This is a genomic window from Streptomyces decoyicus (genome assembly GCF_019880305.1).
In the GTDB taxonomy this organism is placed as follows: domain Bacteria; phylum Actinomycetota; class Actinomycetes; order Streptomycetales; family Streptomycetaceae; genus Streptomyces; species Streptomyces decoyicus.
In genome coordinates this window covers 8071230-8297052 of the sequence record NZ_CP082301.1, presented here as the reverse complement: position 1 = coordinate 8297052, position 225823 = coordinate 8071230, and the positions used below count along the sequence as shown (strand labels likewise).

Below are 225823 nucleotides of genomic sequence, written 5' to 3'. Positions count from 1 at the left end.
GGCCGGGCACGCGGCCGGTCACACTCAGCTTGGTCCCGGCCCGGCCCGGGATCAGTCGCCATCGCCGGAGTCGGCGTCTCAGCCGGCGTCGTACACAAGACTCTCGACCCCGCCGACAGCGAAGACGGCAACTATGCCTCCTGGGTCACGGATAGGAGTTCAGGACCGCATTGGTGCGCTTGCTGCAACGGGGACTTGCCTGGTCAACTAGGCGGATGATCAGGGGGGTGCTGTGGGAGCGAGATCTCCATCAAAGGGGTTCGGCTTCGTCGTTCCTTGTGACGGAAGACCGCGTCGTCGTGCACGAGCGTCACAGCCGCCTCGTCTGCTTGGACCGTGAAGGCGGCTCCGTACTCTGGGATGCCTCCATAGGCACATGGCCGCGCGACCTCGTGGTAGCCAACGGCCGTTGCCTGGTTCTGCCGCAGAGTCCCCACCAGCTGTCCTGCCTCGATCTCAGGACGGGGGCAGTGTTGTGGCACGTGGAGCTGCCTCGCCTCTCCGGGCATGTCGTCGTTTCCACAGACACTGTTCTCGTCGGTGGCTGGCGCGGCTACACCCCCCTGGCCGCGTTCGATCTCCGGGATGGCCGGCCTTTGTGGCGGACGCCGTTGCCGGTGCATACGGCACTTCCAGCGTCGTGGGGCGGCGGTGTGCTGATGGGCCATGGTTCGCAGGCGTGGCTGATCGACCCACGCGACGGCAGTGAGATGGCTCGCTGGCAATTGCCCGAGCCATTGGCTGACTGTGAGCTTCGCCCGGTGTTCACTGCGGCCGGCCCTGATCGCTGTCTCGCGCGCCTGGGCCCGCGGTCCTTGATACGCCTTCAGTCATCAGGCGCTTTCGATCAGCTCATCCGCCATGACGTTGACTTGGCTGCTGAGGATGCAAAGTTCGTCGGCGGCGTTGTGTGGTTGCGGGAGTCGCGCGCGGGCTACCTCGCCGCAGACCCCGACACCGGATCGACACTGTGGCGGGTGGATGTCGGACAGCCGCTGGTGAGCGGTGTGATGCGAGTAGATGACGGGTTCGTCGTAGCTGGTGAAGGCGCGCTCTTCCGCCTCCGGCCGGACGGACAGATCATGGAGAGATCACCCCATGCGCAGAGGATCAGTGCCCTCCGGGATCTTGGCGCTGGAGAGATGATCGTTACGACCAGAGGAACGCTGAAGGCGCTTGCCTTGGCGTCACGCAAGCCGTGATATTCGCTCACCCGTTCGGTTATTTGTGGCGCATCCTCTGCCGACGGTTCACTCAGGTGGTGCCCGCCATGCCACCGAACGGGATATTCGGAGCCAGGGGGAATCACTTGGTAGCGGACATGAACGTCGGCATCGCGGTCGCCGCTGTGGCGCGCAAGGCGAGACGCAGGCCAGGCGGTCATGTCACATCCTGCCGAGCTGTGCCGTCATAAGAGTGCAAGCATCGACAACGGCCAAGGAGATCACCATGAGTGCCCGTTTGGACGCCTTCAGCAGCCCGACCGTGGGCAAGGTCTTCAAGCACATCATCGCGGCAGGCAAGGTGCTCGAGGACTCGACGCTGCCGGCCGCGACACAGGAGCTGGTGAAGCTCCGCGCCAGCCAGATCAACGGGTGCGGCTTCTGCACCGACATGCACAGCAAGGACGCAGCCGCGGCCGGTGAGACCTCGGTACGTCTCAACCTGGTCGCCGCCTGGCGGGAGGCCACGGTGTTCACCGAGGCCGAACGGGCAGCGCTGGAGCTGGCGGAGCAGGGCACCCGCATCGCCGACGCGGCCGGAGGGGTCACCGACGAGGCCTGGGCGAATGCCGCCAAGCACTACGACGAGGAGCAGCTCGCCGCCCTGGTGTGCACCATCGCCCTCATCAACGCCTTCAACCGGGCGAACGTCATCATCCAGCAGCCGGCCGGCGACTACCAGCCCGGCCAGTTCGCATAACCCACCAGGCCGCCGGTCAGGAGCCGGCCGGCGGCCGTGGTGCGCCCGCAGGCCGCGCCCCGTCGGCGCAGTGCCGTGGGGTGAGTGCGCGCATGCCCGCCCCCAGGCGCCGCTCAAATCCCCACTGTGCCGCTACGGCACAGTCAAGCCGGGTCGGCTACCGCGTTCAGAGCGTGTACTCCGGGTGCCGTCATGTGCGGTCGCGGACGCAATCCCTCCGCTCTTCGCACAGCGGAGTTGTCCGGTGTCCGCGTATGACGCCGTGTTGCTGAACGTGGCGTGACCGGCCCTGCCTCGCAACCGCAAGCAGACTCCTTCCGTCTGGGTGTGAGACGAGGGGGCGAAATGTTTGCGTGGCTGCTTCTGTGGCTGGTGTTGGGCATCTGGTTGACCGTCGGGGCATTCGTGTACGCGGTCTGGAAGCGTCGGCGCCACCCCGCACGGCACCAGCGATGGTGGGTGTGGGGGATGAGTACGGGCATCGTCGGGTACGCCCACACACTCGCCTACGGTTTCGCACTGACGCGACCGACAGAGATATGCGGGCAGCGGACCCTCGACGATGACTATCCGCTGACCCACGTCCGCGTCGACGCGTTCCCCCCACGCCTGGAGTGCTACTGGACGGATTCGTCGACGTACGGCCCCAGCCACCCCACGGCGGCGGGCACATGGCTGCTGTGGTGCGGGGCAGCCCTCCTCGTGGCAGGCACCGTCACTTGGGCGATGGCTCTCAGCTCGCGTACGCCGCGCTGGGCCAGAGCGGGCACGGTCCTCGCGCCCGCGGCTGCCGCCACCATCTGGGCTACCGGAGTCGCCCCGCTCATGAGCCTGTCGACCGTCGATCTCAGGAATGAGTGCTTCCGCCGGCAGGTGGCTCATCTGCACTCCCCACCCTCCGGCGAGATCACGAAAACCGAGCGCAGTCTGCTGCCTCCGGCTGTCGACTGCATCTTCACCGATGGCACCACCAGTCTCATCCGCATCGAAGCGCTCGGACTGTCGTGCTGCCTCACCGCGTTCCTCATCTGCTGTGCCGCGCTCAGGCTGCTGAAAACCCCGACACCCCTGTGGCCACGAACCAGAGTGAGCACTCTGCATGCAGCTCTTGCAGACACGGCCAGCAAGCCGCCGTTGCTGTCGCAGGCAATGCCGGCCCGCCACCCGCGGCCGGCCCGTAGCAGCCCGTGGTATCAGCGGAGCAAGTAACTTCCAAACCTGGCCGGTGAGTTCATGGCCGCATATCGCCCCACCATGACCCACCGCCGATGATCTCTGAAGACGGATCCCGGCCGTTGTCAGGGACTCGACCGGATCGTGTAGATCGCGATGGTTGCACCGACGTCGGAGACTGCACGGTCACCTTTGCCGTGGGTTCACCCGGCAGTTGGTATGGAGGTACTGGGCAGCGCCGTTCGTGAAGTCGTAGATCGCGACCGTCTGAGTGTCTTCCAACGGATCCGCCGGGGGCATCAGGAATTGAGTCTCCTTCACGGGGAGCAGCTCATATTTGATGCGGTCCGGCTTTTGGAGGAACTCTGCCTGCATCGGGTCGAGGGCCAGGGTCAGGTACAGCTTTCCGGCTTCGGCTGACACCTCGTACCGTGCGCCGGGACGCCCGTATACGCCTTCATACCTGGACAGGGCGAGGTTCAATGTCGCGTCCGGTGAAGGCAGTTCCGGGACAGTAACCATGCCGAGGTCGGGCAGGGTCTCGTTGAACACCGTGTGAGAAAAGCTCTCCCGCGGTCCGCCGTTGGTCAGCATGGCAATGGCAGTCTTCGAGTCTGGCAGGAGCCGCAGCCGGGCGTTCTGGCCGATCGTACTGCCGTCGGTCGCGTAAACGGTTTCGCCGTGCCAGTCACATACGATGAGGCCGAGTGCCCATGCCGGCCCGAACATATGCGGATCCGGTACGGGCACCCGCGAACACAGCATCTCTCGAATGCTCTCGGCCGAGACGATTCGCTTTCCATCTGGCGCCGTGCCTTTGTTGAGGAGGATGTGCGCCATGGCGAGCACCTCCCGGGCGGTCGAGGTGATGTTCCCGCCGGGGCCGAATGCGCGTGGCAGGTAGCGCATCGGTGTGACGATGGGCCCCTCTTCCAGAGAACGGATCAGGTGCCCGGTGGCGGCCCGGGCTTCGTCCACCTGCGCGTGCCAGCTGTTCGTGCTGGTCAGGCCCATGGGTTCGAAGAGGCGGTGCCGCATGATGTCGTCCCAGTGTGCGCCGTCGTGCACCTCCAGGATCCGCGCGAGAACCGCGTAACCCAGCGCCGCGCTGTAGCCGTGGGTGTGGCCCAGCGGGAAGACCTGGGGTGCGTCGGCGATGTTCTCGACCATGCGCGCATAGACGTCCTCGTCTTCGCCCGGGTCGCCATAGGCTTCCTCGATACCGTTGGTGTGGTACAGCAAGTGACGAGGGGTGACCTTTGCGCTCGCCTCGGGGTCGGCCACCGCGAATCGGGGCAGATACGTCCGCACCGGCTCGTCGAGGTCGACTTTCCCTTCGTCGACGAGTTGCATGAAGGCCAGTGCGGTCCACGTCTTCGTCATGGAGCCACATTGGTAGACGGTGTCCGTCGTCGCGGGTTCCCGCGTTTCCACGTTCTTGACGCCGACCGCGAGTTCGGTGAGCTCTCCGTCATGGAGCACGCCGATCGCGGCGCTCGGGATGGCGTATTCCGCCAGGAGTTCGGCGACCCGGGTCTGGATCCGTGGTACGTCGAGCGTCATCGCGGGAGGCCGACCACGCGCAGCAGGTCTCCAGCCACCGTGCCCGCCGGCGCAAGCCGGCCCGGCCCGCCGAGCCGACGACAGACGAGCAGCCGACCGAGGTGGTGCGCGGCTTCGTGGACCAGTTCGCGACGCTCCTGGCCGCGACCGGCCTGCCTCGAATGACCTCCCGGGTGTTCGTGTGCCTGCTCACCGCTGACGCCGACGGCCTGACGGCAGCCGACCTGGTGCGCCGGCTACGCGTCAGTCCCGCGTCGGTGTCCAAGTCCATCGGCTACCTCGAGACGATGGAACTGGTGGTGCGCCAACCGGATTCCGGCGGGCGCCGGGAGCGGTACGTCATCGACGACGACGCCTGGCTCCGGGCGTGGCAAGCCGACACCGGCGCACACGCCGACATCGCGACTGCCGCGCAGCGGGGCATCGAGATCTTCGGCACCGAGACGACCGCCGGCGCCCGACTCGGCACGATGGGCCAGTTCTTCGCCCGACTCAGCGAGCAGATGAGCGGTAGCTCCCTCACCGAAACCGCCGTGTACGACGCGCTCACCGTGCTCGCCGCCCTCGTACACGCCGACCGACCCCTCACCCTGGGCATACTGGCCACCGCGCTCGACTGGCCCCGGGACCGTGCCACCGCCGCCCTGGACGCGATCCAACGGCAACCAGCCCTCGCCGATCCCCTCGCCCTGAGGACCGTCGGGCCCCAGACGTACACCCTCACCACGAGACCGGACCGCCTCAGCCCGGCGCAACGCGAAGCACTCGACCAGTAAGTCGCGCCAACGCCTCGATGCCGGTGAGCGGTAAAGCGGGGAGCCGGTGAAGTACTGGATCTCGAACCTTCCCGCCGACCTTCCTGCCGAAGACTTCGTCGGCCAGGCACAGTCCCGTTGGCGGATCGAGCATGACGACGACTAGCAGGAGATGGAGACCGCGCCGGGCCTGGGCCCTGGACTTCCTCCCTCACCTCCTGGCCACCACCTGGACAGGCACCTGCCCCCTGCCCTGCAACCAACCCGCCCTGGCATCCACTCGAACCGTTGAAGACGGACCCCCAGCGCTGTGACCCGGAAGGTTCGTCGGGTCGGTCAGGCCGGGACCGCTGCCTTGGCCGGGGATCACGTGTCGAGGTCGGCGAGGAAGCTTTCCAACCGCGCCGCAACCTCGGCGGGGGCCTCCAGCGGCAGCAGATGCCCACAGCCGGGCAGGACGTCCAGGATCGCGTGGGACAGGTGGGGCAACAGGTGGCCGCGCAGCACGTTGGCCGGCTCGACCTGATCGTGCTCACCGGCCAGCACCAGGACGGGAACCTCGACGCGCCATGCGGAGGCGGTGATGTCCGCGGCGATGCCGTGCAGCGGCCACTCCCGGCGGGCCGGATCGTCGGCAGCAAGGCTGTCGCGCACCGCCGCGGCCCGGGCGGAGCCGTCGAGGGGGACGGCCGTCAGCACCTGGTCGAGGGCCTGCTCGACGGCCTGCGGCGAGTCGTAGGCGTGTGACAGGAACTCCCGGTACTCGGCAGTGACGTGCGCCGGAGGCTGCGGCGGGGCCGGGGCCAGCAGGACCAGGGCCGCCAGCCCCTGCGGCCGCCGGCCAGCGGCGAGTTGGGCGACCTTGCCGCCCATGGAGTGGCCGACCAGGACGTAACGCTCCAGACCGGCGCCGCGCACCACGTCGAGGAGGTCGTCGGCGAGCCGGTCGAGGTGGTGCGGCCCGGACAGCGAGCGGGAGGCACCCCACCCGCGCTGGTCGAAGCGGACGGTCTCGCGGTCGGCCGGCAGCTGGTCCACGACCGCCTCCCAGGTTGCCGCCGATCCGCCCCAGTAGTGCACCAGGACAAGGGCCGGCCCCTGCTGCCCCCGTTGGTGCAGGCGGATCTGTCCTCCCGCGACGGGCACGGCGCCGGTGTAGATTGTGGTTTCGGTCATCTCGCTACTCTCCGTGGGTGGAACGGCGGACGTCGCCGCACGGCTTCATATGTGTCAGAAGCCGTGCTGGCAAAGGGTGTCTGCCGTCGACGCCAGGGGCGACGACCAGCCGGGGCACGGTGGAAAAGAGCGCGGTTGTTGTGGATAACGGTCAATTGCCCGCCGCGATACGCCAGCTGCGTTACGCCCCGGCTCCCGGCGCGGACCTCGGCGTGGAGGTGCTCAACTTCGAGCGGCTGCGGCGGATGGACCCCGAGCGCCGCCGGACCCGGCCGCAGCGCCCCGACTTCCACGTCCTCGCCCTGGTCCGGTCCGGGGAGGGCCGGCACGAGGCGGACTTCGCCGACCACCTCCTACGGCCGGGCAGCGTGGTGTGGGTCCGCCCCGGCACGGTGCACCGATGGACCGACATCGACCACGCCGACGGTCCGCTGATCCTGTTTGAACCGGGCTTCCTCCCCGCGCCGGGCCCCGCCGCCCACGCCGCGGCGGACTCGTTCGCGCCCAGCACGTGGCGACTGGAGGGCCGGGCCCGGGAGCTCGCCCACCTTGCCGCGGACCACCTCGCCGCCGAGTACGCTGCCGCCCTCCCCGAACCGGCCGCCTCGCCGCCGCTGCCGGCCCACCTGCTCGCGGCCCTGGTGCTGCGGACGCTTCCGGCCGAACCGGCCCCGGTGCCCGTCGGCCAGAGCCGCGACCACGGGGTCTTCCGCCGCTACCGCGCGGCGGTGGAACGGGACTTCGCCCGCCGCCATCATGTCGCCCACTACGCGCAGGCCCTCGGCTATGACCGGCGCACCCTCACCCGCGCCACCCGCGCCGCCACCGGCCTGGGCGCCAAACAGTTCCTCGACCGGCGCATCCTGCTGGAGGCCCAGCGGCTGCTCGCCCACACCGACCTGCCTGCTGCCCGCTGCGCCGAGCGTGTCGGCTTCACCGACGCCGCGAACTTCACTGCCTTCTTCCAACGTCAACCCGGCCTGCCGCCCAGCCGCTGGCGCAGCACCCACAGCGGCCGCTGATCCCGGCCAGGGCGTGGCCGTTGCGGACCCGAACCAGCGTCGACGTCGGCGGCACTACTGAGGCGACCCAGTCGGTTGGCCGACAACAGATCCTTGCTGACTGGTGCCCCGTCAAGAATTGCGGGGTCCTGGTGCAGGGCAGCCGTTGTCAACGTTCCACGGCGGGGAGCGGACACGACTCTGCTGCCAGGCGGCGTTGCCCACGCTGCCGAGCAGGGCAGCGGTGGTCAATAGTCTCTAACGTGACATCAGTACACGCCAGTTCACGCTGCATCCAAGGAAACGGGGACCCCATGCCTGCTTACGTCATCGTCAACGTCGATGTGCTCGACGAGGAGGCCGGCCTGGCCTACGCCCCCGTGGCCCAGCAATCCATCCTCAGCCACGGCGGCCGATACCTGGTCGCGGGCTCCACGCCCGAGCCCGTCGAAGGCGTCTGGGACTCCTCCCGGTTCATGGTCATCGAGTTTCCCGACATGGACCGGATCCGGGAGTGGTACGACTCCCCCGAGTACCGGCGGGCCCGGGAGATACGAGAAGGCAAGGTTCGGGTGGGGATGCTGTTCGTCGAGGGCGCACCGCCCGAGGGCTTCTCCCTCCCGGCCTAGGCGTGCTGTTCGTGCGGTAACCCAAGAGGGTTGCCGAGAAAGCTCACGGCGTCCGGCGAAGCACCGGGCTCGAGGGCTCGTTGGCCAAGTTCGACCGGGCAAGCACCCAAGTCTTCGACCACATCGACGAGATGCCGCAGTTCCCGGATGCTCCCGAAGGGGAAACGCAGGAGTCGTGGCTACGCAAGGAAGTCCTGACGGGTCTGGCGATGCGCATCAACCCGCCGCATGTGGACCTCGACTTCGACGGCCGTCAGCGCGACCGGATGGTCCGCTACGTCACCGAGAAGTACGGCGAGGAGCACACCGCCATGGTGAGCACGTTCGACAAGATCAAGGCCAAGAACAGATCAAGGACTCCTCACGCATCCTCACCGCGCGCAGCGTCACGACGGACCACCAGGCCCTGCCCCTGCCCTGCCCCTGCTCGTGCTGCTCGCTCACGTCTCCCCTTCGTGGGCCCGATTTGACGGGTCGTCATGTCCGGTTTGCCGTCGCGGGTATGGCAGCACGCGCCGCAACCCTTCGCGCCATTCATCCCCCGGCCTCGGAATCATTGGCAGGGCGGCGCGTCGGCACCGGGTCTCCGGCTCGGATCACTGGGTTGGGACCTTGTGGACGGTGGTGTCGTCGGGGTTCAGGCGTCGGCCGTCCGCAGACAGCACTTCGAGTGCGCGGAGGCGATGCCCCTGTCGGCGGTCGACCAACTGTGAGTGGGGCTCGCCGGGGGCGAAGAAGTTCTGTTCGCCCCACTGCCGCAGCGCCACGATGACGGGGAAGAGCGCCTCGCCCTTCGGAGTCAGTACGTACTCGCGGTAGGCGCTGCCGTCCGAGGCGGGGACGGATTCGAGAACACCGCCCGCGACCAGGGTGCGCAGACGCGCGGTGAGGATGTTCTTCGCCACCCCGAGGCTGCGCTGGAACTCCCCGAAGCGGCGGCTTCCGTCGAAGGCGTCCCGCACGATCAGCAGGGACCACCAGTCGCCGATCGCGTCCACCGACCGGGCGACGGGACATTCGCTGTCGTCGAAGCGTGTCCTGTTCACCATGGCGTCCCTCACTCTCACGATGGTTGCAACATGCTACCAAAAGTGGATACCGTCACCGCGCCATTGGTAGCAAGATGAAACCAGATATGCGGAGGAGTGCTGATGCCCGGTAACGGTGAGGCTGTGACAGGACGGACCGGGGCCCCAAGCGGGGAAGGTTCCGCGTTCGTCATGTCCCGTGGCGTCGTCATACTGTTCGCCGTCGCCTGCGGGGCGGCGGTGGCCAACGTCTACTTCTCCCAGCCGCTCCTGGTAACCATGGGCCACGATCTCGCCATGAGCCCGGCACTTGTCGGCAGCGTGGTCACCCTCACGCATGTCGGATACGGGCTGGGACTCTTCTTCCTCGTGCCGCTGGGCGACGTGGCCGACCGCAGACGGCTCATCGTGGCCCAGTTACTGCTGCTGGTGGTGGCGCTGGCCGTGGTAGCCGCCGCCCACACGGCGGCGACCCTGCTCGCGGGCATGGCCGCGACGGGGCTTCTCGCGGTCGTCACGCAGACGCTGGTGGCCTTCGCGGCATCACTGGCCCCTCCCGCCGGGCGCGGACGGGTCGTCGGTCTGGTCACCGGCGGCGTGGTCATCGGAATTCTGCTCGCCCGCACCGCATCCGGCCTCATGGCCGATCTCGCGGGCTGGCGCTCCGTCTACCTCGCCTCGGCGTCGCTCACCGCTCTGCTCGCCCTGGTCCTGTACCGAGTGCTGCCACGCCACAGTGATGCTCCGCCGACAACCTTGCGCTACGGACCGCTTCTGCGCTCCACGATCACCCTGTTCGCACGGGAACGACTGCTGCGGCTCCGGGCCGTGTTCGGTCTGCTGATCTTCGCCGCCTTCAGCACCCTGTGGAGCAGCGTCGCGCTGCCGCTCAGCGATGCCCCGTACTTTCTGTCCCACAGCGCAATCGGGGCGCTGGGTCTGATCGGTGTCGCCGGCGCCCTGGCCGCGACCATGGCGGGCCGCCTGAACGACCGCGGACTCTCCCAGCGGACCACCGGCATCGCCCTGGCACTGCTCGCCGCCTCGTGGTTGCCCTTGTCCTTCGCCCGCAGCTCGCTCTTGGCCCTGGTCGTCGGGGTGATCCTTCTCGACCTCGCCGTGCAGGCGGTCCATGTCACCAACCAGACCCTGATCTACGCACTGCACCCGGACGCGGGCAGCCGGCTGATCGGCGGATACATGGTCTTCTACTCGATCGGCAGCGCCGCCGGCGCCATCGCCGCGACCTCCCTCTACACGGTGGCCGGCTGGGGCGCCGTATGCACACTGGGTGCCGCGTTCAGCTGCCTCGGGCTCGTGCTGTGGGCGTTCACTCGACAGGGCAGCCCGGACCCCGCCTCCGAGGTGACCTCTCGCAGCGAAGTGTGAGCGTTCTCGCCGACATTGAGTGACGGGCGCGCCGCAGGTCAGAAGTGTGTGCGGCCCCTTTGGGGAGTGGCGATGCAGCCGGTGCATGTTGCTGGAGCCGTAGCGGCTGCCTAGTAGCCCTCGACGACCTCTGCGAGGGCGACCCCCTCGTCGTCCCGTCGCCGGACCGGCTCGGCCCCCGGACCGCCGGCACGCCGGCCTCGGCAGAGGAACAGGTACGTCACGCCCGGGATCTGCTCGCCCGTCCGGAGATCACCGCCACCTCGATCACCAAGCTGCGCGGCGTCTCCCGCAACACCATTTGCCACTACGCGCCCGAGCTGAAGGGCAGTCGACGGGGACGAGGCTTACACCGCCCAGGGAGCCGTGCGATCGAGGAATTCCCTTACCGTGGCGCCCAGTTCTGCCTCGTGCGTGATGTAGAAGTCGTGGTGCCCGTCGATCGTCACGACTTCCGTGCCAGGTCGGAGACGGACCATCTCCTCTGCGTGCCGGCGCGGGACGACGGTGCTGCGTCCGCCCCGCACTACCATCAGCGGCTGCTTGGCGGCGGTGAAGTCGTCCCACCAGTCGCCTCGGACGGCGACCTTGGCGGCGTGTATCTCCTCCGGCCGCCACAGGAACCGCCAGCCCTCCGGTTCCTCCACCGCGCTCTCGCTGAAGTGCCGGGGCTCGTCCATGAACGCGAGTGCGTCCAGCATCGCCCGCATGCTCGGGAAGTGCGTCGGCAGTGCGCGCAGCTGATCGTCGCCGATCGGTTCCCGGTACTCCGCCGGAAAGTCCAGCACGACCACGGCCGAGACCAGTTCCTGTCGTCTTGCGGCCAGTTGGTAGGCGGTGATGCCGCCGAGTGAGTGTCCGACGGTCGCGACGGGGCCGAGTCCGAGGTGTTCGACGAGCGCCGCCGCGTCGGCGATGTAGCCGTCTCGCCCGTAGTCGTCGGGGTGGTCGGAGAGGCCGTGGCCGCGCTGGTCGAGCGCGATGAGCCGGTACTCGGGTCCGAGGTGGTCGGCGAGCCCGAGCATGGAACGGCCGCGCCCGTAGGCGCCGTGCAGTGCGAGGACGGGGCGGCCGGTACCGCCCAGGTCGAGGTAGGCGAGCCGTATGCCGTCCGGGGTGCGGAAGTACTGCGTGGTTGCCATCATCATGACTTTGACTCTAACAGAGGCATCTCGGTTAGAGGTATAATTTTCAGCGCGGCTACTCTGGACAGCCACGACGACCGCGAAGTACGCACCTCGGAGGCCCGGTGCTCACCCTCTGCATCCTCGGATTTCTCCACGAGGAACCCCTGCACGCGTACGATCTGCGCGCCCGCATCTCCGGCCTCAGTGGCCATGTGCGCCCCGTGAGCGACGGCGCTCTCTACCCCGCCGTCAAGCGCCTGGAAGCCGCCGGGCACCTCACCCGCCACACCGAACCTGGCGAACGCGCCACACCCCGTCAAGTCCTCACCCTTACCGAATCCGGCCGCGCCGAACTCATGCGCCGCCTACGCGAGCCGGCCGACCTCGAGATCACCGACCGCAACTCCTTCTTCATCCTGCTCGCCTTCCTCGGCCGGCTGCCCAACCCCGCCGACCAGGCCCGCGTACTGCGCCGCCGCCTCGCCTTCATGGACGAGCCCGGCAGCTACTTCTACGAGGACGGCCGCCCGCTGCGCGTCCGCGACATGACCGACCGCTTCCGCCGCGGCATGCTCCAACTCGCCGACGCCACCAGCAAGGCCGATCGCGCCTGGCTGCAGCGCACCGTCGGAGAGCTGGAGAGTGACTCCTAAGTACTCCAGCGTTACTTCGCGATCCATCCCCAGGAGGGACGAGGAGGGGCGAGGAGCCGCCGCCGGTAGTGGCAGCCGCGGGCGATGGCCTGGTGGCGTCCGCGCCACTCTGACCAGTGCAGCAAGCCTCCTCGGGGATGCCTTCGGCGGGCTCATCTATGCCCCGCGTAGGTGGCGGATCTCCGGGACGGTCAGGTCTCTTGGTGAGGGTCTTCTCGAAGGCGCAGAAGAGGTAGTCATCCTTCGGGCAACGAGCGCAGATCAAGTGAGTACACGTACTCACTCCTTGCCGGGTAGCCGCGCCCATCCGCCGCGCTCCCCCGCTGACATACCGTCCCCGTATGCCCGAGGAGACCGCACCAACCAACACCCCCACCGTCCCGAACGAGTCCGGGTCCTCCTCATCCGTCCTCAAGACCCTGGGGTGCGGCTGCTCCACGCTCGTCGTACTCGTTGTGATCGTCCCGCTCGTATGGGCCTCATGGAGGTCGACGGACTTTCCCAGCGCCGCGCCCGAGGACATGGCCGGCCGCGCCTTCCAGCATTCGCAGGAGGCGTATGACCTCATGGGGTTCAAGCGCACCGTAAAGCCAGGTGTCAAGGACATCGGCGTCAGTACGGAGAACACGCTCGGCTCTTCCTCCTGCCACGACGGCGGCCTGACGGGGCTGGAGGACAAACCGTCGACGGTGCCTACCAGATGAGTCACCGCTGGGCGCTGGACCATGTCCCCGCGAGCCAGGCCGCATCCGGCCTCCGCCGACTCCACCAGCATCTGAAGGACGAAGGCTGGGAGATCACGTCCTACCGTGAGGGCGCGAAGGGCAAGGATCAGGACTGGGACCTGTTCGCCAAGCGGGACGAGGGAGAGGGGACTGAGCGAATGTCCTTCACCTGGTTCCCAGACCGGGAGTACTTCACCGGCGGTGCCACCGCGCCCTGCGCCTACGACCCCGCGTGGAAGAACGGCGACATCGGCCCGTCCGGGGATGACCAGACGCCACCGGCCCTCGGCCCGCACAACCGGACTTAAGAGCGATGCTCAGCCGGCTCGCCAATTCTGCGCAGCATCTCCTCGACCACAGTGCGCGTGCCGCTCGTAGGCGCGGCCGTGGACATGACTGACCTCTCCGTCCTGGTCCGCGTCCTCCGCCGCGGAGATATCACTGATCCTGCCGACGCAGGACGTCGGGACGAGCGCTTCCTCGATCGAGGTGACGCAGGGGCACCTCGATCGAGATGACGCAGGGGCCGGGGACTTGGTGAACTGGCGGCATGACGCCACTACCGCACCGAGTCCTTCGAGCGCTCGAAGAGTTCAATGCCGCCCACCCCTGGGACCACAACGCCCACTACCATCGGTGGATCATGCGCCGGCTCCCCCAACGCTTCGACACTGCCCTGGACATCGGATCCGGCAGCGGCGACCTGGCCCGGCTCTTAGCCACACGCGCCAACGAGGTCCGGGGGATCGACTCCGACCCGACGATCGTCTCCCGGGCGCAGAGGCTGACTCCCGCGGCAAGCCCAGTGACCTTCACGGTCGCAGACGCGCTGACCGGGATCCCTGCCGGTTCCTACGACGTCATCACCTGCGTCGCCGTCATCCACCATCTGCCCTTCACCGAAGCTCTCACCGTCTTCCGCCGGCATCTGGCCCCCGCCGGAACCCTGGTGGTCGTCGGCCTCTCCCGGGCGCAGACCGCCGGTGACCATCTGCTCGGCGCCGTCGCCAGCCCGCTCAATGCCGCCACGGGCTGGCTCAAGAACAAGGGCCGGAGGGCACCCCGGCCGGCCTCGATGACCGCACTGACCCGGCCGGCGGAGATGAGCTTTCCCGAGATCGTCAGTGAGGCCCAGGAGGCCCTGCCCGGCGCACGGCTGCGCCGTCGGCTGTTCTGGCGCTACACGCTTGTATGGCATCCCCATTGAGCGGGCCCCAGGCCGCCCTGCCCGCCGGACGAGTTCAATCAAGGCCGGGCCTCGCCACGCCTACGACAAGAAACTGCCGGGTGGACATCAGGCCTCAAGAATCGAGTACGGCTGCGACGGCCTCGATCTCGACGAGCTGATCCTCGTAGCCGAGGACGGTGACGCCCAGCAAAGTGCTGGGGACATCATGGTCAGCGAACGCGTCCCGGACCACCCGCCAGGCAGTCACCAGGTCCTCGCGCCGGGAGGATGCAACGAGCACCCTCGTACTGATGACGTCCTGGAGTGACGCACCGGAGGCAGCGAGAGCAACCTGCATGTTCTCGATGGCTTTCCTTGCCTGCCCCGCGTAGTCCCCGATCGCCGCCGTGGAGCCGTCATCGTTCAGCGGACACGCCCCGGCGAGGAATATCAGGCGTGAATCGGCGGGCGCAGTGGCCGCGTAGGCGTACTCGGCGACGTCGGACAGGGATGCGGAGCGGATCAAACTGATGGTACGAGCCATGGTGTCGTCGAGCCCTTTCGCGTCGGGTGCTGAACTCGGCCATCCTGCCAACGCCCGGCTGCTTCCCGCCCTCCCTTTTCCTCGCCGCCCCCGACGGCAGGCGGCTGGGCGTCGTGTTGACCGTCAGGGACGAGACCGGCAGCTCCCGGCAGTTCAGGCAGTCTGCGCCGTATCTCGTTCTCGTCGTTGACGAGCGTCCCCATCGAGCCGGTGAGCCGTCACATCCATCCTCGGGGTGCATAGTGGTAGATTCCTTACCGTAACGGACTGGCTAGGCTCCGCCGAGGAGTGCTGCTGTGGCATCTGTCGGAGCGTCTCCGCAACGCGGGTTCGGTTGGAACCGTGAGACAGCGACACTCGCGCTGCTGTCGTTCGCCATGTTGGTCGTCTCGCTCGACCAGTACATCGTCGTCGTGGCGCTGCCCGACATCGCACGCGACCTGGGCTATTCCGCGCAGACACTGCAATCAGTGATCAGCGCCTACGCAGTCGCCTCCGCCGGTTTCCTGCTGTTCGGCGGACGCGCCGCAGACCTCATCGGACGACGCCGGGTCCTGGCCACCGGCCTTGCCCTCTACGCCGGAGCAGCGTTTGCGGGTGGACTGGCGACCGGGCCGGGGATGCTTCTCGCCGCTCGCGCGGTTCAAGGCCTCGGTGGCGCGCTGGTCTTTCCCACCACGCTGGCGCTCATCAACGTCACGTTCGTCGAAGGCCGCGTTCGCAACCGTGCGCTGGGAGTCTGGGGCGGGGCCGGCGCTGCCGGGCTGGTGATCGGCGTCCTCCTCGGGGGACTGCTCACACGCGCCTTCGGCTGGGAAGCGGTGTTCCTGGTCAATGTCGCGTTGGCAGGTCCTGCCCTGCTCCTCGCGTTCGTGCTGATCCCCAAGGACCGGCAGCGCGACAGAGGGCGCAAGTTCGACCTGCCCGGTGCGCTCAGCGTCACCCTCGGGGTCACGCTGATCGTGGTCGCACTGGTTCAGGGGCCGGGACTGGGTTGGCTCTCGCCCGGCATCCTCTTCAGCGCGGCGGCGGGGCTCGCGCTGTTGGGAGTTTTCGTGCTCATCGAACGGAACAGCAGCGACCCGCTCGTACCGCCGCGACTGCTCGCCAACCGCAGCCTCATCACGAGCCTCGTCATCGCATTCATGTTCATGGCCACATTCGGCTCCGTGCTGTACTTCCTCTCCGTCTACTTCCAGGAGGTCCTCGGCTACAACGCCTTGGAAACCGGCGCGGGCTTCCTGATTCCGACAGCGATTGTCGTCGCAGGGTCGACAACAGCCGGCCAGATGGTGACGCGATTCGGCCTCAAGCGCACACTGCTCGGCGCTCTCGCCATCGGTGCGGTCGGCGCCGTCCTGCTCGGCTTGGCGATCTCCCCGGACGGTTCGTACACCTCGCTGATCCCGGGGCTCGTCGCACTCAGCATCGGTGACGGGATCGTGTTCACCAGCATGTTCATCGCCGCCGGAACTGGTGTGTCCGACCGTGAGCAGGGCATCGCGTCGGGGATCGCCTCCACCGGCGCGGGGATGGGTGCCGCTGTGGGCCTCGCCATCCTGGTGCTTGTGGCGACAGCCGGCCTTGGTGACCTGACCGGAGCGCAGTTGCGAGACGAGACGGCAGACGGGATCAGCTCCACACTGTTCGTGGTGGCAGCGGGGATCGCGCTGACGTTCCTCGTCGCCCTGTCCCGGCGTGAGACAAAAGCCGAAGCGGTGCCGGTACCGGTGCCGGTGCCGGTACCGGTGCCTTGCCAAGGCCGCCGCTGCTGACGGCGGTTCGCCCCCCACCACCACTCTCTCCGACCTGGACTCGTCACCGCAGCAACCCTGCGCATCAATCCGACTCCGCTCGTGACGGATCGAACGCACCCTGACTGGCCGCCGGAAGACCAGCGTCAGCGTCAGCGGTCAGGCGCGGGCGGCGGGCTCGTACGGGCTGTGCATGGTGAGGAAGGTGATGTCGAGGTCGGATGTCAGATAGTCCATGCGCTGTTCCCAGAAGGCCTGCATGTGCGGCAGAGCCAGGTGGGCGTCGAGATCGGCCTGCGAGCGCCATGCCTCGTAGAAGACGAAGACGCCGGGTTCATCGCGGTCCTCATGGAAGTGGTACTCCAGGCAACCGGGCTCCTGCCGGGTGGGCTCGACGAACGAGAGCAGAAGCTGTTTCAGCTCTGCGGCGCGTTCGGGCTTGGGGCGAGCGGTGCCGACGAGGGTGAACGGCTGAGTCATGGGAGTTCTCTCTTCCATAGGTACGATCAGTCTCGTACCTTCATGACGCTAGCGAGTCCTCAGGTACGATGCAAGCCATACCTAGGATGGGAGGTGCGCTGATGCCCGACGACGAAGGCCACCCGGCCGTCGAGGAGATCGAGCTCGGCTCGGTGCTCGCTGCGCTGGCGGATCCCCTGCGCCGCCGGGTGGTGCGCGTGCTGGCGGCCGAGCCCGACGGCACGGCGCGAACGTGCAGCTCCTTCGCGCTGCCGGTCTCCAAGGCGACCGTCACGCACCACTTCCGGACTCTGCGCGAAGCCGGGCTGGTCAGGCAGGTCTCCCGAGGTAACAGCCGGATGGCGAGCCTGCGCCGGGCCGACCTCGAGCGTCGGTTTCCTGGATTGCTGGCCATCGTGGCAGCCGAGCCGGAGGGATGACCCTGGGAGCGGGCCGGTTGCCGATTCGTGCCTGCACCCGTCATCACCGGCAGAAGCGCGGGTGTCGTTGGCCCTTCCGGCCCCGCCCGAGGCCGGGAATCCCCCAGCCGGCCCCTACTGGCTCTTCTCCGCGCTTACCATCACGTAGCCCATCTTGTCCCGGCACAGGGTGAGGATGCGTGGATAGATCACGTCGAGCTGGGCCATCGCTTCCCTTCCCACCAGCTCTGCGATCTGGTCGCGCCTGGCGGCGAACAGGCTCGGGATCAGGTCGTAGGTGGGTTTGAATTCGCTGGACATATCACGGGAGTTGCAGAGGGTGAAGCCGGCCTCCTTGAGCATGTCGGAGTAGTTCCCGGCCCCGGTCGGGAGCCGGGAGAGGGCGAACGCAGCCCGGAACAGGCCGAGCTCCTCCTGCGTGAAGGGCACCGCCTCGTAGCAGTCCGCCAGGACGAACCGACCTCCGGGCCGCAGCACGCGCCACACCTCACGGATCGCGGCGGGCCGGTCGGAGAAGTGGGCGAACGACTCGATCGCCCACGCCGCGTCGAACGATTCGGACGGCTGGGGCAGGTCCATGGCGTCCGCACGCGCGAAGGTGACGCGTTCGGACAGACCGGCCCGCGTCGCGCGGACGCGCCCCGCCTCTGTCTGCGCGCCGCTGACGGTGACGCCGAGCACGCTTCCGCCCGACCGTTCAGCGATCCGCACGGTGGGCCGGCCAGTGCCGCAGCCGACATCCAGCATCTGCTGTCCCGGCAGCAGTCCGACCTCCTCGATGAGGGTGTCGGTCCAGGCGTCCTGAGCCTGGGTCAGCTCCTTCCACATTGCGTCGGCCGTCAGCCCTCCGATGGCTTCACGCATGCCACCGGCCCACATCCCCAGGTGCATGCTGTCGCCCATGGTGAGTGCGTACAGGTCCCCGAAGCGGTCGTACCAATCGCCGACATCCTGTGCCGAGGGATCGCGTGTCGAGGGGTCGTGTGTCGAGGGGTCGGTCATCTCCAGCTCCTTGCTGTCGTTGGGGCTCTAGGACTGCGGTAGGGATCGCTCTCGGCGGACCAGCCAGACCGTCGTTCACCACGTCGCGCCCCCTTTGAACTGGGGCGAACCCAACGGCGCTCGCAGTCGGACAAGGCGCCGAGCGGACGCACCCTGACCGGTACTGCCCAGCCGGCAACCTCCATCACCTCCGCGGACAGCGCGCTTTGGCGCATTCACCTGTCCATTGAGTGCGCGGCGCACGCCCGCCACAGGTGACAGCCAGCCACCCCTTCCCGGCCCAGGGGCTCCCCCGCCCCTCCGGGGTCACCGATCGCCAGCAGCCCCCCGGAGCGCGTCCCCCCTCTTTGTCCTCGTCCAGATGCAGGCGTGATCGAGCCGCTGTGAGCGAGGCCGCGTGACCGTCCCAGAAGAAGAGCGGCGATGTGACCGTCCCGGAAGAAGACCTGCTCCCTCGCCTCCCACTTCGCTGAGCCGCTCGACGAGGTCATGGAGCAGGTACCCGTCAAACGCCTGCTCGCGCCGGGTGCCGCCCACGAAGCAGGTCCGGGGCCAGCCAGCCGGCGTCGAAACGAGCACAGCCGGCAGCCCGTGGGCAATCCGCCTGATACTCCAGTGCGGTTTCGTGATCTATCCGGTGGACTCCTCGGAGGACCGTCGTCTGTAGTGGCTGCGACGGGCTGTTGCCTGGTGGCGTCTGCGCCAGTTGGACCAGTGCAGCAGCCTGGTTACGGACACGGCCCGTGGCTTGAAGACGGCGACGAACAGGTGACGGATCGCAAGGACGGTGAGAGCAATCGGGTCACTGATGCGGGCGGGGCGGTGCGGATCGACGGGCTGGCTGGGGGCCGCGTCGGCTGCTATGGCTGCCAGGAAGGCCAGGACAAGCATGGCCAGCGTGACGTGCCGGTGCCATGAGGTCCAGTTCCTGACCTGGTAGTGGTCGAGTCCGACCTGGCCCTTGGCTGCCTGGAAGCATTCTTCGATGCTCCAGCGGACACGGGCGACGCGGACCAGCTCGGACAGGGGCACCTTGGTGGGTGACCAGCGCAGGTGAGAAGGCGAGTTCGCCAGTGGTGCGGTTGCGGCGGATGAGCAGGTGATGGTGGCTGGCGCTGCCGATATGAACCCAGGCCCGGTCGTAGTTGCGCGGGCCCTTTGCACCGCTGCCGGCGCTGTGCCGGCGCCAGGCCGCTTCGGGCAGGCGGTCTGCGAGGGTGTCCGCGCGGATGGAGGTGCGGCCTTGGTTGATGCGGACCCTGGTGGAGCAGGCCACGGCCAGGATGTAGCCGAGACCGGCCTCCTCCAGGTGAATGCGTAGGTGCGGGTCCTGGCCGTAGGCTTCTTCGCCGGTCACCCAGGAAGCGGCGATTCCGGTGTCCAGCGCGGCGGCGATCATCTCGCCGGCAAAGCGGGGCTTGGTCGCGAACTGAGCTCGGCGGCCACGGCCTGCGGGGTCGCGAGCGTGTACAGCTTCTCGGCGGAGACCAGCGTGCCCCGGCCACGCTCCTCGTGCTGCGCCTGCGCCTGGGTATGGGCGGCGGGCACAGTGGCGGCGGTGGCGGCGGTCGGCCCGCTCAGCATCAGGCCGCAGCAGACGGCTACCCCTACTGCTCGGAGGCCGCCGCGGTACCGCGGCGCGGTGTGCGAGGACGGTGAGGCGGAGATGATCATAAGTTCCTCCAAGCGTGACTCGTCTAACATCAGTTCAGCCTCACGCGTTCCGAACTACGACGCACTGGTGCAGGCCTCCGGGTCCTCCTGGCGCCAACCCCCGTTCCCGTTACCGCCTGAAGACGGCCAGCACCCTGCTCTGTTTCGAGAGGTGCAGGTGCAGCTGACCCCTCCAACCCCGCACAGGGTTTCTCCTTGATGCGCCTGCTGCGATCTTGGTGACAACAAGTCCGCCTGTGTGACGACCATCGTGCTTGTGGTTCAGTCCGCCGCGAGATCGCGAAGTCAGACTGGCGCACTAACCTCGGGCTTTCACGAGGCTAGTTGTTCGGGGGAAGGGCCGGAGAGGCGAGGCTGTCTCTGACCTGGGACGATGAACTTGTCTTGGGCCCTGGACGTGGGTTGGGGAGACGCACCCCTCAGGTGAGGAAGCGTATCGGGTTGCTCGCCGTTCAGGGCGACGGCTATGTCTGCTGCCCGGGCGGCGGCCCGGCGACCTCCGGGTCCAGATAGTCGGGACCGGGCAGACCTTTGCGGCGCATTGCGATCCCGGTCAGCGCCTCGAAGATGGCTCGGCGAGCGTTCATGGTGGTGGTGTTGCCGGGATCGAGGTGGGGTGCGACCTCGACGATGTCCATGCCCACAACGGGCGTCTCGTGACAGATTCGTCGGATGGCCGGCAGCAGTTCGCGGTTGGTCAGGCCGGGAGGCTCCGGGGTGCCGGTGCCGGGCGCGAAGGCCGGGTCCAGCACGTCGATGTCCAGCGACACGAACAGATGTTCCGGCCCGTCCAGCGCCTCGTCGATGGCCTGTTGGAGGACCACGTCGAATCCGCGACGGTCGATCTCGGCCATGAAGTGCGCGCGCAGCCCGTGCTCGCGCATCCAGTCGAACAGTTCGTCGTCAGGCGCGATCGCGCTGCGCAGGCCGATCTGGATGAAGTTGCGCCCGGGGACATGCTCGTCCTCGATCAGCCGGCGGATCGGTGTGGCGTGCGAGGTGAGATGGCCGAACAGGTCGTGGGAGCAGTCCGGATGGGCATCGAAGTGGATCACGCCGACCTTGCCCGCCCCGTACACGTCGGCCATAGCCGCGGCGTCCGGCCACAGGATCGAGTGGTCCCCGCCGAGCACGATCGGGATCGCGCCCGTTCCGGCGATCTCGCGGACCAGAGCACGGATCGGTTCCATGGAGTTGTCGATGCTGAACGGGTCCACGGCGGCATCGCCGTAGTCGACTACCGTCAACTCCTCGAACGGTTTGATGCGGGTGCTGGGATTGACCAGCATCTGCGGAGTGTTGGGCAGAATCCGCTCATCGGCCCTGATCGCACGTGGCCCGTAGGCCGCCCCCCGGTGCCCGGTGGACATGTCCACCGGCGCCCCGACGACTGCCACATCGACGTGGCCGGCACGCAGGTCGTCCGGATTGAGGCACAGCGGCAGCCCGAAGAACGTGGCGATCCCGGCGTAAGCCGGTACGAACGCATACCGCTGCAGGTTGATCGGCCCGGGATCGCGCCTCGGGTCGGACGTACGGTCGAGTTCCCACTTCCAGGCATCCGGCGGTACACCTTCCATGAGTGGCTCCTTTCGATCCCGTCCGGACAGCCGCCCGGTACGGATGGCGCCGGGCCGGCCACACAGCCGTCACTCAACCCGACCTGCGGTGATTCGCCGCGAACCTTGGCGAGACAGACCGCAACAGTCAGTCGTTCGGACTGGTGATGGGGGTGGCGCATGGGCTCCCGGCGGACACTCTCCACGCGTTCACCCCGTCGTGCGGGAATCAGGCGGACAGTGGCCGATGGCTGGCGACACGCGAGGAGGTGGGAAAGGGGTGTGCCGTGTGGGCTGGTTCTCCCTGCTCACCGCCCTACGCGCCCAGGAAAGCATCTGCCGTCGGACAGCTCCCGCGCGTTCACATGGCTGGGCGTCCGATGGGTGACCAGAAACGCGAAGAGCGCCCCTAACCTGCAACGGTGGTACTTGCCTTGGGTTCAGGTCGTCACATGGAAAGAAGCACTCCTCCGGTGAAGAAGCGTGTCGGGTACTACCCGTGTGTCCGTACCGAGGGTGGCGGTCGCGGTGTGGTCTCGCAGGCCGGCGGGGTGCTGCTGGTCGAGACGGTCCGCAAGACCGGCCTGGACGGAGCGATATCGGCGGCGCTCGCGCCGTGGCGGCGTCCTCGGGCGGTGCACGATCCGGGCAAGATCCTGCTGGATGTGGCACTCGCGGTCGCGCTGGGCGGAGATTGCCTGGCCGACGTCGGCATGCTGCGGGCCGAGCCGGCCGTGTTCGGGCCGGTGGCCTCCGACCCGACCGTCTCCCGGCTCGTCGATACTCTTGCCGCAGCTGGTCCGAGGGCTCTGACCGCGATCCGGTCGGTCCGGGCCGAAATCCGCGAGCGGGTTTGGAAGCTGGCCGGGACTTCCTCGCCGAACGCAGCAGGCCAGGTGATCGTGGATCTGGACGGGGTTCTGGTAGTCGCGCACTCCGACAAGCAGGACGCGGCGGCGACCTGGAAAAGAACGTACGGACATCATCCGCTGATGGGGTTCGTCGATCACGGCAGTGGTGGAACCGGGGAGCCAGTAGCCGCGCTGTTGCCGCCCGGGAACGCGGGCAGCAACACCGCCGCCGACCACATCACCGCCACCCAGCTCGCCCTGGCCCAGCTCCCCAAGAGGCGCCGGCGCGGGCGGAACACGCTGATCCGTACCGACTCCGGCGGAGGGACACACGAGTTCGTGGCCTGGCTCGCGAAGCGGGGCCGGTGGCTGTCGTACTCGGTGGGGATGACCATCACCGAGGAGCTTCACCAGGCTGTGCTGATGGTCCCACCCTCCGCATGGACGCCCGCTGTCGAACCAGGCGGCGAGGTCCGCGACGGCGCGTGGGTCGCCGAGCTCGATGGAGACTGCCTGACAGGTTGGCCGAAGGGGCTGCGGCTGATCGTCCGCAAGGAACGGCCGCACCCTGGCGCCCAGTTGCGGTTCACCGACGCCGACGGCCTGCGGCTCACCTGTTTCGCAACCAACACCACCAGCGTCCCGATCGCCGCACTCGAACTGCGGCACCGACAGCGGGCACGGGCCGAGGACCGCATCCGGGCCGCCCGCGCCACCGGCCTGCGCAACCTTCCCCTGCACGACACGGCCCAGAACCGGATCTGGCTGGAGATCGTACAGCTCGCACTCGACCTTCTGGCCTGGATGCCTCTGCTCGCCCTGACCGGAAAGCCCCGGCTCTGGGAACCCCGCCGCCTACGACTCCGCCTCTTCTCCGCCGCCGCCCAGCTGATCACCACCGCTCGCCGCCAGCACCTGCGATTCGCCCACCACTGGCCCTGGACCAGCGTCATCACCAGCGCGATGCAGAGACTCGTGGCTCTCCCGAACCCCGGCTGACCAACGGAAACGACCCGTCCCTACGGCCAGCAACACCAACCGGAGACGTGGAACCCGGCGCCCATCCGACGCGACAGCCGGGCCACCACCCTGCCCGCAATCCGCCCGACAAGCCGAAACGCCCACCGGAAGAACCGACGGACCGTCAGGAAATTTCGAGGCTAACAGCCATTCTTTTGGCCCCTGCCCGGCCACCAACAACGCCGCGGCTGGTCCGCCGACGCGCCGACGACAGCAGGGGGCCAGCGGCCGACGGAAACGCCTCGCGCTTGCGCGCAAATACCCCTGGGACCCGCGGCCTGTCCGGTGAATGGGTCCAGGTCGTGTGACCGACTCGGTGGCGCAAGTACATTCAGTAATCCATTGGCTACTCTGCGCACACAAGGCGTCGACGTGGCGCCCCGCTCGTCGCAAAGGAGAGAGCTGTGGAACGAGAAGCGCGACACGGAACGGTGACCAGGCCCAAGTCCAGGGCCCAACTTCACCTCGCGGACTGGCAGGCTGCCGGCCTGGAGGCCGGGAAGTTCTTCCCCGCAACGGAATCCGGCCTCACGGACCCGTACGCGCCGGACGACGTCGCCAACTTCGAGCCGCCCCAGGACGGCCGGATCGCCAGCGCCGGGAAGGACTTCGCCGCAAAGCTCGACGAGCCGGACTCGCAGCAGGACTGGCACAAGCACCCGGTGTCCGCCGGCAAGGCGCTGGACATCACCTGGAACTACCACGCGGAGCACAAGACACGGCGCTGGAACTACTTCCTCACCAAGAGCGGCTGGGACCCGGGAGCGCGCCTGACGCGGGCACAGTTCGACCTGGAGCCGATCGCCACGTACCAGAACAGCGGCCAGCCGTACTGGAGCTCGGAAGACCTCCTCCCGGAGAACCCGACCGTCCACAGCGTCACACTGCCCAGTGACCGCCACGGGTACCACGTGCTCTTGTCGGTGTGGGAAGTCGCCGACACCGGCAACGCCTTCTACCAGGTCATCGACCTCAACATCAGCTGACCCGACACGCAGCCCGAGGCTGGTACCGGCGCCCTGTCACCTTCACCAGTGACGGGGCGCCGTCATTGGCCGATGCGGCTGAGGCCAGGCCCTCGGACGGCTCAGGCCGCTGAACCACAAGGGGAGCCACCATCCCTCGACTCGACTTCGAGTCTCCCTCCTCAAGCATGGCTGAGGTCAGCCGGTAACCACCGGAATCAGCACCACCAGCGCAAGGGGACATCGAGCCGGTGCACATTGGCGTGTCACCCGCCGACCTGACACCGCCCTGCCCGTCATCTCCTCTGAGCCGTCATTTCCTCTGAGCAGCAGAAGCCGCCCTCTGGACGGGAGCGCGTGGGACTGCCAGGGTGAGAGCGTGTTCTTCCCCCGTGCCTAGGCCGACGACGACCGCGGAGCCCAATCGCCGCCGCGGTCGTAGGCATGCCTACTCACCAGAGCGCCCCGATGAAGCGCTCTCTCACGGGAAGAACCCTCGATGGCCTCGTCCTCGTCCCATGCCCCCAGCTATGCCGCCGTGCTGCGTGAACCGCACGTGCTGCGCACCTTCGCCCCGGCACTCGTCGCCCGCTTCTCCTACGGCATCGTCTTCGTCTCACTCGCCGTCGCCCTCACCCAGGCCACCGGGTCCTACGCATGGGCGGGCGGCGCCCTCGCCCTCTTCGGAGCGAGTACCGCCTTCCTGGCACCCCTCCGCGCCCGACTGATCGACCGCCGCGGACCGCGGCGAGTGCTCCCCACCATGGCCGCGGTGTACGCGCTTCTGCTGGCTGCCCTCACTGCCGCAACCTGGCAGGCCGGCGTCCCGAGGTGGCTGCTGATGCTCCTCACGGGTGCGGCGGGAGCCTGCGCGCCGCCGCTCGGGCCCGTCATGCGGGCGACGTGGAGCGCGCTCCTGCCGGACCCTGCGCTGCGTCGGCGGGCCTTCTCGCTGGACACGGTCGCTGAAGAACTCCTTTATGTGAGCGGCCCGTTGGCGGCGGGAGTGTTCATCGCCGTCGGCCACCCGGCGATGGGCGTGGGAGTCAGCGCCGGGCTGCTCTTGAGCGGGACGCTGGTCATGGTGGCATCGCCTGCCATGTGCGCCCCGGCCCCGGGTGTCGCCGCCGGGGCTCGGCATACGGGTGTGTCCCAGGGGTGGTGGAGGGGCTTGCGCGGCAACGCCCTGCTGGAGGCCGTCGTGGTGACGGCCGGCGTCGGCATGTGCCTGGGGGCTCTCAGCCTGTTGCTCGTCGCCTACTCCGAACGGCAGAAGGAGCTGTCCGCTGTCGCGTGGCTCGAGGCCGCACTGGCAGTCGGCAGCGCGGTCGGGGGGCTGGCATACGGGGCACGGGCGTGGCAGGTGCCGGGCCGTATCCGGCTGCCGCTCCTCGCACTGGCACTCGGGCTCGTCCTGTCCGTCGCCGGCATGTCGCCGAACCTGTGGGTGCTCGCGCTCGTGGTGTGCGCCGCCGGGGCGTGTGTGGCGCCCGCGCTGACCACCGCGTACCTCGTCGCTGACGAGTGCGCTGACAGCAGCAGCCGCACCCGCGCCGGTACGTGGGTGAACAGCGCCTTCAACGCCGGGGCGTCGGCAGGAACCGCCCTCACCGGGCTCACGGTGGATCTGCTGCCGCTCTGGTGCTGTTTCGTCGTCGCGACGCTGCCGGCTGTGCTGAGCGGGGTCGCGGTTCTGGCACGTATGCCCCTCCCCCGACCACAGCTGATGGGTCGACGGAAGCCGGATGTCTTGCGCGACGAAGCGGCAAGGGAGTCCCGGAGCGGCGTCGGCCGTACGGAACGCGAGGCCCGCGGAACGTCGGAAGGAGCCGGTTCTGTGTAGCCCTTGCGGACACCCAACCTGTTCCTTGCCGTCCCTCGCCATCATCCCGCCTACGGGGCTGCGGCCTGCTCACCGAGGCGATCGGGGTGCCCGCCGGCAGACCTCCTTCGTCACCGATACCGCGGTGCGGGCGGCGATGCGGACTTGGCGGGGTTGCCCGGGGTCTCCACCCTGCGCATGGATTCCGCGCAAGGCACAGTAGGCGAGGCACGGTAGCCGCGTCGGGCAGGGGTCGTCGGGCGTCGGGCGTCGGGCGACGGGCGACGGGCGACGGGCGACGGGCGACGGGCGACGGGCGACGGGCGACGGGCGAGCTCACTCTCCTCACCACGCCTAATCCAGGGAAGAGCACCACATGACACCACCCATTGACAGGACGACCCTGGAAGGCGAGTTCCGCTCCGACGAATTGCTCACGCTTCCGGAGGCGATGGTCGAAGGCATCGAGCACGCAGCAAGTGTGGACTTCCTCCGCAATGTGGGGCTCCCCGTCCGCGCCAACCCCTGGTTCGACCTGATCGACACATCCAGGCGGGACCTCCAGAAGGTGGGCACCTGCTATGAGTACTTCGCCCTCGACTACCTGGAGAGCCAAGTCCCCGGGGACGGCGGCCGTCCCGGGCCGCTGCCCGGATGAGCCATGCAAGGCATCGGTCCTTTTATGCGGTGGCTCGGGAGAAGGCCGGCGTGCGCGGCTGAGCCGTACCGCGTGGGTACCGGGTAGACACCGTCTCTGCTATTGAGCTGCAAAGGCCGTCGGATTCAGATCCAGTACGGCGCGGTGGGGACCGGGCCGGGCCGGGAAGTCGTAAGGGTGGCCCCGGTGGTGCGGCCGGTGAGCCAGCCGAGGAGGTCGGCCTGGGTGCCCCTGATGGCCGGCCCTCCAGTGCCCAGTTCATGGGTCAGGTCGGTGTCCGTCGCTTCGATGCGCAGAGGGGGGACGCCTTCGCGTCGGCGCTGTGCGTCGACGAGGTCGTTGATGATCAAGCGGGCGGTCGGCGGCGGCACATCGCCGAATTGGTAACCGGCCGACAAGTCGGCATGATGAACTTCGAGTTCGCGCAGGCGGGCAGAGGCCAGGGCCGCCGGCGTACGCAGTTCACCTGTGCGCATGCGGACTTCATAGCTCCACGCCGCGTCCGGCAGGGCGCGTACGGCGTCATCGAAGCGCTCGGCGCTCGCCACGACATCGGCCACCAACTCGCGGACCGGGCGCCGGGCGCCGGCCTCGATCTCCGCGGCCCGTGCGTCCATGCTGGCGTACTGCGGCGTCTCCACACCGGTACGGGCCCAGGTCAGCAGCCGACAGAGACTATCGGCGGCGCACGCCACGTGAGTGATCACATGGCCACGGGTCCACGGCGGCACCAGCGTCTTTCCGCCGACCTCCGTGTCGTTGAGCGCTTTGACGGTCTGCACCAATCGGTCCGTGGACGCGGCGATCGGGACCAGCATCTCGGTCACATGCCTCTCGGTCATACGCATCTCACCCCTCACCGACCTGTCTGATGCGGCGACTCTCACCCACCGAATCCGCAATACGGAAGTTAGAATCCGCATAGCGATAGTATCGTGGATGCTAGACCGCCCCCTCAAGGGCGTCAACCGACCCCTGAGGTGCGCACCGCATCCCTCAGCGCAGTCGGAAGAGGCGCCAGGGCCTGTCCGCCCTAAGGCAGTGGCGAGGAAGACACCATGTCACCAGTGCCACGGTCCATGCGGGGTAGAGGCAGAGCGGGTGGCGCACAAGAGGTATCCCTGCCGATTTCCGGCCCTACGGGGATCCGCTCCCAGTCGACTGCAGCAACCCCGGCACGAGGTGTTCGCATCGTCAGCCGGACGAGTCCCAGGTTCTGGGTGGATCGGGTGCCACAACCCACTGCACTTTGAGTGAAGCTTGCTCATGACGCGTCCTGGCCAGCGGGCCAGTGTGTCCGGAGTACATACCTGTCACCCCGAGGGGACTCGCATGAAACTCCGCGTCACCGCCCTGCTCGTGGTCTCGGCCGTCCTGGCCGGCGCCACATCGGTCCCGGCAAGTGCTGTAGCACCGGGAAGCGAAGCCACAGGGAGTGTTCCTCAACTCAAGGTGCTCACCACGAACACCATGTTGTTGCCTTCCTTCATCACTGATGGCTGGGCACAGGATGAGCGAGGTGCGCTCATCGGCTCGGCCCCGTATGTCGCCGGCAACGACGTTGTCGTATTCCAAGAGCTCTTCGACGACAGTGCCTCCGACATCCTGATGGCGCGCCTGAAGGGCTATCCCTACAGAACTCCTGTGGTGGGCCGGTCGGAGAATGGCTGGCATCAGACCCTCGGCGACTACTCGTCCCTGCCGTATGAGGACGGTGGCGTCGCCATCGCCAGCCGGTGGCCCATCACGCGCCAGATCCAGTACATATATGACGACGCCTGCGGCGCGGACTCTTTGTCCGAGAAGGGAGTCGCCTACGCCCGGCTCAAGGTGAACGGCGCGCCCGTGCATGTGCTCGGTACCCATCTACAGGCAGACGATGACGGGTGTGACGACGGTGAGGCAGCCCGGACACGCACATCCCAGCTCAAGGAGATGCGCCATTTCGTCGACGGCCTCAAGATTCCCGCGGGCGAGCCAGTCATCTTCGCCGGGGATATGAACATCGACCGCTACGGTCGTGAGTACGCAGGACTTCTGAGCAGCCTCGGTGCCGCGGCACCACGCTATGAGGGCCATCCGTACACGAGCGATCCCGCGACCAACGCCCTGACGAGGGAGCGGTACCCCGACTCTCCGCGGGAATGGCTCGACTATGTCCTGTACGACAACAGGCACGCGCGGCCGGCCGCCTGGCGCAACACGGGCCAGGCCGTCTCGTCGCCGCGCTGGGAACTCGACGGCACGACCTACACCCGCTATTCGGATCACTACCCGGTACTGGGCTCCTAGCCATAGCCTGCCCGCTAGAACACCTCGGGGGCGGGAGTCCCGAACAGAAACTCTCTTCAACTATCTTCACGCCCGATGCTCATCAACCACTCGAGGACGCACCGTCGCACCTCCCCCGTCGATCAGAACTGACAGGATTCATCCGCCGCACAACGGATACAAGCACGGATACGACGGTCCGGGGCCTGGTCAGCAGAGAAATCCTCCCGCCTGCTGCGCCCCGGGCCGCCCACCGAACTTCCTGTTGTTTCCCAGGATTTCACCGGGGCACGAGAGCGGTCAGACCACCTACGAAAGGACCTCACGATGAGTGCCGACGAAAAGGCCAAGGCCAAGACCGAGCAGATCGCCGGGAAGGCAGAGAAGGCTGCGGGCCGAGCCGTGGGGAATGAGCGTATGGAAGCCGAAGGATCGGCCAAAGAGTCCAAGGGCGATCTGCGGGGCGCCAAGGAGAAGGCCAAGGACGCCTTCAAGGACTGATACCTGTGACTCGCATCTGTGACCTCTGTGATTGATATCTGTCACGCATGATGTGCGCGGAGCCGCTATCCCCCGGTTGCGGTTCCGCGCACGTCATGTCTGCCGGAAGTCACCAGGGCTGGCAGCCTCGCGATCAACCTGTGCGAGCGGCGGGCCACACGAACATTGCGGCCGGCCTCCGGAGATGTCCTACGAGCCCTTCAGCCGGCCGCGGACCTCCTCGACCTCGCCTGGCCTGGCGCCTGCACAGTCCAAGGATTCACATGACTTTGCAAAAGCCCTGCCTCAGCAGGTCGGATGATGTGCGAGGTCAAACAACAAGCTCAGCAATTGACAGGGGCGTGAAGATATGCCCCGGAGATTCACTGAAGTCAGCAGTTGGTTCGCAGGAACTCGGAATTGACAGGGGTGTGCGGATATGCCCTCGGTGACTCGCCAAAACCAGCAGTCAGTTCACGGACACTCAGAATTGACAGGGGCGTGACGATTGCCTACGGTCCCGTCGCGTCAGGTTTTTACCGATCGCACCCGAGGGTATTCATGACCACGTCCCCAACGTTGCCGAAGTTCAGGCAGCAGTTAATCCTTGCCGTTCTCATGGTGTGCTCGCTGCTGATCTGGCTGGACAACACCGTCCTGAGTACCACCCTGGAGACCCTCGCAGACCCGGTCCGTGGACTGGATGCCGGCCCGGCCGAGCTTCAATGGGCCACCGGCTCGTACACTCTGGCCTTCGCCACCTTGATGTTCACCGCAGGCGCACTGGGCGATCGCTTCGGTCACCGCACTGTGCTCGCCATTGGATTGGTGGTCTTCGCCGGATCCTCGGTGTGGGCGGCGTACGCAAGCGACGCAGGCCAACTGATTGCCGCTCGAGCCGCGATGGGCGTAGGCAGCGCGCTGATCATGCCCGCCAACTTGGCCACCCTCATGTGGACCTTCACCGGCCCCGCACGGGCAACCGCGATCGCCATTTCCTCGACATCCGCCGGCGTCGGAATGGCTGTCGGCCCGGTGTTGGCAGGGTTGCTTCTCGACCATTTCTGGTGGGGCTCGGTCTTTCTGGTCAATGTCCCGGTCGTGGCGCTGGCGTTGGCCGGGATCGCGATGCTCGTCCGAATTTCCGTAGCCCCGTCCTGCGGCCGTTGGACCCGGCTGGGATGTTGCTGTCGATCAGCGGGCTCGCGGCGTTGGCCTACGGGCTGATCCGTGCGGGGCAGGTGGCCGCCTGGAGCCGTACGGATGTCTGGGCGCCGCTCGCGGTCGGACTGGTCCTGCTGGCCGCTTTCGTACTCGTCGAGCTGCGAATCAGGGTGCCCAGCTTCGATCCCCGACTGCTCGCGCAACGTACCTTCGGTGGCGGCAACGCAGCGCTCGGATTGCTCCTCTTCGCCGTGGCCGCCGTCACCTTCTACAACGCGTTCTACCTACAGGGCGCACGCGGCTTTTCGCCGATCGAGGCGGGCTTGGCCAGTCTCCCGACCGCGCTCGGTGCGATCCTGGGGGCGCCCCTTGGCGCGCGTCTCGTTCACCGCTGGTCGCTACGACCCGTCAGCGCACCAGCTCTCACCGTGGCGGCGCTGACCATGGGCGCGTACGGGCTCCTCGGGCTGCACACCCCGCTCATCTGGATCGAGCTCCTGTTGTGGGTTCAGGGCCTCTCCGTCGGCATGGTGCTCGGCCCAGTGACGGCGGCATTGATCAGCTCCCTGCCGCTGGAACGGGCCGGCGCCGGGTCGGCCGTCACCAACACCGTGCGACAGACCGGCAGCGTGATCGGGATCGCAGTTGGCGGCACGATCATGTCGATCGTGTATCGGCGCGCGATCGAACCCTCGCTGAGCGATGCACCCGGGCCGGTGCAGGACCGGGCGCGGGTTTCCGCCGAACAGGCCCGGCATGCCGCCACCGCGATCCACCGGCCCACGCTTGCGCACGCTGCCGATGATGCGTTTGTTCACGCTATGCACGTCGGCGCGGTCTGGATCATGCTCATCGCACTCTTCGGAGCAGCTGTGCTGGTGATTGCCTTGCGTCCTGTCGGAAAGCCCACAGGGCTGGTGCAGGAGCCGGACTACGATCGAGAAGGCAGCCGCTCCGTGGCTGGGGCGGCCCCCCATTCCGGGGCCGGTAACCAACCCGCTTATCAGGGCGATGACGTGGGCGGCCACTGACACCATGGGAATCGGGCAAAAACCTCCTGGTGTCCTGCTTGACAGTCAGGCCAGTCAGGCCACGTACCTACCCGACCGTCATATGTTTGCCTTGTGGTCCTGGTCCGGCCGCGCCGCGGGGGCTGCCCCGCCGGTCGGTGATGTCGAGACCGTTGCCTTGGTTGTCCCGACGTCAGAGCGTGGCGGGTTTGAGGTGTCGGACGTCGACTGCGCGCTGATCGAGCCGGACAGGCTCGCCGGCGTGCCCCTCGACTCACCCGGTCGGTCGGGGGATGTCTGGCGGGCGTGGATTGCGGGCGGCGGTTCGGCCCTGCCGATCGCAGCGCATGCCGTTCCCGATGCCACCGGTGTCGCCGTGACGTCGGCGGAGCATGCCGTGGCCGTCTTCCGTCACACCAATGCCGTTGCCACCGAAATGCGCACAGCGCTGACCGCCAAGCTGCGGCCCTATCAGGTTCGCGGTGTGAGTTGGCTGCGCGAGACCGTCGACGCACACGGCGGCGCGGTGCTTGCCGACGAAATGGGGCTCGGTAAGACGCTACAGGCCATCGGCTATATCGCCGGGCGCGCCGAGGAGGGGCCACAGCTGGTGGTGTGTCCCACGTCTCTGGTCGGTAACTGGGCACACGAAATCGCGCGGTTCGCACCTGACCTGCGGACGACAATCTGGCGTGGCGGGCCGCTGAAAGCGGTAGACAGCGGGACGGTGGTGCTCACCGGCTACCCGACGCTACGCATACACAGCCCTCTCTTGATGGAGCATCATTGGGTGACTGCGGTTTTCGATGAGGCGCAGGTGCTGAAGAACCCTCGCACGCAGGTCTCGAAGGCCGCGCGAACGATTGCGGCCGACGCTCGAATCGCCTTGACCGGCACGCCTGTCGAGAACCACCTCGAGGAGCTTTGGGCGCTGCTCAACCTGGTCGCACCGCAACTGTTCGGGCACAAGACGCAGTTCCGTCGTCGCTTTGTCCGGCCGATCGCGGACGGCTCCCTCGCCGCCGCTGCCCGACTGCGCGGGGCCATCGAGCCGATCGTGTTGATGCGGAAGAAGTCCCAGGTCGCAGGCTCGCTCCCACCCAAGATCCACGCCGACCTGATCTGCGACCTCACCGAGGAACAGCAGCAGTTGTACGACCAGCTGCTGGAGCAGGCGATCGACGACGGCTTCGGCAGCGGCGCACAGCGCCGTACCAAGGTGTTGGCGGCCCTCACCGCACTCAAACAGGTCTGCAACCACCCGGGCCTGATCACCGGGGACCTCGGTGAGCTGTCAGGGAGGTCGGGGAAGCTCGACCTCTGCACCGACATTGTGGCCAACAATCTCAAAATCGGCTCTCCAACCCTCATTTTCACCCAGTACCGGCAGACCGGTGAGCTGCTGGTGCGACACTGCGGCGAACAATTCGGTGAGTGTGTGCCGTTCTTCCATGGCGGCTTGAACCAGGAACAACGGGCCGACATCGTCAACCGGTTCCAGGCCGGCAACGGCCCGAAAGTGCTGGTGCTCAGCCTGAAAGCTGGGGGCACCGGGCTCACTCTCACCCGCGCAGCCGACGTCATTCACTTCGACCGATGGTGGAATCCGGCCGTGGAAGCACAGGCCTCCGATCGAGTCCATCGGATCGGTCAGACCCGCACCGTCACCGTCACCACTCTGACCACGGGAACCACCGTCGAGGAGCACATCGCGGCCATGCACTCGCGCAAATCCACGCTCTCCGATATCACCGATACGTCTGGTGTCGCCGAATTGGCCCGCTTGGATGACGACCGCCTCATTGCGATCCTGCGCCGGAAGCGAGACAGCTGACTTATGGCAGACAACGATTTCGGTTACACCGTGTGGGGGAAGGACTGGGTTCGGCTCGCCGAGTCGCTGCGTCAGACCCGCCCCGATCCACAGTTGCCGCGCGCCCGCAGAATCGCACGCGACGGGGGAGTGCAGGTCACGATCGACGGCCGGATCGTGCACGCCGTCATACACCGCGGTCGCCACGCTTCGGTGGCCAACATCGAGGTTGCACCCATGTCCCGGGAGGCGATAGTCGCGATCTCCCGCCAGCTATGCGGCGTTCGGCCTGCCCTCACCGACGAGCTGTATCGCGCGATTACCGAAGCGGGCCACCCGCCTGCACCGACACTCGTCGGGGTCGACTGCTCCTGCTCAGCTGACTCCCCGCGATGTATCCACGTGCTGGCCGTCTACTACGAAATGGCACGACGCGTCGATGACGATCCCCGCATTGCTCTCGATATCCAGGACTTCTTCCGCGCCTCATCGGACGGTAGTGAAGCATCCACCGCAGTCACACCCCAGCGGTGGGTCGCGCTCAATGCCCTGAATCCGGCCGACTACTTCATGGTGTCCACGTAGTCGGCCCATACGGCCCATGTCAACGACTGTTCCGCGGGCAACCATCGGCAGGGTTTCCCGCGTGCCATCGTGTGCCGCAGCGGACGGCCCCGTCTGCTTCGTCGACGAGAACTGTCGCCCCTCCTTGCCGTTGGCGTTTTGCTGGCTGTGAAGCACCGCAGCGGGAGCGAGGATCATGCCCTGCGCCCCGGACGACCACCAGTTCGGGCGCAACGGAGCCTGTACGGGTCCCAGCCCGGCTCCCGGCCCGTGTGCCCTTCCCGGGGGAGACGGTGCTCCGCCCGAAGGGGGAGACGGTGCTCAGACGGTTTCCGCTATCAGCGGCAGCCGGTGGCGCTGCGGTGCCGGGGGATCAGTGCGCTGACCGTCTTACCGCCGGCCTCGTCCGTGACGGCCACCGCATCGGCCAGCTGGCAGACCATCGACCAGCCGAACCCGCCTCCCTCACCGAGGACATCGGGAGTACGCGGTTGGGGCAGCAAGTGGCTGGCGTCGCTCACGGCGACAGCGATCGCCTCGGGGCAGGCCGACAGATGCAGGGAGCAGGATGGACCGCCGGCGTGACGCACCGCATTGGTGACGAGTTCCGAGACGACCAGGAGCACGGCATCGATGGCCTCTTGCTGCACGGCCGGCTCCAGTCCCCGCAGGAACTCGTCGGCAAGATGCCGCGCGCGCCCGGCAGTCTCGGGGCAGTTCCCCAGGTCGACGTGGAGCGCGGATGGCACGGTGAGTGTCCGCGCGGCCTCGATGGTGCTCATGAAGCTCACCTCGTCATGCCTCGTCGGTTGTGTACGTGGCCCAAGAGCGTGCCCCGAGAACCAGCCGTGAATCCCACGGTCTTCGCCCCGGCGGCCCCGCGCGCCCCTTGGGGTCAGGAAGCCGGCGGGCCGCCGTGGGAGGGGCTGCGTGGATGGTCCTCCGCCACCGGGGCCCCCGCCGCCGGGGCCCCGCCATCCACCTCCTGGAGTCCTATCGCGGCTGATTCCCCTGACGGACCGGTGGGCGGCGGCCCCCGGCGTCGGTGCGTGGCTCCCGGCATCCGACGCACCGGGCGCCGGGCGAGGCATGGTCGGCGGTAGCCGGGACAGACGCAGTGCAACGGCACCAGAGACTGCGGTGCGCGCCCGGAGCACCCATCCGGCGTCCACCGCTCCGCAGGAGGGAGCCCCCCCCCATGAAGGACAGTGCATCCCGTCAGGCTGATGACGGCGAGACTGGCCCTATGCCCTTCGTCGTCGACGCCGTGGACGAGAAGCTGGACGAAGGGGAGAAGGAGGGCATGGGGCTGCCTCACCCCGGATACACCTCACCGGACTTCAGCTCGCCCGGTTCCCTTCCCTCTCCCTCGTCCGCCGGGCAGGGAAGCGGACACGGCGCGGCCGACCCCGCGGGTGGCGCTGGCAATACGGGCGGTACAGCCGGTACGGGCGGTACAGATGGAGCGGGCAGTACGGACGGTGCGGGCAGTACGGGCGGAGCTGGCGGAGCAGGCGGGGAGACGGCGTCCGAGGCTCCGGATCAGCGGGTACCCGCCGGTGACGCTGCGGACGAGGATGCCGTCCCGGGTTTCTCCGCACCGGAGTTCACCAGTCCGGGCTTCGACAGCCCGGACATCCCCACGGGTCCGCAGCTCGGGGAGACGGAGACCGGGCGGAGGATGCGGGCGGAGCAGCAGGGCGAGGACGCCGTTACGCCCGTGCCGCTTCCGGAGGCACACCGTCCGCCGCAGCTGCCTCCGCGCCGGGGCTGAGCCGCGCACCGGCTCACGGCGCCGTCGGCCTGCTGCGTGGTCCGGAACCGGAAGACCATCGCATCGAGCGCCAGTAACCGGGGCAGCTCACAGCGGGACCGCCTCGTCGCGACTGTTCGGTTCGTCGCCTGTGGCTACGCCTCGCCCTCAGGGAACTACGGCTGTACAGCCGTCGAGTACCCCTGTCCTGTCCTGTCCTACCCTGTCCTGTCCTACCCTGTCCTGTCCTGGCCTGGCCTGGCCTGTCCTACCCTGTCCTGGCCTGGCCTGTCCTGTCCTGGCCTGGCCTGGCTTGTCCGCAACTGTTGGTCAAGCGTGGAGCACCAGGTCGTAGCCGGCCTTCAGGCAGCCACGCCGTTCAGGCGTCGAGGCCTCCGCGCTTGACGAGCTGCCTCGCGATGATGTTGCGCTGGATTTCGTTGGTCCCTTCGCCGACGATCATCAGGGGGGCGTCGCGGAAGTAGCGCTCGACGTCGAAGTCGGTGGAATAGCCGTAACCGCCGTGGATGCGCACGGCGTTGAGGGCGATGGTCATGGCGGTCTCGGAGGCGAAGAGCTTGGCCATGCCGGCCTCCATGTCCACACGACGCCCGGCTTCGGCCTCCCTGGCGGCGTGGAGGGTGAGCTGACGAGCGGCGGTCAGCGACGTGGCCATGTCGGCGAGGTAGTTGCCGATCGACTGGTGCTTCCAGATCGGCTCGCCGAAGGACTCGCGTTCCTGGGCGTAGGCGAGGGCGTCCTCGAACGCGGCCCGGCCGACGCCCAGTGCGCGGGCGGCGACTTGGAGCCGTCCGGTCTCCAGGCCCTTCATCATTTGTGCGAAGCCCTTTCCCTCGACCCCGCCGAGTACGGCGTCGGCCGGCGCCCGGTAGCCGTCGAACGACAACTCGCAGCTCTCCACGCCCTTGTAGCCGAGCTTGGGCAAGTCGCGGGAGACCGTCAAACCGGGTCCATGCTCAACGAGCAGGATCGAGATGCCCTTGTGGGCGGGCTCGGCCTCCGGGTCGGTCTTGCACAGCAGGGCGATCAGCCCGGACCGCCGGGAGTTGGTGATCCATGTCTTCGACCCGTTGACCACATATCCTCCTCCCCCACGCTCGGCTTCGCTCGCGCGGGAGGTGCCCCCGATGTCCCCGATGCCCCCAGTGCCCCCAGTGCCCTCAGTGCCCTCAGTGCCCCCACCGTCCTTACGGGCGACGGTGCGGATGGCCTGTAGGTCCGAGCCGCCGCCCGGTTCGGTCAGGGCCATGGTCGCCCGGGTCTCGCCAGTGGCCATCCGGGGCAGGTAGCGCCGTTTCTGGTCCTCGGTGCCGAAGTCCAGCAGCAGCTTGGCGACCACGGTGTGGCCGCCCATCGCGCCGGCCAGGCTCATCCAGCCGCGGGAGAGTTCCTCGGTGATCAGGACGTAACAGGGGGCGGAGACCGGAGTGCCGCCGTACTCCTCGGGGATGACGAGGCCGAAGATGCCGAGTTGTTTCATCTGCTCGATCAGGGCCTCGGGGTAGGTGTTGGCGTGCTCCAGCTCTCGGACGACGGGCTTCACCTCCTGATCGACGAAGTCGTGCACCGTCCTGACGACGAGCTGCTCGTCCTCGGACAGGATGTCGAGGGTGCTCATGGGGTAACGCTCCTTGGGGAAGGGGCGGAGACCTGGTTGGCGTTGCTACCGCTATGTCGCAGGGCGGGCGGGTCAGATGACGTGGTCGGTCCTCATGCGGTCGATGTCGACCGTGCTGTAGCCGAGCTCGGCCAGGATGTCCCCGGTGTGCTCCCCCGCTGCAGGGACGGCGTCCATGCGCGGGACCGTGCCGGCCAGGTCGGCCGGCGGCAGCAGGGCGGCCACGACCGCTCCCCCGGGAATCCGTACGTCGCGCCAGCGGTCCCGGGCGCTGAGCTGGGGATGGGCCAGGAATTCGTCGATGTCGTTGACCCCGGCATTGGCGATGCCTGCATCGTCCAGCAATTTCATTGCTTCGCCGCTGTCGCACTCGCCGAACCGCTCGGCCACGATCGCGTTGAGTTCCTCGCGGTGGGCCACACGGTCGGAGCCGGTGGCGAAGCGCGGGTCTTCGACGAGCCCGGGCAGGTCCAGGAACTGCTCGCACAGGGCTGTCCATTCGCGCTCGTTCTGGATGGAGAACAGCACGTCCTTGCCGTCGGCAGCGGTGTAGGCGCCATACGGCGCGATGGTCGCGTGCTGAGTGCCGATGCGCGGGGGCTGGGTGCCGCCGTAACGGGTGTAGTAGGCGGGCTGATTCATCCACTCGGCCAGCGCCTCGAACAGTGAGACCTCCACAGCACGGGCCACACCCGTGGTCGCCCGCGTGAACAGCGCGGTGAGGATGCCCGAGTAGGCGTACATGCCGGCCGCGATGTCGGCGACCGACACACCCGCCCGCGCCGAGCCGTGCTCGTTCCCCGTCAGCGAGACCAGCCCGGTCTGGCACTGCACCAGCAGGTCGTACGCCTTGCGGTCGGCCCACGGCCCGCTGGACCCATAACCCGAGATGGCGCACGGGATCAGCGACGGGAAGCGCTCGGCGAGCGCCTCGGCGCCCAGGCCCATCCTGGCAGCCGCGCCCGGGGCCAGGTTCTGTACGAATACGTCGGCCCCGCTCAGAAGCTCCTCCAGGACCCTCCGTCCGCGGTCCGACTTCAGGTCGAGCGTCACGGATTCCTTCGACCGGTTGAGCCACACGAAGTAGCTGGACTCGCCGTGCACCGTGGTGTCGTACCGGCGGGCGAAGTCGCCCCCGTCCGGACGTTCCACCTTGATGACACGCGCGCCGAGATCGGCGAGTTGGCGGGTGGCGAAGGGAGCCGCCACCGCCTGCTCGACGCTGACGACGGTGATGCCGGAAAGCGGCAGTTCTTCGGGGAGCTCGGTCATGGGGTGACCTCCAGGAGCGTGCGGGTCCCACAGCGGGTCTGCCATCATGAATGCTCATGACAGCGGTGACGACATAGCACTGTGCAATGTGCCCTGCGCGCGTCGGACGGCAGTGACAGGAAGGCCCAGCTCACCGCCCCCCGGCAGGCCACGACGACACGTACCGGGGACGCACGCGGAGCCTCGCCCTGCTTCAGTTGCCTGATCGCCACTGGTCCCGGAAGACCACGATCCGTCCCGCCCTCGTCACATATCGTGGCCCCGGGCGCCACGAGACGGCTCACCCAGGCTCATTGTCGGGAGCCCGAAAAAAATCCGTCGGTGATGTCGAGAACCCGCGTCTGGCTCCGTCCCCGTAGTGAACGCGACCACAATGGGTCGCACCAGTACCGAGGAGAACCACGATGGCCAAGTACTTGCTGCTCAAGCACTACCGCGGCGCCCCGGCTGCGGTCAACGACGTGCCCATGGACCAGTGGACGCCGGAGGAGATCTCGGCGCATGTGCAGTACATGCAGGACTTCGCGTCCCGGCTGGAGGGGACCGGCGAGTTCGTCGACGGTCAGGCGCTCGCTCCCGAGGGGAGGTGGGTCCGGTACGACGGCGAGGGTCGCCCGCCGGTCACCGACGGCCCGTTCGCCGAGACCAAGGACCTCATCGCCGGCTGGATGGTGATCGACGTCGACAGCTACGAGCGCGCCGTCGAGCTGGCCGGGGAGCTGTCGGCGGCCCCTGGGGCGGGCGGGAAGCCGATCCACGAGTGGCTCGAGGTGCGCCCGTTCCTGGGCATGCAGTGCACCGTCACAGAGTGAGCTCTCCGATGGACGAGGCCCTGCTCCGGAGCCTCACACCGAGCGTGCTCGCCCTCCTCGTCCGCCGCGGAGCCGACTTCGCGGCGGCCGAGGACGCCGTACAGGACGCACTGGTCGAGGCGGTCCGCGTCTGGCCGGCCGACCCTCCGCGGGACCCGAAGGGCTGGCTGGTCACCGTGGCCTGGCGCCGGTTCCTCGACGCGACCCGGGCGGACACCGCCCGCCGCCGGCGTGAGGCCCTCGTCGACGAGGAGCCGGCACCCGGACCCGTGGCCGCGGTGGACGACACGCTCCAGCTCTACTTCCTGTGCGCCCACCCGTCGCTGACGCCGTCGTCCGCGGTCGCGCTCACACTGCGCGCCGTCGGCGGCCTGACCACCCGTCAGATCGCCCAGGCCTACCTGGTGCCCGAGGCGACCATGGCGCAGCGCATCAGCCGGGCCAAGCGCACCGTCTCCGGCGTCGGGGTATCCCCTGCTCTGGGGGCACCTCCTGACCGAAGGCCGGGAGAGAAGCCCAGAGCTCGGGGAAGGTTCGACCAGCCCGGCGACGTCGCCACCGTGCTGCGCGTCCTCTACTTGGTCTTCAACGAGGGCTACTCCGGCGACATCGACCTCGCCGCCGAGGCCACCCGGCTCACCCGGCAGCTCGCGGCCGCGATCGACCACCCCGAAGTGGCGGGGCTGCTCGCCCTCATGCTGCTCCACCACGCCCGGCGCGCCGCCCGGACCGCGCCCGACGGCAGCCTGGTGCCGCTCGCCGAGCAGGACCGCGGCCGGTGGGACACGGAGTCGATCGCCGAGGGCATCGAGATCCTGCAGACGGCCCTCGCCCGCGACCGGCTGGGCGAGTTCCAGGCGCAGGCCGCCATCGCGGCACTCCACGCCGACGCACCCACCGCCGAGGAGACCGACTGGGTGCAGATCGTCGAGTGGTACGACGAGCTCGCGCGCCTGACCGACAGCCCGGTCGTCCGGCTCAACCGCGCGGTGGCCGTCGGCGAGGCCGACGGACCGCGCGCCGGCCTGGCGGCGCTCGCGGCACTGGACGACTCGCTGCCCCGCCACACCGCGGTGGCCGCGTACCTCCACGAGCGCGACGGCGACCTGGCGACGGCGGCACAGCTGTACGCCGAGGCGGCCCAAAAGGCACCCAACCTCGCCGAGCGCGACCACCTGACGCGCCAGGCCGCCCGGCTCAACGCCCGCCGGAGTCGCTGACGAGGCGCGCACCGAATTCTCCCGCGGCACTTGGTGCGGGGAATACAAAGCCCCGTTCGGATCCGCTCGAGCTGGAGCGAATAACCGCTCACCGTGCTGTCCGAGCGCTGGCCGAGCTGTGCGAGGGGCTCATCAGGCCCATGACGTTCGGCGTGACCAGAAACTGGGTGGACGAGTTCGGCTGGCCGGCGGCCGGCAATCCGCCGCGGTGGAACTGGTTTCTGAAGACGCCGCAGTCGCCTCCTGACGCCCGCTCACCTTACGTGGATCCGGAGGTCATGGAGACCGCAACGCTGGACGAGCGATCGATGCTCGCCGCTGTCGACCGCCTGCTCGACGACCCGTGTAAGGCACCCGAAGGCAGGGGGTTACCCCAGCGACTTGGCGGTTCCGGGCCGACGGCGGGGCGCGCGGGCGGGCCCTGTGGGCGCCCGCGCTCGGGCCGGAATCATTCGTCCCTGCGGCGGCAACGACTCCACGCCATCTACGACGCGCACAGATCGATGTCCGTCATCTGTCACATTCCTGCGTCGCGGCGCGTCAGGGCAGTGAGGAACTCACGAGACCCGGTCGGAGCAGGTCCGCCCCGGCGTCCGCCCGATGGGAGCATTTCTGATGTCCACCGCCTACGTCGTCGTCACCCTCCTGGCCGCTGTCATGGCGGGCTTCTCGGCCGCCTCCGTCTTCTTCCGCGCCAAGTGGGTCGTGCAGCCCATGGCCGACTACGGCATCCCCGGCTCCTGGTTGCCCTGGCTCGGTACGGCCAAGGCCGCGGGGGCTGCGGGCCTGCTGGCCGGTCTGTTCCTGCCGATGGTCGGTGTAGCGGCCGGGATCGGGCTGGTCCTGTATTTCGCCGGTGCGGTCGTCGCCGTCGTCCGGGCGCGCTGGTACGCACACATCCTGTTCCCGCTGTTGTACGCGGCGCCGGTGATCGGCGCCTTGGTGCTGGGATTCACCGCCTGAGTCCTACCGCCCGAGGACCGCTGGAGCTCGGTGTCAGTCGGCCGCTGCGGCCCCGATGGAGGGACCGCAGCGGCTGCTGCTTGGTGAGCAGACTGGATCAGAGCCGGTCGAGGATCTTGTTCAGCTTCCCGACTTCGGCGGACTGATTCGTGACGACATCGCCGGCGAGCTTCTTCGCCGTGGCGTTCTTGCCCTTCTTCTGCTCGTCGTTCGCCATCTCGATCGCGCCGTTGTGGTGGCCGATCATCAGCTGCGCGAACTTCCTGTCGAAGTCCCTGCCCTTGGCGGCCCTCAGGTTCTTCATGTCCTTGCCGGACATCATTCCGGACATGCCCGAGCCGTCCTTGGAGCCGGGTCCGTGATCCATGCCGGGCATGCTGTGGTCCATGCCGGGCGCAGAGCCGCCCGACACCGGCTTGCCCCAGCCCTTGAGCCAGGACGTCATCTTCTGGATCTCGGGGTCCTGGGCCTTCTCGATCGCCGCGGCGAGCGTCTTGATCTCCGCGTCCTCGGCCCGGCCGTCGGCGAGCTCGGACATCTCCACGGCCTGCTGATGGTGGGGGATCATCATCTGCGCGAACCTGACGTCCGCGTCGTTGAAGGCACCGGGAGCGGGGTTGGCGCCGGCGTCCTTGGTGGCCGTCGTCGACGGCTTGGTCCCGTGGTCCGTGCCGCTCACACGGTCATCGTTGCTGTTGCCGCAGGCGGCGAGCGTCAGACCGGCGGCGGCAGCGATGCCGGCAGCGGCGATGCGGCGAACCTGGGGGCGGCGCAGGCCATGCTTGATGGCTGTCATGTCAAAACCTCGTGCTGTCTGTTCTACGGAAAAGGTGGGCGAACGGGGTGGCGGGCAGCGCAATGCGCCCGCTGCGGCGTTCGGCCTAAATCCGCAGGACTGACAGTTGAGCGAGGTCCGGTGGTCTGCGCGGCGGGGGGTTGGGGCGCAGGGTGGCCACGACTCCGGCGCGAAGCCGCACCAGCCAGTCCGTCCTCCGGCTGAGCGCCGCCCGGAGGAGGCCGGCGAGGACCAGGGCGCCGAGCACGGCCACACACAGGGTGGTCATGTCCATTCCCGTGCCTGGGGTATGGGAGGACGGCTTGGCGTCGTCGGGTGAACCAGGTGAGGAGACCGAGGCGGCGGCTTGCTTCGAAGCGGTCATGCCGCAGTGCTCAAGAGCGCCGGCAGCGGGACCATGAACCGCGGGCCCCATGGTGGCGCCGGAGGAATCTTCGGGATGGCCCATCGAATGCATCACAAAGACACCCAGTGCGAGCACGACGATGAGCAGTAGGTGCCCCCAGGCGCCTGCCGCTCGGTTCGTCCGGCTCGTACTCACAGCGATCTCCCTCCGGCGTTGATCCTACCGAAGGGCTCTGACCACTGCGACGTCCAGACCCCTGTGATGAGACGTCCAGACCCCTGTGACGGCCGGGCACTTGTGGTGGCCAGGCACTGAGGCGCAGGCCGGCGCGACGTGCTGTTGAGCACGGCAGGGGCGGGCAACACGGGTCGTGGTCGCCGGAGACGAGCCTGGTCACGCCCGCAGCGGCAGCGGATGCCACCTGCACGGAGTCACGCAGGGCCGGTCGAAGCCCGCGACCTCCTCGAAGGGTCTGCCGTGGAACCGTGACCGCTGCCCGCTCAGCAGTCGGCACCTCCGAGAGCAAAAGGAATGGTGCGCAGCACGCATGGTGTGGAGCATGGACGCCATGAGCGATGAGATCCGGCGGCAGTTGGCAGAGGCCGCCAAGAAGCATCAGTTCACACGCATCGTGCGCACGCTTCCGGGCAGTGACGAGATCGAGGGGTTCGTGATCTCGGTGACGCCCTCATGGACGCTGGTCACGGAGTGCAACTCCCTTACGCTGAACGGCTTTGTGGCACTCAGAACCCGCGACATCGTCAAGGTCAGACGCCGGGGGACCGGCGATCTGATGGTGCGCTGGCTCCAGCGGCACGGCCCCTGGCCTCCCCCAGGGCCGTCCGGAGCGATCTCACAGGCGGACGTCCGGTCGCTGATGGAGTCGGCCGGCAGGCAGTACCAGCTGATATCCGTCCTCCAAGAGGATCTGGACCCCGACGTGGTGTACATCGGGGCGCCGGTGCGCTGGGGAAAGAACCGGCTCAGGCTCCTCGAGGTCAATCCGAGAGCCCGCTGGGCCAATGCCCCGTCGTCGTTCCGCTACGACGACATCACCCGAGTCGACTTCGGTGACCGGTACAGCACCATCCTGGGCTCACTGGCGGGTCCCCCGCCGCAGTGAGCCGTGCCGACATCCTCGTACAGGTGCCGGCCTTCCGGCGAACCGGCCATCCCCACACCAGCCCCAGGCCGCCCAGTGCCTGGGGCGTTAAATGGCGTCACAAAGCAGTTCCATTGGTGAAATTATTGTTTCTTCCGTGTTGAACATCTGTCAAAAGGCGTCAACTACTGGCACGCTCCCCCTCGATTCACTCCTAATGCTCCACCGGGCATCCCACCCCTCGGCTGCCCGGCCGCTTCTTGGGCCGCGACGCCGCGGCCCTCACAAGGGAGACCGAGTTGAGACGGATCTCGTCCACCCCCCGCAAGAACACCCTGCGCGCTGCCGCGCTGGTCGCCTCCGCCGCCATGGTCGCCGTCGGCGTCCAGGCCGGCTCGGCCAGCGCGCAGCCGGACCGCGCGACCGGCGCGTCGGCGGTCCAACTCTCCACCGCACAGCGGGCATCCGCGCTCAAGGATGCCCAGAGCAGCGCTTCCGCCACCGCCGCGAAGATCGGCCTCGGCGCGCAGGAGAAGCTCGTCGTCCGGGACGTCATCAGGGACGCGGACGGCACGGTGCACACCCGGTACGAGCGCACCTACGCCGGACTGCCCGTCCTCGGCGGCGACCTGGTCGTACACCAGGCCAAGAGCGGCAAGCACAGCGTCACCAAGGCGACCAACGCCGCGATATCCGTGGCCAGTACGTCCGCCGCCCTCTCCCCCTCCGCCGCGAAGAAGAGCGCACTCCGCGCTGCCGCCGCGGAGAAGGACACCAGCACCAGCGCCTCCGCCGCGCCGCGCAAGGTGGTCTGGGCCGCTGCGGGCAAGCCGGTTCTCGCGTACGAGACGGTCGTCACCGGCGTCCAGAAGGACGGCACGCCCAGCAAGCTGCACGTCATCACCGACGCCGCCACCGGCAAGAAGCTGTTCCAGAACGAGGCCGTCGAGACCGGCTCCGGCACCAGCACCTACAGCGGCAAGGTCGCACTCACCACCACCAAGAGCGGCTCGGCCTACCAGCTCAAGGACGGCGCCCGCGGCGGCCACAAGACGTACGACCTCAAGCAGGGGACGTCGGGCACCGGCACGCTCTTCACCGACGCGGACGACGTATGGGGCGGCGGTCGCCAGACCGCCGGCGTCGACGCGCACTACGGGGCAGCCGTCACCTGGGACTTCTACAAGAACACCCTCGGCCGCAACGGCATCCGCAACGACGGCAAGGGCGCCTACTCCCGCGTCCACTACGGCAACAGCTACGTCAACGCCTTCTGGGACGACAGCTGCTTCTGCATGACCTACGGCGACGGCGACGGCAACTCCCACCCGCTGACCTCCCTCGACGTGGCCGCCCACGAGATGAGCCACGGCGTCACCGCCGCCACCGCGGGACTCAACTACAGCGGCGAGTCCGGCGGCCTGAACGAGGCCACGTCCGACATCTTCGGCACGTCGGCCGAGTTCTACGCCAAGAACGCCTCGGACGTGGGCGACTACCTCATCGGCGAGAAGATCGACATCAACGGCGACGGCACTCCGCTGCGCTACATGGACAAGCCCAGCAAGGACGGAGCCTCGGCCGACTACTGGTCCAGTGGCGTCGGCAACAAGGACGTCCACTACTCCTCCGGTGTCGCCAACCACTTCTTCTACCTGCTGTCCGAGGGCAGCGGCGCCAAGGTCATCAACGGCGTCAGCTACAACAGCCCCACCTCTGACGGCTCCAAGGTCACCGGCATCGGCCGGGCCAAGGCCGAGAAGATCTGGTACAAGGCCCTCAGCACGTACATGACCTCCACCACCAACTACAAGGCCGCGCGCACCGCGACCCTGAAGGCGGCAGGTGCCCTGTACGGCACAACGAGCGCCGAGTACAAGGCGGTTGGCGCTGCGTGGACAGGCGTCAACGTGAAGTAGGCGCGTTTCGCCTAGTGCGTCCCGGCATCGGTGCTGGTGCCGGTGCCGGGACGTAGCGCCGTCCGCTCCAGCCGTCGCATGACGGCGGTCCGCTCCGGCGGCTGCCGGACCACTGCTCACGACCCTTTGCGCTGCCCGTGCCGCGCCCCCTCACCTGCGACAGTCTCCCCCTGACCGGCGGGCTCGCGCAGCGAGGTTCCCCCGCTGGAGAGGGCAGTCACCCCGTGTTAGCGTGAACATATCCGCACCAAACGGACGCTCGCCTGCTTTCCTCGACCCTCCAGAGGAGATGGTGACCATGGCGCGGGACTCTCTGTTCCACGCGCGCCGGGCCGGCGACCGGCCTCGGACAAGCGAGCAGACCTCCTCCCGTACCGCCGCGCGAGCCGCCGGCGTCAAGGCCAACGTGGACTGGGCCGGCCTCCGCCAGCGCATGCGCGGCGCGTTGCTGCGGCCGGGAGACCCCGGGTTCGAGGACGCCAGGAAGCTTTTCAACCCTCTCAATGACGACCATGTGCCCGCGGCGGTCGCACAGTGCGAGTCGGTGGCAGATGTCCGCGAGGGGGTGCTGGCGGCCGCGAACCGTGTTCCGCTGGCTGCCCGCAGTGGCGGCCATTCCTATGTCGGCTACTCGGCGCCGCACGGGGGCCTCACCCTTGACCTGCGACGTATGTCGGCCGTGGAGGTCCAGCCGGACGGCACCGCGGTCATCGGGGCCGGCGCGAACCTGCGGGATGTCTACAGCGGACTCGGCCGGGCGAACCGCTGTATGCCCGGCGGGTCCTGTTTCACCGTCGGCATCGCCGGCGTGGCCCTGGGCGGCGGGATCGGCGTACTGCAACGCAAGTTCGGGCTCACCTGCGACCACCTCCTGGCCGCTGAGGTCGTCACCGCTGACGGGAGAACGCTGACGGTCTCCGCCGCGCGTACCCCGGACCTGTTTTGGGCGCTGCGCGGTGGAGGTGGCGGCAACTTCGGGGTCGTCACACAGTTCACGTTCGCGACCGACCCGGCTCCGGCACTCACCGTGTTCCTGATCGTCTTCCCCGCGGGGAAGGTGACCGAGGTGCTGGGCGCGTGGCAACCGTGGATCGCCTCCGCACCCCGGGAGCTGTGGGCCAACCTCAACGTGTCGGGCGGGGAGGTGCCGGGCTGCCGGGTGGCCGGGTGCTTCGTCGGACCGAGCAGCGCCTGCACTCCCTTGCTGGATGATCTGGTCGCGCGCTCCGGTGTGCTGCCCAGCCGGCGAACGGTACAGGACCGGGACTACTTCAATGCCATGCGCTTCTTCTCCGGCAGACCCGACCGGGAGTCGTTCGTGGCATCGTCACGGGTCCTCACCTCCCCCGCTTCCGACCCGGCTGCCGTGAACACCCTGCTCACCGGCCGCGCAGGCATGGCTCTCATCCTTGACCCACTCGGTGGTGCGGTGGCCGACGTGGGCGCGCAGCAGACCGCCTTCCCGCACCGCAGTGCATTCGCCACGGCACAGATCTATGCGAGCGCCACGGCAGCATCCGAGGTCGAAGTGACGCGCAGCGTCGCGGAAGTCGTGGCGGGGCTCGCCCACCAGGGCATCGGGGGCGGTTACGTGAACTACATCGACCCTGACCTCCCCGACTGGCCGACGGCCTACTACGGCCCGAACCTGGAGCGCCTGCGCTCCATTGCGCACGACTACGACCCGGACAAGGTGTTCGGCTTCCCGCAAGCACTTACGCAGGCCTGAGCGCCGGTCGATCGCGGCCCGGTTGCCGCAACTTCCAGTCAACCGGGGCCAGTTGCTACGATCTCCAGATGCTCGTGAGCGCAAGGATGCCTGCTGATTCCACGGTCCACGACCTCTCCGTCGTCCACCACGCGGGGAGCACCCTGATCGTCTGCGTGGACGAGCGGGGCGGGGTGTGGACATGGTCCCTCTCGACCGGGGAATGGTTGGCTCGGCCTCTCCCCTACGCGCACGCCGGGGACCCGCTCGTGGCAGCGTTCCCCGATGCCGAGAACACCATCGACATGGTCGCCGCGCTTTCCGTGGACGGCAAGCTCCTTCTGGCAGCCGGCGGGGACGAACAGGAACCGGCGTTGTGGGACCTCGGCGCCGGTGAACTCCTGTGGCGGACACCGCTCAACGGCGCCTACCTCGCCGATGTGATCGCGCTCGACGGCGCGCTTGTCACCGCACAGCAGTACTCCGAGGAGGTGCGGCTCTGGTCGCCGGACGGCACCGACACGGTACTCGGCGAAGTGGGCGAGTTGTCCTGCCTCGGCGGGGCGCGGGTCGGGGACCGCCGCCTGATCCTGGCGGGCGGGTCGGGAGCCGAAGTGTGGGACGCCGCGACCCTCACCAACATCGCCGCCTTCGATCCGGACGAGGGCCGGGTGTGGGCCGTGACGGCCTGCGCGATCGCCGAGCGCACGGCGGTCGTCGCGGCCACCGAGAAGGGCGAGCTGTACGCCTGGGACCTTGGTGCCGGACCGGACGAGCTGCTGTACGAACCGGTTGCCGCCTCGCAGGGGCCCCTGGAGACGATGGCGGTCATGACGGCCGACGGGCGGCCTCGGGTGGTGACGGCGGGCCAGGACTCGCTGCGGCTGTGGGACGCTGCGGAGGGTTTCGAAGCCGGCCATGTCCTCACCCGCGGGTACGACGTCACGGCGATGGAGTCGGCGGTCGTGGACGGCCGTCGGGCACTCGTCACCTCCGGGCGCGACGGCGTACTGCGGATCTGGGACGAGTCCGACCTGACCGCCCGGTAGTCCGGTGACGACTCAGGTAGATCGTGATCTTCATGTCCGGGTAGCCGCTTGCCGCCGGTGAGGGCTGCCTTGTCCGTCCTCCCAGTTGCTGTCCGCTGGTTCCCAGACCGAGCAGTCGTGGGCGAACAGCACACGCCGTGGGTCGAACTCGGCGAGCCGCTCCAGCCAGGGCGGGTAGGCAGGAAGCGGTGGCTCCGCGCCTTGGAGTGCGGCCTGGCGGGCCAGATGGTCCGACGCGAACTGGGACGCGAAGTCGTGTGCCTGGCCGGCGAGGACCACGGTGCCGTCACCTCGCCGGAGAACCAGCGACTGATGTCCTTGGGTGTGCCCGGGCGTCGGAATGATCCAGACTCCCGGCCAGAGTTCGGTCTCACCGGTGAGTTCTTCGTAAACCGCTCCGGGGAAGTCGACGAGCTCATCGATGGTGTAGTCGCCCCGGCGGGCGGTGGCCAGCTCCACGTTCTGGACCAGGATGGGCCTGCCGGCCAGCAGAGGGTTTCCTCCGCAGTGGTCGAAGTGAAGGTGGCAGTTCACGACGACGGAGATGTCGGCGAGAGTGACTCCGGCTGCCGCCAACGCGCCTTGCAACGCGCGCCGTTGGGGGCGGTAGTGCGCTTCGGTCTCGGAGTCCGCGTTGCCGATACCGGTGTCGAAGAGAATCAGTCCCTGGTCGTGTCGCACCAGGTAGGCGAGGACGGGCTCGGCCCTCGGTTGCGGGCCGCCCGTCTCCGACGCCGGTCGGATGAAGTACCCCAGATCGAGCCGGCGCACCGTCACATTCATCCCCATACGACCATCCTCGCAGGCCGTGACGTGCCGTCCAGATGTTCTGCCGATACTCCGCCGAGAGCGGAATCGTCCTTGCAGTGACCATGAGTTGGGCGTCGCGCAGGTCGCTGCTGGGCGCCGGATGGCCGTGCGGATCTCAGCCGGTGACGTCCATGCGCTGCGGGCCGAGGGTCGGCAACAGCCGTAACGCCTCCTCGGACGGCGAGCCGGGGGCGGCGGTGGAGATGACGACCCGCTGGTCCCGGTCGGTGTCGGTGGTGTCGAGGACGTCGGGTGCGCTCCGCCCAGGCGGAGGTGAAGCGCGGGTAGGTAGAGTCCACCCCCGACATCAGTGATCATGCTCCACTACCAGGGGGAACGGATTGAGCACCACGGTATGGCTCCACCACCCGAGCCGGAAGGCCGCGGGCAAGGAAGCACCGGAGGACGGGCGTGTCCGGCGGGAGATACGCCTCACCTCCCCCGCGTCCCAGGAGGGCGGCCGCACAGACGGGCCGACCCGTGCCTACCTCGAACGTGACCTCCCGGCCGGCGGTCACGACGCCTACCGTGCCGCCCGTAAGGAAGGCGCCCGCGCCTTTCTGCTGTGGAGCGACGCATATCGTCGGCAGCTGCTGGCTCGTGTCGTGACCAAGTCCGCCGCGAAGGGCGAGGCACGCGTCTTCGAGGTGCTCGGCGCCACCGGTGAATCACTGGCACTCATCTCGCGCACCCCTGCGATGCACGGCGGTCGGGGCCGGTCACGCTGGACGGTCGAACAAGCCGGCCGACCGGCGGTGGTCGGTGTCAAAGGCCACCTCTTCTGGTGGTGGGTGTGGTGGCTGCTTCTCCCGCTGTGGCTGGCCATCGCGGTCGGCAGCATCGTGGGGGGCGGTGACATCGCTCGCATGCCCCGCACCATCCGCTGGAAGTCATCCGGAGAGGACGTTCTGGTCTGGGGCTCCGATGGCAACGACTTCGCCCTGACCGTCCTGGCCGACTGGTGGGACCCGCGCGTGACCGCCTCACTCGCAGCCTTGGTCAACAGCCACGACGGGTGGCTCGGCAAGCCCTGGGACGAGGGCAAGTAGCCGCGTTCGACGCCTCACCGGGGTTCGCCTCCCCATGCTTCGCTTCCGCGCCGGCAACCGCCCGGCCACACCCGATGTCCGCCGGGCTCACTGCTCCACGGCAGGAGCATCGGGCCTGGGCGGCGTCCTGGTCCGGTATGAGTGGCCGAGTTCCGGGCCGAGCCCGAAGTAGTGGCGGAAGTTGTAGACGAGCGGGCTCCAGGCGGCAGGATCGACGTGGTCGGTGCCGGGCACGACGATTCGAGGATCGGCGTGCACTTTCCTCACGACGGCCTCCACGATGACGAACCCTCCGGACACATCCGGCCGCACCTGCTCGGCGCGCGCCTCCAGCTGGAGGGGACATCCGACGACGCGAGGCGGACGGACCAGGTGGGATGTCTCGGCACACAGGCCGGCCGCGGCGAATTTGTCCGGCTCGAAGCGGCAGCCCTCTGCTTTGGTGGAGGGCACTGGATTCCGGCCGGTCAGCGGCGCCAGTCGCTCCACCGCCGGCCACTGGGCAGGTGAGGGAAGACTGATCACCAGCTCGGGACGCTTACCGAGATTGTGCGCAGTGTGTCCGTCCATGCCCAGGCCGAGCACGACCGTCTGCCCGAGGGCCCATGCGGAGGACATCGGGGCAAGGTTGAAGGAACCGTCCTGATTCTCTGTCGTGAGGAGCACCACCGGAGTCCCGAAGTACAGGACACTCGGCTCGATTGCCATGTGGGTGGCGACTGCCTCTGCCGGCGGAGCGCCGAGGGATGCGGTGTTCATGATGCGGAGCCTAAGAACCGGATGCTTCGGCAGGTGCCGAAGTGTCCGCGGCGATAATCGAGCACATGGAAACTCGGCGAGTACGCGAGACAGGCCCGGACCTCGCATTTGTGGCCAGACTCCTGGCCGATGGCACCCGGGCAGGCTTCTGTCTGGCCCTGCTCGACGGCCGGGCATGGACGGCGACCGAACTGGCGCGTCACATGGGCGTGGCGGCCTCGACCGCAACCGAGCACCTGAACGTGCTTGTGCGGGGAAACCTGCTGGTCGAGGAACGGCAGGGGCGCCATCGGTACGTACGCCTGGCCGATCCTCACGTCGCGGAGCTGATCGAGAACCTTGCCGCGATGGCCCCCCACCGCACCCCGCCGACCCGCTCACTCTCGGCAGCCGGCCGCCGACAAGCCCTCGCCCATGCCCGCACGTGCTACGACCACCTTGCCGGAACCGTCGGGGTCGCGATCACCGACGCGATGACCCAGCGAGGGCTCCTGGGCTGGGACCAGGGACTCAGGCTCACCGGCGACGGCGAGAACTGGCTCGGGGGACGCGGCATCACCGTTCCGGCAGGCACTCGCCGGCCGTCCGTACGGTCGTGCCTGGACTGGACCGAACGCCGCCCGCATCTCGCAGGCGCTGTCGGCGCCGCCCTGTGCCGCCACGCGTTCGACGCGGGCTGGATCACTCGCATCGGCACCACACGCGCCGTGGCGGTGACAGGTGTGGGACGACGCACGCTCCACGGCCTTCTCGGCTTGCCCGATGACTCCCTCTCGCAGAAGTGAGGAGATCAAGTCGTCCGCGGCGTCACCCCGCCATCCTGCGTGACGTGAGGCGAATGCTGCGCGGGCGGAACCGCTCCCGGGGCTACATCCCCTCTCGTATCAACTCCTCAACAGACCTCCCACGTCCAATAGTCGCTCTGACGTGCCGCCGGTCGCCGTCGGCAGGGCGGGAATCCGAGAGGGAGGAATGCGGGCTTTCGGTCGGGCCCGGTCGCGTCCGCACGGCGGGCTCCAGCGCCCCAGCAGACCGGCTGGACGACGGCGTCCGAGGCCCCACCGGTGGCCGGCGGATACCGGACATGCTCGCCCACACCTCCGGTAACCTGGCTTTTCCCCCGCAGGAGGAGTTGCATCAGTGGAGTTCCGGCTGCTCGGAGCGGTTTCCGTCGCCACCGAGGTCGGCGAACTCGCGCTCGGCCCCGCCAAGCGGTGCAGCCTGCTTGCTGCCCTTCTGCTCAGGCCCAATCACCCCGTGCCGGTGGACCACTTGACGGCCGCGCTGTGGGACCACGAACCGCCGCAGCGAGCTCGCAGTGTGATCCAGGGCCATGTGTCGCGTCTGAGAGCCCTGCTGGCCGGTGCGGACGCGGAGATGTTCGGTGTCGAACTGGTCACTCAGGGCACGGCGTACGTCCTGCGGATGCCGGAAACCCTGCTGGATGCCCACCGCTTCGAAGAACTGGTGACGCTTGCGCGCAGTCAGCGTGCGCCGGCCGACGCCGTGGCGATGTACCAGGAGGCGCTGTCGCTGTGGAAGGGGCCCGCGCTGACCGGTGCCTATCCGAGTCAGCCGCTTCAGGCCGCCGCGCACGCCCTGGAGGAACTCCGGCTGACCTCCGTCGAGCTGCTCGCCGCGGCCTACACGCGGATGGGTGAGCATGCCCGCGCCGCGGCCGTGCTGCGTGCGGAGGCGGGTACCCATCCGCTGCGCGAATCGCTGTCCGCCACGCTCATGAAGGCGCTTCAGCGTGCGGGCCGCCGCTCGGAGGCACTCGACTGGTTCCACCGCACCCGGCGGCTGCTCTCCGACGAGCTGGGAGTCGACCCGGGACGGGAGCTGACGGACGCCTACGCGGTGGTGCTGCGCGGAGAGGAGGACGATGCGGCCCAGACCCAGACCCAGGCCCAGACCCATGCTCAGGCCCAGCACCCGGCTGCGGTCCCGCCGCCCGTGCCCGCGCCCCTCCCCCCGCAGGGACCGTCAGCCGCCTTCCACCCGGGCCCGGTTGACCTCCTCCCGCGCATGCCGCGCGGCTTCCACGGCCGCTCGGGCGAACTCACCGCACTCTCCCGGGCCGCCGCGGGCGAAGCACCCGTCTGCCTGGTCACCGGGCCCGCTGGAGTGGGGAAGACCGCGCTCGTGGTCCACTGGGCCCACCGCAACCGCGACAGGTTTCCCGGCGGCCTGCTCTACGCCGACCTGCGCGGTTTCAGCGATACAGGAGAGCCGACCCTCCTAGAGGTGCTGCGCGAGTTCCTGCTGGCACTGGGAGTCGCGCCGCTCCGCATTCCGGAGTCGGCCGGCGCTGCGTCCGCGCTGTTCCGGTCTCTTGCCGCCGGCCGTCAGCTCCTCGTCGTACTCGACAATGTGCGCGGCTCCGGGCAGGTCAGAGAGCTGCTGCCGGGCGGCTCCCGCTGCGTCACCGTGGTCACCAGCCGGTACCGGCTGCGCGGCCTGATCGCCTCCGATGCGGCCCGCCCCGTTCCCGTGGACGTCCTCGAACCGGAGGACAGCACGGCCCTGCTTGCCGCGGTGATCGGCAAGGAACGGGTGCTCGCGGAGGCGGTGGCCGCTCGGCGGCTTGCCGAGTTGTGCGGAGGGCTTCCCCTCGCGCTACGGGTGACCGCCGCCCGGCTGGCAGATCAGCCCACCTGGTCCCTGAGCGCGATGAGCGCCGAACTGTCCGACGAGTCACGCCGTTTGAACCTGCTGGACGTGGAGGACACGGGCGTACGGGCAGCCCTGAGGCTCACCGTGCGCCGGCTGCCCGAAGACGCCGCGCACCACTTCGCGCATCTCGGCCGCCACCCCGGCACGCACTTCGACCGCTACACGGCGGCGGCCCTGGCGGGCACGGACCCGGTCACGGCCGAAGCCGCGCTGGAGAGGCTCACCGCGGCCCACCTCGTCATCCGGACCGCGCCGGACCGCTGGACGCTGCACGATCTCGTACGGCTGTACGCGCGCGGCCTGGACACGGCGCCCGGCACCCTGGTGCGGGTGCTCGACCACAGTGTGGCCACCGCGCTGGCCGCGGCCGACGCGGCCGAACCCGGCGACGAGTCGTGTTTCGCGCTGCCTGCGGACTTCCATCCGCCGTGCGCGGTAAGGGAGTTCGCGAGCCGCGACCAGGCCATGGCCTGGTACGCGTCCGAACGTGAGGACCTGACTCTGGCGGCGGCAGCCGCCCACGCCGCCGGGCTGCACAGCAGGACCTGGCGGCTCGTCCTGGCCATGTGGCCGCAGATGGTGTGGCGGGTCCTCGACGGCTGGACTCCGCTGCTCCAGACAGCACTTGAGGCGGCGCGGGCCGATGCCGACCCCCGCGCGCAGTCGCGGATCCTCGCCCTGCTCGGATGGGTGCTGACCGAAGAGGGCCGTATCCATGAGGCGCTGGTCCACCTCGATGCCGCCCCCGCGCTCGCCGCGCGGACCGGCGATACGCGCGGCGAGGCGACCGCCCTGGTCAATCTGTCGCTCGCCCGAGCAGCGCTCGGCAGCCCGGAGGAGGCGGCCGAGGGATGCGCACAGGCGGCACGGCTCGCCCGCGGCGCCGGCGACCGGCACACCGAGCGGCTGGCCCTCTACCACCTCGCCCGCCACCACCTGGACGCCGGGGAATGGCAGTCGGCCCTCGAAACGTCCATCGCCGCACATGCCCTCGACGACCCCGCGGACACGTCGACGGCGTCCCGGGTGCTGTTACTCACGGTGGCCGGGGAGGCATTGCTGGGGATGGGCGACGAGACCGAGGGTGTCCGGCGGCTCGAGGAAGCGGCACGCGAGGCGGAATCGTGCGGCTACGACGACGGTGCGGTCCGGGCGCTGGGCGCGCTGCTGCGGGTGTCGGCGGATGTGGCGCTACAGGCACGGTACGACACGGCGATGGTGCGGCTCATGTCCCGGACCTGAGCCGACGCCGCTGAGCGTGGCGTCAGCCCCTGACCGCCTGCGGGGGCGGGGCGGCCCGGCCGGCGAAGCTCCTCGCGAACGCCGGTGTCGCGGGTGGTCCCGAGGACCGGTCACGCGACCAGGCGCAGCCAGGCCGCCGCGAGTGCGGCGTGACCGGCCGGCGTCGGGTGTACGCCGTCCGCGGCCCAGTACTCCGGTCCGGTCGTCGCGGCGAGCTCGGCGAACATGCCGTCGGCGGCGAGCAGATGCGCGCCGTACTTGCGGGCGAGCTTGCGCACGGCCTGGATCTTCGGGTCCAGGTCGGTGCGCCATTCCTCTCGCTCTTTCTCTCCGATGAGCGCGACACCGGCACCGGCCTCGACGACGCCGTGGATCGGCAGGAGGAACGGCTCGATGAGGATCAGCTCCGTGCCGGCCTCGGCGAGGGGCGCGAGCAGTCGGTCGTAACCCGCCTCGAACTCCTCCACGGGGATCACGTACCCCTTCGGGTCCAGCGTGTGCCAGCCCATGTCGTTGACCCCGGCGAGGATCGACACCACGTCCGGGCGCGCGTCGAGTACGTCTGCCTGCCAGCGCGCTTCGAGGTCCCTCACCTTGTGGCCCGCGATCCCGGAGTTCAGCCAGGTCACGGGCCGGTCCGGGTGCCGGAGTCCCCACTCCCCCGCGACGCGCAGCGGGTAGCCGAACCCGAGGCCGTCTTCGTTCTCCAGCCGTTGGCAGTCGGTGATCGAATCGCCGGTGAACATCACGGTGCTTCCCGGTCGGACAGTGATCGTCATGTGCGCTCCTTGAACTCGGGTGAGGCGAGGAAAGTGGAGGAGAACGTTGATATTCCGGCGAATGATTTCGCATCGGAATGATTCCCTTCGCGCGCTTCAGCGCCCGCAGGAACGAAAAGGGAACGGGGGCAGCTGCTAAGGAGAACGGGGTGGCTGCCTCAGATTTCCGGACCACCGAACCAATGGCCGGCGGCCCGCTCGAACGCTTCACGATCAGGGTTGCGATCACCTGCCCAGGCGACCACGCCGTCGGGTCGGACCAGCACGGCACCCAGTCCGAGGTCGTTTCTCGCCGGACCGGCTGCATACTGCATCCGACTCTCCCAGCCCTCCGCTGAACCGCGCAGGCATCGGTCGGTACTGAAATCGAGCGCGACGCCCCGTCCGTCCCGCATCAGGTCGCCGAGGCGAGTGCCGTTTTCGAGGCGAAGGTCCGGGGCGTTGCGGCCGACCAGTGGATGCTCGCTGCCGAGGTCGTAACGGATCGACGAGCCCGACAGCCTCTCGAACACATAGGTCGTTCCGTCACGTGTCCCGATCAGGTCGCGCACCACTCCTTGGACGGCCTGGCCATGCGCGTCCGGCCGCATGGCCGCCACCTGGGCGCGCGACCAGTCGAGCACCGCTGCGCCGATCGGATGGCGCTCGCGGGTGTAGGTGTCGAGTAGCCCGTCCGGCGCGTACCCGTGCACGGTCGCCGCGAGCTTCCAACCCAGGTTCATGGCGTCGCCGATGCCGGTGTTGAGTCCCTGCCCGCCGAGGGGCGAGTGGATGTGAGCGGCGTCGCCCGCGAGCAGGACGCGTCCCCGCCGGTAGGTCGTCGTCTGCATCGCCCGATCGGTGAAGCTCGAGGCGAGATGCACTTCGCTCAGCGTCACATCGGTGCCGGATACACGGCGCAGAACCGCCTGGAGATGGTCGCGAGTCGGCTGCTGCGAGCGATCGTACGCGCCGCCGTCGAAGTCCATCATGCCCATGTGCCCTTCCACGAGCTGGAGGTACATGCCCGTCGGCGTCAGGTTGATCCCAGAGCGCAGCTTCTCGGGATCGGCGACGGTGGCATGCAGGGCGTAGCCGGTGAACTGCGGCTCGGTGCCGACGAATGCGAAGCCGGCGAGCCCACGCACCGTACTGCGTCCGCCATCGCAGCCGACGACCCAGCGCGCCGCGTACTCGTGCTCGCCTGCTTGCGCGACGGCGCTCTCCTCGTTCTGGTCGATGGCTGAGACCGTGACGCCGTGCCTGATTTCCACGCCGAGCCGGGACGCCTGCTCGGACAGCAGCGACTCGACCGCTTCGAGGTAGGTCAGCATGCCCTCCGTCGCCGGGCTGGGAAGCCGGTACGGCAGGGCGGCGACGTCGACCAGTGCCGGATCGAGCACCATGCCGGCGAAATGGCCCACGCCACGAAGGGGTGATGGCTCGTGGGCGTCGGGGCCCGCGCCGGGATCGTCGTGGATGCCCGATGCCGTCAGCAGCTGGTGCAGCATCCCGCGGCGGTAGAACGCCTCGACCGACGCGGCGGACAGGCCCCGCATCCCGAGCGGCTTCGCCTTGAACGGGGAGCGGGGCTCCGGCTCCCGCTCGAGCACCAGGACAGAGCAGCCCGCGAGGCCGAGCTCGCAGGCAAGGAACAGACCAACCGGGCCGGCGCCCACGATCACTACGTCATGCACGAGAGATCCCCTTCGCGAATCCACACCCACCGGATGGGCACCCGGCAGGACCTCTCGAACGGTGCCGGACCCCACCGACATCGGACCGACAGTCCCCGACATGCCGCCGACACCACTGCTACGCCGCCCGATCACCCCTGGTGAGCGCCGAACCGCAGCGACGGCCCTGACGCGGGGTGGTGCCGCCGCGCAGGCAGCAGACTGCCGGAGCCCTCCGGCATGCCGACGGGAACCGGCGCCGGCATGCTGCGGCCGCGGCAGGGCGCGAGCCGGGCAACGGGCCCGGTCAAGTGGTGAGTGTGGTTCCCCGGCCGCCGGAGTGCCTCGCCGACGCACACGCCGTGGCGTGCCGCCCGTGGGAAGATCCCTTCGCACCATGTGCACCGGTGCCGACCGTGGAAGGTGACGATGTACGCGATATCCCTGGGTGACGACGGCGCCGAGCTGCGCCCGCTCGAACCGTGGCAGGCCGAGGAGTTCCTGGCCCATGTGGACCGCGGACGGGAGTTCATCGGGCAGCACAACGCGCTGCCCGACGTCGTCACGGACCTGGCGTCGAGCCGTGCGTTCCTCCAGGCGTACGCGGAGAAGGCGGCAGCCGACGCCGGACGGCTCCACGGCATCTGGACGGACCGCAAGCTGGTCGGCGCGGTGCTCTTCCGTAGGATGGATGTCGAGCAGGGCATCGCCGAGGCGGGCTGCTGGCTGGAGCCGTCGGCGGTGGGCAAGGGGCTGGTGACCCGGGCGGTGCGCGTGATCATCGACTGGGCCGTCGAGGAGCGCGGCATCCACCGTGTGGAGTGGTGGGTCTCGGCAGCGAATGAACCCAGCATCGCCGTGGCCCGGCGGCTCGGGATGACGAAGGACGGCGTGCTGCGGGAGAGCTACCCGTACCGGGGGCAGCGGCACGACGAGGAGATCTGGTCGGTGCTCGCACCGGAGTGGCGGGCGGGCAAGCAGGCTTCCTGAGGGCCTAAGTGGTCCGGCCCCGCTCGGTTCGTCACGTGGCGGCCATCCGGCCGGCCGGTGCGGGGGGGCGTATCCCCAGGGGCTGTTGACCTCCGCCGGCCCTTCTCTGTCTCCGTTGTTCATGGCTCATGCCCACTTGCGGGCTGCCCCACGACGGCTCCCCGACGACCGCCGCAATACCCCGAAAGAGCGACCCGTGCTGTTCGAGCACCCGCGGATGCACGCAGACCAACTGCCCTGCGCGCTCTGCCAGTAGCGGGAACATGCGTTCACCATCTGCCCCCGAAGTACCCGTTACGGGGCGCGATCCGGGCCAGTTCTTAGAGCACCTGTACTCATCGCTCCTCCTGGAGGAAACGTGATTCCCTTAGGCGCTCCCGAGCATGACCCCGCCGCGTTCGAACATCACCCGGCCTCCCCCTGCCCGCTCCGGGGTTCCTCGGGGCATGTGGTTGACGCTTCCGTGCCGGGCACTCGCGGCTCCTCACGAACGGATACGGGGTGGTGGGCATGAGCAGGAAGTCCGCGTCGGCCGACACCCCCGATCCGCGAAAGAGGGTGCCCGCACCCCGCCGTGAAGCCCTGGCTCTGCCGCCGGCGGCTGTGCCCGCAGGCCCGGCGAGCGACGACATCACCGAGGAGCTCGAAGAGGCGTACTGGTCGATCTACGACGGCGCCGCGGCCAAGGCGACGGTCGGACAGCTCCTCGCCCGGCTCCCCCGCATCGTGCGCCAGATCGGCCAGTTGGCGTGGCAGGCCGACCGGCCGGCGACCGTGGCCGTCGTGGTGCTCCAGTTGGTGTCCGCGGCGATGTCCGCCTTCGGCCTGGCAGCGTCCGTGGCCATCCTCCACCAGCTGTTCGCCCAGGGCCCGACCCCGGACAAGGTCCGCTCCGCCGTCCCGCAGATCCTGCTCGTGGTGGCCTTCCTCTCCGCCCGGGCCCTGCTCGAAGCCGGGGTCGCCGTCGCGCAGGCCCGGGTGACTCCCAAGATCCGCACTGCGTTGGAGAGCGACTTCCTCCAACTGACCGCACACGTCCGCCTGGAGGTGGTCGACGACTCCGACTGGCACGACGACGCCTACCGGGCCAATGACCGCGGGCTGTTCTACGCGCGCCAGATCGTCGGCCAAGTCGTCGCCATGGCCTCCGCCTTCCTGGGGCTGATCGGCACGGCAGGCGTCCTGACCGTCCTGCACCCCCTGCTGCTCCCGCTGCTCCCGCTGTCCGTCCTGCCTGTGGGAGCCGCGGCCGTGCGCACCGCGCGGGCCCGTTTCCACAGCTTCAAGCGGTGGAATGCCCTGCAGCGCCGGGTGAGGGTCTTCTCCTGGCTCCTGCTGGACCGCGACTCGGCCGCCGAACTGCGCGCGGACACCGCTCAACGGGCCCTGCTCGACGAACATCATCGCCTCACGACGCGCATCGCGGAGGAGGACACCCGCCTGGGGGTGAGTGCCGCGCTGCTGACCCTGGCCGGGCGTGGCCTGGGAGGGGTCGGGGCCGGAATCACCTACACCGCTCTGGGTGCCATGATGATCGCCGGGTGGCTTCCGCTGGCGGCCGGCGCGGGCGCGGTGATCGCCATCCAGGTCAGCCAGACCTCCCTGACCCGGTTCGTCGATGTCGCCCACCTGGTCTACGAGCACGCGATGTGGGTGACCGACCTCCTGGACTTTCAGGAGCGATGCCGCAGCCTTCAGCCTCGTCGGCGCGAGCAAACGGCACCCGAATCCGTGAAAACGGTCAGCCTCCGGAACGTCAGCTACACCTACCCCGAAAAGGACACCCCGGCGCTCAAGGACATCTCCATGACCCTGCATGCCGGGGAGACCGTCGCCTTCGTCGGCCTCAACGGGTCCGGCAAGAGCACCTGTTCGCGACTGATCGCCGGCCTCTACGACCCGCAGGAGGGGGCCGTCCTCTGGGACGGGGTGGATGCCGCGGACCTGGATACTGAGTCCCTCCAGAGGCGGGTGGCCACCGTGCTTCAGGACCCGGTGCATTTCCCCTTCAGCGCACTGGCGAACCTCACGGTCTCCCGCGGCACGCTCACCGAGGCAGACCCCCAGCGGGCGCTGGACGCCGCGAGGGCGTCCGGCGCCGAAGAGGTCATCGCCGGGCTGCCCGGCACCTGGCAGGCGCTGCTGTCCAAGCGGTTCCGCGGCGGCCAGGAGCTGTCGGCCGGCCAGTGGGCGAAGGTCGCCGTGGCCCGAGGCCTGTACAAGAACGCCCCCGTGCTGCTGCTGGACGAACCGACCGCGAGCATGGACCCGCGCGCCGAACACGACGTCTACCGGGCGGTGCTGCGCGACAAGCTCCGCGACGACCAGATCACCGTGCTGATCTCCCACCGCCTGGCCAGCGTCGTCGAATGCGACCGCATCTACGTATTCGACGACGGGCACATCACCGAATCGGGCTCCCACCAGGAACTCATGGCTCTCGGGGGCGACTACGCCCAGATGTTCACCCTGCAGGCAGCCGGCTACCAAGCCACATCCGCGACGCCGGGATCCGGGACGATCAAGGTGCACGAGTGAACGAGGAGGCCGCTCCGCTCGACTCCGCCCCGCCGCAAGAACACCAGCAGGCGAACCCGGCGTAGCCCTTGTCGGCGATCAGCACGTCGGGCGTTGATCACGCCACCGACCACCACGAAGAGGACCCGGCGGCAGCAGAGGCGAAAGCGCCTCCCACGCAACACCGGGCCAACTCACCCCGACGCACCGCTCCACCACCATCAACCATCCTCAGACACCCACGGAGCACGCTCTGACACCGGCCAGATCTCCGGTATGGCCGGTGTCAGCGCCGTGTCAGGCGTATGTCAGGTCCGTCGGCGACGGTGGCCGCAACAACCGCCACGAAAGGCAGTCCGATGAGTCGAACGGTTCCCGTCCCGCAGGGTCTCCCGATGGAGCGCGATGCGGGCCCCTTCGCCCCGCCCCGTGACATCTCCCGGCTGCGCGAGGCTCGCCCGGTCAGTCCCATGGTCTTCCCCGACGGTCACGAGGGCTGGATCGTCACCGGCTACGACGCGGTCCGCCGGCTCATGGCCGACACCCGTTTCAGCTCCCGCCAGGACATCGGCGTTCTCCACGTGCCGTACGAGACCCCCGGTATACCCGCCCCCACCGAACCGTCCCCGCAGATTCCGGGCCTTTTCATCGCCATGGACCCGCCGGACCACACCCGGCTGCGGAGGAAGCTCACCGGCGCCTTCACCGTCAAACGGATGAAGCAGCTCGAAGAACACATCAGCGACATCGTCGAGCGGCAACTGGACGAACTGGCGCGCCTTGCCCCGCCGGTCGACCTGGTCAAGGAGTTCGCGCTGCCGGTGCCCTCGCTGGTGATCTGCGCACTGCTCGGTGTCCCCTACGCGGACCGGGAGACCTTCCAGGTCAACTCCGCCAAGTTCTTGGAAAAGGACGTGTCGCTCGACGAGAAGATGGCCGCGTACTCCGGCCTGACCACGTACCTTGCCGAACTGGTCACGCGTAAGCGCGCCGCCCCCGGCGAAGACATACTGTCCGACCTGGCCCGCCATGACGACCTCACCATCGAGGAACTGACCGGCATGGCCTTCCTGCTGCTGCTCGCGGGCCACGAGACCACCGCCAACATGCTGGCCCTGGGCACCTTCGCGCTCTTGGAGCACCCCGAGCAGCTGGCCGAACTGCGCGCCAACCCGGACCTGATGCCCGGCGCCGTCGAGGAGCTCCTGCGCTATCTGTCCATTGCCGACATCTTCTACCGCTACGCCACGGAGGACATCGAACTCGGCGGCGAAACAATCGGCAAGGGATCGACCGTCGTGGTCTCACTGCTGGCCGCCAACCACGACCCCCAGCGCTTCGACAACCCCGACACCCTGGACATCCACCGCACGGCCCGCGGTCACCTCTCCTTCGGCCACGGCATCCACCAATGCCTCGGACAGCAACTGGCCCGCATCGAGATGCGCGCCGGTTTCGAGGGACTGCTGCGTCGCTTCCCGACCCTTGAGCTCGCCGTCCCGGCCGGCGAGGTGAAACTCAAGACCGACATGAACATCTACGGCGTCCACGAACTGCCGGTCACCTGGACGGAAACCGCCCGGTGAATCCGTCGGCCGAGCGCGTCACCACGACAACTTCCCGCAACACGTCAACAATTGGGTGCCCGCCACACACCCATGGCAAAATCAGCGGGTGCAGATCGGGATGCTGGGTCCGTTCGAGGTGCGCACGGACGACGGCGGCTCGGCCGACGTGCCGGGCGCGCGGCTGCGCGGACTGCTGAGCGCCCTCGCGCTCAAGCCGGGTCATGTGGTCCCGAAGGCGTCGCTCGTCGACTGGGTCTGGGGAGAGCACCTGCCCGCCGATGCGACGAACGCCCTCCAGCGCTTGGTTTCCCGGCTGCGGAAGGCACTACCGGACGGGTCGGTCGAGAGCCGTACGGACGGCTACCGGTTGACGGTGGAGCCCGACACCGTCGACGCCGTGCGGTTCGAACGCCTCGTCACCGCGGGCCGGGCCTGCACCGAGGACGCCTCCCGGCGGGTGCGGCTGCTGCGCGAGGCCCTCGATCTGTGGCGCGGTGCGGCCATGCAGGACATCGGACTGGAGGACAGCGCCGCGTTCAATGCCGCGGTCGACCGGCTCGAAGGGTTGCGCCTGACCGCCACGGAGGAGCGGTTCGACGCGGAGGTCACGCTCGGACGCGGTGCGGAGATGGTCCCGGAACTGACCGGCCTGGTGGCCGCGCACCCGCTGCGGGAACGGCTCGTCGCCGCGCTGATGCGCTCCCTCGCCGCGGCCGGTCGCGACAGCGAGGCGCTGCTGGTGTACGAGCGCGCGAGGGAGGCCCTGGCCGATGCGCTGGGCGTCGACCCCTCGCCGGAGCTGGCCGCGTTGCACGTCGCGCTGCTGCGGGGTGAGTTGGGGCAGGGCATGCGGCAAAGGGAAGCGAGCGGCAAGACCAACCTGCGCGCCGAGCTGGCCACCTTCGTCGGCAGAGGCGCCGATGTCGCCGCGGTCCGCGAGCTCATCGCCGAGCACCGGCTCACCACCGTGATCGGGCCGGGCGGCGCGGGGAAGACCAGGCTGGCCACGGAGACCGCGCGCACGCTGCTCGGCGACCTGCCGGACGGGGCCTGGCTGGTGGAGCTCGCCGCCATCGGCGCGGACGGCGATGTGGCGCAGTCGGCGCTCACCGGGCTCGGCCTCCGGGACGCCCTGCTCGGCGGGGCCCCGAACGCGGAGCTGACGGACCGGCTCGTCGCCGCGATCCGCGAGCGGGAGGCGCTGCTGATCCTGGACAACTGCGAGCACGTGATCGAGTCCGCGGCGGCGTTCGCCCACCGGGTGCTCGGGGAGTGCCGGCGGCTGCGGATCCTGGCGACGAGCCGGGAACCGCTCGGCATCACGGGGGAGGCGCTGTGGCCGCTCGAGCCACTGGCCCTGCCGGACGGGGACGCGGGCCCGGGCGGGATGGAGTCCGCACCCGCCGTTCAGCTGCTGCGGGACCGGGCCGGGGCGGTGCGCCGGGATCTCGTGGCCGACGCCCCCACGCTGGCGACGATGGTGCGCGTCTGCCGGGCGCTGGACGGGATGCCGCTGGCGATCGAACTGGCCGCGGCCCGGTTGCGCACCATGTCCCTCGACCAGCTCGCAGGCCGGCTCGACGACCGGTTCCGCCTGCTGACCGGCGGCAGCCGGACCGCGCTGCCGCGGCACAAGACGCTGCGCGCGGCGGTCGACTGGAGCTGGGAGCTGCTCACCGACGCCGAGCGGAGGGTCCTGCGCAGGCTCTCGGTGTTCTCCGGCGGGGCGGGCCTGGAAGCGGCCGAACGGGTCTGCGCGGGCGACGCGGTCGAGCAGGAACAGGTGCTCGGGCTGCTCACCGCGCTGGCCGAGAAGTCGCTGCTGCGCGCCGAGGGCACCGGCGCCCCGCGCTACCGCATGATCGGCACGATCAAGGAGTACGCCGGCCACCGGCTCGCGGAGGCGGGGGAATCGGATCTTGCGCGCCACGCACACCTGGCCTACTTCACCGAGCTCACCGAGACCGCGGAGCCGCACCTGCGCCGGGCCGGGCAACTGGTCTGGCTGGCCGCGCTCGAGGCCGAGCACGACAACATCGGGGCGGCGATGCGCGGTGCGCTCGCGGCGGGCGAGGCGCAGGCGGCGATGCGGCTCGCGGCGGGCGCGGGCTGGTACTGGTGGCTGAGTGGGCACAAGACCGAGGGCATGGAGCTGATCACCGCGGCCACCAGGACGCCCGGCGAGGTGACCGACGAGGACCGGGCCACGGTGTACGCCCTGGGCTCGATGTTCGTGACCTCGGGGCCGGGCGACGAACACCTGGCCGCGGAGTGGATCCACCAGGCGTACCGGTTCGGCCGGCGCAGTCGGCACAGCCGGCGCCGCCACCCGGCGATGGGGCTCGTCGTCCCGCTGGAACGCATGCTTCAGGCACCCGGCGCGTTCCTGCCCGCGTGGGAACCGCTGCTCGACGACGAGGACCCCTGGGTGCGCGCGCTGGCCCGGCTGCACCTGGGCAAGATGCGGATCGTGCTCGGCCATGACGGGCGGGACGCGGACGACTGCCTGGAGGAGGCGCTCGCCGAATTCCGGGCACTCGGTGAACGGTTCGGGATCTCGTTCGCCCTGACCGAGCTGGCGGACCGGATCGCCGTGCGCGGGGATTTCGCCGGTGCGTGCGCGCACTACGAGGAGGCGATCGCGGTCGTCACCGAGGTCGGTGCCACCGAGGACGTCATGCGCATGCGGTCGCGACAGGCGCAGCTGTACTGGCTGCTGGGCGACAAGGACGCCGGTGCGACAGCCATCGCCGAGGCACAACGGTGCGCGGAGCGGGTCACCTGGCCGGGCGCGCTGGCCTTCCTGGCCCTCTCGAAGGCGGAACTCGCCCGGTGGGGCGGCAACGCCGGGGAGGCGCACAGGCAACTCGGCGTCATGACGGCCGTGCTGGGCGACGAGGCGGAGCAGGCGAGCCTCCGCGCGGTGACGCACGACCTGCTCGGCTACCTCGCCGACGACCCCGGCGAGGCGCGGGCGCACCGCGCGGCGGCCTGCGAGGCGGCGTCCGAGGCAGGACATGCGCCGCTGATCGCGCGGGTGCTCGTCGGGGTCGCGGACCTGGCACTGCGCCGCGACGAGCACGAGCAGGCCGCGCGGCTGCTCGCGGCGAGCGCGGGCGTGCGCGGGCTGCCGGACCGCTCCCACCCGGATGCGGCTCGGATCGAGCAGACCGCGCGGCGCCGCCTCGGCGATGCGCGGTTCGCCGAGGCAACTCGCGAGGGAGTGCGGGCCAGTTGGTCTCGGCTGGTCGAGGTCACGCTCGCTTCTTGAACGTGGAGACCGCCCACGCATCGCCAAGGACTTCAGGCGCATCTCCCCCGCCACTCCACCACAGCAAAAGCAACAGCAAAAGCAACAGCAACCGCCACAATCCGCTCATCGACAAGACCCCTTAGGGCGTCGGCGCGTCGAGCCGGGTGACGTCCACGGAATGTGCGCCGAGCTGTGGCCGCGGTATGAGTACCCACAGTGCGGTCGCGGCGAGCGTGATGGCGGTGAGGACGGCGAGGCCGGTCCGGCCAGAGTGCCGCTCTGCGCCTGGTTGAAGGTGAGCGCGGCGGTGATCAGGGCGCTGAGGGCGGAGACGAAGAGAAAGGCGACGACCAGACGGGCCCGCAGCCCCCGGGGGAGGCCCGGCCGGCGGCGCCCCGGTCCATGGTGAGAGCGCCGTGGGTCTCGTACTGCGCCGCGAGGCCCGTACCGTCTGCCGGAGCGTCCGCCTGCGCCTGCGGGGAGGGCGCCACGCGGCGCAGCACAGCCCGCATCCGGGCCTCCAGCACCTCGCCGCTGGCCGGTTTGACGACGTAGTCATCCGCTCCGGCCTCCAGGCCGACCACCATGTCGATGTCGTCACCGCGCGCGGAGAGGATGATGATCGGGATCTGCCGGGCCTCCCGGATGCGGCGGCACACTTCGAGACCGCTCATGCGCGGCAGCATCAGATCGAGCAGGACCAGGTCGGGCCGGTACCGTTCGAGTGCGAGAAGCCCGGTCTCCCCGCTCGCAGCGGCCTCGATGTCGTGGCCACGCCGACAAAGCGCGAGGGAGACCCCCTTCTGCACCGCGGGATCGTCCTCGATCAGCAGAACTCTTGTCATGGCGTGCTTGTCATCTCCGGCCGGCGACTGAGCGAGAGAATCTGGAATGAACCACCTCAAAAGGTATGTTCGAGTCGCTCATGGCCATATTGACCGGACCGTGTGACGTGAGATTCCCCGTTTCGTGACGATTCGATGACGTTGTGGATTGCCGGGCGCGGACGGGGACGGGCGGTGGACGGGTACGGCCGGCGGACGGGTACGGCCCGTGGAGCGTCGCACCGCCCCCGGCACACGTCGCCGAGCCTGCCGGGTGCGCGTCTCCGGTCATGCGCAGCTGATCACCAGCCAAGTGAATCTTGCCGCCCCACAGGCGGAAACAACGGCGCGCGCACCGCCGATGCAACATCAGAGGTTGCGGACTCCTCCCCCCTCACGACCGGAGCGACGATCCGGCGATCGGACGGCATTGCCCGGTGGCTACGCTGAGCTCATGCCGAACTTCGAGGTCGTGACAGCCGTGGCCGCACCCCCGGACCAGGTGTTCGCGGTGTGCCTGGATGTACAGGCACACACCCGCTCTATGGCCTCTTCCTCGGAGCGGGCAGTGGACGGCAGGACCCGGGGCGAGCTGGCGCTCGGTGACACCGTGACTTTCCGGGCTCGCCATTTCGGCCTCACCTGGCGGCTCAAGGCCCGCATCACCTCGTACGACCGTCCCCGCCGTTTCGTGGACGAGCAGGAGTCCGGGCCCTTCAAGCGATGGCATCACGCCCACCACTTCGAGCCGGACGGCGCCGGTGGCACCGTGATGAGAGACGTCATCGACTTCGCTTCACCGCTGGGGCCCGTCGGACGTGCCGTCGACAGAATCCTCCTGAGCCGGTACATGCCCCACCTCATCAGAATGCGCAACGCCTACCTGGCCGGCACCTTCGAAGGCCGCCGGGCGGAAGCGGTTGACGGTGAAGCTGCATCGTGAGCCGGGCCCGGCCCCTATAACCGACACCCCCGGCGCCCGCCGGCCCCCTTCGCTCACCGAACACATCTGAACCACTCGACCGCGTGCGAGCGGCGACCCGCTGTGTCAGTGCCGTGGGCTATAAGTGGTGACCATGACCCCAACGCCCCTGCACTGGAAGCTCGTCGTCGACGCCCACGATCCGCACGCCCAGGCCGACTTCTGGGCGGCCACACTCGGCTACGAGATCGAGGACCACAGCGCCCTCATCGGCAAGCTCCTCGACCTCGGCGCCATCCCGCCCGAGATCCTCATCGAGCACCACGACCGGCGCGCCTGGCGGGACGCGGCGGCGGTACGCCACCCCGACGACCCGTACGACGCGGAGAGCGGCACGGGGCTGGGACGTCGGCTGCTCTTCAATCGCATCCCGCCGACGGAGAAGAAGACGACCAAGAATCGCCTGCATATCGACCTGCACGGCCCCGCGGGCGGGCGGGACACAGAGGTTGAGCGCCTCCGCGCCCTCGGCGCCCGGGTCCAGAGCCACGTCAAGGAGCAAGGCGGCGAGTGGGTGGTGATGACGGACCCGGAGGGCAACGAGTTCTGCGTGCACTAGGTCCGTCTTCAAAGATCACCTGGGACTTGCCCGGCCGATCATGTTCGCAGCCAGATGACGAGGGCTGCGGCAGTGGCGGTGCCGAGGTGGACGGAGCCGCGTTTGTCGTAGCGCGTGGCCACGGCCCGGTGCTCGGCTGCCCAGAGCCGGTGCCGTTCGTAGGCCGTCTTCCACGGCCCGAACCGTTCCGGCAGGTCACGCCACTGCACCCCGGTCCGCACTCGGTGCAGAATCCCGTCGATCACCTGACGGTGATCCCGCCACCGGCCACCACGCCCGTTGCTTACCGGCAGGAACGACCGTAGCCGTTCCCACTCGGCATCACTCAGATCCCCCGCTCCGTGTCCACATCAACGACTCGGACACCGATCAGAATCGGACACCGATCAGTCCCATGCTCGACGGACAACTCCTAGGCGGCGACCTGCGCGTCCAGCGCGGCGCGGAGCCAGTCGTCCATGGCGCCGATGGTCGGTTGCCGGGAAGCGGAGGGGAGTTCGCCGGCGAGTTGCCAGTAGCGGTCTATGAGGGGATGCGCAAACTGGGCCAGCTGGGCGCTGAGTTGGCGGCGGAAGGCAGGGGTGTCCCGCGCGTTGCGCAAGCCGGCGTGGGCGGCGACGAAACAGTCGAGGGCTTCGCCCGCGTGCGGGGGGCGTTGGGCTCGTACGTCTGCCGCGGCGAGCGCGCACGCCTCGACAAGCCCTTCGTAGAGGACGGCCGGGCGGCAGGCTCCGTCGGGGGTTCGGGTTGCGAGACGGCGGATGTTGATGTCGAGGACGCGGGTGTCGGTGGCGACGGCGTGAAGTCGGGCGAATGCCAGCACCTGGGACGGGGTCGGGTCGGCGGGGGGCTGCGGCACCGCCGCTTCGAGCAGCGTGGAGAGCAGGCGGGCCGGGAGCCGCGCGGGGAGTACGTGACGCCAGAAGCGAGCCAGAGCGTCCGTGTTGGGCGGGATGTTCACGGCACCGATCAGGCGCAGGCGGTCGGCGCGTTCCTCGGGGGTGCAGTCGCGGAGAAGGTGAAGGGCGGCCTCCCGCCAGCGCAGGGAGGACAGTTGCGTGCCGAGTTCTCGGAGCTGCCCCGCGACGGCGCCCTCCAGGGCGTCCGTTGCGCCCGGCACGTCCTCCTGGGCGAGGATCCGGTCGACTTGCGGCAGTGGCAGGTCGAGGGTGCGTAGCGAACGGATCAGGCGGAGTCGGTCCAGGGCCTCGGGGCCGTACCGACGGTGGCCCCCGGCGCTGCGGGTGGCCTCGGGCAGCAGACCGCGGTCCGAGTAGAAGCGGACGGTCTTGACGGTGACGCCTGCCTGCTCGGCGAGTTCGCCGATGCTCCACATGCCGTCAGGGGACGCGGACACGGTCATGTCTTGAACCTCCCTCAGGGGGAGTTCCTACCGTATCGGCATGCGCGGCCGGTTCAACGGGGGGGCGGCCGCGCAGCCAAGCTATGCGAGGAGGCGTTGATGACGGCGTATGTGCTGGTGCCGGGCGGTCATATGGGCGGCTGGCTGTGGCGGGACGTAGTGGATCGGCTACGGGAGCGGGGAGCAGAGGCCTACGCGGCCACGCTCACGGGCATGGGCGACCGCCGCCATCTGGCGGGCCCGGAAACGAACTTGGAGACACATATCGAGGATCTGGTGCAGCTCATCGATCACTTGGATGCGCCGGAGGTGGTGCTCGTCGCCCACTGTCACGGCAGCTTTCCGGCGCTGGGCGCCGCCGACCGGCGCCCGGAACGGGTGTCCCGGATCGTGTACGTGTCGGCGCCCCTGCCGATGGACGGCTACTCGGTGCACGGCCTGGTACGCGAATTCGAGCCCGATCCGGCGGTCCGCGACGGGTGGCGGCAACGGGCCGAACAGGCCGAGGACGGCTGGCGGCTCCCTCCGCCGTCACTCGACGACGCGCAGGCCCGGAGCAGCGTCGCGGGCGTCCCCGCAGACACGCTGGCCCGGCTCGTCCGCCTGGCTGCGCCGCAGCCGCTGGGTACGCTCACCCAGCCGCTCCAGCTGTCGGGGGCCGCCGCCAAGCTGCCGATGAGCGGCGTCTTCTGTACCGGCACGGGGATGAGCATCGCCATGGTCGAGTCCCTGGTGCGGTCGGGGGATCCGCGCTTCCAAGTGCTCACCGAGCCTCACGTCGCCTTCTTCGAACTCGACACCGGGCACTGGCCGATGCTCTCCGTCCCGGACGGGCTCGCCGGGGTGCTGCTCCGGGCTGCCGCGGGTGAAGGGCAGCGGGTGACTGCGTAGTCCTGCTCAGCGAGGGCGGCGGGCCGCCCGCCCTCGCTCTTGCAGCTGTGGCGGTTGGCCCGCAGGACGCGCTTCGGCGGCGCGGGCTCCGTCTGCCTCGGCACCACCACTGCCGCAGCCCTCGTCATCTGGCCCATGCCGCTGCGGACGAGCTGCTGAACTGGCTCGGCTTCGCCAACATCCAGCGGAACCCGAACGAGACCGTCACCGCCACTCCCGACAGCGTGCCCGGCTTCATCCTCACTCGCGGCACCGACAGCTTCGGCCGCTGCGTGGCCCTGGTCGGCCGCGGAGCCCCGCCGGCGGCCGGCGGCTATGAGATCGACGTCAAGGTGAAGCTGCTGAAGAAGACCGCCAACCACCACCTGCTCGCGGAGGGCCTGGTCTATCCCGCCTACTACACGGGCCTGCCCTCTGACCTGCGCGTCGAGCTGACGTCCGCCGTCCACCAGGCACAGGCCGCGCCCGACAAGGGCCTGTGGCCGAGCGACGTGACCATGGCCGGGGCGAAGGTCACCGGAATGTCCTCGATCACCAAGGACGTGGTGATCTTCCCGAAGCTGTTCCGCCGGCTGAAGGAGTACCTGGCGCTCGGCAACCCGTCGCCGGCCGGCTTCCCCGCCTTCTTGGCCGGGGCCGCGGACAGGTTCCGCATCCTGTCGACCAACACCTTCGTCGTCGGCCTCCACCATGTCGTCGAGATCACCAACGGTCAGACCCTGCGGTTGATCCAACCGGTCGAAGACCTCCTCTTCGACGAGAAGTGAGCCGCAGCCGCCCGGCTCGGAGTGCGTTTGGGATCAACAACGGCGGTGCAACGGGTGAGCGGTTCACTGCCCGGAGGTCCTGCGTGACGACAGGCCGTCCTGGGAGGCCGCCGACCGGTCGAGCGTTCCGGCCGACAACGGATCTCGCCCGGGGCGCCCACCTGCTGGCCGAACCCGGCCCCTCCCCCGCTGCTCACCGGTGGTGTCACATCGCCATGCTCACCGGCTTCGTCGCCGGGCACGTCGGCTACGACACAGTCCGCGGCCGCGGACTCATCCGACCGAGCCGCCGGCGAAGCCCGCTACCTCGCCGCCGTCGCCGACGACGGCCACCACCCGGAGCTCGCCGAAGCCCTCGCCACGCCCGGGATCTACTCCCCCCCGGACGCCACGTTCACCCGATTCCTCCACCGCCTGGTCGACGGCCTGGACACCGACCGATTCGGCTCCCACCCCCGCCACGCACCACCTGGCACCTGGCACCTGGCACCGCACCTGAGATCACGGGGGCGCCGGCACGCACGTTCCGCTCCCCACGCCCTGTCAGGTATCCCGGCGGGTGTGCGGCGTGCCGGCCACCTGATCCGCGCGGCCACCGGCGCCGAGGAGGCCTGTCTGTTCGAAGCGGGCCTTTTCGGCCAGACGGGGCAACTCGCGCCGCGAGATCCAGTTGACCAGCGATGGCAGCGCGGGGCGGACCGGCTGTGCGAGGCGCAGCCATGAAGGCATGTAGACAGCGGAGGCGCGGCGTTCGATCGCTGTGACCATACGTGCGGCGACCGTCTCGACAGGATGGACACGTCTGGCCGGTGACGGCATGTGGGCGCGTAGCTCCCGGAGTACGCCGTACTGGTCCGCGTCGCGGATCATGTCGGTATCGGTCCAGTTCAGGTAGGCGATGCCGACCCCGAGCCCTTGGTGGGCGAGTTCGGCACGAAGGCACTGGGCGAAGGACTCCACGCCGGCTTTGGAGGCGCAGTACGCGCTCATCATGGGCGCCGGCCCGAACGCGGCCGTCGAGGCGATCTGAAGGAAGTATCCGCGCGTGGCCAGCAGACTGGGCAGGAAGGTCCGGGCGGTGATGGCGCTGCCGATGAGGTTCACCTCGATGACCCGCCGCCAGGTGGCCGGATCCGAGCTGCCGAAGGGGCCGCCCTCGGCCACCCCGGCGTTGGCGACGACCACCGACGGCCGGCCGATGCGTTCGTGGATCTGCGCGGACACACGGTCCATCGCCTCGTCATGGGTGACGTCGACCTCGAAACAGTGCGTTTCGCCGGGCAGCGAGTCCGCCACCCGCGCGAGCGTTTCCTCCTCCCGCCCCAGGAGAACGACCCGCGCACCGCGGCGCGCAAGTTCCCGCACCATGCCCGCACCGAGACCGCGCGCGGCGCCCGTCACGACCGCGAGCCGGCCCGTCAAAGGAGTCTTGTTCCGCACGTCATTCTCCGAGGCAGGAGGGATAGCGGGAAGGCTGGAGGTTGCCTGCCGTCGGCCCGCTCGGGAGCGGGGCAGACATGTGATCACCATAGGCACGGCCCGGCGCGGACGGGCGGCATCGCAGGCAGATGGCTGACCCCCTGCCTGCGGCATCCGGATGACGGGTCACTCGGCAGTCGGGAACCGGCACCGGCGTGCGCGGCGTGCGCCGGTGGGGTGGTGGGGTGGTGCAGGGGTTGTCGGCCCGCCAGTAGGGGGTCGCCAACCAGTACCGCTCCCCCACCGGGGGCGGGGCCGCCTGAGGCTGCTGGGGGACTTTCGCAGACAGCAGCTCACGCACCCCACACAGGTCACCGGGCCACACAGATCACACACAGGTCACGCAGCCTGGCCACGCTCTGCCCCTGCGGAAGGCCGTAGGCCAACCGGAAGGCCGGAGGCCGACCCGAAGGCCTCCCCCGTACCAAGAGGCATCCCGCAAACAGACGTGTCCCCTCCGGGTGATGCCCGGAGGGGACCGGCTTCAGCGGGATTCGTTGAGCACCATGGCCGAACCGCCGCCACGGCGCCTGGGTTCGGCAACCGCCGTGACCTTGCCGTGCGTCAGGAACTCCAGGGCGGCCACCGCCCCGATCTCCGGTGACGGAGTGAAGGCCTTCGGGGCCAGGACGAACCGGTGGCCCATGCCTTCCAGCGTCTTGCGTTCGGGAGAGCTGAGGAACGCCGGTTCGGCTTCGGTCGCCGTCTGGTTCCGCTGCGAGAGGCGCGGTGCGGCGACTGCCGTCGGCAGCGACATGCCGAGGTCCAGACGGTTGACCAGGGTCTGCAGCACCGTCGTGATGATCGTGGCACCGCCCGGCGAACCGACAGCGATCATCGGCTTGCCGTCCCGCAGGACGATCGTCGGCGACATGCTGCTGCGCGGACGCTTGCCGGGTCCCGGGAGGTTCGGGTCCGGCGTCCCCTTGGTGAGCGGAGCGAAGTCGAAGTCGGTCAGTTCGTTGTTGAGGAGGAATCCGCGTCCGGGGACGGTGATGGCCGAGCCACCGGTCTGCTCGATCGTCAGGGTGTAGGAGACGACGTTGCCCCAGCGGTCCGAGGCCACCAGATGTGTGGTCGAGGGCCCTTCGTGCGGTTGCTTGTTGCCGGTCTTCCGGTCACAGCCCGAGCCCGGGTGGCGCGGGTCGGCGGGGGCCAGCGGGCTGGTCAGCGCCTTGTCGGAACGGATCAGGCAGGCCCGGTCCTTGGCGAACTCCTTGGAGAGCAGCGGCTTGGTGGGCACATCCGAGAATGCCGGGTCGCCCACCCAGCGGTTGCGGTCGGCGAAGGAGATCCGGCTGGCCTCCAGGTAGTGGTGCAGGGCCTGGCTCTTGTCGGCCTTCGAGAGGCGGAAGTTGTCCAGGATGTTCAGCGCCTCGCCCACCGTGGTGCCGCCGGCCGAGGACGGACCCATGGAGTAGACGTCCAGTCCGTGGTACTTGGTACGGGTCGGTTCCCTGCGTTCGACCTGGTAGCCGGCGAGGTCGGCCGCCTTCATGAGACCGGGGCGGGCCTTGTGCCGGGAGTCGGTAGCCATCGGCGGCTTCTGGACGGTCCGCACCACATCGCGCCCGACGGCACCGCGGTAGAGGGCGTCGACGCCCTCACGGGCGAGCTGCCGGTAGGTCCGGGCGAGATCGGGATTACGGAAGCGCGAGCCGACCACCGGGAGCTTGCCCTGGGGCAGGAAGAGGTCGGTGGTGGACTTGAAGTCGCGGAAGCGCTTCTCGTTCATGGCCGTCTGGGCCCGGAACTCGTCGTTGACCACGAAGCCGTCGTCGGCTATCCGGGTGGCCGGGCGCAGGGCCTTCGCCAGGGAGATCGTGCCCCAGTCCTTGAGGGCCTTGTTCCACGTCGCCGGGGTGCCGGGCACACCGACCGACAGGCCCGAGTTGATCACGTCCTCGGTGGGGAGGGGCTTGCCGGTCGAACGGTCGAGGAAGGAGTCCGAGCGCATGGTGCGCGGGGCGGTCTCCCGGCCGTCGATGGTGCGCACCTTCTTGGCCTTGGCGTCGTAGAAGACCATGTAGCCGCCACCCCCCACGCCTGCGGAGTAGGGCTCGACCACGCCGAGCGCGGAGGCGGTTGCCACGGCCGCGTCCACCGCGTTGCCTCCCTTGCGCAGCACCTCGAGCCCCGCCCGGGAGGCGTACGGGTTGACGCTGGAGACCGCGCCGCCGCTGCCGGTGGCCACGGCCTTCTTGGCGGGCGGCCGCTCCTTGGCGTCGGTGGCCGACGCGGCGCCGTTGACCTGGCAGGAGGTGGTGAGCAGGGAAAGACTGAGCGCAGCCGCTGACACGGCGACGACAGCGGCACGACGGACAGCCATAGGGCCTCCACGATTTCACTGTGATGCTGGCGAGAGGAATTCCCGAAACCCTGGCATCGCTCGTACAGAGGATCAACGCTGAGCTGCAAGGTTTGCGCGAGATCTGAGGTTTCCCGTCAGTAACCCGTTCGGGTGCCGGAGGTACCGAGAGCGGTACTCGGGCACAGCGGTGGCCTTGCCCGCCAGGGCACCGCACGCGGCGAGCGGCCACGCTCTCGCGGGGCGGGAAGCCTCGGCTCCGGCGAGCGCCCCGCAGACAACAGTCCCCGGCTGGACGGGGGAGACCAGCCGGGGACTACAAGGCGTGTGCCCCGTGCACCTCAGCCAAAACACGGAAGTTCCGTCGAGGTTCGCACCCCGCCGGTCACCGGGTGCACGACGAGCCTGCACGCCACCAGGGCAGCAGTCTTCAGGTGGCGTGCCACCCCGACCACCGAGCCACCGCGATTTCCACCACGGGCCCTTCCGGTAGGCGGCCTGCGTACTGCTGCGGGTACTTCCGCCCCAGCAGGCCCGCATACCGCGCCGACACGGCCGACCCCTCAGCCGGCGGCAGCACGACGGCCGTGCCATCCGCCCGCGCCCACCACAAGCGGTCCCAGTCCTCGTCGTAGTCGTCCACGAGCAGGCAGACCTCAGGATGGACGCGGATGTTGGCCAGCCGTTTCAGATGGACCGAGCGCTTCGGCTTGTGGTCCACGGCGAAGACCACGGTGTCACCGGTGAGGGCGAAGACCGCGGGGACCAGGTGCGGGCGGCCGAAGGCGTCCACGGTCGCGAGCCGGGCGATCCGGGCCCGCGCGAAGTACTCCCGTGCCTGACCGCTCGTCATCCTCGGCACTGCGACACCCGACGGCTCACCGGAAGCGCCGCGCGACGTCGGCGAGCTCGTCCAGGTACGGCAGCGTCTCGGCCGCCGGCATCGTCGGCAGGTAGAACAGCAACCGTTCCACATCGAGCTGGGTGTACTGCTCGATGGTCCCGGGGTCCTTGTCCACCGCGTAGACCGTCACCGGCACGTCCCGGCCCGCGATGCTCCTCATCCGGTCGATCTTCGGCCCCAGTTCCCGGGGCGGCAGGCTATTGGCCAGCCAGGCGTCGCCGAAGGCCGCCACCCGCTCGAAGGCGGCCTCTCCGCCACCCACGTAGAGGGGAGGGTGCGGGCGCTGAACCGGCTTCGGCCAGGAGTAGACGGGGTCGAAGTCGACGAACTCCCCGTGGAATTCGGCCTTCTCCTTGGCCCACAGCTCGCGCATGGCCTGTAGCCGCTCGTCGACGAGACGGCCTCTGGTGCGCGGGTTGGTCCCGTGGTTCTCCATCTCCTCCCTGTTCCAGCCGACACCGATCCCGAACACGGCTCGGCCCGCGGAGACAAGGTCGAGGGAGGCCACCTCCTTGGCCGTGATGATCGGGTCCCGCTGGGCCACCAGTGCGATGCCGGTGCCCAGCAGGATCCGCTCGGTCACCGCGGCGGCCGCGCTGAGCGCGACGAACGGGTCGAGGGTGCGGTAGTAGATCTCCGGCAGCTCACCACCGGCCGGGTACGGCGAGCGGCGGTCCACCGGGATGTGGGTGTGCTCGGCGATGAGCAAGGAGTCGAGCGCTCGCTCCTCGACGGCGCGCCCGAGCGCGGCGGGCGCGATGCCCTGGTCGGTGATGAAGGTTGACACACCGAACTTCACAGCGGCTCCCTCGGATTCCAGATGCTCGGATATGCAGGGTTCACGAGTCCGCGAGCGCGTAAGCCCACGGCCCCTAGCAGGTACCCCGATCGCCTCCGGCACAACAAACCGTGCAGCCGACCGAGCGACCACCGGCCGACCGGTGAGCGTTCCGAGCGCCGTACGCAGCGGACGCCGGGCCGGGCGCGCGCCGGCCGACGCGCGCGAGCGATGCCAAGGGGCGGCACACGACCGGTTCCGCTCGGCTCGCCGATGTCGGTCGGCTCGCAGGTGTCGGTCCGCTCGCCGATGTCGGTCGGCTGTCGGTGGCGGGCATCGCTCTATCGGCAGGGTGTCGGTGGTTGCGAGGACCATGAGACCTGGACGGCATCGGTAAGGAAGGGGACCCCTGCCCGCCGCCGGATCCGTCCGACAGATCACTCCCACAGATCGCTCCCACAGATCACTCCGAGCGCAAGGAGCTGCTATGACCACCTCCGTACTCAAGACCCGGCCATGGGACGTGCACCGGCTGCCGCGTGCCGAAGGCAAGAGCTTCCTGGTCACCGGAGGCAATGCGGGTATGGGGTATTTCATCGCCGAGCAGCTCGCCGGCACCGGGGCCACGGTCGTTCTCGGCAGTCGCGACACGGCGAAGGCCGAAGCCGCGATCGCTTCGATCAGTGCCCGCGTCCCCGGTGCCGAGCTGCGGCATCTGCGTCTCGACCTGGCCGACCTCGCCTCGCTCAAGACGTCCGTCGACGCGCTGGAGCTGGACCGCCTCGACGCGGTCGTCCACAACGCCGGCGTGGCGCTCGACCATCCACCGCGCCGGGAGACCAAGGACGGCCACGAGCTGATGCTCGCCACCAACCACCTCGGTCACTTCGCACTGACCAGCTGGCTCGCCCCGCTGCTCATGGCCGCGCCGGGGAGCCGGATCATCACGACGGGCAGCTTCGCGGCCAAGTCCGAACGCATGGACCTCGACGACCTCCAGAGCACACGCGACTACCGGCCCAAGCGCACCTACGGGCGGTCGAAGCTGGCCCAGATGCTCTTCGGCTTCGAGCTCGACCGCCGTCTGCGCGCTGCGGGCAGTACCACGCTGAGCGTGGTCGTCCATCCCGGCGGCGCGCTCGACTCCCTCACCCCGTCGCGCCCGCCGGTGCATTCCCGGACCACCGGCGAGCGGCTGCGCGGCCTACCGCTGGGCGCTCTCGTCCAGGGCAAGGAAGCAGGCGCGTGGCCCGCCGTCCGGGCCGTGCTCGACCCGGACGTCCGCGGCGGCCAGATGTGGGGACCCCGGGTGTTCGGGCTACGCGGTAGGCCCAGGCTCGAACCCGTCTGGGACCACCTGACCGACACCACGACCGCGGCACGCCTATGGGCCGCCGGCTGCGACCTGACCGGTGTCGATCCCACTTTCGGTCCCACGTAACAGTGCTCGCCCGCGACCCGTCTCTGCGCGGCCATGTTTCCCGTCAGCCGACCGCCTTGAGCACCGCAGTTGACCGCATCGGCCAACAGGTGTGCCCACAAACAGGAACGGCGTCGAGTCGGCCATACCACTCTCCCGGAATTGGCCATGCAGTCGGAGCCGATCGCCGTTGCACACTCGCCGCCAGTGCCATGGAGGCACGAGCACACCGGAGGCGACTGGCATGGCGCAGGACATTGTGGATCGCTACGACCGCGCACATAAGCACCGTCACGAGGGGCGCACCGCAGTTGCTCCGGCACCGGTCCATGGTCGCCGGGTGAAGATCGCGCTCATGGACGCCGGAATCGGACTGCTCGCGGCGGCAGCCGCGGTACGCCGGCTGCGCCCCGACGCCGATCTCATCCTCTCCTCGGACCCCGACGGCATGCCTTGGGGACCGCGCACCCCGGACGACGTCACGGCGCATGCCCTCGCCACCGCCGAAGCAGCCGCCGCGCACCACCCGCACGCGCTGATCGTCGCCTGCAACACCGCCTCCGTGCACGCCCTGCCCGCCCTGCGCGCCCGGCTGGAGCCGGATCTGCCGGTCATCGGTACGGTCCCGGCGATCAAGCCGGCCGCTTCGGGCGGCGGGCCCCTCGCCATCTGGGCCACCCCCGCCACCACCGGCAGCCCCTACCAGCGCGGTCTCATCCAGGAGTTCGCCGACGGAGTGGCGGTCACCGAGGTGCCGTGCCCCGGGCTCTCCGACGCCGTCGAGAACGCGGACGAGGCCGCTGTTGCCCTCGCGGTCGCCGCCGCAGCGGAGCGCACCCCGGACGACGTGAGGGCCCTCGTCCTGGGCTGCACTCATTACGAACTCGTCGCCGAGCGCATCCGCACCGCCGTCCAACGGCCCCGCCTGCCGCCGCTCGTCCTGCACGGCTCGGCCGGTGCGGTCGTCGCCCAGGCACTGCGCAGGATCGGCGAGCCACCCGCACCCGGCGCACCCGCAGAGGGCTCTGTGACCGTGATCCTCAGCGGACGTGCGGCGCCGCTTCCCGCACCGGCCCTGACGTACGCCGAGGGCCGACTGCTACAAACCGTCAGCCCCGCACGGTGAGTTCGCTTCAGAGCCGTGCCCGGAATCAGCAGCGGAGACCGACGATGGCCCAGCCGCGGCGGTCGTCTTCCGCTACGGCCTCGCCCCTCCCCTTCTCCGGGGCGGCGAAGGCCCGGCGGCCGGGGCATCGCAGTGGGTGGGAAGATCAAGAACTGGCGGTGTCCCGCGGACTGGGCGCGATCGCATCGACGAACTCGACGTACCGCCTCCCCACCAGGCGTCCGGCGTCCGGCAGTTCACTGACGAAGGGAAGCATCATGCCCGTCGGCGACTTCGAGGAATGGCGCACCGAGCTGCTGGCGACGGGCCGGATCGTCCTGGCCGGCGAGGGCGGAGTCACGGAGGAGGAAGCCGTGCGCCGATTTGATCGCTATCTGGAACTCGCGGACATGGTCGACGGTTCGGAAGGACCGGCAGCCGTCCGGGCACTGATCGCCTCACTTCAGGCCGACCAGGACTACGGGGCCTACCAAGCCGGCTTCGGCGCGCTGGAGCGCTTCCCCTCGATGGACCTCGCGCGGGGCGTGGCCTTGGCAGCGCCGGAAGTCGTCGGCATCCCGTCGGGCAACAGCGGCGAGGTCCTGCTGCTGCTCGCCGACAGCGATGACGAGGCGGTGCACGAGTTCAACACGGCCTGCAGCGACATGGAACCGGCCGTCAAGGACCAGCTGTCGGCGCTCATCGCGGAGCACGAGCGGGACGAATGGCTTGACGGCGAGCCTCGCGGCCGACTGCGCGTCGGCTGAGCCCGCTGAGCCGCTCGCAGGGGGCGAATCAGCAAAGACCGACGAACGGGCCGCCGGACGGGAACATGGCAGTGCGCCGCAGGTGCAGGAACCTGCGGCGCACCGTGTGGCCGGTGAGGCCGGCCCTCAGATCTCCGTTCTCACCGGCCGGTTGTGGGTGTGATCAGCCTGGCCTCAGTGACCGTGGTGACCGTGGTGACCGTGGTGACCGTGGCGGCCCCAGCTTTCGGAGTCGACGATCCGGCGGTGGTCGTTCCGGAGGTCCGCGGTGCCCCTGTGGTTGTCCCAGACGTAGTCGCGGCGGTCCTGGAAGACATCCCAGCGGTTGTCACGACCGATGCCCGTGTGGACACGGACCTGGGAGTGGCCGCCAAGGCGGACATTGCCGAAACGGTAGGTGTGGCCGGCGCGGTCCGACAGGCTCCAGCCGCGCAGGTTGACCGGCATCCGGCCGATGTTCTTCACCGTCACATACTCGGCGTTCAGGCTCCGGTTGGAGCGGTCGTCCCGCCCGGGGCTGTCGTACTGGATCGCACCGAGTACCACAGCCGACCGGTGGTGCGGGGCCGGAGTACGGCCATGGCCGGCCGCGGCCGCCGGAAGGACAGCGGTGGCCGCCAGAGCCACCGAACCGAGGACGGCGGCAGCGATACGCGAAGTGTTTTGGAGCACGAAAACCCCCTGGATACGGCACCCACTACCAGGTGCCGGAAACCGGATACCCGGCCGGTTTGACCGGGCCCCCACACAGTGACGCCCGGTCACACCTTGGCGGAAGAAATCCGGTTTGGTGTTACAAAACACAGACATATGCACAACCACACCACGCCAGGCGCACACTCCCCCGCGCCCACCAGCACAAACGCAACACCCCCTACACGCACCCAGGCCCCCCAAGGGGTTACCGCCGGTGCACAGCGCGGGCCGCCGGGCACCGTCCCCGGCTCCAGGTGCCCGCGACGAGCTCGATGCGCCGACGGCATGGCCTGCGCCGACATCCCGGAAAGCCGGTGACATGGCGGACTCGCCCCTCGTACGGTGCCTGCCATGACCACCGGACCGGCCATCGGACTCGCCCGCCCCGTACGGGGAGTGAAGGTGCACTCCCGTCAGACGCTCGGCGCCTGCGCCCCGACGTACGGGAAGGTGGAGCTGGACTTCGAGCCGTTGCCCTCGGGAGTCGACTCGTCCATCGCGTTCGCCTGCACTGCCTCGCCCGAACGGGCGCCGGAGTACGAAGAGTCGCTCGCCGCTGGCGTGCTGCGGGAACTGGCTGCCACGGACGCCGAGAACCCCGAAGCCCGCCGAAGCGCCCCGGTGAAGGCGCGGGTCATCGTGCGCGCCATGTCCTGGCACTGGGTCGACACCTGCGAGACGGTCTTCGTCCGCCTGGGCGCCCTCGCCGTACGAGAGGCACTGTGCTGCGTGGCGGAGGACCGCGAACCGCAGCTCGTCGAAACCCGGGTCGGGCTGTCCTCCTGACCCCGCTCTCGGCCGCACCTGCGGGCTGCGCTTCCCCGCAGCCCCAGCGCAGAGCGGCCGGTCGTGCTACTCAGGCCGCGGGTCACCCTGATCTGAGTACGGCGGCGGATACCGGCTGCCGGCGCGTTGCATAGCCTCCGTCACATGGAGAACATCAGCACCACTTCCGATTTCGGCTCAGACGTCCCGGACGGCTCCGGCGACCGTCCTCGGCGCACCGCGGCCGACTGGGGCTGGCTGACCGTTCTCGCCCTGGGAGTGCTGGTGGTGGGCTTCTTCGTGGCGGGCCTGGGGCCACTGTTCGCCATCGCCTGCGATTCGTGCCAGGACGGCGTTCGCAGCCCGCACCATTTTGATCTCCTGATCGCCGTCGCGTGGTACGGGGTGCCCCTTACGGCCATCGGGACGGTGGTGGGCATCTACCTGCCCCGGGGCGGCGGCCGGGTGGGCGCCATCGGCCTGGGCGTCCTGGTGGCGCTGCTGTTCGTGATGGTGCTCATCGGCCGGCTGGCGTGATCTCTATGGTGAGGCTGCCTGCCGGGCAAGGCGCGCCCGGCAGGCCCGCCCACTCCCTCCCCGCTGAACCGGCCGACGCGTGGAGGCGAGGGGCGCCGAGTACGAAGTGATCGCCGGCCCGCCCATCGTCCGGCGCCCGGCGTCCGGCATCCGGCATCCGGCATCCGGCATCCGGCATCCGGCATCCGGCATCCCACGATCGCTTCATGGGACATGGCGTCCCAGCAGCTCAGGGCCTACAGCGTCCCGCGGGATCGTCACCTGGCCGGTGGCTGTGTTCCGTCGGCGGCCCGGACGACATGATCGGTGCGGCGAGGCGGGGGCACTGTGCCGTCCGTCCCGGCCGGCCGACCTGCCGACGGACCGCCCCACCCCCGGAGCCGATCGGCGCCTCGCCTCGTCTCGCCTCGTCGTCACGAAGGGAAACCGCCTATGTCCACCCACCTGTCCGCTCGCAGCGGCCTCGTCGCCATGCTGGCCGCGGTCGCCATCGCCGCACCTGTCGTCACCGCCGAAACCGCGGCCGCCAGTGGTTCGAAGCTGACGCATGCGCAAGCCGCGAGCAAGTTGCGGGCGGCCGGTATCGCCTGGACCTCCAGCGGTCACTGCTCGAACCGCAACAACCGGCGATGCACCTCCTTCACGCGCATCAACTCCGGCACCATCAAGGGGATCATCACCTTCAAGCGGACCAGCCGCTGTGCGGTGACCATCACCGGCGGCACCGAGACCGGCCATGCATCGGGCCGGTACAGCCACTGGAACGGCTACAAGGTCGACATCAGTCCGACCGGTTGCGTCACGCGCTACATCAAGCACACGTTCCGGTACGCCGGGAAGCGTGGGGACGGCGCGCCCATGTACAAGTCCTCGACGGGCAACATCTACGCCCGGGAAAGCAGCCACTGGGACATCACCTACAAGTGACCGAGAGGGACGAGACCACCATGCGCACCCTCGTACGTCTCACGGTCACCGCAGCTGCCTCCCTCCTGTTGACCGTGCCCGGAACCGTGCCCGGGATCGCTGCTCCCGCCGGGGTCACAGCGCACTGCACAGGCAGCGGTTGCGCCGGGAAAAACCCCGCGGCCACCGGCTGCGACCACCATGCGCGCACTGTCCGACGCAGCGCCGGGATCGGTCCCCTGGTGGAGCTGCGCTACAGCTCGGCCTGCCGGGCGGCGTGGGTCCGCGTCACCCACGCACGGGGCGGTGACCGCATCGAGGCGCGGAACAAGGGCGGCGCCTGTAGGCGCAAGTCCTGTTACTCGACGACGGTGACGTCCGGCCGGTCCTCCGCGTACACCGCGATGGTGAACGACAAGGGAGTCAAGGCCTGGGGCTGCCTGCACCGGCGCAACGGCAACGTCGTGTGCACGGAGGCGTACTGACAGGCGTCCGGGCGGGGGCGCGGCGCACTCCGCGCCCCCGCCCGCAGGGGAACGAAAGCCCGCTGATCACAGGGCACTTGGCCGATCGCGAGACTCGGTCACTGCCGGCGGGGCGGCCCCTCGGCCACGTCCTGGGCCCTCGCCACGCGAAGCACTTCTAGGCAATTCTGGGCACTTCTGGGCACTTCTGGGCAACCGTCCCCACGGCGTCGACGAGCGTACGCAACATAGACTCCCCCTGCCGGTTCGTCCGCCGACCCCACCCGCAGAAAGGTGCCGCCGTGCCCGAGCAGTCCATGACCGCCCCCGCCCACGGCAGCTCCCGCTCCGTCGCTCTCACCGCCGTCGTACGCGCCGCCGCGCCGGTCTGAAACCACGCCCGCCGGTCCACCGAACCACCCGCAAAAGGACAACTCCACCCGTGAAGAAGAGCGCGATAGCCGGCGGCTGCATCCTCGGCCTCCTCGTGATCGCCGGCGCCTACCAAGGCAGTACCGCCGCCGGCAACCCGCTGACTCTCGCCGAATACGAGAAGATACGTGCGGGCAGCAGCGAGAAAATTCTGTTCACCTTTGCCAGCACCTGCCAACAGGACAGCGAAAAGCTCGCCGAGAGCTATCCGATCACCTGGACGTGTTACGGCGCCGACGGAAGCAGCAGCGCGGTGTTCTTCTATTCCGAGGGTGTGCTGTTCAGCAAGGCACAGACCGGGCTCACGTAAGCCCCCGTGCGCAAGATGGTCCGCGCCCACGACCGTCAACCATGCGCGAACTCGCCCGCCGACGTCACGGCCGAGATGCCGGGCGAAGAACCGGACCGCGCTGTCGGCCTCGAACCTGGGAAGCTCCTTATGCCTGCCCGCGTTGGCGTGCAACGTCTTTTCCTTCGAGGCGAAGGCGTCGAACAACGCGAGACCGGATGGGCGCGGGTGTGCTCGTCGTCCCACTGGAGGACGAACTCGACCGGAACGGTGATCTGTTTCGCCCTCTCGGCCAGGGAATCGTGCCAGAAGATACCGAAGACCGCAGCGGCGATCCTGGGTTCGATCGCCGCCAGCGGCACGCTCCGCCAGGTGCGCGTGGTAACGGACGACGATCGGGCAGACCGGCGCGCCCGCCGTCATTGCCTGCCGTAGGGCGGCGATCTCCCGCTCGTCGACCGTCGTGCGCGGCCGGCCGCCGTGACCGGGCGCGTCGATGGTGGCGACATGGAATCCGCAGGTGGTCACGAGGCGGTGTGCCGGCCCACCATCCCCGGCGCCTTTTTGTGCGTGCCGCCACCGTGACGCCGCTACCAACCGACCGTCCCCCTCCCCACCCCTTTTCCTGCTGACCGACAGCTCAACGCTTCCCGTCGCGGTCCGCCCAGGGCAAGGCAGCAACTTCTGTGGCTCCAACGGACGTTGTGACGAGGGCGATGTCACGTTTTGCCGTGCCGACCGCACTACTCAGCACAAGGATGAACGCGACAGCGTCCGTCAGCAGACGTTCGATGAAGGACTTGTGCATGGAGACGACGAGGGTGGTGTCTGCGATCACCGGCCGGGCCGTGTGTGGCGGACGCCTGTTGAGCGGGCGGGTGAGTCGGCGCGCATCGCTGCGGCGGGCAAGTCGGTGCGTATCGCCGCGACGGACGCGTATCGGTGAGCAGGAGCCGCCGTACAGGTGGATGCGCCGGGTTCCTCCGACGATCCGGCTCTCGGAGTGCTGCCCCGGCCGCCGCGAGATCATCGTGGGGGACGGTGCTCGTGAGGGGGACTGCGGTGGATGCTGATGCTCCACACCAATCCGCCGTGTCCGTGTCGCTGGTCTCCCCCGCGCCTCGGTTCCCGCCCGCGCCCGGGGAGAGCGGAGCCCGCTCCGAGTTCGCGGCCTGCTACGAGCAGGAGATCGTCCGGCTGACGCGTTTTGTGATGCACCTGGGGGCGGCGCCGCACGAGGCCGCCGACATAGCCCAGTCCGCGTTCGCGGTGGCATTCGAGCAGTGGGAGTCGATCCAGCATCCGAGAGCATGGCTGCGCACCGTGGCGCAGCGGAAGATGCAGGCGATGCGGTTTCCCCGCGAAGAGCTGACCGATCAGCTCCCGGACCTGCCAGGCGGCCGGTGTCCGGTGGACGCGGTGGAACTGAGCGAGGAAGAGGCTCGCGTCTACGAGGCGCTGAGCTGGCTGCCGGACCGGCAGCGGGAGGTCATGGCGTGGACGCTGGACGGATACAAGCCGCAGGAGATCGCGCGGTTGATGAAGGCGACACCGGAGGCGGTGCGACAGAACCTGCACCGCGGCCGGACGCTGCTGAAGAGGGCGCTGCTGAGCCCGGCGAGTGGAGGTGCACGGTGAGCGACAGCCGGCCGATGCAGCCCGGTGACGACTCCGATGCCCAGCTCGATGCACTCTTGACTGCAGCCGGAGAAGGGGTGCGTGAGCGGTTGGCGGACGCCATAGATGTCGACGCGGGCCGGGCCGCCATCTTCAAGGCGTCGGTGGTGGTTGAGGAAGTGCCGGCATGCAGTGAGCAGGACACCTCGCACTTGGCGTGGCTGCTGCCGTCCACCGGTGACTCCCTCATGCAGTGGCTGGCGGTCTCCGCTCCTGGTTATCTTCCGCAGCAGTTGGACAAGGCCTTGTCGACCATCAGGACCATGACCGTGGTGGGCCGGGCTCTTTTGCCGGAGTCCCTGCGTCCGTGCTGGGGGCTGGCCACCGACTTCCTCACCGACTGCCGGGACAATCTGGTCAGGCTGAAGACCGGGCTCGCCCATCGCGAACTCACCCGGGAAGAGGCTCTCACCCTGCAATATCGGGTCCGGACCGGGATCGGACAGGTGAGAGGAACCCTGCGCCAGGCCAACGGATCCACGCAGGGTCCCGATTCCGCCTGCGTCATCGAGCGCCTGATCTCCACCAGCGAGATGGTCCTGACGCTTCTGGGCTGGACCCGTCAGGGCATCGAGCAGCTCTTCGCGGACACCGAGCAAACGCTGCAATGCCCCACTCGATGAGGACAAACGCCACGGCGTCGCAGGTCAGAAGCTGAGGTTCACCACGCGGGCCCGCTGCTCCTGCCTCCGGCGGGGCGGCGGCCCGCGTGACCCGCCGCACCCCAGAGTGCGATACGCATCCCTGCCCACCGCATGCGGAGCGCCACCCCGCCCCTACCCACCGCATGCGGAGCGCCACCCCACTACCGCACCGCACCCGCCTGCCTGCCTGCCCCGCAATCCAAGGCATACCGCAAACCAAGGCATACCGAGCGAAGGACGACACCGACATGACCACCCACCCGAACCGCCCGCATCAGGATGACTCACACCGCGGCATGCGAGTGCAGCTGCTGCTGCTCACTCTCGGGTTCATCTCGGCGGCCGTGCTGGGCGTGGTCTACCTCAGCTACCAGCACCCTCGTCTCGCCGTCCCCCTCGGCACCGGCGGTGCGGTGGCCGCCGTCCTCGTCCCCCAGGCGATTGCCGGCTACAAGGGGCGATGAGACCGACCATCCGATGGGGGCCACGGACACGTCAGCGGTCGTCCAACGGGACAGAGGGCACCGCCCCCTGGCATGCGTGCGGTGCTCCTCGCCCTTCGCGAGGAGCACCGCACGTGGGCGTACCCGAGACGGTCAGCGAGCGGCCGTCAGTTGCCCGACGTCTCCGCCAGCCGGAAGGGCCCCGCGGCGCCGGGGCCGAACATCACCGGCAAGTTGCGCCCCCGTGGCACCACGACGAGCGGCTCTTCGCGGTACTCCCTGAGAAAGTTCTCCAGGGGCTCCCAGATGAGGCTTCGGTATCCCGACTCGCTCCGTTGGGGTTCGAAGGAGAGGGTCAGCGCAGAATCCGTTACGGTGACGCTCACGGCGTCCACTTCCAGCCACTCTCCACCGATCCAGGCTTCGAGCCTCACGTTTGACATGACGCAAGGGTGCCTTGCCTCCCACGTCACCCGCAAACCGCCCCGGCGGGACGCGCCCACACGGCGACTCTCCGCGTGAGTGGCCGGCTCCCGCAATCACTCACTCCTATGCCGACTTTCCCTCGCTGAGCACCGCGCATATCCCCTGTGCACGACGGCAGCGGGAGAACGTCGATCGCCCATACCCCGCACGGAAGTTGGTCGAGCTTCCCACCCCTCCCCGTCGGGCACGGGATCAGCGGACCGGCGACGGGAATGCGGCTCCTGCGGGACGCCACGCAGGAACTCAGCCTGCCGAGGGCATCCTGGACCAACCGGGCCGAACTCGAATTCTTCTCCCGTTCGCGTCATCCCCCGGTCGCGTCGCCCCCCGTTCCCGCCCCCGGCCCTGTCCTGCCCGGCGAGACAGAGCGCTTCAGATCGCGCCCTTCGCCCTTCGCCCTTCGCCCTTCGCCAGTCGCCAGTCGCCAGTCGCCAGTCGAAGCGTTCAGTTGCCGGGAGGGGCCGCGTGCCAGTAGACAAGGTCACCACAAGCTCATGCTCTCCACCTGGGTGCCGCTCCGCTCGCACCACCGGGCAAGGGCCCCCTCGGCGCCGAGGTAGCCTCCGGTGGGGCCATCGGGATCGGGACCGACCCGGGCCATGCGGATGGGCTCGCTCTCATCTCGCCGCCACGAGCGAGCCCGTCCCCCATGCCTTAGATTCCCGGATCCACCAGGTCCGGTTCCCCCTCCACCACCATCTTCCGGTGCTCCCCCTCGCCGAACAGTTCACCGATCACCATTCCCGGGAATTCGATCGGCTCTGTGCGGCCCTCCAGTGTCACCCGAACCCGCCACTGCTGCCCCCGGTGCTCCACCAGTACATCTGCCCACTCCCGCGACGGCGCCTCCACCCCGCGGAGCTCCGGGCCTCCCTCCGGCCCGTACTCCCTGAACGTATGGAGGAGCGGCAGTTCCCGTACCAGCCAGGCCAGATGAGCCCAGGCCGGAGAGGGCGGCTCCGGCATCCAGCGCATCTCGCTGCGCTCCGTATCCTCCGTCGGCACCACACCGGCCGCGCTGACCGGGGTCCGGGAATCAGCCTCCCGCACCTCGCGGAAGGCGAACGTCCGGCCGGCAATGTCCACGCGCATCAGCTCGATCCCCAGCGGGCCTCCCTTGAATGCCAGATCCGAGACCTTCGCAAGGAACTCGGCCGCCGCCTGGTCCTCCGCGTCCCGCACCCCGGTATCGGCCTCCGGCTCTCCCAGTGGCTCGTACGAGAACACGTACCGGTCGCTCCCCTTGCCCATACGCACCTTTCCTTCCCTGGTCGCGCAACGCCGCTCCGGGCACAATGCCCGAAGCGGCGTCCACGCAGACACGCTCACGAGGCGAGAGCCAGACGGCCCTTCTTCTCCTTCAGCGGCTTGTACGTGAACATGTACCGCTCCCCGTCCTTCGCCGGCGTGTTGAGCCCGGCCGAGGCCTTCGGGCGGAACTTCGTGTTCACCCATGTAGGGCACTTCACCGTGCCCTTGCAGAACGCCGTGACCGCACCGAAGTACTTGAACACACCATGGTCGCCCGTGGCGGTCATCGTCTCGTCCGTGGCCAGCAGCATCTTGCGCCGGTCAACGATCTTGCAGTTGCCGCTCTGACACTTGACCCGGTGCGCCCATCCGGTCAGGTTGTACCGCGGCCCCTTGACGTGGTCGATGTTGGGCGACTTGGCCAGCCACCCGATGAGCCCGTACTTGGTGATGTTGTGCTTCTTCTTGATTTTGGTCCAGCCGAAGCCGACCATCTTGCCCTTCTTGCCCCGCTTGTACTCGCCCAGACGCAGTGGCAGCTGACGGTTCTTGCTCCGGGAATAGTCGAACTCCTTCAACACCTTCATCCCGCTCACCCCCGCAGCCCCAGCGTCCTGCCCCTGGGCGGCCTGCACCGAAGCCACCCGGGCAGGCGCGGCACTCTGGGCGGCCTGCGCCGGCGCGGCCCCCGCCAGCAGCGCCGCCGACACCACACCGGCTGCCGCCATACGTATGTTCCTCATAGCCCCTCACAGTGATCGTCCCCGCACTTCCCCCGATGGGGCGGGGCACGGCAATCAACCTACGAAGGCCCTGACGCAGCGTCTATTGACTGTTCGGGCACTGCCCGCAAGGGAGGCGCGCTGTCATCCTCGGGCCTGGCACCGTGGCCCTTCGCCAGATCCACGGGCGCAGCGCCGACTACCGTTTTTCGACGCTCCTCGGTACACCCTCTGATCCACCCTCTGATCCACCCCCTAATCCACCCCTACAACCACTACGTTCACCCGGTCCCGTCACCACGTACCGGCAAAAATCGTTCAGCGACGCCATGCGGATGCAATGCGGGCGAGGCCCAGGACTGTGGACTGTCCTGGGCCTCGCAGTCACCGGTTCCCACAGGTGGAACCGCGGCGGAGTCAGCGGTTTTCGAGGTTGGCCTTGTAAGAGCCCTGGGCCGAGGCCACGGACTGCGTCTTGGCGAGCTTCTTGCCGAAGACCTTCACCTGCGGGGTCGCGGCCCACGAGACCTTCGCGGCGTTGCCCTTGACCGCGACGCGGCCCGCCTTGATGTTGATAGCGGCGTTGACATTGGTGACCTTGGCCGCGCCAGTAGCCTTCTTGCCCGGCTTGCCGGTGCGCTGGAAAGTCAGGTTGATGCGCTCGCTGGTAACGGGGATCTTGAAGATCTGCTCGGTCATGGTGAAGGACACGGTGGTCGTGTGGTTCTTGTCCTTGCCCACCTTGGAGGTGACGTCGGTAATGAAGCGGACGTCCTTGTTGTAGGGGTCGACGACGTGCAGCGGGCGCCCGATGCTGCCCTTGACCTGGTCGGTCAGGGCCTCGTAGATGTGGCGGTTGTTCAGGTGCTTGACGAACCGGGCCTTCTGGGCCTTGGAGAGGGCGCTGAACTTCTTCAGCGTCTTCTTGGCCGCCGGGGTCTTCTGCGTCTGGAGGTACTTGGTGTAGCCGGCGACGGTGACCTTGGCCGGCTTCTTGGCGGCGGCGTCCGCGTCAGCGGCGTGGGCCATCGGGGACAGGACAGCGAGGCCGGCCACGGTGGCGAGGGCGGCGGTGGACAGACGACGCGCGGGTCGAGTGAGCACAAGTTCTCCTGTGACGGCTGGTTCGTTTGCTGATCGTCAACGACCTTACGGAGACGCAACCTTGGGCGAAATTGTCTCTTCAGGCAGCGCCCGTAGGGACACACCACACGAAGAGGCAACTCCCCTTCGGACACTGCCATTCAGAGCCCATGGGCGTGCCGAGCGGAGGCAGACCGAGAGGCAGCGTTCGCTCAGTACCTCCATTCGCCGCCGGCTCGGCACGGAGGACGAGGTCGGCCCAGAGCGTGTTGCCCTCTTCACCAACGGATTTACGACCCGGCGCGACCTTGTATCCGGGCGGTGGCCGCGCTGGCTGAGGGTTGTCCCGCAATTGCTGGTCACGGGTGGGATGACCTTGTGGTGGCTGGTGTGATCACAGCGTCGGAGCAGTCCTGGACAGCCCCGTTCACCGGGCTGAGCCCGCGGCAGTTCGGCAAGCTGGTCACGGCGATGCGGCGCGGCGCGAGGGTGCGGACCCGTACGCAAGGGTCGGCCATGAACCCTGATAAGGGCGAGGGTCTTCACACCGCGATGCTCGGTATCGCCGACTGCACAACCTCGCCCTCACAGGATGACTTCCGCCGCGCACGAGACCACGTTGAAGAGAGGCCCGAGAGAGACAGCCCCCCGATCTCGCCGTCGCGGCGGATGCTCAGTCGAGACAGAACTCGTTGCCCTCGACGTCCTGCATCACGATGCACGACTCGTTCTCGTCATCGGCAAGCAGCGTTCGCACGTGTACCGCATCGAGCGCGACCAGTCGTGCGCATTCGGCTTCCAGTGTGGCGAGGCGCTCTTCGCCCACGAGTCCGGTGCCGACCCGCACACAGAGATGCACCCGATTCTTGACGATCTTGCCTTCGGGCACACGCTGGAAGAGCAGGCGCGGGCCCACACCCGAGGGATCACTGCATGCGAAGTAGGTGACCTGCTCCTCAGGCGGCAGCGAGCGATGGTAGTCCTCCCAAGTGGCAAATCCCTTCGGAATCGGCGGGACGACGTACCCCAACACCTCGCACCAAAAACTGGCGAGGCGCGCAGGTTCTGCGCAGTCGAAGGTGACTTGGAACTGCTTGATCGATGACATCGGCGCATCATAGTGGGGCTCTGTTGCTCATCTCCCGGCGTGGATCCGCATGTTGTCGGGCGGACGGCGGCCCCTGCTGGCCGCTGCCGTGTCGTGCGGTCGCAGCGAGGAACCGATGTCGATGCCTCCAAGGGGTTGCCGCCGTTCCGGACCAAACCGCGGCCACGGCCCTCGCCGCGTTTCCTGACCGCAGCTTGCTCGCCCCGGGGCCACACCACGGAGACGACTCTTCCCGAGTGAGGACCGGAACCGCAACCACCCCGAGCCGTGCACGCCCGCAACCCCGCCAGGCCCTTCAGACGAAGGGGAACCCGATCCGCAGTACCGGAACGAGCCGCGGTGCGAGGGCCCCGTCTAGGCTTCGCTGCGCCCCTCCAAGCGGCTGCCACGCGGCAGGGTGACGGACATGATGTCGCCGGGCGCGTCCAGTTCCATGCGGTGCCATCGCCCGCGAGGCACGATGCCCGCGGTTCCCGCCACCAGCTTGATTTCCTCCTCCTCTTCTCCCGGCTGTTGGGGACGGAGGCAGAGGCGTATCCCGCCGGTGAGGCAGGCGACGAATTCATCCGCGTCGGGATGAACTTCCCATTGGTCGGCGTGGACGTCGGCGTCGGTCTCCACGTGGAAGGCCATCAACTGCCAGCCGTCCCGCTCGGGGTCGAACGCTGGCTGCTCGGCGCGCACCTGGCCGCCTTGTTGAAAGTGGATAAAGGAGGCGAAGCGATCGATCGGGGTGACAGTCATGCGGGAATGTCCTTCCTGCGGTGATCTTCATCCGGGTGGGTTGTGGCATGGGGGGCACCAGTCGGCTCGGCCGCCACCGCGGCCGCGCCTCACTCGGCCAGGGCACGGCGCAGGACTGCGGCGAGTTCGGCGATCTGTCGCTGGGATACCTCGGCGGACAGGATCGCCTGCGATCCGTGGAACGTGCCGGGCCACTGGTGCAGTTCGACAGAGACGCCGGCCTGCAGCAGGCGCAGCGCGTAGGTGATGTCTTCGTCGCGGTTCGGACAGAGCTCCGCGGTGGCGATGTAGGCGGGCGGCAGGCCGGACAGGTCCGTGGCCCTCGCCGGGGCGGCGTACGGCGTGGCGGGCGTGGAGCCCAGGTAGTGCGCCCACGAGGCGGTGACTTTGTCGCGATTCATCCAAGGCGTGTCGGTGAAGTGCCGCGCCGACCACGTCTCCTGCCGGTCGTCCAGCCCCGGCTGGTTGAGCAACTGGTAGCGGATCGACGGCCCCTGTTGGTCACGCGCCCGCAACGCCACCGCGGCCGCGAGCCCCCCGCCGGCACTGTGACCTCCGACCGCGATCCGCCCCGGGTCGATGCCGAGTTCGGCTGCGTGCTCGGCCGTCCAGGTCAGCACGGCGTAGGCGTCGTCGAGGGCGGCCGGGAACCGATGCTCGGGCGCCAGACGGTAGCCCACCGAGATCACCACCGCGCCTGAGCTTTCTGCGATCCGGGCGGCCCACGGGTGCTCGGTGTCCACGTCACCCATGACGAATCCGCCGCCGTGCAACCAGACGACGGCGCCCTGCGCCTGGTGCGGGCGGTAGATCCGCACCGGCACGTCGGCGTCGGCGGGCACCGCGCGGTCCTCGACCTCCAACCCTGCGGTGTCCGGTGCCGGGACCGCGGCGGCCAAGCCGGCGAAGTTCTTGCGTTCGGCGACCGGGTCGGTCAGATCGGCACGGGGGAACAAGGGGATGAATGCTTCCAGTTCAGGGTCCATGTCGGCCATCCTCACGGCCGGGCACCCCCGAGGGCATCCGCCAACTGTCGGGCATCCCACCCCCCTCATGCGCCGATCGGCGCCTATCCTCCTGCCATGGAGGCACTGGCCTTACGGCTGTCACAGCTCGATTCACAGGTCGAAGGCGCGATCCGCGTCATCATGTTCTACGACACGCTGATGCGCCGACGGGTGGATCTGCCGGCGCTCGCCCGGGGCTCGGCAGCTCTGGCCGAGTGCGTGGCCGGGGTCCGGCTCCACGGCACAGGGCGGGTGATCCGCATGTCACCCGACGGCAGGGAGGCGTCCGCCTCGCCGCCACCCGCGTCTTCCACGACGCCGATCACACTCGACGAGGAGGAGATCGGCACGGTGTGGCTGGAGCGCCCCGGCCCGCCCGGCTCGCTCGACCTCGACGAGCTGCTCCTTGACCGGCTCGCCATCGCCGCCGCGGCGGTCGTCGAGCGGTACGGCCCAGCCCGCACCACCATGGCCGACCCCGCCCTCGTCGAACTGGCGATCAGCGCCGACACCGACGAAGCGGCCCGAGCCCGGGCGCTACGACTCCTGGGTTTCGCCTCCGACCTGCCGCTCCACGTCGTCGCCGTACGGTCGCAGCTTCCGCTCGACCAGATCGGCGGCCTGATCTGCCCGGCCCGCCCGGTGAAGGCGGCTCCGCTCGCCGACGTGGGCGTCATCCTGGCCACCACCGTCGATCAGGCCCGCTTTCCGACAGGTGGAGTACGCGCGGGCATCGGCGCCGCCGAAAGCCCCGATCGGTCCTGGCGGAAAGCCCGTACCGCCCTCCGCTTCACCACCCCACGCCAGCCAGTCGTCCACCACGACAGCCTGGGGGCATTGGCGCTGCTCGCACAGGTACCCAACGACGCCGCGCGAGACAATGCCGACGTGGCCGCGATCGCCCGAATCGCCGACACCCCAGGAGAACTGGAAACTCTGGACACCTACTGCTCCACCGGCTCCCTACGCCGGGCCGCCGACCTTCTCCACCTGCACCACAGCAGCGTCGCCCGTCGACTCGAACAGACCGGAAAGACCCTGGGCATCGACCTCACCGAGCCCACCGGCCTGCTGCGGGCCAGGCTCGCCCTCACCGCATGGCGGCTTCTCGACGACTGAGGAACGGCGGTCGTCCTTATCGGCCTCGGCGTCTTCCGCCCGTGGCCGAGTGCCCACACGTGAAGAGGGTGCGCGGGCGAACCGGAGTCGCAACGAATCGACCTGGGCTCCGTCTCACTGGCTTTCCACCTTGCGTTCCCGGTTCGCGCGTCGGGGGCAGGGCCACAAGAGACAACAACTTGCTTGCCGGTCCCTGTGTTATCCAAGGGCAGTGACGACTTCCCAGACTTGCAAGCGACCCTTCGATGCGGTGTTGTGCGACCTCGACAACGTGATCCGTTTTCTACGACATGACGCAGCTGGCAACACGGGAGCATGTCGCCGGGCTGGCACCAGGCACGACCATGAAGGTGGCCTATGCGCCGGAGATTGATCTGCCGCTGCTTCTCGGCAAGATCACTCAGCGGCAGGGGGTGGAGTCCATTGCGCTCGGCCTTGCGGGGCAGGTTCCGGAGGCGCAGGCGCGTGAGCTCGGTATGGCACTTGCCTCGGCGCCGTTCTGGGCCGACGAGGTAGTGGTGTCCCTGCTTCGGCAGGTGCGGGCACACATGCCCGTGGTCCTGGTAACGAACGCAACTCTTGAGCTGGAGGACGACTTGGCATCGTTGGGGCCGGCGGATTTCGCCGGCCATGTCGTCAACAGCGCCCGGCTGGGGGTGGCCAAGCCGGGCCGGGAGATCTACGAAGTGGCCGCCGAACGGGCAGGTGTCGTCATTGATCGGTGCCTCTTCGTGGATGACCGGCTGGAGAACGTCGAAGCCGCCGTGGCGCTCGGGATGATCGGCGTGCACTACCGCGAGCCTGCGGACCTCCGCGAGTCGGTGAGCCTCCTGTTGGACAACCACACCCCCGGCTCACTCAGCGGCCGCGCTATCAAGTGAGACGACCCTGAGGATCGAAACCGGGAGACAACGTCACCGGAGGCACACCGACCCGAGTCCCTCTCCCTTGCCGTTGTGTCCGTCCAGGTCCCAGCGTCAACCACCGAGCGTCAACCACCGAGCACCAAGCACCGAGCACCGAGCACCGAGCAGGATCGAGTGAGACAGGACAGCGGGTGGCGTCCCACGGGTCGAGCCCGTGCCCGTCGCCGGTGTGGTGGTCAGCCGACCGGTACGACGTTGGTGGCGTCCACGGCGGGGCGCAAGGCCCTGGCCAGCTTGACGCCGTCACCAACAGCCCAGAAGTGGATGAAGAACAGACGGGGTTCGTCCGTCAAGCCGTGGTTGTGCAGCTCGACCAGCTCGGCCCCGGCACACCGCAGAGCCACCAGAACGTCTTGGACTTCCTTGGCAATCATGGCGCAGTCGCCACTGATTGCTGCCCGGCCGCCGCCCAGCGGCTGGAAGTTGAACGCGCTGGTCGAACCCAGGCCCGGGGGCAGTACCAGGTGACCGTCGGTGATGGTCTCGCGGCGGACGAAGATGCACTTGTAGATGCCCTCGTCGGTGGAGCCCTTGACGCCGAGCGCGGCATCGATGCCGGCAGTGTCCAGGTCGACGCGCCGTGCCCGGGCCGGCGGGCGCGGGGGCGGGGTACTGGTGCGGTCGAACGCGGCGCGCAGACCGCGGGCCACAGCCACCGGGTGGTGGCCGTGGGCGTGGATGTGGACCCACCAGATGTGAGGAGTCTGGGAAAGGAGGTGCTTATGGATCGCGGTCTGTGCGATCTCGTGCTCTTGCAGGGCATCGGTGAAGGGCTGGAGTTCGCGCTCGGTGACCACCACATCGCCCATCACCATCGTGCTCTTGTCGGCGTAGCGCACGAAAGACACGTGCGAACCGAGGGCGAGCGCCGGTTTGACGGTGACATGGCGCGAGCGCACGCGGAGGTCCCGACGTGGGAGGGCTGTGTGGTACATCATCTTTCGCTTCATGTCGCCTTTTCGGCCCAGCGCTTTGGCCACCTTCTCCCAGTCCGATAGGGCAGTGGGAACCGGCTCGACCAGCCTGCGGCTCTTTACCTCGCCCGTCCCGGTGGCGAGAGCGCGAGCGGGAGTCGGCGCGCCGGCCAGCAACGGAGTCAGGGCGGCCGCGGCCAGTACGCGCCGTCGCGGCGTTCCTACATGCGGGTAGCTGTCTTGCTGTCGATCTCCGGCCATCACGTCAGCACCTCCATGACGAGATGGAAGCACGGCGGGCTGCAGTCACTGTTGACCAGCGTCAACGCTGGGGCCAGGTGGGCTAAGCATTTAGTTCCTGGGCCATACCCCCGGCGCGAGGCAGCTCTCAATGTGACAACCGACGAGCCGACTCTCCGGGTCACGTTCCGCGAACTCAGCCTCGGAGACGTGCCGGTGATCAAGCGAACTGACACCTCCCGTCGCTCATAGCCGGCCTCTGTCCGTCTGTGGAGCAGGGCTGGGTGCCCCTACGGCAGATGCCTGCGCCCGGTGGGGCCGACCAGGGTCGGGACGGGAGCCGTCCGAACTCGACGGAGCCGGGGAGCAATTGGTGCAGCAGTCGGAATAGCAGGAATCACAAGTGCAATACCTGGGCCAGGGACCACCTCGACGCCCTTGGTCCCCATAGGGACAGCGGATGATGAACTTGCCGTCGGGGCTGTGGGGAGCCATGCAGGTGGTCAAGCGGATGGGGTCGGGCTGAGCCACGCAAGGGCTTTGCTCACGAACTCACAGGTCAGTGCGTGCGTGGTCCGTGCCGCTGATGCGGCGGTCGACTCGGTCCGGGTCGACGGTTGTGGTGTGGTCGTCGTGGCCTGGGCCGACCTTCACGCCGTCGGCGCCTGCGGCACCGTGGCTTCGTGGGAGAAGCACCGGGGGTCATGGCTCGATGAGAACTGCTCGACTCCGACCAACTGGGCCCCGCGCTCGGCGAGCCTTCAGGCCGTATGAGAGCCCCTCGCCCCCAAGCCGACCACCACCACGCCCGCATCCACGTCCACGTCCACGTCCGCGTTCACGTTCACGTTCACGTTCACATCGAATTCTGTCGCTGCCACCGCTACTGCCGTCTCAGTCGTCTGTCTGAGTTCGGTAGATGTTCGCCACTGATCTCGCTGCGCGCCGTCACCAAGCATCTTGTCTCCACCACTCCAGCCATCGCTCACGGCAGAGTGGGGGCCATGAATGCAGCTCGAGGCCGATGTCGCTGTTCGCTGTTCGATGTGCGCGAGCGCGGACAGCACCGGACGGCCGGGCCTGTCGTCAGGCAGCGGGGGGCCTGGCGACAGAACTGGCATAGCCGCCGGTCCGGAGGGGCCGCCACCGCGGGCTCGTTCCCCGGTTGCGGCCCGGTCCGGCTCAGCTCAGCCGGGTAGTGGCGTACGCCTCGATGGCATCCCTCTGATATTCGGCCAGGCCCGGCGCGATCGCTTCGTACACCGCGCGCCACTGCTCGTTTTCCACACAGCCACGCCCGATCGCGCGATACTCCTCGGCGGAGACCGCTCGGAGCTCGGCCAGCGCCCGGTACTGGGCATCGGACTCGGCCTGCACCGCTTCGGCATCGGCGGGCGTATCGGCGCCCAGCAGCTCGGCCAGCCGGATCATCTGTGCCGTACGCTCGCGGTGCCCGGCCTCGATCTCGGCCTCGCCCATTGTCGAGGTGCGCCGCTCGATGGCCTCGGCCAGCTCCGGGAAGTCACGCAGGCTCTCGCGGTACTGGGCGGGCCGGACGCCCTCGAACAGGTTTTCCGGCCGGTTGATGCTCGTCATGGGTCTGCCGTCCATCCTGGATCGCTCCAGTTCGGTGATCGTGCGGGAGACAGTGCCGGCCAGGACATCAAGCCGGTCCCGCTCCGCGAGCAGCCGCCGGTGGTGGCTGCGCAGGGCCTCCAGCTCATCGACCTGTGCGGCCAGGATCCGGCTGATCTCGGGCAGTCCCATGCCCAGCGCCCGCAGTACGAGGATCTGCTGGAGTTGCAGCAACTGGCTTTCCTCGTAGTAGCGGTGGCCATTGCTGCCGACCCGGGCCGGCGGCAGCAGGCCGATCTCGTCGTAGTGCCGCAGCGTACGGGCCGTCACGCCCGACATCCGGGCGACCTCCGCGGTCGGCCAGGCCATCGCTGCCTCCCTCACGAATGCTTCACCGGGCCGGTCTCTCCGGCCCTGGTCAGTACGGTAGGAGCTGCCGCTACGGCAGTTTCAAGCCCAGGACCGACCGTGTGGACCAGAACGACGTCCTGGTGTCAGGAACGGGAGGGGGACACGGAGCCCCTGGCCCTGCGCGGCCTGCGCCGCTGTCCTCCCTTCTCGATGGCGACACTGCGCAGAACACGCTGGTCGTAGTGCCTGTCCCGGTAGACAGGCACTACGACGGCACTCCATCCGGTCCTTCAGAACGACGCTCGTCAGCAGGTGCGGCCGGTGTAGTGGGCACCCTGAATCTTGTGGGCAGAGCCCAGCCAAGTCCTGCCCGGCCCGACGCACCACTCGTAGTCGGGCGCCCGCGCGACCTCGACTTTGATCACGACCTGCGAACGGTCCGCGGTGCAGTGGTTGTAGAAGGCGTCGGAGCCGGTCTTGTAAAAGCCACACGGGTCGGCAGCCGCGGGGCTCGCGGCAGCGGTCACCGCGCCCAGGGAGGTCAGGACGAGGGCAGCGGAACCGAGGGCGCTGGTCACCATACGACGAACACGCAAGGGAGAACTCCTTGGCCAAGGAAGGAAGCGCTCGTGAGAGCGCGTTCTTCCTGATGAGTTGGATACCCGCCCAAGGATGGCCATGCTGCCCCTCCCTGGTGGCCAAACGTCGCACCGTTCACCCGGCGAATCGTTTTATCTCCTGCCTTCGGGGTGGAAGCAGATTTGCAGATTTAGCGAGCGGTTGGTCCTGGTGGGGGTGTTTGGTAAGGCGGCAGTTCAGGCGGCGGTTCAGGCGGCTCACGTCACGGTCGCTCTCAAGGGTGGCCCGTGGGATTCAATGCGGGTTGCGGACGTCGCTCTTGCCCAGCTGGTCGGCGTCGCCTTGACAACGTAGACCTCCCAGGGCCCCTCGCCGGGGCCGTGGCCCCAGACCTTGTCCTGGAGGCATGGCGGCAGGAGGTGTTGCAGACGCCGAAGACATCGGCGTCCGACAAGTGAGTCAGGAAGGCCGATCGGCGCTCCGGCCCGTAGGCATGCTGGTCAGCGGCTCTTCGGTTTTTCGCGGCTGTTGCCACCGCGCTCCCCTTCGCGTGCGCGTGCCTGGGCTGCGCGGGGACGCATGATGAGTGCGGCAACGTAGTACGTGCACGGCTCGGAGCCCTCATTGGCGTAGGCGTGGGTGACGTCTGCGGCGAAGTAGGCCGAGTCACCCGCGTGCAGGCGGACGGACGTGTCGGCGATGGTCAGCCGCAGGGTGCCGGATCGGACGACGATGTACTCGTGGGACCCCGGGGCGTATGCGGGGAAGCTGCCGGCGTCGCAGTTCGGCGGCAGGGTCGTGTGGATCCACTCGAAGTGCACGCCCGGCACGACCGGTGTAAGGGCCGTCCGCCGCCATCCTCCGGGTTCGTCGACGCTCTCCTGGTCGGCGGCACGGCGCACGATGAGCTGACTGTCGTCGGGCTGGGTCACGAGTTCGGCGAGAGGCACGCCGAGGCCATCCGCAATGCGGGCCAGAACCACGATCGTGGGCGCCTTCTGCCCGCGCTCGACCGAGGACAGCATGCTCACGCTCACGTCTGCCGCTTCAGCCAGGTGCTGAAGGGTCAGCTTCCGATCGTGGCGCAACGCCTGGATGCGCATACCCAATACCGCAAGATCCAGCATTCCTCCATAGTGGACAAAGCTTCGCTATAGAGAAATGAGCCTGCCGTGACAGTTCCCGCGGCGATTGTTCGCCCCGCCGTCCCTGCAGATCTGAAGGCCGTGAGCGAAATCTTCACGCACTACGTCACCCACACCGTGATCACCTTCGAGGGGACCCCGCCGACCGCCACGGAATGGCGGCAGCGTTTCGACGATCTCACTGGCCGGGGCCTGCCCTTTCTGGTCGCCGAACTGAACGGCGAGGTGGCCGGGTACGCCTACGCCGGCCCCTGGCGCCCCAAGCCGGCCTACCGGTACACCGTGGAGGACTCGATCTATCTCGCCCCAGATCTGACGGGCCGAGGGGTGGGCAGCGCACTGCTCGGCGCCGTGTTGACCGGATGTGTCCAGGCGGGCATGCGCCAGATGATCGCTGTCATCGACACCGGAAGCGACGCCTCCACCGCGCTGCCACGAGCGCTTCGGCTTCACCCACGCCGGCCGGCTGACCGGCGTCGGACACAAACACGGCCGCTCAATCGACACGGTACTGATGCAGCGGGCGCTGACCGCAGACCAGAAGGAATGAACCCGAACGCACGAAGCGATCAGACGCCCGTGTCCGCATCCCCGGAGCGCTGTGGGCATCGCCTACGGCGCGCCCTTATCGCCCAGTCGCTACGGAGCACCAGCTAAGAACAGCCGAGGACAGGCAGTGTCACGGTCGCGCGGGCAGGCCACTTCGCTGCGGAGGAACGAGAGGCCGCCCCGAACTGGCCTGGGTCCGGTCCGACTTGGAAATCGACTACCCCCTCCCCCTCGCCATCCGCCATCCGCCATCCGCCATCCGCCATCATCGGCCAGCCAAACCCGCTGCCGCTTTGGGTGCTGCGGCTGGAATCACTGGCAGGTGCTGCAGAGCTCGGACATGACGGGTTATCGTTGTCGCATGCATCGTTCGTCGTATCTGAGCTGGTGGCGCTCCTCGTAGGAGCGGCCACCCTTCAGCCACGACCGGGCCGTTCGGATGGACGGCCCGTTTGCGTTCCCTGGACCGGGATGCGCCGTCCTGACGGCGGCACTCACCACCAGGAGAACTCGTGAACCGCATGCCGCACGCCACCGAAAGCACCCTCCCCTCCGGCGCAGCTCCGGCCGACGCGCTCGGGACATCCGCCGCGCGAGCCCGCAGCGAGGTGCTGGAGAAGCAGATCAGAAAAGAGCCGGGACGATTCCGTGTGCTGACCGGGGACCGTCCGACCGGTCAGCTTCACCTCGGCCATTATTTCGGAACGCTCCACAACCGCGTCCGCCTGCAGGATCTCGGGGTCGAGATGTTCGTACTCATCGCGGACTACCAGGTCCTGACCGACCGGGACGTGGCCGACAACCTCACCGGGCACGTCGAAGAACTGGTGCTGGACTACCTCGCCGTCGGCATCGACCCGGCCCGGGCCACTATCTTCACGCACAGCGCCATCCCCGCCCTCAACCAGCTCCTGCTGCCCTTCCTCAGCCTGGTCTCGGTCGCCGAGCTCCGCCGCAATCCCACCGTCAAGGACGAGATCACCCACTCACGGCAGTCCTCCGTCAGCGGCCTGATGTTCACCTATCCGGTCCATCAGGCAGCCGACATCCTCTTCTGCAAGGCAAATCTCGTTCCCGTCGGGCAGGACCAACTCCCCCACCTCGAACTCACCCGGACCGTCGCCCGCCGCTTCAACGACCGCTACGGCCAAGGGCACTCCGTGTTCCCCGAGCCGGAGGCTCTGCTCTCACGAGCCCCCCTCCTGCTCGGCACCGACGGCGGCAAGATGAGCAAGAGCCGCGGCAACGCCGTCACGCTGGCCGCCGACGCCGACGAGACCGCCCGACTGCTGCGGGGCGCCAAAACTGACTCCGAGCGACACATCACCTACGACCCGGCCAACCGCCCCGAGGTGTCATCCCTCGTGCTTCTGGCCGCCCTCTGCCAAGACCGCTCCCCGCACGAGGTCGCGGACGACATCGGCCCTGCAGGAGCCGGCGCTTTGAAGAAGTGCGTCACCGAGGCAGTCAACGAATACCTTGCGCCGATCCGAGCCCGCCGCGCTCAATACGCCCAGGACCGCGGCTACCTCCGCCAAGTACTGCGCCAGGGCAATGAACGCGCCAACACGATCGCCGAGGCCACCCGCAACGAAGTACGTCAGGCTATGAACAACCACTACTGACAGCGCATCGCCACACTGGCGGGGTTGCCGGCAGCCGGCTGCCTCATCTCACCGGGCCTGCTCAGGCCTGCTGGGCAGGCCCTGCCGACTGACGAACCATCTGGCTCGCGGCCCGCGGCCTGCTGCCTGCTGCCTGCTGCCTGCTGGGCGACACGCTGGCCCGCAGGTCCTGTATGATCATGACGTAACTCCGGCACACCGCACGGAGTCACGTCACGCGTCTGTGGTCCAAGGAAAGACGCCCGCCAGCCGGCGGGAAATGTAGGTGCAAGGCCTGCCGGGCGCTCCACACACAAGGGCCCCCGCCTCATGAAGGCGGGGGCCCTTGTGGCGTTCCGACCCGGGCACTCCTGCTCGGGCATGAGCGGCGGACGGGGGCTGCGGATGTGGAAGACGTCGCCGACATAACACTTCCCGCCGGCCACCGCCCGTCATCGGCAACTACAGCCGGACCGCACACGCGGAAGAGCGTGAAGGCATTGATCCAGACGAGCCGGCACCGGCCCATCGAGCGCATCCACGCCGATCGATCCCGGACAACTGCCGCCCGAGGCGACGTCCGTGATTCCGCCTCTCCCGCGGCCCTGGAAAATGAATTGCCACCGATAAAGCCGGGCGGTAGAACTACGGACCGATCCGACAGACCCGAAGGGAGGACGAGCAGATGACCCGCACCTTCGTCGTGCTCGGCCCCTCCTGGGACGCTCAGCAGCGCTGACCCCGGAGCGGCCGGACGCACCTCATTACGGAGCGTTCCATGAATGTAGTACCCGCACTACCGACCAAGCAGGTTTTCCGCCCCATCACCGGGTCGGACGAGGTCGAACTCTTCAACCAGATTCCGTACGTCTTCAACCACGAAGTGGCCGGGTATCTCGTTTCTGGGCGCCGCCGCCGGGATCGGACCTGGATCGCCCTCGATGACGAGGGGAAGTTGCTGGCCCGAGTCGCCTGGTGGTGTCGGCCCAGGGACACAAGTCCCTTTCTCCTCGACGTCTTCGACTACCTGCCGGGCACGAGTCGACCGGTGCCGCGCTGCTCCGGTCCGCCCTGGCCGCGGTCGTTCCCAAGGGCACCACGCCTCCCAAGTACACCCGGTTCCTGCCACCCGACTGGCGCGACGACCGGCGGTGCGCACCGCTGTCGACGGTCGACTGGCCGTCGTGGAGCAGCTCGGCGCCCGACTGTTGACGATGAGTTCGTCCACTACACCAGCCCACGCGACTGGTGGCGGGTCGCCACCATCCCTGACAGCGGCGAACCGGTGGGGCTGGTGATCGCTGCGCGGAACCAGTACCGCCCGATCATCGCGTACATCGGCGTCCTGGCTGAGCACCGCGGCCAGCGCTACATCGACGAGATCCTCGCCGAGGGCACGCGTGTTCTGGCCACCACGGAGCCGGAGCGCATCCGGGCGTCCACGGACGTGGGCAATACCCCCATGGCGGCTGCCTTCGCACGTGCCGGGTACACCGTGTTCGAGCGCGAGATCGTCATGACCTGGGGCTGACCGGTTCGGCCGGTGACGACGCGCACCGCTCCCGGCTGACGCGTTCCTCGAGGTGTCCGCATTGGCCTCGACGCGCCATGACGGTTTGGCGGAATGTGTGATCGTGACGTCCGGAATCCTGCTCCCGTGCAGGCACCCAGTCGTCGTAGCGTCATGCCTTCGTGAGGCTGCGCATCGTAGCCGTCCGTCTGGCGGGCGACTGGGGGCTGCATGGGGCAACGGCAAGGTATGCGGCGGACGGGCAGGCACGGTGAGGTGCCCGGCCGAGGGGCTGACGGTGCGTTGACGTCTTCGGCCCCCTATGAGCAGAGGGGCAGGGGGACAGTCGGGTGACGAGCAACGCGGGACTGCCGACCTCCCACCCCCCGCCTCGTGGCTTCCCGTTGACGTTGGGGGTCGAAGAGGAGTTCCAGCTCGTCCACGAGGACACCGGCCAGCCGGTCCCGTACGCCGACGCCGTTCTGGCCCACGCCGCGAAGCTGCCCTCCCCGGGCGACGGCAGCACCCTGCACGGCGAACTGCTCACGTCGATGGCCGAATCCGCCACCGGCATCTGCACCAGCCTCGCCCAGGTGCGCCGCCAGCTGACCGGCGCCCGTAACCGTCTCGCCCAAGCGGCCAGGGAGGAAGGCGTTCGCCTCCTGGCCCTGGGGGTTCGCCCCTCCCCCGCCGCACCGAGACACGTTTCGCCGACCGAGCACTACGAGAGCATGCAGCGGATGTACGGGCATCTGGTCGCCGAGACGGAGACCTGCGGCTGCCACGTCCATGTCGGCACGCTGGACAAGGGCCAAGCGGTCACAGCCAACAACCACCTGCGTCCTTGGCTGCCGACGTTGCTCGCGCTGTCGGCCAACTCCGCCTTCCACAACGGCATCGACACCGGCTACGCGAGTTGGCGCACCATCGCCCTCTCCCGTTGGCCGACCACACAGATGCCACCCCACTTCACCTCCGTCGACCATTACGAGGAGACGCTCGCCGCCCTCCACCGGAGTGGCGTGCTGCCTGCCGGGGCCAACGCCTACTGGCTGGCCCGGCCCTCCCGTCGCCTGCCCACCGTCGAAATCCGGGTCGCCGACGTCAGTCCCACCGTGGACGGAGCCGTACTCCAAGCCGGCTTGTCGCGGGCACTGGTCCACACCGCCCTGAACGGCCCCGCCACCCATCAACACCGCAGCCGCCACGACGACCAGTTGCTGGCAGCGGCCCTGTGGACCGCGGCCCGCCACGGCATCAGGGGCCCGGCCCTCCATCCCCACAGCGGCCACCAGACCCTCGCGGCCGATCTGGCCCAGGAGTTGCTGATCGCCCTCCACCCCGCTCTGCGCGAAACCGGCGACTGGGAGGAGGTCGAACACCTCCTGGCCGACGCCTTGCGTAACGGGCGACAAGCCGGAAGTGATACCGGCACAGTTCTCGCAGGAGAGCCAAAGAAAGGCCGCAAGTTGGCGCTGGAGCCGTGATGCGTTTTGCTCCCACTTGATGGACCAGGAGATCTGCGATGCGGGGCCCAGTTGGAGCAACTTGCTCCAACCCGGCCGGGGATCCTGTTTTCGGGGTGTCCCGGAGCGGTGCAGTTGGTGAGAGGACCGGCTGCCTGGGCGGGGCCGCAAAGCCGGTGCCCCGAAGCGTCATGGGCAGGGGCGGCGTCGTGGGTGGGGCGTGCCTACCCGTACGGGTAGGTGCTCGGAGCTCTTCCGCGCGCTGGTCCCGATCACCCGGGTCCGGACTTGCCGCGGCCGTTCATCGCAGCGGTTCTTGCACGACGCCGGCGATGACCGTGCTCACGACATTGCGGATGGCTCCAGCCTCCGGCGGGGTGCCTGTCCGGTCGGCGAACAGCAGGTGCCCGGCTCCGATCAGCGTGGGAGCGAGGGTGTCGACGTCGGCATCGGCCGCGACGCGGCCCAGCTCACGTTCGGTGGTGAGGTAGGAGGCGATCATGGCCGCAGCGTCCGTCAGGACCGGGATGCCGGTCGGCCTGGCCTGGCGCAGCCGGGCGCGCAGGCCATCACGGGAGGTGACGAGGCCGACGATCGCCACCGCGACCGACCCGAAGAGGTCCGTCAGCGCGCTGGCCAGGTTGCCGGTGACAGTGCCGGTCCCGGCGGATTTGCGCAAGGCCGCGCCCTGGTCGTCGAGTTGGGCGATGCGGTCGAGCACGAGCTCGGCGAGGAAGGCGTCGAAGTCGGCGAAGTGCCGGTGCAGGACTCCCTTGGCGCAGCCTGCCTCGGTGGTGACCGCCCGGCTGGTCAGCGCGCTCGGCCCGTCCCGGAGCAGGACGCGCTCCGCGGCGTCGAACAGCTGGTCGCGCGCATCGTGGATGGCCACACCCGTCGGCACTGTGCATTCCTCCATTCCTTGCTCGGCCCCACCCGGTTGACGAGTGGGCATGTGCCCACTAATAGTGGGCACATGCCCACCATACCTCCGGAGCGAGCACGCCTCTCCGAACTCGAACCCCATCAAGCCCGACAAATGGCGGAGTCGTTCGGCTCGGACCCCGAACGCTACGACCGGGCCAGGCCCCGCTACCCCGACGCAATGGTGGAGCGGATCGTGGCCGGAACCCCCGGGGCCGCCGACGTCCTGGATGTCGGCATCGGTACCGGCATAGCGGCCCGGCAGTTCCAGGCGGCCGGCTGCGGGGTGCTCGGAGTCGAGGTCGACGCGCGGATGGCCGAGTGGTCGAAGGAGCGCGGGCTCCAGGTCGAGGTGGCGGCGTTCGAGGCCTGGAACCCTGCCGACCGGCTATTCGATGCCGTCGTCTCCGGGCAGGCCTGGCACTGGGTGGACCCGGTCGCGGGCGCGGCAAAGGCGGCCGAGGCGCTGCGGCCCGGTGGCCGGCTTGCGGTGTTCTGGAACGCGGGCCAACCGCCGCCCGACGTGGCCGAAGCGTTCTCCGAGGTCTACCGCCGGGTGCTGCCCGACGCGCTTGCTTCCCGACAATCGACGACCGCTTCGGACGGGTACTCGGTGTTGTGCACCAGGGCAGCCGACGGCATCCGGGAGGTGGGCGCGTTCGGCGAGCCGGAGGAGTGGCGATTCGACTGGGAGCGGCCCTACACCCGGGACGAGTGGCTGGACCAGCTGCCCACTACCGGCCTCCGCGCCCAGGTCCCTCCGGCCGAGCTGGCGGAGGCGCTGGCGGGCATCGGCGCCGCCATCGACGCGTTCGGAGGCAGCTTCACCATGAGCTACACCACCCTCGTGGTCACCGCGACACGAACCCATGCCGCCTGACCTGTCATCGCGGTCTCTGCCTGCTGGGCTGACGCGGGCCTGCGCCGGTCATCACTCCTCCTCGTCCTCGTCGACTTCGGCGGCGCGCAGGGGCGGGAGGCCGTCCTCAGCCGGGCGGACCTTCGGCGCCACCCGGCAGCTCGGCCCCTCCCCAGCCACCCCGTCCGGCTGCGGCTGCGGTCACGTGAACACCTTGTCACAGCCTGGCAGTTGGGCCGACGGTCACAGACTCTCACCCCCGCCTGGTTGTTGCCGGCTGCCGGAGATCTGAGTGCCGGTCCCGGCGCGTCGAGGGTCGGTGTCACGGTCCGAACCGGCGGGCATCTCTCCGTCGTGGTCGGGACGACGTGGTTGCCCGGCCGGCGGGTCGTCTCGTCGCACCGGAGCCTGGGTCATGATCCTGCCGTCCGTGACCACGATGAGCAGTCCCAGGACGCTGACGATGACCATGATCAGGGCAATCACGTGCAGGCGATGATCGTTGACCTGAGTGTGGAACACGATGGAGATCAGCGCGGACGAAGCGATCGAGCCGAGGAAGCCGAAAGTCCGGAACAGCCCCGCAGCAGTACCGATCTGATCGGCTGCAACCTGGGTGTACAGGGCCGTCTGGTTGGCGCTGATGGTCGTGCCCAGGGTGATGCCGAAGACCAGGGTGATGACCACGATCCAGGCGATCGGGGTGCTCGTGGTGAGCGCCAGCACCCCGGCAGAAGCGGCCAGACAGGACACGGCCGCGACGACAAGCGGCATGCGGACGAGATTCCGTTGTGAGATCGGCCGGACGAGCAGGGCGGAGAGCGCGCTCATGGGCAGCAGGAGCAACCCGGCCTTCTCGGAGGACATGCCCCGACCGGCCTGGAGCCACTGGGTGAGGCCATAGAGGACGGTATAGACACACAGCCCCGCCAGGGCGAAGCGCAGATACGTGCGGGTGAGCGCCAGGTTCGTGCCCAGCAGGCGTACGTCGAAGAACGGGCGGCTCGCCCGCAGCTCCCACCACACGAGCCCCGTACCGGCCAGGACGGCCAGGCCGAGCGCGATCCAGTCGGGGTGCGGCAGTCCCATCAGGAACACCAACAGGGCTGCCATCGCCCCGCCGAAGCCGACGATGCCCGCCACGTCGAGGCGCGCCGCGACCTCCCGAAACGTTCGCGGCCCCTCGACCGGGAGGTCGGAAGGAATCCAGAAGAGGGCCATGGCCAGGGCCAGTAGCGCGAAGGGGAGGTTGATGAAGAACGTGGTCCGCCACCCCCAGGCGTCCACCAGCACGCCGCCGAGCGGAAGGCCGAGGGCGGACGTGGCCGCACCGGCGATCATCAAACTCCCGAGCACGCCCCCCGGCGGCGCGTCCAACCCGGCGGCCGCTGCCCGGCGGCGGATGAGCAGCATCGCCGAAGGGTAGACGGCGGAGCTGCCCACCCCGATCAGCACCCGGGCCACGACCAGGCCGGTCAGGTTCTGCCCCACCCCGCCCACGGTCCCGCCTGCCAGGACGATCAGGACGCCGACCAGGAACACCCGGCGCGGCCCGAACTCCTCCGCCAGCTTCCCGCCCATCGGCTGGGCAACCGCACTGGCCAGGTACAGCGCCGACACCAGCACCGCGGTCCGCCCCACCGAGACATGGACGGCAGCCGCGATCGGCACCAGCGCGGTCGCGATGAGCGAGCTGTTGATCGCGTTGATCGCCGAGCCGGTGAGCAGCGGCGTCACGAACCGCCAGGAGAACGCGTGCGTGGTGCGCGAAGTGCCGGGCGGCGTGGGCATCACAGGCTCTCGCCAAGCCGTTCGATCAGCGGCGCCGCCGCCATCAGGGTCTCCAGCTCGGCGCGGGTGAACCCGCCGGCAGCGAGGGCCTCCGCCAGCTGCTCGGCCCGGGCGCTGCGCCTGTCCCGCAGCGCCCGCTGCCCGTCCCTGGTCATCGACATGACCACCCGCCGACCGTCAGCGGGATCGGGTCGGCGTTCCACCAAGCCGCGCCCTTCGAGCCCGGCGAGCGTCATCCCCATTGCCTGCGGCGTGATCTGCTCGGCCCTGGCCAGATCGCTCGTCGTGGCCGACCCGGCCCGCTCCAGGCGCGAGAGGACCGACACCTCAGGAAGCGTGAGCTCGCCCTGGACCGGCTGGCGAAGCCGTCGTACGAACAGACCGAGACTCGCCTGAAGCGCCGAGCCAACCGCGTTCACGTTCAGTGCGTCCACCATGATGGGAAAGCTAGCTTTCACAGTTCAGATCTTCAACCCAGCTTTCATAAATTGCCTGGAAGCGTGTCAGGGTGCACTTGGGCGTGACCTGTCGAGGGCTGCCCTTCTTGCCGCCGGCACGCCGAGGTGACCGCCCCGGACGGCGGCCAGGGCACCCCCACGTCCGCGCTCCCCGCTCAACGGCCGGTGCAGCCAAAACCGAAAAACAGTGCGCTAGTGGAGGACCCACGGAGAGATCCGCCAACACTGCTCAGGCCACTGCGATACCTGCCGCGCCCGCGCCCGGCGACCTGCACAGGGCCACCGCCCGCTTTCGGCCGACGGTCTCGTCTCGGTCAGTGGTATGCGTGAACGACGGCGTGCCCCATGCCGCGGCCGATCATCCACTTGTTGACCGGGGTGGTGAGCAGAAAGGCGATGGCGAACCCGCCCAACAGCGACGTCCAGAACAGGGTGTCGGAAAGGTGCGCGTCCATGGCGCCGGGGACCAGGGCGATGATGCCGTTGTCGACGAGCTCCATCACCACGATGGAGACGGTGTCGGCTGCCAGCGCCACCTTGACGGCGGCCTTGAAGTCCAGGCCGGCCGTGCGCACCGCGAACAGGGTGAAGGAGTAGCCGAAGACGAAGGCCAGGGCGATCGCCAGGATCATGGTCGCCACGTTGCCCCACATCAGGGCGGTGCCGATGACCATGCCGAGGACCTCGCCGATGGCGCACCCGGTCAGGCAGTGCAGTGTCGCCTTCGCGGCGGCTCCCCAGGTCGCTCCGCCCGGCCGGCGCCCGCCCTGGTCGGCGGGTGTCTCGTGCGCGGCACGGTCGTGAGCGGTGCGCGTGTGATGTGCGGCGTGGTCCATGACCGTCATCCCCCTTCCCGTCCAGTGTGGTCCGTTCCTGCGACCCACGCCCAAAAACCTATACCCGCTGGGGGTACCTTTCGAGTTGAACGAGAGGGGTGGGGCGACAAGAGGGGTGGGAGGTGGCGATGGCATCGGCCGGGTTGATCAAGGCCCGGATGATGACGCTGCCCCAAGTGGAGCGCGGCTGACCGACTCACCCGGCGTGCTGGTGATCGGTGAGGACTTGGTCGATGACGTACCGCGCGATGCCCGCCATGACCGGGTTCGTATCCCGGTAGTACCAGAGTTCATCGAGCGCGATCGACAACGCCCAACCGCGCCCCCGTGCCCAGCTCGCGTCATCGGCCTTAGCGACCGCGCGGAGGATCCCGCGCGCGTCCGCCGGCAGCAGGTACCACGCCGCGATCAGGTCTACGGCGGGGTCCCCCAGGCCCAGGCAGCCGAAGTCGATGACGGCGCTGAGGCGTCCACGGACGGTCAGCAGATTGCCGGGTTGCAGATCCGCGTGGATCCAGACGGGCGGGCCGGGCCATGCCGGGGCCGTCAGGGCCGCCTCCCAGGCGGCGGTAGCGGCGTCGGCGTCGACGATGTCGCGCACTCTCCCGATCGCGGCGCGTGTCCCCGCGTCTCGTGCCGCCAACGCTTCGCTGCGATAGGACGGGGGCCCGTCCGTGGGGTCGACCCGGTGAAGTGCGGCGATGAACTCCGCCAGATCCCTGGCGAGCAGGCGGGGTTCGGCGGTGCGCCCGGCGGTCGGGGTCTCGCCGTGGATCCAGCGGTAGACGGACCAGGGCCAGGGATAGCTCTCCCCCGGCGCTCCCTTGCCGAGCGGTACGGGGATGGCGACCGGAAGGTGCGGGGCGAGCCGGGACAGCCACTGGTGCTCCTTCGCCACGTCGCCGACGGCTCCGGCGATGCGGGGGAAGCGCGCGACCAGATCCTCGCCGAGCCGGAACATGGCGTTGGAGGTGCCGGCGGACTCGACCCGGGCGAGGGGAAGTTCCGCCCAGTGCGGGAACTGCGCGCCGAGCAGCGCGCGCACCGACGACGTGTCGATATGCGCCTCGTCGGCATGCATCTTGCGAGTGCCCATGGGCACCTTCCTGACGGAGTGAACAACCGGCTTTGATGAAACGGTCCGGAGCCTCACCCGTCAACGCATATATCTGCCGTTGGCTGTGCTGTCCCGCGTCTCGGCCAGGGCGGAGCCCCCGCAGGCCCGGCACCGTTCGAGGGCCCCAGGTGACGTGCAAGTGCTGGGCGCAGAGCACCTGTTCAGTCGGTGATCCCAGGAACAGGGGCATCTTGCCGGGGGTCCAGTCGACGACGTGGACGGTAATTTTCGCCATGCCGTCGAAGCAGCCTCCGACTTCGGCCAGTGCGGTGCCGATGTTGAGGTAGCACTGCTCGACCTGAGCGGCGAGGTCACCTTCGCCGACGGCGGCCCCCTCGGCATCCCGGGCGACCTGCCTCGGCGATGAAGGCCAGCTTCGATCCGGTCACGATCGACACCTGGTGGTAGGCGTCGATTTCCGGCAATCCGCGGGGGGGTGCCGGCGCGGGACCGAGGCGCGAGCCTGAGGCGGCGGACGAACGGGCTGCCTGCCCAGAACTTGGCGCCGTGGGGTGCGCCGACCGAGCCGGGGGTGACCGTCGACCGCGAGTGGCACCTCCATTGTGTACGCGAACCATTACGCTCTGCGACATCGGGTGACGCCGGAAGGTTCAGCGGTGTCGCAAACGGCAGGAAGGGACGCAACGATGCACGCCTCCAAAGGGGACCGCCTCGTGATGCATGGTCGGGTCGTGGGCAAGCACGATCGAGTCGTTGAGATCGTCGAGGTGCTCGGCCCGAACGGGACGCCGCCCTTCCGGGTGAGGGCGGAAAATGGCCACGAGACCATCATGAGCCCGGGACCGGACTGCATGGTTGACCATCGCAGCGCATCCGGGCCTGCCTGACCACCAACGCCGCCGCCTCGCTGAGCGAGGGGTGGGGCGAGCGCCGTGGTGGGCGAAACCCGCCGACCACGGCGCTCGGTCACAGGTGACGATGGCCAGGAGGACCGTCACGCGCTGCGGTGTGTCATGTGCGGCCCGGGGCCAGTTCTCGCCCGTGTTGCGGCGCGTGGTCGCGTCGGGGAAGCAGGAGCGGGGTTGCCAGGAGGAGAAGACCGGCGATCGCGATCGCGGTGCGGGGGCCGGTGATGCCGGCCAGCAGGCCCCATAGTCCGGTCATGGCCGCGGTGATGGCTTTGCTGGTGACCGACCAGGCGGACAGAGTGCGGGTGACGCGGTCCGACTCTGTCAGGTCGAGTCGGTAGGTGCTGAACACCGGGTTGAACACGCCCATGCACGTGATCAGTCCAAGCTCGACGGTCATCACGAGCACGAGCCCGGCAGTGCCGGGGCGGATGAAGGCCAACCCGAGCAGCCAGCACGCGCGCAGCGCCCCGACGGTGAGCATGACCTGGTGCTGCCCGAAGCGCGCGACCAGTCGGCGGGCCAGCCGTGAGCCGAGCAAGCCACCGAGGCAGGGCACTGCGAAGACGAGGGCGTACTGCCAGGGGGCGAACCCGAGGTGCCCGACCATGAGGACGGCGAGCAGCGGCTGGGACGCCATGATCAGGCTGTTGACCAGGATCGTGTTGTAGAACAGCGGGCGCAGCGTCGGGTGGCTCAGGATGTACCGCCACCCGTCGAGGAGGTCGCCGGCCCGCGGGCGGGGCCGTGTGTCGGTGCGGGCAGAGCGCGGCTCCCTGCCGCCGATCGCCCGGATCCCCATTGCCGAGAGCAGGTAGCTGACCGCATCGGCCACCACGGTCACCACCGGACCGAACAGCCCGATCGCGGCCCCGCCGAGTGGCGGTCCGAGCACGGTGGCGGTCCAGTTCGTGGCCTCGAACCGCCCGTTCGCGACGAGCAGGTCCGGCGGCTTGACGAGTGCCTTCAGGCATGCGCCGCCGGCCGCGGTGAAGGTGATGTCCGCCGCGACGACGATGACCGAAACGGCCAGGAGCTGGACGAAGCTGAGCCCGCCGAGCGCGAACGCGGCCGGGACGCTCAACAGCGCCGCGCACCGGATCAGGTCCATCGCGACCATCACGGGTCGCTTGCGGCGGAACTCCACCCACGGGCCGAGCGGCACCGCCACTGCCGCCCCCACCGCCAGCCCCGCGGCCGCCAGCACCGACACCTCGGTCGGCCCGGCGTGCAGGACGAGGATCGCGATCAAGGGGAACGCGTCGAACGCGAGCCGCGTTCCGAACGTGCTGACCGTGTACGCCGCCCACAGCCACCCGAACTGCCGCCCCAGCGACCGTCTGGCCCCCATTCCCAGCACTCCCCCTCATCGTCTCGCCGTCGCCCTTCAACAACCCCGCGTTGACCGGGTACATCAAAGCCAGCGGCCGGTCAGCTGAGCAAACAACCGAAGCGTCTGGCACGCCACAACCATGGGTTGTGGACCTAGGATGGCCGGCGTGGATCTCGATGCCGTACGCACCGTCGTCGCCGTAGCGGACGGGGGGCGATTTCAGGAAGCCGCCGCCGACCTGTCGATCACCCAGCAGGCCGTCTCCAAGCGCATCGCCGCGCTGGAGAAGGACCTCGGTGTGCGGCTGTTCACCCGCGGCGCGCGCGGAGCCCGGCTCACCATCGACGGGCAGGCGTTCCTGCCGCACGCCCGCGATCTCCTCCAGGCCGAAGAGCGGGCGGCCGCTTCCGTGCGGCCCGGCAGCCGTGCGCTGCGCATCGACGTGATCGGCCGACGGCTCGCGCCGGCCGGTCTGCTGCGCGGCTTCCACCGCGCGCATCCCGAGACCGCACTCGACGTCGTGACGCTCTTCGACGCCGACGCCGCCATCGCCGCTGTCCGGTCGGGCACGATCGACGCGTCGTTCCGCGCTGTCACCCTGCCCGCGCGGCGGCTGCCCGACGGCATCGAGGCCGCCCGGGTCCACGACGAGCCCGTCCAGCTCCTCACCGGACCGGCCCACGAGTTCGCCGCCGCCCGGTCGGTCACGCCCGCCCAGCTCGCCGGGCGCAGGATCTGGATGCCCGGCATCGTCGCCGGTACGGAGTGGGCCGCCTACTACGACGACCTCGCCGCCGCGTTCGGGCTCACCATCGAGGTGACCGGCCCCGACTTCGGCACCGAGCCGCTTCTCGACACGATCGCCGACTCCTCGGTGCTGGCGACCTTCGTCGGCGATCAGACCCGCCTCGTCTGGCCCGCCGACCAGGACTTGCGGCGCATTGCCGTGCACGACCCGACACCGGTCTACCCGCACTCTCTGATCTGGCGCGGCGACAACCCGCACCCCGCGCTCGCCACGCTTCGCACCTACCTGGGCTCCCTGCGGTCCGGCCGGTGCGACGCCGAGACCTGGGTACCGAAGTGGGCGCAGTGAGCAATCCCGTCGCCCGGCCCAGCGGCACCACGTCATGGGCCGTAACGGCGAGGCAGTGGGGTGGGGTGGGGAGCGGTAAGCCGGGCCGGACGCTTCAGTCGGCTGTCATGGCGCGGTGGACGCTCTCGCGGAGCAGGGCTCGGCGCCGGTCGTGCAGTTCGTCGGGCTCCTCGGCAGTCGCGGCATAGACGTTGCTGACCGGTGACCAGGCCATGGACATGGCGATCACCATGGCCATCAGGTCGAACGGGTCCCCTTTGCGGACCAGCCCGGCGGCCTGCGCTTCGCTGATGGCGCGCAGTTTGCCGTCGTCGAGGCGGTCGGGGTCGTCGACCAGATGACCGGCCGGGCGGCGCTCCAGGCGCGCCCAGGTGGCCAGCCGGATCAGGTCGGGGCGGCGGAGGTACTCGTCGTAGAGGCGTACGGCCCAGTCCGCGAGGTCGGTGGCGTCGATCGGGGCGACGTTCACGATCCGCTCGAGGGAGCCGAAGAAGATGGCGTCGAAGAGCCCTTCCTTGCTGCCGAAGTAGGTGTAGAGCTGCGCCTTGTTGGAGCGGGCGGCGGCCACGATCCGTTCGATGCGGGCGCCGGCGATCCCATGCTCCGCGAACTCCTGGGTCGCCACCTCGATGATGCGCCGGTATGTGGCCGCTCCGCGCGAGGTCAGGGGCTGCTCGTTCATGCCCTCACGCTACCAAACAGAACAGTTGGTTTACCTGGGCCCCGATCGGCTTCTACGCTGAAATAGACCAACCAGTCTGTCTGTGAGGAGTCGGTATGAGGACCACCACGGGATGGCAGGCGGCAGGCCCCGCGCGGGCGCTGCGGCGGGCGCCGCTGGAACGGCGCGACCTGCGCCCCGACGACCTCGCGGTCCGCGTGGACTACTGCGGCGTCTGCCATACCGATCTGCACGCCGTCGACAGCCGGGACGGCGCGGCGGACGCCCCGCTGGTTCCGGGGCATGAGTTCACGGGCATGGTGACCGCGACCGGGGCCGAGGTCACCCGCTTCGCCGTCGGCGACCAGGTGGCGGTGGGCAACATCGTCGACTCGTGCGACGAGTGCGCCATGTGCCGGGCCGGCCAGGAGAACTTCTGCCGCGCCTTCCCGACCCTGACCTACGGCGGCACCGACCGGCACGACGGATCGACCACCTTGGGGGCCTTCTCCCGCGAGTACGTCGTACGCGACCGGTTCGCCTATCCGCTGCCGGCGGGCCTGGACCCGGCGGCCGCCGCCCCGCTGCTCTGCGCGGGGATCACCGTCTGGGAGCCGTTGCGGGCTCTCGGCGTGGGCCCGCGGACCCGTGTCGCCGTGGCAGGACTGGGCGGCCTGGGCCATCTCGCGGTCAAGCTCGCCGTGGCGCTCGGCGCCGAGACCACGGTGGTGAGCCGCTCTCCGGACAAGGCCGAGGACGCGCGCCGCCTCGGCGCCCACGGCTTCGTCGTGTCGTTCGACCCGGAACAGAGGGCTGCGGCCCGGGACCGGTTCGACGTCGTCATCGACACCATCTCCGCCCCGCACGACCTGGGCCCCTACCTCGGTCTGGTGGCCATGGACGGCACCCTCAGCCACCTCGGGCACCTGGGCCCCGTCACCGTGGAGACCACCGACCTGCTGGTGGGCCGCAAGAAACTCAGCTCCGCAGGCAGCGGCGGCAGGCCCGCGACCGCCGCCATGCTGGACTTCTGCGCCGAGCACGGCATCACCGCCGACATCGAGCTGCTCCCCTCGGCGCGGGTGAACGAGGCCCTCGACCGCCTACGGCGCAACGAGGTCCACTACCGCTTCGTACTCGACATGTCGGACCTGGACTGAACGGCGCGGGCACGGCGTCGTGGTTCAGTCCGCGCCACGACGCGACGCCGCCGTCTACTTGAGCGCCTGTCCCAGTGCGGGCACGTCGTCCATCAGATGCTCCTGGCCGGTGGCCGCAATCCGGTCGAGCACCTGCCGGCGCAGCGCGGCGGGCGGGGTGGCCGCTTCCGCTTCGGCCAGACACGCGACGGTGGCCTCCAGGGCGGCGACCTCCCCGGCGCAGCCGTCACAGTCGGCCAGGTGCTCTTCGAAGGCGGCCTCCTCCGCGGGCGGAAGGGCGTGCAGGACATAGGCGCCGACAGCCAGGCGCGGATCCTCGGCGGCAGCCATCAGCCGCTCCCCAGGCAGGCGCGCAGTTTCTGCAGTCCGGTGCGCATCCGCGTTTTCACCGTGCCCGGGGGTGTGGACAGGGCTTCGGCGACCTCCGCATAGGTCAGCCCCTGGTAGTAGGCCAGGACCAGCGGCAGCCGCTGCATGTTGCCGAGGCCGGCCAGGCAGCGGTACACCCGAGCCCGTTGCTCCCGCTCCTCGACGGCCTCCACCACTTCGTCGAACGGGGTCTGGTGGTACAGCTGCGCGGCCCTCCGTTCACGGTCCGTACTGGCCTGCACGGATCGCACCCGTTCCACCGCTCGCCGGTGGGCCAGCGTGAGGACCCATGACTTCGCGGCGCCGCGTTCCGGACGGAACCGGGCGGCTGTCCGCCACACTTCGATCATCACGTCCTGAGTCACCTCCTCCGCCTGCGCCTCGTCACGCAGGATCCGGCCGGCCATGCCCATCACGGGCACCACGAGTGCGTCGTACACGCCGGCGAACGACTTCTGGTCACCCTGGGCAACCCGCACGAGCAGACCGTCCACACGACGGTCGGCGGCAGACCGCTCCGGCGGCCGGTGCCCCTCGGTTGCAGTGTGCGACATTCGCCTCACAACGTGTCGAACCGTCCTATCCTGAATGTGGTGAAGACCGTGGCTCCGGGAAGGCGTGCGCCGGAATGCGTTGCCACGCGTCGGCCGCGCTCTCTCACACTGACGCCCCATCACGGAAAGCGCAGCCGGTCGGGGCCCGTACGGCTGAGCCGGCCCTCCTCCGGGGCACGGGAGCCTCGCCGGGCACTCTGAACGGCGGCACGATGAAGACGGCGCAGCCACGTGCGGGCCGGGATATCCGGTGACTCGCATCCAGCGGGCCGATCCCTGAGCGGTCGGCCGCGAGCCGGGGCTCTCCACCCGGCGTGCCAGGTTCATCGGCCCGTCCAGCCCTCGAACCACAATCCCGACATATGAGAAAAAGTCCCTCTTTACCAATCCATATACGCGCGAGCATCGAATACACGGTAGGACGCGCCCGTGCGGCGCGAATCGAGCAGCTAGGGGACAGGGGTGATTGCCGGAGCGGCATACGACGGTGGCCGGAACTTCTCCAGGGAGCTCGCATGATCGGAAAGCCGGTCAACGAATTGACCTCAGACCCAGCGGAGTCCTCAACCGATCGGGGCGTTGTCGATGCCCCGGGCACCGGTCTCGCGGAGGTCCTCGCCGCAACTCTGGCTGAGGTCCTGGGTGCGGGGCAGGTGTCGGCCGACCGTCACTTCTTCGACGACCTGGGCGCCGACTCGTTGGTGATGGCGCATTTCTGTGCGCGGGTCAGGAAGCGTGCCGACCTGCCGTCGGTCTCGATGAAGGACGTCTACCGGAATCCGACGATCAATGCCCTGGCGGCGGCCGTGGCGGCCCCTGCACCTTCTCCCCCGGTCGAGGCACCGGCCCCTCCCCCGGCTCCGGCTGCCGCTCCGGCTCCGGCTCCGGCCAGCACGCCCGAGTACGTCCTGTGCGGAGCGCTCCAGTTCCTGACGTTCCTCGGCTATGCGTATCTCATCGCGCTCGTCAGCACCTGGGGCTATACGTGGATCGCCGCCGGGTCGGGCACATTCCACGTGTATCTGCGGTCGGTCCTGTTCGGCGCTGTCGGACTCCTGGTGCTGTGTGCCGTGCCGATCCTGGTGAAGTGGGTCCTCATCGGCCGGTGGAAACCCCAGCAGATCCGCGTCTGGAGCCTCTCGTACGTCCGCTTCTGGGTCGTCAAGACGCTGATCCGTTCGGACCCGCTGGTCCTGTTCGTCGGGTCGCCGCTCTACACGCTCTACCTCAGGGCCCTGGGCGCGAAAATCGGGCGGGGCGTCGCGGTCTTCTCCCGCAACATGCCGGTGTGCACCGACCTGCTCACCGTCGGCGACGACACCGTCATCCGCAAGGACTCGTTCTTCAGCTGCTACCGGGCCCATGCCGGCCTGATTCAGACCGGCGCGGTGGTGCTCGGGAAGGACGTCGTCATCAGCGAGGCCACGGTGCTCGACATCGGGAGTGCGCTGGGCGACGGGGCTCAGCTCGGCCATGCCTCGTCCCTGCACAGCGGGCAGGTGGTGCCGGACGGCGAGCACTGGCACGGGTCACCGGCACAGCGGACCGACGTCGACTACCAGGCTGTGGGCCCGGCCGGTTGCGGCGCCTGGAGAAGGGCGGCCCACAGTGCCTTGCAGCTGCTGGCCGTGCTGCTCGTGTACGTGCCCTTGGCGGTCGGCGGGGTGGGCATTCTGCTGGCCGAGGCGCCGCAGCTCACCGCGGTCCTGGAACCGGGCCCCACGGCCCTCACGGACTGGCTGTTCTATGTGCACGCCGTGGCGGCGTCGTTGCTCTTCTTCGCTGCCGTGCCCTTCGGCCTCCTCTTCCAGGCCACCGTCCCCCGCCTGCTCAGCCGGACCATCACTCCGGGCAAGGTCTATCCGCTGTACGGCTTCCACTACGGGGTGCACCGGATCATCGCCCTCACGACCAACCGGAAGTTCCTGACGCGCCTGTTCGGCGACAGCTCCGGCATCGTGCACTACCTGCGGCGCTGCCTCGGGTACGACCTCTCGCGGGTCGAACAGACCGGGTCGAACTTCGGCACGGACCTCAAGCACGAGACGCCGTACCTGAGTTCCGTCGGGACCGGAACCATGGTCGCCGACGGTCTGTCGATCATGAACGCCGACTTCTCGAACACGTCCTTCCGGGTGTCCCGGGCATCGATCGGCCCCCGCAACTATCTCGGAAACAAGATCACCTATCCCTCACGGGGGAGGACGGGCGACAACTGCCTGCTCGCGACGAAGGTCATGGTCCCTGTCGACGGCAAGATCCGGGAGGGTGTCGGGCTCCTCGGCTCCCCCAGCTTCGAGATTCCGCGCTCGGTCCAGCGGGACAGCACGTTCGACGAGCTGAAGAGCGGCGAGCAGCTGGGCCGCCACCTCGCCGCCAAGAACAGGCACAACGCTGCCACCATGGCGCTCTATCTGCTGGTGCGGTGGCTCTATTTCCTGTGGGTCACCCTGCTCGTGGCGGTCGCCGCCGAGCTCTACGACCACATCGGCGCCTGGGCGATCGCGCTGGGCAATGTCCTGGTCGTCCTGTCCGCCGCCGGGTACTTCGTGCTGGTCGACCGGGCCGTGACGGCGCTCCACCCGCTGACCCCGCTGTTCTGCTCGATCTACGATCTGCGCTTCTGGCGGCGGGAGCGCTTCTGGAAGGTGCCCTCGGAGTCGTACCTGCTGATCTTCAACGGCACCCCGTTCAAGAACGTGATCTGGCGCCTGCTGGGGGTCCGGATCGGCAGAAAGGTCTTCGACGACGGCTGCTACCTGACCGAGCGGTCGCTGGTCACCATCGGCGACGGCTGCACTCTCAACATGGGAAGTGTCGTCCAGTGCCACTCACAGGAGGACGGCACCTTCAAGTCCGACCGCAGCACGATCGCCTCGGGCTGCACGCTCGGCGTCGGTGCCTTCGTCCATTACGGCGTGGCGATGGGTGACGGCGCGGTTCTCGCGCCCGACTCCTTCCTCATGAAGGGCGAGGTCGTCCCGCCACACGCGCAATGGGGCGGAAATCCGGCCCGGCAGACCGGTGGCCGGGACGCCGGCGAGGGCTGGAGGTAGGTGGCGATGAGAGCATCCACGGAAGCCAACGCCGACTACGAGCGCGGCGCAGTGGCCGACGGCACGTTCACCAAGATCCCCCGGTGGACCCACGCCCCGGTACCGGGCACCGCCGCGCACGAGACGGTCCTGCCGGCTCGCCTCCTGGCGACGCTGCGTCAGCTGGCGGACCGGCTGGAGGTGCCGCTGAGTTCGGTGCTGCTGGCCGCGCACGCCAAGGTGCTCGCCGCGCTGTCCGGCGACCACGAGGTCACGACCGGCTGCCTCGCCGCGCCGGGCGGCACGCCGCTGCCCTGCCGTCTGACGACCGCGTCCGCCTCATGGCGGGCCCTCGTGCTGGACGCCCACCGGGCAGCGGCAGAGCTGCCGGTGCGCCAGGAACCGGTCGGCGAGCCCGGTCCGGAGCCGGGTCGGGCCGAGGAGTCCCCCGAGACCGTGTGCGACCTCCTCGGTGAGGGCGGCGGGGTGGGCGACACCGTGCTGTGGGTGGCCGTCTGCCGCGACGGCGGTCAAGGTGTGCTGCGACTGCGGTACCGGACCGACGTACTCGACAAGGACTGTGCGGCCCGAGTCGGCGGCTACTACCTCACGGCGCTCAACCTGATCGCCGCCGATCCGGATGCCGAGCACCAGCGGCAGTCCCTGCTGTCCGCCGAGGAGCTCCGCCTCCAGCTCGAAGGGCTGGCCGGACCGAGCCGGGAACTGCCGGACCGCCGGTTCCACGAACTGTTCGAAGAGCGGGTACGGGCGCACCCGGATGCCGTTGCCGCCGTGCACGGGGGCCGGCAGTGGACCTACCGGGAACTCAACGGCCACGCCAACCGGTTGGCGCACGCTCTGCTGGCGGGCGGGTTGCGCCGCGAAGGCGTCGTCGCGGTGGTCACCGAGCGCAATCTGGGGTGGATGGCCGCGGTCATCGCGGTCTTCAAGGCCGGCGGTGTGTACCTGCCCATCGAGCCGCACTTTCCGCCCGACCGCATCGCCATCATGCTCTCGCGCGCCGGGTGCCGGCATGTGCTCACCGAACCCGGCAGCGCCGCCGGCCTCGACGAGGCCCTCGCATCGGTGCCGGGGGTCCGGACCCTCTTCATCGACGCCGTGCGGGATGCGGAGCACCCCGACAGCGATCCCGGAGTCCGCGTCGACCCGGGCCAGCTCGCCTATATCTACTTCACCTCCGGCTCCACCGGCGAGCCCAAGGGCGCGATGTGCGAGCACCTGGGCATGCTCAACCATCTCTACGCCAAGATCGACGACTTGCCGGTCGACGAGGGGCAGGCGGTCGCCCAGACCGCACCCCAGTGCTTCGACATCTCCTTGTGGCAGCTGCTCTCCGCGCTGCTGGTGGGCGGTCGGACCGTGCTGGTCGAGCAGGCGGCCGTGCTGGATGTCCGACGCTTCCTGGACACGGTGACCGACGGACGGGTCACGGTGCTCCAGGTGGTGCCGTCCTACCTCGATGTCGTGCTGTCCTACCTGGAGCACCGGCCGCGCGAACTGCCGGACCTGCGGTGCGTGTCGGTCACCGGCGAGGCGCTGAAGAAGGAGCTGGTCCACCGCTGGTTCACGGCGCAGCCCGGGATCAGGTTGGTCAACGCCTACGGTCTGACCGAGACCTCGGACGACACCAACCACGAGGTCATGGACGGGGTACCGGACACCGAGCGGGTCCCGGTCGGACGCCCCGTCAACAATGTGCACGTCTATGTCGTGGACGAACACCTGGCGCCGGTACCGCTCGGCGCCCCCGGGGCGATCGTCTTCTCCGGCGTCTGCGTCGGCCGCGGGTACATCAACGATCCCGAGCGCACCCGGACGGCCTTCATGCCGGATCCGCACCGTCCCGGGCAGCGGCTCTTCCGGGGAGGCGACCACGGACGCTGGCTTCCGGACGGAAAGCTGGAGTTCCTCGGCCGCAAGGACAGCCAGGTCAAGATCCGTGGCTTCCGCATCGAGATCGGCGAGATCGAGAACGCGCTGCTCCGCGTGCCGGGAGTCGGTGACGGGGCTGTGGTGGTCACCGGACGGGCGGGACACAGTAAACGGCTGGTGGCCTTCTACTCCGGCCGGCACGCGTGGGAGGCCGATGACCTGAGGAGCAGGCTGGGCGAGCTGCTGCCGGAGTACATGGTCCCCTCCGTCTTCCTCTGGCGGGAGAGTCTTCCGCTGACCGCCAACGGAAAGATCGACAAGAAGGCGCTGGAGGCGCTCGCCGGGGAACTCGACGCCCCAGAACCCGGCGCGGTCGGGGACGACGACCACGCACCGGGCACGCCGACGGAACGGCGGCTGGCCGCGGCATGGGCCACGGTGCTCGGCATCCCGCAGGAACGGATAGGCCGGCAGGACAACTTCTTCGACTGCGGCGGCACTTCGCTGTCTGCGGTGGAACTCGCGGTCACCCTGGGGCGGCTGGTTTCCGTCAAGGACGTCACCCGTCACCCGGTCCTCGCCGATCTCGCCGGGCAGGTCGACGATGGGTCCGAGCCGCGCCCCGGGATATTGCGCCCCCTGTCGGAAGCGGATGACGCCCAGGCAGGTTCCCTGGTGTGTTTCCCCTGCGTCAGCGGGAACACGGAGGAGTTCCAGCCGCTGGCCGAGGCCCTGCGAGGCACCGGACCTGCGCTCTACGCCGTCGCGCTGCCCGCCCCCGGCACGGTCGTGGCGGGTGAGCCCACCGCGCCGATGGCGCAGGTGGCCGAGCAGATCGCCGACGAGATCGTCAGCCTCCGTCCGACCGGGCTCCGGCTGTGGGGCCAGTCCTCGGGCACGGCGCTCGCCGTGGCGACGGCCAAGCGCCTGGAGGAACGCGGGGTGGAAGTCCGGCGGGTGTTCCTCGGCGCGCAGTTGCCCGGCGACACCGTGGACTCCCCGCCGGCGGTGAAGCTGTCCGCGCCGCTCACCGTGGTCGTCGCCGCCGACGACCCGCATACGGCGGGGTTCGTGCGGCGGTACCTCGACTGGCAGCGGCTGGCCGAGCGCGTTGACCTCCACGAGCTGCCGGACGGCGGCCACTTCTTCCTGCAAACCCGTGCGAAAGACGCTGCACAGGCGGTGCTGTGCGATCTCGAACGGCCTGCTTCTTCCCGGGCCGCGACTGAGAGGAGCACCACGATGCTGTCCTCACTCCCGATCTCCCTGCCAGAACTGGAACGGGAACCCGGCAAACCGCCGATGTTGCGGGTCGGGCCCACCGACGGTGCGGCGAACTGGGCAGCCGCGCGGCGGGACGCTCTGCGCGCCGTCGTGGCCGAGCACGGTTCGGTCGTGGTCAGGGGCCTGGGCATGCGCGAGCCGGCGGAGGTCGGCGCCGTTCTTCAGGGCCTGGGCGTCGCCCCGGTGACCGAGAGGGAGGCCTTCGCCCTCCGGCAGACCTACTCCGAAGGCGTGTACTCCTCGTCGAAGTGGCCGCCGACCCAGCCGATGTGCATGCACCACGAGCTGAGTTACACCCTGGAGTTCCCCGGCCTGATGCTGTTCGCGTGCCTGGGCGCCCCCACCGAGGGCGGAGCGACCGCAGTGGCCGACTCGACAGCCGTGCTCGACGCGTTGCCCGCCGCCCTCACGGAGCGGTTCGAGCGGGAGGGGTGGCTGCTGACCCGCAGCTACAACGAGGAGATCGGGGCGTCGTTGGAGCAGGCGTTCGGTACCGAGGACCGGGGTGCCATCGAGCAATACTGCCGCGCCCACGCAATCGAGTGCACCTGGCAGCCCGATGGCGCACTGCGCACCAGACAACGCCGCAGTGCCGTGGTGCGCCACCCCGTCAGCGGCCGGCGCTGCTGGTTCAACCAGATCGCGTTCCTCAACGAGTGGACGATGGCTCCCGAGGTACGGGAGTACCTGATCGACGAATACGGTCCCGACGGGCTGCCGTTCAACACCCGCTACGGAAACGGCGACCCCGTCACCGAGGACGTCGTGCACCTGCTCAACGAGGTGTACGAGGCCCACACCGCCCGTCGGCCGTGGGAGGCCGGTGACCTTCTGCTCATCGACAACGTCCGTACCGCGCACAGCAGGGAGCCTTTCGAAGGACCGAGGGACGTGGTCGTGGCGCTGGCCGATCCGGTGCGCCTGGCCGACTGCTCGCCGACTGTGGAGGTGACCCTCCCATGACCACCGTCCGCCCCACCCCCAGGCAGTCCGCGCCCCCCGGGCCGCTCCCCGTGCCGTCCTTCGCGGTGATCTCAGGAGCCCAGGTGCAACAGGCGCTGGAGGGACGCGAGAAGCAGATCGTGGAAGTGGTCGAGGACACCTACCGGCTGCACGGCGCAGGCGAGTCGGTGAACCCGCCCTCCTCGTTCCTGCGCTTCCCCGACCGCCCGTCCTCCCGGATCATCGCGCTGCCCGCCTCGATCGGCGGGGAGACACGGGTGGACGGCCTGAAGTGGATCTCCAGCTTCCCGTCGAACGTGGCAGCCGGAATCCCCAGGGCCTCGGCCGTGCTGATCCTCAACAACTATGAGACCGGCTACCCGTTCGCCTGCCTGGAGAGCTCGATCATCAGCGCCACCAGGACCGCCGCGTCAGCGGCGTCAGCAGCCGACTGGCTCAGCCGCGGGCGCCCCCGTCCGACCCGTGTCGGATTCTTCGGAGCGGGCCTGATCGCCCGCTACATCCACACCTTCCTGGAAGGGACGGGCTGGTCGTTCGAGGAGATCGGGGTGCACGACCTGTCCGCCGAGAGCGCGGCCGGCTACCGCCTCTACCTGGAGCAGTGCGGTACCGCCGGGCGGGTCACCGTGCACGACAGCGCCGAGGAGTTGATCCGCGCCAGCGACCTGGTGGTATTCGCCACCGTGGCGCCTCAGCCGCATGTCGACGAGGTCTCCTGGTTCGATCACCATCCGGTGGTGATGCATGTGTCGCTGCGCGACCTCGCCCCGCGGGTCCTGCTGGCGTCGACCAACATCGTCGACGACATCGAGCACTGTCTGAAAGCCTCCACCTCCCCGCATCTGACCGAGCAGCTCACCGGCAACCGGGACTTCCTGCACGGCACGCTGGACGACGTGATGGCCGGCCGTGTGACGGTGCCGGCGGACCGTCCCGCCGTCTTCTCGCCGTTCGGTCTCGGGGTGCTCGACCTCGCGGTCGGCAAGTACGTCTACGACGAGGTCGTCCGGTCCGGGGAACTCCAGATCGTCGACGACTTCTTCCACGAACTGCGCCGCTACGGATGAGCGGCCCGGGCCTCGGCCCGCCACGCAAGGAGGTTTATGCCGCACCCTCGCCCGGAACGATCAGCAACCACATCGCCGCAGATCAGCGCACCCAACCGCGGCCCTGTCACGGCGCCCCGTCCGGTTCGGCCGACCACCCGGTCCCGCCCGGAAGAGCGAAGCCCGCCGCCCTGGCGTACGGACTGTTGAAGGCGCTCTGCCGCAGATGAGGAGACCATCGTGCCAGTCATATCCGTGCCTTACGCGTTCAACGAGGAAGAGCTCTACGTCGACCTCCGGCCGATCTTCGGGCACTCGTTGTTCCTCAAGTGTGAGGGCTTCAACTTCGCCGGCTCGATCAAGCTGAAGGCCGCGACCGCGATGGTGGAGTCCGCCGAACGGGACGGAGACCTCAGGCCGGACTCGGTCCTGGTCGAGTCCTCGTCCGGAAACCTCGGCGTGGCGCTGAGCATGATCGCAGCGAGCAAGGGTTACCGGTTTCTGTGCGTGACGGACTCCCGCTGCAACCTGGCGACCAGGCTGATGATGGAGGCTCTGGGCAGCCAGGTGCATGTGGTCGCCGACGAGGAGTCCAACGGCGGATACCTCGGCGCACGGCTCGCGTACATCCGCAATCTGTGCGCCTCCGACGACCGGTGTGTATGGCTCAGCCAGTACACGAATCCGAGCAACTGGAAGGCGCACTACCGGACGACGGCACCGGCCATCGCCCGCTCCTTCCCGCAGCTGGACCTGCTGTTCGTCGGAGCCGGCACCGCCGGCACGCTGATGGGCTGTGCCCGCTACTTCCGGAACTGGCACCGGCCGGTGCAGATCATCGCCGTGGACAGTCTCGGGTCGGTGGCCTTCGGCGGTACTCCGGGGCGCAGGATGATCCCCGGCCTGGGCATGAGCGTCCGGCCGCCGCTGCTCGACGAGTCGTATGTGGACGAGGTCGTACGGGTGGCCGAGGCGGACACCATCCGCACCTGCCGTCGACTGGCCAGACGCGGTTTCGTGTTCGGCGGATCGACCGGCACCGTGGTCAGCGGGGCGACGGATTGGCTGGCCCGGCACGACACACGAGGTCTCACGGCGGTGGCCATCGCCCCGGACCTCGGCGAGCGCTACCTCGACACCGTCTACCAGGACAACTGGGTGCAGGACCTGTACGGCGAGGACGTGCTCCGTTCCGAGCTGCCGGGCGGCACGGACGTCGACGCGCTCGGCCTCATGCCACCGTTGCGGTCATCGGAGCCGCAGTCGCAGCCGCGCGAACGGCGCCGGCGCCACGACGCCTGAGGGGCCGGACGCGACGGGCCCGCCCTGCGGTGGAGCGCCAACCGTCGCATGGTGGAAAGAGTGCCGCCGAGGTTCAGCTCCACGCGGCCGGCGGACAGGAGACCTACTCACAAGGAGCGATGATGAGGGCCCTGACCTGGCATGGAAAGCGTGACGTCCGGGTGGACACCGTTCCCGACCCGAAGATCAAGGACCCGACGGACATCATTGTGCGGATCACCTCCACCGGGATCTGCGGCTCCGACCTGCACTTGTACGAGGTGCTGGGGCCGTACCTGGACGAGGGTGACATCCTCGGTCACGAGCCGATGGGGATCGTCGAGGAGGTCGGCCCCGAGGTCACCGAGGTATCGGTGGGCGACCGTGTCGTCGTGCCGTTCAATGTCTCCTGCGGCACCTGCTGGATGTGCGGGCAGGGGCTCCATTCGCAGTGCGAGACGACGCAGGTCAAGGACCGTGGGATGGGCGCCGCACTCTTCGGGTTCTCCAAGCTCTACGGCCAGGTCCCCGGCGGTCAGGCCGAGTTGCTGCGCGTCCCCTTCGGCAACACACTGCCCGTCAAGGTGCCGCACGGCCCGCCGGACCAGCGGTTCGTCTACCTCTCCGACGTCCTGCCCACCGCTTGGCAGTCCGTCGCCTATGCCGGCATCCCACCAGGCGGATCCGTCACCGTTCTGGGTCTCGGCCCCATCGGCGACATGGCGGCCCGTATCGCCCTCCACCAGGGCGCGAGCAAGGTCATCGGCGTCGACCTCGTACCCGAACGCCTCGCCCGGGCCCGCAGCCGGGGCGTGCACGCTCTCGACCTGAACGAGTACGACAACAACGTGGGCGAGGAGATCCGTCGTCTCACGGCGGGGCGTGGCACCGACGCCGTCATCGAAGCGGTCGGCATGGAAGCGCACGGCGCTCCGCTGGCGAGAACCGCCCAGCGGTTCGCCGGCCTGCTGCCCGACGCGATCGGGGAGAAGGTGCTGAGCCGGGCCGGTGTGGACAGCATGGCGGCCTTCAACACGGCCGTCGATGCGGTCCGACGGGGCGGCACGATCTCGCTCATCGGCGTCTACGGCGGCTCCGTCGACCCCGTGCCGATGCTCACCCTGTTCGACAAACAGGTCCAGCTGCGCATGGGCCAGGCCAACGTCAAGCACTGGGTGGACGACATCATGCCTCTGCTCAACGACGAGGACGTCCTCGGAGTGCAGGACTTCGCCACCCACACCCTTCCGCTCGAAGAGGGGCCCCAGGCCTACCAGACCTTCCAGGCCAAGGAAGACGGCATGATCAAAACTGTTCTGACGCCCTGAGCCGTTCGCCGGGCGTCAGGTCACTCGGCGACGGCCGGCTCCTGTGGCGCGACCTGGGTGTCGCGGACTCCGAGGCGCAGATGCTCGACGTGATAGAGGGCCTGGTCGAGGAGTTCGGCGACGTGGTTGTCGTACAGCGCGTAGACGATCGAGCGACCGTGCCGCTCGCCGGTGACCAGTCCGAGGTTGCGCAGCAGGCGCAACTGGTGGGAACAGGCGGAGGGTTCCATGCCGACGGCGGCCGCGAGGTCGCTGACGGAGCAGGGGCCTTCCTGTAGCCGGGCGAGGATGTGCAGCCGGGACGGAGTGGCGAGGGCCTGGAGGGTGGCGGCGACGTCGGCGGTGCCGACCGCGTCGAGGCGCTCGCGGGTGGTGGCGCTGCTGGCGATGTCGACTCCGTGGCCCATGCGGACATCATACCGATGACACATGAAGACCTATTCAGGTGTTCCTGTATGGTGGTGACGTCGCCCCAGTCCGCCCGTGAAGGGTTGCTTTGTCATGCCTTCTGTCCTGGATCAGCGGCCCGCGCCGCCCGCCGTCGCGTCACGCCCGGCGCCCTCGCGCCACCGCACGCGCGTCCTGGCATTGCCGGAAGCCCGGTGGGCGCTGGCCGCGTTGCTGCTGTTCCTGCTCGCCCTCCCGCTGGACCTGCTGGGCACCCCGTGGTGGCTGTGGGGCCCGCTGTACGCCGCCGTCTACCTCTCAGGCGGATGGGAGCCCGGGTGGGAGGGCCTGAAGGCCCTCAAGGACAAGACCTTGGACGTCGATCTGCTGATGGTCGTCGCCGCGCTCGGCGCCGCCGCCATCGGCCAGTTCCTCGACGGCGCCCTGCTGATCGTCATCTTCGCCACCTCCGGCGCCCTGGAGGCGGTCGCCACGGCTCGCACCGCGGATTCGGTCCGCGGCCTGCTCGACCTCGCTCCGACCACCGCGACCCGGCTGCTGCCCGGCGGCGCCGAGGAGAGCGTCCCGACGGACACCCTCGCGGTGGGCGACACGGTCCTCGTCCGGCCCGGCGAGCGCATCGGGGCCGACGGCCAGGTCCTGCGCGGAGCGAGCGAAGTGGACCAGGCCGGCATCAGCGGCGAGCCGCTGCCGGTGGCCAAGCGGCCCGGTGACGAGGTGTTCGCGGGCACCGTCAACGGCGCGGGCGCCCTGCACGTACGGGTGGAGCGCGACCCGTCGGACTCGGTGATCGCCCGGATCGTGACCATGGTCGAGGAAGCCTCCGAGACCAAGGCGCCCACACAGCTGTTCATCGAGAAGATCGAGCAGCGCTACTCGATCGGCATGGTGGCCGCGACCCTCGCCGTCTTCGCCGTCCCGCTCGCGTTCGGCTCCGCGTTGCAGCCCGCCCTGCTGCGCGCGATGACCTTCATGATCGTCGCTTCCCCCTGTGCCGTGGTGCTGTCCACGATGCCCCCGCTCCTCTCGGCCATGGCGAACGCCGGGCGTCACGGCGTCCTCGCCAAGTCCGCCGTCGTCATGGAACGTCTCGGCAGCATCGACGCCGTCGCGCTGGACAAGACGGGCACCCTCACCGAAGGCACCCCCCGGGTCACCGACATCCGCCCGCTCCCCGGTTCCGGCCTCGGCGAGGACGTCCTGCTGGCCCTCGCCGCGGCGGCCGAGCACCCCAGCGAGCACCCGCTCGCCCGCGCCGTCGTCGACGCCGCACGCGAACGCGGTCTGCCGCTCGCCGACGCTGCCGACTTCGGCTCCGCCCCCGGCGAGGGTGTCACCGCCACCATCGACGGACACACCGTCCAGGTGGGATCGCCGGCCCGGCTCCCGTTCGCCGGCACCGGCCCCGTCCGCACCGTGGTGCAGGCGCTGGAGGACGAGGGCCGTACCGCGGTTCTCGTCCTGCATGACGGCGCCCCCGCCGGGGTGTTGGGCATCGCCGACCGGCTGCGCCCGGACGCCGCAGCCACCGTGGCCGCGCTCAAGGAGCTCACCGGCCGTTCGCCGGTACTGCTGACCGGTGACAACGAGCGCGCCGCCGCGCAGCCGGCCGCCGAGGTCGGTATCACCGAGGTCTGCGCCGGGCTGCTCCCTCAGGACAAGGTGTCCGCGGTCAAGGGCTGGGCGGCGCAGGGCCGCAATGTGCTGGTCGTGGGCGACGGTGTCAACGACGCCCCGGCCCTGGCCGCGGCCCACACCGGCATCGCCATGGGCAGAGCCGGATCCGACCTTGCCCTGGAGACCGCCGACGCGGTGGTCGTCCGTGACGAACTCGCCGCCATCCCCACCGTGGTGGCCCTCTCGCGCAGGAGCCGTCGCCTGGTGGTGCAGAACCTCGTCATCGCCGGCATCTTCATCACGGGCCTGGTCGTCTGGGACCTTCTCGGCACTCTGCCGCTGCCGCTCGGCGTCGCCGGGCACGAGGGTTCCACCGTCATCGTCGGCCTCAACGGTCTGCGCCTGCTCCGCGAGGCCGCCTGGGTCAACTCCGCCGCCGAGGGCAGCGCCTGAGCAAGCACCGGAGCAAGTACCCAGAACTTGTTGAACTTTGAGCGATACCGTTGTGTCTTGATATGTCGCGACTGGGTAACGTCGATGCCCTTCCCGGTACTGGGTCCGTAATCTGAGCGCCTGCCGGGCCCGAAGTGGGGGGGTGCCCGGCCTGACACAGAAGGACTCACATGCTCCGTCTTCGTACCGTGGCCGCTGCTGCCATATCTGCGGCCTGTGCCGGCGCCGCCTTGCTGCCCGTGCCCGCACAGGCTGCCGGTTCCGTCCACCTCTACAAGATCTACTACGACAGCCCCGGCTCGGACACCCGCTCCACCACGAGCCTCAACGCCGAGTACGTACAGATCAAGAACTCCACCAGCCGGGCTGTCAGCCTCACAGGTTGGACACTGACGGACGCCTCCCGGCACACGTACACCTTCGGCTCCTACTCGCTCGGAGCCGGCAAGACAGTCACCGTCCACACCGGCAAGGGCACGAACACCGCAGCGCACCGTTACCAGGGCCGCGGCGCCTACGTGTGGAACAACGACCGGGACTCGGCCACGCTGAAGAAGTCGACCGGCGGCACGGTCGACACCTGCTCCTACCACTCCACGCGAGCCGACTACAAGATGTGCTGAACGTGCCGTACTCGGCGCCCCTGCCCACCGGCGGGGGCGCCTTCGCGTACCGGGCCCGCGGCGGACTCACGCGGACTCAGGTGGATGTCAGGTGGATGTCATGCCGGCGAGATGCCGCGTGAGGGTGTCGAGGGGTTGGAAGCCGGCACCGAGCAGCGCCACGTGTTTCCAGTGCAGTATTCCGTCGGGTCCGATGAGGAAGACCGCCCTGCGCAGTCCGATCCCGGGGGCGGCGATGCCGAAGGTGCGGGTGACGTGGCGATCGGTGTCGGCGAGCAGGGGCATCCGCAGGTCGTATTTGCGCGCGAACCGCTCGTGGCTGTCCACGTCTTGGGGGCTGATGCCCCAGACTTCCGCGTTCTGGTCCTGGAAGTGTTCGAGGCCACTGGAGTAGGAACACAGCTGTTTGGTGCACACGCTGGTGTCGTCGCCCGGATAGAACGCCAGCACCAGCGGGCGGCCGCGTTGCAGGGAGAGGGTGTAGTCACGGCGCTCGAAGCTGTCGCCGGTCAGGACACCACCGGGCAAGGTGAAGTCGGGGACGGGTGTACCGAGGTGCGGTGCTGAGGCCATCAGGCGGTCCGATCGATGGTGGAAGCGGCGGTGCGGCGACGGGAGGACCGGGGCCGTACGTCCGGCGGTCGGTCCATTTCCTCACAGGGAAACGTCGGGATGGAGACGCCCGACGGTCCAGACCCGTTGGCGTCTTACGGCGAGGGCGGTCACGGCGAGAAAGCCGGCGGTGAAGGCGAAGAGGACGACGAAGTCACGCAGGAGGTTCTCGGTGAGCCCGCCCGAGACGGTGACGCGCAATCCGTCGACCAGGTAGGTCATCGGGAGCAGTGGGTTCAGCACCTGGAAGAAGGCCGGCTCGGTGGGCAGTGGATAGAGCCCGCCGGAGGCGGTGAGCTGGAGGATGAGCAGGACCAGGGACAGGACGTCGCCCGGCACCCCGAAAAGGGTGCGCAGGCAGTGATCGACGGCGACGAAGGCCGCTGCCGCGGTGACCAGGAGCGCGAGCATCCAGAAGCGGTGGACGGGACTGAGCCCGAGGGCGAGGTCCACGACGCCGTAGAGCACCAGCGCCCCCACGGCCCCGAGCACCGCGGCCGGAAGCCATCCCGCGACGGCAGTGGTGAAGGCGCCGACCCGGCCGGCCAGGGCACGAGTGTTGAGCGGGCGCAGCAACAGGTAGGCGAAGAGGCCGAACACCCACAGGGCGATGCCGAAGAAGAACGGGGCCAGACCGCGTCCGTAGACACCGGCCGGGTGCAGGTTCCCCCGGTCGATGTGTACGGGCGTGCCCAGTACTTCGGCGGCATGGGCGACCTGGTCGGGGGTGGTGCGGGGAATCTTGTGCAGTCCGTCGTCCACGGTGCGGGAGACGTCCGAGGCACCGTCGTGCGCCTGGTCGGCGGCGGCACGCAGCGCGCCGGAGCCCTTTTCCAGGGTGCCGAGCCCTTCGACGAGGCCGTGCGCACCGTCGGCGGCGCTGTGCGCTCCGGTGTCGACGAGACGGAGGGGGGTGTGCAGAGCCAGCACATCGCGCCTGAGCGATCCGACATGGTCCTGGAGGCGTTCGGCGTCGCGGAGGGAGCGCCGGGCGTTGTTCTCGGCGGCAGCGGCCCGGCCGTCGAGGTCGGTGGCCGTGGTGTCCAGGTCGCGGGCGTGGCTCAGGGCCGTTCGGTAGACGGGGTCGCCGCGTAGCTCGGGGTGGGAGTCGGCGAGATCGGTGAGGTCCGCCACGGCGCGTGAAGTGCCCTTGCGGGTGGCGCTGGTGGCGGTGTGCACCGCGTCCAGGCCGTCGGTGGTCAGCCGGGCGGTGGTCACCAGGGTGGAGAGGGATCCGGGCAGACGGTCGGCGGCGGCCCGGTCGAGGCGGCCGGAGAGGTCGTCGATCTGCCCGGTGGCACGGGCGATCTGCCGCGCCCCGGCGGCGACGCCGTCGGCACCGTCGTGCAGGGTGGAGGTCGCCGACGCGACCGTGGAAGTGCCCTGCTGCGCCACGCGGGTGGCGCCCACCAGCCGGTGTGCGCCATCGGCCGCGGTGGACAGCTTGTCGCGCACGTCCGACAACTCGCCGTAGACGCTGCGCACATAGGCGGCATGCGTGGCGGAGTTGACCTGGTCCTGAAGCTTGTTCTGCACCACCTCGGTCATGATGCCGGCGACGTAGTTGTTGGCATCGTTGAGTTCGATCCGGATGCCCGCCTGTTGCGGTCGGGTGTCGGCACCCGTGGCGAGCTTGCGGCTGAAGTCGGGTGGGATGTCGATGGTGAAGAAGTAGCGGCCGTGCTCCAGCCCGTCCCGCGCCTCGTCCGGACCGACGAAGTGCCAGTCGAAGGTGCCGGACGCCTTGAGCTGCTGGACCAGCTGGTCGCCGGCGTTCACCCGGCTGCCCTGCCGCGCATGTGCCAGGTGGTCCTGGTTGACGACGGCGACCGGCATGCGGTCCGTCTTGCCGTACGGGTCCCAGTTCGCCCAGAGGTACATGGCGCCGTACAGCAACGGCACCAGGCAGAGCAGGGCGGGGACCAGTCGGCGCATCGGCCCCCGGAAGCGCCGGAGTTCGAGCAGCGCCAGCTTGACGGCTTTCATGTGTCGGCGTCCTTCCGGACAGTGGCCGTCTCGGCCGGGAGGCGGTCCTGGCTGCGTCGCGGCAATAACAGCGCGACCAGGCCGGCGGTGGGCGGGGGCGGATGCAGGCAGCCGGCCAGCACGGTGGGGCCGTGGTCCCTGACCCGTTGCAGGGCCTGCCACACGGGTTTCTGCGCGTCGGGTGGCAGCCCCTCGTCGACGTCGTCGACGACGAGGGCGCCCGGCCGTTCGGCGAGGGCCAGCGCGGTCGCCAGCAGCAGCCTGTCGGCCGGGCCGAGGTCCTCGACCAGGTCTGCCCCTCGTGGGGCGACGTCCAAGGTCGCGAAGGCCTCGCGGATGCCGCGCTCGGTCACGCCAGGGCTGGTCAGGCAGCGTTCGGCCATCACCTCGCGCACCCGCAGCCGTCCTTCGAGATCGACCGCGGGCGCGGCCCGGGCGATGGCGACCATCCTGCGTACCCGCCCACCCGCGGCGGGCAGGACGTGCCCGCCGACCCGGACGGCCCCGCCGGACAGCCGCATCCGCCCGGCGAGCGCCAGCAGAAGCGAAGTACGCCCGGAACCGGCCGGGCCGTGAGCGGCCAGCAGCCCGCCCGCCGGCACATCCACATCCACCCCTTCGAACACCGGACCTCTCCGACCGCGCACGCTCGCCCCGCGGGCCACCACGTCAACTCCTGCCGCTGTCATGCAGCAAGTCCTAGCCCGGACCGGTCAACCCACCCCTGCCGCACGCCAGTTGTGACGTGATTCACGTGGGTGGTGGCGTGCGAGCGCGGGCCGGATCCACGGCCCGTCACCGTTCAGGGGAGGGCCGGCGCCAGGCGTTTGACTTCGCGCAGGGTGGGGGCGGTCTCGATGCTCTGGATGCCCGGCAGCGGACCGATCTGCCGGTCGATGTAGTCGTACAGGTCGGCCGGGGTGCGGAAGACGCCGCTGGCGACGAGGTTGGACGTGCCGGTGATGGCGGCGGCGAAGGCGATGGCGGGGTGGGTGGCGAGGGTCTCTCCGACGGTGCGCAGATGGGCGGGGGCCACGTTGAGCCAGAGGCGGGTGCTCATGTGGTAGCCGAGGAGTTGGGGGTCGAAGTCGACGGAGAGGTGCAGGGCGCCTTCGGTGCGCAGGCGGTCGAGGTGGCGCTGGACGCTGGAGGGCGAGCGGCCGGTGGCCTTGCTCAGTTCGGGCAGGGTGGCGCGGCCGTGCCGGGCCAGTTTGGTGAACAGGGTGCGATCGGTGGCGTCCAGTGCCAGCGGGGTGAGGGGGGTGCCGGAATCCACCGCGAGGGCGGCGGGGGCGGCGGGGGTGGCGGGGGTGGCGGGGCGGAAGCGGGTGGCGTGCCAGGTGCTGGTGGCGCCGACGAAGATCCTCATCATGCAGTGGGCGCTGACGGAGAGCACGTGCGGGGTACGGGGGAGCTTGTGCAGCAGCAGGGCGTTGCGTTCGCCGGCCGTACGGGTGTTGACGGCGCAGTAGAGCTCGGTGCCGCCGGAGGCGAGGGTGACCCAGCTGGTGTCGGGGCGGCGCGCCAGGGCTTCGGCGATGGTGCCGGCGGCGTCGGGTGTGCAGTGCAGGCGCAGCAGCCAGCGGACCAACCCCAGGCGCGCGGGGTCGGGTTGGCCGACGATGCGCAGGCCCAGGCCGCGCAGGCGTTGGTAACGGCGCGCGACAGTGCGCTCGGAGAGGTCCAGCAGGCGGGCGAGGTGGCTGAAGGGGGCCCGGCCGTCGAGCTGGAGGGCCTCCAGCAGGCGATGGTCGAGGTCGTTCAGAGCGCCGGAATCCACCGCAATGCCTCGCTTCCTTGCCGGATCGTTCCGCGGTCCAGGGTATGGCTTGGGATGCGCATGGCGAGGCCCGGAAGGTGGGCGGGTCGTCCCATCGCCGTCTTTGTGGGGGTCTTGTCATGCGTATCTGGGGGCCGTTGGCCGCCCTCTGTCTGGGCACGTTCATGCTGCTCATCGACGTCACCATCGTGCTGGTCGCGCTGCCGTCCCTGTCCGGGTCCCTGGGTTGTGCGCTGTCCCAGCTTCAGTGGGTCGCCGACGGCTATGCGCTCGCCGTGGCCGCCGCCCTGTTGGGGGCCGGCATGCTGGCCGACCGGCACGGGCGGCGCCGGGTGTACGTCGTGGGACTGGTCGTCTTCGCCTCGGCCTCGGTGGCGTGCGCGCTGTCACCGGACATGGGGTGGCTGATCGCCGCCCGGCTCGTGCAGGGCGTGGGGGCGGCGGCGATGTTCACCACCACCCTGTCGCTGATCAGCACCCTGTACTCGGGGCGCCGCCTGGGAGTGGCCTACGGGGTGTGGGCGGCGGTGGCCTCCAGTGCCTCCGCGTTGGGCCCGGTCCTGGGCGGGCTGCTGACCCAGGCCCTCAACTGGCGCTGGATCTTCTACGTCAACGTCCCCGTCACCGCTCTCGCCCTGGTCATGACGTTCCGCTGCATCCCCCGCTCCACTCCGGACCGGGCCGCCACGCGGCGTCCGGATGTTCCCGGCGTGGTGCTGGGCGCCCTGAGTGCGGGCGGATGCGTCTACGCCCTGACCACATCGCACGCACACGGCTGGGCCTCGGCGGGGACGCTGGTCCCGCTGGCCGTGGCGCTGGTGACCTGCGCGGTCTTCGTGGCCGTCCAGCGGCGCAGCACCCATCCGCTGCTGGACCTGTCGCTGTTCCGCCGTCCGGAATTCACCGCCGCAATGCTCACGATCGCGGTCGGCGAAGGCGCGGTATACGGGGTTCTGCCCTACACCTCGCTATGGCTCCAGTCCGTCCAGCACCTCTCCCCCATCGGCGCCGGCCTGGTCGTGCTGCCGCACGCGGCGGCCGCGGGGCTGGTCGCGGTACTGAGCGGGCGGTGGATGCCCAGACCCTCCCCCCGCCTGGGCGCCACCCTCGGCCTGCTCCTGGCCGGCCTCGGCGTGGCGACAGAAGGCTTCCTCGGCCCCGGATCCGGCTGGCCCGCCCTGATCGGTGGCCTGGCCCTGAGCGGCATCGGCATGGGACTCGTCTTCCAGGTCGCCGCAGCCCTCGCCCTCGGCTCCGTGCCGCCCGAACGCGCCGGGATGGCCGGCGGCGCCTACAGCACCTTCGAACAACTCGGCTACGCCTTCGGTGTCGCAGCCTTCGGCACCCTGGCGGTATCCACCATGAACCGTTCGCTGAACGGCGTGGTCCCGGGCCCGGAGAGCGCCGCGCAGACCCTGGCCGGCGGCGGAGCCGACACCCTGCTCGCCGCCACCCCGGCCGGAGAGCGCACCGCCTTCGGTCACACCCTGCACTCCGTGTTCGCCACCGCCCACAACACCCTCGCCCTGACCGCGGGCACCCTGGCGATCACCGGCGCCGCCGTCGTGCTCTGGCTGACCCGCCACCGCCCACATCCTCCGCAGAGCGCGGTGGCCGACAGCCCCGCGAAACCGGCCACGGCGGTCCAAGTGGACGGCTAGACCGGTTCGGTCGGCCACCGGCCGACAGCCCCCGGCCGGGTCGTCTCCCGCCGGGGGCCGTCCGTCGTTGCGGCCATCGCGCCGCCGGGCCGGGTCAGCCGGGCGTGATGCGGCCGCGCCAGGCTCCGGATTCGGCGCCGCGGTGCTCGATATGGTCCTTGAAGCGCCGCATATCGCCCTTGATCCGCCGGGCGATGGTTCCCGACATGTCAGCGGCCTTCTCGGCCACGCCCGTGGGCTCGATGTCCATCACGAGCTCCACCCGCGTGTGGGTCTCGTCCAGACGCTGGAAACTCACCAGGCCCTTCTGGTGCGTGTCGCCGGTGGTGGTCCGCCAGGCGATCCGGTCATCCGGGAGCTGGTCGACGATCTCGGTGTCGAACTCCCGCCGCACGCCACCGACCTTGGTGGTCCAGCGGTTGTGCCGGTCGTCGAGCTGGGTGATCCTCTCGACGCCCTCCATGAACTTCGGGAACTCCTCGAACTGCGTCCACTGGTTGTAGGCGGTGTGGACCGGAACCTCGACGTCCACCGTCTCCTTCACCGTGCTCATTGCTACGCCTCCTCAGTGGTGGCTCAACGCGGGTACGCAACCCACGACGCGCATCTCGCGTGGTTCACCGGGTGCCCGGACACCGGCTTCCTAGACCACGTCCGGAGGTGTTTTTCGAGGTTTTTCGCGCTGCCCGTCCGCTGAGGACTGAGCCCAGTAGGCCTGAGTCACACCGCAGTTATCGGACTGGACGCCCTGAGCGGGGGGGCGCGGGGGCGGTTCGCGTGGGGCGGTGGGGGGCGGTTCGCGGTGGGCGGTGGGCGCTGCGCGATAACGGGGTCATCGGCAGGCGACCGTGGGCGGGTGATGACCGCCGGTCCTACTTCACGGCGTAGTCGGCGAGGGAGCCCGCCAGCAGATCGAAGCCGCGGTGGGCGGACACGGTCACCGTTTTGGCGATCCGCTCGTTGCTCCAGCCGTCGAGGGTCCGTTCCAGGATCTGCTGGAACAGGACTCGGTGGACGCCGCCCAGTTGGGCTGCCGCCGCCCGGGGAGTGATGTCGTCGGGAGCAGCTCCGGTCTCGGTGGCGAGGAGTTCGGCGAGCGCGGCCTCGCGCTGGTCATGCATATCGCGCAGACGGGCCAGCAATGTGGGGCTGTCCGCGATCATCCGGGCGAACACCTCGCCGGAGAACCCGATCACCGGATCGTGCCGCTCGACGCCGTCGAGGAACTCGCGGCGCAGTGCCATGAGCGCCGACTCCCCTTCGGCCCGGCCCGACACGGTACGGGCGAGGCCCTCGACGAACTCTTCGCGGTGGTCGAAGGCCAGGTCCTCCTTGCGGGCGAAGTAGTTGGTGACGGTCTTCTTGGCCACCCGGGCAGCCGCTGCGATCTCGGCGATCGTCGTCGCCTCGAAGCCGTTCTCGATGAACAGCCTGGTCGCCTGGTCGGAGATGAGCCGCCTGGTCTCTTGCTTCTTGGACTCGCGAAGCCCCATCGGTTCGATACCCATGGAGGAATCTTACACGCGACGTAAGTTTACGCTTGACGCACTAGCGACGTTCGGGCTAAGTTTACGTCCGTAGCAAGTTTCGCCTGAGGGTGACCGGCCGGAAAGGCAGCGATGCCCCCATCACGCAAGATCGACTTGGCCGCGGCCCCCGACCGCAAGAACGCCGCACCGAGCCGTCGGCCCAGCCGTCCGGAGCGCGGACTGCCGCCCACCGCCGGACACGGAGGCCAGTTCCGTCCGGCCAACGCCCCGCCGAGGTACGCCCGCTGACGTCCCGTCATTCTCCGTCCCGTCCCGCCGTTCCCAGGAAGGCCTCACATGACCGATTTCGATGCCGGCTCGGAGTTCGACCGCCAGGTCACGACACTTGTCGACAAGGGCTACCCCGCCCTCGCCGGGATGACGGAGACCGCGTTCCGCACTCTGGTCGAACCGCTGCGCGCGCCCGTTCTCACACGGGCGGCGACGCTGAAACCGCCGAGCGAGGGTCGGGTGCCGTTCCTCCTGGTGGTGACCAGGGCGCTCGTACCCCTTGAGGAGTCCGTGCCGCTGACCACCCTCGCGGGAAAGCAGAAGCCCGGAGTCATCGAGCGCTTCTACGCCCCGGGCGAGCTGGAAAGGTTCGTCTCGCTCGAGGAACTGGCGCTCCCCGAAGGCGAGGTGTACGCAGCATTCGACATGGACCGCGGCGAGGAATTCTGCAATGCCGCCCCCCAGGACGCCCTGGCAGCGATCGCGGAGCGCGGCCGTACCCCGCTCACCATGGAGGAGGGCATAGCATTCGTCACCCAATACCCCCAGGCACTGGCCAAGAACAAGTGCTTCTCGCTCGGTGGCACCCGCTTCGGGGACCGCAGGGTCCCGGCCCTGTGGATCAGCAAGGGTGCCCCGAAGCTCGGTTGGTGCTGGGAGGGCAACCCGCACACCTGGCTGGGCCTGGCCTCGGCCGGTGACCGAAGCCGCTGACCGAAGCCGCTGACGCCGGCGAGCGAGGACCGGCCCTTACGGACCGTGCAGCCGGCGACGTCGATGCGGACCGGGCGCGTGATGTGCGTGCCGGCTGCCCAAGTGCCGGGGGTTATCCCTACTTTGCATGGGCCCGCTGCCCGGATCGATGAGGGGGAGATCGAGCACGCAGGCTGAACGAGTCCGGATTTCCGTCATGCCTCGCAGGGCGTACCAGGAGGGTTTCCATGCCCGATCGTTCTCCTCAACTGCGGCGAGTTCGCACGTCGTCGCCCAGGCCACGGCGGTTGATCACGACGGCGGTCGTGACGGCTGCCGCGCTGGCCGTGGGCGCCACTCTGACGACGTCAGCGGCACAGGCACGCGACTCCGGTGACGTCGTGCAGCGCGGTCTGGACCGTCTGGTCCACAACGACAGGTACCCGGCTGCCCTGGCCGCCGCCGTCGACCGTCACGGGCGCACCCATCACTACACCGCCGGTGTCGCGGACTTGAGGACCGGGGCGAAGGTGCCGGCCGACGGGCAGGTACGGGCGGGGAGCAACACCAAGACCTTCACCGCCACGGTCGTCCTGCAACTGGTCGGCGAAGGCAAGGTCGCTCTCGACGCCCCCATCGAGGAGTACCTGCCGCACCTGGTGCGGGGCGAGGGCATCGACGGTCGTCGCATCACGGTACGTCAGCTGCTCCAGCACACCAGCGGACTGCCCAACTACACCGACTTCACCGGAGACCTCGTCGGCAAGGAGCGCCACACCTACGTCCAGCCCCGCGCCCTGCTCGACCTGGCGCTGGCACACAAGGCGAGGTTCGCTCCGGGGGCCGACTGGGAGTACAGCAACACCAACTACCTCCTGGCCGGTCTGCTCATCGAGAAGGTCACCGGCCGCCCGCTGGCCGAGCAGATCACCCACCGGGTCATCGACCGCATCGGGCTGCGCCACACCTACTTCCCCGGCGTGGGCGAGGAGGGCATCCGGGAAGCCCATCCAGAGGGCTACTACGCGACGAAGCCCGGAGCGCCGCTGAAGAACATCACGGAGATGGACCCCTCCTGGGCCTGGGCCGCCGGACAGGTGGTCTCCACCCCGGGCGACCTGAGCCGCTTCTTCTCCGCCCTCTCCGCCGGCAAGCTCCTCGAACCCGCGCAGCTCGCCCAGATGCGCACCACCGTCCCCGCCGGTCTGTGGCCCGGTGCCCGGTACGGGCTGGGCGTGGTCAGCACCCCGCTGAGCTGCGGCGGGCTGATGTGGGGCCATGGCGGTGACATCCCCGGCTACAACACGCGCACCGGTGTCACCGATGACGGCCGCGCCGTCACGATCGCCGCCACCGCCGACCAGGCGCCCGTCAAACAGGGCCCCGCCGATGTCCTGGCCGCCGTCGACGCCGCCTTGTGCGGGTGAGGGCCGGCCGCCGAGGCGACGGGGCGCAGGGATGTCGATCTCGCCCTTCAGGGGCGGGCCGGGGAACCCTGTTCGCGAGAACGGTTCGGCACACCCGTGGAGATCATGTCGCCCCGTTAAGATGCCATGTGAATGCGCACAGATACCCCCAAACGGGGCACTGTTGAGGGGGGCGGTCACGGTGCCCCGTGTCATCCGGTCGGTTGCCGGGACGCGCGCAGCCGTCCCGGCCGGGTGTTCCCGTGCCGAGGCGCGAACCGGGAGCCCAGAGGGAGAGGAGGCTGCATGAGCGTGCAACGGGTGGGCATCGTCGTCCACGGAGGGCGCCCTGACGCCGTGACGGCCGCCGACGTCGTCCGGCAGTGGTGCGTACGCGAGGGTGTCGGCTGCGTCGCCATCGACGTGTGGAGCCAGGACGAGCAACGGCGGGATGCACGGGAGGAGGTCGAGGCCGCCGGCAGCCCCGACCTGATCGTCACGCTCGGCGGGGACGGCACCTTCCTCCGCGGAGCCCGCCTGGCCGCGCAGAACGACGCGCTGGTCCTCGGTGTCGACCTGGGGACCCTCGGCTTCCTGACCGAAGTCCCGGCCGACGACGTGGAATGCGCGCTGGACTCCGTTCACCGCGGCGAGGTGGATATCGAGACCCGTCTGATGCTGACGATGCGGGCGTCCCGGCCGCTGGGGCTCCCTGTGGGGATGGAAGCCCTCCTGCGCTACGGCCGGGGTCCCGCGCTCCCGCCTCCCCTGGTACGTCCCGAGTGTGCCGTCGCCCTGGACTGGGGGGTGGCCCTGAACGTGACGGCACTCAACGACATCGTCCTGGAGAAACTGGCCCGCGACCGGCAGGTCTCCCTCGGCGTGTACCTCTCTGGCCGGCTCCTCGCCTCCTACTCCGCCGACGCCGTCCTGGTCGCCACCCCCACCGGATCCACCGCCTACAGCTTCGCCGCCGGCGGCCCTGTCATCTCCCCCGCGGCCGACGCCATCGTCTTCACCCCGGTCGCCCCGCACATGACCTTCAACCGCTCGGTGGTCGCCGCCCCCGACGAGGCCGTCGCCCTACGCGTCCTGGGGCACTCCGGCCGCGCGGCGGTGAGCGTCGACGGCCAGTTGCGCGGCGTCCTGGATCCCGGGGACTGGATCGGCATCTACGCGGCTCCGCAGCGCCTGCGCGTCGTGCGGCTCGGACCGACCGACTTCTACGGCAGGCTGCGTGAGCGCATGCGCCTGACCGATGCCCCCGCGGCGGCCGAGGCCGGCATCACCCCCTTGTGGCCCCACACCAGCCCGGCTCCCGCAGACCTTGCCCACCTCCGCCTGCCGCCCCTGCCCGCGGACATGGACGTGGACGTGGACTGATCTGCACCTCAACGCCCAAACCGGCTCGCGTCGGCCGCGCGCTATGGTTCGGTCGTTGCCGGCGCTGGGAGGAAGCGTGCAGGTGGGGCGACACAGGTGCACGGGTCGGGGGGCATCGTGAGCAGGCGGCGGTACGTGGCCAGAGGAGTGCCGGGTGGTTACCGAATCTGGGACAACCGAGGACGTCGGTGGTGGGGCGATCACTACGAACTCTGCCCGGACGATCTCCTCGGCGAACTGAACGGCAAGGGGGACCACGAGAAGATCACCGCCCTTCTCAAGCGGTACAGAGCTCAGAAGCGCTAGTGCCGCGTCAGGCCACGTTCGCCCTGTCGACGACGGTGCGTAGGCGCCGGTCGTCGGCGTGACGGTTTCGCCAGATGATGTAGCCGCGGATCATGTTGCCCTGCTTCGTGTGGTCGGCGTGGTCGGTGCCGTCGAGGGTGCAGTTAGCGCAGGCGGCGAACAGGTGCCGCACTCCGCCATGGCGGTGGTAGGTGGCCCGCCGCCTGCGGCGTGGCTCGCGGTCGGGGTCCTTGTGCTTGCCACCCCGCTCCGCCCACTGCTTTCCAGGGTGGGGCATCAGGTTGAGCGGCCCTAATGCGTCCCTGCAGACGATGACTTCGGGCTCGCCGCCCAGCAAGTCTTCCCGGCACGCGAGCGGGCCCCCGATCGATCTGGGGGCCCGCGTGGTCCCTACCTCTGCCTGCTGTTCACGCCCGGCGCAGTGCGGAGCGGCCCGCGAAGCGCGCCGAACCGCCCAACTCCTCTTCGATCCGGATCAGTTGGTTGTACTTCGCCGTGCGGTCGGAGCGGGAGAGCGAGCCGGTCTTGATCTGACCGCAGCCGGTCGCCACCGCCAGATCCGCGATGGTGGTGTCCTCCGTCTCGCCCGAGCGGTGCGACATGACAGCCGTCCAGCCCGCCTGGTGGGCCGTGGCCACCGCGGCCAGCGCCTCGGTCAGGGTCCCGATCTGATTGACCTTGACCAGGACCGAGTTGCCGACGCCGGTGCGGATGCCCTCGCGCAGCAGCGTCTCGTTGGTGCAGAACACGTCGTCGCCGGTGAGCTGACAGCGGTCGCCGACGCGGGAGGTCAGCTCGCGCCAGCCGTCCAGGTCGTTCTCCGCCATCGGGTCCTCGATGGAGACGACCGGGTAGGCGTCGATGAGCCCGGCCAGGTAGTCGGCGTTCTCGGAGGGGGTGCGGCGCACCCCCTCGCCCGCGTAGTCGTACACCCCGTCGCGGAAGAACTCCGACGACGCCGGGTCCATGACCAGGCCGATGTCCGTACCGGGTCGGTAGCCGGTGCGCTCGATGGCGGTCAGCACGAAGTCGAGAGCCTCCTCAGCGGTCCGTAGCGCGGGCGCGAAGCCCCCCTCGTCGCCGACGCCCGTGGAGTGCCCGGCGGCCAGCAGATCGCGACGCAGGGTGTGGAAGACCTCGCTGCCCATGCGGACGGCTTCGGCGAAGGTGGCCGCGCCCACGGGCGCGATCATGAACTCCTGGAAATCCAGCGGATTGTCGGCGTGGGCGCCGCCGTTGACGATGTTCATCATCGGCAGCGGCAGGAGATGGGCGTCGGCGCCGCCGAGGTAGCGGTAGAGGGGCTGGCGGTGGGCCGCCGCGGCGGCCTTGGCGGCGGCGAGGGAGACGCCGAGGATCGCGTTGGCGCCGAGCCGGGACTTCGTGGCGGTGCCGTCGAGGGCGACCAGCGCGGCGTCGAGACCCGCCTGGTCCGCCGCGTCCCGGCCGCGCACGGCCACCGCGATCTCCCCGTTGACGTGGGCCACCGCGCGGTCGACGCCCTTGCCGTGCCAGCGCGCGGAGTCCCCGTCGCGCAGTTCCACGGCCTCCCGGGCACCGGTGGAGGCACCGGAGGGGACAGCCGCGCGCCCCGGGGACCCGTCCGCCAGGACAACGTCGACCTCGACGGTGGGGTTGCCCCGGCTGTCGATGATCCGGCGGGCGGTGACGGTCTCGATGGCGGCGTCGACGGTTCCGACTGCCTGTGCGGACATGGGCGTTCCTTCCCGTTGTCGTGTGCCGTGGCCCGGCTGCGACAACGCTGGCGCTGAACCCGACAACGCCAAACCCTACAGCAATGCTGCTCAGTTTTGCTGTACAGCATTGCTGTGCAGGTCAGGGACACGGCTTTGCCGGCCATCGGGGTAAAGTGCCCTATGCCCACCTCGGAAGCCGCCGCCATCGCCGTCGAACTGCGCACCGCGATGGGCAAGCTCACCCGACGCGTCAAACACGAGGACCGCATCCCGCTGGGCCAGGCCGCCGTGCTCGGTGCACTCGACCGCAACGGCGCCATGACCACCAGCGACCTCGCCACCGATCAGCGCGTACGCCCCCAGTCGATGGCACGGGCGGTGGGGCTGCTCATGGAACAGAACCTGATCACGCGCCGGGCGCACCCCACGGACGGCCGCAAGTCGCTGGTCGAGCTGTCGGACGCGGGCCGGGCCGCGCTCGAAGCCGAGCGCGGCCGCAGGGCCGGTTGGCTCGCGCAGGCCATCGAGGCCGAACTCACGGATGAGGAGCGGGTGTTGCTGGCACGGAGCGCCGCCCTGCTGGAGCGGCTCGCCACACGCTAGTGCCCCGCCACGCAGCGTTCGCCGCTGCTGCGGAATCGAGCGGAATCGGAGGGGATCAGTTGTTGTCCCCCTCGCTGCGGAGGAACTCCTTGGCCTTCGCCATGGCGAAGCCCCAGCCCTGCTTCGCCGTTGGCTGGGGAGGCAGGGAGATCTCGTCCGGATTGGTGAGCACGTCCAGCAGCACGGGGCCCTCGGTGTCGAACGCCTCGCGTACGCCGTCGGTGAGGTCGACGGGGTCGGTGACGCGGATGCCCGTGATGCCGAGCGCCCTGGCCACCGCGGCGAAATCGGGGTTGTCCAGCTCGGTACCGAACTCCGGCAGGCCCGCCTGTTCCTGTTCCAGTTTCACCATGCCCAGCCGGCGGTTGTCGAAGACCACGAGCTTCACCGGCAGCCGGTAGGTGCGCAGGGTCATCAGATCGCCGAGCAGCATGCTCAGCCCACCGTCACCGCAGAACGCGACCACCTGCCGGTCCCGGTCGAGGAACTGTGCTCCCAGGGCCTGGGGCATCGCGTTGGCCATCGAGCCGAGGTTGTAGGAACCCAGCAGCCTGCGTTCCCCCCGCATCTGGATGAAGCGGGAGAGCCACACGGTGGCCATACCCGTGTCCGAGGTGAAGACGGCGTCGTCGGCCGCTGCCTCGTCGACTGCCCTGGCCAGCGCCTCGGGCCGGATCAGATGGTCACGGTTGTCCAGGGTGGAGCGCGCCTTGCCGATCAGTCCCTGGTCGTGATCGGGAACGGTGAGCTTGAGCTGAGAGCGGTACCACTTGTCGAACCGGTCCCTGGCCCGGTCGAGGTGGGATGTCCCCGGCTGCCCGGTCAGCCGGCCTAGCAGGCCACGCACGGTGGGGCCGACATCGCCCACCAGGGCGACGTCCACGGGGACCCGGCGGCCGATGTGCTCGGGCGCGAGGTCGACCTGGATGACCTTCTTGCCGGACGGATACCACTCCCGGTACGGGAAGTCCGTGCCGAGCAGCACCAGCACTTCGGCGTCGTCCAGGGCCTTGGCCGCCGCCGGGTTGCCGATCAGCCCGGTCTGGCCGACCTGGTACGGGTTGTCGCCCTCGAAGCCTTCCTTGGCCTTCAGGGTGAGCACCATCGGCGCGGCCAGCCGTTCGGCGAGCTCCAGCACGTCCGTGCGCGCGTGCCGGGCGCCGGCGCCCACCAGCAGCGTGACCCGCTCAGCCGCGTTCAGGACCCCGGCGGCCTCGTCGAGCACCGGATCGTCGGGCCGGCTGCTGGAGGGCGGCAGGGAGAACCGCGGCGCGCGGTCGTGCGGAACCTCCCGGTCGCCGAGGTCCGCGGGCACCGTCAGTACCGCCACGCCCTTGCGTGCCAGTGCCGCGCGCACCGCGTTCTCCAGCATCACGGGCAGCTGGTCGGGTGCGGTGATCGTCGCGCGGTAGACGGCGACATCGCGGAACAGCAGGTCGTTGTCCACCTCCTGGAAGGCATCGCTGCCCATCTCGGCCAGTGGTACCTGTCCGGCGATGGCCAGAACCGGGGTATGGCTCTTCGCCGCGTCGTAGAGGCCGTTGAGGAGATGCACCGAACCCGGTCCGACGGTCCCCATGCACACGCCCAGGGTGCCGGTCAGCTGGGACTGGGCTCCGGCCGCGAAGGCCGCGGCCTCCTCGTGGCGGCAACCGACCCATTCCAGGTCGTCGGATCGTGAGAGGGCGTCGGTCAGGGGGTTGAGGGCGTCCCCGACCACTCCGAAGACCTGCCGGACCTTGAGCTGGGCCAGCGAATCGACGAGGACGTGAGCGACGGTGCGCGCCATGGATAAGGGTCCTTTCTCAGACACTGAAATGGTCGGGGTCGGCCGCGGCCCAGTCCACGGCCCAGTCACGCGGCGGCTCGGCCAGCAGCTCTCCCGGGGCGGGCCAGTCGTACAGGTCCTCGTACGAGCGGACCGTGGCAGGGCCGATACGGCGGCGCAGCATGTGGGGGCGCAGCTCGCCCGGGTGCTGGACGCCCATGGCGGCCATCATCTGCAGGGCGCTCTCCAGCGTGGCCCGCTGGAACCTGTGGACGCGGGCGGACTTGTCGTCCACGTCGAGGGCGCGCGCACGGCGCGGGTCCTGGGTCGCCACTCCGACGGGACAGGTGTTGGTGTGGCAGCGTTGCGCCTGTATGCAGCCGACGGCCATCATCATGGCGCGGGCCGCGTTGGTGAAATCCGCGCCGTGCAGGAGGCGCTTGACGACATCGGCGCCGGTGGCCACCTTGCCACTCGCGCCGATCTTTATGCGGTCCCGCAGCCCGCAGCCGACCAGCGCGCTGTGCACGGTGATCAGCCCCTCGGTCAGCGGGGCGCCCAGGTGATCGGCGAACTCCAAAGGCGCGGCTCCTGTTCCGCCCTCCGCCCCGTCCACGATGATGAAGTCGGGTGTCACACCTTCTTGCAGCATGGCCTTGCAGACCGCGAGGAACTGCCGCCGGGAGCCGACACACAGCTTGAACCCCGTGGGCTTGCCACCCGCCAGCTCACGCATCTTCGCGAGGAAGGTGACGAGTTCACGTGGGGTGGAGAACACCTGGTGGTACGGCGGGGAGATCACCGTCCGGCCTTGCGGCACCCCGCGCACCCGCGCGATCTCGGCCGTGACCTTGTTTCCCGGCAGCACACCGCCGATGCCCGGCTTCGCGCCTTGGGAGAGCTTCAGCGACACGCACTTGATGTGCTCGTGAGCCGCTTTGCGGGCGAACTCCGACGCGTCGAAACCACCCTCGGCGGTCCGGCAGCCGAAGTAGCCGGTACCCAGCTCCCACACCAGGTCGCCACCGGGGCGCAGGTGGTACTCGGACAGTCCGCCCTCACCGGTGTCATGGGCGAATCCGCCCATGGCGGCTCCCCTGTTCAGGGCCAGGATCGCGTTGGCCGACAGGGACCCGAAACTCATCGCCGAGACGTTCAGCAGCGCCATGTCGTAGGGCTGGGTGCAGTCGGGACCGCCGACGCGGACCCGCGGCGGCTCCTTGGGAACCGGCCCGGGAGCCATGGACGGGACGAAGAATTCGTAGCCGTCCTCGTAGACATCGCGTTCGGTGCCGAACGGCTCTTCCGCCTCGGTGCCCTTGGACCGCTCGTAGACGAGGGTGCGCACATCACGGTCGAAGGGCCGCCCGTCGAAGTTGCGCTCGATGAAGTACTGCTGCAACTCCGGCCGCAGCGACTCCAGTACGAAACGCAGATGCCCGATGACCGGGTAGTTTCGCAGCACCGAGTGCCGACGCTGCGTCAGGTCCGCTACGCCCAGCACACCGAGCGCCATGAGGACCAGGGCCGGCAGCCACCACCAGGGCGACGTCAGCAGCGCCGGCACCACCAGGCAGGCGGCAAGGACAAGAAGCCCTCCCACCGCCATCTGACGGAAAGAGCGGAGCGGGGGGCCTGCCGCCGGGTGCTGCGACCGCGCGGCACGGTCCCTCCTCGCGTCTTCGGCACCACGGTTCGTGGTCACCATCACACTCCTGGGTCACTCAACTACCGCTACCGCCCATTGCGCCTGGGGCAGGCACGGACAGGCCGTGGGCAGATCTGGGCTCCAAATGCCATACGGCAGGCAAGGTCAGCGCTGCGCGGGGTGGAAGCCTTCCGCCGGCTCGGGCTCGGCCGCCTGCCGTGACGCGATCTCGGCGAGAGCGTCCTCGGGGCTCGCGTGGACCGGGGTGGTCACGCTGATCCCGGTCAGGTCGAGCAGCCGCAGCACGACATCGGACACCGCCGCGAGGTGCAGGCTCCCGTCGAGACGCTTGGTCTCGTTGGACGCGCGGATGATGATGTTCAGCCCCGAGGAGTCCATGAACGGCACGGCTCGCAGGTCCAGCACGAGATACCGCCTGCCGTGCACGATCTGGTTGGCCAGATGGTGGTGCAGGGAGGTCCCGGTCTCGCCGTCCAGATCCCCCGAGACGGTCACCACCGCCACCTCCGGCTCGGTGACGTTCACTTCGACGTTCAACTCGTTCGGCTCGGACACGACCTCCGCCTTTCTGTGGACCAGTGGAGCTCGCGTACCCCGTCGTCATGGGTTCAGACAGAGCCGGCCTGGGTGCCGGGTCCGGGTCCCACATCTGCCCACGAGGGCGGGCATGGCAGGGACAGTGGCAGTGGCAGTGGCAGTGGCAGTGGATCAGCATGACGGGCCGGTCCTGGCAGGGACCGGCCCGTCGCAGCCGCGCGTCGAAGCGGCGCGGCCGCCAGGTCTACGGATGCAGGACGACCTTCGTGTAGCCCTCGATGCGCTTGTCGAACTTGTCGTATGCCGCGGGGGCCTGGTCCAGCGGGAGTTCGTGCGAGACGACGAAGCTCGGCTTCGCCCGGCCCTCGATGATCATGTCGCGCAGGTGCCGGTTGTAGCGCTTCACGTTGCACTGCCCCGTCCCCATCCGCAGCCCCTTCTCGAAGAGCTTGCCGATCGATACGAGGAGCATGCCCCGCTTGGCCTGCTCGTCAGGGCCTCCCGGGTCGGCCGGAACGTACAGGCCCGGTATGCCGAGGGCACCGGTGGCCCGGACCGTGTCGACCAGCGAGTTCAGGACGGTCGCCGGTTCCTCGCGGGTTTCGCCGTGCGCCATCGCCTGATAGCCGACGGCGTCCACGCCCTTGTCCGTGCCGATGCCTTTCGTCTGGTCCTTGATCTGCTTCACCGGGTCGCCCTCGGAGAAGTTGACCGGAACCGCGCCGATCTCCCGGGCCTTCTCCAACCGCTCGGGAACCCGGTCCACGACGAAGACCTTGCACGCTCCGCGCAGGAGGGCCGAGTAGGCGGCCATGAGCCCGACCGGCCCGCCGCCGTACACCGCGACGCTCTCGCCCGGGCGTACCTGGGCGAGTTCACAGCCGTGGTAGCCGGTGGGGAAGATGTCGGCGAGCAGGATGAAGTCGGTCTCGTGCTCGTTTCCCGGCGGCAGCTTCAGGCAGTTGAAGTCGGCGTAGGGAACGCGAAGGTATTCCGCCTGGCCGCCCTCCCAGGGCCCCATGGCGACATAGCCGTAAGCGCCGCCCGCAAATCCCGGATTGACGGTCAGGCAGAATCCGGTGAATCCCTCGACGCAATTCATGCAGAACCCACAGGCGACATTGAAGGGCATGACCACACGGTCGCCCTCCTTGAGGGAGGTGACGCCCTGGCCGATTTGCTCGATGATTCCCATGTTCTCGTGACCGAACACGATGCCCGGCTCGGCCGCCGTACGCCCCTCGTACATATGCAGGTCCGAGCCACAGATCGCCGTGGAGGTGACTCTTACGATCACCTCGTTGGGGTGCTGGATGCTGGGCCTCTCGACATTCTCGACCGCCACGGTGAACGGCCCTTTGTAGACGACGCCTTTCATGTGCTGCCACCTCCCGCTCGGCGAAGAGCACGCGCATTTCTCCACTTTTAACGTGACCTATCACTCATGATTCTCCGGTCTACCGGGCGGGGCAAGCCGGTAATGTGAGAGCGCATATCCACTACGGGTATCGCAATGTCGCACCGAGAAACGAGAGGAAGGGCGACACATGGCAGCTCAGCGGCTCGGGACCTTGCTCGTCCCCGTGCTCGGCCTGTCCGGCACCTCGTACCCGCCCGGAACGACGGTTACCGTCCGCGGTCGCGGCGCCACTGTCGATGCATTTGTGCACGGGGACTGGCTCCCCCTGTCGTGGTGGGAGTTCTCCGACGGCCTCCGCGAGGACATCGCCGACCGCTGACCGGCGAGGCGACGGGTCGGAGCAACCAATTCGGTCGAAATCGGGCAAACTGTCGGTATGAGCGCTCAATATTCCGACCCGGACCCGCACCGCACCCCCGACGTGCCCCCGGGTGGCGTACCGCCCGAGGAAACGCCGCCCGGCGAGGGCAGCACGGGGGCGGAGACCGGCCCCCGCGACAAGCAGACACGGGGCTGGGCCACGGGCCCGGTCGTCATCCTCGGCATCGTCGTCGTGCTCTGCGCCGCGTTCTTCATCGCATACGCCGTGATCGTGGCGCTGTGACCGCCGGCGGCCCCGGGCGCCGACGGCCCGATAGGGCAGCAGCGGCCCGGTAAGCCCTCCGGCAGCCCGGCCGCACCTCCAGTGACCGAGCAGCCCTCCCCTGCGAGACGGAGCGGACACGTCGGCCACGGCGAACGCGGACCGAGCGCACCCGACGGGCAACCTCCGCATACAGCCGATCACGCCGAAGGCCGCGGGGACGACGACCGCGGCCGACCCGGCGGCGGGGAAGCCGACCCCAACACCCCCTCAAGTGGAGCGAGTTGGCTTTCCGCGCCGGTTCAGCCCAAAGCCTTGACGCGCCCATGGCGAGCGATTCACCCTGGCGGGCAATTGGTCTGAACCAAATACGCTTCGCGGGAGGGCATGTGCCGCCTCGTCACGTCAGAACTGTCGCCGCCGTCGTCTCAGCGGCCTGCCTCGCACTCTCGGCGGCCGGCGCGGCTATCGCCGCCGGCCACCGCCCCGATGCCACCGCGGCACCACACGCCGTGGGCAGCAACTGGTACGCCGCGGCGCCCTACCTCATGCCGCTCGACAACGACCCGCCGGATGCCGGAGCGGTGATGGACGCCACCGGCCTCAAGGCGTTCCAGCTCGCCTTCGTCCTGGCGCCGAACGGCGGTGGCTGTACGCCGACTTGGGGCGGGACCAGCCCGGTGGGTTCGGACACCGCGGTGGCCGGCGCGATATCCGCGATCCGCGCCAAGGGCGGAGACGTCTCGGCCTCCATCGGCGGATACGGCGGCACCAAGCTCGGCCAGAGTTGCGGCACCCCCGAGGCAACCGCTGCCGCATACCAGCAGGTCGTCGACAAGTACGGTCTCAAGGCGCTCGACTTCGACCTGGAGGAGCCGGAGTACGAGAACGCCGCCGCCATCCACAACGAAATCGGGGCCGCCAAGATCCTCCAGCAGAAGAACCCCGGCATCTACCTCTCCATCACCACGGCCGGAACCGCCGACGGCACCGGTTGGTTCGGCAAGCAGATGCTCAACGAGGCCAAGTCCCAGTCCTTCACCCCGGACAACTTCTCCATCATGCCGTTCGACGGTGGCTTCAACGGTGCTGCCGCACAGACGGCCGCCCTGACCAACTTCAACGCCGTCCTGCGCGCCACCTTCGGCTGGGACGAAGCCACCGCCTACGCCCACGAGGGCATCTCGCAGATGAACGGCCGCAGCGACACCGGCGAATACTTCACCCAGGCGGACTTCCAGACGGTGCTGGACTTCGCGACCGCCCACCACATGGCACGCTTCACGAACTGGTCCGTCAACCGGGACCGCCAGTGCTCCCCGCCGGACAACAACGGCAGGACCTCCGGAACCTGTAGCAGCGTGCCCCAGGGCGCGTACGACTTCACCAAGTACTCGGTGAAGTTCGCCGGGGCCACTCCGCCCACCACACCGCCACCCACCACCCCGCCCGGCAACGGCGGCTGCACCGCGGCCGCCTACGACACCGGCACCGTCTACGGGGGCGGCGACACGGTCTCGTACAACGGCCGCACCTGGAAGGCCAAGTGGTGGACGCAGGGCGAGACGCCCTCCACCGGCGGCTCGGGAGTCTGGCAGGACCTGGGCGCCTGCTGACCCCGGAGGGGAGGAGCGTCCCGCCCGGCCGCTCCTCCCCTCCTCCCTGGACGGTCGACGGACGAGAAGGTGGGGAATCGAGTTTCAGCTGATTCAATGGTCGCCGAGGTGAGAGACATGGTGTCGACCGACCGGCTGCTTGCGTTTGCGGCGATGTCGTTGCTGGTGATCGTGATTCCGGGGCCAAGTGTGCTGTTCGTGATCGGCCGGGCTCTGGCGCACGGCCGCCGCACAGCACTGGCGACGGTCCTGGGCAATGTGCTGGGCTCCTATCTGCTGGTGGCCGCCGTGGCGCTCGGTCTCGGGTCATTGGTCGAACAGTCCGTCGCGGTCTTTCTCGCCGTGAAACTGGCCGGCGCGGCCTACCTTGTCTTCCTCGGAGTCCAAGCGTTCCGGCACCGCAAGGACATGAAGATGGGCGCCGTGGACAAGTCCGGACAGCTTGCCCGCGGCGATCTGCGGACGATCGCCGACGGCATCCTGGTCGGCGTCACCAACCCCAAAGGCATCGTGTTCTTCGCCGCCGTACTTCCCCAGTTCGTGGATCATGCGGCAGGCGGGTTGCCCGCGCAGATGCTCACTCTGGGCCTGGTCCCGATCTGCATCGGCCTGATCACGGACACGGTATGGGGGCTGACGGCCTCGGCGGCCCGCCACTGGTTCGCGCGTTCCGAACGCCGTCTGTCGATGATCGGCGGTGCGGGTGGCTTCGCCATGATCGGTCTGGGCGTGACGGTGGCGGCCACCGGCCGCGCGGACTGACCCTCGACGCGGAGCGCGGGGCGGGCGGCAGTAGGCGCCGGGGCGGACAGCAGCCGGCGCCGGGGCCTGCCGCACGAGCACCGGCGAGGTCAGCGTGGGCTGTCAGGAGTCGCGTGGGTGGTCCGGGATCTGGCCGGTTCCGGCTTGCTGTCGCCGCGCGCCGTCACCGCTGCATACGGTGCACCCGGGCGAGCAGCAGGACCGTGTCGTCGCTCGGGGAGCGCGGTACGAGGCGCGCGAGGATGCCGTCTGCCATGGCCTCCAAGGAGTCCACCGGCCGGCCCAGTTCCGTACGGAGTGCGTTCAGCCCCTCGTCGATGTCGTGGCCCCGTGCCTCGATGAGACCGTCGGTATACAGGACGAGGGTGGCGGCGTCGGGCAGCTCGATCTCCGTCGTTCGGAAGGGACAGCCACCGACGCCGAGCGGGACCCCCAGCACTTCGTCGATGAGCTGGGTCCGGCCGTCCGGGCGGAGGACGAGGGGCGGAGGGTGGCCGGCGCTGGCGATCCGGGTGCGGCCGGTGGTGGGGTCGTAGCGGATGTAGAGGCAGGTGGCGAGTTCGATGCCGGCCTCGTCGGCGCACTGGTCGAGTTCGGTGAGCAGCTCGTCCGGTTCCTGGTCGTGCCGGGCCAGCGCCTTGGCAGCGATCCGCAGCCTGCCCATGGCCGCGGCGGCCGACACACCGTGCCCCATCACGTCACCGACGACCACGGCAACTCGGTGGCCGGGCAGCGGGATCACGTCGTACCAGTCGCCGCCGACCTCGGTGACGCGGCTGCCGGGGAGGTAGCGGTGCGCGATGTCCATGTACGGGCCGGTCACCAGAGAGCTGGGGAGCAGGGCCCGTTGGAGCGTGAGCGCGATGTTTCTCTCCCGGCTGTACAGCCGCGCGTTGTCCAGGCACAGCGCCGCCCGGGAAGCGAGCTCGCCGGCCAGGCTGAGGTCCTCCTCCGTGAAGGTCGGTCTGGCAGCGGAACGGCCGAATACGGCGATGCCCTGAACCGTGCCCCGGGCGATGAGCGGGGCGAGGAGGAGGCAGTCCAGGCCGCTGTCGGCCAGCAACCGGGCGCGCGCGTCGTTGAGCACGGTCCCGACCATGAACTCCTGGTTCACCGGTACGCAGATCGGGCGGCCGGTCCGCAGCATCCGGTGGATGGCGGAGCCCGGCGCGTAGTGCACGGTTTCCAGCCCGCTCACCACCTCCGTCGCGGGAGGGGGCAGGACGGTGCCGGAGGCGATTCGGCGGGTGTTCACCGGCAGGGCCGGGTCGAACGCCGTGCTCTCGTCCATCCACTCCACGAGTTCCACGACGGCTGCGTCGGCGAAGTCCGGAACCGCGGCTTCGACCAGCTCCTGGGCCGTGACCTTCACATCCAAGGTGGTGCCGATCCGGGCGGACGCCCGGTCCAGCAGCGCCAGCCGCTGACGGGTGGCGGTTGCCTCCACGATGGCCTGCTCCCGGTCGGTCACGTCCACCAGCAGACCGCCCACTCCCTGGCGCGTGCCCACGGCCTGGGTGAGCGGGAAGAAGCTCACCGACAAAACCCTGTCCCGGTCCGGGTGGCCCCGGGTGCGCATCCCCACCCGCACCCCCGCCACCGGCCTGCCCTCCGCGACGACTGCACGCAGCATGCGCTCGTACTCACCGCCGTCCGAGGTGATCATGATCTCGGCGAGGCGCCGCCCGAGGTGCTCCTCGATGGGGAGCCCGTTCATATCGGCGAGCGCCTGATTGAGGTGGAGGTAACGCAGCTCCTCGTCGAACATGGCCAGGCCTATGGGGCAGGTCTCGAAGAGGGAGTCGAGGAAGGCGAGGTTGGTCTTCACCCGGTCCAGCTCGTCGCCACGGCTCGCCAGGGCCATGACCACCGAACGTCCGGCGACGCCGGTCACCGGGAAGACACGGAACCCGCAGTCGAAGACCGTGCCGTCCTGATGCGTGGCGTGCAGACGGCCACGCCAGTACCCCAGGGTCCGGCCCCGCTCTGCCATGCGGGTGCATGCGTCGGGGCCTCCCCCCGGCGGTCCCGGCAGGAGGAGGGCGCCGGGCTTCGCCAGCGCCTGCGCGGCGTGGTAGCCGAAGAGTTCCTGGGCGCCAGGGCCCCAGTAGCAGATCCGGTTGGCGTCATCGATGCCGAACACGGCGACGGCCACATGTTCCAGCAGTGATCCGGGCTCGGACCAGAGCGGACCACGGGCCTTCTCGTCGCTCGGCCGATCTGATGGCACCGGCTTTCCCTTCCACCCGCCGCGCAAAGTGGCCGGTCCGCCCGCCGGACGGCAGGGCGGCTCTCTTCATTCTGCGCTTGTCGCTCAGGCGTGGACACTCCGACGGCCGACCGCGCCCGTGCGCCACGGGCACCCGGGCCGAGCGGGCGAATGACGCCGTTTTCTAAGGGCTGTCCCGTAATCCCTGGTGGATCAGCGCACGGCGTCAGATGCGGTGCATCGCAAGGCGGAGGGACGTCCGGATACTGGGTGTATCCGGATGTTCCGACAACGCGGCGAGGTGCCGTAGCTGTCGTCGTGCGCCCGCCAGGGATTACGGGACAGCCCTCAGGCATCGCCGTCCCCCGCAGGCTGGGGGAGCCGCGGCCCGGGGCCCGGCGGCGAGAGGACGAGTTCCGCGACGGCTCCGCCGTCCGGCGCGTTCGAGAACCGCAGCGTGGCACCGAGGACACGGGCCTGTCCCACGGCGATGGTCAGCCCGAGACCGTGGCCGGTCTTGCGGCCGCTGCCGGACTGGCTGCGGAAGCGCTGGGGGCCGTGGTCGAGAAGCTGGCCGGGGTAGCCGTCCCCGTGGTCCCGCACGGTGATGACGGGGCCGTCGACGGTCAGGACCACCGACGGCCGGCCGTGCCGGTGGGCGTTGGAGACGAGGTTCCCCAGCACGCGCTGGAGCCGGCGCTGGTCGGTCTCCACCCGGGCGTCCCGTGTGATGCGGACCTCGGCCTCCAGCCCGGTGGCCAGCACCGCACGCTCGGCCAGCGGTCCCAGTTGGTGCACCTCGATGTCTGCCTGCTCCACTTCCGCATCGAGGCGGGAGATCTCCAGCAGATCCTCGGTCAGCCGGCTCATGGTCCGGATGCGGTCCTGCACCATCTCGGTCGGGCGGCCGGGCGGCAGCAGCTCTGCCGCCACGTGCAGCCCGGTGAGCGGGGTGCGCAGCTCATGGGCCACATCGGCGGTGAAACGCTGCTCGCTGTGCAGCTTGCTCTGCAGTGTGGCGGCCATCGCGTCGAGTGCGGCCGCCACCGCGGCGGCCTCGTCCTGGGCATATGCGGGTCGCAGGACACGGGGATCGTCCACCCGGGCGTCGAGATCACCGGTGCTGATTCTGCGGGCCACCTGGGCGGTGTGCTGCAACCGACGGGTAATACGGGAGACGGCGAACAGCCCGACGACGAGGGTGAGGCCGATCGCAAAGGCCGAGGAGCCGACGATGGACCGGTCCAGCCCGCGGATCGCGGCGTCTCGCTGGGTGTAGTCGATGTGGACGGCCAGCGCCTTGCCGTCGGCGGGGGCGACGGCCCACATCGCCGGACGGCCCTTGTGGTCGGCGAGCTGTGTGCCGCGCTCGCCCCGTAGTGCCATGGAGCGGAGCGAGGCGGGGAGGTCCGCGGGGTTCACCGCGGCGTTGCGCCCGAGGGGTTCCCCGGCGACGTACGCGTCCGCGGCGGAGTCCAGCTCGGACAGGGCCGCGGTGCGGGCCTGGCTCTCGGTCTGCCTGCCGACCAGGACGTGCACCAGGACACCGACCACCGTGGCGAGGACGCAGCACATGACGAGGACGAAGACGGCGAACTTCCAGTAGAGGGTCGCCGTCCAGGCGGGGAGGTGCAGCCGCGTCCGCGGCCGGCCGACGCTCACCGTGTGCGCTCAGGGGCGGGAGTGGCGGAGTCCGCTTGATCGAACTCCATTGACCGCAGAGCCATGGTCTGCGTCCGGGTGTCCCACGCATAGACCGTGCGGGTGTCGTACCCGGGCGTGCCCGTGGGCTCCCGAAGGATCAGATCGCCGTTCGCGACCTCCACGGACAGCGGAGTCGCGCCGGCGTCCATGATCCGGGTGACCACTCCGTGGTCGAGCGTGAAGACCCACAGTGCCAGGGATTTGTCCGGCGCCTCGATGCCGACGATCAGTTCGTCCTTCCCGTCGCCCGTGAGGTCGCGGTACTGGGGTTTCCGTACCGGACAGTGCGCCGGCTCGGCGGCGCATGCGTCGATCTTCCTCGTGGTGCCGGAGTCGAACTGCGGCCCGCCGCCCAGGGCGGAACCGGCGGCTACCTGCGCCTTGACGACAGTGAGCAGCTTCGCCTTGCGGATGTCCCCGGACGGCACGCGGGGCACCCCGGGAACGGCCGCGGGAAGGTTTTCCCCCGCCCCGGTCTCGGGTTGCGGCGCGGGCTTCCGCTCGGGCCACAGCCGCACCGGGGCGGAGGCGGCCGGAGTGTGGCCGGCGCTCTGCGGCTCTCCGTTCCCCTTCCCCGCACAGCTGCTCAACAGCGCGACCATGCCCGTCGCTGCAAGAGCGGACGACGCCACCCGTACGAACCCGGGGGGCGACAAGGAACGGTGGAGAGGCACATCTTTTCCAGTCGTGGTACGGGCTGAGCCTCTTCGGATCATAATGCGCCCTGCACCCGGAGCCGCACCCCGCGGTCGGCGACGGAACGAGCAGTCGCAGCGGCCGGCCCTCCGCCCCGGCCGGCGCGGCTCCGCGCCCGCCGGCCGGCCGTGCCGACCGCGGGCTCAGCCGACCGGCACCGCGGTGGCCTTCCTCTCCATGGGGCCCGACCAGGTGCGGCGCGGAGGGTGGCCGACGAACTTCCCGAAGAGCACCGCCGCCACGGTGGCGGCGAGCACGCCCGGCACCATCTCGTAGATGCCCGACTGGAGCGGCCCGAGGAGCGGGTCGATCTGCTTCCACATGACGACGGTGACCGCCCCCGTCACGATGCCGGCCATCGCCCCGGCCCGCGTCATGCGCGGCCAGTAGAGCGACAGCAGGATGACCGGGCCGAAGGCGGCGCCGAAGCCCGCCCAGGCGTACGCGACGATGTCCAGTACGGCGCCGCCGCTGAGCGCGATGGCGTAGGCCACCAGCGCGACGACCACGACCGTCACACGAGCCGCCAGCACCATTGCCGCATCCGAGGCCCGCCGCTTGACGAACGCCCGGTAGAAGTCCTCGGTGAGGGCCATCGCCGAGACCAACAGCTGGCTGTCCGCGGTGGACTTGATCGCGGCCAGCACGGCGACCAGCAGGATGCCCGCGATCCAGGGGTTGACCAGCTGGGCGCAGAGTTCGATGAAGACGGTCTCCGGGTTCTCCAGCGGCTGGTCGAGCGCCGCGATCCCCACCAGTCCCACGAGCGAGGCGCCGGCCAGACAGACGACCACCCAGCCCACACCGATACGGCGGGCCAGCGGGATCTCGCGGGTGCTGCGGATACTCATGAAGCGGGCCAGGATGTGCGGCTGGCCGAAGTAGCCCAGCCCCCAGGCGAGCAGGGAGATCACGGCCACCGTTCCGAGCGGCTCACCGGACGTCCACCGGGCACCGTCGAAGTGGGCCTTGGCTCCCATGTCGAGCAGGGCCGGAGTCTGGTCGGCGAGCACCTCGTGCATCGCGCCGAATCCCCCGAGCAGTCCGATGCCGATCACGGGGAGGGCCACGGCCGCGCAGAACATCAGCGTGGCCTGCACCGAGTGCGTCACACTCACCGCGCGGAAGCCGCCCAGCACGGTGTAGACGACGATCACCACGGCGAAGACGGTGAGCGCGAACTCGAAGCCGCCCCCGAAGATCCCCTCGAACAGCACTCCCCCGGCCAGGAGACCGCTGGCCACGTAGACGGTGAAGAACACGACGGTGACGGTCGCCGAGACCAGGCGCAGCATCCTGCTGCCGTCCTCGAACCGCTCCTCCAGGTACGCCGAGAGCGTCTTGGCGTCGCCTGCCAGCTCGGTGTACGTACGCAGACGCGGCGCGACCAGCCGCCAGTTGAGGTAGGTGCCGACGGCCAGGCCGACGGCGATCCACGAGGCGCCGATCCCCGCCGCGTACACGGCCCCTGGCAGTCCCAGGAACAGCCAGCCGGACATATCGCTGGCCCCCGCGGACAGCGCGGCCAGCGGCGCACTCAGCCGACGCCCACCGAGAGCGAAGTCGGAGAACGTCAAGGTCTCCTGATACGTCCAGATGCCCACAATCACCATGGCGAGCAGGAATATGCCGAATATGATCATGACCGGTACGATCAGGGGTGTCACCACTGCTCCTCGGTGCAGACACTGCCAGGTATCGCGCGGGCCGTGGGGGATCCCACCAGGAATCCCGGAAGGGAAGGCTCCGGCGCGAGCTGACAATACGGATCCCCCACCGGGAGCGGCACCCCTTTGCACGGATGCCCCTTGCAATCAAAGGCGCCACAGCGCCGAGGCCGGGCCGGGGCCAGGGCCATACCGGACGCCGTCCCCCACAACAGGCAATACCTTCAGCTGCCATGACGTCCGCGATGCGAGACACGAGCGGCTTCCGGCTCACGGCGGACGCCGCGAGGCCGGCCCGTGATACCGAACCGACCGTGATCCATGGCCCGCTTGCTTCAGGGGAGTTGTGGTCCGGAATGCCGCCACCGGGGGCTGCGGGCGAGCGGGACGGGCCGGGGTGGTGAATGTTGTGGCGGGCCGCGTCGTGGTGCTCTCCGCGTGAGTGGTGGTGCGTGCGGCGTACGCCGGGGACCTACGCCGCCGCGCTCCAACAGCCCTTGGTGAGGCCAGAAATGCCCTGAGTGGGCATCACGGCCGCGAACCATACTGGTGACGCTTCGCAGCCGGCCGCCGAGTGGCGCCGGCCAGGCGTCGCTTTCCTGCTCGTGCGTGATCCTTCCCAGCCGATCCGGAGCGGCCCCGCCCCTCCGGCCGTCTCACGAGGAAAAGGAGTTCCACCATGCGCCGCATCCGCTCGTTCGCCGTCGCCGCAGCTGCTCTGGCCGCCGCCTTGGCGACCGTGCCCACCGCGTCCGCGACACCTACGGAATCCGCCCGCGCGGCGGCCTTCAGCTGCACCTCCGGATACTTCTGCATCTACAGCGACTGGAACGGCGGGGGCACCCGTTGCCAGTGGTCACAGCCCAGCAAGGCGAACACCGCCGACAACTGCTCCTTCATCCAGCGGGGACAGAATGTGCGCTCCGTCTGGAACAGCACCAGGCATCGGGTGCAGTACTACACACAGACCAACTACCACGCACGCGTCGGGTCCACCCCCGCCGGTGCCGGCGGCAACCTCCAGGGCAGTTACCAGATCCGTTCCTTCAAGCCGCAGTAGGAGGAACCTGAGCCGGGGCCGGACCGGCGCCGACCAGAACCGGACCGGAGCGAGCCGGCGCCGCGAGTCGGCCCCGGCAGTGCGGGCTTCATCCATGGGTCCTACGTCATGACCTGCTGCCGTCCATCCGGACGGCTAGGGTGCGCGCATGAGCTCCATGGGTGACCCGCACGTCGCGTTTGCCTGGCAGACGGTTGTCTACCGGGACTTCGATGTCGAGCTCGACGAACCGGGCCGCCGCAGTGGTGCCGCACTCGAGGCGCTGATGGCCGACCTCGGGATACCGGACGACGCGGAGGGTTTTGGGCTCGTCGGTGAGTGGGCGGAAGAACTGTCCAGAACCCTCACCGCGGGGCTCCCCGCGCTTCTGGCGCGGCTCTCCCACCCGGACACCGCGGTGCGACGCATCCTGTCCGTGGTGTTCGCCTACGCGTACGCGCCCGCCGAGGAGGTGGCCCGCGCGCTCCTGGCACACAGTGAGAGTGACCCCGATGCCCCGGTCAGGCTCGGGCTGCTCTTCGCCCTGGGCCTGCACTGCGGTCACCCGGAAGTGCGCGACCACCTGCGGCGCCGGCTGCAAGGCGAACCGGCCGACGCGCTGGGAGCCGCCCTCGGCCTGCTCCTGCCCCCGGTCGCGGAGACCGACGCCGAGGTGATCGACGAGGCGCTGGAGGCCCTCACGCTGTGCGGCGGCGAGGCCGGTGAGGCGCTCGCGGAACTGGCATGGTGCGACCCGGAATGGTGCGGCCGCCCGGCGGCGTACGGCTCCGTGGACGCCGTCGATTCCTGGCTCACCCCGACACCCGGGCTGCGCTCCCGCTGGCTGACCCGGATGCTGCCCGGTCTGTGGGACGGCCGCCTCGACGCCTCTGCGGCACCCGTGCTGGTCGAGGCCGCGGACCGACTGTTCCAGCAGGACCGCGACGCCTTTGCGGACCACGCGCCGGCTGTCGCATCCCTGCTCGGGCACCCCGACCCGCGGGTGCGGCGAGCGGCCGTCAACACCCACCATCTCCCCGCACACCGCACCTACACCGAAGCCCTGGCCAGAATCCTGCAAGACCCCGACCCCGGCTCCATCGCCGGCTCGGGCACCGGCGCCGCGTCCGGCTCCCGCCCCATCGCCGGCTCCAACGCCGATGCCGATGCCGACTCCGACGTGTTCGAGAGGGCCCTGGGCGTGCTCGCCCGGCGCGGCGACCCCCGGTGCATCCCCCCGATACAGCACAGGATCCGGCAGGGCACCGTGCACGCCGGACTGCTGCGGGCAACGGCGGAGCTGGCCGACCATCTGTGGCCGCACATCCGGGCGCGGCTCGGCCACGACCTCCCGGCCGCCGAGGTCTGCTCGCTGCTGACCGGTACCTCCGCGTGGCCCGGGGGCGCCCCGGCCCTCCCCCAGGTCGTCACCACTCTGGAGGGACTGAGCCGCCGCATCGACGCCACCGATTCACCCGAGTTCGACGTGCTCGAAGCGGCTTCGGCCGCCTGCACGTTCCTGCGCAAGTGGGGGCTGTCCGACGCGGCCGCACTGTCCACTCTGCGTCGGCTCGCCCGCACGGCAGACCTCGAACTCGGGCTTGCCGCCATCCGCACCCTGATGGGCCCGGGCGAGTCATCGGACGACGAGGTAGTGCCCCTGTTGCTGAACGTCCTGGCGCGCCGTGACCGCCCCGGCCGGGTCGCAGGACGGCGTGGCTGGCGATTCGACACCAACGCCTGTGCCTGGCTGGGCGAGTTGGGCCCGCGAGCCCTGTCCGCCTCCCCCGCCCTCTCCCGTCTGCGCGACACCGCGACCGAGGCCGGCGAACTGCGGGTGGCAGCGGCTTCCGCACTGTGGGAGATCACCGGTGACGCCTCCGCCGCCGTGCCCGTTCTCCACGGTTACGCCACCGCCGAAGGTCCCGCCGCTGCCCGCGCCCGAGACGCCCTGAGACGCATCGAGCGCACGTCGCCCGGCGCATCCGGCACGAAAGCGTGAGGCGGAGCGCGAGGTCGCGGAGGCGCTTTGCGCGGTGCTGACGGGTCGCCAACTCCCCACGCATAAGCCATCCTTTAGGAATCGCCAAGCGCCCTTATGAGGGTAAATCACGTCGCATATCGGATGCCCGGAGGGGCGGGCGCCAGGGCCCGAGACCTTGACGCGACGAGCTTCCGGAATGTGCACGCATGGTAGCGGCGTCGCAATGGCAAGTATTAGCACATTCATACGTAATTGCGAATTTCGTGTGGCAAGCATTTCAGGCCTAACACCGGCAAACGGTTGGTTGCGGGCGAACGGGCTTCGACAAGACGATCAGGGTTCCGCGTGTCGTTCGGCCGTGCGCCGGCCGTCCTGCATGCCTGTCGACGAGGAGGGGTCCTGTGAACGACCAGACCAGTCTCAGCCCGGATGCCGCACGGCAGCTCGCGACCACAACCAAGACCAGCCCGCAGATGCGCGGCATCACCCCGCGCTATCTGCTCCGCGCCCTGCCCTGGGTGGACGTCGAGTCGGGTGTCTTCCGCGTCAACCGCCGCCGCACCTACGTCCTCGGCGACGACCGGATCAGCACCCACTCCGACGGCGGTTCGCCCCGCGTCGTGGCGGGAGACCTGCGGGAGCTGCCGTACCTCAGGGACGCCGACGACGCACTGCTCTCCGAACTGGCGGGCTCCTTCACCGAAGTCACCTTCGAGGCCGGCGAAATGCTGGCCCAGGACGGTGACTCGCACGACCAGCTGTGGGTGATCGCCCAGGGCCGCGCCGAGAAGCGGGTGAGCGGCCGCTACGGCGAGGACGCCGTGCTCGAAGTGATCGGCGACGGCCAGTTCTTCGATCTCGGCGCCTGGACCCGTTCCGAGCCCCTGCCCTACCGCGTCAGGGCGCTCACCCCCGGCGTGGCACTGTGCGTCGAACGCAGCGTGCTCGCCGGGCTGTGTGACCGCGATGCGACAGTGCAGGAAGCGATGGATGCCTACATCGCGTCGGACGGGGTCTCGCCGGGAGCCGAGGTACCGGTCGATCTCAGCGCCGGGCATGTCGGCGAACCCGAACTCCCCAGGACGTTCGTCGACTACGAGGACACACCCCGCGAGTACCACATGACCCTGGCCCAGACCGTGCTGCGGGTGCACACCCGGGTCTCGGACCTCTACAACGGGCCCATCGACCAGACCCGCGCCCAGTCCAACCTGACCGTGCACGCGCTGCGCGAGCGGCAGGAGGCCGCGCTGCTCAACCACCCGGAATTCGGTCTCTTCAACAACGTGGCCCCAGGCCAGCGGGTGCAGGCGCGCACCGGTTCCCCGACCCCCGACGATCTGGACGAGCTGCTGACCCGGGTCTGGAAGCAGCCCGGGTACTTCCTCGCCCACCCCAGGGCCATTGCCGCGTTCGGGCGGGAGTGTACGCGCCGGGGGGTGCCCCCGATCATCGACAACCGGTTCGGCAGCCCGCTGCTGACCTGGCGTGGCGTCCCGCTGCTCCCCTCCGACAAGGTGCGGTTCTCCGGCAGTGCGGGCATCGGCACCACCGAGATCCTGCTGATGCGCACGGGCGAGGCCGAGCAGGGCGTGGTGGGCCTGCGTCCCGCGAAGGTGGAGGACGAGGTGGAACCCGGCCTGTCGATGCGGAACATGGGCGTCGACCCGAAGGGCATCACGTCGTACCTGATGACGGCGTACTTCAACACCGCGGTGCTGGTGGAGGACGCGCTGGCCGTGCTCCAGAACGTCGAGGTCTCCAACTACCATGACTACTCCTGACGTGCCCCGGAGTCTGTGGCCGAGCGCGGCCCCGGCTCCGGACGCTCTGTCCGGCGGCCTGACGTCCGCCGATCCGGTGACGGCACTGGCTGCGGCACTGGCCACGAGCACGGTCACGGGCACAGCCCCGTCCACGGCCCCGGTCACGGACTCCCTCACGCCCCCGGTCACGGGCCCGGTCACCGCCGACCCGGCCGCCCCGTCCGCCGCCCACCCCGTACAGCCCGCCATCCCCTCCGCACAATCAACTCCCGTAACTACAGAGTCCATTGGCCTCCCCGGGCAGCCCGCAGCCTTCTCACCCGAGTTGGCGCGCCGGGACTTCCCGATCCTGCACCGGACCGTGAACGGACACCCGCTGGTCTGGCTGGACAACGGGGCCACCACACAGAAGCCCCGCCAGGTGATCGAGACACTGGCCGGCTTCTACGGATCCGCCAACTCCAACATCCACCGTGGTGCGCACACCATGGCCCGGGAAGCCACGGAGGCGTACGAAGCGGGCCGGGCGGCGGTCGCCCGGTTCCTGGGCGCGGCGTCACCGGACGACATCGTCTTCGTACGCGGCACCACCGAGGGGATCAACCTGGTCGCCCAGACCTGGGGGCGGGCCAACCTCGGTCCGGGGGACGACATCCTGGTGCCTGTACTGGAGCACCATTCGAACATCGTCCCCTGGCAGTTGATCGCCAAGGAGACCCGGGCCCGGGTGGTACCCGTACCACTGCAACCGGACGGGCAGATCGACCTCGACGCGTACGCCGATCTGCTCTCCATGCGCACCCAGCTCGTGGCGGTCAGCCAGGCGTCGAATGTGCTCGGCACCGTGCCGCCGGTGCGCGAGATGACCGCACTCGCCCATCGCTACGGTGCCAAGGTGCTGGTGGACGGGGCACAGGCGGTGGCGCACTTCCCTGTCGATGTGCAGGACCTGGACGCCGACTTCTATGTGTTCTCCGGCCACAAGCTGTTCGCCCCGACGGGCATCGGCGCCTTGTACGCGAAGCCGGAGGTCATGCGGAACATGGCGCCGTGGCAGGGCGGCGGCAACATGATCGAGTCGGTCGACTTCACCGGGACCACCTATGCCCCCGTGCCTCACCTCCTGGAGGCCGGTACGGGGCACATCTCCGGGGTGGTCGGACTGCTGTCCGCGCTCAACTGGCTGACCTCCTTCGACCGGGACGCCATCGCCGCCTACGAGACCTCGCTGATGGCCTACGCACAACAAGCCCTGGCCACGGTCCCCGGACTTGAACTGCTGGGCTCCGCGCCCGACAGGATCGCCGTACTCACCTTCACCCTCGCGGGCCACGACCCGTCAACGATCGCCGACTGGCTGGACCGCGACGGCATCGCCATCCGGGCCGGCCACCACTGTGCCCAACCGGCGCTGGCCCACTACGGCCTGGAGAGCGCGGCCCGAGCCTCGCTCGCGCTGTACAACACATCCGAGGAGGTGGACAAGCTGGTGGCCTCGCTGCACCGACTACAACAGGCCGCCTGACCCCGCTGTCCGTCCGGCGCTGCCGACCGGGACCCATCCGGTCGGCAGCGCCGACGCCGGAAAATGGCGCTGTGGATAACTCAGCCGGTGGCATCGCCCCGGGTCATACTGAGCACCTGCCAGGGATGAGGGGGAGCGAAAGTCATGACGTGGTCACGAGACGAGGCCCGGCCGCCGCACCGGGTCGATGAGCTGTCGGCCGCCCGCTGGATCGAGGACGGGGTCGGCGGGTTCGACAGTGGTGTGCAGGCCCTGCTGCCGGCCGGGTTCGAGGCGTATGTGCGGCTGCTGCACCCCAGCGAGCCGGCGGACGGCCGGTTCGAACGGTGGGCGGAGGTCGCCCAGCGGTCCGGCCGCACGCTGCGCCCTCTGGCGCGCTTCGAGGACGTGGCCGGCCCCGGGGACGAGCCACCGTGGCAGGGTTCGCTGCCCGAGCATCTGCTGGCGGCTCTGTGCACCCTGCTGGCGACGGAGACCAGCACCCCGCGGCAGTGCCTCTTCGGGCTCTGGGAAGGGTGGGGCTGGCTCCATGACGAGGGGCCACGGGTGCAGTTGAGCGGACGCGCCTACGCGTTGTACGAGGGGCCGATCGAAGCGGCCATGGCTCTGGGAGACCGGAGTGCGGGGGTCTTCTTTCCGCAGGCGCCGAACCTGTGGTGGCCGCAGGACCGGGCCTGGTGCGTCGCCACGGACGTGGACCTCGACTCCACTTACCTCGGCGGGTCCGCCCGCCTGGCGGAGCGATTGGCGGGCGAACCACTCTTCGAAGTGTTCCCGGTGGCGCTCGACGACCGGATCGGCTGAGCCGTTCGTCGAGCGCCTGCCGCGGAAGGGTCGGTGCCTTCGGTGTGAAGTCCGGTCAGCGCTTCTTGCAGGCGTTGATACGGACCGTGGCGCTGGTGTGCTTCACCTGCTTGGTGTGCGGGGTGTACCCGGGCGGGAAGGTGACCACGCCGACGGCGGACCCGGTGTACTTCTGCCTCTTGACGCAGCGGCGCGCGGCGTTCTGGCTGACCTTGTTCTTTCCGGCATTGGCCTTGGTCCCGCTCTGCTTGTACAGGCTTCCGTTCTTGTACAGGCCGACACGGAGGGCGAGCCGCGCGACGCCCTTGGTGCACTTGATGTCGGCGGTGACGTTCACCATGTGCCGGTTGTCGGCGTGGGCGTGGTGGGAGTAGTGCGGGAGGTGGGTGGTGAGCTTGCAGGTGATCACGTCACCGCTGCGGGCATTCACCGTCTGGAAGGTGGTGGCACCGGTCGCGGTGCCGGGTCCCCCGTCGGCGGGCGCCGAAGCACCCGCGGTTCCCGCCCCCAAGGTCAAGGCCAGCGCTCCGGTCAACGCTCCGGCGAGCAGTGTCCGCTCTACGTTCCTCATGAAATTCCCCCTGTTTGGCGCCCGTTGGGGCACCCTGCTGATGCCACGTCACCTCTCATGGCTGAGACGAGGCGAGGCGTCTTGGTTATATGATTCCGCATCAGGGGCCCGTTGGAGGGGTGTTTCGCACAAGTCACCGCGGTGGTCCTCCGCTGCGGCAGCGCTCGGCCTCGGCCACGACGTACGGGTGATCACCGGCCCCGAACCTGCCGGGCTCGGGCCGGCAGCGGTCACCGGCCGGATGCGCGCCGCTCGCGCCACTCCTGGGCCAGGACCGACCAGACCTCCATGTCATGGCGTACACCGCGGTACGGATTGCTCTCCCTCAGCACCCCGTCCCGCACCATGCCGAGCCGCTTGGCGACGTTGATGCTCGCGGTGTTGGAGGAGGCCGCGATCCACTCCACCCGGTGCATCCCACGTTCCTCGACCGCCCAATCGATGAGCACCCGGATCGCGCGCGTGATCAACCCGCGCCCGACAGCCGCCTCCTCCAGCCAGCAACCGACCTCGCAGTTGCCGGACGCGGCGTCGAACGTCCGGAACAGCACACCGCCGACGAGCACACCGTCCGTCCAGATGCCGTAGAGACGACCGCTGTCGGCAGCGGCCTTGTCCGCGTACGACTGCAAGAACGCCGTGGCGGACGCGAGATCGGTGGCGCGGTCCGACAGCGCAATGTATTGGCCGATGTACTCACGCCCCCGGTCGATATGGGCGAGGTACTCCTCGGCATGCCGCGGCTCCAGCGGCCGCAGCTCGGCACCGTCATCACCCAGCGAGATCGCAAACACCGAATTACCCCCGTGCACACCGCTACGTCAGCCTGCCTGCTTGCCTGCGGCACGAGCTGCCCTACCTTCGCCCGACGCCGCACGCGGAATCGTCCCACAGGGCCTGCGTCGCCACCCCACCCCTCCCCGCCCCTCCCTGCCGCCTTTCCTGCTGCCTTCGGACGGCCTGGTGCCGAGCCGGGCCGATGCGGCTGCGGCATCCGGTCGCGGTCACCCGCCCTGGCCGGGGTGGCCTTCCTGCCGCGCCAGGGGGGTGGTGGCCCAGCCGTGTTCCAGCAGGGCGAACAGATCGCGCATGGTCCGGGCCGGGTCTTCGCTTGCGCGGGCGATGCCGGGGGCTTCCAGGGCGAAGCGTGCCAGGCCGGTGACGGCGGGGGCGTCCGGGGCAAGCCCGGTGGCCTCGGCGAGGGTGGCGGCCAGGGTCTTCTCGTGGCGCGACCACATGCGCCGGGCGTAGTCCCGCAGCGCGGGGGTGGATTCGACGAGGACGAAAGTGGGGTCGTCGGTCCGCACGACGGTTCGGGTGTGCACCATGTGGTCGCGCAGGGCGTGCAGCACGGGCTGACCGGGGGCTCGGTCGCGAACGGCGGCGACCAAGGCGCTCTCCACGTCCGCGTCCAGGTCGAAGACGAGGGCTTCCTTACTGGGGAAGTGCTTGAAGAGCGTGCTCAGCGAGACATCGGCCGCCTCCGCCACCTCGCGCACACCGACGTCGTCGAAGCCGCGTTCGCTGAACAGCCGCAGTGCGGCATCCGCCAGGGCCTGCCTGGTCTGGGCCTTCTTGCGCTCGCGGCGCCCTGTCGTCGTCTCCGCCATGCCCCCACCTTACCCCCTGGGGAGATTCGATCGTAAAGGCGATCAGATAGAAAGTCGGAGCAGTTGTTCTTTTGGGGTTGCTGTGTTTCTGTTGGCGGGTGAGCGGCCGGCCGATGCCCCTGCCCCTCCTGCCTGTTGCGCTGTCGCTGCGGCCTGCTCCCGCACAACGCGCCGCAGACGAACCGGCGCTGCACGCCGACCGCCCCGCCGCGCCCCATCACCAGGGCAGCACCACAAGACACCAGTACTTGCCTGATCCATAGAACGGAGCGTGACCCTTATGTCCACCACCACTCCTCGCATCGCGATCGTCGGCGCCGGCCTGGGCGGCCTCGTCTGCGCGCGCGTCCTGGAGCAGCACGGCGTGCCGGTTACGGTCTTCGAGCACGAGTCCGGCCCCGACTCCCGCTCGCAGGGCGGCACCCTCGACATCCACGAAGACACCGGCCAGTTCGCCCTGCGCGCAGCCGGACTGTTCGACCAGTTCCTCGCCCTGTCCCGGCCCGAGAGCCAGGAGTGGCGCCTCTACGATCGCCACGCGACCCTGATACGCCACGACCAGGCCGACGAGGACGATCTGAGCAGGCCCGAGATCGACCGCGGCCAGCTGCGCACCCTGCTGCTGGACTCCCTCGCCCCCGGCACGGTCCGCTGGGGCCACTCCGTAGGGGCTGTCACCCCGCTGTCCCACGGCATCGCCCGCCTGCACCACCATGACGACACCGTGGAGGACTTCGACCTGGTCATCGGCGCCGACGGCGCCTGGTCCCGGGTACGCCCCGCGCTCTCCGACGCCCAACCCGCCTACTCCGGTGTCACGTTGGTGGAAGCCCACTTCGATGACGTCGACCACCGTCATCCGGGCATCGCCCACCTGGTCGGTCGCGGCACCATGTCGGCCAAGGCGGGCCGCCGCGGCCTGGTGCTCCAGCGCAACAGCAACGGACATGTCCGCGCCTACATCAACTTCCGCGGCCCCCAGGACTGGCACTCCGGCCTCGACCTCGCCGACACCGAAGCCGTGCGCGCCCGTCTCCTCGCCCAGTACCAGGGCTGGGACGAGGGCCTGCTGGCCATCCTGCGCGACAACGAGGGCGGTTTCATCAACCGGCCCATGTTCGTCCTTCCCGCTCCCCACACGTGGCGGCGTGTCCCCGGCATCACCCTGCTCGGCGACGCCGCCCACCTGATGCCGCCCATCGGCGTCGGTGCCAACCTCGCCCTGCTCGACGGTGCCGAACTCGCCCGAGCCGTCGTCGACCACCCCACGCTCGACGAGGCCCTCGACGCCTACGAAAGCGTCATGCTCCCCCGTGCCGACGACAACGCCAAGACGGCCCAGCAGATGCTCGCCACCCTCATGCCCGACACCGACGCCGACGCCGACCACGCCGTCTTCCCCGACCCCATCTGGCCGGCCAAGGACCTCCTTGACTCGGGCCCCGCTCACACCAGTTGAGCCCTGTCGGCCGACAAGGCGCCGCCCCCATGCCCGTTGGCGGGAGTCCAGAGGTCACGAAGGCCCCGGGAGTGCGTCGGCCGCCTGGCCGGCGCAGGGAAGACGAGCTGACGGGGCCGGGTCCCGTCGATGAGCGTCGGCCGAACGGGTCGGATTCGGTGTCTTCCGCCCGATGAATCCGCGCCGGGGCGGGAGTCTTGCCTCGGACCGCACACGCACGAAGGTGGACTGATGACCAACCTGCACGACATCCTCACGACGCATATCAGCGACGGGCCGGTGCCCGGCGCGGTGACCTTGGTGGCTCACGGCGACCGGGCCGAGGTGCAGGCCGTCGGGTCGGCCGACGTCGACGGCACCTCCCCGATGGCCCGGGATTCGATCTTCCGGATCGCTTCGCTCACCAAACCCGTCGTCGCCGCGGCGGTCATGATGCTGGTCGAGGACGGCCGGATCACACTGGACGACCCGGTCGGGAAGTGGCTGCCGGAATTGGCGTCACCGACTGTCGTCCGCTCACCGGACGGTCCGGTCGACGAAGTGGTCCCGGCCGTCAGACCGATCACCGTGCTCGATCTGCTCACTTCTCGCGCCGGATACGGCTTCCCCTCGGACTTCTCGCTGCCGGCGGTCGGACGGTTGTTCAGCGATCTCAAACAAGGCCCGCCGCAACCGCAGCTCGTCCCGGCGCCGGACGCATGGATGGCGGCGCTGTCCCGCATTCCGCTGCTGCACCAGCCGGGCGACGGCTGGCTGTACAACACCTCCTCGGACATCCAGGGGGTGCTGATCGCCCGGGTCTCCGGCCGGCCGTTGCCCGAGTTCCTGGCGGAGCGGCTGTTCGAGCCGCTGGGCATGGGCGACACCGGATTCGAGGTCCCGGCCGGCAAGCTCAACCGGTTCACCGGCTACTACCGGCTCGATCAGGCGGGCGGGGTCGAACTGGTCGACGCCCCCGAGGGGCAGTGGAGCAGCCGACCGGCGTTCCCGTCCGGCGCCGGCGGGCTGGTCTCGACCGTCGACGACTGGCACGCCTTCGCCCGGATGCTGCTCGCCGACGGGACCGTCGACGGCCGCCGGCTGCTGTCACCGACATCGGTACGGCAGATGACCACCGATCAGCTGACCCCTGCCCAGCGCGACGCGGGCAGGGTGTTCCTGGAGGGCCAGGGCTGGGGCTTCGGTGGCTCGGTGGACGTCGAGGCCATCGAGCCCTGGAACGTGCCGGGACGCTACGGCTGGATCGGCGGCACCGGAACCGCAGCGCACCTCACCCCGTCCACCGGCGCGGTCACCATCCTGCTCACCCAGCTGGAACTGACCGGACCGACCCCGCCCGCGCTGATGCGGGAATTCTGGCGGTACGCGGCGGAGGACTGAAGCAGAAGGCTGGGGGCTGGAGCTGGGGCTGAGGGCTGGGGACTGAGGCCGGGGAAAGGCGCCGTGTGCCGGGAAGTCGGTGAGGAGTGGTCACCGCTTCGGTCCCCGGCCCGCAGACGTCCGGCGGGACGCTTTCAGGCGACCCAGTGCGGCCGCCGGGTGGCGGGCGAGGGCGAGGGTCCGGCGGCGAGGGCAGCGGCCATCCGGCGCACGGCCTCGCGCAGGGTGTCCGGAGGTGTGGTGTAGGGGATGCGGAGGCGCTGTTCGAAGATGCCCGGGTCGGTGGCGAAGTAGGTACCGCCCTCCATCCGCACGCCGTAGTCCTGTGCCCGCTCGGCCAGCGCCGAGGCGACGGGTTCGCCCAGGTCGACCCATAGCGACAGACCACCGGGCGGCAGGTGCCAGGTCCACCGCGGGAACTGCTCGGCCAGGGCGGCGGCCAGGGCGGCGCGCTGCTCGCGCAACTGTTCCAGGCGGGGCGGCAGCAGTTCCCCGGCCCGCGCCAGCAGCGCCAGGGCCAGCAGCTGGTCCAGGACCGAGCCGCCCATATCCGTGGCGACCCGCTGCCCGGCGAGTTCGGTCACGAGCCGCGCCGGGGCGCGCAGCCAGCCGATGCGCAGCCCCGCCCAGTGGGTCTTGCTCATCGAGCCGATGGTGACGACCTGGCCGGCTCCGCCGGGCGTGGTGTGGGTGGCGAAGGGCGGCGGGGCCGGGACGTCGAGGGCGAGGTCGGCCAGGGTCTCGTCGATGACGAGCCAGGTACCGGAGCGTTGGGCGGCGCGCAGGACACGGGCGCGCTCGTGATCCGGCATCAGACAACCGGTCGGGTTCTGGAAGTCGGGGATGAGATAGGCCAGTTGGGGAACCGCCTGACGCAAGGTCGACTCGACGATCTCGACATCCCAGCCGGTGTCGGTCACAGGGACCGACACGGTGCGCACCCGGGCGCGGCGCATGGCGTCCAAAGCATTCGGATAGGACGGGTTCTCGACCATGACCCGGTCGCCTGGGCGGCACAGCAGCCCCATGACCAGTGTGAGTGCATGCTGAGCGCCGGAGGTCACCAGGATCTGTTCGGGCACGGTGGCCAGGCCCCGCCGGGTGAACCGCTCGGCGACGGCGGCGCGCAGTTCCGGAAGGCCGTAGGGGTGGTAGCCGGGAGTGTGCGCGTGCTCGGCCAGCTGAGGGGTGACCTGGGCGAGCGCGTCGACGAGCGTCTGCCCCGGCAGTCCGGGGGCCGCCCTGGCCAGGTCGATGGCGGTCTCCTGGGTTCCGAGGAGCCGGGTGATGCCGCGGGGTCTGCGGCCCTCCGGCAGGTCCGTCCAGGTGCCGGAGCCCTGGCGGCTGTACGCGTAACCGCTCTCGCGCAGCAGGTCGTACACGGCGGTGATGGTGGTCCTGCTGGTGTTGAGGGCGGTGGCCAGTTCCCGTTCGGCGGGGAGTCTGACGTGCAACGCGATGCGACCGTCCAGGATCAGCGTGCTGATCGCCTGGGCCAGGTGCCGGTAGGCGGGCCGTGTCTCCGCCGGGTCGGGCAGCAGGGCGGCGAGCCGGCGGCTGCCCAGGGTCCGGTCGGTGCGGTCCGTCCTGTCCACGCGCGGGAAGGGATGCGCCTCGGCCATACCACTCCCCCGGGATTGGCCATGTTTCCTGGTCCGATCACTGTACAGAGTCGCCCCCAATGGCCTTACGGCGCAGGCGCACACGGTGGAGGCGGTCGGCATGGAGCAGAAGTTCAGGGACCAGGAAGCGCGGGAAGTCCCACGCCGTCACGGGGGACACGTCGCGGCGCCGCCCCTGCCCCGCGCGAGCCCGTCCTTGCCCCCGCTCACCTATGTCCGCCTCGGTGAGCGTCCGCTGCGACGCTTCCCGCAGCTGTTCGCCGGGCTCGCGCTGTACGGATTCAGCCTCTCGGTCATGGTCCGGTCCTCACTGGGCCTCAGCCCCTGGAGCGTCCTGAACGAGGGCCTGGCACACCACACCTCCCTGAGCTTCGGAACGCTCACCGCGGTGGTCGGCGTTCTCGTGCTGCTGTTGTGGGCCCCCCTCAAGCAGAGGCCGAAGTTCGGCACCGTCGCCAACATCGTCGTCGTGGCCTCCGCATCCGACCTCGGTCTCCTGCTCGTCCCCGAGCACCTCGGGCTCCCCGCCCGGGTCGGCCTGCTCGTCGGCGGTGTCCTGCTCAATGGACTGTCCATCGCCGTCTACGTCGGCGCGCGCTTCGGGCCCGGCCCCCGGGACGGGTTGATGACCGGCGCGTCCGCCGCCACCGGGCGTTCCCTCCGGCTCATCCGCACCCTGATCGAGATCACCGTGCTCGCCGTGGGCTGGCTGCTCGACGGGAGCGTGGGCGTCGGCACCGTGCTGTACGCACTCACAGTCGGCCCGACCACCCAGTTCTTCCTGCCCTGGTTCGCCTACGGCAGCACTGCCGAACGCATGGGCAGGGGTAGCGCAGGGGTCACGGGGTAGGCATGCGCCGCCCTGCACGGCAGCTGTTCAACGACCGTATCGCCAGGGCCGGTAGATGCATGCCGCCAGCGGTGCATGCACCTTCCAGCCCAGCGTCTCGTACAGCGCGCGCCCGTCGTCGGTCGCGCCCAGAACCCCGAGGTCCGCGCCCCCGTCCACGGCATGGCCCATGAGGATGCGCATCACGAAGTTGCCCAGACCTCGACGGCGGTGGGCCTCCTCGGTCGTGACGCGGTCGACGACAACGGCCCGCCCGAGGACGGCCATCTGCCCCTTGGCGGCGCATTCGCCCGAGGCGTCGTACACCCGGACGTAGACGACGCCGTCGCGGCTCTCCCCGGTTGCGGTGTACCCCTCGGGCGCCACCGGGGCGGTCTCGGCGCGCAGGTCCGCAGCCATCAGATGTCCTGACTCCTCCTTGTCCGCCACCCAGCCCGGCGGAAGCCACTGTTCGGCCTCATCGGGCGCCATGGGCACCTTGAGCCAGGTGTGCGGCACGGTCACCGAGGCTGCGGCGTCACGGACCGAGGACTCATCGGCGTCGGACAGTACATGGCGCCCCACTTGACCGGGCGAATCCACCTCGATGTAGAGCCCCCAGGGCTGCTCGACCGGCCGAGGCGTGTTGCGTGACAGGGCCCAGCCCGACGCCCAGGTCCTGACGAGTTCCGGAATCATCCAACCCCCTGAAGTAAGCGCCACAATTCAGTAGCGCACCTTACGTCAGCGGGTGGGGTCGCGGCATCACCTTTGTGGGAGAAGCATCGGGAGGAGTTGAACTGGGGTGTCGTGTCGTCGGCTGCGGCGGCCGATGCCGTCTCTCCTCGCCTGGCCCCGTACCGCCCGCCCTGGCCGAACCCGCGCTCAGATCCCGGGGGCGGCCACTCGGTTGTACGTCTTCGGAGAGCTGATGCCGCCAGGTGTGGTGACCGTGACATCGAGCGGCCCGGTGGTTCCGGGCGGGGCATCGACGACGATGTGGCTGTCGGAGACGACGGTGAAGGAGGCGGCCGGCGTGGCACCGAACCGCACCGCGACGGCGGTGGCCAGGCCCGTGCCGGTGAGAGTGACCGTTGTGCCCCGGCCGCCGGACCCGAAGCAGGAACCACCGAGGTCAGGACCGGCACCGAAGCCGTCGTATACGTAAACGGCACGCCATTGCTCGTCCCCCCGGGCCCCGTCACCGTGACCTGCACCGTGTCGGAACCCGCAAACCGTGCCCTCTCACCAATGGCACGGCCACCACCACGTTCAATCCGCTGCCCAAGGGCACCCACTCCGTCACCGCCAACTACAACGGCGACGTCGGATTCGCGAGCTCGACCGGGACCGCTCTCCAGACGGTGACCTGAGGGCTGCGGTCACCCGCCGCTCAGCAGGGGCTCCGGCGGATCAGCCGATGTGCGATCCGGTCTTCTCCAGGGCCTCGCGCACAGGCTGGTAGAAGGACTCGCCGCCGAAGAGGCAGTCGCCCCTGCCGCCCGAGGTCAGGCCGAGTGCGGTGTCGCCCTCGAAGAGCGGGCCGCCGCTGTCCCCGGTTTCGGCACAGACGCCGGCCTGGATCAGACCTTCGACCGACCCCTCCTGGTAGTTGGCTGTCACCTCGACCGCGGTGATGTCACCGCCGTGGACGTGCGTGCTGCTGCCGCTGCGCTGCACCTTCTCCCCCACGATCGGATCGCCGACCGTGGTGATGGACTGCATCCGGCCGTTGTAGAGGTCCACCTGGCTGGGGTGCACGAGGCCGGCGGCGGTATGCCTGGCGATCCCGAAGTCGTCACCGGGGAAGGTGCCGGTCTCCGTCACGGCGATCTCCGGGCCCCCTTGTGTGGCGGACCAGCTTCGCACCGCGTTGGTGCAGTGCCCGGCGGTCAGGAAGTACGGCTTCCCGTCCTTGATGACGTTGAAGCCGAGCGAGCAGCGCGCGCCGCTCCCCCAGACGGCACTGCCACCGGCGATCAGCGGCCGCAGCGTCCCCGCCGATTGCCGGAGGGTGGCCCGGTCACCGAGCGAGGAGGCGACGCTCTTGAGCTGCTTCAGGCGGTCGCCCGTGACCGTACGGTCAGCGACGACGACCACCTGGTTGGTCTTGGGGTCCATCGCCCAGGACGTCCCCGGGATCGTGGCTCGCTCTTTGAGGGTCGCGCGGGCGGCGTTCAGCGACGTGAGGGAATGCTTGACGATCCTGGCGTCGGCGCCGGCTCCCCGTGCCTTGTCCGCGGCGGCCGCGGTGGTCACATTGACGATGAGCTTGTGGTTCTGGGCGTCGTAGTAGAAGCCCGCCGCGTTGGCGCCGAGGGCGGAGCTGATGTCCCTGGCGCGTTGTGCAGCGGCAGTCGCCGTCGGGGGCTCAGGGGCCTCGGCGGGAGCGGCTTGGGCGCTCTGAAGGGTGAGTGCGGCGGCGATCAGGGCCACCACACCGGCACCTCCGAGGACGGTGCGGGACAGGGGTGCGCTTGTGTGCTTCAACTCAAGACCTCTGGTGTGGGGTTGGGCCTGCGGTGGATGTCCGAGCCCGCGGAAGGCAGGCTTTCCCCCTCCGTTAACCGAAGTCGCGTCCGCGCCCCCCTTCCTTCGCCGGGCGTTCCCAGGCGGCGACGACGCAATAGGTCGCGCCTATATCGCTGCACCGTTCTTGCCGAGCAGCACGTGCTCCGAAATATGTCGCGTCGTCATATGCCCTGCCCTTGAGGGGTGTCGGCGCCACCGGCGGCCTATGGGCGTGGCGCGGCGGAACGCATTCATTCTTTCCTGTGCCTGCTGCGCGCTACACCCCTCCGGCCACAGGTCCGCAGGAATCACCTGTACGGCCGGTGGCGCAATCGGCCGCCGCCCGGATAGTGCCGCGCCCTTTCTCCACAGACTCCCCGAGGAACGGCTTCGAGGTACGCACCAACAACCGTTGTTCCCTGCGATGTTCCAGGAGGTGTCCCATGGATGACCAGGTGCCGCAATCCACACACCGCCTCGGACCAATTGCTGCGGACGGGGCGCACGAGGCACTGGTCCGTACGAGTGAAATCGGGGCGCCCTCCCTATGCACGGGACGTGGCGCGGTGGGTCAATCGAGCTATCCGCGCGACGGGCCGCCCATTCCTCCGCACGGGCCGGATCAGTCATTCCATCCGATCCCCCGGGGCGTCCCTACCCGCGCACCCCTACGCATGTGTGTGGTGGTCACGGTCCTGGGCGTTCTCTCGCAGGAGGCCTGTCGTGCACCATCTCCCCAGACCGTCGTCCCGGTCCACCGCCACGGCGAACCGAGTTGTTGCCGGGCGCATCGGCATGGAGGAACCGTCGGCGACGGACGGCACACGATCCGGCCGCCCCAGGCGGTTGCCTTCTCTGACCGGTCTGCGTTTCGCCGCTGCGGCCGGAGTCCTCTACACCCACAGCGCGCTGATGATCAACCCTCACCTCGCCCAGAGCCTCGGGCCCGAGGTGTGGGTGGGAGCGAGTTCGGTTTCGCTCTTCTTCATTCTGAGCGGCTATGTGCTGACCCATTCCGCCCGTCCGACCGACACCGCACGTGCCTTCTGGCGACGGCGTGCCGCCAAGATCCTGCCGAATCACGTACTGACCTGGTGTGTGGTCGTTGCCGCGCTCGCCTGTGCCGGCGCGGCGACCGCCACGCGGGGTTCCGGATGGCCGGCGAACCTCTCCAGCCTGTTCCTGGTGAATACATGGGTTCCCAGCCAGCGCTTCATCTCCGCAGGCAACCCTGTTTCCTGGTCACTGGCCGCCGAAATGTTCTTCTATCTCCTCTTCCCCGTACTCCTGCCGTGGGTCGACCGGCTGTCGCGTCGTGGGCTTCTGATCGGTGCGGGCACCGCCGTCGCCGTCGTCTGGACATGCCCGGTGCTCTATGAGTTCCTCTTCAACCCCGGCGGGCCGCCGTTCCCCGGATACTGGTCCCTGTACATGCTGCCGATCACGCGGCTGCCCGAGTTTCTCCTCGGCATGTTGGTGGCCCGTATTTCCTCGGCGGGATTCCGGATTCCGCGTGTGGGTGTTCTCCCGGCCGCGCTGGGTGTCATCAGCACGATCGTGGTGAACAGCACCTTGTTGCCGCACAGTTTCCTCTACGCGGCCTCGACCGTGGTCCCGCTCGCCACGCTGGTTTACGCCACCGCCGAACTCGACCTGCGCGGCAGAAAGTCGCTGCTGCGCACCCCTGCCCTGGTGTTCCTCGGTGAGATCTCCTACGCCATGTATCTCGTCCATTTGCTGGTGCTGGGCTTGATGTACCTGTCTCTGACGGGTCATGGCTGGAGCAACCTCTCCGTGGTTCTGACCGGTCTTCCCGTCGTACTGCTGACCTCGTGGCTGCTGTACGCAGGAGTGGAGCGGCCGTGTGTGCGCCGCTTCTCCACCCCTCGTGCTCGTGGTCGCGCGCGTGCGGCCGCAACCCCGTGAGCGCACCGGAGCGGTCCGCCGGCCCGTGCAGTGTGCGGCCGGCTTCCGGAGGCGGCCCAGGGGGCCGCGCCCGCCGACAGATCCGGTGTCCCACGCTCCTCCCCCAGGCCTCCCTCTGAAAGAAGCCCGCCATGATGAGTACGCGAAGCGAGCAGATCGCCGCCCACCGGCCCCGTTACCAAGACGAGCTGGCACACGGGCTGGAGCGGTTCTTCGAACCACGGCGCACCACATGCCCCTGGTGCACCTCCTCCCGTCTGCGCGGGCGCCTGCGCACCACCGACCATCCGCAGCACAAGCCCGGGACATTCGCACTCGACCAGTGCCGCAGCTGTGGTCACGTGTTCCAGAACCCCCGGCTGAGCGCGGACGGGCTGGATTTCTACTACCGCGACTGTTACGACGGCCTGGGCGAGGCGACGATGGCCCGGCTGGCCTGCTCACCGCTCGCCACCAGGCTCTACCGGGCCCGCGCCCGTGCCATGCTCCCGTTCAACCGTCCCTTACGCTGGCTGGACGTGGGCACCGGTCACGGCCACTTCTGCGCCGAAGCCCGGAGAATCCACCCGGACACCGAATTCCACGGGCTCGACTGGGGCGAAGGCGTCGAGATCGCCGCACGCAACGACCGTATCGCGCGGGCCTACCGGGGTTCCTTCGTCGGGCTGGCCGGCCAGTTGGCCTGCCAGTACGACGTGGTGAGCATGCACCACTACCTGGAACACACCCTGGCGCCGCGGCAGGAACTGGCCGCCGCCCACACCGCGCTCCGGCCCGGCGGCCACCTCCTGGTGGAGGTCCCCGACCCCGAGTCCGCCTCCGCCCGTTTGCTCGGCCAGTGGTGGGGCCCATGGCTCCAGCCGCAGCACCTGCACTTCATCCCGTTGGACAACCTCTGTAGTGCACTGGCCGAGCAGGGTTTCAGCGTCGTGGCCACCGACCGGCGGGAGCCCCATGTGCCCACCGATCTGACGTCCGCGGCGGTGAACATGCTCAAATCCGTCCTGCCCGGCGAAGATCTGCCCTGGCTGCCCGAGCGGCCCGGCCCGCTCAGCCGGTGGGCCCGCAGGCTGTCCCTGCTGGCCGTCGCCCCCGTGCTCCTCGTCCTCGTCGCGCTCGACCTGCTGCTGGCACCCCTCACACGCCGCACGCGGCTGTCCAACGCCTACCGGGTGGTCGCACGCCGCGACTGACCGCGTCCCCGGCCCGCTGCGCAATCACCCGCACGGAGAGTGTCACCAGGCCCCTGTCCACCACCAACTGCGCACAGATTCCAGCAGGTTCGGTCGGCAAACGCATTCGGCGAAGAGGCCGTCCGAGTGAAGCCCTGCGCGGTCGGAATCACCGCCTCCGAGGAAACGGAAAACTGCCGACCATGCACATCCTCATCGCTACCGCAGGTTCGCACGGGGACGTGGCTCCGTACACCGGTCTGGGGGCCCGGCTGCACCGGGCCGGGCACAGGGTGGTGATAGCCACCCACGCGCGCTCGGCCGAACTGGTCCGCCGCAGCGGCCTGGGTTTCCACCCCCTTCCGCTCGACCGGTATGCCACGTCGGGAGCGGATGACAAGAAGGGCAACGCGCCGGGGAAAGGCGGCCAGGGTGCCGGACTTTCCAAGGTCGAGCAGATGCGGCTGGCCCGGGAGTTGGCTCCGGAAATGGCCGACGCGGTGACCGAGGCCTGTGCGTCGGGCGCAGAGGTCCTCATGTTCTCCAGCAGCTTGGCCCCCTTGGGGCTCGTGGCGGCGGAAGGTCTGCAACTTCCCGGCGTCGGAGTGTTCTTGCAGCCCCTCGCTCCCACCGGGGAGTTCCCGCCGGTCATCTTCGACATGCCGTCGTTGGGGCCGTTCGGCAACCGGGCCCTGGGCCGGTGCGCCCAGTCGCTGCTGGCCCGGGCCTTTGCTCCTGGGGTGCGCCATCTCCAGCGTCGACTGGGCGTGACGGAACGGGCCCTGGAGCGTCGGGGGGCAACCTGGCCCATCCACCACGGTTTCAGCCCGGCGGTGGTTCCCCGGCCTGCCGACTGGCGGCCGGGCATGGAGGTGACGGGCTACTGGTGGCCGTCGGAGGTGCCCGACTGGACGCCGGAGGCCGGGCTGGCGGACTTCCTCCAGGCGGGTCCGCCACCGGTATTCGTGGGCTTCGGCAGCATGGCGCCCCGTGACCCGGAGCGGCTCGGACGTCTCCTGGCACGCGCCTTCCGGCTCGCCGGAGTGCGCGGTGTGGTCCAGACGAGCTGGGCCGGCCTGTCGGTCGAGGGGGACGATGTCCTGACGGTGGGCGAGGTCCCGCACGCCCAGCTGTTTCCGCACATGGCGGCCGTCGTCCATCATGCGGGTGCCGGGACCACGGCAGCCGGGCTGCGCGCGGGAGTGCCCGCGGTCCCCGTGCCGATGATGCTGGACCAGCCCTTCTGGGCGTCGCGTCTCACCTCGCTCGGGGTCAGTCCGGGAAGGATCCCCTTCGGCCGGCTGTCCGCGGAGAACCTCGCGGCCGCTGTACGGAAAGCCGTGCACGACCCCCGGTACCGTCATCGCGCGCGGCAGGTCTCGGCGCTGATCGGCACGGAGGACGGCGCCGGCCGGGTTCTGGCGACGGTGGAGCAACTGGCCGGAGGAGACCACGGGAAAGGCCAAGGACCCGTTCGCTGAGGCTTCCTGACGGGGCGACTGCACGCGGGGGGCCGGAGATGCCCGCCCGGGGCCATCCACAGCGCGGCGCGTTCGGGTGCGTGGAGGGGTTCGCGCTGCACGCTGCGGCCCGGGTCGCCGGGGTGTCGATCGCATGGACCGGGCCGCTTCGCGACAGGGCCGCGGCGTTCGGGGTGCGGTCATGCGCTGGGTGTCGGGCACGGCAGGCCACCTCCCAAAATGACACATAGGTACCATATAGCCGATCCCGCATGCCGGACGGAACGAGCGAGACGGAGGGCGCGGGCTGATACCGAAGCGCTCCTCGAATCACTGCCCACCGACGAGGAGAACCGGACCTTTCATCTGGTCTACACCGCCTACGCCGTGCTGACCGACGGACAAGGCGCTGGCCGCCCAGCCGTTCATCGACGGCCCCGATGCCGCCGAGGGCATGGTGGCCGACCAGCTGGAGCGGGCACACGAGGCCGGGCTCAACGCACCCGGCATGGACGTACGCACGGAGGCGATCAGCCTGCACGCCCTCTCGGCGGGCCTCGGCACCAGCGTCCTGGTGGGCCAGCGCACCCATGAGGCCGCCGCGGCGGTCCTCCGCCACCACCTGGTCCGGCTCTTCCCTGCCTGCGGGTGAACTGGCCCTGCAACACGGCCCCTTGGAGCCGCCCGGCGAAACCACCACCCGCGCGCTGCTGCCTGATGCGTACGGTGCCCGACAGCATCCGGTCGAGCCGACGTACCCTCGCCGGAGATGACGCTCCCACGGAAGGACTGTGCATGGCCAAGGCGTTGACCGGACCACTCATCACGGCTATCTACTCGGACCGCATGCGCCGGGTCGGTGCCCTCTTGAGGCTGGGAGCCTCCCCGTCCGCGCCGAATGCCGAGGGCGAGACGCCGCTGTACCTGGCCGCGGTGTCGGGGAAGACGGACATCGTGAGGCTGCTCCTCGAAGCGGGGGCAACGCCGGATGCGGAGAGCAGGGGGGAGGGAACCGCGGGTCTGCCGCTGTGCGCCGCCGCATGCTGGGACCATTCCGGCGTGGTGCACGAACTGCTCGCGCACGGCGCCGACCCCGACCGGCGGGAGGACGACGGCACTTCCTACACGGCCTTGATGTGGGCGGCCACGGGCGGCCATCAGCGGACCGCCGAGCTCCTGCTCGAAGCGCGTGCCGACCCGGACGCGGGATGCGGCGAGCGCACTCCGCTGATGGCAGCGGCCGAGCGGGGATCGATCGCGGTGGTACGGGCTCTGCTGCGGCACGGCGCCGACCCGCACCTCACCGACGAACAGGGCCGGACGGCCTGGCATATGGCCCGCGAACGGTGCGGCCAAGACGTCGAGAGCGAGCTGCGCGAGAGGGCGGGCGTCGCCCAGGATGGCAGGTACGAGGTCCGGCGCAGCCCTCGCGCCGAGGGCACGGAGCTGGTCGAGCTCACGGCCAGCGCACCGGACGGAACCGGTGGCTCCTCGTGGCAAGGGGAAACGGGGCATGCCCTGATCGCCGCGCTTCTACGGGAGAACATGCAGGGTTGAGGCTCGTCGGCACGGCCTTGCGGGCGGCAGGGCCGACATCACGGCCACCATGGGCAGTGCGCACCCGGAGGCGAAAGCCGCCCCCGGCCTCCCCCTCGCGGATGACGCACCCGCTTTCGGCGCACTCCGCAATCAGCGCCCCCCTTTCAGCGCACTGCAGTCCACATTCAGCGCCTCCGCTTCAGTGCGCCCGCTTTCAGCGCACTCCGTGGGGCCGGAACTGGATGCTGATCCGCGGGCCCGCCGCCCGTGTGCTCTTGGGGATCGCATGTTCCCAAGTCCGTTGGCAGGAGCCGCCCATCACGATCAGGTCGCCGTGCCCCAACGGCCTTCGGACGGTGCCGCCGCCGCGCCGCGGACGGAGCAGCAGGTCACGCGGCGCCCCCACGGACAGGATGGCGACCATCGTGTCCTCGCGGTCACCGCGGCCGATCCGGTCACCGTGCCAGGCGACGCTGTCGCGGCCGTCCCGGTAGTAACAGAGTCCGGCCGTGGTGAACGGTTCGCCGAGCTCGGTGGCGTAGTGGGCGGAGAGCGCGTCCCTCGCGTCGTCCAGCACGGCGTGCGGCAGCGTGTCGTCGGCCCGATAGAAGGCCAGCAGCCGCGGTACGTCCACCACCTGCTCGTACATCCGCCGACGCTCCGCCTGCCAGGGAACCTCGGCGGCGAGCTGGTCGAACAAGGCGTCCGCCCCGCTCAGCCACCCGGGCAGCAGATCGATCCAGGCGCCGTCGCCGAGCGCGGTCCTGCGCACCCCGCGCAGCGGACCGAGCCGGACCTCGTCGGCCTGGTCGAAGAGCGAGCCCTGAAGGTGCATGGCCATGCTTTCAGGGTACCCATATATTCGAATGCATGTTCTGGTGGGTGGCCGAAGCCCTGCGCGACGGGCGCCCGGCAGCCCGAGAGGCCGAGAGGCCAAAATCCGAGAGCCCCCTATAAGCGACGGCCCTCCACAGCCGCTCGCCCCCAGAGACCGGCCCGGCGCTCCCGCGTCACCGATCGCGCTGTGACGCCTACCGTCCGCAAGGGAACAACGACTGCTCCGGGACGGCCTTGCCTGCGTGCGGCGCCGGGCGCAGGCTGAATGCATGGGCAACGGAGAAGGCCCTACGCTCATCACCTCCGTCCAGCGAGCCTTCCGCCTGATGGAAGCCGTGGGTGCGCACGAGGGCGGCGCACCGGCGAAACAGCTGGCACGTGAGACGGGACTACCCCTGGCCACCACGTATCACCTCTTGCGCACACTGGCTCACGACGGGTACATCCGGAAGCTGGAGGACGGCGGCTTCGTCCTCGGGGACAAGCTGGACACCCTCCAGACAGGCGGGCGGGCACAGGCGCTGCTCAACCGCGTCCGCCCCGCGCTCGCGGCGCTACGGGACGATCTGTCGGCCGCGGCCTACCTGACCTTCTACGAGGACGGCGAGATCCGGGTCGCCGAGATCGTCGACGGCCCCCGGGCGCCGCGGGTCGACCTGTGGGTGGGCTTCGAGGAAGCCGGGCACGCCACGGCGCTGGGCAAGTGCGTGCTCCGCGAGCTGGACGACGAGGCCCGCGACGACTACCTCTCCCGGCACCCCCTCGCCGACCTCACCCCACGCACCATCACCGGCCGTGCCGAATTGCTGCGCAACCTCGACACCCTGCCCATGGCACCGGTGATGACGGACATGGAGGAGTACGCCCTCGGTACGTTCTGCCTCGCGGTGCCGGTGTACAGCGGAGAGACGCTCGGGTCCCTCGGCGTATCGCTCCGGGCGGACCGGGTCTCCCGCATCGACGCGGTCCGGGACCGGCTGCTCCCGGCAGCAAGCCGCGTGACCAGGGGGCTCTCACTCACTATCTGAAATTCCGGCCCTTGCGCCTTCCCCTCGGATGCCCGTTTCCTGGATGAAATGGACATTTGGGCATGTGAGTGCCCTGAGCAAGGAAGCGAGCTGCGGACGAGGACATGCGCCAAGCCCGGATCCATCACCACGCCCACCAGCCGCGGTGGCAGCTCACCAAGCCGTTCTCCGCTCTGCGGGCCCTGATCCGGCAGGCCGTCCCGCCCCGGGGCGAGGCATCGCCCGGCGCGAAAGACGCCCGCCGGCACTGCGCCTCCGGCGTGCCGCTTCTGATCATCGCGACCGTGGCGGTCCTCTGCCTCTCCGGGGGTACCGGCATGAGCTGGCTGCCGCTGCTCGCCGTGGGCCCCGCGCTGGCCGCCGCAACCAGCGGGCCGTGGGGCGTACTGCGCATCGGTGTCCTGGCGGTGGCGCTGGGTGCGGCGCTCGGTGTGCATGGTGGCGCGCCGGGTGACGAACAGGCGATTGTGCTCTCCACGCTCTCCGCCGTCACGCTGGCCAGCAGTCTGGCCAGCGCCCTGCGCAGGCGTCGCGAACAGGTGCTGGCAGCCGTGCGTTCGGTTGCCGAGGCCGCACAGCACGCCTTTCTCAAGCCGGTGCCCGCGTCGGTCGGACGCTTCCAGACGGCCGTCCGCTACAGCGCCGCCGCTGCCGAGGCACGGATCGGCGGGGACCTCTACGCCCTGGTGCCCACACCGTTCGGGGTACGGCTGATCGTGGGCGATGTGCGCGGCAAGGGGCTGCCGGCGGTGGGGATCGCCGCCCTGGTCCTGGGCGTTTTCCGGGAAGCGGCCTACGACGAGCCGGACCTTCTCGATGTCGTCCACCGGATCGAGCGGAGCTTGGCGCGCAACCTCGGCCCGGACGACTTCGTCACCGCGGTGCTGGCGGGCTACCCCGAGGCCGACCGCATGGAGCTGGTCAACTGCGGCCATGCCGCTCCGCTCCTGGTCCACGACGCGGGGGTGCTGCCCGTCGAGCCGGCCCACCCGGCCCCGCCGCTCGGTCTGCGGGCCCTGTCCGGGGAGACTCCCAGCCTCCAGGAAATTGCCCTGTCCGACGGGGACCAACTGCTCTTCTACACCGATGGCGTGACCGAGGCCCGTGATCACAAGCGGGAGTTCTATCCGCTGGTGGAGCGGCTGTCCCGGCACATTTCGGAGGAGCCTTCGCACACCCTGGCCGCGCTCCATGAGGACCTGCTCACGCATGTGGGCGGCGAGCTGCACGACGACGCCGCCATGCTCCTCCTCCGGAAGCCGGCCGACACCGCGTCGACGGCACCGAACGACCCCGTTGGCCGGACGCCCTCCCTACCGGTGGGCGCTGAATAGGCGCGCCTCACAGGAGGGTGTGCGGTGTGGCGACGGACGGGAGAGCCAGGTAGCCGGTGGTGGGCTGAGTACAGTCGATCATGTTGATCGCCCCGAGCGGTCAACCGCAATGTACTCACGTACGGAGGAGCGCCTCGTATGTCGAACCCACCGCTTCCCGATCCGGCAGTCACCATGTTGCGCAAGGCGAATCCGGCCGTCATCACGACTCTGCGTTCGGACGGGCAGCCGGTTTCCACGGCCACCTGGTACCTCTGGGACGACGGCCGGGTGCTGGTCAACATGGATGAAGGCCGCAAACGGCTGGAGCATCTCCGCAACGACGCCCGGGTCTCCCTCACCGTGCTGGACGAAGGCAACTGGTACACGCACCTCAGCCTGATCGGCCACATCGCCGAAATCCGGGACGACGAAGAACTCGCCGGCATCGACCGGCTGGCACAGCACTACATGGGCAAGCCGTACCCGCAGCGGGATCGCCGCCGGGTCAGCGCCTGGATCGAGATCGACCGCTGGCACGGGTGGGGCAGCATGAAGGACAGCGCCCAACCGGGCTGAGGACGGGCGGCATCCGGTCGGCGGTCGTCTCGAACGGCGCGTGGGGCCCGGTGCGACGACGGGCGCAGGCCGGTCCTCCCGCCCGCGGTGCCGTGGCGCGGCGACCGCCCCGGAGGCGGCCCCCAGCCGCCGGTATCACGGCAGCCGCGTCACCCCTCGGCCATGAGTCCCTTGCGCAGGGTGGTGCAGGCACGGGTCAGGAGGCGGGAGATGTGCATCTGGGAGAGGCCGAGCTCCTTGCCGATCTCGGCCTGCGTCATTTCCGCCCCGAAGCGCATCCGGAGAAGGGTGCGTTCGCGGTCATCGAGTTTGGCCAGATGCGGCTTGAGTGCCTGGACGTCCTCGGCCAGGGCGAGGGCGGGGTCCTCTGTGCCGATGAGGTCGGCGACAAGGCCGGTCTGCTGCTTGCCGCCGGCCTGGATGGGCCGGTCTATGGAGTCGCTGTCGTAGCCGTTGCCGGCCACGAGCCCCTCCCTCACCTCTTCCTCCCCGAGGTCGAGGCGGGCGGCGAGGTCGGCGGCGGACGGCTCGTGGCTGCCCTCGTTCTCCAGCTCTTCCCGGGCGCGGGCGAGGTCGATGCGGAGTTCCTGAAGGCGCCGGGGCACCCGCACCGACCAGGTGGTGTCGCGGAAGAAACGCTTGATCTCGCCCTGGATGTAGGGGACGGCCAGCGTGGTGAACTCCACGTCGCGGGAGGGGTCATAGCGGTCGATGGCCTTGATCAGACCGATCGTCCCGACCTGGAGGACGTCCTCCATGGACTCCCGCCGGCTGGAGAAGCCACGGGCGACATAGCGCACCAGGGTGAGGTTCATCTCGATGAGGGTGTTCCGCGCGTACTGGTACTCGGGGGTCCCCTCCTCCAGCTCCTGGAGCCGCAGAAGGAACTGCTTGGACAACTCCCGTGCGTCAGAAGGGGCAACGCGCTGCGGAACCTGGATCTGCGGCAGCACCGTCGGAGCCGGAACGGCACACTCCGGCGACGTGGTCTCCGGCTCCGTTCCCACGGTCAAGGTGCCCTTGCTGCTCATGCTCTGGCTCCCGCCTGTTGCTGAGCCCCCGTCGCGCGCTCCCCTACCCGCCGCTGCCACAGGCATGTCCGGCCGCCTCCCGTTGATTGCCCTTCCTTCCCCGCTCCCCTGCATCACCCGACGCGCCTGGCATCTCCTCAGGGCCGGGGTACTGCCTCCGGGCCGGCGGAGAGGAACAGCGGTGTGACCGAGGGGCGGACGCGCACGGTGCCGCCGTCCCGCTGGACGGCACGCGGGAGCCGAACGCGTCGAGTCCATGGACGGTCGGGTGGGGCCACGGCCAGTCGACGGGTACCCCCGGTCCGTCCTCACCGGTGAAGACGTCCCCGGCGGCCCAAAGGACCTGGAGCGGCCCGCGGCCCGCGCGTGACACCTCGAAGGCGTACAGGTCCGGGCGGCCTCCGACGTCGATGCGCCGGACGTGCGAGGTGCCGTCGAGGCAGGCAGCGAGAAGGGCGAAGGGGTCGGCGGGCGGGTGGCGCCGGGTGAGGCCGGTGCCGTCGTAGTCCAGCAGGGCCAGTTTGCCGAACAGGAATCCCATCATGTTCAGGCGGTCGCGGCAGCCCGGGATCTCCGGGGCCAGATTCCAGCAGGCCGTGCGGGTCACACCGGCGGCGAGGGCGAGGACGTTACGGGGTGACGATCTGGCGGCAGTTGATCCGGTCGCGCTTCGCGGCGAGCTCGGGCGGACAGTCCTCCATGAACATCCGTAGCTGCGGCGGGAGTTGGGCCATACGGGCGTAGGGCGTGCGCATGGTCCTGCGGTCCGGGGCCTCGGGAGGTGCCTTGTCCGAGGTCGCGTGCGGTGCCGCGTCCAGAGACCCGTCCGCGGTCTCGCTCGACGTCTCGTCCGCGGTGTCGCTCGACGTCTCGTCCGAGGTTGCGTCCGTGGGCCGCGCCCCCGGGGCGGCAGGGCCCTGCCCCGCGAACGCCGCCATCATCGCCTGCGAGCACGTCGTATCCGCAGCCCCCGAGCACCACCGTCGCGTCCGGGTCCGCGCCGCGCACACAGCGGTGGAGGCGGTGAGCTGCTCCACGTAGTCCGACGCGGCCCCCGCCCACAGGAGCCGGTGTTGCCGGGTTCGTTGTTGCACTGCCAGTAGTCGACGGGGCCCCGGCAGCGGGTCACCAGATCGCTGACGAAGCGCTCGTACCGGCGCAGGTCGTGGGCGGGCGACGACGGCAGAAAGCCCGTCCGGTGCCGGGTCGCCCACGGGGAGCCGGAGCACACCTTCACCCACACCTCGTCGGCCGGATCCAGCTGGCCGAGGATCGCGTCGACGACCGTCCAGTCATAGCGGCCCGGCTCCGGCTCGACCTGGCTCCAGTAGACGTAGACGCGCACCAGCGTGCCGCCGAGCCTCCTCATCTCGGGCACGAAGCTGTCCGGCGCGCCGGACATGCCGTAGCTGATTCCCCTGACGATGCCCAGACGGACCCCGACCGGGCCGGTGGACCGGCTCAAGCGCCACCTCTGGTACGCCCAGCTCATGCCCACGCGCCCGGCCCTGGGCCCGCATCTGATGCGGCGCACCGAGTTCCTCCTCCAGGTGCTGGTACGGCAGGGCCTCACGGTGGGCGAGGCATGACGTACGCGGCCCTCCTGGACCGGCACCTCCTCGGCAGCGCACAGCAGGAGGCGGAGGAGCTCGCCATGCGCCGTCGGCACGGGCTCCACTCCCCCCAGCAGCTCAGCGAGGCCGTCACCGCGGCCCGTGACCTGGCGGCCGAGGGCGGGCGCCATCCGCTGCTCACGGAGTGGATGACCGCCCCGTCGGGAGCCGGTATGGACGAGCAGTCCGAGCTCAGCCTGGCGTTCCTTCTCGACGGCATCGCGACGCGCCTGCCGGGCGGGGAAGAGGGCGCCACACCGTGAGGACCGCCGCGAATTCCCTTGCCTGGGCGGTGGCCGCTGTGTCATTCTACTTAACGCAACAGATGTAGCAGTAACGACCGCTTAGGGAAGACTCAGCCGATGCCCCGCCGTGCCGCCTCGTTCGAACAGATTCCGGTCTCCGACGCCGGCGCGGGCCCGTACGCCCTCGCCGTGGGCCCCGACGACGCCCTGTGGTGCACCTTGGTCCACGCCGGGCAGATCGCCCGCTTGACGCCGGACGGACACCTCGACCGCTACCCGCTCGATTCCGCATCCTGCGGGCCCTCCCTCGTCACCCCGGGGCCCGATGGCGCGCTGTGGTTCACCCGGAGCCGGGACCATCGGATCGGACGGATCACCGTGACCGGGGAGGCGACCTCGTTCCCCCTCCCGACTCCGGACAGCGGCCCGTTCGGCATGGTGTCCGCATCCGACGGTGCGCTGTGGTTCACCCAGCTGCACACCGACCGCATCGGGCGTATCACCACGGACGGCCGGGTGACGGAATTCCCGCTGCCCCTCAGCGGCGCCTTCCCCTCGGCCCTCACGACCGGCCCCGACGACGCCCTCTGGTTCACCCTCAATCAAGCACATGCGATCGGCCGTCTCAGCTTGGCAGGCGACTTCACCCTCCATCCGCTCCCGACCGCGAACGCCGCACCGGTCGGCATCACCTGCGGTGCGGACGGCGCGCTCTGGTTCGTCGAGATAGGTGCCGGCCGGATCGGCCGGATCACCACCGACGGACAGATAGCCGAGTTCCCGCTGCCCGACCCGGCCTCCCGGCCCCATGCGATCGTCGCGGGCCCGGCCGGTGACTGCTGGTTCACGGAATGGGGAGCCAACCGCATCGGGTCCATCACCCCTGACGGCCGCATAGAGGAGTACGACTTGCCGACCCCCTCTTCCGAACCGCACGGCCTGGCCTTCGGGTCCGACGGTGCCCTCTACGTGGCGCTGGAAATCGGAGCGATAGCCCGCCTCGCGCTCCAGGGGCCTCTCTCCTGACTCGTCGCGACGCTGCGTGACGGATTCGGGCCGCCGACTCGTGCCTCACCGCGGTGTCGCTGTCGGCAAGCTCCGTCTCGGTGTCACCATCGAGAGCATAAGCATCGCCGCTGGGAGCACTGGCGACCGACGGTGCCACGACAAGGACAGCGCACGGGGCGAACGGCTCGGCGAGCTGCGACCCGAGGAGAGGTGCCGGTATGAGCAGTCCTGCCGCCCGGGGACGGATGCTGGGTGACCTGATCGCCGCCAGCCATGTGATCGCGCTGGAGCAGCTGCCGGATGTGGTCGCCAGGCACGCGGCCCGGGTCGGCTGGCTGGACGCGCTGATCTACCTGGCCGATCTGCAACAGGATGTCCTGTGCCGGCTTCCCTGCCATGGGACCGGTACCGGAGGCGGGCCGGAGACGCCGCCGGATGTGGTGCGGGTGGAAGGCACCCTCGCCGGGCGTGCGTTCCAGACAGGCGGCATCGTCGGGGGCACCACATCCGGGGCCGAGCAGTGGTGGGTGCCGTTGCTCGACGGCACGGAGCGGCTGGGAGTGATGCGCGCCTCCGCCGCCCCGGGCACGGAGATGGATGCCCAGGCCGCCCAGGACCTGCGCAACCTCGCCGGGCTGGTCGCGATGATGATCGTCAGCAAGCGTGGGGTGAGCGACACCTACGCCCGGCTGGTACGACGCCGGCGGATGAACGTGGCCGCGGAGATGGAGTGGCGCATCATGCCGCCGAGAACCTTCGCCACCGACCGGGTGCTGATCAGCGCGGTGATGGAGCCCGCGTACGAGGTCAGCGGCGACGTCTTCGACTACGCCATCGCCGACGAGACCGTGCACCTGGCGCTCTTCGACGCCATGGGCCACGACACGGCAGCCGGACTGACCGCGAACCTCGCGGTTGCCGCCAGCCGCAACCAGCGCCGGCAGAGCCCCGGCATCCTGCGGATCGCCGAAGCCGTGGAACGAGCCCTGGTGGAACAATTCGGCACGCACCGCTATGCCACGGGCATCCTGGCCGAGCTGGACTCCACCACCGGCGTCCTCACCTGGACCAGCCTCGGGCACCCTCCGCCGGTCATCATCCGCAAAGGACGCACCGCCCTGAGCCTGGTCGGCCCGCCCGCCCCGCCCATGGGCACCGACCTGGCTCTGCCGCCCACCCTGCGCCGGGACCAGCTGGAGCCCGGGGACCGTCTGCTGCTCTACACCGACGGCATCACCGAAGCCCGCAACAGCGAAGGCCGGGAATTCGGCCTGGAGGGCTTCACCGACTTCCTCATCCAGCACCATGCCGACGGCCTGCCCGTGCCGGAGACCCTGCGCCGTCTGATCAGGCGCCATCTCGCCTACCACGACGGGCGGCTCGGTGACGACGCCACGGTCCTGCTGCTGGAATGGAGCGGCCCCACCCCCTACCGCCCCGCCCGGGTCGAAGCCCTCGCCGGCCTCCCGGAGCACACCACCGCCGACACCACCCTGCCCTCCCCCTGGACCGTGCCCGGCAGAGACGTCCTCTGAGGCGTCGGAGCCACGGGGCCCCGGCAGGACCGGCGGTTCGCTCCTCGGCCAGGGCCACCGGAGTGCACTTCCGACCACGGGGCAGAAGCGCTCTGGAGGTCACACATGCCATCGACTACTGCGGTACCAAAGATCGGACGACGCACAGCTCACCGTGCCGCACGCAGCTCGGCGGTACGGGCCGCGGCACGCGGAGGCTTCGCGGCCCGCGGCGTGATCTACCTCCTCGTGGGGGTACTGGCGCTGCGCATCGCGTTCGGCGACTCCGGTGAGCAGGCCGATCGCGGCGGGGCGCTGACGGAAATCGCCGCCCGGCCGTTCGGCAACGTACTGATATGGGTGCTCGGCCTGGGTCTGGCGGGAATGGCGCTGTGGCGCCTTTCCGAGGCAGCGTTCGGCGCGGCCGGGCCCGAGGGCCACAAGGCGGGGACGCGACTGCTGTCCCTCGCCCGTTGCCTCTTCTACGCCGTGGTGTCGTTCTCCGTGCTGTCGTTCGCGGCGGGGAAGGAGGGCAGCGGGAGCGGTGCGAGCGACCGGCAGTCCCGGGATGCCACGGCCAAGGCGCTGGACCTGCCCGGCGGTCCCTGGCTGGTGGCCGCCGCGGGCGTGGGAGTCGCCGTGGCCGGTATCTGGATCGCGGTACGGGCCATCCTGCGCAGGTTCCACGAGAACCTCGACCGGAGCGGAATGTCGCACCGTGTCAGGCGCGGTATCGATGTCCTCGGCGTGGCGGGTGGCATCGCCCGCGGTGGCATCTTCGCAGTTGCCGGCACGTTCGTCGTCAGAGCCGCGGTCACCTACGACCCCGGCAGGGCCAAGGGCATGGACGACACGCTCCGCTCGCTCGCCGACACCTCGGCGGGTCCCTGGCTGCTGGCCGCGATCGCCGCAGGTCTGGCCCTGTTCGGCGGCTTCTCCTTCGCGATGGCCCGGTGGCGCAACGTCTGAACGGATGAGGCAGGCCCGCCGTCGCGCAGAATCATCACAGCACGTCCCGCACGTCCAGCCCGTCCACCACGCCCAGCCCGTCCACCACGTCCAGCACTCCCCGCCCCTGACAGGAGCCCCCGTCGTATGACCGAGACCCACCAGAACGCCCCGGCGGCGCCGGCCGTCTTTCGCGCGGAGGCCTTTGTACGAAGGGGCCGCTGGCACCTCGAAGTCGCCAGCCTCGACAGCGAACCCGACACCGGCGACACCGAAGCCCTGCTCGTCACACTGTGGCCCGTCGAGGACACACCCGACGGCAGCGACTTCCCCGCCGCCGCCCTCGGCGAAAAGCTGCTCGACAACGGCTTCGCTCTCGCCGCCCCCGGCCGGGGCACCGGCGGCTGGACGCCCACCGGCGAGCGGGGCCGTTACGCCGCCGCGTGCTACGCGACGGACGAGGCGACCGCTTGACGTGTCGCCGGCCCCCCGGCCGCCGGAAGATGTAACTGCCTCCCGGTACGGGCCTGTTCACTGATCAGGGTTGAGGTGACACCGGAGGGGCAAGCCGGGTGTTCCTTGCCCCTCCGGGCCGTCACGTCAGCCGGTCTGGAGGGCCGCGTCGTCGATGACGAAGCTGGTCTGGAGGCTGCTGTCCTCGGCGGCGGCGAAGGTCACGGTGATCCGCTGTCCGATGTAGGGGGTCAGATCCAGGGTGCGCTGGGTGTAGCCGCTCGATGCGTCGATGTTGGAGAGGGTCGTCAGGGTGGTGCTGCCCACCTTGACCTTGAAGGTGTCGTAGGCGACGCGGTCGGTCTCGTCGGTGTCGATGTGCAGCCAGTAGGTCAAGGTGGCCTTGCTGCATCCGGCAGGCACGGTCACCGACTGGCCGAGGGATTCGGTGGCGGAGCGGCCGTAGCCGCCGAGCCAGGCGAACCTGCTGCCGCCGTGGGCGGACTGGCCGGCGTGCGCGCCGATCGCCCCGGTGTCGCCCGTCCAGGGTGTGGTGCCGTTCTCGAATCCGCCGTTCGTCATCAGCTGTTGGGCGGTGCAGCCTCCGGCTCCCTTGACCGTCAGGGTGTAGGGCGTGGTGTGGGTGACGGCCCCGGTGCCGGTGACGGTGAGGGTGTAGGTGCCGGCCGCCGCGCTCGACGTCGTGGCGACCGTCATGGTGGAGCTGCTGCCCGAGGTCACCGAGGCGGGGCTGAAGGAGACGGTCACACCGGCCGGTGCGCCCGAGGCCGACAGCGCCACCGTCTGGGCGGACCCGCTGGTGGTTGCCGTGGAAATGGTGCTGGTGGCCGAGGCGCCGGGGTCGACGCTGCCGGAGGCGGGGCCGACGGCCAGGGAGAAGTCGTTCGCCGGGGCGGTGCCGCCGACGGCGAGCTTCCACAGGGTGTAGGCGATGCCGTCGACGCTGCGGTTGAGTCCCGTGGCGTTGATGTTGCCGGTGGTGTCACAGGACTGGTGGTAGCAGGGGTCGTAGGCACGGCTGGCGGTGCCGCCCCACTTGGCCGCCTGCGCCGAGGTCTTCCGGGCACTGGCGCCCATCGCGTATCCGGAGGTGGGGATGCCCGCCTGCTCGAAGGAGTAGTCGTCGGAGCGGCCGGCGCCCTCGGTGTTCTCCTCGGGCTGGAGACCTTGGGAGTCCCAGTACGCCTTCATCGGCTGGGCGGCGGAGGAGGTGAGGTGGTTGATGAAGTAGCCGCCGTTGGTGGAGGCGATCATGTCGAAGTTGTAGTACGCCTTGATCTTCGACCGCTCGGCGGAGGAGAGGGAACGGACGTAGAAGTCGGAGCCGTTGAGGCCCTGCTCCTCGTCCGTCCACCAGCCGAACCGGACGCGGGCCGCCATGGTCGGGTGCTGTTCGGCGAGGGTCAGTGCCGTCTCCAGCAGCGCGGCCGAGCCGGAGCCGTTGTCGTTGATGCCCGGTCCCGCCCCGACGCTGTCGAGGTGGGCGCCGAACATGTACACCTTGGTGGCGTCGCCCTGCGGCCATTCGGCGATCAGGTTGGGCCCGGCTCCGGAGGCGCAGCCGGAGGTGCAGGGCTGCTCGGTGACGGTGTAACCGGCCGCCTGTAGCTTGCTCTTGGCGTAGGCGACGGAGTCCCGGTATCCCTGTCCGCTGGATTTGCGGGTGCCGCCGTTGCGGGTGGCGATGTTGTTCAGCTCGGTGAGGTGCGCCTGGACCTTGGTCACGTCGATGTCCGGGGCATCGGCGGCCCGGTCGGCGGCCGATATCGCGGAGGCGGGCGGGTGGGGTGGCGGGCTGGTCTCCGCTGTGGCCGCTGCCGTGGGGGCTACGGCCAGCAGGGCCGCTCCCATGGTGACGGCGACGGATACGCCGGCCACCGCGAGTCTTCGAAACACCATGGCTCCTTGAGGGGGTAGGGAGTGCTACCGACGGAGGTTCTGGTGGAGCACCGGGCCACGGCAGCGTCTTCGTCCGGCCGGCTTCGGCAGCGTGGGGCAGTCTCTGCGCGGCGGGAGAACGGCATGTCCATGACTCAGGCCGCCGTACCATCACACCGCGGCACCCATCGCGTCAACGGATGTCCCAGCGCAACGCGGTATTTGTCGAAAAACGGTAGGTGGCGCCCGATATCCGGGCACGTGCCGCGGCCCCGGGGCGGCTTCGGACGCCCCCGGCCATGACGAACCCCCGCCCTGCGCAAGGCAGGCCGGGGGCGGTCGACGGGGCCGACGGGGCGTTGGTGCGCGCCCGCGGCTACAGGAAGCTGACGTTCTGGGCGAGGGCGAGCCTGCTGGAGTAGTTGATGGTGTTGGTGGCGGAGCGCATGTAGGCGCGCCAGGCGTCGGAGCCGGACTCGCGGCCACCCCCGGTCTCCTTCTCGCCGCCGAAGGCACCGCCGATCTCGGCGCCGGAGGTGCCGATGTTGACGTTGGCGATGCCGCAGTCCGACCCCTCCGCGGACAGGAAGAACTCGGCTTCCTGCTGGTCGCGGGTGAAGATGCTGGACGAGAGGCCCTGCGGGACGTCGTTGTGCAGGGCGATGGCCTGTTCCAGGGTGTCGTAGGTCTGCACGTACAGGATGGGCGCGAAGGTCTCTTCGCGGACGACGTCGGTCTGTTCGTCGACGCGGACGATGACCGGCTCGACGTAAGCGGCCCGGGGTGCGGCTTCGGCGAGGCGCCGGTTGCCGCCTGCGAGGATCTTGCCGCCCTCGGACTGTGCCCGGGTGAGGGCGTCCTGCATGGTGTCCAGGGCGGCGGCCGAGACGAGGGGCCCGACGAGGGTGGTCTCGTCGAAGGGGTCGCCGATGGGGAGCTTCTGGTAGGCCGCGGTCAGCCGTGCGATCAGGGTGTCGGCGATGTCCCGGTGGACAATGAGCCGGCGCAGGGTGGTGCAGCGCTGCCCCGCGGTGCCGGCCGCGGCGAAGACGATGCCCTGGACGGCGAGGTCGAGGTCGGCGGAGGGCGCGACGACGGCGGCGTTGTTGCCCCCGAGTTCGAGCAGGCTCCGTCCGAAGCGCGCGGCCACGCGGGGGCCGACCTCGCGTCCCATGCGGGTGGAGCCGGTGGCGCTGATCAGCGCGATACGGGGATCGTCGACGAGCTTCTCGCCGATGGTGCGGTCGCCCAGCAGCAGGCGGTGCACATCGCGGGGGGCGCCGACCTCTTCGGCGGCCCGGGCCAGCAGCCGGTCGCAGGCGAGCGAGATCAGCGAGGTGAGCTCGGAGGGCTTCCAGATCACGGTGTCGCCGCAGGCCAGGGCGACGGCGGTGTTCCATGACCACACCGCGGCGGGGAAGTTGAATGCGGAGATGACACCGACCACGCCCAGGGGGTGCCAGGTCTCGGCGAGGCGGTGGCCGGGGCGCTCGGAGGCGATCGTACGGCCGTAGAGCTGGCGGGAGAGGCCGACCGCGAAGTCGCAGATGTCGATCATTTCCTGGACCTCGCCGAGCGCCTCGGAGCGGATCTTGCCCGCTTCGATGGTGATGAGGTCGGCCAGCTCGTTCTTGTGGTCACGCAGCAACTCGCCCAGGCGGCGCACGAGTTCGCCGCGGCGGGGCGCCGGCGTGGTGCGCCAGGTGAGGAACGCTTCACGGGTGGCGGCGATGGCCTCCTCGGTGTCGTCGGCGGTGGCCGCACGCAGACCGAAGAGGTCTTCGCCCGTGATGGGGCTGCGGGCGGAGAAGTCGCCCCCTTCCCGGACGGTGACGCCGATGGCGGCCAGGCTGATGCGGGCACGGGTGCGCAGGTCCTCGGTGGTGGGGAGGAGGGTGCTGGTCATGGTGCTCCCTTGGGGTGTTGAGGGGTGCGGGTGGCGGTCGGGTGGGTCAGGCGGGTGCAGCATCGAGTCCGAGTTCCCGGGCGACCTGCGCGAGGGAGCGGTTCTGCTGCTCCTCGTAGAGGCCGAAGGGGTCCAGGACATCGCGGCCGAGGGCGTCGGAGAGCCATGCGCTGTCGTATGCGGCGCCCTGCTGGTCCTGGTTCCTGGAGCCTTCGTCGCTGAGGTTGGACTGGAAGATGCCGGCCGCGGAGCGGGGCAGGAAGTCCTCGTAGACGAGGGGTTCGGCCCGGACCCAGCCCTGCTCCAGCAGGTCATGCAGCCCGGTGGGCGGCCGGCTCCCGTCCTGCGGGCGGTCGGGCGCGACGTGATAGGTGAAGTGCGCCAGGCCTTGTACGGCGAGGGCCTGCTCGCTGTCGGGAAGTTCTTCCGCCCACAAGGCGCGGGCGAGTCCGGCCCGGCCGGCGTGCGGCAGGCGGGCGGCCTGGTCGTCGACGCGGGCGAGCAACCGGTCGTAGCGTGCCCGGCCCTCGCGGCTGAGGGCGATACCGCGCGCCTCGACCTCTCCGAAGCGCACCCGCAGGGCTCCGCTGATCACGTCGCCGTCCGGGGTGCGCAGGGCGCGGGGCTCGGCGAGCGCACGGAAGGAGGTCTGCCGCAGCAGGACGTCGGGGCCCTTCCAGCGGGGCGGCCCCTGAATGGTGTCGATCATCTCGATGCCGCGCTCGGTCATGCGCCGGTAGAGCTCGTCGATGTCCAGGACGCGGGGCGTGAGGTGGTTGATATGGGTGCTGCGCACGCCCCCGATGTCCGCGGCGACGGCGGAGACCCGTTCCAGGGTGGCGTACCACGCCTGGTCGACCGGCTCCGGGGACAGTTCGAAGGCCCGCACGGCGAGTTGGAGGAACCGTTCGGCGTCCGCGTCGGGCAGTTCCCCGGCGGCTTCCGCGCGGTCGGCGAGGGCCAGCAGTTCCGGGGGGAAGAGCTGACGGCCGGCCAGGAAGTTCTCCAGACGGGCGCGCAGGTCGGGGTCGAAGAACCGGGGGTCGGCGGGGGTGAGCATGGAGGTGAAGACGCGGAACGGGTTGCGTGCCAGTTCCTCGCCGTCGACGGGGCGGAACGCGGTCGACACGACGGGTACCGCGCTGGCGGCGGCTTCGCGCAGATCGTAGAAGCCGACCGGGTGCATGCCCAGGGCGCCGAAGATGCGGGCGACCTGCCGGAGTTCCTCGGGAGTGCCGACGCGGATGGCTCCGTGCCGTTCCGCGGTCACCCGGCTGATGGACCCCAGGCGCTCGGCATCGGCCCCCTGCGCCCGTAGCACGTCCTCGTTGACCTCCCGTGAGACCTCCACGAGCGTGGTGTAGGCGGGCACCTCCCGCCCGTACATGTCCGAGAGCCGCTGGGCGAATGCGGCGCGCAGTTGCCACTGGCTGATCATCGCGGGTCGTCCTTCCTTCGGGGGGTTCACACCACGTGGATTTCGGGGCGGGTCTGCACACCGGTCGTGAAGCGGTCGGCGCAGAACGGGGTGACATCGATGAACGGGGTGCGCTCCAGGTGGATATCGCGCATGATCTCGCCGACGGCGGGGGCCTGGAGGAATCCATGGCCGGAAAACCCGGTGGCGTACAGGAAGTTGTGCGGCGCGCCGGCGCGTCCGATCAGTGCGTTGTGGTCCGGGGTGACCTCGTACAGTCCGGCCCAGCCGCTGGTGGTCTCCATGTCGGCGAGAGCGGGGGCCCGGCGCTGTACGGCGGTGCGGAACAGCTGGAGCCAGTCCGGTGTCCAGGTGGTGTCGAAGCCGTCGGCCTGGGCGGGGTCGGCGAGGCCGAACAGCAGTCCGTCGTCGCTGTTGTGGAAGTAGGCCGTCGAGGCGAAGTCGATGGTGAACGGGATACGCGGGGCGGGCGGCGCGAGCGGCGCGGTGAAGGCGAGCTGGCGGCGCACCGGGCGCACCGGGAGGTGGACGCCCGCCATCGCGCCGAGCCGCTCGGACCAGGCGCCCGCGGCGCAGATGACCGTGGAACAGGAGATCCGGCCGTGATCGGTGTGGACGGCAGTGACCCGGTCGCCGGTGGTGTCGAGGCCCGTGACGGTGGTGTGCGTGGCGAAGGCGACACCGGCCCGTGCTGCGGCGCGCGCATAGCCCTGAACCGCGAGTCCGGGCCGGGCGTGGCCGTCGGTCGGGGAGTAGGCGGCGGCCACCAGCCCGTCGGTGCTGAGGTAGGGACACAGCTGGTGTGCCTCGCGGGGGCCGATCATGCGGCTGGGGACGCCGAGGCTGTTCTGGATCCGGACGGCGGTCTCGAAATCCGCGGTCTGCTGATCGCTGGTGAGCGCGAAGAGATAGCCGACGCTGTCCAGCCGGATGTCGGCGCCGGGGCGCTGCCCGAAGTCCTGCCAGGCGCGCAGACTCCTGCTGCCGAGTTCGATGTTGAGCGGGTCGGAGAACTGCGCCCGTACTCCGCCGATCGGCTTGCCGGAGCTGCCGCTGCCCAGCTCGCCGCGCTCGATGACGACGATGTGGTGCACCCCGGCCTCGGCCAGGTGGTACGCGATGCTGGTGCCCATCACACCGCCGCCGACGATCACGACGTCGGCGGTCGGCGGCACGGTGCGGGACATGGAGGACATGGACAAGAGGCCGATCCCTTCCAGAGGCCGAAGCCGGCGCCGGGGGCATCCGTCCGGCGCATGGGCTGGGGCTGTCGGTGCATGGCAAGAAGAGCTGATCAGCTAGCTGCCCGTCATCGTGCAGCACGGCAACCGTTGACGTCTACGAACAGTTAGTGCGTCTGATCTATTACGATCTCTATATGGACTGGACGAGTGCCCAGCTGCGGTCCCTGGTGGAGCTGACCCGGCGCGGAACGATCACTGCGGCGGCACAGGCCCTTGGATACACGCCCGGCGGGGTCTCCCAGCAGATCGCCGCGCTGGAGAAGGCCGCGGGCATGGAGCTGCTGCGGCGGGTCGGGCGGCGGGTGGAGCTCACCGACGCCGGCCGGACGCTGGCGTGTCACGCCGAGCGGATCCTGTCGACGGAGGCGGAGGCCGTCGAGGCTCTGGAGCGCACCCGCCAGGAGATTGCCGGGGTGCTCCAGGTAGGGCTGTTCGCCACGGCAGCCGCCGAGCTCCTGCCGCCGGCGCTACAGGAGGTACGGCGGGTCCATCCCGGGCTGACGGTGCACAGCCGCGATATGGATGTGGACGAGGTGCACGACGCGGTCGCGTCCGGAGCGGTGGACCTGGCGCTCGGCCTGGACTACCCGGACGTGCCCATTCCGCGCGAGCCCGCTCTCCAGGTGCGGCAGCTGTACCGCGAGCGGTTCGCGCTGGCGGTGCCCGCCGGATCCATGGACGGACGCGAGGCGGTGGGCCTGGCGGAGACACAGGATCTGGGGTGGATCCTGCCGTCCGCCGACAGCTACTACGGCCGCGCGGTGCGCACCGCCTGCCGACGAGCGGGCATCGAACCCCGTGTCCAGCACGAAGTGACCGATACCGCGGCCACGCTGGCGCTCGTCGAGGCGGGTATCGGGTTGAGCACGGTGACGGACCTGATGCTCGGCCTGCGCGCGTCCCGCCTCGATGTCGTACGGCTGCGGGAGAAGGTCGAGCGGCACATCGTGGTGATGTGCCGTTCCTCCGTCGAACACCGGCCCACCGTGGCGGCGCTGGTCGAGGTCCTGCGGGCGGTGTGCGGGGCCCGGCACGACACCTCCGCCCGGCCGCGGCGCGGGGCCGACAAGCCCGCCTCGCGGAGGAGTTGACCCGATTCGCCGAACAAGGTGCCCTTTACACGAGAGCCCGGCCTTCTCGCCCTGCGGCGCTCCGGCACCAGTACTGCTTGCCCTCAGCCACGCAAGTTGTCGCGCTGGGATCCCTTTTGCCGGGGAGGATCGTGAGTGATGGTTTCAGGCCAGTGGTGACCCACGCCACGACGGTGGCCCGTCGTGCCGCCGTTGCCTGACAGGGAGCGAGCGATGTCCCCCCATCACACCCCGAAATCTCCCCTCCCGGCGTTGCTGGGAAGAGGCCCCCAGGGAATTTTCAGGCGCACACTTCCCCATGAACAGCCCACCGGTGAGCGCATGGTGCGCACCCTCGGCCTCACCCAGCTGACGATGATCGGCATCGGCGCCATCATCGGGGCCGGCATTTTCAGCCTGGCCGCGGCCGTCGCCCGGGACGTCGCCGGCCCCGCCGTCCTCGTCTCGTTTCTCGTGGCCGGTGCCGCCTCGCTCTGTGCGGCCTTCGCCTATGCCGAGTTCGCGGGAATGGTGCCGAAGGCCGGCTCGTCCTACACCTACTGCGCCGCGGTTCTCGGGGAGATCGTGGGCTGGATCGTGGGCTGGGACCTGCTGCTGGAGTACACCGCCATCGTCGCCGTCGTGGCGATCGGGATGTCGGGCTATCTGGGATTTCTGCTCCAGGCCGTCGGCATCCACCTGCCGGCCTGGGCGCTGGGCGCCCCCGGCACCGGAGCCGGCCACCGGGTCGATCTGCTCGCGGTGGCGATCTGTCTCGGCGTGGCCTGGCTGCTGAACCGCGGCACCCGCACGTCGGCCCGGGTGGAGACGGTACTGACCGTCATCAAGATCGCCATCGTGCTGCTGGTGATCGTGGTCGGCTTCACCAAGGTCGACAGCGGCAATCTGCATCCTTTCGCGCCGTTCGGATTCGGCGGGGCCTTCACCGGGGCGGCGACGGTCTTCTTCGCCGTGTTCGGCTATGACGCGTTGAGCACGGCCGCCGAGGAGTCGGTGGAGGCGCGGCGCAAGCTGCCGAAGGCGATGATGCTGTCGCTGGCGGTCTCCATGGTGCTGTACGTGCTGGTCTGCATCGTGCTCACCGGGATGCAGCACTACAGCAAGCTCAATCCGAACAGTGGCATCGCCAGCGCGTTCCAGAGCGTGGGGATGAGCGGGCTGGCCAACGTGATCGCCGTCGGCGCGGTCATCGGCATCGTCACCGTGACCTTCTCCTTCATGATGGGCGCCTCGCGCCTGTGGTACGCGCTCAGCCGCGACGGGCTGATGCCCGCGTGGTTCGGTGCCATCCACCCCCGGCGCAAGGTTCCGCACCGCGCCACCTGGCTGATCGGCATCGTCTCGGCCGTGCTGGCCGGTCTGCTGCCCATCAACGCGGTCGCCGAACTCACCAACATCGGAGTGCTTCTGGCGTTCGTGGTGGTCTCCGCCTCCGTGCTGCTGCTGCGCTACCGCAAGCCCCACCTCAAGCGGGCCTTCCGCTGCCCGGGGATGCCGGTGGTGCCCGTCCTCGGCATGGCCTTCTCCGTGTGGCTGATGTCGTTCCTCCAGTGGGAGACCTGGGTGCGGCTCAGCGGCTGGCTGGTCGTGGGCCTGATCATCTACGCCGCGTACGGCTACCGCCGCACCCGCAAGGTCATGCCGGGCGGCTCGGTGGATCTCGACGCCCTGGACGACATGACCGAGTCCGACGAACCCGAGCCCGCACCGGCCCGTTGAGAAGCGGTCGGCCGACGGCGCCGGTGTGCCGCCGCTCCCCCGCCCCGGGAGCGGCGGTACCCGCCGTCGGCCGGACCTCACTCGTCGTCCGCCGGGTGCAGATACGGCTCGCCGGCGGGCACCGCCCCCCGCAGACAGCTGAGGACGGTGGGGAGCAGCGGGTTGCTGTTCTCGCTGCGGTGCAGCGCCATCACCCTGCGGTGTGCGGAGCGCTGGGTGACCCGGGTGGCCTCGATGCCCTCGCCGGGCACATGGCCGAGCGCCGGGACCACGGCCACGCCGAGTCCTGCCGACACCAGCTCCCGCACCACGTCGTAGTTGTTGCTGCGGAAGGCGACGGCGGCGTCGAATCCCGCGGCCGCGCAGAGACGGACGAACGACCGGGCCCCGGCGGTGTCCTCCCGGCTGGTGATCCAGCGGGCCCGGGACAGCTGGGACAGCTGCGCGCTCAGGCCACTGTCGCGGGCCCTGAGCAGGACGAGGTCCTCGCTCAGCAGGTGATGACGGGTCAGTCCGTCGGGCCATTGGCGGGGGCTGAGCCCGTACTCGTAGACGAGCGCGACATCGAGATCGCCGTGGCTGAGCGCGGTGATGAGCTCTTCGGGCTCGCCCTCCTCCAGCTGGATCTGTGCGCGTGGATGGCTTTCGACGAGGGCGGACAGCGCGGCGGGCACCAGCCGGACGTCGGCGGTGGGGAAGCTGCCCAGCCGCAGCCGGCCGGTGACACCGGTGGCGAGCTCCTGCACCTGGTGGTCCAGATCGTCCATGGCCGCCAGTACGTGGGTGCTGAGGTCGACCAGTCGGTGGGCTGCGGCCGTGGGACGGATCCCGTGCGCCTCCCGCTCGAACAGCACCAGCCCGGTTTCCTTCTCCAGGGCGGAGATCTGCTGCGAGATGGCGGACGCGGTGTAGCCGAGGTCGCGGGCCGCCAGGGCGAACGAGGCGCTGTGGACGACGGCCTTCAGTGTGAGCAGATGCAGTGGCTTCAGCAACGCGGGCTCCCAAGAACGCGGGAGGCGAGCATAAACACCAGCCACCCTCGCTGGCGAGCATAATTTTTCCTTGCCCTCAAGCATGAATTCTTTCGTTCTGCTGGGCCTTGTCCCGTGCCCGCGGCGGCCCGCATCGTGGACGGGACCAGGCCGAAGGCGACCGGTGAGCACAAAGGAGCAGCACGGTGACGACGACAGCGCAGGGCCTCGGTGGCCCCGACGCGGCAGCTGTGGCCGAGGCCCTCGGCCAGGGGGACTGCGGCAAGGTCTCCGGCGACGCCGGTCACCGGGCTCAGTACGCGGCCGATGCCTCCAATTACCGCCATGTCCCGCTGGCCGTGGTCTTCCCCCGCGAGCGGCAGCACATCCTCAACGCCCTCGCCGTATGCCGTCGCCTGGGGGTGCCGATCACCGCACGCGGAGCGGGCACCAGCACCTCCGGGCAGGCCCTCGGGGCGGGCGTGGTGCTCGACTTCTCCCGCTACTTCCACCGGCTGACCGCACTGGATCCGCACGCCCGGACCGCAACCGTGCAGCCCGGCATCGTGCTGGACGAACTCCAGAAGGCCGCCGCCGCGCACGGCCTGCTCTTCGGCGCCGACCCCTCCACGCACAGCCGCTGCACCCTGGGCGGCATGATCGGCAACAATGCGTGCGGCTCGCACTCGCTCGCCTGGGGCCGCACCGCGGACAACATCGTGGAACTCGAAGTGGCCACCTACCGCGGTACGGTGGTCCGGCTCGGCGAGATGACCCAGGAGGAGATCGACGAGGCCATCGCGGCGGGAGACGACCGCGGTGAGCTGATCGCCTCCCTGCACCGTCTCGCCCAGCGCAATCTGGCGGCGCTGCGCACCAAGCTGGGGCAGTTCCCACGGCAGGTGTCGGGCTATGCGCTGGAACATCTGCTGCCCGAGCGGCGCTTCCACCTCGCCAAAGCCCTCGTCGGCAGCGAGGGCACGCTGGCCGTCATCCTCTCGGCGACCGTCCGCCTCGTGGCGCCGCCGCCCGCGCGGGCCCTGGTCGTCCTCGGCTTCTCGGACGCCTGTGCCGCGGCCGACGCGGTCCCCGCACTGCTCAAGCACGAGCCGCTGGCGCTGGAGGGACTCGACCACGCGCTGACCGACATCGTCACCCGGCCCGCCACCCGGGCTGCCGTCGACAGCCTGCCGACCGCACAGGCCTGGCTGTTCGCCGAACTCGGCGGCCCGGCGGACGCACTGCCCCAGCAGGCCGAGGCGCTGGTGGAGACCGCGCACCGGGCCCCGGGCTGTACCGGCAGCGAGATCATCACCGATCCCGTACGGGCTCGTGGCCTGTGGCGGATCCGCGAGGACGGAGCGGGCCTGGCCACCAGGACGCCCGACGGTTCCGAAGCCTGGCCCGGATGGGAGGACGCGGCCGTCCCGCCCGACCAACTCGGCTCCTATCTGCGCGAGTTCACCGATCTGCTGCACCGTTATGAGCTCCAGGGCGCCGTCTACGGGCACTTCGGCGAAGGCTGTCTGCACGTCCGCATCGACTTCGACTTCACCACCGAGCAGGGCACCGCCGTCTTCCGCGCCTTCCTCGCCGATGCCGCCCGGCTGGTCGCCGCCCACGGCGGTTCGCTGTCCGGCGAGCACGGCGACGGCCAGGCCCGCTCCGCGCTGCTGCCCCTGATGTACGGACCCGAGATCATCGCCCTCTTCGAGGAGTTCAAGACCATCTGGGACCCCGACAACGGCCTCAATCCCGGGATGATCGTGCAGCCGCTGCCCGTCGACGGCGACCTGCGCGTCAGCCCGCACCGCACTCCCCTGCCCCTGACCACAGTCTTCCCCTTCCACGCCGACGACGGTGACTTCGCCAAGGCCACCCGCCGTTGCGTCGGCGTCGGCAAGTGCCGCTCCGCGGACCACCGCGGCGATGTGATGTGCCCCAGCTACCGGGTCACCCGGGACGAGAAGGACTCCACCCGCGGCCGGGCCCGTCTCCTGTACGAGATGACCCAGGGAGAGGTGATCACCGACGGCTGGCGTTCCACCGAGGTCCGCGAGGCCCTCGATCTGTGCCTGTCGTGCAAGGGATGCAGCGCCGACTGTCCCGCCGGAGTGGACATGGCCACCTATAAGGCAGAGTTCCTCCACCACCACTACAAGGGACGCCTGCGGCCCGCCTCGCACTACACCATGGGCTGGCTGCCGCTGCTGTCCCGGCCGGCCGCCCGGGTTCCCGGCCTGGTCAACGCGCTCACCTCCTCCCGTCTGGCCCCGGCTCTCAAACGGCTGGGCGGCATCGCCGCGCAGCGCGACCTCCCCCGCTTCGCCGATCAGACCTTCCTGACCTGGTTCCGCCGCCGCACACCCGAGGGCGACGGCCGGCGCGGCCCGGTCCTGCTCTGGGTCGATTCCTTCAACAACCACTTCAGCCCCGACGTCCTCAAAGCCGGCGTGGCCGTCCTGGAGCACGCCGGGTACCGGGTGCAGGTCCCCGACGGCACCCAGTGCTGCGGGCTCACCTGGATCACCACCGGGCAGCTCGGCATCGCCCGCCGTGTCGCCCGGCGGACCACCGCAGCCCTTGCCCCCGCCGTCAGCGCCGGCATACCCGTCGTCGGACTGGAGCCGAGCTGTACCGCGGCCCTCAAGAGCGAACTCCCCGAGCTTCTCGACGGCAACGAGGACGCCCGCGCTCTCTCCCGGGCCACCCGCACCCTCGCCGAACTCCTCGTCCACCACACGCCCGGCTGGCAGCCCCCGCGGATCGAGGCCCGCTCGATCAGCCAGACCCACTGCCACCAGCACGCCACGTCCGGCTTCGGCGCCGACAGCACGCTGCTGGCCCGCATGGGCATCGACAACACCACGCTCGATTCCGGCTGTTGCGGGCTCGCCGGCAACTTCGGTTTTGAACGCGACCACTACGACGTGTCGGTGGCCGCGGGCGAACAGGTACTTCTCCCGGCAGTGCGCTCGGCCACGGACGAGACCCGGATCCTGGCCGACGGCTTCAGCTGCCGCACCCAGATCGCACAGCAGACCCCGCGCAGCGGCACCCATATCGCCGAGCTGATCGCCCAGGCACTGCCGCCCACCGACACCTCCGCCTGATCCGCGCTCCCCGTCCTTTCTTCCTTCCTACCGACAAGGAACACACCCGTGACTGATGCACTCTCTCTCGTCGACGAGTGGGGCCCCGAGAAGATCGTCGTCGTCTCGCACCGGCGCACCGGCATGAAGGGCGTCCTGGTGATCGACAACACCGCCCGCGGCATCGGCAAGGGCGGCACCCGCATGAGCCCCGGCGTGACCGTCGACGAGGTGTCCCGGCTGGCCCGTGTCATGACGTGGAAGTGGGCCGCCGTCGACCTCTTCTACGGCGGCGCCAAGGCCGGCATCGTCGCCGATCCCGCGTCCCGCGACAAGGAAGCGGTGCTGCGCGCCTTCGCCCGCGCACTGTCCAACGAGGTGCCCCGCGAGTATGTGATGGGACTCGACATGGGCCTGACCGAAAGCGACGCCGCCATCATCCAGGACGAACTGGGCGACCGCGGCGCCGCCGTCGGCACCCCCGAACACCTCGGCGGCGTGGCCTACGACAAGCTCGGAATCACCGGCTACGGCGTCGCCGAGGCGGCCGACGCCGCGGCACAGCATCTGGGGCTGCCACTGAGCGGCTCACGGGTCGCCCTGCAGGGCTTCGGCGCGGTCGGCAGCGCGGCCGCCCGGCGCTTCGCCGAACTCGGTGCCACGGTCGTGGCGGTGTCCACCGCCCACGGGGCGCTGCACGACCCCAGCGGCCTCGACGTCGATGCGCTGCTGGCGGCGCGCGACGAACACGGCGACCACTTCGTCACCCGCCACTCCGCCGCCACCGCGCTGGCTCCGGGCGCCGAACTCGCCGTGGACTGCGACATCTTGGTGCCCGCCGCCCTGCAGGACGTCCTCACCCGCACCTCCGCGCACGAAGTGAAGGCGAAGATCCTTGTGGAGGGAGCCAATCTGCCCACCTCCGCGGAGGCCCAGGGCATCCTCGCCGCGCGTGGTGTCACCGTGCTCCCCGACTTCGTGGCCAACGCCGGAGGCGTGGTCGCAGCAGCCTTCGCCATGGACGCCCGCTACTCCGGATTCCGGCCCGACACGGCCGGCATCGTCGAGACGGTCTCGACGAGGCTGCGAGCCAACGCCGTGAGCGTCCTGGACGAAGCCCGGCGTCAGGACGTCACGCCGCATGCCGCCGGCCGCCGGCTGGCCGAGGAACGCGTCCGCACCGCCATGCACAGCAAGGGGCGCATCCCGCGCGACTGACACCCGGCCGGCGGAACGGGCGCGCGCACCGCTACCGGCACGACTCCTCGCGCTTGACCACGGTGAGCGTGACCCGCCGGCCCTGGAGGGGCGTACCCGCCTCCGGGTTCTGCGCACACACCTTCCAGGCCGCGGGCCACAGCACATGGCGGCCCGCGCCGCGCCCGTCCTTCAGCTGGACGGAGGTGTCGTAGCGGAGGGCAGCGTAGGCGGGGACCAGCCCCTGGCCCGCCACGCGCGGCATCTTCTCGGGCCCGTCGGCATGCGCCGGAACGGCGGGAACCAGGCAGCACAGGGCAAGGACCGAGGCAGTGACGATTCTCTTCATCACCGGAGAACGATCACCAAGGGCAACGGTCACCGCAGGACTTCACTCTTCCGGACCCAGGATCATCAAATTCTCAGGATGCGGGAAGGGGACGAAGCCGGCCTTGGCGTACACCTCGTGAGCATCGAAGGTGGACAGCAGTACCCGCTTCAGCTCGTAGGGGGCGAGGTGGTCGCGGATCGCAGTGGCCAGCCAGGTGCCGAGCCCGTTGCCGCGGTGCGCGGGAGCGACGTAGACATCGCAGAGCCATGCGAACGTCGACAGGTCCGTGACGACTCGCGCATAGGCAGCCTGCGCCCCGTCGGCGTCGTAGAGGCCGAAGTTGAGAGAAGCGCGCACCGACCGCTCAACGGTTTCGCGGCTGCGTCCCAGCGCCCAGAACGCATCGGTCGAGAGCCAGTGGTGTATCAGGTCGATGTCGAGACGGTCCGGATCGATGGCCATCTCGTACCCGTCACCCCTGCGCGCGATCATGATCGTGGAGGGTAATACCTGCCTCTGCCGTGATGACCGGGCAGCCTATGCCAGGGACCGACAGAGCAGGGCATCGGGGCTGCCCTGGTGTCCGGGGCGGCTGGTGTAGGCGATACCTGCCGCGTAGGCGTCGGACGGGCACTGCCCTTTGTAGTGGCCGTGGGCGAAGTCGCCGCCGGGGTCGCCGGGCGGGCGGTGGTCGCCGCGGTCGAACCAGAGGGTCTCCGCTGTCCTGCCGAGCGAGGCGCGGGCGGGCATGCACAAGGCGGCGGAGACTTTCGCGCCGCGCAGGCTGTAGCCGGTGAGGAAGTGCCGTTCGGGGCACTGGAGTTTGCTGTAGCCGGGGGCCCAGTCTCCCCCCGCGGGGACGTACCGCTCATCACGTACGACCTCGGGGGCGCTGCCGGGTGTGCGCAGATCGCCCGCGGTGGGGGCATCGGTGCACAGCCCGCGGCCCCGGGTGTGGCTGAGGCCGATCAGCCGTTCGCCGTCGGGGCAGGCCGCCTTGCGGGCTCCGCTGTCCCAGTCGCCCAGGGCGCGTGTGCTCAGGGACTGGATGAAGTCGCGGTGGTCGAGGGTCAGCATGTGCCAAGCGGGGGTCGGTGACACCGGTCCCGTCCGTTGCGGTGCCGTCATCAGCCGGTGCCACGCGGCCGCCCGCCAGTCGCCGCCGTCCAGGACCCCGGTGCGGCCCCCGGCGTTGTCGTACCGCAGCAGGGCCCAGCTGTCCCCGGCCGGGCGGCCCTGGCGGTCGGTGCTCCAGCCGACGAGCGGCCAGTAGGCGAAATCCGTGTCGGTGGCGGCAAGGTAGTCCGTCAGACCGGCGAACCAGGTGCGGGCCGCCGGGCCGGACTCGTCGGAGCCGATACCGAATTCGCTGATCCACAGGGGCGCGGTGAAATGCTGCCCGCTCTCGGCGGAGACGAAGAACGCCTGGTCGTGCAGCACGGCGCGCAGCTGATCGCCGGTCAGGTCCTGATAGCGGGGGTCGCTGGTCTCCCCCACGCCGGTGGCGCCGCTGTGGTGCGGGCCGGTGTAGCCGTAGAAGTGGGCCGAGTAGACGAGCTTCCCGGAGCGGACGAGGGTGTGCGAGAGCGTACGGACCGGGGCGAGGGTGGGGCGGCCGTGCGGCAGCCCGTCCACCGGCAGACCGGTCCAGTTGATGCCCTCGATGATGAGGAGAAGACGGGGGTTGGCCTCGGTCAGGATCCGGTCCGCCGCTTCCTGGGCGGCGGCCTGCCAGTCGTGGTTGTCGCCCAGGCCCCAGTTGGGGTCGTCCCAGATGTCGCGGCGCACCTCGTTGTAGAGGTCCGCTCCCACGACACGGCCGTTGTCCTGGTAGCGGCGGGCCATGAAGACCCAGTCGTCGGCCCATTCCCGCGTGGTCCGGCGGCTGTTCCATCGTTCGTTGCCGTCGAGGCCGCAGCACCAACGGGTGCTGTTCGTATGGTTGTTGAGGATGACGGCGAAGCCCTCTGCGGTCAGGGCCGCGATCACCGCGTCAAAGATCTGGAGCGGGGTCCTGCCGCGCAGGTGCGGGTTGGCGGCGACCGCGGCATCGGGCACCGGGGCCACGGAGTGGATCATCTCGTTGGAGAACGGCAGCCGAATGCTGTTGAGGCCCAGTGCATGGAAGTCGCGCAGCAGGGAGGCCACCCCCACGCGGTCGAGGCCGAGCGGGATGCCGTGGGAGTTCTGGCCGCTGTGGTGACCGGCGTCGTCGTCGATGTCCCCCGCACCGTTCCAGGAGCCCTGCGCGCCGTCCCAGTTCCCCGACTTCAACCGGAACCGCTTGCCGTCGGCGTCGACGATGTAGCGGCCTCTGGTGGACAGCGGAGCCGTCCACGCCACGGCGGTTTTTCGTGCGGACGACGATCCGGCGGCGGATGCGTCCGGCATGACCTGCGCCGTGGCCGTGCCGGGGGCGCCGAGGCCCGCCATGACAAGGGCGAGGCACAGCGTCACGGCACCGCACGCCGAACGCAAGAAGGGCTTCACGTCATCTGCCTGTTTCGTCGGTGGTGTCCGTCGGTTCGTCCGGCGAGCAGCCCCGCGGCGGCGGCACCGCCGACGGGGCATCGACAAGCTACCGACGAGTGGTTGACGGGGCCATATCCATGCGGCCGCTTTCGGCCCCGGTCACGGCACCCGGCACCCGGCACCCGGCACGGACGATGCGGGCAGGTGCCGGCCGGGCCCCGAGGGAAGCGCCGGCCACGCACCCGACATCCGCCCGCCAGGACGGCGCCGCCATAGGGCTGGGCGGCGTACAGCCCGGCCTGGCGCACCACGGCCGCCACGGAACCGCCACGGTGAGCACGTAGGGTGACCGCTCCATCACGGAATCGGGTGCCGTGCAGGCATCCGCAGGCACTCGCTCCCACCGGAGAAAGGGACATGCATGCGCGCTCGCCCTCTCGCCACGGCTGCCGTTCTGGCGCTCACCACCGCTCTTCTCACAGCCGCCGCTGCCCCGGCGAGCCCTTCTGCCGCCACCGGCGCGTCCGACCGCCGGGCCGCCACCACCCGCCTCGCCGGCAACACCGAGGTCCCGGTCCGGGGCGGCTGGGCCCGCTTCGACGCACCGCCGGCCCTCCTTGCCGCACTCAGGGCCCGCGGCGTGGCGGTCGCCGAGATCGACACTCATGGCCAGATCAGCCCCCACTACTCCACCGGCGGCATGAGCCTCGGCATCAGGGGCGGTGCGGTCACCAACAGCGGCGGCAAGGTCGGCGGCGAGCTCCGGTTCACCCGGGCCGGTATCGCGTTGATCAACATCAAGACCAAGAAGGTCGCCAGGGTCACCGGCTTCGTCGGCAACCTCAGCCAAGGCACCCTCAGTGCCGTCCTGGACCGGGGCGCGCGCATCACCCTCGGCACCTTCACCCGGCCGCGCATCAACGCATCCATCGACACCGACGCCGCCGCGCTGCGGATGAACACCGGCATCACGGTCACCGCGGCAGCCGCCGCCCGGCTCGACGCGGCCCTCGGCACCACATGTTTCCGGGGCGGCGGACCGCTGCTGCACGTCCGTATCGATGCTTCCCTCGACCCGTCCGTCGACCTCCCCACCGCCCTCAACCTGGGTCACGGTGCTCGCCGGGCCGGACAAGAAGACCAGGAGGCCCCTGGCTCATGGGGGTGAGCGGAGCCGCCCGGCCCGGCCGCCCGGCCCGGCCGCAGTGCCCGCCGGTCCCGCGGAAGTGACCGTCAGGAGCTGCCGGCGGCGCTCTCTGCGCAGGTCGGCGGCCCCCGTCACCTCGTCACTGCTGTTGCGGGGTCCAGGGCAGCGGCAGGCCGTCACTGTGGCGTCGGGGGACCAGGTGGACATGGGCGTGGAAGACCGTCTGTGTCGCCGCCGGGCCGACCGCCGTGATGAGGTTCAGGTCGCCCGCCAGCTCCGCGCCGAGCTCCGCCGCGCGCTGCATCACCGCGGCGGTCACGGCGGGGTCGGTCGTCACGTCCCGTACGTGGCGGCGCGGGACGACCAGGAGGTGGCCGGGTGTGACCGGGCGGCGGGGCACGATCGCCAGGGCATCCGGCCAGTCACGGACGAGCTGGGCGGGCGCGGCGCCGGCGGCAATGCGGCAGAACACGCATGACTCCAGTTGTCTGGCGGGTTCGCGGTGGATCAGCGGGCGGGTGATGTCGCGGTGCTCGACGTCGGCGGCGGTGCCGTGGGCGGCGAGCCAGTCCGCGACGGCCCGCGCGACGGCGGGAGCGCGGTGGCGGCCGTACCAGCAGGCGACATACAGGTGAACGGCCTCCTCAGCGGCGGCCCGTTGCAGGGCGAGCACCTGACGGCCGGTGCGCTCGACGGCCCTCCGCGCCTCCGGATCGGACAGGACATAGTCACGTACGTCGGGGTCCAGGCCCGTCAGCGGGACCAGCGGCGCGGTGACAGCGGTGTCGGCCGGGTCCCACTTCCAGTCACGGACGTCCAGCACGAGTGCGCCGGTGTCATGCCGGGGCGGGGCACCCCAGCGGGCGCCGTAGGACGTGATCCGGACCGGTGCGACGGTGGTGGGCATGACCTCTCCTGTCATGGGGAGACGGGGACCGCATGGACGGGAGACCCGTTCCCGCGCGGTGCCGGCGCATGAGTGCCGTCAGCGGGCGTGGATTCCCCTCCGACAGATGTACATGACATGGCATCGGCCGGCCCATGAGATCGGCACACAGCCAGGTTCTCTCCACTGCCCCTGAAGTCGTGAACGACCTCTCAACGACCGCTCCCTCCGGAGGCAACGGCGGGGAGGCCGTCGCCCGGAGGCCGGGGCCCGGAGCCCGGAGGAGCGCGTTCCGGTGGGCGCGGCCGAGGGGCCGCCGCCCATACCGACGGGCAATAGGTGTGCCCAGTTCCGGGACCGTTCAGCTTCTGGTCACGCTCACCGCGGAAGCTTTGGAATGAGACATTCCGCTTGGTGACACATGACTGTGGTCAGGCAGACCGGCCACGGCTCGGAGGGCCTCATGGCCGGTATCGCAACCCACCTTCCCCCCAACCGTCGTCGCTTCCTCCTCACCTCCGGTGCCGCCGTCGCCGGAACCGGTGCCGCCCTGGCACTGCCGGGCCAGCGCAGCAGCAGCGGGGCTCCGGGCACCGCACACGCGCAGTCGCTCGGCCGTACGTCGCCGGCCCGCCCCGCCGGACGGCGAGCGGCACCGTTCGCGGCCACCACGCTGGACACGGCAGCCCGACTCGTCGGCAGCGGCGGCTACCGCCGCATCACCTCCGGTCCCGGATGGCCTCTGGTCGTCCGGGGCGAACTCGCCCCCGCCGCGGCCGGACGTCAGGACCGGCGGACCGCTCTGGCGTGCTTCGTCCAGTTCACCGACCTCCATGTGGCCGACGTCCAGAGTCCCTTGCGCACCGAGTACCTGCGCGCCGGATCGCCGGGGTCGTGGCGGGCGCAGGAGGCGCTGTCGGTGGCCGGTGCGGTGTCGCTGGTGGAACAGGCCAACGCGGTCGGCGGCGGACCCCACACCGGGCGGCCGCCGGCCTTCGTCATGTCCACGGGCGACAACATCGACAACCACTCCATGAGGGAGCTGGAGTGGTTCCTCACCCTCATGAGCGGCGGCCGCATCACACCCAACACCGGTGACCCGACGTCGTTCGAGGGCGTGCAGAACTCGGGCCTGGCGCTGTACTGGCACCCGGACGACAACCTGCGCGACCAGGACAAGAGACGCGGCCTGCCGGCGGTCCCCGGCTACCTCGAAGCCGCCATGCGCCCGGTCGTCAGCCCCGGTCTGCGCGTGCCCTGGTACTCGACGCCCGGCAACCACGACGACCTGCCGGGTGGCTGTCTGGCCCCGCAGGACCCCATGCTGGCGGACTACGTCACCGGGGCGCGCAAGCTGTTCGCCGTGCCGGACACCGACGTCGCCGCCTTCGCCAAGGTGCTGAAAACCGGCGGCGACCCCAAGAGCACCGTGCTCAAGGAGATCCTCCGCCACAACGCCGCCCGCGCACGCACCGTGACCGCCGACGAGCGCCGCCGGATGTTCACGCCTCATGAGTACCTGCGGGCACATCTGGACCCGGCCTTCGCCGGAGCGGGACCGGTCGGGCACGGCTACACCGAGGACCACCTCGACGACGACCGGATGTACTACTCCTTCGCCGTCGCCGAGGGTGTCATCGGCATCAGCATCGACACCACGTACCGCAGCGGCCATTACGAGGGATCCCTGGGCGCCGGGCAACTCCAATGGCTGGAACGGACGTTGGCCGCCCACAGCTCGCGCCATTACGACGCGGACGGCCGGCTGGTGCGCAACACCGGCGCCGACGACGCGCACATCCTGGTGTTCAGCCACCACCACAGCCCGAGCATGACCCGGCGCCCCGACGCGGCCCGTGCGGAGGAGAAGCGGCACGACGGCCAGGACGTCATCGCCCTGCTGAGCCGGTTCCCGAACGTGGTGGCCTGGATCAACGGCCACAGCCACGTGAACCGCATCACGCCGCATGCCCATCCGACGGCCGCGCGCTCCTTCTGGGAGGTCAACACCGCCTCGCACGTGGACTATCCCCAGCACGCACGGATCATCGAACTCGTGGACAACCACGACGGGACGCTGTCCCTGTTCACCACCCTCATCGAGTCCGCCGCCCCGCACCACACGGACTTCGACGACCTCTCGTCCGTCGGCCTCGCTTCGCTCTACCGTGAGCTGTCCTACAACGCTCCCGGCCTCGCCACCGGTCTGACCGACGGCGTCCACGAAGCAATGGCGGGCACCGCGGCGGACCGCAACACCGAACTCCTGGTTCGCCGGGCCTGACACGGGCCACCGGCCCTCTCCGCTATCCGCAGCTCCTCACCAGTCCCCGCCGGTCGTCCTCAGCCGCGTCCCGACGGCACCGGCGGCGGGCCGGCCGCGCAGCTCACGTCACGGTCCGGAGCCGCTCCGCCGAGAAGATAGGCGTCCACGATGCCGTCCACGCACGCATTGCCGTTCTGGTACTGGCCGTGGTCACCGCCGCCCGTCACCGTCACCAGCCGTGAACCGCGCAGCGCACGGTGCGCCGCGCGGGCGCCTTCGTAGTACGTGGCCGGGTCGTGCACCGAGTTGAGCATCAAGGTGGTGGGCAGGCCCCGTCCGGTGACGCGGATGCGGGGCGCGGCGGCCACCGGCCAGGCCGCACAGGTCGCCGCGTAGGCGAGTTCGCGCGCCCCGACGAGCGGGTGGGACGCGGTGTCCTTCGCACTGCGGTCGAGCCAGTAGCCGATGTCACGGCGCCACGGTGTGTCGTTGCAGGTCACCGAGAAGAACGCGGCGGCGAAACCCGGGGACAGATAGTGCTCGAAGAGCTTCGCGACCAGGGCGCGCTCGGCCGGTGTGGCGGACGGCCAGTGGTCGAGGGTGCTGAGCGCGGAGGCCAGTTGCGGGAACTGCCGGTGCGCGTTGTAGATGTTCTGGATCGTGGCGTTGTCGAGCTGGTTGGGGCCGATCGTCAGGGCACCGACGGTCAGCGGATGGTCGCGCAGGGCCCGGCGGCGCGCCTCCCACCTCGCCTTCGCCTCGGCCGCGGTGCGCCCGTAGTGGTATGTGGCGTCGTTCCGTGCGATCCAGGGCAGGAAGTCCTGCTCGAAGCGGCGCTGGAAGCTTCCCGGCTGGCCTCCTTCGGCCTCCTGCCATGTGCCGCTGAAGTCCAAGTTGCTGTCCAGTACGGCACGCTCGATGCGCCCCGGGAACTCCGTCGCGTAGTACGCACCGAGCCAGGTGGCGTACGAGGGCCCGTAATAGGAGATCTTGCGCGCGCCGAGCAGTGCGCGGAACAGGTCCATGTCGCGCACCGCCTGGTCGGTGGTCAGCCAGGGGACCAGATCGCCGCTGTGCCGCAGGCAGCCGGCGACGAGCCGCCGCGACCGGTCCAGGACACCGCGGAGGGCCGCAGGCGAGCGGTCGCGGAAGTCGTGGGCGTAGAAGTCCTGGAATTCGGCGTCGGTCTGGCACTGCGCGGGCGTACTGCTGCCGATGCCGCGCTGGTCAAAGCCGACCACGTCATACACGGCCCCCACCGCGGGCGACCGCTCGGCGAAGTCCGCGGGCCGAGTCAGCCCCGACGCCCCCGGCCCGCCCGCCGCCATCATCAGCACCCCACGTCGCCGGGCAGGGTCGGCGGCCCGGTGCCGGGACACCTCGACGGTGAGATCGGCCCCGGTGCCCGGATGGTGCCAGTCGCGCGGCACGGTCATACGGGCGCACTCCAGTGCCGGTTTCGCCGCGCAGGGCTGCCAGTTCAGGTGCTGATGGGCGTAGCGCGCCGGTACGGACGGCCCGGACGGGACCGCCGCCCGGGCCGGCGGCGCGGTGGGCAGCACCGCGGACATCAGCACGGCGGCCACGGTTCCCGACAGGGCGGCCACCGGCCACCGTGGTTTTCTGAACGCGGACATCGATCCTCCCATCGGCGCGCGAGGTGCGCTGCCATGACAGGGATCCTCGGCTCTCCGGAGCCCGAGTTCGATCACCCTGGTACCCGTTTCCGGGGTGGCACCAGGACCACCCTCGGGACGCGCCAGTCACTCACGACCGCCGCGCAACCTCTGGCCGTAACTCCTCCTCGTACAGCCCCCCTTACCCCCTCACACCCGTCCGGCCCCTCGCCGGCCCGGACAAGCACCCCCGTAATATCGGCACCTTCATCGACGCCTTCGCGGGAACTGTCCGCGTGTTCGGGGGCTGTGTGCAGGTCGGGAACCATGCCGTGTGGGACGGGAGCTTTCCGGTGAAGTACCTCTTGGTCCGCGAGGACGACGAGGGGGAGGAAGAGCTCTGGGGGCGGTGCGCGAACGTCGAGGGCCTGTTCGTGGATCCGGTGCCGCCGCCGCGGGAGGTTCTGACCTTCCGCGGCTGCCCGCCCCTCGCCCGCCGCCCGTCCGGTCTGGGAGTCCTGGTACCAGGGCGTTCCGACGGTCCCCAACCAGTGGGCTCCGTACTCTTCGCAGGGCAGGTCCGCGTGGCTCAGGCTCGCGCTGCAGGCCAGAAGGCCCCGCCGCCCCGACCTCTCGGGCGGCGTTCACCACCTCGACGGCCGGCTCGTCACGGACGTACCGGGGTTGCACTGTGCGATGGGCGAGGCGCTCGCCGGCCCCGGAGGGTACTTCGGCTGGGGGTGGGACGCGTTCAGGGACTGTCTGTGCGGCGGATTCGGCCTGACCGCGCCGTTCACCCTGGTCTGGCACGACGCCGACATTGCGCGCCAGGCGCCGGCAGCTGCCGTCTTCGCCTCCGACGGCCTGCTCTCCTACGTCGAGGAGATCGTGCAGATCCTCGAAGACGCCGGGGTCACCGTGGTCCTTGCCTGAGAACGGACGGACGGACGGATGGACGGACGGACGGACGGGAGCGGCAGCTGAGACTCCCTCAAGGGTGGCCCTGCGACCGCCCCTCAGTACAGGGGCACGGTTCGCGCGGACGGGCTCGGGCGGGGCGGCTTTCACCCCGCCCGGTCCGCATGCCCCGGACCGGTGTGCTGAGGCGTCCGGGGGACCCCGGCCGACGTGGTGCGCCCCTGCGGTAGTGGTGAGCAGTACCTTCAGGAGTCCTATAGCGGTAGATATACGACAGATCAACACCATTGGTGGAGTCTGCATGTCACCCTCCGTCCCACACAGGACAGCCCGAAGGCGCCTCGCCGGCACCGTGGGCGTCCTGCTGGCCGTCGGCGTCGTCATCACCGGCCTCGTCCAGGCCGCGCCGTCCTCCGCACCCCCCACCCTCGATCCCCGGATCACTTCGATCCTGCGGAAACCGGAGTACCGGCACGCCCAGTGGGGGCTGCTGCAGCAGAACCCGGAGACCCGCAAGGTGACACAGTCCCGCTCCGCCGACCAGTTCTTCATCCCCGGGTCAACGGCCAAACTCTTCAGCGTCAGCGCCACCTGGCACACCCTCGGCGGCGGCCACCGCTTCGTCACCCCCGTGCACGCCGTCGGGCAGCGTCGGGGTGCGACGCTCAGGGGGGACCTGGACCTGGTGGCGCAGGGCGACCTGACCCTCGGCGGCAGAACGCGCAAGGACGGTACCGTCGACTTCACCGCCATCGACCACACCTACGCCAACGACGTCCCGGGAGCCACCCTCACCCCGCAGGACCCGCTGGCCGGTCTCCACCACCTCGCCCAGCACGTGCGCAAGTCGGGGATCCGCCGGGTCGACGGCGACGTGGTCGTCGACGCACGACTGTTCCGACCGGACCCCGCCCTCGCCCCGGCCCCCACCCCGCTGATCATCAATGACAACCTCATCGATCTGCTGACCTCCCCCGGCGCCCGGGTGGGCGCCCCCGCCGGCCTCCAATGGCGCCCGAAGGTCGCGCCCTACCACGTCACCTCCGCCGTCCGCACCGTCGCGGCGGGCAAACCGGCCGACATCACCGTGAGCAGCTCCGCCGACGGCACCCGCATCCGCCTGACCGGCACCATCGCCGCCGGCTCCGCTCCCGTCCTCCGGGTGTCCGCCGTCAAGGACCCCAACGCCTTCGGCCGGACCGCCATGATCGAGGCCCTGAAACGAGCCGGGGTCGAGGTCCGCGCGAAGGCGATCGGCCCCAACCCGTCCGGCCAGTTGCCGAAGTCCTACCAGGGCGCGCCCGCGGTGGCCCGGTACACCTCGCCCTCGTACGCCCAGTACGCCAAGCTCATCCTCAAAGTGAGCCACAACCTCGGGGCGAATCTGGGGATCTGCCTGATGTCCACCACCACGGGAAGCACCAACTGTGAGGACGGCTTTCCCGTACTGGCCAGGTTCCTGGAGCATGCGCAGGTGGACCGCAAGGCCGTACAGCTCGCCGACGGCCGGGGCGGCAACCCCGCCGACCGGACCACACCGCGGGCTCTGGCCCAGATCCTGACGTACTGGCAGCACACTCCCGACGCGCTGCGCTTCCGCACGTCGCTGCCGATTCTGGGGGTCGACGGGACACTGGCCGATTCCTGCCACAGCTGCCCGTCACGCGGCAAGGTCTTCGCCAAGACCGGTACCGCGGCGGGCGGTGACACCCTCAACGACCGGCTGGCCGTGGGCGCCGAGACCGCGGCCGGCTACCTGGAGACCCGTCCGGGCCGGTTCGATGTGTTCTTCGCCGGAGTGAACGGAGCCTCGACACCCAACGCCGATATCAACGGCGTCCTGGCCATCGGCAACGACGTGGCCGATGTCGCCGCCCACCTCCAGCAACAGGCCTCCGCCCGGCACTGAACAGCGGGGCGGCGCGCACCGGGCGGGGCGGCGCAGGGCCGCTCGCGCCCCGCCCCTGGGAGGAAGGGGACACCGCCGCATGCCCGCCCGCTGGAGACGCACGGGGACACGGACCACCGGACCCTCACCTCGCCGTCGATAACCTCAGACCCGGCAGCGAATGCCCGAAGGAATGCAGCGGCTCCGGTGGTCGGCGCGCACGGCCGGCGCCGTGGTCGGCTCGGCAGTGGGTGACGCCCTGGGAGCTCCCTTCGAGTTCGGCGCCGCGGGTGTTTTCTCCGCGCGCTTCCCGGATTCCGGCGCCGCGGACGAGATGTGCGGAGGCGGCGGCTGGGACCCCGGCGAGGCCACGGACGATACGCAGATGGCCGTCCTGGTGGCCGAATCGCTACTGGAGCGCGGCGAACCGGACCTGCCGGACATCTTCGCCCGTTTTCAGCGGTGGGCCGCGTCCGGGCCCAAGGATGCCGGCCTGCAGACCGAAGACGTCCTGACCAACGGCATGCCCTGGGACAGGGCCGCCGCGGTCCACTTCCAGGTCAACCGACGCGCCGCGGACAACGGTTCCTTGATGCGGGCCACCACCTCCGCGGTCCCCTTCGCATACGCCGGACAGCCGCTCGCGGTCCCTCACGTTCCGTCCCGTCCGTCGTCGCCGTGCTCCCTCACCCGCGCCCACCCCGCGAACCATAAATTGGCATCCTGGATACCACTTCAGTAGAGTGCCGATGTGCGACTCACCAAGAGCACCGACATCGCCCTGCGGATCACCATGCGCCTCGCGGTCCTCGGCGCCACGGACGATGCGCCCACCACCCGCGAGGTGGCGAGCTCCGTCGAAGTGCCGTACACCCACGCGGCCAAAGTCGTGAGCAAGCTTCAGCATCTCGGTGCCGTGGAGGCGCGGCGCGGGCGGGGCGGAGGCCTGACACTGACGGCGGCGGGGCGTACGGGTTCGCTCGGACGGTTGGTGCGGGAGCTGGAGGGGGTCGATGACGTCGTGGGGTGCGAGGAAGACCCACCGTGCCCGCTGCGCGGGGGCTGCCGACTGCGTGGCGCGCTACGCGCGGCCCAGGAAGCGTTCTACGCCTCGCTCGACCCGCTCTCCGTCGCCGACCTGGTCGAATCCCCGACCGGTCCGCTCCTCCTCAGCCTGACCCCCCGGCCCACGGACTGACCGCACCGGCGCGGACCGAACACACCCGACGCCCCGGGTCCGCCGCACGGGCCCCCGGCACCCTCTCCGCACACGCGCACGCCCCACGCCACCCCACCCGCGCGGACCGAACACACCCGACGCCCCGGGTCCGCCGCACGGGCCCCCGGCACCCTCTCCGCACACGCGCACGCCCCACGCCACCCCACCCGCGCCCAAAAATGCGAATCCTAGATACGACTTTCCATGCCCTCTCCTCCCTCTCCTCCCTCTCCTCCCTCCTCCCCCTCCCCCACCCCAAGAGTCCAAGAGTCTGGAGTTGCCGATGCTGTCGCCGAAGTCCGCCGAGACCGTACGTGCCACGCTCCCCGCCGTGAGCGGATCCCTCAGTGAGATCACGACGCTCTTCTACGAGAAGCTCTTCGTCGCCCACCCCGAGCTGCTGCGCCACCTCTTCAACCGCGGCAACCAGGCCAACGGCAGCCAACGACAGGCTCTCGCCGGGGCCGTCGCCGCCTTCGCCGGCCATCTCACCGAGCACCCGGACAGCCGGCCGGACACCATGCTCACGCGCATCGCGCACAAGCATGCCTCTCTCGGGGTGCGTGCGGACCAGTATCCGATCGTGCGGGAGCACCTCTTCGCGGCCATCGCGGAGGTGCTCGGCGAAGCGGTGACCGATGAGGTGGTCCGGGCCTGGGACGAGGTGTACTGGCTGATGGCCCACGCCCTGATCGCCGTCGAGAAGCGTCTCTCGGCCGAGGCGGGCGTCGCGGAGGACGGATTGTGGCGTCCGTACCGAGTGGCCGCCCGTGTGGAGGAAACCGACGAGGTCGCAACCTTCCTCCTGCGTCCGGCCGATGGCGCGCCCGTCCCCCCGGCCCGTCCCGGCCAATATGTCTCCGTACAGGTGCAACTCCCCGACGGTGCACGGCAGATACGTCAGTACAGCCTGTCCGGGCAGTCGGACGGCGGCCTGCAGATCTCCGTGAAGCGGGTGGCGGCGGGCGGCCGGCCCGGGGCACCCTCCGACGACCCCGCGGGCGAGGTCTCCGGCTACCTGCATGCGCACGTCCATGGCGGCGAGACCCTGCACGTGAGCCCGCCGTTCGGTGACGTGGTGCTCGACGACGGCGACGGTCCCTTGCTCTTGGCCTCGGCGGGCATCGGTTGCACACCGATGGTCGGCATGCTCGCGCACCTCGCCGCCGCCGGCTCCCGACGCCGCATCATCGCCGCCCACGCCGACCGGTCGCCCGCCACCCACCCGTTCCGTACGGATCTCCGCCGGCTCACCGACAAACTCACCGACGCGACAACGGAACTCTGGTACGAGGAGGGAGTCCGGTACGAGGACGGGTTCCGGTACGAGGACGGCGGCCGGCACCAGGAGGCGGTCCGGCACGGGGAGGAGCGCGCGGAGGCGGAGACGGGCGGCGCGGCGGATCCGGTGACCGTGCGCACCGGGCGGATGGATCTGACGCAGATCGTCGTTCCGGCCGGCACCACCGCGTATCTCTGCGGACCCGTGCCGTTCATGAAGGCGGCCCGCGCCCAACTTCTGGCGTCCGGCGTACCCGCCTCGCACCTCCACTACGAGGTCTTCGGGCCGGATCTCGGGCTCTAGGGGGACACGCCCCTGGGGGACGTCTTGTCGATCACGTGGTGAGCCAGATGAGGGTGCTGGCCAGGGTGCGCGGAACGTTGATGCCGTCCAGGACGGTCTCATCCGAGTGGGTTCAGGCGGGCCGCAGGGACGATGCGCTCCCGGGCCCGCTACGTGTCTGCGAAGTGCCGTACGAAGTGTCGCTGCCTCGGGGTTTCCACGGCGCGAGGGTGGTAGTGCCGGCGAACGAACGCCACGGCTCGGTCTGCCGGCACTCCGTCGAGAACAGCCATACACGCCAGGGCTGTTCCTGTCCGCCCGCGGCCACCGCCGCAGGCGATCTCGACGCGTTCGTTCCGGCCTGGAGAAGGCCCCGGCCGGCCTCGACCTCCTCGACGACGCCCTCGCCCTGGACCTGCGCAAACGCCCAGGCCAGCGTCGCCGCCGTCGCCCGTCGCGCGGACGTCTCACGCACCTTCCTCTACGACGGTCCCGAGGCCAGAGCCGTCATCGCCTCCGCGACGGCCGAGGCCGGAGACCGCCGAACCCAGTTGCTCGCCGACCAGGACGAGGAACGCGAAGCGACTTGTCGCGAACGCGCCCTGAACGCCGAGGACGCCCTCAAAGCCGCCCACGGCGAGATCCTCGCCCAGCGGACCCGCATCCGTGAACTACTCGGCCAGATACGAGACTTGGAAGCCGAATGGACCGAGGAAGCCAGCCAACGGATCACCACCGGGAACACCAGCCTCGAACAGCGCGTCCGCCATCTCACCACCGACAACCCACCCTCGACGAGCGACTCGAGGCCGCCTCCATGAGACGTCCCAGGCGAGTTACAGCAACTGTCCTTTGACAGTGAACCCAGTCGCTCCGTCATCCAACCCCGTCGACGCCGACAACGCCGCCGGCGTCGCCCCGGCACACCGGCTTGAGCGGGGTTGTCGATGCTGCTTCTCGGCATTTGATGGGCCGATGCGGACTTCCAAGGAGGCAGGCAGCGCCACCTCCCAAGTTCCCGCAAGGACCTGAGCAAGAGGCCACTTGGACAGGGAAATTGCAACTTCGACATGGCTCGCGGAGGCAGCTACCTTCATCTGGTCTTCGGTGGTCGCCCACGGTCGCACAGGGGTTCCTTCAGGCTGGACCAGCCGCGACGGGATGAGTCGATCACGCCCCACGAACCCTCGCCCCCATGCGTAAGCCACCGAACCGGTTCCGCGCCAGGCAGCCCCAACCAGGGAGAGACGCATGCCCCAGCTTGCTCTGTACACATTCGGCGTCCTGAAGTCACCTCTCGCCGATCCCGCACCTCTCACGCGCGAGTTCTACGACATTGGTGAGGCCGTCTACCGGAAGATCAGTCAGCACCCCGGATACCTCGCGCATGCTGAAGCGGCAGACAGCGACCGGGGCGCGCACTTCGAGGCGGACTGGGGTACATGGGGAGAGTTCGCCGTACCGACTTGGTACGGCAAGGGCCATACGCTGGAAACCACCGCCCTGGCCGCGACCCTCTCACTCTGGACCGACCTGCGCCCCGCCTTCGACGCCATCTACACCGGTCTGCACCGTGAGGCGCTGAACAGGCGTTACGACTGGTTCGAGAGGACAGGGCACCCAAATTACGTGTTCTGGTGGGTCTCCGACGGCGTGATACCCACCTGGCAGGACGGGGTTTCCAGGCTGGAGCACCTCCACGACCACGGCTCCGCGCCGCACGCCTTCACCTTCCACCACTCGTTCGCCCCGGACGGAAATCCGACCAGGATCAAAGGCATCGGGCCGAAGAGCGACCAGGTTCGCTGACAAGGAAGCCTGAACGACTGGATTCGCTGTCAAACGCCTCGATTGAATGACGGCGAACAGCAACGGCGCGGCTTTGTTCACGAGAACCCGGTTCTCGTGAACAAAACCAAACGGCTCCGACTCCCCGTCACGGACATGTAGCCTATGAGTCGTCGCAGTTCAGAGCCGGTTCACGAGCTCCTGCGGTCGGTAAAGTCGACGGACCACTCATCCCCTTCGGGGCGGCGAACCACCAAAGTGCGCCTGGGTCGACGACGAGATCACGGACACCGATCGGGCGTGGGTGGCGGCGTACCACGGTGAGCGGGCCCTGCTCCACCGCGACGCTCCCGGCCGTGGCCTCAGGGACGCGGACTTCGCCCTTCTCGATGACTGGTTGTGCCGATGGGCAACGGGCTGACCAGGAACTGCGGGCGGCGCCGCGGCGGATCGTTCCCCGGCGCCTCGCTTGTCCGCGAGGCCGGACAGCGTCGGCGAAGGGCATTGTCTGCGGCGGACACGGACAGCATGATGCGGATCATGACCACGAACCTTCCTCCGGCCTCGCCCACCGCCGTCCGGCTCACGCGCTACACCCGGACGGAACTGAGCGAGATCGTCGGGGACGACGACGACCCCTTCGGAGTCTCCGACGCCGGTCTGACCTGGCTGCCCAAGCAGAAGCACTTCGGCATCAGACTCGACGGCCGCCTCGTGGCGCACACGGGCCTCTTGCCGGTTCCGCTTTCGGTCGGCTCGGTCGAAACACAGGCCGTCGGCTTCGGCGGGGTGGTCGTCGCACCTGACCTGCGGGGACACGGGCTGGCACGGCTCGTTGTCACCTACGCCCTGGAACATGCCCGCACGATGGGGCCGCAGTTCGGAATCCTGTTCTGCCGGCCGCATCTTGTCCCGCTGTACCAGCGGCTCGGCTGGCGGACGCTGGAGGGGGACGTACACGTCGAGCAGGCCGACGGGCCCGTGGTCATGCCGCTGCGGACCATGTGGACGCCGCTGCGCGAGGGGGCACAGTGGCCCGTGGGGCCGGTACGTCTGCTGTCCTTCCCCATGTGATCGGCCGCCCCCAGGCCTCGTCGACGGTCCGTCCGTGCCGCTTTGCGACCGCCGATGCGTGACGTCGGCGGCCGCCTCACCTCCCCCTCGGGCCAGGGCTCACCGTCCCTGGCCCGGGAGGGGAACGGCCTGGCCCGAGACTCGCACCCGCGGGTCATCGGGGTGGAGGTCGACATAGAGGTCGCTGGGCCGGCCCATGTCCTCGCCCTGCCGGATGTGCACCCGCAGGGGCTCCGTGACCA

Annotated in this window: 200 protein-coding genes and 15 pseudogenes (1 of these 215 running past the window's edge); 120 read left to right on the top strand and 95 right to left on the bottom strand. The window is 69.6% G+C overall.

The window, feature by feature from the left end:
- The first annotated feature begins 215 nt into the window (after window positions 1-215).
- Both K7C20_RS36295 and K7C20_RS36290 read left to right on the top strand, forming a co-directional pair.
- The gene (locus tag K7C20_RS36295) at window positions 216-1202 is read left to right on the top strand and encodes an outer membrane protein assembly factor BamB family protein (RefSeq protein WP_030075244.1); all 987 of its coding nucleotides are present in this window, start codon (window positions 216-218) and stop codon (window positions 1200-1202) included.
- Between the two features lie 247 nt (window positions 1203-1449).
- Window positions 1450-1923, top strand: coding sequence for a carboxymuconolactone decarboxylase family protein (locus tag K7C20_RS36290; protein ID WP_053209627.1), 474 nt, complete (start codon window positions 1450-1452; stop codon window positions 1921-1923).
- A gap of 617 nt (window positions 1924-2540) precedes the next feature.
- Here K7C20_RS36290 and K7C20_RS36285 read toward each other — a convergent pair.
- Entirely contained in the window at window positions 2541-2750 is a 210-nt protein-coding gene (locus K7C20_RS36285) for a hypothetical protein (RefSeq protein WP_150127286.1), read from the bottom strand.
- On the opposite strand from K7C20_RS36285, the gene K7C20_RS36280 reads away from it, so the two are divergent.
- Window positions 2749-3132, top strand: coding sequence for a hypothetical protein (locus K7C20_RS36280; protein ID WP_150127285.1), 384 nt, complete (start codon window positions 2749-2751; stop codon window positions 3130-3132). The two genes, K7C20_RS36285 and K7C20_RS36280, sit on opposite strands and share 2 nt — an antisense overlap.
- 150 nt (window positions 3133-3282) lie before the next feature.
- On the opposite strand, the gene K7C20_RS36275 is transcribed toward K7C20_RS36280, so the two are convergent.
- On the bottom strand, window positions 3283-4659 hold the full coding sequence (locus tag K7C20_RS36275) for a serine hydrolase domain-containing protein (RefSeq protein ID WP_030075248.1): 1377 nt from the start codon (window positions 4657-4659) through the stop codon (window positions 3283-3285).
- On the opposite strand from K7C20_RS36275, the gene K7C20_RS36270 reads away from it, so the two are divergent.
- Window positions 4641-5435, top strand: a complete 795-nt coding sequence (locus tag K7C20_RS36270) for a GbsR/MarR family transcriptional regulator (RefSeq protein WP_245171460.1) — start codon at window positions 4641-4643, stop codon at window positions 5433-5435. The genes K7C20_RS36275 and K7C20_RS36270 overlap by 19 nt on opposite strands.
- A 345-nt stretch (window positions 5436-5780) precedes the next feature.
- Here K7C20_RS36270 and K7C20_RS36265 read toward each other — a convergent pair whose 3' ends face one another.
- Window positions 5781-6590 (bottom strand): alpha/beta fold hydrolase, encoded by an 810-nt coding sequence (locus K7C20_RS36265; protein ID WP_053209626.1) that lies wholly within the window; start codon window positions 6588-6590, stop codon window positions 5781-5783.
- Window positions 6591-6730: 140 nt separating this feature from the next.
- On the opposite strand from K7C20_RS36265, the gene K7C20_RS36260 reads away from it, so the two are divergent.
- The 3 genes and pseudogenes from K7C20_RS36260 to K7C20_RS36250 all read left to right on the top strand — a co-directional run.
- Entirely contained in the window at window positions 6731-7612 is an 882-nt protein-coding gene (locus K7C20_RS36260; RefSeq protein ID WP_030075254.1) for a helix-turn-helix domain-containing protein, read from the top strand.
- Window positions 7613-7905: 293 nt separating this feature from the next.
- Window positions 7906-8220: a DUF1330 domain-containing protein gene (locus K7C20_RS36255; RefSeq protein ID WP_030075255.1), complete on the top strand. Its 315-nt coding sequence runs from the start codon at window positions 7906-7908 to the stop codon at window positions 8218-8220.
- 107 nt (window positions 8221-8327) lie between these two features.
- Window positions 8328-8593 (top strand): annotated as a pseudogene (locus K7C20_RS36250) (hypothetical protein); the annotation flags it as partial.
- Window positions 8594-8816: 223 nt separating this feature from the next.
- Here the strand turns inward: K7C20_RS36250 and K7C20_RS36245 are convergent.
- Window positions 8817-9269 carry a winged helix-turn-helix transcriptional regulator gene (locus K7C20_RS36245; RefSeq protein ID WP_030075258.1) on the bottom strand — a complete coding sequence of 151 codons (453 nt, stop codon included), beginning with the start codon at window positions 9267-9269 and terminating at the stop codon, window positions 8817-8819.
- Between the two features lie 102 nt (window positions 9270-9371).
- On the opposite strand from K7C20_RS36245, the gene K7C20_RS36240 reads away from it, so the two are divergent.
- Window positions 9372-10637, top strand: a complete 1266-nt coding sequence (locus K7C20_RS36240) for an MFS transporter (RefSeq protein WP_209443971.1) — start codon at window positions 9372-9374, stop codon at window positions 10635-10637.
- A gap of 347 nt (window positions 10638-10984) precedes the next feature.
- Here K7C20_RS36240 and K7C20_RS36235 read toward each other — a convergent pair whose 3' ends face one another.
- Entirely contained in the window at window positions 10985-11785 is an 801-nt protein-coding gene (locus K7C20_RS36235) for an alpha/beta fold hydrolase (RefSeq protein WP_048828557.1), read from the bottom strand.
- A 101-nt stretch (window positions 11786-11886) separates the two neighbouring features.
- Between K7C20_RS36235 and K7C20_RS36230 the strand changes: the two genes are divergently transcribed.
- From K7C20_RS36230 to K7C20_RS36220, 4 genes are all read left to right on the top strand, one after another.
- Window positions 11887-12417 (top strand): PadR family transcriptional regulator, encoded by a 531-nt coding sequence (locus K7C20_RS36230; RefSeq protein WP_030075261.1) that lies wholly within the window; start codon window positions 11887-11889, stop codon window positions 12415-12417.
- Window positions 12418-12758: 341 nt separating this feature from the next.
- Window positions 12759-13121 carry a hypothetical protein gene (locus K7C20_RS38760; protein WP_245171457.1) on the top strand — a complete coding sequence of 121 codons (363 nt, stop codon included), beginning with the start codon at window positions 12759-12761 and terminating at the stop codon, window positions 13119-13121.
- A complete protein-coding gene (locus K7C20_RS38755; protein ID WP_245171455.1) occupies window positions 13118-13450 on the top strand; it encodes a hypothetical protein in 333 nt (110 codons plus the stop codon). The genes K7C20_RS38760 and K7C20_RS38755 overlap by 4 nt, the downstream gene beginning before the upstream one ends.
- A 242-nt stretch (window positions 13451-13692) precedes the next feature.
- Complete coding sequence (locus K7C20_RS36220; RefSeq protein ID WP_030075262.1) at window positions 13693-14349, top strand: class I SAM-dependent methyltransferase; 657 nt, start codon at window positions 13693-13695, stop codon at window positions 14347-14349.
- Between the two features lie 94 nt (window positions 14350-14443).
- Here the strand turns inward: K7C20_RS36220 and K7C20_RS36215 are convergent, their stop codons facing one another.
- Complete coding sequence (locus K7C20_RS36215) at window positions 14444-14854, bottom strand: RidA family protein (protein WP_030075263.1); 411 nt, start codon at window positions 14852-14854, stop codon at window positions 14444-14446.
- Between the two features lie 296 nt (window positions 14855-15150).
- Here K7C20_RS36215 and K7C20_RS36210 point away from each other — a divergent pair, with 296 nt between their 5' ends.
- Window positions 15151-16629, top strand: a complete 1479-nt coding sequence (locus K7C20_RS36210; protein ID WP_245171452.1) for an MFS transporter — start codon at window positions 15151-15153, stop codon at window positions 16627-16629.
- A 138-nt stretch (window positions 16630-16767) separates the two neighbouring features.
- Here K7C20_RS36210 and K7C20_RS36205 read toward each other — a convergent pair whose 3' ends face one another.
- Window positions 16768-17088, bottom strand: a complete 321-nt coding sequence (locus K7C20_RS36205; protein WP_030075265.1) for a putative quinol monooxygenase — start codon at window positions 17086-17088, stop codon at window positions 16768-16770.
- Between the two features lie 101 nt (window positions 17089-17189).
- Here K7C20_RS36205 and K7C20_RS36200 point away from each other — a divergent pair, with 101 nt between their 5' ends.
- Window positions 17190-17507 (top strand): ArsR/SmtB family transcription factor, encoded by a 318-nt coding sequence (locus tag K7C20_RS36200; protein ID WP_030075267.1) that lies wholly within the window; start codon window positions 17190-17192, stop codon window positions 17505-17507.
- 114 nt (window positions 17508-17621) lie between these two features.
- On the opposite strand, the gene K7C20_RS36195 is transcribed toward K7C20_RS36200, so the two are convergent.
- The 4 genes and pseudogenes from K7C20_RS36195 to K7C20_RS36185 all read right to left on the bottom strand — a co-directional run bounded on the left by K7C20_RS36195 (window position 17622) and on the right by K7C20_RS36185 (window position 21763).
- A complete protein-coding gene (locus tag K7C20_RS36195; protein WP_048828559.1) occupies window positions 17622-18509 on the bottom strand; it encodes a methyltransferase domain-containing protein in 888 nt (295 codons plus the stop codon).
- Between the two features lie 630 nt (window positions 18510-19139).
- A pseudogene (locus tag K7C20_RS39720) lies at window positions 19140-19941 on the bottom strand (IS701 family transposase); the annotation flags it as partial.
- Entirely contained in the window at window positions 19905-20183 is a 279-nt protein-coding gene (locus tag K7C20_RS38745) for a hypothetical protein (protein ID WP_245171446.1), read from the bottom strand. The pseudogene K7C20_RS39720 and the gene K7C20_RS38745, both read right to left, overlap by 37 nt.
- Window positions 20184-20647: 464 nt before the next feature.
- The gene (locus tag K7C20_RS36185) at window positions 20648-21763 is read right to left on the bottom strand and encodes an agmatinase family protein (protein WP_030075272.1); all 1116 of its coding nucleotides are present in this window, start codon (window positions 21761-21763) and stop codon (window positions 20648-20650) included.
- A 452-nt stretch (window positions 21764-22215) separates the two neighbouring features.
- On the opposite strand from K7C20_RS36185, the gene K7C20_RS36180 reads away from it, so the two are divergent.
- The 4 genes from K7C20_RS36180 (at window position 22216) to K7C20_RS36165 (ending at window position 27058) form a co-directional block, all read left to right on the top strand.
- The gene (locus tag K7C20_RS36180) at window positions 22216-23592 is read left to right on the top strand and encodes an IS1380 family transposase (RefSeq protein WP_030075273.1); all 1377 of its coding nucleotides are present in this window, start codon (window positions 22216-22218) and stop codon (window positions 23590-23592) included.
- A 425-nt stretch (window positions 23593-24017) separates the two neighbouring features.
- The gene (locus K7C20_RS36175; RefSeq protein ID WP_030075274.1) at window positions 24018-24599 is read left to right on the top strand and encodes a lytic polysaccharide monooxygenase auxiliary activity family 9 protein; all 582 of its coding nucleotides are present in this window, start codon (window positions 24018-24020) and stop codon (window positions 24597-24599) included.
- A 478-nt stretch (window positions 24600-25077) separates the two neighbouring features.
- Complete coding sequence (locus K7C20_RS36170) at window positions 25078-26421, top strand: MFS transporter (RefSeq protein ID WP_063781287.1); 1344 nt, start codon at window positions 25078-25080, stop codon at window positions 26419-26421.
- 355 nt (window positions 26422-26776) lie between these two features.
- The gene (locus K7C20_RS36165) at window positions 26777-27058 is read left to right on the top strand and encodes a hypothetical protein (RefSeq protein WP_030075277.1); all 282 of its coding nucleotides are present in this window, start codon (window positions 26777-26779) and stop codon (window positions 27056-27058) included.
- Between the two features lie 125 nt (window positions 27059-27183).
- On the opposite strand, the gene K7C20_RS36160 is transcribed toward K7C20_RS36165, so the two are convergent.
- A complete protein-coding gene (locus tag K7C20_RS36160) occupies window positions 27184-27900 on the bottom strand; it encodes a maleylpyruvate isomerase family mycothiol-dependent enzyme (RefSeq protein ID WP_030075278.1) in 717 nt (238 codons plus the stop codon).
- Between the two features lie 490 nt (window positions 27901-28390).
- Between K7C20_RS36160 and sph the strand changes: the two genes are divergently transcribed.
- From sph to K7C20_RS36135, 6 genes are all read left to right on the top strand, one after another.
- Window positions 28391-29350 carry a sphingomyelin phosphodiesterase gene (gene sph / locus K7C20_RS36155; RefSeq protein WP_030075280.1) on the top strand — a complete coding sequence of 320 codons (960 nt, stop codon included), beginning with the start codon at window positions 28391-28393 and terminating at the stop codon, window positions 29348-29350.
- Window positions 29351-29656: 306 nt separating this feature from the next.
- Window positions 29657-29830, top strand: a complete 174-nt coding sequence (locus tag K7C20_RS36150) for a CsbD family protein (RefSeq protein ID WP_078953342.1) — start codon at window positions 29657-29659, stop codon at window positions 29828-29830.
- 480 nt (window positions 29831-30310) lie between these two features.
- Entirely contained in the window at window positions 30311-31036 is a 726-nt protein-coding gene (locus K7C20_RS38740) for an MFS transporter (RefSeq protein ID WP_245171443.1), read from the top strand.
- Entirely contained in the window at window positions 30991-32004 is a 1014-nt protein-coding gene (locus K7C20_RS38735; RefSeq protein WP_245171441.1) for an MFS transporter, read from the top strand. Before K7C20_RS38740 ends, K7C20_RS38735 begins: the two co-directional genes overlap by 46 nt.
- A 4-nt stretch (window positions 32005-32008) precedes the next feature.
- Window positions 32009-33817, top strand: a complete 1809-nt coding sequence (locus K7C20_RS36140; RefSeq protein ID WP_245171439.1) for a DEAD/DEAH box helicase — start codon at window positions 32009-32011, stop codon at window positions 33815-33817.
- Window positions 33818-33820: 3 nt separating this feature from the next.
- Window positions 33821-34381, top strand: a complete 561-nt coding sequence (locus K7C20_RS36135; RefSeq protein WP_030075282.1) for an SWIM zinc finger family protein — start codon at window positions 33821-33823, stop codon at window positions 34379-34381.
- Window positions 34382-34698: 317 nt separating this feature from the next.
- On the opposite strand, the gene K7C20_RS36130 is transcribed toward K7C20_RS36135, so the two are convergent.
- Window positions 34699-35142, bottom strand: a complete 444-nt coding sequence (locus K7C20_RS36130; protein ID WP_053209682.1) for an ATP-binding protein — start codon at window positions 35140-35142, stop codon at window positions 34699-34701.
- Between the two features lie 464 nt (window positions 35143-35606).
- Here K7C20_RS36130 and K7C20_RS36125 point away from each other — a divergent pair, with 464 nt between their 5' ends.
- Window positions 35607-36134, top strand: a complete 528-nt coding sequence (locus K7C20_RS36125; protein WP_053209625.1) for a hypothetical protein — start codon at window positions 35607-35609, stop codon at window positions 36132-36134.
- A gap of 358 nt (window positions 36135-36492) precedes the next feature.
- Here K7C20_RS36125 and K7C20_RS36120 read toward each other — a convergent pair whose 3' ends face one another.
- A complete protein-coding gene (locus K7C20_RS36120; RefSeq protein ID WP_048828562.1) occupies window positions 36493-37752 on the bottom strand; it encodes an acyl-CoA dehydrogenase family protein in 1260 nt (419 codons plus the stop codon).
- Between the two features lie 72 nt (window positions 37753-37824).
- The gene (locus K7C20_RS36115; RefSeq protein ID WP_030075286.1) at window positions 37825-39024 is read right to left on the bottom strand and encodes a CaiB/BaiF CoA transferase family protein; all 1200 of its coding nucleotides are present in this window, start codon (window positions 39022-39024) and stop codon (window positions 37825-37827) included.
- 404 nt (window positions 39025-39428) lie between these two features.
- Here K7C20_RS36115 and K7C20_RS36110 point away from each other — a divergent pair, with 404 nt between their 5' ends.
- The 3 genes from K7C20_RS36110 to K7C20_RS36100 all read left to right on the top strand — a co-directional run bounded on the left by K7C20_RS36110 (window position 39429) and on the right by K7C20_RS36100 (window position 42019).
- Window positions 39429-39836 (top strand): YciI family protein, encoded by a 408-nt coding sequence (locus K7C20_RS36110; RefSeq protein ID WP_030075288.1) that lies wholly within the window; start codon window positions 39429-39431, stop codon window positions 39834-39836.
- 8 nt (window positions 39837-39844) lie between these two features.
- On the top strand, window positions 39845-41056 hold the full coding sequence (locus K7C20_RS36105) for an RNA polymerase sigma factor (RefSeq protein WP_030075290.1): 1212 nt from the start codon (window positions 39845-39847) through the stop codon (window positions 41054-41056).
- Window positions 41057-41671: 615 nt separating this feature from the next.
- Window positions 41672-42019: a DoxX family protein gene (locus K7C20_RS36100; protein ID WP_030075291.1), complete on the top strand. Its 348-nt coding sequence runs from the start codon at window positions 41672-41674 to the stop codon at window positions 42017-42019.
- A 97-nt stretch (window positions 42020-42116) separates the two neighbouring features.
- On the opposite strand, the gene K7C20_RS36095 is transcribed toward K7C20_RS36100, so the two are convergent.
- Complete coding sequence (locus K7C20_RS36095; protein WP_053209624.1) at window positions 42117-42815, bottom strand: DUF305 domain-containing protein; 699 nt, start codon at window positions 42813-42815, stop codon at window positions 42117-42119.
- Window positions 42816-42900: 85 nt separating this feature from the next.
- Window positions 42901-43263: a DUF6153 family protein gene (locus K7C20_RS36090; RefSeq protein ID WP_245171509.1), complete on the bottom strand. Its 363-nt coding sequence runs from the start codon at window positions 43261-43263 to the stop codon at window positions 42901-42903.
- Window positions 43264-43729: 466 nt separating this feature from the next.
- Here K7C20_RS36090 and K7C20_RS36085 point away from each other — a divergent pair, with 466 nt between their 5' ends.
- The 4 genes from K7C20_RS36085 to K7C20_RS36070 all read left to right on the top strand — a co-directional run bounded on the left by K7C20_RS36085 (window position 43730) and on the right by K7C20_RS36070 (window position 48939).
- Entirely contained in the window at window positions 43730-44284 is a 555-nt protein-coding gene (locus K7C20_RS36085; RefSeq protein WP_150127284.1) for a hypothetical protein, read from the top strand.
- A gap of 347 nt (window positions 44285-44631) precedes the next feature.
- Window positions 44632-46182, top strand: coding sequence for a M4 family metallopeptidase (locus tag K7C20_RS36080; RefSeq protein WP_209443979.1), 1551 nt, complete (start codon window positions 44632-44634; stop codon window positions 46180-46182).
- Window positions 46183-46480: 298 nt separating this feature from the next.
- On the top strand, window positions 46481-47911 hold the full coding sequence (locus K7C20_RS36075; RefSeq protein WP_245171436.1) for an FAD-binding oxidoreductase: 1431 nt from the start codon (window positions 46481-46483) through the stop codon (window positions 47909-47911).
- Between the two features lie 68 nt (window positions 47912-47979).
- Window positions 47980-48939 (top strand): WD40 repeat domain-containing protein, encoded by a 960-nt coding sequence (locus K7C20_RS36070; RefSeq protein ID WP_150127283.1) that lies wholly within the window; start codon window positions 47980-47982, stop codon window positions 48937-48939.
- 30 nt (window positions 48940-48969) lie between these two features.
- Here the strand turns inward: K7C20_RS36070 and K7C20_RS36065 are convergent, their stop codons facing one another.
- Both K7C20_RS36065 and K7C20_RS38730 read right to left on the bottom strand, forming a co-directional pair.
- On the bottom strand, window positions 48970-49728 hold the full coding sequence (locus tag K7C20_RS36065) for an N-acyl homoserine lactonase family protein (RefSeq protein ID WP_048828564.1): 759 nt from the start codon (window positions 49726-49728) through the stop codon (window positions 48970-48972).
- Window positions 49729-49864: 136 nt separating this feature from the next.
- Window positions 49865-49999 (bottom strand): annotated as a pseudogene (locus K7C20_RS38730) (transcriptional regulator); the annotation flags it as partial.
- 91 nt (window positions 50000-50090) lie between these two features.
- Here K7C20_RS38730 and K7C20_RS36060 point away from each other — a divergent pair.
- Window positions 50091-50798, top strand: a complete 708-nt coding sequence (locus K7C20_RS36060; protein ID WP_030075299.1) for a hypothetical protein — start codon at window positions 50091-50093, stop codon at window positions 50796-50798.
- A gap of 87 nt (window positions 50799-50885) precedes the next feature.
- On the opposite strand, the gene K7C20_RS36055 is transcribed toward K7C20_RS36060, so the two are convergent.
- A complete protein-coding gene (locus K7C20_RS36055) occupies window positions 50886-51557 on the bottom strand; it encodes a flavin reductase family protein (protein WP_030075300.1) in 672 nt (223 codons plus the stop codon).
- Between the two features lie 65 nt (window positions 51558-51622).
- On the opposite strand from K7C20_RS36055, the gene K7C20_RS36050 reads away from it, so the two are divergent.
- Window positions 51623-52342, top strand: a complete 720-nt coding sequence (locus K7C20_RS36050; RefSeq protein WP_053209621.1) for an ArsR/SmtB family transcription factor — start codon at window positions 51623-51625, stop codon at window positions 52340-52342.
- Between the two features lie 355 nt (window positions 52343-52697).
- The gene (locus tag K7C20_RS36045; protein WP_053209620.1) at window positions 52698-55475 is read left to right on the top strand and encodes an AfsR/SARP family transcriptional regulator; all 2778 of its coding nucleotides are present in this window, start codon (window positions 52698-52700) and stop codon (window positions 55473-55475) included.
- Between the two features lie 110 nt (window positions 55476-55585).
- On the opposite strand, the gene K7C20_RS36040 is transcribed toward K7C20_RS36045, so the two are convergent.
- Together K7C20_RS36040 and K7C20_RS36035 are read right to left on the bottom strand one after the other, a co-directional pair.
- Entirely contained in the window at window positions 55586-56254 is a 669-nt protein-coding gene (locus K7C20_RS36040; protein WP_030075304.1) for an SGNH/GDSL hydrolase family protein, read from the bottom strand.
- A gap of 158 nt (window positions 56255-56412) precedes the next feature.
- Window positions 56413-57930 (bottom strand): FAD-dependent oxidoreductase, encoded by a 1518-nt coding sequence (locus K7C20_RS36035; RefSeq protein WP_030075305.1) that lies wholly within the window; start codon window positions 57928-57930, stop codon window positions 56413-56415.
- A gap of 408 nt (window positions 57931-58338) precedes the next feature.
- On the opposite strand from K7C20_RS36035, the gene K7C20_RS36030 reads away from it, so the two are divergent.
- From K7C20_RS36030 to K7C20_RS36015, 4 genes are all read left to right on the top strand, one after another.
- Entirely contained in the window at window positions 58339-58899 is a 561-nt protein-coding gene (locus tag K7C20_RS36030) for a GNAT family N-acetyltransferase (protein ID WP_030075306.1), read from the top strand.
- A 510-nt stretch (window positions 58900-59409) separates the two neighbouring features.
- Window positions 59410-61437, top strand: a complete 2028-nt coding sequence (locus tag K7C20_RS36025; RefSeq protein WP_030075307.1) for an ATP-binding cassette domain-containing protein — start codon at window positions 59410-59412, stop codon at window positions 61435-61437.
- Window positions 61438-61775: 338 nt separating this feature from the next.
- A complete protein-coding gene (locus K7C20_RS36020) occupies window positions 61776-63002 on the top strand; it encodes a cytochrome P450 (protein WP_030075309.1) in 1227 nt (408 codons plus the stop codon).
- Between the two features lie 88 nt (window positions 63003-63090).
- Window positions 63091-66255: a BTAD domain-containing putative transcriptional regulator gene (locus K7C20_RS36015; RefSeq protein ID WP_053209619.1), complete on the top strand. Its 3165-nt coding sequence runs from the start codon at window positions 63091-63093 to the stop codon at window positions 66253-66255.
- Window positions 66256-66632: 377 nt separating this feature from the next.
- On the opposite strand, the pseudogene K7C20_RS36010 reads toward K7C20_RS36015, so the two are convergent.
- Window positions 66633-67082, bottom strand: a pseudogene (locus K7C20_RS36010) (response regulator transcription factor); the annotation flags it as partial.
- 433 nt (window positions 67083-67515) lie between these two features.
- Here K7C20_RS36010 and K7C20_RS36005 point away from each other — a divergent pair.
- A complete protein-coding gene (locus K7C20_RS36005) occupies window positions 67516-68004 on the top strand; it encodes an SRPBCC family protein (RefSeq protein ID WP_048828565.1) in 489 nt (162 codons plus the stop codon).
- A gap of 133 nt (window positions 68005-68137) precedes the next feature.
- On the top strand, window positions 68138-68602 hold the full coding sequence (locus K7C20_RS36000; RefSeq protein WP_030075316.1) for a VOC family protein: 465 nt from the start codon (window positions 68138-68140) through the stop codon (window positions 68600-68602).
- Between the two features lie 131 nt (window positions 68603-68733).
- Here the strand turns inward: K7C20_RS36000 and K7C20_RS38725 are convergent.
- Together K7C20_RS38725 and K7C20_RS35990 are read right to left on the bottom strand one after the other, a co-directional pair.
- A pseudogene (locus tag K7C20_RS38725) lies at window positions 68734-68931 on the bottom strand (transposase); the annotation flags it as partial.
- 83 nt (window positions 68932-69014) lie between these two features.
- Window positions 69015-69965 carry a MerR family transcriptional regulator gene (locus tag K7C20_RS35990; protein ID WP_245171433.1) on the bottom strand — a complete coding sequence of 317 codons (951 nt, stop codon included), beginning with the start codon at window positions 69963-69965 and terminating at the stop codon, window positions 69015-69017.
- A 99-nt stretch (window positions 69966-70064) separates the two neighbouring features.
- On the opposite strand from K7C20_RS35990, the gene K7C20_RS35985 reads away from it, so the two are divergent.
- Window positions 70065-70856: an alpha/beta fold hydrolase gene (locus tag K7C20_RS35985; protein ID WP_053209618.1), complete on the top strand. Its 792-nt coding sequence runs from the start codon at window positions 70065-70067 to the stop codon at window positions 70854-70856.
- A 47-nt stretch (window positions 70857-70903) separates the two neighbouring features.
- Window positions 70904-71623 carry a hypothetical protein gene (locus K7C20_RS35980; protein WP_052414224.1) on the top strand — a complete coding sequence of 240 codons (720 nt, stop codon included), beginning with the start codon at window positions 70904-70906 and terminating at the stop codon, window positions 71621-71623.
- 273 nt (window positions 71624-71896) lie between these two features.
- Here K7C20_RS35980 and K7C20_RS39565 read toward each other — a convergent pair whose 3' ends face one another.
- The 5 genes from K7C20_RS39565 to K7C20_RS35955 form a co-directional block, all read right to left on the bottom strand.
- A complete protein-coding gene (locus K7C20_RS39565) occupies window positions 71897-72076 on the bottom strand; it encodes a hypothetical protein (protein ID WP_030075322.1) in 180 nt (59 codons plus the stop codon).
- A 90-nt stretch (window positions 72077-72166) separates the two neighbouring features.
- Complete coding sequence (locus tag K7C20_RS35970) at window positions 72167-73063, bottom strand: SDR family oxidoreductase (protein ID WP_030075323.1); 897 nt, start codon at window positions 73061-73063, stop codon at window positions 72167-72169.
- Window positions 73064-73586: 523 nt separating this feature from the next.
- Window positions 73587-75431 carry a gamma-glutamyltransferase gene (gene ggt, locus K7C20_RS35965; RefSeq protein WP_053209617.1) on the bottom strand — a complete coding sequence of 615 codons (1845 nt, stop codon included), beginning with the start codon at window positions 75429-75431 and terminating at the stop codon, window positions 73587-73589.
- Between the two features lie 409 nt (window positions 75432-75840).
- Complete coding sequence (locus tag K7C20_RS35960; protein WP_030075326.1) at window positions 75841-76272, bottom strand: TIGR03668 family PPOX class F420-dependent oxidoreductase; 432 nt, start codon at window positions 76270-76272, stop codon at window positions 75841-75843.
- A gap of 16 nt (window positions 76273-76288) precedes the next feature.
- Window positions 76289-77113, bottom strand: coding sequence for an LLM class F420-dependent oxidoreductase (locus tag K7C20_RS35955; RefSeq protein ID WP_053209616.1), 825 nt, complete (start codon window positions 77111-77113; stop codon window positions 76289-76291).
- 466 nt (window positions 77114-77579) lie between these two features.
- Here K7C20_RS35955 and K7C20_RS35950 point away from each other — a divergent pair, with 466 nt between their 5' ends.
- The 3 genes from K7C20_RS35950 to K7C20_RS35940 all read left to right on the top strand — a co-directional run bounded on the left by K7C20_RS35950 (window position 77580) and on the right by K7C20_RS35940 (window position 80384).
- Window positions 77580-78533, top strand: coding sequence for an SDR family NAD(P)-dependent oxidoreductase (locus K7C20_RS35950; protein ID WP_030075328.1), 954 nt, complete (start codon window positions 77580-77582; stop codon window positions 78531-78533).
- Window positions 78534-78867: 334 nt separating this feature from the next.
- A complete protein-coding gene (locus K7C20_RS35945; RefSeq protein ID WP_053209681.1) occupies window positions 78868-79638 on the top strand; it encodes a glutamate racemase in 771 nt (256 codons plus the stop codon).
- A 257-nt stretch (window positions 79639-79895) separates the two neighbouring features.
- Complete coding sequence (locus K7C20_RS35940) at window positions 79896-80384, top strand: hypothetical protein (RefSeq protein WP_030075331.1); 489 nt, start codon at window positions 79896-79898, stop codon at window positions 80382-80384.
- A gap of 174 nt (window positions 80385-80558) precedes the next feature.
- Here the strand turns inward: K7C20_RS35940 and K7C20_RS35935 are convergent, their stop codons facing one another.
- The gene (locus tag K7C20_RS35935) at window positions 80559-81056 is read right to left on the bottom strand and encodes a lamin tail domain-containing protein (protein WP_030075332.1); all 498 of its coding nucleotides are present in this window, start codon (window positions 81054-81056) and stop codon (window positions 80559-80561) included.
- Between the two features lie 375 nt (window positions 81057-81431).
- On the opposite strand from K7C20_RS35935, the gene K7C20_RS35930 reads away from it, so the two are divergent.
- The 5 genes from K7C20_RS35930 (at window position 81432) to K7C20_RS35910 (ending at window position 84494) form a co-directional block, all read left to right on the top strand.
- On the top strand, window positions 81432-81866 hold the full coding sequence (locus tag K7C20_RS35930) for a hypothetical protein (RefSeq protein ID WP_048828566.1): 435 nt from the start codon (window positions 81432-81434) through the stop codon (window positions 81864-81866).
- 144 nt (window positions 81867-82010) lie between these two features.
- Complete coding sequence (locus tag K7C20_RS35925; protein WP_048828567.1) at window positions 82011-82382, top strand: hypothetical protein; 372 nt, start codon at window positions 82011-82013, stop codon at window positions 82380-82382.
- Window positions 82383-82814: 432 nt separating this feature from the next.
- Window positions 82815-83309, top strand: coding sequence for a hypothetical protein (locus tag K7C20_RS35920; RefSeq protein WP_053209615.1), 495 nt, complete (start codon window positions 82815-82817; stop codon window positions 83307-83309).
- Window positions 83306-83773 carry a DUF2690 domain-containing protein gene (locus K7C20_RS35915; protein ID WP_048828568.1) on the top strand — a complete coding sequence of 156 codons (468 nt, stop codon included), beginning with the start codon at window positions 83306-83308 and terminating at the stop codon, window positions 83771-83773. Before K7C20_RS35920 ends, K7C20_RS35915 begins: the two co-directional genes overlap by 4 nt.
- A gap of 421 nt (window positions 83774-84194) precedes the next feature.
- Window positions 84195-84494, top strand: coding sequence for a hypothetical protein (locus K7C20_RS35910; RefSeq protein WP_030075338.1), 300 nt, complete (start codon window positions 84195-84197; stop codon window positions 84492-84494).
- Between the two features lie 60 nt (window positions 84495-84554).
- On the opposite strand, the pseudogene K7C20_RS38715 reads toward K7C20_RS35910, so the two are convergent.
- A pseudogene (locus tag K7C20_RS38715) lies at window positions 84555-85057 on the bottom strand (alpha/beta hydrolase); the annotation flags it as partial.
- A 56-nt stretch (window positions 85058-85113) separates the two neighbouring features.
- Window positions 85114-85311, bottom strand: coding sequence for a hypothetical protein (locus tag K7C20_RS35900; RefSeq protein WP_150127282.1), 198 nt, complete (start codon window positions 85309-85311; stop codon window positions 85114-85116).
- Window positions 85312-85565: 254 nt separating this feature from the next.
- On the opposite strand from K7C20_RS35900, the gene K7C20_RS35895 reads away from it, so the two are divergent.
- The 3 genes from K7C20_RS35895 to K7C20_RS35885 all read left to right on the top strand — a co-directional run bounded on the left by K7C20_RS35895 (window position 85566) and on the right by K7C20_RS35885 (window position 87258).
- Entirely contained in the window at window positions 85566-86111 is a 546-nt protein-coding gene (locus tag K7C20_RS35895; RefSeq protein ID WP_245171430.1) for an RNA polymerase sigma factor, read from the top strand.
- Complete coding sequence (locus tag K7C20_RS35890; protein WP_030075340.1) at window positions 86108-86773, top strand: hypothetical protein; 666 nt, start codon at window positions 86108-86110, stop codon at window positions 86771-86773. The genes K7C20_RS35895 and K7C20_RS35890 overlap by 4 nt, the downstream gene beginning before the upstream one ends.
- Before the next feature lie 269 nt (window positions 86774-87042).
- Window positions 87043-87258, top strand: coding sequence for a hypothetical protein (locus K7C20_RS35885; protein WP_030075341.1), 216 nt, complete (start codon window positions 87043-87045; stop codon window positions 87256-87258).
- A gap of 146 nt (window positions 87259-87404) precedes the next feature.
- Here K7C20_RS35885 and K7C20_RS35880 read toward each other — a convergent pair whose 3' ends face one another.
- The 4 genes from K7C20_RS35880 to K7C20_RS35865 form a co-directional block, all read right to left on the bottom strand.
- Window positions 87405-87680: a hypothetical protein gene (locus K7C20_RS35880; protein ID WP_030075343.1), complete on the bottom strand. Its 276-nt coding sequence runs from the start codon at window positions 87678-87680 to the stop codon at window positions 87405-87407.
- Window positions 87681-88377: 697 nt separating this feature from the next.
- Window positions 88378-88974, bottom strand: coding sequence for a hypothetical protein (locus K7C20_RS35875; protein ID WP_030075344.1), 597 nt, complete (start codon window positions 88972-88974; stop codon window positions 88378-88380).
- A gap of 74 nt (window positions 88975-89048) precedes the next feature.
- On the bottom strand, window positions 89049-89702 hold the full coding sequence (locus K7C20_RS35870; protein ID WP_053209614.1) for a hypothetical protein: 654 nt from the start codon (window positions 89700-89702) through the stop codon (window positions 89049-89051).
- 411 nt (window positions 89703-90113) lie between these two features.
- On the bottom strand, window positions 90114-90800 hold the full coding sequence (locus K7C20_RS35865; protein WP_030075346.1) for a hypothetical protein: 687 nt from the start codon (window positions 90798-90800) through the stop codon (window positions 90114-90116).
- A gap of 360 nt (window positions 90801-91160) precedes the next feature.
- Between K7C20_RS35865 and K7C20_RS35860 the strand changes: the two are divergent.
- Window positions 91161-91296, top strand: a pseudogene (locus K7C20_RS35860) (IS5/IS1182 family transposase); the annotation flags it as partial.
- A 156-nt stretch (window positions 91297-91452) separates the two neighbouring features.
- Here the strand turns inward: K7C20_RS35860 and K7C20_RS35855 are convergent.
- The 3 genes from K7C20_RS35855 to K7C20_RS35845 all read right to left on the bottom strand — a co-directional run bounded on the left by K7C20_RS35855 (window position 91453) and on the right by K7C20_RS35845 (window position 93617).
- Window positions 91453-91887, bottom strand: coding sequence for a VOC family protein (locus K7C20_RS35855; protein WP_030075348.1), 435 nt, complete (start codon window positions 91885-91887; stop codon window positions 91453-91455).
- Between the two features lie 354 nt (window positions 91888-92241).
- Complete coding sequence (locus K7C20_RS35850) at window positions 92242-92631, bottom strand: cupin (protein WP_030075349.1); 390 nt, start codon at window positions 92629-92631, stop codon at window positions 92242-92244.
- 89 nt (window positions 92632-92720) lie between these two features.
- Entirely contained in the window at window positions 92721-93617 is an 897-nt protein-coding gene (locus tag K7C20_RS35845) for an alpha/beta hydrolase (RefSeq protein ID WP_030075350.1), read from the bottom strand.
- 96 nt (window positions 93618-93713) lie between these two features.
- Here K7C20_RS35845 and K7C20_RS35840 point away from each other — a divergent pair, with 96 nt between their 5' ends.
- Both K7C20_RS35840 and K7C20_RS35835 read left to right on the top strand, forming a co-directional pair.
- Complete coding sequence (locus K7C20_RS35840; protein WP_053209613.1) at window positions 93714-94757, top strand: helix-turn-helix domain-containing protein; 1044 nt, start codon at window positions 93714-93716, stop codon at window positions 94755-94757.
- 211 nt (window positions 94758-94968) lie between these two features.
- Window positions 94969-95638: pseudogene (locus tag K7C20_RS35835) on the top strand (HAD-IA family hydrolase).
- 221 nt (window positions 95639-95859) lie between these two features.
- Here K7C20_RS35835 and K7C20_RS35830 read toward each other — a convergent pair.
- Window positions 95860-96858 (bottom strand): DUF1259 domain-containing protein, encoded by a 999-nt coding sequence (locus K7C20_RS35830; protein ID WP_030075354.1) that lies wholly within the window; start codon window positions 96856-96858, stop codon window positions 95860-95862.
- A gap of 549 nt (window positions 96859-97407) precedes the next feature.
- Between K7C20_RS35830 and K7C20_RS35825 the strand changes: the two genes are divergently transcribed.
- Window positions 97408-97611 carry a hypothetical protein gene (locus tag K7C20_RS35825; RefSeq protein WP_222892705.1) on the top strand — a complete coding sequence of 68 codons (204 nt, stop codon included), beginning with the start codon at window positions 97408-97410 and terminating at the stop codon, window positions 97609-97611.
- A 408-nt stretch (window positions 97612-98019) separates the two neighbouring features.
- On the opposite strand, the gene K7C20_RS35820 is transcribed toward K7C20_RS35825, so the two are convergent.
- From K7C20_RS35820 to K7C20_RS35810, 3 genes are all read right to left on the bottom strand, one after another.
- A complete protein-coding gene (locus K7C20_RS35820) occupies window positions 98020-98781 on the bottom strand; it encodes a MerR family transcriptional regulator (protein ID WP_030075355.1) in 762 nt (253 codons plus the stop codon).
- Between the two features lie 287 nt (window positions 98782-99068).
- Window positions 99069-99341: a DUF6355 family natural product biosynthesis protein gene (locus K7C20_RS35815; RefSeq protein WP_030075356.1), complete on the bottom strand. Its 273-nt coding sequence runs from the start codon at window positions 99339-99341 to the stop codon at window positions 99069-99071.
- Window positions 99342-99842: 501 nt separating this feature from the next.
- Window positions 99843-100469, bottom strand: coding sequence for a helix-turn-helix domain-containing protein (locus K7C20_RS35810; protein ID WP_063753818.1), 627 nt, complete (start codon window positions 100467-100469; stop codon window positions 99843-99845).
- Between the two features lie 45 nt (window positions 100470-100514).
- Here K7C20_RS35810 and K7C20_RS35805 point away from each other — a divergent pair.
- The 4 genes and pseudogenes from K7C20_RS35805 to K7C20_RS35790 all read left to right on the top strand — a co-directional run bounded on the left by K7C20_RS35805 (window position 100515) and on the right by K7C20_RS35790 (window position 105637).
- A pseudogene (locus K7C20_RS35805) lies at window positions 100515-101037 on the top strand (N-acetyltransferase family protein).
- A gap of 520 nt (window positions 101038-101557) precedes the next feature.
- Window positions 101558-102661 carry a tryptophan--tRNA ligase gene (gene trpS, locus K7C20_RS35800; protein ID WP_078953390.1) on the top strand — a complete coding sequence of 368 codons (1104 nt, stop codon included), beginning with the start codon at window positions 101558-101560 and terminating at the stop codon, window positions 102659-102661.
- 757 nt (window positions 102662-103418) lie between these two features.
- Window positions 103419-104171, top strand: coding sequence for a GNAT family N-acetyltransferase (locus K7C20_RS35795; protein ID WP_342452583.1), 753 nt, complete (start codon window positions 103419-103421; stop codon window positions 104169-104171).
- Window positions 104172-104500: 329 nt separating this feature from the next.
- Window positions 104501-105637 carry a carboxylate-amine ligase gene (locus K7C20_RS35790; RefSeq protein ID WP_245171427.1) on the top strand — a complete coding sequence of 379 codons (1137 nt, stop codon included), beginning with the start codon at window positions 104501-104503 and terminating at the stop codon, window positions 105635-105637.
- Window positions 105638-105917: 280 nt separating this feature from the next.
- Here K7C20_RS35790 and K7C20_RS35785 read toward each other — a convergent pair whose 3' ends face one another.
- Window positions 105918-106517 carry a TetR/AcrR family transcriptional regulator gene (locus K7C20_RS35785; protein ID WP_030075361.1) on the bottom strand — a complete coding sequence of 200 codons (600 nt, stop codon included), beginning with the start codon at window positions 106515-106517 and terminating at the stop codon, window positions 105918-105920.
- A 72-nt stretch (window positions 106518-106589) separates the two neighbouring features.
- On the opposite strand from K7C20_RS35785, the gene K7C20_RS35780 reads away from it, so the two are divergent.
- Complete coding sequence (locus K7C20_RS35780) at window positions 106590-107417, top strand: class I SAM-dependent methyltransferase (RefSeq protein WP_053209610.1); 828 nt, start codon at window positions 106590-106592, stop codon at window positions 107415-107417.
- 222 nt (window positions 107418-107639) lie between these two features.
- Here K7C20_RS35780 and K7C20_RS35775 read toward each other — a convergent pair whose 3' ends face one another.
- The 5 genes and pseudogenes from K7C20_RS35775 to K7C20_RS38710 form a co-directional block, all read right to left on the bottom strand.
- Window positions 107640-109187 carry an MFS transporter gene (locus K7C20_RS35775; protein ID WP_063753819.1) on the bottom strand — a complete coding sequence of 516 codons (1548 nt, stop codon included), beginning with the start codon at window positions 109185-109187 and terminating at the stop codon, window positions 107640-107642.
- The gene (locus K7C20_RS35770) at window positions 109187-109624 is read right to left on the bottom strand and encodes a MarR family winged helix-turn-helix transcriptional regulator (protein WP_030075365.1); all 438 of its coding nucleotides are present in this window, start codon (window positions 109622-109624) and stop codon (window positions 109187-109189) included. Before K7C20_RS35770 ends, K7C20_RS35775 begins: the two co-directional genes overlap by 1 nt.
- A 335-nt stretch (window positions 109625-109959) precedes the next feature.
- Window positions 109960-110481 (bottom strand): DUF4396 domain-containing protein, encoded by a 522-nt coding sequence (locus K7C20_RS35765; RefSeq protein ID WP_053209680.1) that lies wholly within the window; start codon window positions 110479-110481, stop codon window positions 109960-109962.
- Window positions 110482-110677: 196 nt separating this feature from the next.
- Window positions 110678-111577 (bottom strand): aminoglycoside phosphotransferase family protein, encoded by a 900-nt coding sequence (locus K7C20_RS35760; RefSeq protein WP_030075368.1) that lies wholly within the window; start codon window positions 111575-111577, stop codon window positions 110678-110680.
- A 196-nt stretch (window positions 111578-111773) separates the two neighbouring features.
- Window positions 111774-112023: pseudogene (locus K7C20_RS38710) on the bottom strand (RidA family protein); the annotation flags it as partial.
- Window positions 112024-112245: 222 nt separating this feature from the next.
- Here K7C20_RS38710 and K7C20_RS35750 point away from each other — a divergent pair.
- A complete protein-coding gene (locus K7C20_RS35750) occupies window positions 112246-112446 on the top strand; it encodes a DUF1918 domain-containing protein (RefSeq protein ID WP_030075369.1) in 201 nt (66 codons plus the stop codon).
- A gap of 124 nt (window positions 112447-112570) precedes the next feature.
- Here the strand turns inward: K7C20_RS35750 and K7C20_RS35745 are convergent, their stop codons facing one another.
- Window positions 112571-113818, bottom strand: coding sequence for an MFS transporter (locus K7C20_RS35745; RefSeq protein ID WP_030075370.1), 1248 nt, complete (start codon window positions 113816-113818; stop codon window positions 112571-112573).
- 148 nt (window positions 113819-113966) lie between these two features.
- On the opposite strand from K7C20_RS35745, the gene K7C20_RS35740 reads away from it, so the two are divergent.
- On the top strand, window positions 113967-114896 hold the full coding sequence (locus K7C20_RS35740; RefSeq protein ID WP_030075371.1) for a LysR family transcriptional regulator: 930 nt from the start codon (window positions 113967-113969) through the stop codon (window positions 114894-114896).
- Between the two features lie 94 nt (window positions 114897-114990).
- Here the strand turns inward: K7C20_RS35740 and K7C20_RS35735 are convergent, their stop codons facing one another.
- A complete protein-coding gene (locus K7C20_RS35735; RefSeq protein WP_030075372.1) occupies window positions 114991-115578 on the bottom strand; it encodes a TetR family transcriptional regulator in 588 nt (195 codons plus the stop codon).
- A gap of 95 nt (window positions 115579-115673) precedes the next feature.
- On the opposite strand from K7C20_RS35735, the gene K7C20_RS35730 reads away from it, so the two are divergent.
- Window positions 115674-116717, top strand: coding sequence for an NAD(P)-dependent alcohol dehydrogenase (locus K7C20_RS35730; RefSeq protein WP_053209609.1), 1044 nt, complete (start codon window positions 115674-115676; stop codon window positions 116715-116717).
- 54 nt (window positions 116718-116771) lie between these two features.
- On the opposite strand, the gene K7C20_RS35725 is transcribed toward K7C20_RS35730, so the two are convergent.
- Both K7C20_RS35725 and sigK read right to left on the bottom strand, forming a co-directional pair.
- The gene (locus K7C20_RS35725) at window positions 116772-117047 is read right to left on the bottom strand and encodes a zf-HC2 domain-containing protein (protein ID WP_053209608.1); all 276 of its coding nucleotides are present in this window, start codon (window positions 117045-117047) and stop codon (window positions 116772-116774) included.
- Window positions 117047-117640 (bottom strand): ECF RNA polymerase sigma factor SigK, encoded by a 594-nt coding sequence (gene sigK, locus K7C20_RS35720; RefSeq protein WP_053209607.1) that lies wholly within the window; start codon window positions 117638-117640, stop codon window positions 117047-117049. Before sigK ends, K7C20_RS35725 begins: the two co-directional genes overlap by 1 nt.
- 515 nt (window positions 117641-118155) lie before the next feature.
- Between sigK and K7C20_RS35715 the strand changes: the two genes are divergently transcribed.
- The 6 genes and pseudogenes from K7C20_RS35715 to K7C20_RS35695 all read left to right on the top strand — a co-directional run bounded on the left by K7C20_RS35715 (window position 118156) and on the right by K7C20_RS35695 (window position 128470).
- On the top strand, window positions 118156-120696 hold the full coding sequence (locus tag K7C20_RS35715; protein WP_078953338.1) for a Pls/PosA family non-ribosomal peptide synthetase: 2541 nt from the start codon (window positions 118156-118158) through the stop codon (window positions 120694-120696).
- Window positions 120697-120702: 6 nt separating this feature from the next.
- Window positions 120703-123480, top strand: a pseudogene (locus K7C20_RS35710) (non-ribosomal peptide synthetase); the annotation flags it as partial.
- 330 nt (window positions 123481-123810) lie between these two features.
- Window positions 123811-124815, top strand: coding sequence for a TauD/TfdA family dioxygenase (locus K7C20_RS39345; protein ID WP_078953388.1), 1005 nt, complete (start codon window positions 123811-123813; stop codon window positions 124813-124815).
- A complete protein-coding gene (gene sbnB / locus K7C20_RS35705) occupies window positions 124812-125882 on the top strand; it encodes a 2,3-diaminopropionate biosynthesis protein SbnB (protein ID WP_030075378.1) in 1071 nt (356 codons plus the stop codon). Before K7C20_RS39345 ends, sbnB begins: the two co-directional genes overlap by 4 nt.
- A 219-nt stretch (window positions 125883-126101) precedes the next feature.
- On the top strand, window positions 126102-127163 hold the full coding sequence (gene sbnA, locus K7C20_RS35700; protein WP_078953337.1) for a 2,3-diaminopropionate biosynthesis protein SbnA: 1062 nt from the start codon (window positions 126102-126104) through the stop codon (window positions 127161-127163).
- A 122-nt stretch (window positions 127164-127285) separates the two neighbouring features.
- Window positions 127286-128470 carry a zinc-dependent alcohol dehydrogenase gene (locus K7C20_RS35695; protein WP_030075380.1) on the top strand — a complete coding sequence of 395 codons (1185 nt, stop codon included), beginning with the start codon at window positions 127286-127288 and terminating at the stop codon, window positions 128468-128470.
- A 20-nt stretch (window positions 128471-128490) separates the two neighbouring features.
- Here the strand turns inward: K7C20_RS35695 and K7C20_RS35690 are convergent, their stop codons facing one another.
- Entirely contained in the window at window positions 128491-128877 is a 387-nt protein-coding gene (locus K7C20_RS35690; protein ID WP_030075381.1) for an ArsR/SmtB family transcription factor, read from the bottom strand.
- Between the two features lie 94 nt (window positions 128878-128971).
- On the opposite strand from K7C20_RS35690, the gene K7C20_RS35685 reads away from it, so the two are divergent.
- Together K7C20_RS35685 and K7C20_RS35680 are read left to right on the top strand one after the other, a co-directional pair.
- Window positions 128972-130948, top strand: coding sequence for a heavy metal translocating P-type ATPase (locus K7C20_RS35685; protein WP_053209605.1), 1977 nt, complete (start codon window positions 128972-128974; stop codon window positions 130946-130948).
- Window positions 130949-131118: 170 nt separating this feature from the next.
- The gene (locus tag K7C20_RS35680) at window positions 131119-131571 is read left to right on the top strand and encodes a lamin tail domain-containing protein (RefSeq protein WP_030075384.1); all 453 of its coding nucleotides are present in this window, start codon (window positions 131119-131121) and stop codon (window positions 131569-131571) included.
- A gap of 87 nt (window positions 131572-131658) precedes the next feature.
- Here K7C20_RS35680 and K7C20_RS35675 read toward each other — a convergent pair whose 3' ends face one another.
- The 4 genes from K7C20_RS35675 to K7C20_RS35660 form a co-directional block, all read right to left on the bottom strand.
- Window positions 131659-132144, bottom strand: coding sequence for a peroxiredoxin (locus K7C20_RS35675; RefSeq protein WP_030075385.1), 486 nt, complete (start codon window positions 132142-132144; stop codon window positions 131659-131661).
- A gap of 81 nt (window positions 132145-132225) precedes the next feature.
- Complete coding sequence (locus K7C20_RS35670; RefSeq protein ID WP_030075386.1) at window positions 132226-134169, bottom strand: YhgE/Pip family protein; 1944 nt, start codon at window positions 134167-134169, stop codon at window positions 132226-132228.
- The gene (locus tag K7C20_RS35665) at window positions 134166-134795 is read right to left on the bottom strand and encodes an ATP-binding cassette domain-containing protein (protein WP_030075387.1); all 630 of its coding nucleotides are present in this window, start codon (window positions 134793-134795) and stop codon (window positions 134166-134168) included. The genes K7C20_RS35670 and K7C20_RS35665 overlap by 4 nt, the downstream gene beginning before the upstream one ends.
- Before the next feature lie 176 nt (window positions 134796-134971).
- Window positions 134972-135949 carry an Lrp/AsnC family transcriptional regulator gene (locus K7C20_RS35660; RefSeq protein WP_222892704.1) on the bottom strand — a complete coding sequence of 326 codons (978 nt, stop codon included), beginning with the start codon at window positions 135947-135949 and terminating at the stop codon, window positions 134972-134974.
- A 119-nt stretch (window positions 135950-136068) separates the two neighbouring features.
- On the opposite strand from K7C20_RS35660, the gene K7C20_RS35655 reads away from it, so the two are divergent.
- Window positions 136069-137610: an MFS transporter gene (locus tag K7C20_RS35655; protein WP_030087133.1), complete on the top strand. Its 1542-nt coding sequence runs from the start codon at window positions 136069-136071 to the stop codon at window positions 137608-137610.
- A 94-nt stretch (window positions 137611-137704) separates the two neighbouring features.
- On the opposite strand, the gene K7C20_RS35650 is transcribed toward K7C20_RS35655, so the two are convergent.
- Together K7C20_RS35650 and K7C20_RS35645 are read right to left on the bottom strand one after the other, a co-directional pair.
- Entirely contained in the window at window positions 137705-138163 is a 459-nt protein-coding gene (locus tag K7C20_RS35650) for an SRPBCC family protein (protein WP_030087135.1), read from the bottom strand.
- Window positions 138164-138482: 319 nt separating this feature from the next.
- Window positions 138483-139118, bottom strand: coding sequence for a TetR/AcrR family transcriptional regulator (locus K7C20_RS35645; protein WP_030087137.1), 636 nt, complete (start codon window positions 139116-139118; stop codon window positions 138483-138485).
- A 318-nt stretch (window positions 139119-139436) separates the two neighbouring features.
- On the opposite strand from K7C20_RS35645, the gene K7C20_RS35640 reads away from it, so the two are divergent.
- The 4 genes from K7C20_RS35640 to K7C20_RS38705 all read left to right on the top strand — a co-directional run bounded on the left by K7C20_RS35640 (window position 139437) and on the right by K7C20_RS38705 (window position 143158).
- Entirely contained in the window at window positions 139437-140084 is a 648-nt protein-coding gene (locus K7C20_RS35640) for a DUF5701 family protein (protein ID WP_030087139.1), read from the top strand.
- 227 nt (window positions 140085-140311) lie between these two features.
- The gene (locus K7C20_RS35635) at window positions 140312-141490 is read left to right on the top strand and encodes a serine hydrolase domain-containing protein (RefSeq protein WP_053209600.1); all 1179 of its coding nucleotides are present in this window, start codon (window positions 140312-140314) and stop codon (window positions 141488-141490) included.
- Between the two features lie 285 nt (window positions 141491-141775).
- Entirely contained in the window at window positions 141776-142852 is a 1077-nt protein-coding gene (locus tag K7C20_RS35630) for an NAD(+)/NADH kinase (protein WP_053209599.1), read from the top strand.
- Window positions 142853-142969: 117 nt separating this feature from the next.
- Window positions 142970-143158, top strand: a complete 189-nt coding sequence (locus K7C20_RS38705; protein WP_030087143.1) for a hypothetical protein — start codon at window positions 142970-142972, stop codon at window positions 143156-143158.
- A 7-nt stretch (window positions 143159-143165) separates the two neighbouring features.
- Here the strand turns inward: K7C20_RS38705 and K7C20_RS35625 are convergent.
- Both K7C20_RS35625 and eno read right to left on the bottom strand, forming a co-directional pair.
- Window positions 143166-143486: pseudogene (locus K7C20_RS35625) on the bottom strand (IS630 family transposase); the annotation flags it as partial.
- Window positions 143487-143565: 79 nt separating this feature from the next.
- Entirely contained in the window at window positions 143566-144873 is a 1308-nt protein-coding gene (gene eno, locus K7C20_RS35620; RefSeq protein ID WP_053209598.1) for a phosphopyruvate hydratase, read from the bottom strand.
- Between the two features lie 162 nt (window positions 144874-145035).
- Here eno and K7C20_RS35615 point away from each other — a divergent pair, with 162 nt between their 5' ends.
- Window positions 145036-145458, top strand: coding sequence for a MarR family winged helix-turn-helix transcriptional regulator (locus tag K7C20_RS35615; RefSeq protein WP_030087147.1), 423 nt, complete (start codon window positions 145036-145038; stop codon window positions 145456-145458).
- A gap of 55 nt (window positions 145459-145513) precedes the next feature.
- Here K7C20_RS35615 and K7C20_RS35610 read toward each other — a convergent pair whose 3' ends face one another.
- From K7C20_RS35610 to K7C20_RS35595, 4 genes are all read right to left on the bottom strand, one after another.
- Entirely contained in the window at window positions 145514-147247 is a 1734-nt protein-coding gene (locus K7C20_RS35610) for a thiamine pyrophosphate-dependent enzyme (RefSeq protein ID WP_030087149.1), read from the bottom strand.
- Between the two features lie 16 nt (window positions 147248-147263).
- Window positions 147264-148829 (bottom strand): FMN-binding glutamate synthase family protein, encoded by a 1566-nt coding sequence (locus tag K7C20_RS35605; protein WP_409351335.1) that lies wholly within the window; start codon window positions 148827-148829, stop codon window positions 147264-147266.
- A gap of 210 nt (window positions 148830-149039) precedes the next feature.
- Complete coding sequence (locus K7C20_RS35600; protein ID WP_030087153.1) at window positions 149040-149450, bottom strand: STAS domain-containing protein; 411 nt, start codon at window positions 149448-149450, stop codon at window positions 149040-149042.
- Window positions 149451-149676: 226 nt separating this feature from the next.
- Window positions 149677-150810 (bottom strand): glutathione-independent formaldehyde dehydrogenase, encoded by a 1134-nt coding sequence (locus K7C20_RS35595; RefSeq protein ID WP_030087155.1) that lies wholly within the window; start codon window positions 150808-150810, stop codon window positions 149677-149679.
- Between the two features lie 169 nt (window positions 150811-150979).
- On the opposite strand from K7C20_RS35595, the gene K7C20_RS35590 reads away from it, so the two are divergent.
- From K7C20_RS35590 to K7C20_RS35575, 4 genes are all read left to right on the top strand, one after another.
- Window positions 150980-151171 (top strand): hypothetical protein, encoded by a 192-nt coding sequence (locus K7C20_RS35590; RefSeq protein ID WP_030087157.1) that lies wholly within the window; start codon window positions 150980-150982, stop codon window positions 151169-151171.
- 57 nt (window positions 151172-151228) lie between these two features.
- The gene (locus tag K7C20_RS35585) at window positions 151229-151456 is read left to right on the top strand and encodes a DUF6480 family protein (protein WP_030087159.1); all 228 of its coding nucleotides are present in this window, start codon (window positions 151229-151231) and stop codon (window positions 151454-151456) included.
- A gap of 368 nt (window positions 151457-151824) precedes the next feature.
- Entirely contained in the window at window positions 151825-153051 is a 1227-nt protein-coding gene (locus K7C20_RS35580; RefSeq protein ID WP_053209597.1) for a chitinase, read from the top strand.
- A 117-nt stretch (window positions 153052-153168) separates the two neighbouring features.
- On the top strand, window positions 153169-153813 hold the full coding sequence (locus tag K7C20_RS35575) for a LysE family translocator (RefSeq protein ID WP_053209604.1): 645 nt from the start codon (window positions 153169-153171) through the stop codon (window positions 153811-153813).
- Between the two features lie 163 nt (window positions 153814-153976).
- Here K7C20_RS35575 and K7C20_RS35570 read toward each other — a convergent pair whose 3' ends face one another.
- The 4 genes from K7C20_RS35570 to putP all read right to left on the bottom strand — a co-directional run bounded on the left by K7C20_RS35570 (window position 153977) and on the right by putP (window position 160065).
- The gene (locus tag K7C20_RS35570) at window positions 153977-156043 is read right to left on the bottom strand and encodes a SpoIIE family protein phosphatase (RefSeq protein ID WP_030087165.1); all 2067 of its coding nucleotides are present in this window, start codon (window positions 156041-156043) and stop codon (window positions 153977-153979) included.
- Between the two features lie 327 nt (window positions 156044-156370).
- Complete coding sequence (locus K7C20_RS35565) at window positions 156371-157684, bottom strand: sensor histidine kinase (RefSeq protein WP_053209596.1); 1314 nt, start codon at window positions 157682-157684, stop codon at window positions 156371-156373.
- Complete coding sequence (locus tag K7C20_RS35560) at window positions 157681-158154, bottom strand: hypothetical protein (protein ID WP_245171413.1); 474 nt, start codon at window positions 158152-158154, stop codon at window positions 157681-157683. Before K7C20_RS35560 ends, K7C20_RS35565 begins: the two co-directional genes overlap by 4 nt.
- 411 nt (window positions 158155-158565) lie before the next feature.
- Window positions 158566-160065, bottom strand: a complete 1500-nt coding sequence (gene putP, locus K7C20_RS35555; RefSeq protein ID WP_048829144.1) for a sodium/proline symporter PutP — start codon at window positions 160063-160065, stop codon at window positions 158566-158568.
- 703 nt (window positions 160066-160768) lie between these two features.
- On the opposite strand from putP, the gene K7C20_RS35550 reads away from it, so the two are divergent.
- The 5 genes from K7C20_RS35550 (at window position 160769) to K7C20_RS35530 (ending at window position 167207) form a co-directional block, all read left to right on the top strand.
- Entirely contained in the window at window positions 160769-161149 is a 381-nt protein-coding gene (locus K7C20_RS35550) for a peptidase inhibitor family I36 protein (protein WP_030079011.1), read from the top strand.
- A 148-nt stretch (window positions 161150-161297) separates the two neighbouring features.
- On the top strand, window positions 161298-163130 hold the full coding sequence (locus tag K7C20_RS35545) for a HEAT repeat domain-containing protein (protein ID WP_107083439.1): 1833 nt from the start codon (window positions 161298-161300) through the stop codon (window positions 163128-163130).
- 383 nt (window positions 163131-163513) lie between these two features.
- Window positions 163514-164896, top strand: a complete 1383-nt coding sequence (locus K7C20_RS35540) for a family 2B encapsulin nanocompartment shell protein (protein ID WP_053209594.1) — start codon at window positions 163514-163516, stop codon at window positions 164894-164896.
- On the top strand, window positions 164883-166403 hold the full coding sequence (locus K7C20_RS35535; RefSeq protein ID WP_048829129.1) for a cysteine desulfurase: 1521 nt from the start codon (window positions 164883-164885) through the stop codon (window positions 166401-166403). Before K7C20_RS35540 ends, K7C20_RS35535 begins: the two co-directional genes overlap by 14 nt.
- A gap of 144 nt (window positions 166404-166547) precedes the next feature.
- Complete coding sequence (locus K7C20_RS35530; RefSeq protein WP_053209593.1) at window positions 166548-167207, top strand: hypothetical protein; 660 nt, start codon at window positions 166548-166550, stop codon at window positions 167205-167207.
- Between the two features lie 55 nt (window positions 167208-167262).
- On the opposite strand, the gene K7C20_RS35525 is transcribed toward K7C20_RS35530, so the two are convergent.
- From K7C20_RS35525 to K7C20_RS35515, 3 genes are all read right to left on the bottom strand, one after another.
- Window positions 167263-167778 carry a hypothetical protein gene (locus K7C20_RS35525; RefSeq protein WP_030079021.1) on the bottom strand — a complete coding sequence of 172 codons (516 nt, stop codon included), beginning with the start codon at window positions 167776-167778 and terminating at the stop codon, window positions 167263-167265.
- Between the two features lie 230 nt (window positions 167779-168008).
- The gene (locus K7C20_RS35520; RefSeq protein ID WP_030079023.1) at window positions 168009-168572 is read right to left on the bottom strand and encodes a GNAT family N-acetyltransferase; all 564 of its coding nucleotides are present in this window, start codon (window positions 168570-168572) and stop codon (window positions 168009-168011) included.
- Window positions 168573-168782: 210 nt separating this feature from the next.
- Window positions 168783-169388: a TetR/AcrR family transcriptional regulator gene (locus K7C20_RS35515; protein WP_030079025.1), complete on the bottom strand. Its 606-nt coding sequence runs from the start codon at window positions 169386-169388 to the stop codon at window positions 168783-168785.
- A 280-nt stretch (window positions 169389-169668) separates the two neighbouring features.
- On the opposite strand from K7C20_RS35515, the gene K7C20_RS35510 reads away from it, so the two are divergent.
- Together K7C20_RS35510 and K7C20_RS35505 are read left to right on the top strand one after the other, a co-directional pair.
- Window positions 169669-170847, top strand: coding sequence for an FAD-dependent oxidoreductase (locus K7C20_RS35510; RefSeq protein WP_048829131.1), 1179 nt, complete (start codon window positions 169669-169671; stop codon window positions 170845-170847).
- Window positions 170848-171078: 231 nt separating this feature from the next.
- On the top strand, window positions 171079-172227 hold the full coding sequence (locus K7C20_RS35505) for a serine hydrolase domain-containing protein (protein WP_030079030.1): 1149 nt from the start codon (window positions 171079-171081) through the stop codon (window positions 172225-172227).
- Between the two features lie 134 nt (window positions 172228-172361).
- Here K7C20_RS35505 and yczR read toward each other — a convergent pair whose 3' ends face one another.
- Window positions 172362-173849 (bottom strand): MocR-like transcription factor YczR, encoded by a 1488-nt coding sequence (yczR, locus tag K7C20_RS35500; protein WP_030079032.1) that lies wholly within the window; start codon window positions 173847-173849, stop codon window positions 172362-172364.
- Window positions 173850-173949: 100 nt separating this feature from the next.
- Between yczR and yczE the strand changes: the two genes are divergently transcribed.
- A complete protein-coding gene (gene yczE, locus K7C20_RS35495; RefSeq protein WP_245171411.1) occupies window positions 173950-174699 on the top strand; it encodes a membrane protein YczE in 750 nt (249 codons plus the stop codon).
- 27 nt (window positions 174700-174726) lie between these two features.
- Here yczE and K7C20_RS35490 read toward each other — a convergent pair whose 3' ends face one another.
- Together K7C20_RS35490 and K7C20_RS38695 are read right to left on the bottom strand one after the other, a co-directional pair.
- Window positions 174727-175377, bottom strand: coding sequence for a GNAT family N-acetyltransferase (locus tag K7C20_RS35490; protein WP_030079036.1), 651 nt, complete (start codon window positions 175375-175377; stop codon window positions 174727-174729).
- 186 nt (window positions 175378-175563) lie between these two features.
- Window positions 175564-175731, bottom strand: a complete 168-nt coding sequence (locus K7C20_RS38695) for an IPT/TIG domain-containing protein (protein ID WP_245171410.1) — start codon at window positions 175729-175731, stop codon at window positions 175564-175566.
- Between the two features lie 41 nt (window positions 175732-175772).
- Between K7C20_RS38695 and K7C20_RS39560 the strand changes: the two genes are divergently transcribed.
- Window positions 175773-176051 (top strand): Ig-like domain-containing protein, encoded by a 279-nt coding sequence (locus tag K7C20_RS39560; protein WP_409351334.1) that lies wholly within the window; start codon window positions 175773-175775, stop codon window positions 176049-176051.
- 40 nt (window positions 176052-176091) lie between these two features.
- Here the strand turns inward: K7C20_RS39560 and K7C20_RS35480 are convergent, their stop codons facing one another.
- Window positions 176092-177168, bottom strand: a complete 1077-nt coding sequence (locus tag K7C20_RS35480) for a S1 family peptidase (RefSeq protein ID WP_030079037.1) — start codon at window positions 177166-177168, stop codon at window positions 176092-176094.
- A gap of 867 nt (window positions 177169-178035) precedes the next feature.
- Here K7C20_RS35480 and K7C20_RS35475 point away from each other — a divergent pair.
- The 5 genes and pseudogenes from K7C20_RS35475 (at window position 178036) to K7C20_RS35455 (ending at window position 183304) form a co-directional block, all read left to right on the top strand.
- Window positions 178036-179115, top strand: coding sequence for an acyltransferase family protein (locus tag K7C20_RS35475; RefSeq protein WP_048829132.1), 1080 nt, complete (start codon window positions 178036-178038; stop codon window positions 179113-179115).
- A gap of 131 nt (window positions 179116-179246) precedes the next feature.
- Window positions 179247-180308, top strand: a complete 1062-nt coding sequence (locus K7C20_RS35470; RefSeq protein WP_078953330.1) for a class I SAM-dependent methyltransferase — start codon at window positions 179247-179249, stop codon at window positions 180306-180308.
- 182 nt (window positions 180309-180490) lie between these two features.
- Entirely contained in the window at window positions 180491-181768 is a 1278-nt protein-coding gene (locus tag K7C20_RS35465; RefSeq protein WP_048829133.1) for a glycosyltransferase, read from the top strand.
- Between the two features lie 282 nt (window positions 181769-182050).
- Window positions 182051-182399, top strand: a pseudogene (locus tag K7C20_RS35460) (TetR family transcriptional regulator C-terminal domain-containing protein); the annotation flags it as partial.
- Between the two features lie 143 nt (window positions 182400-182542).
- Window positions 182543-183304: an ankyrin repeat domain-containing protein gene (locus K7C20_RS35455; protein ID WP_048829134.1), complete on the top strand. Its 762-nt coding sequence runs from the start codon at window positions 182543-182545 to the stop codon at window positions 183302-183304.
- 196 nt (window positions 183305-183500) lie between these two features.
- Here K7C20_RS35455 and K7C20_RS35450 read toward each other — a convergent pair whose 3' ends face one another.
- Complete coding sequence (locus K7C20_RS35450; RefSeq protein WP_030079048.1) at window positions 183501-184127, bottom strand: alpha-ketoglutarate-dependent dioxygenase AlkB; 627 nt, start codon at window positions 184125-184127, stop codon at window positions 183501-183503.
- A 265-nt stretch (window positions 184128-184392) separates the two neighbouring features.
- On the opposite strand from K7C20_RS35450, the gene K7C20_RS35445 reads away from it, so the two are divergent.
- The 3 genes from K7C20_RS35445 to K7C20_RS35435 all read left to right on the top strand — a co-directional run bounded on the left by K7C20_RS35445 (window position 184393) and on the right by K7C20_RS35435 (window position 187043).
- Window positions 184393-185151 (top strand): IclR family transcriptional regulator, encoded by a 759-nt coding sequence (locus K7C20_RS35445; protein WP_030079050.1) that lies wholly within the window; start codon window positions 184393-184395, stop codon window positions 185149-185151.
- Between the two features lie 104 nt (window positions 185152-185255).
- On the top strand, window positions 185256-186485 hold the full coding sequence (locus K7C20_RS35440) for a PP2C family protein-serine/threonine phosphatase (RefSeq protein WP_078953328.1): 1230 nt from the start codon (window positions 185256-185258) through the stop codon (window positions 186483-186485).
- A 138-nt stretch (window positions 186486-186623) separates the two neighbouring features.
- Window positions 186624-187043 (top strand): PPOX class F420-dependent oxidoreductase, encoded by a 420-nt coding sequence (locus K7C20_RS35435; RefSeq protein ID WP_030079054.1) that lies wholly within the window; start codon window positions 186624-186626, stop codon window positions 187041-187043.
- 149 nt (window positions 187044-187192) lie between these two features.
- On the opposite strand, the gene K7C20_RS35430 is transcribed toward K7C20_RS35435, so the two are convergent.
- Genes K7C20_RS35430 through K7C20_RS35415 form a run of 4 tightly spaced genes read right to left on the bottom strand, consistent with a single transcriptional unit; the run spans window position 187193 to window position 189539 of the window.
- Window positions 187193-188074, bottom strand: coding sequence for a SigB/SigF/SigG family RNA polymerase sigma factor (locus K7C20_RS35430; RefSeq protein WP_053209592.1), 882 nt, complete (start codon window positions 188072-188074; stop codon window positions 187193-187195).
- 43 nt (window positions 188075-188117) lie between these two features.
- Window positions 188118-188681: a hypothetical protein gene (locus tag K7C20_RS35425; protein ID WP_030079062.1), complete on the bottom strand. Its 564-nt coding sequence runs from the start codon at window positions 188679-188681 to the stop codon at window positions 188118-188120.
- Window positions 188682-188703: 22 nt separating this feature from the next.
- On the bottom strand, window positions 188704-189015 hold the full coding sequence (locus tag K7C20_RS35420; protein WP_030079064.1) for a hypothetical protein: 312 nt from the start codon (window positions 189013-189015) through the stop codon (window positions 188704-188706).
- Window positions 189012-189539: a beta-galactosidase gene (locus K7C20_RS35415; protein WP_048829135.1), complete on the bottom strand. Its 528-nt coding sequence runs from the start codon at window positions 189537-189539 to the stop codon at window positions 189012-189014. The genes K7C20_RS35420 and K7C20_RS35415 overlap by 4 nt, the downstream gene beginning before the upstream one ends.
- Before the next feature lie 25 nt (window positions 189540-189564).
- Between K7C20_RS35415 and K7C20_RS39555 the strand changes: the two genes are divergently transcribed.
- The 6 genes from K7C20_RS39555 to K7C20_RS35385 all read left to right on the top strand — a co-directional run bounded on the left by K7C20_RS39555 (window position 189565) and on the right by K7C20_RS35385 (window position 193876).
- On the top strand, window positions 189565-189663 hold the full coding sequence (locus K7C20_RS39555) for a hypothetical protein (RefSeq protein WP_160328739.1): 99 nt from the start codon (window positions 189565-189567) through the stop codon (window positions 189661-189663).
- Window positions 189660-189950 (top strand): hypothetical protein, encoded by a 291-nt coding sequence (locus tag K7C20_RS35405; RefSeq protein ID WP_048829136.1) that lies wholly within the window; start codon window positions 189660-189662, stop codon window positions 189948-189950. Before K7C20_RS39555 ends, K7C20_RS35405 begins: the two co-directional genes overlap by 4 nt.
- Window positions 189951-190049: 99 nt before the next feature.
- A complete protein-coding gene (locus K7C20_RS35400; protein ID WP_030079067.1) occupies window positions 190050-190958 on the top strand; it encodes a Vgb family protein in 909 nt (302 codons plus the stop codon).
- Window positions 190959-191185: 227 nt separating this feature from the next.
- On the top strand, window positions 191186-192475 hold the full coding sequence (locus tag K7C20_RS35395) for a PP2C family protein-serine/threonine phosphatase (RefSeq protein WP_052414283.1): 1290 nt from the start codon (window positions 191186-191188) through the stop codon (window positions 192473-192475).
- 105 nt (window positions 192476-192580) lie between these two features.
- Window positions 192581-193423, top strand: a complete 843-nt coding sequence (locus K7C20_RS35390; RefSeq protein WP_030079071.1) for a DUF1206 domain-containing protein — start codon at window positions 192581-192583, stop codon at window positions 193421-193423.
- A gap of 126 nt (window positions 193424-193549) precedes the next feature.
- Window positions 193550-193876 carry a hypothetical protein gene (locus K7C20_RS35385; RefSeq protein ID WP_030079073.1) on the top strand — a complete coding sequence of 109 codons (327 nt, stop codon included), beginning with the start codon at window positions 193550-193552 and terminating at the stop codon, window positions 193874-193876.
- 126 nt (window positions 193877-194002) lie between these two features.
- Here the strand turns inward: K7C20_RS35385 and K7C20_RS35380 are convergent, their stop codons facing one another.
- The 4 genes from K7C20_RS35380 to K7C20_RS35365 all read right to left on the bottom strand — a co-directional run bounded on the left by K7C20_RS35380 (window position 194003) and on the right by K7C20_RS35365 (window position 200294).
- Window positions 194003-195775, bottom strand: a complete 1773-nt coding sequence (locus K7C20_RS35380) for a M28 family peptidase (RefSeq protein ID WP_053209591.1) — start codon at window positions 195773-195775, stop codon at window positions 194003-194005.
- Between the two features lie 355 nt (window positions 195776-196130).
- A complete protein-coding gene (gene amaB / locus K7C20_RS35375) occupies window positions 196131-197660 on the bottom strand; it encodes an L-piperidine-6-carboxylate dehydrogenase (protein WP_053209590.1) in 1530 nt (509 codons plus the stop codon).
- A 46-nt stretch (window positions 197661-197706) separates the two neighbouring features.
- Window positions 197707-199098, bottom strand: coding sequence for a 2-oxoadipate dioxygenase/decarboxylase (gene hglS / locus K7C20_RS35370; protein WP_053209589.1), 1392 nt, complete (start codon window positions 199096-199098; stop codon window positions 197707-197709).
- A 26-nt stretch (window positions 199099-199124) separates the two neighbouring features.
- Window positions 199125-200294: an NAD(P)/FAD-dependent oxidoreductase gene (locus tag K7C20_RS35365; protein ID WP_030079083.1), complete on the bottom strand. Its 1170-nt coding sequence runs from the start codon at window positions 200292-200294 to the stop codon at window positions 199125-199127.
- A 182-nt stretch (window positions 200295-200476) separates the two neighbouring features.
- Between K7C20_RS35365 and K7C20_RS35360 the strand changes: the two genes are divergently transcribed.
- Window positions 200477-201433 (top strand): LysR family transcriptional regulator, encoded by a 957-nt coding sequence (locus K7C20_RS35360; RefSeq protein ID WP_053209602.1) that lies wholly within the window; start codon window positions 200477-200479, stop codon window positions 201431-201433.
- Window positions 201434-201754: 321 nt separating this feature from the next.
- Window positions 201755-203152, top strand: coding sequence for an amino acid permease (locus K7C20_RS35355; RefSeq protein WP_209443968.1), 1398 nt, complete (start codon window positions 201755-201757; stop codon window positions 203150-203152).
- A gap of 77 nt (window positions 203153-203229) precedes the next feature.
- Here the strand turns inward: K7C20_RS35355 and K7C20_RS35350 are convergent, their stop codons facing one another.
- Window positions 203230-204144 carry a LysR family transcriptional regulator gene (locus K7C20_RS35350; RefSeq protein WP_030079091.1) on the bottom strand — a complete coding sequence of 305 codons (915 nt, stop codon included), beginning with the start codon at window positions 204142-204144 and terminating at the stop codon, window positions 203230-203232.
- 185 nt (window positions 204145-204329) lie between these two features.
- On the opposite strand from K7C20_RS35350, the gene K7C20_RS35345 reads away from it, so the two are divergent.
- Together K7C20_RS35345 and K7C20_RS35340 are read left to right on the top strand one after the other, a co-directional pair.
- Window positions 204330-207236, top strand: a complete 2907-nt coding sequence (locus K7C20_RS35345; protein ID WP_030079093.1) for an FAD-binding and (Fe-S)-binding domain-containing protein — start codon at window positions 204330-204332, stop codon at window positions 207234-207236.
- Between the two features lie 48 nt (window positions 207237-207284).
- Entirely contained in the window at window positions 207285-208433 is a 1149-nt protein-coding gene (locus tag K7C20_RS35340) for a Glu/Leu/Phe/Val family dehydrogenase (RefSeq protein WP_030079095.1), read from the top strand.
- Between the two features lie 31 nt (window positions 208434-208464).
- Here K7C20_RS35340 and K7C20_RS35335 read toward each other — a convergent pair whose 3' ends face one another.
- The 3 genes from K7C20_RS35335 to K7C20_RS35325 are packed head-to-tail and all read right to left on the bottom strand — an operon-like array spanning window position 208465 to window position 211176.
- A complete protein-coding gene (locus K7C20_RS35335) occupies window positions 208465-208761 on the bottom strand; it encodes a PASTA domain-containing protein (RefSeq protein ID WP_245171419.1) in 297 nt (98 codons plus the stop codon).
- 42 nt (window positions 208762-208803) lie between these two features.
- A complete protein-coding gene (locus tag K7C20_RS35330; RefSeq protein WP_030079100.1) occupies window positions 208804-209235 on the bottom strand; it encodes a GNAT family N-acetyltransferase in 432 nt (143 codons plus the stop codon).
- Window positions 209236-209280: 45 nt separating this feature from the next.
- Window positions 209281-211176 carry a glycoside hydrolase family 5 protein gene (locus tag K7C20_RS35325; protein ID WP_048829151.1) on the bottom strand — a complete coding sequence of 632 codons (1896 nt, stop codon included), beginning with the start codon at window positions 211174-211176 and terminating at the stop codon, window positions 209281-209283.
- A gap of 460 nt (window positions 211177-211636) precedes the next feature.
- Between K7C20_RS35325 and K7C20_RS35320 the strand changes: the two genes are divergently transcribed.
- A complete protein-coding gene (locus K7C20_RS35320) occupies window positions 211637-212383 on the top strand; it encodes a hypothetical protein (protein WP_048829138.1) in 747 nt (248 codons plus the stop codon).
- Between the two features lie 118 nt (window positions 212384-212501).
- Here K7C20_RS35320 and K7C20_RS35315 read toward each other — a convergent pair whose 3' ends face one another.
- Window positions 212502-213269, bottom strand: a complete 768-nt coding sequence (locus K7C20_RS35315) for an HIT domain-containing protein (RefSeq protein WP_160328738.1) — start codon at window positions 213267-213269, stop codon at window positions 212502-212504.
- Between the two features lie 442 nt (window positions 213270-213711).
- Here K7C20_RS35315 and K7C20_RS35310 point away from each other — a divergent pair, with 442 nt between their 5' ends.
- A complete protein-coding gene (locus K7C20_RS35310; protein ID WP_078953335.1) occupies window positions 213712-215532 on the top strand; it encodes a TIGR03767 family metallophosphoesterase in 1821 nt (606 codons plus the stop codon).
- Window positions 215533-215591: 59 nt separating this feature from the next.
- Here the strand turns inward: K7C20_RS35310 and K7C20_RS35305 are convergent, their stop codons facing one another.
- Complete coding sequence (locus tag K7C20_RS35305) at window positions 215592-217151, bottom strand: alpha/beta hydrolase (RefSeq protein WP_167352522.1); 1560 nt, start codon at window positions 217149-217151, stop codon at window positions 215592-215594.
- Window positions 217152-217826: 675 nt separating this feature from the next.
- On the opposite strand from K7C20_RS35305, the gene K7C20_RS38690 reads away from it, so the two are divergent.
- The 5 genes and pseudogenes from K7C20_RS38690 to K7C20_RS35280 all read left to right on the top strand — a co-directional run bounded on the left by K7C20_RS38690 (window position 217827) and on the right by K7C20_RS35280 (window position 222740).
- Complete coding sequence (locus K7C20_RS38690) at window positions 217827-218063, top strand: barstar family protein (RefSeq protein ID WP_052414284.1); 237 nt, start codon at window positions 217827-217829, stop codon at window positions 218061-218063.
- A gap of 286 nt (window positions 218064-218349) precedes the next feature.
- Window positions 218350-219957, top strand: a complete 1608-nt coding sequence (gene dacB, locus K7C20_RS35295) for a D-alanyl-D-alanine carboxypeptidase/D-alanyl-D-alanine endopeptidase (protein WP_030079110.1) — start codon at window positions 218350-218352, stop codon at window positions 219955-219957.
- A 172-nt stretch (window positions 219958-220129) separates the two neighbouring features.
- Window positions 220130-220573 (top strand): annotated as a pseudogene (locus K7C20_RS35290) (ADP-ribosylglycohydrolase family protein); the annotation flags it as partial.
- A 114-nt stretch (window positions 220574-220687) separates the two neighbouring features.
- Complete coding sequence (locus tag K7C20_RS35285) at window positions 220688-221134, top strand: RrF2 family transcriptional regulator (protein ID WP_030079112.1); 447 nt, start codon at window positions 220688-220690, stop codon at window positions 221132-221134.
- 304 nt (window positions 221135-221438) lie between these two features.
- Window positions 221439-222740: a globin domain-containing protein gene (locus K7C20_RS35280; RefSeq protein ID WP_030079114.1), complete on the top strand. Its 1302-nt coding sequence runs from the start codon at window positions 221439-221441 to the stop codon at window positions 222738-222740.
- A 149-nt stretch (window positions 222741-222889) separates the two neighbouring features.
- Here K7C20_RS35280 and K7C20_RS38685 read toward each other — a convergent pair.
- Window positions 222890-223072 (bottom strand): annotated as a pseudogene (locus K7C20_RS38685) (protein phosphatase); the annotation flags it as partial.
- An 898-nt stretch (window positions 223073-223970) separates the two neighbouring features.
- Between K7C20_RS38685 and K7C20_RS35270 the strand changes: the two are divergent.
- A complete protein-coding gene (locus tag K7C20_RS35270; protein WP_030079116.1) occupies window positions 223971-224528 on the top strand; it encodes a DUF3291 domain-containing protein in 558 nt (185 codons plus the stop codon).
- Between the two features lie 519 nt (window positions 224529-225047).
- Entirely contained in the window at window positions 225048-225581 is a 534-nt protein-coding gene (locus tag K7C20_RS35265; RefSeq protein ID WP_030079117.1) for a GNAT family N-acetyltransferase, read from the top strand.
- A 99-nt stretch (window positions 225582-225680) separates the two neighbouring features.
- Here the strand turns inward: K7C20_RS35265 and K7C20_RS35260 are convergent, their stop codons facing one another.
- Window positions 225681-225823, bottom strand: the 3' end of a protein-coding gene (locus K7C20_RS35260; RefSeq protein WP_078952877.1) for a PhzF family phenazine biosynthesis protein. The gene runs 874 nt beyond the window's last position; only the last 143 of its 1017 coding nucleotides appear in the window; its start codon lies beyond the right edge, outside the window; it ends in the stop codon at window positions 225681-225683.

What these genes read in the sequence shown, in the direction of transcription:
- K7C20_RS35470 (WP_078953330.1), top strand. Translation starts at nt 179,247, where the DNA reads ATGATGAGTACGCGAAGCGAGCAGATCGCCGCCCACCGGCCCCGTTAC.
- K7C20_RS36220 (WP_030075262.1), top strand. Translation starts at nt 13,693, where the DNA reads ATGACGCCACTACCGCACCGAGTCCTTCGAGCGCTCGAAGAGTTCAAT.
- K7C20_RS36130 (WP_053209682.1), bottom strand. Translation starts at nt 35,142, where the DNA reads ATGAGCACCATCGAGGCCGCGCGGACACTCACCGTGCCATCCGCGCTC.
- K7C20_RS35510 (WP_048829131.1), top strand. Translation starts at nt 169,669, where the DNA reads ATGTCCACCACCACTCCTCGCATCGCGATCGTCGGCGCCGGCCTGGGC.
- K7C20_RS36135 (WP_030075282.1), top strand. Translation starts at nt 33,821, where the DNA reads ATGGCAGACAACGATTTCGGTTACACCGTGTGGGGGAAGGACTGGGTT.
- yczE (WP_245171411.1), top strand. Translation starts at nt 173,950, where the DNA reads ATGGAGCAGAAGTTCAGGGACCAGGAAGCGCGGGAAGTCCCACGCCGT.
- K7C20_RS36185 (WP_030075272.1), bottom strand. Translation starts at nt 21,763, where the DNA reads ATGGAAGGTGTACCGCCGGATGCCTGGAAGTGGGAACTCGACCGTACG.
- K7C20_RS36075 (WP_245171436.1), top strand. Translation starts at nt 46,481, where the DNA reads ATGGCGCGGGACTCTCTGTTCCACGCGCGCCGGGCCGGCGACCGGCCT.
- dacB (WP_030079110.1), top strand. Translation starts at nt 218,350, where the DNA reads ATGTCACCCTCCGTCCCACACAGGACAGCCCGAAGGCGCCTCGCCGGC.
- K7C20_RS35455 (WP_048829134.1), top strand. Translation starts at nt 182,543, where the DNA reads ATGGCCAAGGCGTTGACCGGACCACTCATCACGGCTATCTACTCGGAC.
- K7C20_RS35365 (WP_030079083.1), bottom strand. Translation starts at nt 200,294, where the DNA reads ATGTCCTCCATGTCCCGCACCGTGCCGCCGACCGCCGACGTCGTGATC.
- K7C20_RS35735 (WP_030075372.1), bottom strand. Translation starts at nt 115,578, where the DNA reads ATGAACGAGCAGCCCCTGACCTCGCGCGGAGCGGCCACATACCGGCGC.
- K7C20_RS35505 (WP_030079030.1), top strand. Translation starts at nt 171,079, where the DNA reads ATGACCAACCTGCACGACATCCTCACGACGCATATCAGCGACGGGCCG.
- K7C20_RS36205 (WP_030075265.1), bottom strand. Translation starts at nt 17,088, where the DNA reads ATGACTCAGCCGTTCACCCTCGTCGGCACCGCTCGCCCCAAGCCCGAA.
- trpS (WP_078953390.1), top strand. Translation starts at nt 101,558, where the DNA reads ATGCCGCACGCCACCGAAAGCACCCTCCCCTCCGGCGCAGCTCCGGCC.
- K7C20_RS38745 (WP_245171446.1), bottom strand. Translation starts at nt 20,183, where the DNA reads ATGATCATCTCCGCCTCACCGTCCTCGCACACCGCGCCGCGGTACCGC.
- sph (WP_030075280.1), top strand. Translation starts at nt 28,391, where the DNA reads ATGAAACTCCGCGTCACCGCCCTGCTCGTGGTCTCGGCCGTCCTGGCC.
- K7C20_RS35655 (WP_030087133.1), top strand. Translation starts at nt 136,069, where the DNA reads ATGCGTATCTGGGGGCCGTTGGCCGCCCTCTGTCTGGGCACGTTCATG.
- K7C20_RS36170 (WP_063781287.1), top strand. Translation starts at nt 25,078, where the DNA reads ATGGCCTCGTCCTCGTCCCATGCCCCCAGCTATGCCGCCGTGCTGCGT.
- K7C20_RS35635 (WP_053209600.1), top strand. Translation starts at nt 140,312, where the DNA reads ATGCCCGATCGTTCTCCTCAACTGCGGCGAGTTCGCACGTCGTCGCCC.
- K7C20_RS35355 (WP_209443968.1), top strand. Translation starts at nt 201,755, where the DNA reads ATGGTGCGCACCCTCGGCCTCACCCAGCTGACGATGATCGGCATCGGC.
- K7C20_RS35530 (WP_053209593.1), top strand. Translation starts at nt 166,548, where the DNA reads ATGACGTGGTCACGAGACGAGGCCCGGCCGCCGCACCGGGTCGATGAG.
- K7C20_RS35405 (WP_048829136.1), top strand. Translation starts at nt 189,660, where the DNA reads ATGACGTACGCGGCCCTCCTGGACCGGCACCTCCTCGGCAGCGCACAG.
- K7C20_RS35945 (WP_053209681.1), top strand. Translation starts at nt 78,868, where the DNA reads ATGGACGCCGGAATCGGACTGCTCGCGGCGGCAGCCGCGGTACGCCGG.
- K7C20_RS36025 (WP_030075307.1), top strand. Translation starts at nt 59,410, where the DNA reads ATGAGCAGGAAGTCCGCGTCGGCCGACACCCCCGATCCGCGAAAGAGG.
- K7C20_RS35630 (WP_053209599.1), top strand. Translation starts at nt 141,776, where the DNA reads ATGAGCGTGCAACGGGTGGGCATCGTCGTCCACGGAGGGCGCCCTGAC.
- K7C20_RS35315 (WP_160328738.1), bottom strand. Translation starts at nt 213,269, where the DNA reads ATGCCCACCACCGTCGCACCGGTCCGGATCACGTCCTACGGCGCCCGC.
- K7C20_RS35325 (WP_048829151.1), bottom strand. Translation starts at nt 211,176, where the DNA reads ATGGCGGGCCTCGGCGCCCCCGGCACGGCCACGGCGCAGGTCATGCCG.
- K7C20_RS35595 (WP_030087155.1), bottom strand. Translation starts at nt 150,810, where the DNA reads ATGAAAGGCGTCGTCTACAAAGGGCCGTTCACCGTGGCGGTCGAGAAT.
- K7C20_RS35770 (WP_030075365.1), bottom strand. Translation starts at nt 109,624, where the DNA reads ATGGTGGACGCACTGAACGTGAACGCGGTTGGCTCGGCGCTTCAGGCG.
- K7C20_RS36085 (WP_150127284.1), top strand. Translation starts at nt 43,730, where the DNA reads ATGAGCGATGAGATCCGGCGGCAGTTGGCAGAGGCCGCCAAGAAGCAT.
- K7C20_RS36020 (WP_030075309.1), top strand. Translation starts at nt 61,776, where the DNA reads ATGAGTCGAACGGTTCCCGTCCCGCAGGGTCTCCCGATGGAGCGCGAT.
- sigK (WP_053209607.1), bottom strand. Translation starts at nt 117,640, where the DNA reads ATGTCGCACACTGCAACCGAGGGGCACCGGCCGCCGGAGCGGTCTGCC.
- K7C20_RS35490 (WP_030079036.1), bottom strand. Translation starts at nt 175,377, where the DNA reads ATGATTCCGGAACTCGTCAGGACCTGGGCGTCGGGCTGGGCCCTGTCA.
- putP (WP_048829144.1), bottom strand. Translation starts at nt 160,065, where the DNA reads ATGATCATATTCGGCATATTCCTGCTCGCCATGGTGATTGTGGGCATC.
- ggt (WP_053209617.1), bottom strand. Translation starts at nt 75,431, where the DNA reads ATGGCTGTCCGTCGTGCCGCTGTCGTCGCCGTGTCAGCGGCTGCGCTC.
- K7C20_RS36140 (WP_245171439.1), top strand. Translation starts at nt 32,009, where the DNA reads ATGGGAATCGGGCAAAAACCTCCTGGTGTCCTGCTTGACAGTCAGGCC.
- K7C20_RS36215 (WP_030075263.1), bottom strand. Translation starts at nt 14,854, where the DNA reads ATGGCTCGTACCATCAGTTTGATCCGCTCCGCATCCCTGTCCGACGTC.
- K7C20_RS35395 (WP_052414283.1), top strand. Translation starts at nt 191,186, where the DNA reads ATGCTGGGTGACCTGATCGCCGCCAGCCATGTGATCGCGCTGGAGCAG.
- K7C20_RS38760 (WP_245171457.1), top strand. Translation starts at nt 12,759, where the DNA reads ATGCCCGAGGAGACCGCACCAACCAACACCCCCACCGTCCCGAACGAG.
- K7C20_RS35845 (WP_030075350.1), bottom strand. Translation starts at nt 93,617, where the DNA reads ATGGACCCTGAACTGGAAGCATTCATCCCCTTGTTCCCCCGTGCCGAT.
- K7C20_RS35940 (WP_030075331.1), top strand. Translation starts at nt 79,896, where the DNA reads ATGCCCGTCGGCGACTTCGAGGAATGGCGCACCGAGCTGCTGGCGACG.
- K7C20_RS35765 (WP_053209680.1), bottom strand. Translation starts at nt 110,481, where the DNA reads ATGGACCACGCCGCACATCACACGCGCACCGCTCACGACCGTGCCGCG.
- K7C20_RS36265 (WP_053209626.1), bottom strand. Translation starts at nt 6,590, where the DNA reads ATGACCGAAACCACAATCTACACCGGCGCCGTGCCCGTCGCGGGAGGA.
- K7C20_RS36040 (WP_030075304.1), bottom strand. Translation starts at nt 56,254, where the DNA reads ATGACGATCACTGTCCGACCGGGAAGCACCGTGATGTTCACCGGCGAT.
- K7C20_RS36070 (WP_150127283.1), top strand. Translation starts at nt 47,980, where the DNA reads ATGCTCGTGAGCGCAAGGATGCCTGCTGATTCCACGGTCCACGACCTC.
- K7C20_RS36295 (WP_030075244.1), top strand. Translation starts at nt 216, where the DNA reads ATGATCAGGGGGGTGCTGTGGGAGCGAGATCTCCATCAAAGGGGTTCG.
- K7C20_RS36120 (WP_048828562.1), bottom strand. Translation starts at nt 37,752, where the DNA reads ATGAGCACCCTCGACATCCTGTCCGAGGACGAGCAGCTCGTCGTCAGG.
- K7C20_RS35305 (WP_167352522.1), bottom strand. Translation starts at nt 217,151, where the DNA reads ATGTCCGCGTTCAGAAAACCACGGTGGCCGGTGGCCGCCCTGTCGGGA.
- K7C20_RS36000 (WP_030075316.1), top strand. Translation starts at nt 68,138, where the DNA reads ATGACCCCAACGCCCCTGCACTGGAAGCTCGTCGTCGACGCCCACGAT.
- K7C20_RS35335 (WP_245171419.1), bottom strand. Translation starts at nt 208,761, where the DNA reads ATGAAGAGAATCGTCACTGCCTCGGTCCTTGCCCTGTGCTGCCTGGTT.
- K7C20_RS35715 (WP_078953338.1), top strand. Translation starts at nt 118,156, where the DNA reads ATGATCGGAAAGCCGGTCAACGAATTGACCTCAGACCCAGCGGAGTCC.
- K7C20_RS36090 (WP_245171509.1), bottom strand. Translation starts at nt 43,263, where the DNA reads ATGGGCCATCCCGAAGATTCCTCCGGCGCCACCATGGGGCCCGCGGTT.
- K7C20_RS35990 (WP_245171433.1), bottom strand. Translation starts at nt 69,965, where the DNA reads ATGACCGTGTCCGCGTCCCCTGACGGCATGTGGAGCATCGGCGAACTC.
- K7C20_RS35930 (WP_048828566.1), top strand. Translation starts at nt 81,432, where the DNA reads ATGACCACCGGACCGGCCATCGGACTCGCCCGCCCCGTACGGGGAGTG.
- K7C20_RS35450 (WP_030079048.1), bottom strand. Translation starts at nt 184,127, where the DNA reads ATGGCCATGCACCTTCAGGGCTCGCTCTTCGACCAGGCCGACGAGGTC.
- K7C20_RS36195 (WP_048828559.1), bottom strand. Translation starts at nt 18,509, where the DNA reads ATGACCGACCCCTCGACACACGACCCCTCGACACGCGATCCCTCGGCA.
- K7C20_RS36255 (WP_030075255.1), top strand. Translation starts at nt 7,906, where the DNA reads ATGCCTGCTTACGTCATCGTCAACGTCGATGTGCTCGACGAGGAGGCC.
- K7C20_RS35400 (WP_030079067.1), top strand. Translation starts at nt 190,050, where the DNA reads ATGCCCCGCCGTGCCGCCTCGTTCGAACAGATTCCGGTCTCCGACGCC.
- K7C20_RS35850 (WP_030075349.1), bottom strand. Translation starts at nt 92,631, where the DNA reads ATGACTGTCACCCCGATCGATCGCTTCGCCTCCTTTATCCACTTTCAA.
- amaB (WP_053209590.1), bottom strand. Translation starts at nt 197,660, where the DNA reads ATGACCAGCACCCTCCTCCCCACCACCGAGGACCTGCGCACCCGTGCC.
- K7C20_RS35830 (WP_030075354.1), bottom strand. Translation starts at nt 96,858, where the DNA reads ATGGCCGGAGATCGACAGCAAGACAGCTACCCGCATGTAGGAACGCCG.
- K7C20_RS35590 (WP_030087157.1), top strand. Translation starts at nt 150,980, where the DNA reads ATGGCAGCTCAGCGGCTCGGGACCTTGCTCGTCCCCGTGCTCGGCCTG.
- K7C20_RS38735 (WP_245171441.1), top strand. Translation starts at nt 30,991, where the DNA reads ATGTTGCTGTCGATCAGCGGGCTCGCGGCGTTGGCCTACGGGCTGATC.
- K7C20_RS35680 (WP_030075384.1), top strand. Translation starts at nt 131,119, where the DNA reads ATGCTCCGTCTTCGTACCGTGGCCGCTGCTGCCATATCTGCGGCCTGT.
- K7C20_RS35265 (WP_030079117.1), top strand. Translation starts at nt 225,048, where the DNA reads ATGACCACGAACCTTCCTCCGGCCTCGCCCACCGCCGTCCGGCTCACG.
- K7C20_RS35725 (WP_053209608.1), bottom strand. Translation starts at nt 117,047, where the DNA reads ATGGCTGCCGCCGAGGATCCGCGCCTGGCTGTCGGCGCCTATGTCCTG.
- K7C20_RS35695 (WP_030075380.1), top strand. Translation starts at nt 127,286, where the DNA reads ATGAGGGCCCTGACCTGGCATGGAAAGCGTGACGTCCGGGTGGACACC.
- K7C20_RS35390 (WP_030079071.1), top strand. Translation starts at nt 192,581, where the DNA reads ATGCCATCGACTACTGCGGTACCAAAGATCGGACGACGCACAGCTCAC.
- K7C20_RS35840 (WP_053209613.1), top strand. Translation starts at nt 93,714, where the DNA reads ATGGAGGCACTGGCCTTACGGCTGTCACAGCTCGATTCACAGGTCGAA.
- K7C20_RS35685 (WP_053209605.1), top strand. Translation starts at nt 128,972, where the DNA reads ATGCCTTCTGTCCTGGATCAGCGGCCCGCGCCGCCCGCCGTCGCGTCA.
- K7C20_RS35445 (WP_030079050.1), top strand. Translation starts at nt 184,393, where the DNA reads ATGGGCAACGGAGAAGGCCCTACGCTCATCACCTCCGTCCAGCGAGCC.
- K7C20_RS35855 (WP_030075348.1), bottom strand. Translation starts at nt 91,887, where the DNA reads ATGTCATCGATCAAGCAGTTCCAAGTCACCTTCGACTGCGCAGAACCT.
- sbnB (WP_030075378.1), top strand. Translation starts at nt 124,812, where the DNA reads ATGACCACCGTCCGCCCCACCCCCAGGCAGTCCGCGCCCCCCGGGCCG.
- K7C20_RS35535 (WP_048829129.1), top strand. Translation starts at nt 164,883, where the DNA reads ATGACTACTCCTGACGTGCCCCGGAGTCTGTGGCCGAGCGCGGCCCCG.
- K7C20_RS35380 (WP_053209591.1), bottom strand. Translation starts at nt 195,775, where the DNA reads ATGGTGTTTCGAAGACTCGCGGTGGCCGGCGTATCCGTCGCCGTCACC.
- K7C20_RS35385 (WP_030079073.1), top strand. Translation starts at nt 193,550, where the DNA reads ATGACCGAGACCCACCAGAACGCCCCGGCGGCGCCGGCCGTCTTTCGC.
- K7C20_RS35650 (WP_030087135.1), bottom strand. Translation starts at nt 138,163, where the DNA reads ATGAGCACGGTGAAGGAGACGGTGGACGTCGAGGTTCCGGTCCACACC.
- K7C20_RS36235 (WP_048828557.1), bottom strand. Translation starts at nt 11,785, where the DNA reads ATGATGATGGCAACCACGCAGTACTTCCGCACCCCGGACGGCATACGG.
- K7C20_RS35550 (WP_030079011.1), top strand. Translation starts at nt 160,769, where the DNA reads ATGCGCCGCATCCGCTCGTTCGCCGTCGCCGCAGCTGCTCTGGCCGCC.
- K7C20_RS36160 (WP_030075278.1), bottom strand. Translation starts at nt 27,900, where the DNA reads ATGACCGAGAGGCATGTGACCGAGATGCTGGTCCCGATCGCCGCGTCC.
- K7C20_RS36115 (WP_030075286.1), bottom strand. Translation starts at nt 39,024, where the DNA reads ATGACCGAGCTCCCCGAAGAACTGCCGCTTTCCGGCATCACCGTCGTC.
- eno (WP_053209598.1), bottom strand. Translation starts at nt 144,873, where the DNA reads ATGTCCGCACAGGCAGTCGGAACCGTCGACGCCGCCATCGAGACCGTC.
- K7C20_RS35330 (WP_030079100.1), bottom strand. Translation starts at nt 209,235, where the DNA reads ATGATCGCGCGCAGGGGTGACGGGTACGAGATGGCCATCGATCCGGAC.
- K7C20_RS36030 (WP_030075306.1), top strand. Translation starts at nt 58,339, where the DNA reads ATGTACGCGATATCCCTGGGTGACGACGGCGCCGAGCTGCGCCCGCTC.
- K7C20_RS35675 (WP_030075385.1), bottom strand. Translation starts at nt 132,144, where the DNA reads ATGGCCTCAGCACCGCACCTCGGTACACCCGTCCCCGACTTCACCTTG.
- K7C20_RS39555 (WP_160328739.1), top strand. Translation starts at nt 189,565, where the DNA reads ATGCCCACGCGCCCGGCCCTGGGCCCGCATCTGATGCGGCGCACCGAG.
- K7C20_RS38755 (WP_245171455.1), top strand. Translation starts at nt 13,118, where the DNA reads ATGAGTCACCGCTGGGCGCTGGACCATGTCCCCGCGAGCCAGGCCGCA.
- hglS (WP_053209589.1), bottom strand. Translation starts at nt 199,098, where the DNA reads ATGATCAGCCAGTGGCAACTGCGCGCCGCATTCGCCCAGCGGCTCTCG.
- K7C20_RS35730 (WP_053209609.1), top strand. Translation starts at nt 115,674, where the DNA reads ATGAGGACCACCACGGGATGGCAGGCGGCAGGCCCCGCGCGGGCGCTG.
- K7C20_RS35780 (WP_053209610.1), top strand. Translation starts at nt 106,590, where the DNA reads ATGCCCACCATACCTCCGGAGCGAGCACGCCTCTCCGAACTCGAACCC.
- K7C20_RS35775 (WP_063753819.1), bottom strand. Translation starts at nt 109,187, where the DNA reads ATGCCCACGCCGCCCGGCACTTCGCGCACCACGCACGCGTTCTCCTGG.
- K7C20_RS36165 (WP_030075277.1), top strand. Translation starts at nt 26,777, where the DNA reads ATGACACCACCCATTGACAGGACGACCCTGGAAGGCGAGTTCCGCTCC.
- K7C20_RS35670 (WP_030075386.1), bottom strand. Translation starts at nt 134,169, where the DNA reads ATGAAAGCCGTCAAGCTGGCGCTGCTCGAACTCCGGCGCTTCCGGGGG.
- K7C20_RS35870 (WP_053209614.1), bottom strand. Translation starts at nt 89,702, where the DNA reads ATGGCGGCAGCCGGTGTGGTGTCGGCGGCGCTGCTGGCGGGGGCCGCG.
- K7C20_RS36150 (WP_078953342.1), top strand. Translation starts at nt 29,657, where the DNA reads ATGAGTGCCGACGAAAAGGCCAAGGCCAAGACCGAGCAGATCGCCGGG.
- K7C20_RS36065 (WP_048828564.1), bottom strand. Translation starts at nt 49,728, where the DNA reads ATGGGGATGAATGTGACGGTGCGCCGGCTCGATCTGGGGTACTTCATC.
- K7C20_RS35440 (WP_078953328.1), top strand. Translation starts at nt 185,256, where the DNA reads ATGCGCCAAGCCCGGATCCATCACCACGCCCACCAGCCGCGGTGGCAG.
- K7C20_RS35880 (WP_030075343.1), bottom strand. Translation starts at nt 87,680, where the DNA reads ATGTCAAACGTGAGGCTCGAAGCCTGGATCGGTGGAGAGTGGCTGGAA.
- K7C20_RS36245 (WP_030075258.1), bottom strand. Translation starts at nt 9,269, where the DNA reads ATGGTGAACAGGACACGCTTCGACGACAGCGAATGTCCCGTCGCCCGG.
- K7C20_RS35615 (WP_030087147.1), top strand. Translation starts at nt 145,036, where the DNA reads ATGCCCACCTCGGAAGCCGCCGCCATCGCCGTCGAACTGCGCACCGCG.
- K7C20_RS35745 (WP_030075370.1), bottom strand. Translation starts at nt 113,818, where the DNA reads ATGGGGGCCAGACGGTCGCTGGGGCGGCAGTTCGGGTGGCTGTGGGCG.
- K7C20_RS35525 (WP_030079021.1), bottom strand. Translation starts at nt 167,778, where the DNA reads ATGAGGAACGTAGAGCGGACACTGCTCGCCGGAGCGTTGACCGGAGCG.
- K7C20_RS36050 (WP_053209621.1), top strand. Translation starts at nt 51,623, where the DNA reads ATGGAAACTCGGCGAGTACGCGAGACAGGCCCGGACCTCGCATTTGTG.
- K7C20_RS36005 (WP_048828565.1), top strand. Translation starts at nt 67,516, where the DNA reads ATGCCGAACTTCGAGGTCGTGACAGCCGTGGCCGCACCCCCGGACCAG.
- K7C20_RS36240 (WP_209443971.1), top strand. Translation starts at nt 9,372, where the DNA reads ATGCCCGGTAACGGTGAGGCTGTGACAGGACGGACCGGGGCCCCAAGC.
- K7C20_RS35645 (WP_030087137.1), bottom strand. Translation starts at nt 139,118, where the DNA reads ATGGGTATCGAACCGATGGGGCTTCGCGAGTCCAAGAAGCAAGAGACC.
- K7C20_RS36125 (WP_053209625.1), top strand. Translation starts at nt 35,607, where the DNA reads ATGCCCTTCGTCGTCGACGCCGTGGACGAGAAGCTGGACGAAGGGGAG.
- K7C20_RS35270 (WP_030079116.1), top strand. Translation starts at nt 223,971, where the DNA reads ATGCCCCAGCTTGCTCTGTACACATTCGGCGTCCTGAAGTCACCTCTC.
- K7C20_RS35280 (WP_030079114.1), top strand. Translation starts at nt 221,439, where the DNA reads ATGCTGTCGCCGAAGTCCGCCGAGACCGTACGTGCCACGCTCCCCGCC.
- K7C20_RS35435 (WP_030079054.1), top strand. Translation starts at nt 186,624, where the DNA reads ATGTCGAACCCACCGCTTCCCGATCCGGCAGTCACCATGTTGCGCAAG.
- K7C20_RS35950 (WP_030075328.1), top strand. Translation starts at nt 77,580, where the DNA reads ATGACCACCTCCGTACTCAAGACCCGGCCATGGGACGTGCACCGGCTG.
- K7C20_RS36055 (WP_030075300.1), bottom strand. Translation starts at nt 51,557, where the DNA reads ATGAACACCGCATCCCTCGGCGCTCCGCCGGCAGAGGCAGTCGCCACC.
- yczR (WP_030079032.1), bottom strand. Translation starts at nt 173,849, where the DNA reads ATGGCCGAGGCGCATCCCTTCCCGCGCGTGGACAGGACGGACCGCACC.
- K7C20_RS36280 (WP_150127285.1), top strand. Translation starts at nt 2,749, where the DNA reads ATGAGCCTGTCGACCGTCGATCTCAGGAATGAGTGCTTCCGCCGGCAG.
- K7C20_RS35795 (WP_342452583.1), top strand. Translation starts at nt 103,419, where the DNA reads ATGAATGTAGTACCCGCACTACCGACCAAGCAGGTTTTCCGCCCCATC.
- K7C20_RS35750 (WP_030075369.1), top strand. Translation starts at nt 112,246, where the DNA reads ATGCACGCCTCCAAAGGGGACCGCCTCGTGATGCATGGTCGGGTCGTG.
- K7C20_RS35820 (WP_030075355.1), bottom strand. Translation starts at nt 98,781, where the DNA reads ATGGCCTGGCCGACCGCGGAGGTCGCCCGGATGTCGGGCGTGACGGCC.
- K7C20_RS39345 (WP_078953388.1), top strand. Translation starts at nt 123,811, where the DNA reads ATGCTGTCCTCACTCCCGATCTCCCTGCCAGAACTGGAACGGGAACCC.
- K7C20_RS35585 (WP_030087159.1), top strand. Translation starts at nt 151,229, where the DNA reads ATGAGCGCTCAATATTCCGACCCGGACCCGCACCGCACCCCCGACGTG.
- K7C20_RS35545 (WP_107083439.1), top strand. Translation starts at nt 161,298, where the DNA reads ATGAGCTCCATGGGTGACCCGCACGTCGCGTTTGCCTGGCAGACGGTT.
- K7C20_RS35420 (WP_030079064.1), bottom strand. Translation starts at nt 189,015, where the DNA reads ATGATGGCGGCGTTCGCGGGGCAGGGCCCTGCCGCCCCGGGGGCGCGG.
- K7C20_RS35465 (WP_048829133.1), top strand. Translation starts at nt 180,491, where the DNA reads ATGCACATCCTCATCGCTACCGCAGGTTCGCACGGGGACGTGGCTCCG.
- K7C20_RS36080 (WP_209443979.1), top strand. Translation starts at nt 44,632, where the DNA reads ATGGTCGCCGTCGGCGTCCAGGCCGGCTCGGCCAGCGCGCAGCCGGAC.
- K7C20_RS35515 (WP_030079025.1), bottom strand. Translation starts at nt 169,388, where the DNA reads ATGGCGGAGACGACGACAGGGCGCCGCGAGCGCAAGAAGGCCCAGACC.
- K7C20_RS36275 (WP_030075248.1), bottom strand. Translation starts at nt 4,659, where the DNA reads ATGACGCTCGACGTACCACGGATCCAGACCCGGGTCGCCGAACTCCTG.
- K7C20_RS35760 (WP_030075368.1), bottom strand. Translation starts at nt 111,577, where the DNA reads ATGGGCACTCGCAAGATGCATGCCGACGAGGCGCATATCGACACGTCG.
- K7C20_RS36290 (WP_053209627.1), top strand. Translation starts at nt 1,450, where the DNA reads ATGAGTGCCCGTTTGGACGCCTTCAGCAGCCCGACCGTGGGCAAGGTC.
- K7C20_RS35875 (WP_030075344.1), bottom strand. Translation starts at nt 88,974, where the DNA reads ATGGGCAAGGGGAGCGACCGGTACGTGTTCTCGTACGAGCCACTGGGA.
- K7C20_RS35690 (WP_030075381.1), bottom strand. Translation starts at nt 128,877, where the DNA reads ATGGGCCACGGAGTCGACATCGCCAGCAGCGCCACCACCCGCGAGCGC.
- K7C20_RS38690 (WP_052414284.1), top strand. Translation starts at nt 217,827, where the DNA reads ATGGGCGAGGCGCTCGCCGGCCCCGGAGGGTACTTCGGCTGGGGGTGG.
- K7C20_RS36100 (WP_030075291.1), top strand. Translation starts at nt 41,672, where the DNA reads ATGTCCACCGCCTACGTCGTCGTCACCCTCCTGGCCGCTGTCATGGCG.
- K7C20_RS36095 (WP_053209624.1), bottom strand. Translation starts at nt 42,815, where the DNA reads ATGACAGCCATCAAGCATGGCCTGCGCCGCCCCCAGGTTCGCCGCATC.
- K7C20_RS35610 (WP_030087149.1), bottom strand. Translation starts at nt 147,247, where the DNA reads ATGGCGCGCACCGTCGCTCACGTCCTCGTCGATTCGCTGGCCCAGCTC.
- K7C20_RS36110 (WP_030075288.1), top strand. Translation starts at nt 39,429, where the DNA reads ATGGCCAAGTACTTGCTGCTCAAGCACTACCGCGGCGCCCCGGCTGCG.
- K7C20_RS35810 (WP_063753818.1), bottom strand. Translation starts at nt 100,469, where the DNA reads ATGCTGGATCTTGCGGTATTGGGTATGCGCATCCAGGCGTTGCGCCAC.
- K7C20_RS35320 (WP_048829138.1), top strand. Translation starts at nt 211,637, where the DNA reads ATGCGCGCTCGCCCTCTCGCCACGGCTGCCGTTCTGGCGCTCACCACC.
- K7C20_RS35925 (WP_048828567.1), top strand. Translation starts at nt 82,011, where the DNA reads ATGGAGAACATCAGCACCACTTCCGATTTCGGCTCAGACGTCCCGGAC.
- K7C20_RS36200 (WP_030075267.1), top strand. Translation starts at nt 17,190, where the DNA reads ATGCCCGACGACGAAGGCCACCCGGCCGTCGAGGAGATCGAGCTCGGC.
- K7C20_RS35985 (WP_053209618.1), top strand. Translation starts at nt 70,065, where the DNA reads ATGACGGCGTATGTGCTGGTGCCGGGCGGTCATATGGGCGGCTGGCTG.
- K7C20_RS35430 (WP_053209592.1), bottom strand. Translation starts at nt 188,074, where the DNA reads ATGAGCAGCAAGGGCACCTTGACCGTGGGAACGGAGCCGGAGACCACG.
- K7C20_RS35310 (WP_078953335.1), top strand. Translation starts at nt 213,712, where the DNA reads ATGGCCGGTATCGCAACCCACCTTCCCCCCAACCGTCGTCGCTTCCTC.
- K7C20_RS35920 (WP_053209615.1), top strand. Translation starts at nt 82,815, where the DNA reads ATGTCCACCCACCTGTCCGCTCGCAGCGGCCTCGTCGCCATGCTGGCC.
- K7C20_RS36105 (WP_030075290.1), top strand. Translation starts at nt 39,845, where the DNA reads ATGGACGAGGCCCTGCTCCGGAGCCTCACACCGAGCGTGCTCGCCCTC.
- K7C20_RS35885 (WP_030075341.1), top strand. Translation starts at nt 87,043, where the DNA reads ATGACCACCCACCCGAACCGCCCGCATCAGGATGACTCACACCGCGGC.
- K7C20_RS35360 (WP_053209602.1), top strand. Translation starts at nt 200,477, where the DNA reads ATGGACTGGACGAGTGCCCAGCTGCGGTCCCTGGTGGAGCTGACCCGG.
- K7C20_RS35640 (WP_030087139.1), top strand. Translation starts at nt 139,437, where the DNA reads ATGACCGATTTCGATGCCGGCTCGGAGTTCGACCGCCAGGTCACGACA.
- K7C20_RS36285 (WP_150127286.1), bottom strand. Translation starts at nt 2,750, where the DNA reads ATGAGCGGGGCGACTCCGGTAGCCCAGATGGTGGCGGCAGCCGCGGGC.
- K7C20_RS35575 (WP_053209604.1), top strand. Translation starts at nt 153,169, where the DNA reads ATGGTGTCGACCGACCGGCTGCTTGCGTTTGCGGCGATGTCGTTGCTG.